This is a genomic window from Pseudaestuariivita atlantica (assembly GCF_001205715.1).
Lineage (GTDB): Bacteria > Pseudomonadota > Alphaproteobacteria > Rhodobacterales > Rhodobacteraceae > Pseudaestuariivita > Pseudaestuariivita atlantica.
In genome coordinates, this window is the sequence record NZ_AQQZ01000003.1 from 335026 (window position 1) to 554926 (window position 219901).

At 66.8% G+C, this 219901-nt stretch carries 235 protein-coding genes, 1 tRNA gene, 1 other RNA gene and 1 riboswitch (2 of these 238 running past the window's edge); of the genes, 119 read left to right on the forward strand and 118 right to left on the reverse strand.

Annotated features, from left to right (window positions below; genetic code table 11):
- Nucleotides 1-333 carry the end of an energy-dependent translational throttle protein EttA gene (gene ettA, locus ATO11_RS08225; protein WP_050530351.1) on the forward strand. The gene continues 1323 nt to the left of window position 1, outside the view, so the window shows 333 of its 1656 coding nt (coding positions 1324-1656); its start codon lies off the left edge, out of view; the stop codon is at nucleotides 331-333.
- 2 nt (nucleotides 334-335) lie between these two features.
- Here the strand turns inward: ettA and ATO11_RS08230 are convergent, their stop codons facing one another.
- The gene (locus ATO11_RS08230; protein WP_082176218.1) at nucleotides 336-2057 is read right to left on the reverse strand and encodes a S1 family peptidase; all 1722 of its coding nucleotides are present in this window, start codon (nucleotides 2055-2057) and stop codon (nucleotides 336-338) included.
- Nucleotides 2058-2305: 248 nt separating this feature from the next.
- On the opposite strand from ATO11_RS08230, the gene ATO11_RS08235 reads away from it, so the two are divergent.
- Both ATO11_RS08235 and ATO11_RS08240 read left to right on the forward strand, forming a co-directional pair.
- Nucleotides 2306-2794, forward strand: coding sequence for a histidine phosphatase family protein (locus tag ATO11_RS08235; protein ID WP_050530353.1), 489 nt, complete (start codon nucleotides 2306-2308; stop codon nucleotides 2792-2794).
- The gene (locus ATO11_RS08240; RefSeq protein WP_050530354.1) at nucleotides 2791-3042 is read left to right on the forward strand and encodes a CBU_0592 family membrane protein; all 252 of its coding nucleotides are present in this window, start codon (nucleotides 2791-2793) and stop codon (nucleotides 3040-3042) included. The genes ATO11_RS08235 and ATO11_RS08240 overlap by 4 nt, the downstream gene beginning before the upstream one ends.
- A 4-nt stretch (nucleotides 3043-3046) precedes the next feature.
- Here ATO11_RS08240 and ATO11_RS08245 read toward each other — a convergent pair whose 3' ends face one another.
- The 3 genes from ATO11_RS08245 to ATO11_RS08255 form a co-directional block, all read right to left on the reverse strand.
- Complete coding sequence (locus ATO11_RS08245) at nucleotides 3047-3247, reverse strand: dodecin family protein (protein ID WP_050530355.1); 201 nt, start codon at nucleotides 3245-3247, stop codon at nucleotides 3047-3049.
- Between the two features lie 78 nt (nucleotides 3248-3325).
- Nucleotides 3326-3937: an SOS response-associated peptidase gene (locus tag ATO11_RS08250; RefSeq protein WP_050530356.1), complete on the reverse strand. Its 612-nt coding sequence runs from the start codon at nucleotides 3935-3937 to the stop codon at nucleotides 3326-3328.
- Nucleotides 3937-4611, reverse strand: coding sequence for an arylesterase (locus tag ATO11_RS08255; RefSeq protein WP_082176219.1), 675 nt, complete (start codon nucleotides 4609-4611; stop codon nucleotides 3937-3939). Before ATO11_RS08255 ends, ATO11_RS08250 begins: the two co-directional genes overlap by 1 nt.
- Here ATO11_RS08255 and ATO11_RS08260 point away from each other — a divergent pair.
- From ATO11_RS08260 to ATO11_RS08275, 4 genes are read left to right on the forward strand one after another with little or no spacing between them, the layout of a single operon-like run.
- Nucleotides 4610-5296: an ABC transporter ATP-binding protein gene (locus tag ATO11_RS08260; protein ID WP_050530358.1), complete on the forward strand. Its 687-nt coding sequence runs from the start codon at nucleotides 4610-4612 to the stop codon at nucleotides 5294-5296. The genes ATO11_RS08255 and ATO11_RS08260 overlap by 2 nt on opposite strands.
- A complete protein-coding gene (locus ATO11_RS08265) occupies nucleotides 5293-7821 on the forward strand; it encodes an ABC transporter permease (RefSeq protein ID WP_050530359.1) in 2529 nt (842 codons plus the stop codon). The genes ATO11_RS08260 and ATO11_RS08265 overlap by 4 nt, the downstream gene beginning before the upstream one ends.
- A 60-nt stretch (nucleotides 7822-7881) precedes the next feature.
- Complete coding sequence (locus ATO11_RS08270) at nucleotides 7882-8715, forward strand: inositol monophosphatase family protein (protein ID WP_050530360.1); 834 nt, start codon at nucleotides 7882-7884, stop codon at nucleotides 8713-8715.
- Entirely contained in the window at nucleotides 8712-9437 is a 726-nt protein-coding gene (locus tag ATO11_RS08275; RefSeq protein WP_050530361.1) for an SGNH/GDSL hydrolase family protein, read from the forward strand. Before ATO11_RS08270 ends, ATO11_RS08275 begins: the two co-directional genes overlap by 4 nt.
- A 36-nt stretch (nucleotides 9438-9473) precedes the next feature.
- On the opposite strand, the gene gcvP is transcribed toward ATO11_RS08275, so the two are convergent.
- The 13 genes from gcvP to ATO11_RS08340 all read right to left on the reverse strand — a co-directional run bounded on the left by gcvP (nucleotide 9474) and on the right by ATO11_RS08340 (nucleotide 23825).
- Nucleotides 9474-12314, reverse strand: a complete 2841-nt coding sequence (gene gcvP, locus ATO11_RS08280) for an aminomethyl-transferring glycine dehydrogenase (protein ID WP_050530362.1) — start codon at nucleotides 12312-12314, stop codon at nucleotides 9474-9476.
- A gap of 93 nt (nucleotides 12315-12407) precedes the next feature.
- Complete coding sequence (gene gcvH / locus ATO11_RS08285; protein WP_050530363.1) at nucleotides 12408-12767, reverse strand: glycine cleavage system protein GcvH; 360 nt, start codon at nucleotides 12765-12767, stop codon at nucleotides 12408-12410.
- Nucleotides 12768-12785: 18 nt separating this feature from the next.
- Nucleotides 12786-13913, reverse strand: coding sequence for a glycine cleavage system aminomethyltransferase GcvT (gene gcvT, locus ATO11_RS08290; RefSeq protein WP_050530364.1), 1128 nt, complete (start codon nucleotides 13911-13913; stop codon nucleotides 12786-12788).
- A gap of 157 nt (nucleotides 13914-14070) precedes the next feature.
- Nucleotides 14071-14155, reverse strand: a riboswitch (glycine riboswitch).
- Between the two features lie 61 nt (nucleotides 14156-14216).
- On the reverse strand, nucleotides 14217-14900 hold the full coding sequence (locus ATO11_RS08295) for a hypothetical protein (protein WP_050530365.1): 684 nt from the start codon (nucleotides 14898-14900) through the stop codon (nucleotides 14217-14219).
- Between the two features lie 52 nt (nucleotides 14901-14952).
- The gene (locus tag ATO11_RS08300) at nucleotides 14953-16083 is read right to left on the reverse strand and encodes a M56 family metallopeptidase (RefSeq protein ID WP_050530366.1); all 1131 of its coding nucleotides are present in this window, start codon (nucleotides 16081-16083) and stop codon (nucleotides 14953-14955) included.
- Nucleotides 16070-16465, reverse strand: coding sequence for a BlaI/MecI/CopY family transcriptional regulator (locus tag ATO11_RS08305; protein WP_050530367.1), 396 nt, complete (start codon nucleotides 16463-16465; stop codon nucleotides 16070-16072). Before ATO11_RS08305 ends, ATO11_RS08300 begins: the two co-directional genes overlap by 14 nt.
- Before the next feature lie 94 nt (nucleotides 16466-16559).
- On the reverse strand, nucleotides 16560-16955 hold the full coding sequence (locus ATO11_RS08310; protein WP_050530368.1) for a DUF2160 domain-containing protein: 396 nt from the start codon (nucleotides 16953-16955) through the stop codon (nucleotides 16560-16562).
- Entirely contained in the window at nucleotides 16955-17752 is a 798-nt protein-coding gene (locus tag ATO11_RS08315) for a carbohydrate ABC transporter permease (RefSeq protein ID WP_050530369.1), read from the reverse strand. The genes ATO11_RS08310 and ATO11_RS08315 overlap by 1 nt, the downstream gene beginning before the upstream one ends.
- Nucleotides 17749-18612: a carbohydrate ABC transporter permease gene (locus tag ATO11_RS08320; RefSeq protein ID WP_050530370.1), complete on the reverse strand. Its 864-nt coding sequence runs from the start codon at nucleotides 18610-18612 to the stop codon at nucleotides 17749-17751. The genes ATO11_RS08315 and ATO11_RS08320 overlap by 4 nt, the downstream gene beginning before the upstream one ends.
- Entirely contained in the window at nucleotides 18609-19679 is a 1071-nt protein-coding gene (locus tag ATO11_RS08325) for an ABC transporter ATP-binding protein (RefSeq protein WP_050530371.1), read from the reverse strand. The genes ATO11_RS08320 and ATO11_RS08325 overlap by 4 nt, the downstream gene beginning before the upstream one ends.
- The gene (locus tag ATO11_RS08330) at nucleotides 19680-20738 is read right to left on the reverse strand and encodes an ABC transporter ATP-binding protein (RefSeq protein ID WP_050530372.1); all 1059 of its coding nucleotides are present in this window, start codon (nucleotides 20736-20738) and stop codon (nucleotides 19680-19682) included.
- An 88-nt stretch (nucleotides 20739-20826) separates the two neighbouring features.
- On the reverse strand, nucleotides 20827-22563 hold the full coding sequence (locus ATO11_RS08335) for an ABC transporter substrate-binding protein (protein WP_050530373.1): 1737 nt from the start codon (nucleotides 22561-22563) through the stop codon (nucleotides 20827-20829).
- A gap of 308 nt (nucleotides 22564-22871) precedes the next feature.
- Entirely contained in the window at nucleotides 22872-23825 is a 954-nt protein-coding gene (locus ATO11_RS08340; RefSeq protein ID WP_050530374.1) for a zinc ABC transporter substrate-binding protein, read from the reverse strand.
- Nucleotides 23826-23910: 85 nt separating this feature from the next.
- On the opposite strand from ATO11_RS08340, the gene ATO11_RS08345 reads away from it, so the two are divergent.
- The 5 genes from ATO11_RS08345 to ATO11_RS08365 are packed head-to-tail and all read left to right on the forward strand — an operon-like array spanning nucleotide 23911 to nucleotide 28378.
- Nucleotides 23911-24390: a Fur family transcriptional regulator gene (locus tag ATO11_RS08345; RefSeq protein ID WP_050530375.1), complete on the forward strand. Its 480-nt coding sequence runs from the start codon at nucleotides 23911-23913 to the stop codon at nucleotides 24388-24390.
- On the forward strand, nucleotides 24387-25145 hold the full coding sequence (locus ATO11_RS08350; protein WP_050530376.1) for a metal ABC transporter ATP-binding protein: 759 nt from the start codon (nucleotides 24387-24389) through the stop codon (nucleotides 25143-25145). The genes ATO11_RS08345 and ATO11_RS08350 overlap by 4 nt, the downstream gene beginning before the upstream one ends.
- A 2-nt stretch (nucleotides 25146-25147) precedes the next feature.
- Nucleotides 25148-25936: an iron chelate uptake ABC transporter family permease subunit gene (locus ATO11_RS08355; RefSeq protein ID WP_050530609.1), complete on the forward strand. Its 789-nt coding sequence runs from the start codon at nucleotides 25148-25150 to the stop codon at nucleotides 25934-25936.
- Nucleotides 25937-25985: 49 nt separating this feature from the next.
- Nucleotides 25986-27236, forward strand: coding sequence for a Tm-1-like ATP-binding domain-containing protein (locus ATO11_RS08360; protein WP_050530610.1), 1251 nt, complete (start codon nucleotides 25986-25988; stop codon nucleotides 27234-27236).
- The gene (locus tag ATO11_RS08365) at nucleotides 27233-28378 is read left to right on the forward strand and encodes an iron-containing alcohol dehydrogenase (RefSeq protein ID WP_050530377.1); all 1146 of its coding nucleotides are present in this window, start codon (nucleotides 27233-27235) and stop codon (nucleotides 28376-28378) included. The genes ATO11_RS08360 and ATO11_RS08365 overlap by 4 nt, the downstream gene beginning before the upstream one ends.
- A 33-nt stretch (nucleotides 28379-28411) precedes the next feature.
- Here ATO11_RS08365 and phnF read toward each other — a convergent pair whose 3' ends face one another.
- A complete protein-coding gene (gene phnF / locus ATO11_RS08370; protein ID WP_050530378.1) occupies nucleotides 28412-29140 on the reverse strand; it encodes a phosphonate metabolism transcriptional regulator PhnF in 729 nt (242 codons plus the stop codon).
- 64 nt (nucleotides 29141-29204) lie between these two features.
- On the opposite strand from phnF, the gene phnG reads away from it, so the two are divergent.
- From phnG to ATO11_RS08410, 8 genes are all read left to right on the forward strand, one after another.
- On the forward strand, nucleotides 29205-29669 hold the full coding sequence (gene phnG / locus ATO11_RS08375) for a phosphonate C-P lyase system protein PhnG (RefSeq protein WP_242601387.1): 465 nt from the start codon (nucleotides 29205-29207) through the stop codon (nucleotides 29667-29669).
- A complete protein-coding gene (gene phnH, locus ATO11_RS08380; protein ID WP_050530379.1) occupies nucleotides 29669-30232 on the forward strand; it encodes a phosphonate C-P lyase system protein PhnH in 564 nt (187 codons plus the stop codon). Before phnG ends, phnH begins: the two co-directional genes overlap by 1 nt.
- Nucleotides 30233-31357, forward strand: a complete 1125-nt coding sequence (locus ATO11_RS08385) for a carbon-phosphorus lyase complex subunit (protein WP_050530380.1) — start codon at nucleotides 30233-30235, stop codon at nucleotides 31355-31357.
- Between the two features lie 8 nt (nucleotides 31358-31365).
- Nucleotides 31366-32241 carry an alpha-D-ribose 1-methylphosphonate 5-phosphate C-P-lyase PhnJ gene (locus ATO11_RS08390; protein ID WP_050530381.1) on the forward strand — a complete coding sequence of 292 codons (876 nt, stop codon included), beginning with the start codon at nucleotides 31366-31368 and terminating at the stop codon, nucleotides 32239-32241.
- A gap of 14 nt (nucleotides 32242-32255) precedes the next feature.
- Complete coding sequence (gene phnK / locus ATO11_RS08395) at nucleotides 32256-33026, forward strand: phosphonate C-P lyase system protein PhnK (RefSeq protein WP_050530612.1); 771 nt, start codon at nucleotides 32256-32258, stop codon at nucleotides 33024-33026.
- Nucleotides 33027-33093: 67 nt separating this feature from the next.
- Nucleotides 33094-33777 (forward strand): phosphonate C-P lyase system protein PhnL, encoded by a 684-nt coding sequence (phnL, locus tag ATO11_RS08400; RefSeq protein WP_050530382.1) that lies wholly within the window; start codon nucleotides 33094-33096, stop codon nucleotides 33775-33777.
- Entirely contained in the window at nucleotides 33774-34337 is a 564-nt protein-coding gene (gene phnN, locus ATO11_RS08405; protein WP_050530383.1) for a phosphonate metabolism protein/1,5-bisphosphokinase (PRPP-forming) PhnN, read from the forward strand. Before phnL ends, phnN begins: the two co-directional genes overlap by 4 nt.
- Nucleotides 34334-35518 carry an alpha-D-ribose 1-methylphosphonate 5-triphosphate diphosphatase gene (locus ATO11_RS08410; RefSeq protein WP_242601388.1) on the forward strand — a complete coding sequence of 395 codons (1185 nt, stop codon included), beginning with the start codon at nucleotides 34334-34336 and terminating at the stop codon, nucleotides 35516-35518. Before phnN ends, ATO11_RS08410 begins: the two co-directional genes overlap by 4 nt.
- Nucleotides 35519-35524: 6 nt before the next feature.
- Here the strand turns inward: ATO11_RS08410 and ATO11_RS08415 are convergent, their stop codons facing one another.
- The 12 genes from ATO11_RS08415 to ATO11_RS08470 form a co-directional block, all read right to left on the reverse strand.
- Entirely contained in the window at nucleotides 35525-37504 is a 1980-nt protein-coding gene (locus ATO11_RS08415; protein WP_050530384.1) for a thiamine pyrophosphate-dependent enzyme, read from the reverse strand.
- Complete coding sequence (locus tag ATO11_RS08420; protein ID WP_050530385.1) at nucleotides 37497-37781, reverse strand: hypothetical protein; 285 nt, start codon at nucleotides 37779-37781, stop codon at nucleotides 37497-37499. Before ATO11_RS08420 ends, ATO11_RS08415 begins: the two co-directional genes overlap by 8 nt.
- Nucleotides 37778-38542 (reverse strand): hypothetical protein, encoded by a 765-nt coding sequence (locus ATO11_RS08425; RefSeq protein WP_050530386.1) that lies wholly within the window; start codon nucleotides 38540-38542, stop codon nucleotides 37778-37780. Before ATO11_RS08425 ends, ATO11_RS08420 begins: the two co-directional genes overlap by 4 nt.
- Nucleotides 38539-39585, reverse strand: coding sequence for a Rieske 2Fe-2S domain-containing protein (locus ATO11_RS08430; protein ID WP_050530387.1), 1047 nt, complete (start codon nucleotides 39583-39585; stop codon nucleotides 38539-38541). Before ATO11_RS08430 ends, ATO11_RS08425 begins: the two co-directional genes overlap by 4 nt.
- Complete coding sequence (locus ATO11_RS08435; protein WP_050530388.1) at nucleotides 39582-39959, reverse strand: hypothetical protein; 378 nt, start codon at nucleotides 39957-39959, stop codon at nucleotides 39582-39584. Before ATO11_RS08435 ends, ATO11_RS08430 begins: the two co-directional genes overlap by 4 nt.
- A complete protein-coding gene (locus ATO11_RS08440) occupies nucleotides 39956-41566 on the reverse strand; it encodes a glutamate synthase-related protein (protein WP_050530614.1) in 1611 nt (536 codons plus the stop codon). Before ATO11_RS08440 ends, ATO11_RS08435 begins: the two co-directional genes overlap by 4 nt.
- Before the next feature lie 130 nt (nucleotides 41567-41696).
- On the reverse strand, nucleotides 41697-42692 hold the full coding sequence (locus tag ATO11_RS08445) for a GGDEF domain-containing protein (RefSeq protein ID WP_050530389.1): 996 nt from the start codon (nucleotides 42690-42692) through the stop codon (nucleotides 41697-41699).
- Nucleotides 42689-43273 (reverse strand): heme NO-binding domain-containing protein, encoded by a 585-nt coding sequence (locus tag ATO11_RS08450; protein ID WP_050530390.1) that lies wholly within the window; start codon nucleotides 43271-43273, stop codon nucleotides 42689-42691. The genes ATO11_RS08445 and ATO11_RS08450 overlap by 4 nt, the downstream gene beginning before the upstream one ends.
- Nucleotides 43274-43354: 81 nt before the next feature.
- Complete coding sequence (locus tag ATO11_RS08455) at nucleotides 43355-44797, reverse strand: aldehyde dehydrogenase family protein (protein WP_082176239.1); 1443 nt, start codon at nucleotides 44795-44797, stop codon at nucleotides 43355-43357.
- A 101-nt stretch (nucleotides 44798-44898) separates the two neighbouring features.
- Nucleotides 44899-46476: a trimethylamine methyltransferase family protein gene (locus ATO11_RS08460; RefSeq protein ID WP_050530391.1), complete on the reverse strand. Its 1578-nt coding sequence runs from the start codon at nucleotides 46474-46476 to the stop codon at nucleotides 44899-44901.
- A 111-nt stretch (nucleotides 46477-46587) separates the two neighbouring features.
- A complete protein-coding gene (locus ATO11_RS08465) occupies nucleotides 46588-47298 on the reverse strand; it encodes an HAD family hydrolase (protein ID WP_050530392.1) in 711 nt (236 codons plus the stop codon).
- A complete protein-coding gene (locus ATO11_RS08470) occupies nucleotides 47289-47567 on the reverse strand; it encodes a DUF3572 domain-containing protein (protein ID WP_050530393.1) in 279 nt (92 codons plus the stop codon). The genes ATO11_RS08465 and ATO11_RS08470 overlap by 10 nt, the downstream gene beginning before the upstream one ends.
- Nucleotides 47568-47660: 93 nt before the next feature.
- Between ATO11_RS08470 and ATO11_RS08475 the strand changes: the two genes are divergently transcribed.
- Nucleotides 47661-49052, forward strand: coding sequence for a diguanylate cyclase (locus ATO11_RS08475; protein WP_050530394.1), 1392 nt, complete (start codon nucleotides 47661-47663; stop codon nucleotides 49050-49052).
- Here ATO11_RS08475 and ATO11_RS08480 read toward each other — a convergent pair.
- The 4 genes from ATO11_RS08480 to ATO11_RS08495 form a co-directional block, all read right to left on the reverse strand.
- Nucleotides 49049-49588 carry a periplasmic heavy metal sensor gene (locus ATO11_RS08480; RefSeq protein ID WP_050530395.1) on the reverse strand — a complete coding sequence of 180 codons (540 nt, stop codon included), beginning with the start codon at nucleotides 49586-49588 and terminating at the stop codon, nucleotides 49049-49051. The two genes, ATO11_RS08475 and ATO11_RS08480, sit on opposite strands and share 4 nt — an antisense overlap.
- Nucleotides 49585-49992: a hypothetical protein gene (locus ATO11_RS08485; RefSeq protein ID WP_050530396.1), complete on the reverse strand. Its 408-nt coding sequence runs from the start codon at nucleotides 49990-49992 to the stop codon at nucleotides 49585-49587. The genes ATO11_RS08480 and ATO11_RS08485 overlap by 4 nt, the downstream gene beginning before the upstream one ends.
- Complete coding sequence (locus ATO11_RS08490) at nucleotides 49985-50569, reverse strand: RNA polymerase sigma factor (RefSeq protein ID WP_050530397.1); 585 nt, start codon at nucleotides 50567-50569, stop codon at nucleotides 49985-49987. Before ATO11_RS08490 ends, ATO11_RS08485 begins: the two co-directional genes overlap by 8 nt.
- A 71-nt stretch (nucleotides 50570-50640) precedes the next feature.
- Nucleotides 50641-51144, reverse strand: a complete 504-nt coding sequence (locus ATO11_RS08495; RefSeq protein WP_050530398.1) for an EF-hand domain-containing protein — start codon at nucleotides 51142-51144, stop codon at nucleotides 50641-50643.
- A gap of 191 nt (nucleotides 51145-51335) precedes the next feature.
- On the opposite strand from ATO11_RS08495, the gene ATO11_RS08500 reads away from it, so the two are divergent.
- Both ATO11_RS08500 and ATO11_RS08505 read left to right on the forward strand, forming a co-directional pair.
- Nucleotides 51336-51731, forward strand: a complete 396-nt coding sequence (locus tag ATO11_RS08500; protein WP_050530399.1) for a DUF983 domain-containing protein — start codon at nucleotides 51336-51338, stop codon at nucleotides 51729-51731.
- Between the two features lie 7 nt (nucleotides 51732-51738).
- The gene (locus ATO11_RS08505) at nucleotides 51739-52446 is read left to right on the forward strand and encodes an NUDIX hydrolase (RefSeq protein WP_050530400.1); all 708 of its coding nucleotides are present in this window, start codon (nucleotides 51739-51741) and stop codon (nucleotides 52444-52446) included.
- Here ATO11_RS08505 and ATO11_RS08510 read toward each other — a convergent pair.
- The 4 genes from ATO11_RS08510 to modA are packed head-to-tail and all read right to left on the reverse strand — an operon-like array spanning nucleotide 52440 to nucleotide 56094.
- Entirely contained in the window at nucleotides 52440-53477 is a 1038-nt protein-coding gene (locus tag ATO11_RS08510; protein WP_050530401.1) for an aldo/keto reductase, read from the reverse strand. The two genes, ATO11_RS08505 and ATO11_RS08510, sit on opposite strands and share 7 nt — an antisense overlap.
- An 18-nt stretch (nucleotides 53478-53495) precedes the next feature.
- On the reverse strand, nucleotides 53496-54653 hold the full coding sequence (gene modC / locus ATO11_RS08515; protein WP_341271326.1) for a molybdenum ABC transporter ATP-binding protein: 1158 nt from the start codon (nucleotides 54651-54653) through the stop codon (nucleotides 53496-53498).
- Entirely contained in the window at nucleotides 54650-55327 is a 678-nt protein-coding gene (gene modB / locus ATO11_RS08520; protein ID WP_050530617.1) for a molybdate ABC transporter permease subunit, read from the reverse strand. Before modB ends, modC begins: the two co-directional genes overlap by 4 nt.
- A 5-nt stretch (nucleotides 55328-55332) precedes the next feature.
- Nucleotides 55333-56094 carry a molybdate ABC transporter substrate-binding protein gene (modA, locus tag ATO11_RS08525; protein WP_050530402.1) on the reverse strand — a complete coding sequence of 254 codons (762 nt, stop codon included), beginning with the start codon at nucleotides 56092-56094 and terminating at the stop codon, nucleotides 55333-55335.
- Nucleotides 56095-56189: 95 nt separating this feature from the next.
- Between modA and ATO11_RS08530 the strand changes: the two genes are divergently transcribed.
- Entirely contained in the window at nucleotides 56190-56828 is a 639-nt protein-coding gene (locus tag ATO11_RS08530; protein ID WP_050530403.1) for an ImuA family protein, read from the forward strand.
- 28 nt (nucleotides 56829-56856) lie between these two features.
- Here ATO11_RS08530 and ATO11_RS08535 read toward each other — a convergent pair whose 3' ends face one another.
- Nucleotides 56857-57285, reverse strand: a complete 429-nt coding sequence (locus ATO11_RS08535) for a DUF1801 domain-containing protein (RefSeq protein ID WP_050530404.1) — start codon at nucleotides 57283-57285, stop codon at nucleotides 56857-56859.
- A 93-nt stretch (nucleotides 57286-57378) separates the two neighbouring features.
- Between ATO11_RS08535 and ATO11_RS08540 the strand changes: the two genes are divergently transcribed.
- Together ATO11_RS08540 and ATO11_RS08545 are read left to right on the forward strand one after the other, a co-directional pair.
- The gene (locus ATO11_RS08540) at nucleotides 57379-58290 is read left to right on the forward strand and encodes an MBL fold metallo-hydrolase (protein ID WP_050530405.1); all 912 of its coding nucleotides are present in this window, start codon (nucleotides 57379-57381) and stop codon (nucleotides 58288-58290) included.
- Between the two features lie 42 nt (nucleotides 58291-58332).
- On the forward strand, nucleotides 58333-58728 hold the full coding sequence (locus ATO11_RS08545) for a metallopeptidase family protein (RefSeq protein ID WP_050530406.1): 396 nt from the start codon (nucleotides 58333-58335) through the stop codon (nucleotides 58726-58728).
- Between the two features lie 4 nt (nucleotides 58729-58732).
- Here the strand turns inward: ATO11_RS08545 and ATO11_RS08550 are convergent, their stop codons facing one another.
- Nucleotides 58733-59248, reverse strand: coding sequence for an SH3 domain-containing protein (locus tag ATO11_RS08550; RefSeq protein ID WP_082176221.1), 516 nt, complete (start codon nucleotides 59246-59248; stop codon nucleotides 58733-58735).
- A 107-nt stretch (nucleotides 59249-59355) separates the two neighbouring features.
- Here ATO11_RS08550 and ATO11_RS08555 point away from each other — a divergent pair, with 107 nt between their 5' ends.
- Together ATO11_RS08555 and ATO11_RS08560 are read left to right on the forward strand one after the other, a co-directional pair.
- The gene (locus ATO11_RS08555) at nucleotides 59356-60342 is read left to right on the forward strand and encodes a 2-hydroxyacid dehydrogenase (RefSeq protein ID WP_050530407.1); all 987 of its coding nucleotides are present in this window, start codon (nucleotides 59356-59358) and stop codon (nucleotides 60340-60342) included.
- Nucleotides 60343-60346: 4 nt separating this feature from the next.
- On the forward strand, nucleotides 60347-61447 hold the full coding sequence (locus ATO11_RS08560; protein ID WP_050530408.1) for a THUMP domain-containing class I SAM-dependent RNA methyltransferase: 1101 nt from the start codon (nucleotides 60347-60349) through the stop codon (nucleotides 61445-61447).
- Nucleotides 61448-61450: 3 nt separating this feature from the next.
- Here the strand turns inward: ATO11_RS08560 and ATO11_RS08565 are convergent, their stop codons facing one another.
- Nucleotides 61451-62323 carry a sulfotransferase domain-containing protein gene (locus ATO11_RS08565; RefSeq protein WP_050530409.1) on the reverse strand — a complete coding sequence of 291 codons (873 nt, stop codon included), beginning with the start codon at nucleotides 62321-62323 and terminating at the stop codon, nucleotides 61451-61453.
- 124 nt (nucleotides 62324-62447) lie between these two features.
- Between ATO11_RS08565 and ATO11_RS08570 the strand changes: the two genes are divergently transcribed.
- Nucleotides 62448-62870, forward strand: a complete 423-nt coding sequence (locus ATO11_RS08570; protein WP_050530410.1) for a GNAT family N-acetyltransferase — start codon at nucleotides 62448-62450, stop codon at nucleotides 62868-62870.
- A gap of 6 nt (nucleotides 62871-62876) precedes the next feature.
- Here the strand turns inward: ATO11_RS08570 and ATO11_RS08575 are convergent, their stop codons facing one another.
- The 4 genes from ATO11_RS08575 to phhA form a co-directional block, all read right to left on the reverse strand.
- Complete coding sequence (locus ATO11_RS08575; RefSeq protein WP_050530411.1) at nucleotides 62877-63254, reverse strand: hypothetical protein; 378 nt, start codon at nucleotides 63252-63254, stop codon at nucleotides 62877-62879.
- A gap of 69 nt (nucleotides 63255-63323) precedes the next feature.
- Entirely contained in the window at nucleotides 63324-64907 is a 1584-nt protein-coding gene (locus ATO11_RS08580) for a 2-isopropylmalate synthase (RefSeq protein WP_050530412.1), read from the reverse strand.
- A gap of 178 nt (nucleotides 64908-65085) precedes the next feature.
- Nucleotides 65086-65322, reverse strand: a complete 237-nt coding sequence (locus ATO11_RS08585) for a hypothetical protein (protein WP_050530413.1) — start codon at nucleotides 65320-65322, stop codon at nucleotides 65086-65088.
- A 101-nt stretch (nucleotides 65323-65423) separates the two neighbouring features.
- On the reverse strand, nucleotides 65424-66275 hold the full coding sequence (phhA, locus tag ATO11_RS08590; RefSeq protein WP_050530414.1) for a phenylalanine 4-monooxygenase: 852 nt from the start codon (nucleotides 66273-66275) through the stop codon (nucleotides 65424-65426).
- A 117-nt stretch (nucleotides 66276-66392) separates the two neighbouring features.
- Here phhA and ATO11_RS21800 point away from each other — a divergent pair, with 117 nt between their 5' ends.
- The 12 genes from ATO11_RS21800 to ATO11_RS08650 all read left to right on the forward strand — a co-directional run bounded on the left by ATO11_RS21800 (nucleotide 66393) and on the right by ATO11_RS08650 (nucleotide 77825).
- Nucleotides 66393-66860 carry an Lrp/AsnC family transcriptional regulator gene (locus ATO11_RS21800; RefSeq protein ID WP_050530415.1) on the forward strand — a complete coding sequence of 156 codons (468 nt, stop codon included), beginning with the start codon at nucleotides 66393-66395 and terminating at the stop codon, nucleotides 66858-66860.
- Nucleotides 66861-66900: 40 nt separating this feature from the next.
- Nucleotides 66901-67848: an ABC transporter permease gene (locus tag ATO11_RS08600; RefSeq protein WP_050530416.1), complete on the forward strand. Its 948-nt coding sequence runs from the start codon at nucleotides 66901-66903 to the stop codon at nucleotides 67846-67848.
- On the forward strand, nucleotides 67845-68672 hold the full coding sequence (locus ATO11_RS08605) for an ABC transporter permease (RefSeq protein ID WP_050530417.1): 828 nt from the start codon (nucleotides 67845-67847) through the stop codon (nucleotides 68670-68672). The genes ATO11_RS08600 and ATO11_RS08605 overlap by 4 nt, the downstream gene beginning before the upstream one ends.
- On the forward strand, nucleotides 68669-70249 hold the full coding sequence (locus ATO11_RS08610; protein WP_050530418.1) for an ABC transporter ATP-binding protein: 1581 nt from the start codon (nucleotides 68669-68671) through the stop codon (nucleotides 70247-70249). Before ATO11_RS08605 ends, ATO11_RS08610 begins: the two co-directional genes overlap by 4 nt.
- Entirely contained in the window at nucleotides 70242-70721 is a 480-nt protein-coding gene (locus tag ATO11_RS08615) for a GNAT family N-acetyltransferase (RefSeq protein ID WP_050530419.1), read from the forward strand. Before ATO11_RS08610 ends, ATO11_RS08615 begins: the two co-directional genes overlap by 8 nt.
- Complete coding sequence (locus tag ATO11_RS08620) at nucleotides 70714-72153, forward strand: aldehyde dehydrogenase family protein (RefSeq protein ID WP_050530420.1); 1440 nt, start codon at nucleotides 70714-70716, stop codon at nucleotides 72151-72153. The genes ATO11_RS08615 and ATO11_RS08620 overlap by 8 nt, the downstream gene beginning before the upstream one ends.
- A gap of 69 nt (nucleotides 72154-72222) precedes the next feature.
- Nucleotides 72223-72915 (forward strand): SDR family NAD(P)-dependent oxidoreductase, encoded by a 693-nt coding sequence (locus ATO11_RS08625; protein ID WP_050530421.1) that lies wholly within the window; start codon nucleotides 72223-72225, stop codon nucleotides 72913-72915.
- 361 nt (nucleotides 72916-73276) lie between these two features.
- Nucleotides 73277-74095 (forward strand): Hint domain-containing protein, encoded by an 819-nt coding sequence (locus tag ATO11_RS08630; protein WP_165586942.1) that lies wholly within the window; start codon nucleotides 73277-73279, stop codon nucleotides 74093-74095.
- A gap of 86 nt (nucleotides 74096-74181) precedes the next feature.
- Nucleotides 74182-75117, forward strand: a complete 936-nt coding sequence (locus ATO11_RS08635) for a Hint domain-containing protein (protein WP_050530423.1) — start codon at nucleotides 74182-74184, stop codon at nucleotides 75115-75117.
- An 80-nt stretch (nucleotides 75118-75197) separates the two neighbouring features.
- Entirely contained in the window at nucleotides 75198-75938 is a 741-nt protein-coding gene (locus ATO11_RS08640) for a glucose 1-dehydrogenase (RefSeq protein WP_050530424.1), read from the forward strand.
- Nucleotides 75939-76020: 82 nt separating this feature from the next.
- Nucleotides 76021-77028 (forward strand): P1 family peptidase, encoded by a 1008-nt coding sequence (locus tag ATO11_RS08645; RefSeq protein WP_050530425.1) that lies wholly within the window; start codon nucleotides 76021-76023, stop codon nucleotides 77026-77028.
- Nucleotides 77028-77825: an alpha/beta fold hydrolase gene (locus ATO11_RS08650; protein ID WP_050530426.1), complete on the forward strand. Its 798-nt coding sequence runs from the start codon at nucleotides 77028-77030 to the stop codon at nucleotides 77823-77825. The genes ATO11_RS08645 and ATO11_RS08650 overlap by 1 nt, the downstream gene beginning before the upstream one ends.
- A gap of 2 nt (nucleotides 77826-77827) precedes the next feature.
- Here the strand turns inward: ATO11_RS08650 and ATO11_RS08655 are convergent, their stop codons facing one another.
- Nucleotides 77828-78289, reverse strand: a complete 462-nt coding sequence (locus ATO11_RS08655; protein WP_050530427.1) for an SRPBCC family protein — start codon at nucleotides 78287-78289, stop codon at nucleotides 77828-77830.
- 46 nt (nucleotides 78290-78335) lie between these two features.
- Complete coding sequence (gene nudC / locus ATO11_RS08660; protein ID WP_050530428.1) at nucleotides 78336-79289, reverse strand: NAD(+) diphosphatase; 954 nt, start codon at nucleotides 79287-79289, stop codon at nucleotides 78336-78338.
- A 195-nt stretch (nucleotides 79290-79484) separates the two neighbouring features.
- Between nudC and ATO11_RS08665 the strand changes: the two genes are divergently transcribed.
- The 4 genes from ATO11_RS08665 to ffs all read left to right on the forward strand — a co-directional run bounded on the left by ATO11_RS08665 (nucleotide 79485) and on the right by ffs (nucleotide 82692).
- Nucleotides 79485-81464: a bifunctional 2',3'-cyclic-nucleotide 2'-phosphodiesterase/3'-nucleotidase gene (locus tag ATO11_RS08665; protein ID WP_050530429.1), complete on the forward strand. Its 1980-nt coding sequence runs from the start codon at nucleotides 79485-79487 to the stop codon at nucleotides 81462-81464.
- Nucleotides 81465-81576: 112 nt separating this feature from the next.
- Nucleotides 81577-81921 (forward strand): hypothetical protein, encoded by a 345-nt coding sequence (locus ATO11_RS08670; protein ID WP_050530430.1) that lies wholly within the window; start codon nucleotides 81577-81579, stop codon nucleotides 81919-81921.
- A 1-nt stretch (nucleotide 81922) separates the two neighbouring features.
- Nucleotides 81923-82588 (forward strand): HAD family hydrolase, encoded by a 666-nt coding sequence (locus ATO11_RS08675; RefSeq protein WP_050530431.1) that lies wholly within the window; start codon nucleotides 81923-81925, stop codon nucleotides 82586-82588.
- A 5-nt stretch (nucleotides 82589-82593) separates the two neighbouring features.
- Nucleotides 82594-82692, forward strand: an RNA gene (gene ffs, locus ATO11_RS21210) — signal recognition particle sRNA small type.
- 35 nt (nucleotides 82693-82727) lie between these two features.
- On the opposite strand, the gene ATO11_RS08680 is transcribed toward ffs, so the two are convergent.
- Entirely contained in the window at nucleotides 82728-83618 is an 891-nt protein-coding gene (locus ATO11_RS08680) for an alpha/beta hydrolase family protein (RefSeq protein ID WP_082176225.1), read from the reverse strand.
- A gap of 76 nt (nucleotides 83619-83694) precedes the next feature.
- On the opposite strand from ATO11_RS08680, the gene ATO11_RS08685 reads away from it, so the two are divergent.
- The gene (locus ATO11_RS08685) at nucleotides 83695-84261 is read left to right on the forward strand and encodes a TetR/AcrR family transcriptional regulator (RefSeq protein WP_082176226.1); all 567 of its coding nucleotides are present in this window, start codon (nucleotides 83695-83697) and stop codon (nucleotides 84259-84261) included.
- On the opposite strand, the gene ATO11_RS08690 is transcribed toward ATO11_RS08685, so the two are convergent.
- Complete coding sequence (locus ATO11_RS08690; protein WP_242601389.1) at nucleotides 84216-84719, reverse strand: protein-tyrosine phosphatase family protein; 504 nt, start codon at nucleotides 84717-84719, stop codon at nucleotides 84216-84218. The two genes, ATO11_RS08685 and ATO11_RS08690, sit on opposite strands and share 46 nt — an antisense overlap.
- Nucleotides 84716-85564 (reverse strand): KPN_02809 family neutral zinc metallopeptidase, encoded by an 849-nt coding sequence (gene ypfJ / locus ATO11_RS08695; RefSeq protein WP_050530433.1) that lies wholly within the window; start codon nucleotides 85562-85564, stop codon nucleotides 84716-84718. Before ypfJ ends, ATO11_RS08690 begins: the two co-directional genes overlap by 4 nt.
- A gap of 128 nt (nucleotides 85565-85692) precedes the next feature.
- Between ypfJ and ATO11_RS08700 the strand changes: the two genes are divergently transcribed.
- The 5 genes from ATO11_RS08700 (at nucleotide 85693) to recR (ending at nucleotide 90064) form a co-directional block, all read left to right on the forward strand.
- Nucleotides 85693-86070 (forward strand): YidH family protein, encoded by a 378-nt coding sequence (locus ATO11_RS08700; protein WP_050530434.1) that lies wholly within the window; start codon nucleotides 85693-85695, stop codon nucleotides 86068-86070.
- A gap of 74 nt (nucleotides 86071-86144) precedes the next feature.
- Entirely contained in the window at nucleotides 86145-87899 is a 1755-nt protein-coding gene (locus tag ATO11_RS08705) for a DNA polymerase III subunit gamma/tau (RefSeq protein ID WP_050530435.1), read from the forward strand.
- A gap of 178 nt (nucleotides 87900-88077) precedes the next feature.
- Nucleotides 88078-88422: a YbaB/EbfC family nucleoid-associated protein gene (locus ATO11_RS08710; RefSeq protein ID WP_050530436.1), complete on the forward strand. Its 345-nt coding sequence runs from the start codon at nucleotides 88078-88080 to the stop codon at nucleotides 88420-88422.
- Nucleotides 88423-88427: 5 nt separating this feature from the next.
- Nucleotides 88428-89474, forward strand: coding sequence for a TraB/GumN family protein (locus ATO11_RS08715; RefSeq protein ID WP_050530437.1), 1047 nt, complete (start codon nucleotides 88428-88430; stop codon nucleotides 89472-89474).
- Nucleotides 89471-90064: a recombination mediator RecR gene (recR, locus tag ATO11_RS08720; RefSeq protein ID WP_050530438.1), complete on the forward strand. Its 594-nt coding sequence runs from the start codon at nucleotides 89471-89473 to the stop codon at nucleotides 90062-90064. The genes ATO11_RS08715 and recR overlap by 4 nt, the downstream gene beginning before the upstream one ends.
- 174 nt (nucleotides 90065-90238) lie before the next feature.
- On the opposite strand, the gene ATO11_RS08725 is transcribed toward recR, so the two are convergent.
- The gene (locus ATO11_RS08725; protein WP_050530439.1) at nucleotides 90239-91024 is read right to left on the reverse strand and encodes a DUF1013 domain-containing protein; all 786 of its coding nucleotides are present in this window, start codon (nucleotides 91022-91024) and stop codon (nucleotides 90239-90241) included.
- A gap of 145 nt (nucleotides 91025-91169) precedes the next feature.
- On the opposite strand from ATO11_RS08725, the gene ATO11_RS08730 reads away from it, so the two are divergent.
- The gene (locus tag ATO11_RS08730; RefSeq protein ID WP_050530440.1) at nucleotides 91170-91808 is read left to right on the forward strand and encodes a ribonuclease T2 family protein; all 639 of its coding nucleotides are present in this window, start codon (nucleotides 91170-91172) and stop codon (nucleotides 91806-91808) included.
- A 166-nt stretch (nucleotides 91809-91974) separates the two neighbouring features.
- Entirely contained in the window at nucleotides 91975-92604 is a 630-nt protein-coding gene (locus ATO11_RS08735; RefSeq protein ID WP_050530441.1) for a hypothetical protein, read from the forward strand.
- A gap of 282 nt (nucleotides 92605-92886) precedes the next feature.
- On the opposite strand, the gene ATO11_RS08740 is transcribed toward ATO11_RS08735, so the two are convergent.
- Genes ATO11_RS08740 through ATO11_RS08750 form a run of 3 tightly spaced genes read right to left on the reverse strand, consistent with a single transcriptional unit; the run spans nucleotide 92887 to nucleotide 95385 of the window.
- Entirely contained in the window at nucleotides 92887-93861 is a 975-nt protein-coding gene (locus tag ATO11_RS08740) for a quinone oxidoreductase family protein (RefSeq protein ID WP_050530442.1), read from the reverse strand.
- 28 nt (nucleotides 93862-93889) lie between these two features.
- Nucleotides 93890-94390, reverse strand: coding sequence for a hypothetical protein (locus ATO11_RS08745; protein WP_050530443.1), 501 nt, complete (start codon nucleotides 94388-94390; stop codon nucleotides 93890-93892).
- Nucleotides 94387-95385 (reverse strand): NAD(P)H-quinone oxidoreductase, encoded by a 999-nt coding sequence (locus ATO11_RS08750; protein ID WP_050530444.1) that lies wholly within the window; start codon nucleotides 95383-95385, stop codon nucleotides 94387-94389. Before ATO11_RS08750 ends, ATO11_RS08745 begins: the two co-directional genes overlap by 4 nt.
- 83 nt (nucleotides 95386-95468) lie before the next feature.
- Between ATO11_RS08750 and ATO11_RS08755 the strand changes: the two genes are divergently transcribed.
- A complete protein-coding gene (locus ATO11_RS08755; RefSeq protein ID WP_050530445.1) occupies nucleotides 95469-95834 on the forward strand; it encodes a hypothetical protein in 366 nt (121 codons plus the stop codon).
- Here the strand turns inward: ATO11_RS08755 and ATO11_RS08760 are convergent.
- Entirely contained in the window at nucleotides 95831-96526 is a 696-nt protein-coding gene (locus ATO11_RS08760; RefSeq protein ID WP_050530446.1) for a COQ9 family protein, read from the reverse strand. The two genes, ATO11_RS08755 and ATO11_RS08760, sit on opposite strands and share 4 nt — an antisense overlap.
- A 110-nt stretch (nucleotides 96527-96636) precedes the next feature.
- Between ATO11_RS08760 and rpsU the strand changes: the two genes are divergently transcribed.
- Together rpsU and ATO11_RS08770 are read left to right on the forward strand one after the other, a co-directional pair.
- Nucleotides 96637-96843, forward strand: coding sequence for a 30S ribosomal protein S21 (rpsU, locus tag ATO11_RS08765; protein WP_005614280.1), 207 nt, complete (start codon nucleotides 96637-96639; stop codon nucleotides 96841-96843).
- Nucleotides 96844-96958: 115 nt separating this feature from the next.
- Nucleotides 96959-98689: a bifunctional helix-turn-helix transcriptional regulator/alpha/beta hydrolase gene (locus ATO11_RS08770; protein WP_050530447.1), complete on the forward strand. Its 1731-nt coding sequence runs from the start codon at nucleotides 96959-96961 to the stop codon at nucleotides 98687-98689.
- 241 nt (nucleotides 98690-98930) lie between these two features.
- Here ATO11_RS08770 and ATO11_RS08775 read toward each other — a convergent pair whose 3' ends face one another.
- Both ATO11_RS08775 and mscL read right to left on the reverse strand, forming a co-directional pair.
- Nucleotides 98931-99395 carry an Lrp/AsnC family transcriptional regulator gene (locus ATO11_RS08775; RefSeq protein ID WP_050530448.1) on the reverse strand — a complete coding sequence of 155 codons (465 nt, stop codon included), beginning with the start codon at nucleotides 99393-99395 and terminating at the stop codon, nucleotides 98931-98933.
- 129 nt (nucleotides 99396-99524) lie between these two features.
- A complete protein-coding gene (mscL, locus tag ATO11_RS08780; protein ID WP_050530449.1) occupies nucleotides 99525-99959 on the reverse strand; it encodes a large conductance mechanosensitive channel protein MscL in 435 nt (144 codons plus the stop codon).
- Between the two features lie 156 nt (nucleotides 99960-100115).
- Here mscL and ATO11_RS08785 point away from each other — a divergent pair, with 156 nt between their 5' ends.
- Entirely contained in the window at nucleotides 100116-100811 is a 696-nt protein-coding gene (locus ATO11_RS08785; protein ID WP_050530450.1) for a glutathione S-transferase family protein, read from the forward strand.
- Nucleotide 100812: 1 nt separating this feature from the next.
- Here ATO11_RS08785 and ATO11_RS08790 read toward each other — a convergent pair whose 3' ends face one another.
- From ATO11_RS08790 to pheS, 7 genes are all read right to left on the reverse strand, one after another.
- Nucleotides 100813-101259 (reverse strand): YtoQ family protein, encoded by a 447-nt coding sequence (locus tag ATO11_RS08790; protein WP_050530451.1) that lies wholly within the window; start codon nucleotides 101257-101259, stop codon nucleotides 100813-100815.
- A 51-nt stretch (nucleotides 101260-101310) separates the two neighbouring features.
- On the reverse strand, nucleotides 101311-103704 hold the full coding sequence (gene pheT, locus ATO11_RS08795; protein WP_050530621.1) for a phenylalanine--tRNA ligase subunit beta: 2394 nt from the start codon (nucleotides 103702-103704) through the stop codon (nucleotides 101311-101313).
- 108 nt (nucleotides 103705-103812) lie between these two features.
- Nucleotides 103813-103989: a hypothetical protein gene (locus tag ATO11_RS22105; protein WP_165586943.1), complete on the reverse strand. Its 177-nt coding sequence runs from the start codon at nucleotides 103987-103989 to the stop codon at nucleotides 103813-103815.
- Between the two features lie 121 nt (nucleotides 103990-104110).
- Nucleotides 104111-105046 carry a dimethylarginine dimethylaminohydrolase family protein gene (locus ATO11_RS08800; protein WP_050530622.1) on the reverse strand — a complete coding sequence of 312 codons (936 nt, stop codon included), beginning with the start codon at nucleotides 105044-105046 and terminating at the stop codon, nucleotides 104111-104113.
- 129 nt (nucleotides 105047-105175) lie between these two features.
- Nucleotides 105176-105964, reverse strand: coding sequence for a CE1 family esterase (locus ATO11_RS08805; protein WP_050530623.1), 789 nt, complete (start codon nucleotides 105962-105964; stop codon nucleotides 105176-105178).
- 58 nt (nucleotides 105965-106022) lie between these two features.
- A complete protein-coding gene (locus ATO11_RS08810) occupies nucleotides 106023-106427 on the reverse strand; it encodes a hypothetical protein (RefSeq protein WP_134643090.1) in 405 nt (134 codons plus the stop codon).
- Between the two features lie 75 nt (nucleotides 106428-106502).
- Nucleotides 106503-107576, reverse strand: coding sequence for a phenylalanine--tRNA ligase subunit alpha (gene pheS / locus ATO11_RS08815; RefSeq protein ID WP_050530453.1), 1074 nt, complete (start codon nucleotides 107574-107576; stop codon nucleotides 106503-106505).
- 148 nt (nucleotides 107577-107724) lie between these two features.
- Here pheS and ATO11_RS08820 point away from each other — a divergent pair, with 148 nt between their 5' ends.
- Both ATO11_RS08820 and ATO11_RS08825 read left to right on the forward strand, forming a co-directional pair.
- Nucleotides 107725-108789: an acyltransferase family protein gene (locus ATO11_RS08820; RefSeq protein WP_050530454.1), complete on the forward strand. Its 1065-nt coding sequence runs from the start codon at nucleotides 107725-107727 to the stop codon at nucleotides 108787-108789.
- Complete coding sequence (locus ATO11_RS08825; protein WP_165586944.1) at nucleotides 108786-109439, forward strand: SGNH/GDSL hydrolase family protein; 654 nt, start codon at nucleotides 108786-108788, stop codon at nucleotides 109437-109439. The genes ATO11_RS08820 and ATO11_RS08825 overlap by 4 nt, the downstream gene beginning before the upstream one ends.
- Here ATO11_RS08825 and ATO11_RS08830 read toward each other — a convergent pair.
- The 4 genes from ATO11_RS08830 to ATO11_RS08845 all read right to left on the reverse strand — a co-directional run bounded on the left by ATO11_RS08830 (nucleotide 109436) and on the right by ATO11_RS08845 (nucleotide 113492).
- Nucleotides 109436-110083, reverse strand: coding sequence for a glycosyltransferase family A protein (locus tag ATO11_RS08830; protein WP_050530456.1), 648 nt, complete (start codon nucleotides 110081-110083; stop codon nucleotides 109436-109438). The genes ATO11_RS08825 and ATO11_RS08830 overlap by 4 nt on opposite strands.
- A gap of 46 nt (nucleotides 110084-110129) precedes the next feature.
- The gene (locus tag ATO11_RS08835) at nucleotides 110130-112205 is read right to left on the reverse strand and encodes a bifunctional sulfate adenylyltransferase/adenylylsulfate kinase (RefSeq protein WP_050530457.1); all 2076 of its coding nucleotides are present in this window, start codon (nucleotides 112203-112205) and stop codon (nucleotides 110130-110132) included.
- 132 nt (nucleotides 112206-112337) lie between these two features.
- A complete protein-coding gene (locus ATO11_RS08840) occupies nucleotides 112338-112673 on the reverse strand; it encodes a DUF1244 domain-containing protein (RefSeq protein WP_050530458.1) in 336 nt (111 codons plus the stop codon).
- A gap of 75 nt (nucleotides 112674-112748) precedes the next feature.
- Nucleotides 112749-113492, reverse strand: a complete 744-nt coding sequence (locus ATO11_RS08845; protein ID WP_050530459.1) for an N-formylglutamate amidohydrolase — start codon at nucleotides 113490-113492, stop codon at nucleotides 112749-112751.
- A 174-nt stretch (nucleotides 113493-113666) separates the two neighbouring features.
- Here ATO11_RS08845 and pyk point away from each other — a divergent pair, with 174 nt between their 5' ends.
- The 6 genes from pyk to ATO11_RS08875 all read left to right on the forward strand — a co-directional run bounded on the left by pyk (nucleotide 113667) and on the right by ATO11_RS08875 (nucleotide 118703).
- The gene (gene pyk, locus ATO11_RS08850; protein ID WP_050530460.1) at nucleotides 113667-115112 is read left to right on the forward strand and encodes a pyruvate kinase; all 1446 of its coding nucleotides are present in this window, start codon (nucleotides 113667-113669) and stop codon (nucleotides 115110-115112) included.
- A 32-nt stretch (nucleotides 115113-115144) separates the two neighbouring features.
- Entirely contained in the window at nucleotides 115145-115375 is a 231-nt protein-coding gene (locus ATO11_RS08855; protein WP_050530624.1) for a hypothetical protein, read from the forward strand.
- Nucleotides 115376-116033: 658 nt separating this feature from the next.
- The gene (gene rpmI / locus ATO11_RS08860; protein WP_050530625.1) at nucleotides 116034-116234 is read left to right on the forward strand and encodes a 50S ribosomal protein L35; all 201 of its coding nucleotides are present in this window, start codon (nucleotides 116034-116036) and stop codon (nucleotides 116232-116234) included.
- A 13-nt stretch (nucleotides 116235-116247) separates the two neighbouring features.
- A complete protein-coding gene (rplT, locus tag ATO11_RS08865; protein WP_050530461.1) occupies nucleotides 116248-116613 on the forward strand; it encodes a 50S ribosomal protein L20 in 366 nt (121 codons plus the stop codon).
- 177 nt (nucleotides 116614-116790) lie between these two features.
- Nucleotides 116791-117855, forward strand: a complete 1065-nt coding sequence (locus tag ATO11_RS08870) for a Hint domain-containing protein (protein ID WP_050530462.1) — start codon at nucleotides 116791-116793, stop codon at nucleotides 117853-117855.
- 59 nt (nucleotides 117856-117914) lie between these two features.
- A complete protein-coding gene (locus ATO11_RS08875; protein ID WP_050530463.1) occupies nucleotides 117915-118703 on the forward strand; it encodes a TerC family protein in 789 nt (262 codons plus the stop codon).
- A 1-nt stretch (nucleotide 118704) separates the two neighbouring features.
- On the opposite strand, the gene ATO11_RS08880 is transcribed toward ATO11_RS08875, so the two are convergent.
- The 5 genes from ATO11_RS08880 to ATO11_RS08900 all read right to left on the reverse strand — a co-directional run bounded on the left by ATO11_RS08880 (nucleotide 118705) and on the right by ATO11_RS08900 (nucleotide 122253).
- On the reverse strand, nucleotides 118705-119673 hold the full coding sequence (locus ATO11_RS08880; protein ID WP_050530464.1) for a threonine dehydratase: 969 nt from the start codon (nucleotides 119671-119673) through the stop codon (nucleotides 118705-118707).
- A gap of 51 nt (nucleotides 119674-119724) precedes the next feature.
- Complete coding sequence (locus ATO11_RS08885; protein WP_050530465.1) at nucleotides 119725-120195, reverse strand: hypothetical protein; 471 nt, start codon at nucleotides 120193-120195, stop codon at nucleotides 119725-119727.
- A gap of 145 nt (nucleotides 120196-120340) precedes the next feature.
- Nucleotides 120341-121240: a PhzF family phenazine biosynthesis protein gene (locus ATO11_RS08890; RefSeq protein WP_423212705.1), complete on the reverse strand. Its 900-nt coding sequence runs from the start codon at nucleotides 121238-121240 to the stop codon at nucleotides 120341-120343.
- A gap of 364 nt (nucleotides 121241-121604) precedes the next feature.
- A complete protein-coding gene (locus ATO11_RS08895) occupies nucleotides 121605-121835 on the reverse strand; it encodes a DUF1150 family protein (RefSeq protein ID WP_050530466.1) in 231 nt (76 codons plus the stop codon).
- A gap of 4 nt (nucleotides 121836-121839) precedes the next feature.
- Entirely contained in the window at nucleotides 121840-122253 is a 414-nt protein-coding gene (locus ATO11_RS08900; RefSeq protein ID WP_050530467.1) for an Hsp20 family protein, read from the reverse strand.
- Between the two features lie 157 nt (nucleotides 122254-122410).
- Here ATO11_RS08900 and ATO11_RS08905 point away from each other — a divergent pair, with 157 nt between their 5' ends.
- Nucleotides 122411-122632 (forward strand): YdcH family protein, encoded by a 222-nt coding sequence (locus tag ATO11_RS08905; protein WP_050530468.1) that lies wholly within the window; start codon nucleotides 122411-122413, stop codon nucleotides 122630-122632.
- Between the two features lie 21 nt (nucleotides 122633-122653).
- Here the strand turns inward: ATO11_RS08905 and ATO11_RS08910 are convergent, their stop codons facing one another.
- Entirely contained in the window at nucleotides 122654-123244 is a 591-nt protein-coding gene (locus tag ATO11_RS08910) for a GAF domain-containing protein (RefSeq protein ID WP_050530469.1), read from the reverse strand.
- A gap of 213 nt (nucleotides 123245-123457) precedes the next feature.
- On the opposite strand from ATO11_RS08910, the gene purE reads away from it, so the two are divergent.
- On the forward strand, nucleotides 123458-123943 hold the full coding sequence (gene purE, locus ATO11_RS08915; protein ID WP_050530470.1) for a 5-(carboxyamino)imidazole ribonucleotide mutase: 486 nt from the start codon (nucleotides 123458-123460) through the stop codon (nucleotides 123941-123943).
- Complete coding sequence (locus ATO11_RS08920; protein WP_050530471.1) at nucleotides 123936-125018, forward strand: 5-(carboxyamino)imidazole ribonucleotide synthase; 1083 nt, start codon at nucleotides 123936-123938, stop codon at nucleotides 125016-125018. Before purE ends, ATO11_RS08920 begins: the two co-directional genes overlap by 8 nt.
- Here ATO11_RS08920 and hisA read toward each other — a convergent pair.
- Nucleotides 125015-125737, reverse strand: a complete 723-nt coding sequence (hisA, locus tag ATO11_RS08925) for a 1-(5-phosphoribosyl)-5-[(5-phosphoribosylamino)methylideneamino]imidazole-4-carboxamide isomerase (RefSeq protein WP_050530472.1) — start codon at nucleotides 125735-125737, stop codon at nucleotides 125015-125017. The two genes, ATO11_RS08920 and hisA, sit on opposite strands and share 4 nt — an antisense overlap.
- 135 nt (nucleotides 125738-125872) lie before the next feature.
- Here hisA and ATO11_RS08930 point away from each other — a divergent pair, with 135 nt between their 5' ends.
- Together ATO11_RS08930 and ATO11_RS08935 are read left to right on the forward strand one after the other, a co-directional pair.
- On the forward strand, nucleotides 125873-126259 hold the full coding sequence (locus tag ATO11_RS08930) for a DUF2147 domain-containing protein (RefSeq protein WP_050530627.1): 387 nt from the start codon (nucleotides 125873-125875) through the stop codon (nucleotides 126257-126259).
- 162 nt (nucleotides 126260-126421) lie between these two features.
- Complete coding sequence (locus ATO11_RS08935) at nucleotides 126422-126817, forward strand: DUF2147 domain-containing protein (RefSeq protein WP_165586945.1); 396 nt, start codon at nucleotides 126422-126424, stop codon at nucleotides 126815-126817.
- A 152-nt stretch (nucleotides 126818-126969) separates the two neighbouring features.
- Here ATO11_RS08935 and hisH read toward each other — a convergent pair whose 3' ends face one another.
- From hisH to ATO11_RS08955, 4 genes are all read right to left on the reverse strand, one after another.
- On the reverse strand, nucleotides 126970-127608 hold the full coding sequence (gene hisH / locus ATO11_RS08940; RefSeq protein WP_050530474.1) for an imidazole glycerol phosphate synthase subunit HisH: 639 nt from the start codon (nucleotides 127606-127608) through the stop codon (nucleotides 126970-126972).
- Between the two features lie 4 nt (nucleotides 127609-127612).
- The gene (gene hisB, locus ATO11_RS08945; RefSeq protein ID WP_050530475.1) at nucleotides 127613-128200 is read right to left on the reverse strand and encodes an imidazoleglycerol-phosphate dehydratase HisB; all 588 of its coding nucleotides are present in this window, start codon (nucleotides 128198-128200) and stop codon (nucleotides 127613-127615) included.
- A 137-nt stretch (nucleotides 128201-128337) separates the two neighbouring features.
- Nucleotides 128338-128414 (reverse strand) — tRNA-Met (locus ATO11_RS08950).
- A 92-nt stretch (nucleotides 128415-128506) separates the two neighbouring features.
- Nucleotides 128507-129256 (reverse strand): NHL repeat-containing protein, encoded by a 750-nt coding sequence (locus ATO11_RS08955; RefSeq protein ID WP_050530476.1) that lies wholly within the window; start codon nucleotides 129254-129256, stop codon nucleotides 128507-128509.
- Nucleotides 129257-129325: 69 nt separating this feature from the next.
- Between ATO11_RS08955 and ATO11_RS08960 the strand changes: the two genes are divergently transcribed.
- Together ATO11_RS08960 and ATO11_RS08965 are read left to right on the forward strand one after the other, a co-directional pair.
- Nucleotides 129326-129991 (forward strand): SDR family NAD(P)-dependent oxidoreductase, encoded by a 666-nt coding sequence (locus ATO11_RS08960; protein WP_050530477.1) that lies wholly within the window; start codon nucleotides 129326-129328, stop codon nucleotides 129989-129991.
- A complete protein-coding gene (locus tag ATO11_RS08965) occupies nucleotides 129988-131511 on the forward strand; it encodes a cryptochrome/photolyase family protein (protein WP_207382950.1) in 1524 nt (507 codons plus the stop codon). The genes ATO11_RS08960 and ATO11_RS08965 overlap by 4 nt, the downstream gene beginning before the upstream one ends.
- 19 nt (nucleotides 131512-131530) lie before the next feature.
- Here the strand turns inward: ATO11_RS08965 and ATO11_RS08970 are convergent, their stop codons facing one another.
- Together ATO11_RS08970 and gloB are read right to left on the reverse strand one after the other, a co-directional pair.
- Entirely contained in the window at nucleotides 131531-132535 is a 1005-nt protein-coding gene (locus tag ATO11_RS08970) for a Hint domain-containing protein (protein WP_341271327.1), read from the reverse strand.
- Between the two features lie 219 nt (nucleotides 132536-132754).
- A complete protein-coding gene (gene gloB, locus ATO11_RS08975) occupies nucleotides 132755-133522 on the reverse strand; it encodes a hydroxyacylglutathione hydrolase (RefSeq protein ID WP_050530480.1) in 768 nt (255 codons plus the stop codon).
- A gap of 128 nt (nucleotides 133523-133650) precedes the next feature.
- Here gloB and ATO11_RS08980 point away from each other — a divergent pair, with 128 nt between their 5' ends.
- From ATO11_RS08980 to ATO11_RS09005, 6 genes are all read left to right on the forward strand, one after another.
- Nucleotides 133651-134556 (forward strand): sugar kinase, encoded by a 906-nt coding sequence (locus ATO11_RS08980; protein ID WP_242601391.1) that lies wholly within the window; start codon nucleotides 133651-133653, stop codon nucleotides 134554-134556.
- Nucleotides 134553-136145 (forward strand): GMC family oxidoreductase, encoded by a 1593-nt coding sequence (locus ATO11_RS08985; protein WP_050530481.1) that lies wholly within the window; start codon nucleotides 134553-134555, stop codon nucleotides 136143-136145. The genes ATO11_RS08980 and ATO11_RS08985 overlap by 4 nt, the downstream gene beginning before the upstream one ends.
- A gap of 3 nt (nucleotides 136146-136148) precedes the next feature.
- Complete coding sequence (locus ATO11_RS08990) at nucleotides 136149-136922, forward strand: HpcH/HpaI aldolase family protein (protein ID WP_050530482.1); 774 nt, start codon at nucleotides 136149-136151, stop codon at nucleotides 136920-136922.
- 166 nt (nucleotides 136923-137088) lie between these two features.
- Nucleotides 137089-138285, forward strand: coding sequence for an amino acid aminotransferase (locus ATO11_RS08995; RefSeq protein WP_050530483.1), 1197 nt, complete (start codon nucleotides 137089-137091; stop codon nucleotides 138283-138285).
- Nucleotides 138260-139204 (forward strand): formylglycine-generating enzyme family protein, encoded by a 945-nt coding sequence (locus ATO11_RS09000; protein WP_050530484.1) that lies wholly within the window; start codon nucleotides 138260-138262, stop codon nucleotides 139202-139204. The genes ATO11_RS08995 and ATO11_RS09000 overlap by 26 nt, the downstream gene beginning before the upstream one ends.
- 123 nt (nucleotides 139205-139327) lie before the next feature.
- Entirely contained in the window at nucleotides 139328-139786 is a 459-nt protein-coding gene (locus tag ATO11_RS09005; protein ID WP_050530485.1) for a MarR family winged helix-turn-helix transcriptional regulator, read from the forward strand.
- Nucleotides 139787-139791: 5 nt separating this feature from the next.
- Here ATO11_RS09005 and ATO11_RS09010 read toward each other — a convergent pair whose 3' ends face one another.
- Nucleotides 139792-141969: a thiamine pyrophosphate-dependent enzyme gene (locus tag ATO11_RS09010; protein ID WP_050530486.1), complete on the reverse strand. Its 2178-nt coding sequence runs from the start codon at nucleotides 141967-141969 to the stop codon at nucleotides 139792-139794.
- 137 nt (nucleotides 141970-142106) lie between these two features.
- Between ATO11_RS09010 and ATO11_RS09015 the strand changes: the two genes are divergently transcribed.
- Nucleotides 142107-142622, forward strand: a complete 516-nt coding sequence (locus ATO11_RS09015; RefSeq protein WP_082176229.1) for a winged helix DNA-binding protein — start codon at nucleotides 142107-142109, stop codon at nucleotides 142620-142622.
- Between the two features lie 195 nt (nucleotides 142623-142817).
- Nucleotides 142818-143177: a hypothetical protein gene (locus ATO11_RS22110; protein ID WP_050530488.1), complete on the forward strand. Its 360-nt coding sequence runs from the start codon at nucleotides 142818-142820 to the stop codon at nucleotides 143175-143177.
- 7 nt (nucleotides 143178-143184) lie between these two features.
- On the opposite strand, the gene ATO11_RS09025 is transcribed toward ATO11_RS22110, so the two are convergent.
- The 5 genes from ATO11_RS09025 to ATO11_RS09045 all read right to left on the reverse strand — a co-directional run bounded on the left by ATO11_RS09025 (nucleotide 143185) and on the right by ATO11_RS09045 (nucleotide 148999).
- Nucleotides 143185-143655 carry a relaxase family protein gene (locus tag ATO11_RS09025; protein WP_050530489.1) on the reverse strand — a complete coding sequence of 157 codons (471 nt, stop codon included), beginning with the start codon at nucleotides 143653-143655 and terminating at the stop codon, nucleotides 143185-143187.
- Nucleotides 143656-143688: 33 nt separating this feature from the next.
- Entirely contained in the window at nucleotides 143689-145647 is a 1959-nt protein-coding gene (gene parE / locus ATO11_RS09030; protein WP_050530490.1) for a DNA topoisomerase IV subunit B, read from the reverse strand.
- 438 nt (nucleotides 145648-146085) lie between these two features.
- Nucleotides 146086-146466 (reverse strand): VOC family protein, encoded by a 381-nt coding sequence (locus ATO11_RS09035; protein ID WP_050530491.1) that lies wholly within the window; start codon nucleotides 146464-146466, stop codon nucleotides 146086-146088.
- Between the two features lie 71 nt (nucleotides 146467-146537).
- The gene (locus tag ATO11_RS09040) at nucleotides 146538-148208 is read right to left on the reverse strand and encodes an NAD+ synthase (protein ID WP_050530492.1); all 1671 of its coding nucleotides are present in this window, start codon (nucleotides 148206-148208) and stop codon (nucleotides 146538-146540) included.
- 68 nt (nucleotides 148209-148276) lie between these two features.
- Nucleotides 148277-148999: a DUF4386 domain-containing protein gene (locus ATO11_RS09045; protein ID WP_050530493.1), complete on the reverse strand. Its 723-nt coding sequence runs from the start codon at nucleotides 148997-148999 to the stop codon at nucleotides 148277-148279.
- Between the two features lie 266 nt (nucleotides 149000-149265).
- Here ATO11_RS09045 and ATO11_RS09050 point away from each other — a divergent pair, with 266 nt between their 5' ends.
- Nucleotides 149266-150669 carry an MORN repeat-containing protein gene (locus ATO11_RS09050; protein ID WP_050530494.1) on the forward strand — a complete coding sequence of 468 codons (1404 nt, stop codon included), beginning with the start codon at nucleotides 149266-149268 and terminating at the stop codon, nucleotides 150667-150669.
- Nucleotides 150670-151377: 708 nt separating this feature from the next.
- Here the strand turns inward: ATO11_RS09050 and ATO11_RS09055 are convergent.
- The gene (locus ATO11_RS09055; protein WP_207382951.1) at nucleotides 151378-152634 is read right to left on the reverse strand and encodes a glycerate kinase type-2 family protein; all 1257 of its coding nucleotides are present in this window, start codon (nucleotides 152632-152634) and stop codon (nucleotides 151378-151380) included.
- 65 nt (nucleotides 152635-152699) lie between these two features.
- Nucleotides 152700-153341, reverse strand: coding sequence for a sulfotransferase family 2 domain-containing protein (locus tag ATO11_RS09060; RefSeq protein WP_082176230.1), 642 nt, complete (start codon nucleotides 153339-153341; stop codon nucleotides 152700-152702).
- 325 nt (nucleotides 153342-153666) lie between these two features.
- On the opposite strand from ATO11_RS09060, the gene ATO11_RS09065 reads away from it, so the two are divergent.
- Nucleotides 153667-154086, forward strand: coding sequence for a hypothetical protein (locus ATO11_RS09065; RefSeq protein ID WP_050530497.1), 420 nt, complete (start codon nucleotides 153667-153669; stop codon nucleotides 154084-154086).
- 147 nt (nucleotides 154087-154233) lie between these two features.
- Nucleotides 154234-155619: an aminotransferase family protein gene (locus ATO11_RS09070; RefSeq protein ID WP_050530498.1), complete on the forward strand. Its 1386-nt coding sequence runs from the start codon at nucleotides 154234-154236 to the stop codon at nucleotides 155617-155619.
- A gap of 167 nt (nucleotides 155620-155786) precedes the next feature.
- On the opposite strand, the gene ATO11_RS21215 is transcribed toward ATO11_RS09070, so the two are convergent.
- A complete protein-coding gene (locus ATO11_RS21215; protein ID WP_082176231.1) occupies nucleotides 155787-156380 on the reverse strand; it encodes a nickel-binding protein in 594 nt (197 codons plus the stop codon).
- Between the two features lie 108 nt (nucleotides 156381-156488).
- Between ATO11_RS21215 and ATO11_RS09080 the strand changes: the two genes are divergently transcribed.
- Entirely contained in the window at nucleotides 156489-157439 is a 951-nt protein-coding gene (locus tag ATO11_RS09080; protein ID WP_050530499.1) for a LysR family transcriptional regulator, read from the forward strand.
- 16 nt (nucleotides 157440-157455) lie between these two features.
- On the opposite strand, the gene ATO11_RS09085 is transcribed toward ATO11_RS09080, so the two are convergent.
- A complete protein-coding gene (locus ATO11_RS09085; protein WP_050530500.1) occupies nucleotides 157456-157800 on the reverse strand; it encodes an antibiotic biosynthesis monooxygenase family protein in 345 nt (114 codons plus the stop codon).
- Entirely contained in the window at nucleotides 157797-158120 is a 324-nt protein-coding gene (locus ATO11_RS09090; protein ID WP_050530501.1) for an NIPSNAP family protein, read from the reverse strand. Before ATO11_RS09090 ends, ATO11_RS09085 begins: the two co-directional genes overlap by 4 nt.
- Before the next feature lie 287 nt (nucleotides 158121-158407).
- On the opposite strand from ATO11_RS09090, the gene ATO11_RS09095 reads away from it, so the two are divergent.
- The 6 genes from ATO11_RS09095 (at nucleotide 158408) to ATO11_RS09120 (ending at nucleotide 166206) form a co-directional block, all read left to right on the forward strand.
- Complete coding sequence (locus ATO11_RS09095) at nucleotides 158408-159094, forward strand: ArsR/SmtB family transcription factor (RefSeq protein ID WP_050530502.1); 687 nt, start codon at nucleotides 158408-158410, stop codon at nucleotides 159092-159094.
- Between the two features lie 57 nt (nucleotides 159095-159151).
- The gene (gene pdxR, locus ATO11_RS09100) at nucleotides 159152-160615 is read left to right on the forward strand and encodes a MocR-like pyridoxine biosynthesis transcription factor PdxR (protein ID WP_050530503.1); all 1464 of its coding nucleotides are present in this window, start codon (nucleotides 159152-159154) and stop codon (nucleotides 160613-160615) included.
- Between the two features lie 142 nt (nucleotides 160616-160757).
- On the forward strand, nucleotides 160758-161762 hold the full coding sequence (locus ATO11_RS09105) for a TAXI family TRAP transporter solute-binding subunit (protein WP_050530504.1): 1005 nt from the start codon (nucleotides 160758-160760) through the stop codon (nucleotides 161760-161762).
- Nucleotides 161763-161985: 223 nt separating this feature from the next.
- Nucleotides 161986-164172, forward strand: coding sequence for a TRAP transporter permease (locus tag ATO11_RS09110; RefSeq protein WP_050530505.1), 2187 nt, complete (start codon nucleotides 161986-161988; stop codon nucleotides 164170-164172).
- Between the two features lie 226 nt (nucleotides 164173-164398).
- Nucleotides 164399-165574, forward strand: coding sequence for an acetyl-CoA C-acyltransferase (locus ATO11_RS09115; protein WP_050530630.1), 1176 nt, complete (start codon nucleotides 164399-164401; stop codon nucleotides 165572-165574).
- Between the two features lie 77 nt (nucleotides 165575-165651).
- A complete protein-coding gene (locus ATO11_RS09120; protein WP_050530631.1) occupies nucleotides 165652-166206 on the forward strand; it encodes a VOC family protein in 555 nt (184 codons plus the stop codon).
- A gap of 51 nt (nucleotides 166207-166257) precedes the next feature.
- Here the strand turns inward: ATO11_RS09120 and ATO11_RS09125 are convergent, their stop codons facing one another.
- Nucleotides 166258-168552: an adenosylcobalamin-dependent ribonucleoside-diphosphate reductase gene (locus ATO11_RS09125; protein WP_050530506.1), complete on the reverse strand. Its 2295-nt coding sequence runs from the start codon at nucleotides 168550-168552 to the stop codon at nucleotides 166258-166260.
- Between the two features lie 119 nt (nucleotides 168553-168671).
- Here ATO11_RS09125 and ATO11_RS09130 point away from each other — a divergent pair, with 119 nt between their 5' ends.
- The 4 genes from ATO11_RS09130 to ATO11_RS09145 all read left to right on the forward strand — a co-directional run bounded on the left by ATO11_RS09130 (nucleotide 168672) and on the right by ATO11_RS09145 (nucleotide 171881).
- Entirely contained in the window at nucleotides 168672-169100 is a 429-nt protein-coding gene (locus ATO11_RS09130; protein ID WP_050530632.1) for a DUF1489 family protein, read from the forward strand.
- A 66-nt stretch (nucleotides 169101-169166) separates the two neighbouring features.
- Nucleotides 169167-170429, forward strand: a complete 1263-nt coding sequence (locus ATO11_RS09135) for a DUF2157 domain-containing protein (RefSeq protein WP_050530507.1) — start codon at nucleotides 169167-169169, stop codon at nucleotides 170427-170429.
- Entirely contained in the window at nucleotides 170426-170974 is a 549-nt protein-coding gene (locus ATO11_RS09140; protein WP_050530508.1) for a GDYXXLXY domain-containing protein, read from the forward strand. The genes ATO11_RS09135 and ATO11_RS09140 overlap by 4 nt, the downstream gene beginning before the upstream one ends.
- Before the next feature lie 46 nt (nucleotides 170975-171020).
- Nucleotides 171021-171881 (forward strand): branched-chain amino acid aminotransferase, encoded by an 861-nt coding sequence (locus tag ATO11_RS09145; protein ID WP_050530509.1) that lies wholly within the window; start codon nucleotides 171021-171023, stop codon nucleotides 171879-171881.
- A gap of 18 nt (nucleotides 171882-171899) precedes the next feature.
- On the opposite strand, the gene ATO11_RS09150 is transcribed toward ATO11_RS09145, so the two are convergent.
- Nucleotides 171900-172154 carry a hypothetical protein gene (locus ATO11_RS09150; protein ID WP_050530510.1) on the reverse strand — a complete coding sequence of 85 codons (255 nt, stop codon included), beginning with the start codon at nucleotides 172152-172154 and terminating at the stop codon, nucleotides 171900-171902.
- Between the two features lie 191 nt (nucleotides 172155-172345).
- Here ATO11_RS09150 and ATO11_RS09155 point away from each other — a divergent pair, with 191 nt between their 5' ends.
- The 9 genes from ATO11_RS09155 to ATO11_RS09195 all read left to right on the forward strand — a co-directional run bounded on the left by ATO11_RS09155 (nucleotide 172346) and on the right by ATO11_RS09195 (nucleotide 179881).
- Nucleotides 172346-172906 (forward strand): NifU family protein, encoded by a 561-nt coding sequence (locus tag ATO11_RS09155; protein WP_050530511.1) that lies wholly within the window; start codon nucleotides 172346-172348, stop codon nucleotides 172904-172906.
- Nucleotides 172899-173480 (forward strand): tRNA (adenosine(37)-N6)-threonylcarbamoyltransferase complex dimerization subunit type 1 TsaB, encoded by a 582-nt coding sequence (gene tsaB / locus ATO11_RS09160; RefSeq protein WP_050530512.1) that lies wholly within the window; start codon nucleotides 172899-172901, stop codon nucleotides 173478-173480. The genes ATO11_RS09155 and tsaB overlap by 8 nt, the downstream gene beginning before the upstream one ends.
- The gene (locus ATO11_RS09165; protein ID WP_050530513.1) at nucleotides 173470-173919 is read left to right on the forward strand and encodes a GNAT family N-acetyltransferase; all 450 of its coding nucleotides are present in this window, start codon (nucleotides 173470-173472) and stop codon (nucleotides 173917-173919) included. The genes tsaB and ATO11_RS09165 overlap by 11 nt, the downstream gene beginning before the upstream one ends.
- Nucleotides 173920-174025: 106 nt before the next feature.
- On the forward strand, nucleotides 174026-175021 hold the full coding sequence (locus ATO11_RS09170) for a BMP family lipoprotein (RefSeq protein WP_050530633.1): 996 nt from the start codon (nucleotides 174026-174028) through the stop codon (nucleotides 175019-175021).
- Nucleotides 175022-175080: 59 nt separating this feature from the next.
- Complete coding sequence (locus ATO11_RS09175; protein ID WP_050530514.1) at nucleotides 175081-175446, forward strand: nuclear transport factor 2 family protein; 366 nt, start codon at nucleotides 175081-175083, stop codon at nucleotides 175444-175446.
- 228 nt (nucleotides 175447-175674) lie between these two features.
- Nucleotides 175675-177204, forward strand: a complete 1530-nt coding sequence (locus tag ATO11_RS09180; protein WP_050530515.1) for an ABC transporter ATP-binding protein — start codon at nucleotides 175675-175677, stop codon at nucleotides 177202-177204.
- A complete protein-coding gene (locus tag ATO11_RS09185) occupies nucleotides 177201-178292 on the forward strand; it encodes an ABC transporter permease (RefSeq protein WP_050530516.1) in 1092 nt (363 codons plus the stop codon). The genes ATO11_RS09180 and ATO11_RS09185 overlap by 4 nt, the downstream gene beginning before the upstream one ends.
- A complete protein-coding gene (locus ATO11_RS09190; protein WP_050530517.1) occupies nucleotides 178292-178912 on the forward strand; it encodes a LysE family translocator in 621 nt (206 codons plus the stop codon). The genes ATO11_RS09185 and ATO11_RS09190 overlap by 1 nt, the downstream gene beginning before the upstream one ends.
- 3 nt (nucleotides 178913-178915) lie before the next feature.
- A complete protein-coding gene (locus ATO11_RS09195) occupies nucleotides 178916-179881 on the forward strand; it encodes an ABC transporter permease (RefSeq protein WP_050530518.1) in 966 nt (321 codons plus the stop codon).
- Between the two features lie 7 nt (nucleotides 179882-179888).
- On the opposite strand, the gene ATO11_RS09200 is transcribed toward ATO11_RS09195, so the two are convergent.
- The 8 genes from ATO11_RS09200 to ATO11_RS09230 form a co-directional block, all read right to left on the reverse strand.
- Nucleotides 179889-180893: a phosphotransferase family protein gene (locus ATO11_RS09200; RefSeq protein WP_050530519.1), complete on the reverse strand. Its 1005-nt coding sequence runs from the start codon at nucleotides 180891-180893 to the stop codon at nucleotides 179889-179891.
- Nucleotides 180890-182125, reverse strand: coding sequence for an acyl-CoA dehydrogenase family protein (locus tag ATO11_RS09205; RefSeq protein ID WP_050530520.1), 1236 nt, complete (start codon nucleotides 182123-182125; stop codon nucleotides 180890-180892). Before ATO11_RS09205 ends, ATO11_RS09200 begins: the two co-directional genes overlap by 4 nt.
- Before the next feature lie 112 nt (nucleotides 182126-182237).
- The gene (locus ATO11_RS09210) at nucleotides 182238-183773 is read right to left on the reverse strand and encodes an ATP-dependent DNA helicase (RefSeq protein ID WP_050530521.1); all 1536 of its coding nucleotides are present in this window, start codon (nucleotides 183771-183773) and stop codon (nucleotides 182238-182240) included.
- Between the two features lie 50 nt (nucleotides 183774-183823).
- Nucleotides 183824-184456 (reverse strand): acyl-homoserine-lactone synthase, encoded by a 633-nt coding sequence (locus ATO11_RS09215; RefSeq protein WP_050530522.1) that lies wholly within the window; start codon nucleotides 184454-184456, stop codon nucleotides 183824-183826.
- A gap of 90 nt (nucleotides 184457-184546) precedes the next feature.
- Nucleotides 184547-185260, reverse strand: a complete 714-nt coding sequence (locus tag ATO11_RS09220) for a helix-turn-helix transcriptional regulator (RefSeq protein WP_050530523.1) — start codon at nucleotides 185258-185260, stop codon at nucleotides 184547-184549.
- The gene (locus ATO11_RS21220) at nucleotides 185205-185432 is read right to left on the reverse strand and encodes a hypothetical protein (protein ID WP_082176232.1); all 228 of its coding nucleotides are present in this window, start codon (nucleotides 185430-185432) and stop codon (nucleotides 185205-185207) included. Before ATO11_RS21220 ends, ATO11_RS09220 begins: the two co-directional genes overlap by 56 nt.
- A 217-nt stretch (nucleotides 185433-185649) precedes the next feature.
- A complete protein-coding gene (ccrA, locus tag ATO11_RS09225) occupies nucleotides 185650-186933 on the reverse strand; it encodes a crotonyl-CoA carboxylase/reductase (RefSeq protein WP_050530634.1) in 1284 nt (427 codons plus the stop codon).
- Between the two features lie 152 nt (nucleotides 186934-187085).
- Nucleotides 187086-188432: a 1-acyl-sn-glycerol-3-phosphate acyltransferase gene (locus ATO11_RS09230; RefSeq protein WP_050530524.1), complete on the reverse strand. Its 1347-nt coding sequence runs from the start codon at nucleotides 188430-188432 to the stop codon at nucleotides 187086-187088.
- Between the two features lie 137 nt (nucleotides 188433-188569).
- Between ATO11_RS09230 and ATO11_RS09235 the strand changes: the two genes are divergently transcribed.
- The 4 genes from ATO11_RS09235 to ATO11_RS09250 all read left to right on the forward strand — a co-directional run bounded on the left by ATO11_RS09235 (nucleotide 188570) and on the right by ATO11_RS09250 (nucleotide 192914).
- Nucleotides 188570-190549, forward strand: a complete 1980-nt coding sequence (locus tag ATO11_RS09235) for a protein meaA (RefSeq protein WP_050530525.1) — start codon at nucleotides 188570-188572, stop codon at nucleotides 190547-190549.
- A gap of 160 nt (nucleotides 190550-190709) precedes the next feature.
- The gene (locus ATO11_RS09240) at nucleotides 190710-191009 is read left to right on the forward strand and encodes an H-NS histone family protein (RefSeq protein ID WP_050530526.1); all 300 of its coding nucleotides are present in this window, start codon (nucleotides 190710-190712) and stop codon (nucleotides 191007-191009) included.
- A gap of 211 nt (nucleotides 191010-191220) precedes the next feature.
- Nucleotides 191221-191928: a purine-nucleoside phosphorylase gene (gene deoD, locus ATO11_RS09245; protein ID WP_050530527.1), complete on the forward strand. Its 708-nt coding sequence runs from the start codon at nucleotides 191221-191223 to the stop codon at nucleotides 191926-191928.
- Nucleotides 191925-192914: an aldo/keto reductase gene (locus ATO11_RS09250; protein WP_050530528.1), complete on the forward strand. Its 990-nt coding sequence runs from the start codon at nucleotides 191925-191927 to the stop codon at nucleotides 192912-192914. The genes deoD and ATO11_RS09250 overlap by 4 nt, the downstream gene beginning before the upstream one ends.
- Before the next feature lie 81 nt (nucleotides 192915-192995).
- Here the strand turns inward: ATO11_RS09250 and ATO11_RS09255 are convergent, their stop codons facing one another.
- The 9 genes from ATO11_RS09255 to ATO11_RS09295 form a co-directional block, all read right to left on the reverse strand.
- A complete protein-coding gene (locus ATO11_RS09255; RefSeq protein WP_050530529.1) occupies nucleotides 192996-193853 on the reverse strand; it encodes an urea carboxylase-associated family protein in 858 nt (285 codons plus the stop codon).
- Between the two features lie 105 nt (nucleotides 193854-193958).
- A complete protein-coding gene (locus ATO11_RS09260) occupies nucleotides 193959-195602 on the reverse strand; it encodes an FAD-binding dehydrogenase (RefSeq protein ID WP_050530530.1) in 1644 nt (547 codons plus the stop codon).
- 60 nt (nucleotides 195603-195662) lie between these two features.
- On the reverse strand, nucleotides 195663-196910 hold the full coding sequence (locus ATO11_RS09265; protein ID WP_050530531.1) for a DEAD/DEAH box helicase: 1248 nt from the start codon (nucleotides 196908-196910) through the stop codon (nucleotides 195663-195665).
- 393 nt (nucleotides 196911-197303) lie between these two features.
- Entirely contained in the window at nucleotides 197304-198083 is a 780-nt protein-coding gene (locus ATO11_RS09270; protein ID WP_050530532.1) for a succinate dehydrogenase iron-sulfur subunit, read from the reverse strand.
- A gap of 58 nt (nucleotides 198084-198141) precedes the next feature.
- Nucleotides 198142-198456, reverse strand: a complete 315-nt coding sequence (locus tag ATO11_RS09275) for a hypothetical protein (RefSeq protein WP_050530533.1) — start codon at nucleotides 198454-198456, stop codon at nucleotides 198142-198144.
- Complete coding sequence (gene sdhA, locus ATO11_RS09280) at nucleotides 198453-200258, reverse strand: succinate dehydrogenase flavoprotein subunit (protein ID WP_050530534.1); 1806 nt, start codon at nucleotides 200256-200258, stop codon at nucleotides 198453-198455. Before sdhA ends, ATO11_RS09275 begins: the two co-directional genes overlap by 4 nt.
- Before the next feature lie 12 nt (nucleotides 200259-200270).
- Entirely contained in the window at nucleotides 200271-200642 is a 372-nt protein-coding gene (gene sdhD / locus ATO11_RS09285; protein ID WP_050530535.1) for a succinate dehydrogenase, hydrophobic membrane anchor protein, read from the reverse strand.
- A gap of 10 nt (nucleotides 200643-200652) precedes the next feature.
- Nucleotides 200653-201036: a succinate dehydrogenase, cytochrome b556 subunit gene (gene sdhC, locus ATO11_RS09290; RefSeq protein WP_050530536.1), complete on the reverse strand. Its 384-nt coding sequence runs from the start codon at nucleotides 201034-201036 to the stop codon at nucleotides 200653-200655.
- Between the two features lie 287 nt (nucleotides 201037-201323).
- A complete protein-coding gene (locus ATO11_RS09295) occupies nucleotides 201324-201980 on the reverse strand; it encodes a DUF1194 domain-containing protein (protein ID WP_050530537.1) in 657 nt (218 codons plus the stop codon).
- A 95-nt stretch (nucleotides 201981-202075) separates the two neighbouring features.
- Between ATO11_RS09295 and ATO11_RS09300 the strand changes: the two genes are divergently transcribed.
- Nucleotides 202076-203134 carry a hypothetical protein gene (locus tag ATO11_RS09300; protein WP_050530538.1) on the forward strand — a complete coding sequence of 353 codons (1059 nt, stop codon included), beginning with the start codon at nucleotides 202076-202078 and terminating at the stop codon, nucleotides 203132-203134.
- Nucleotides 203135-203211: 77 nt separating this feature from the next.
- Here ATO11_RS09300 and ATO11_RS09305 read toward each other — a convergent pair whose 3' ends face one another.
- From ATO11_RS09305 to ATO11_RS09320, 4 genes are read right to left on the reverse strand one after another with little or no spacing between them, the layout of a single operon-like run.
- On the reverse strand, nucleotides 203212-204240 hold the full coding sequence (locus ATO11_RS09305; RefSeq protein ID WP_050530539.1) for a MaoC family dehydratase: 1029 nt from the start codon (nucleotides 204238-204240) through the stop codon (nucleotides 203212-203214).
- Nucleotides 204237-204440 (reverse strand): DUF1737 domain-containing protein, encoded by a 204-nt coding sequence (locus ATO11_RS09310; RefSeq protein WP_050530540.1) that lies wholly within the window; start codon nucleotides 204438-204440, stop codon nucleotides 204237-204239. The genes ATO11_RS09305 and ATO11_RS09310 overlap by 4 nt, the downstream gene beginning before the upstream one ends.
- A 4-nt stretch (nucleotides 204441-204444) precedes the next feature.
- Nucleotides 204445-205011, reverse strand: coding sequence for an NnrU family protein (locus ATO11_RS09315; RefSeq protein WP_050530541.1), 567 nt, complete (start codon nucleotides 205009-205011; stop codon nucleotides 204445-204447).
- Between the two features lie 33 nt (nucleotides 205012-205044).
- Nucleotides 205045-205902, reverse strand: coding sequence for an HpcH/HpaI aldolase/citrate lyase family protein (locus ATO11_RS09320; RefSeq protein ID WP_050530542.1), 858 nt, complete (start codon nucleotides 205900-205902; stop codon nucleotides 205045-205047).
- Nucleotides 205903-206228: 326 nt separating this feature from the next.
- Here ATO11_RS09320 and ATO11_RS09325 point away from each other — a divergent pair, with 326 nt between their 5' ends.
- The gene (locus ATO11_RS09325) at nucleotides 206229-206540 is read left to right on the forward strand and encodes a hypothetical protein (protein WP_050530543.1); all 312 of its coding nucleotides are present in this window, start codon (nucleotides 206229-206231) and stop codon (nucleotides 206538-206540) included.
- 40 nt (nucleotides 206541-206580) lie between these two features.
- Here the strand turns inward: ATO11_RS09325 and ATO11_RS09330 are convergent, their stop codons facing one another.
- Nucleotides 206581-207336, reverse strand: coding sequence for a sulfite exporter TauE/SafE family protein (locus ATO11_RS09330; protein ID WP_050530544.1), 756 nt, complete (start codon nucleotides 207334-207336; stop codon nucleotides 206581-206583).
- 163 nt (nucleotides 207337-207499) lie between these two features.
- Here ATO11_RS09330 and mdh point away from each other — a divergent pair, with 163 nt between their 5' ends.
- The 10 genes from mdh to lpdA all read left to right on the forward strand — a co-directional run bounded on the left by mdh (nucleotide 207500) and on the right by lpdA (nucleotide 218952).
- Nucleotides 207500-208462, forward strand: coding sequence for a malate dehydrogenase (gene mdh / locus ATO11_RS09335; RefSeq protein ID WP_050530545.1), 963 nt, complete (start codon nucleotides 207500-207502; stop codon nucleotides 208460-208462).
- Nucleotides 208463-208661: 199 nt separating this feature from the next.
- Nucleotides 208662-209855, forward strand: coding sequence for an ADP-forming succinate--CoA ligase subunit beta (gene sucC / locus ATO11_RS09340; protein WP_050530546.1), 1194 nt, complete (start codon nucleotides 208662-208664; stop codon nucleotides 209853-209855).
- An 84-nt stretch (nucleotides 209856-209939) separates the two neighbouring features.
- Nucleotides 209940-210821, forward strand: a complete 882-nt coding sequence (gene sucD, locus ATO11_RS09345; protein ID WP_050530547.1) for a succinate--CoA ligase subunit alpha — start codon at nucleotides 209940-209942, stop codon at nucleotides 210819-210821.
- Nucleotides 210822-210918: 97 nt separating this feature from the next.
- The gene (locus ATO11_RS09350; protein ID WP_050530548.1) at nucleotides 210919-211449 is read left to right on the forward strand and encodes a DUF805 domain-containing protein; all 531 of its coding nucleotides are present in this window, start codon (nucleotides 210919-210921) and stop codon (nucleotides 211447-211449) included.
- Complete coding sequence (locus ATO11_RS09355) at nucleotides 211446-214406, forward strand: 2-oxoglutarate dehydrogenase E1 component (RefSeq protein WP_050530549.1); 2961 nt, start codon at nucleotides 211446-211448, stop codon at nucleotides 214404-214406. Before ATO11_RS09350 ends, ATO11_RS09355 begins: the two co-directional genes overlap by 4 nt.
- A 3-nt stretch (nucleotides 214407-214409) precedes the next feature.
- Nucleotides 214410-215957 (forward strand): 2-oxoglutarate dehydrogenase complex dihydrolipoyllysine-residue succinyltransferase, encoded by a 1548-nt coding sequence (odhB, locus tag ATO11_RS09360; RefSeq protein ID WP_050530550.1) that lies wholly within the window; start codon nucleotides 214410-214412, stop codon nucleotides 215955-215957.
- A 157-nt stretch (nucleotides 215958-216114) separates the two neighbouring features.
- The gene (locus tag ATO11_RS09365) at nucleotides 216115-216501 is read left to right on the forward strand and encodes an MAPEG family protein (protein WP_050530551.1); all 387 of its coding nucleotides are present in this window, start codon (nucleotides 216115-216117) and stop codon (nucleotides 216499-216501) included.
- Complete coding sequence (locus ATO11_RS09370; RefSeq protein ID WP_242601392.1) at nucleotides 216477-217073, forward strand: hypothetical protein; 597 nt, start codon at nucleotides 216477-216479, stop codon at nucleotides 217071-217073. The genes ATO11_RS09365 and ATO11_RS09370 overlap by 25 nt, the downstream gene beginning before the upstream one ends.
- A 1-nt stretch (nucleotide 217074) precedes the next feature.
- Nucleotides 217075-217485: an MAPEG family protein gene (locus tag ATO11_RS09375; RefSeq protein WP_050530553.1), complete on the forward strand. Its 411-nt coding sequence runs from the start codon at nucleotides 217075-217077 to the stop codon at nucleotides 217483-217485.
- Nucleotides 217486-217563: 78 nt separating this feature from the next.
- Nucleotides 217564-218952, forward strand: a complete 1389-nt coding sequence (lpdA, locus tag ATO11_RS09380) for a dihydrolipoyl dehydrogenase (protein ID WP_050530554.1) — start codon at nucleotides 217564-217566, stop codon at nucleotides 218950-218952.
- Between the two features lie 316 nt (nucleotides 218953-219268).
- Here lpdA and ATO11_RS09385 read toward each other — a convergent pair whose 3' ends face one another.
- Together ATO11_RS09385 and ATO11_RS09390 are read right to left on the reverse strand one after the other, a co-directional pair.
- Nucleotides 219269-219871: a pyridoxamine 5'-phosphate oxidase family protein gene (locus tag ATO11_RS09385; RefSeq protein ID WP_050530555.1), complete on the reverse strand. Its 603-nt coding sequence runs from the start codon at nucleotides 219869-219871 to the stop codon at nucleotides 219269-219271.
- Nucleotides 219858-219901: the 3' portion of a lysophospholipid acyltransferase family protein gene (locus ATO11_RS09390; protein WP_050530556.1), read on the reverse strand. 691 nt of this gene lie beyond the right edge of the window; the window shows 44 of its 735 coding nt (coding positions 692-735); the start codon falls outside the window, past its right edge; its stop codon occupies nucleotides 219858-219860. The genes ATO11_RS09385 and ATO11_RS09390 overlap by 14 nt, the downstream gene beginning before the upstream one ends.

Consider the following 219901-nt stretch of genomic DNA (forward strand, 5'->3'; position numbering starts at 1 on the left):
TCAGGCGGCGAACGCAACCGCGTCCACATGGCCCGACTGTTGAAAGAGGGCGGCAACGTGCTGCTCCTCGACGAGCCCACCAACGACCTCGACGTCGAAACCCTCCGCGCACTGGAAGACGCGCTTGTCGATTTCGCCGGCTGCGCCGTCGTCATCTCGCACGACCGCTTCTTCCTAGACCGCATCTGCACCCACATCCTCGCCTTCGAAGGTGAGGCGCACGTGGAATGGTTCGAAGGCAACTTCGAGGATTATGAAGAAGACAAGAAACGCCGGTTGGGTGCCGATGCGCTGGAGCCGAAGCGGATCAAGCATAAGAAGTTCGTGCGGTAGCATCACATTGAAATCGTGATGAACCGCCGCTTGCCTCGCGTGTAGACGATCAGATTGGTCGTCTCTACTCCCGGCTTGTCGAGAGCATCCAAAATCTTCTCCATCTGCAGCGTGCTGCTGACCTGTATGCCGTTGACAGACTGGATGACATCGCCGGGTGAAATCTTGCTTCGGTCCCAGACAGAATTGGACTCGACGCGGGATACCAACACACCCGTCGTGCTGCCGGGAAGACCCAGTTTCGAGCGATCAGCCGCCATTAGCAGCGTAAATTCGATGCCGAAGCGACCGTAAGTCTCCGTGGCACGTCCGTTTGTATCGAGGTCGTTTTGCCAAAAACTGCGCAGGGCACGCAGTTCGTTACGCAGATTGCCGCTGACTTTCTGGACCTCCTCCGAATTCAGCCCGCAAAATGCCGACATGCGGAAGGTCTCGACCGCCCACGAATTGAAGTTGTTGTCGCGGATGTCGCGGATGACCTGTTCGCAACTTCCCTTCCGCAACTTCGACTGGTTGAACGCGCTGAGGTTTGTGCGCATGTCGGCGGCATTTGCCTTGGCCAGGTCGTATTCGAACCGGGACAGGACGCCACGCTCCCAGCAGGCTTCGAGGATCTTCTCGAACTCCGCGATATCGGCACCGGGGACGAACTGTATCCGGACTGAAAGAAGCTGTCGGCAGAGGTCCAGATCGGTGCGGGAGGCGGTACTGCTTTCGAGGAACGTCTCGTAGATCTCGCCCAGCCCCAGCGGTTGAAGTGACTCCAGCACGCGAACCGCCGCCTTGGTCGCGGTGAACTCCTTCACGCTGGTCCCGATCTTGGAGAAGTTGTAGGCTCCGTCGCCGCGCAGCGACGTGCCGGCATAGTGCAGCGCCACGACCTGCCCGTCCTGGTTCAGCACGGGGCTGCCCGAGCTGCCCTTTTCCGTGTCGCACTGGTGCAGCATCACGCGCGCGTCTTCCTCGGATCGCGGGCCCGCCCGGCACCCGAAACTGGTGATGTGTTTGACCTGCCCCGCCGGGTGGTGGATGACGATCAGCCGGTCTCCTTCGACGGGTTCGGTTTCGGCGAATTCAAGCCAGCCCCATTCTTCGCCGGGCGCGCCTTGCACCTTGAGCACCGTCGCATCGAGCCCCTTGGACGTTTTGAGTTCGGGCAAGACGACACGATAGCTGTCGGTGTCGGAAAGGACGCCGTGGCGATAGTACCCCATCGTCAACTGGGCTTCGCGGATCGGGCTGTCGCCGGGGATGCAGTGGTTGTTGGTGACGATCTCGTCCACGCTGATCAGGAACGCGGTGCACACGCTGACGCCGGCGCCAAGGCGTACTTCAAGCCGTCCGACGGGGCGGCTGAACCGGCGCTCGCGGCTGTTGGCGTTGTATTCGTTCAACCGCTCCCACTTGGCCGAGGATCCAAGGATCGACTCGTTCCCCTCGGTCACGGATTGGGACAGGTTGAAATCGAGTTTTCCCCACGTTTCGGGGCCGAACAGGAAGGATTGCGCCTGCACGCCCGCCGCGCCAAGGGTTGATGAAATGGCAAGAATAGCTATTGCAAACAAACGCATGAAACCGGCTCCTTCTAAAAATTGGGGAGAGTATACCCTATTTCTGCGTGTTTTTTGACTGCCTATTTGTCTGAAAGGTTGCACGGGCACGCCAGGCGGGATGCCGGGCAATAATGGATATTCGGCCCATTCAGGCCTTCCACCGGCAATCATGAGGACCGTTCTTCGGCTTTAGTGTCACGTCGGGCAGGCAATGAAAGAGGCCGCGATTTCCCGGCACGGTGGATGATGCGATGCGACATCCACCCGCCTGCCAAGCTCTGACTGCGAACGCCGATTGGGATAGTCACACGATCGCGCTGTGTGCCCGCCTGAAGAGGCTTGTGATGCTGTCCGAAGGACTGGATAGACTGCGAGACAAGGCACTGGATTTGGGAATCCACCAACGCTAGCCTGCCGGCATGCTGTCACGACGTCTTTTCCTGCTCTCCGCCCTTGCCACAGCCGCCGCCTGCACGCCGACGCCGCGGAGCGTCGAGTTTCCGCGGGGGACGCGGCTCTTCATCTACCGCCATGGCGACCGCACCGACGAGAACCTCAGCGAGAAGGGTATCGCGCGGTCGAAGGCGTTTGCCAAGGCGTTGAAGGACGAGGGGATCGACGCGATCTTTTCGCCGGGCATCCAGCGCAACCTCGACACCGCGAAACCGCTGGCCGAGGCGACCGGGCTGGAGATCACGCGCATTCCGCAAGAAGCACCGACCGCGCGGCTGATGCGCGAAGGCGCGGGCAAGACCATCGTCTGGGTCGGTAACAAGGGCAACCTGCGCCGCATCTGGGAGGACCTTGGCGCGCAGGACCCGCCGCCGCTGGAATACGGCGACCTTTACATCGTCACCCGTGGCCCCGGCGGCATCCCCCGGATCGAGCGCAAGCGGATCGAGGTGTGATCGCCGATTTCACCGTCGCCGACTGGATCGGCGTGGCGGGCTCCTTCACCATTGCGGGCGCCTATCTTGCCGTGACGCGCGGCTGGGTCGACGCCGCGCGCCCGACCTTTCACCTGATCAACCTGTCAGGCGCGGTGATGATCCTGTTCTCGCTCTACTTCCGGCCCAATCCGGGGGCGATCCTGATCGAGGTCTTGTGGGTCGCCATCGCCTCGATCGGGCTGCTGGCGTGGTGGCGCGGGCGCTAGGCGTCTATTCGAGGATGAAGGTCACTTTCAGGTTCACCCGGTACTCGGTGATCTTGCCATCCTCGACCACGACCTTCTGATCCTGCACCCACGCGCCGGTCACGTTTTTCAGGGTCTTGCAGGCCCGGTCGATGCCGTTCTCGGTGGCGTCGTCGAAACTTTTCCTTGACGAGGCGATGATCTCGGTCACGCGTGCAACTGACATGGGGACGACTCCTTTGAACTTGTCTCACGGTCCGAGCCTACACCAGACGACCGGGAAGGCAAAAACGCACCGGGCGGATTACCGCCCCTGTTCGTTCGGATCGTCGCATTTCGCGATCGCCAGCCGCCCGGCGGGCCATGGCGTCATCAGCGCGGCGGCATCCTCTTCGGTGCCGGTCAGCCATGTCGCCACCGCATCCGGTTCCAGCAAGACGCCCATGCGGTGGTGGATCGGTGCCACGTCGGCATTGGGCGCGCAGGTGACGGTGGCCACCTGCGGGACCTCGCGCCCGCCAGGCGCCTGCCAGACGTCGTAGACCGCCGCAAAGAGGCAGGGCGCGCCGTCCGCCTGTTGCAACGACCACGCCTGCTTGCGCCGTGTCTCGCCCGTCCACTCGTACCAGCCCGTCACCGGCACCACGCAGCGTTTCAGCCCGTCGAAGGCAGATTTGTCGAACACGGTTTCCGACCGGGCATTGATCAGCGTTTCCATCACCGGACGCCCGCGCGCGTTCTTGCGGCCCTGCGGGATCAGCTCCCAGCGCATCGCGCGCCAGCCGTCGCGGGTGAGGCAGGTGATGTCCTCCCCCGGCTGGATGTTGGCGCGTGGCGGCGCGGCGGGAGGCGGCGGCTGGCCAAGATCGCGCGCAAGGTCATCGAGCGGCGAGGTGAGAAACAGCCGCCCCGGCATCACTCGACCCGGTCAATCAGGTCGAGCACGGAGGGTCCAAGCGCGTCCACGATCAGCGCCACGCCTTCGGCGGAAGGGTGGATGCCGTCGGGCTGCATGTAGGTGATGATGTCCTGTCCGCTATCGGTGATCCTGGCAAAGAAGGTGGGGAACAGCAGCGTGTCGTATTGTGCGGCAAGCTCGGGATACATCGCGTCGAACGCCGCCTTGTAATCGGGCCCGTAATTGCCCGGCGCGGTCATGCCGACCAGCAGGACGGGGACACCCGCCGCCGCGTCGAGGATGCCGGCAAGGTTGGCGCGGCTGACCGCCGGGTCGATCCCGCGCAGCATGTCGTTGCCACCAAGCGTGAGGATCATGGCATCCACGTCCGGCGTCAGCGACCACGCGGCGCGCGCCAGCCCCCCCGCCGTCGTGTCACCCGACACGCCGCCATTGATCACCCTGACGGCGCGGCCCTGCGCCGTCAGCCAGTTTTCAAGCTGCGGCACGAACCCGTCATCGACCGGCAGGCCGTAGCCCTGCGTCAGGCTGTCGCCGAAGGCCAGCAGCGTGACCTCTTCTGCGGCGGCGCCCGACGCCCCGATGCCAAGCAGCACCGCAAGTGCGACCTTGCCCATCCGGCCCCGAACCCCATATCTGAACCGATCCGTCCAGTATGCGAGCGCCTTCATGACCGACCCCGCCTTCGACCTGACCGATCTGCGCCTGTCGCTTGATGGCAATGCGGGTCGGGTGGATATCCTGCACGGCATCACGCTGCGCATCGCGCGGGGTGAGACCGTTGGCATGGTCGGACCTTCGGGATCGGGCAAGTCGTCGCTCCTCATGCTGATGGGCGGGCTGGAAAGCCCGACCGGCGGCCAGATCACGGCGCTGGGGCAACGGCTCGACACGATGGACGAGGATTCGCTGGCCAGGTTCCGCAGGGACCATATGGGGGTGGTGTTCCAATCCTTCCACCTGATCCCCACCATGACGGCGCTGGAGAACGTGGCAACCCCGCTTGAACTGGCCGGCGCGCGGGACGCGTTCGCCCGGGCCGAGGCAGAACTAAAGGCGGTCGGTCTTGCCGACCGGGCGGGCCATTATCCCGCGCAGCTTTCGGGCGGGGAACAGCAGCGCGTCGCGCTGGCCCGCGCCGTCGCCCCGCGCCCCGACATCCTTCTGGCCGATGAACCCACCGGCAACCTCGACGAGGCCAACGGCACCGCCATCGTCGATCTTCTGTTCGACCTGCGCGACCGCCACGGCGCGACGCTGGTGCTGGTCACCCATTCCCCGTCGCTGGCGGCACGGTGCGACCGCGTAATCCGCCTGCGCGATGGCCGGATCGACGCCGCGCGGGACGCGGCATGAGCCTGCGGCAAGGCGCACGCATCGCCCGGCGCGAGTTGCGCGGCGGATTGCGCGGGTTCCGCATCTTCCTTGCCTGCCTCGCGCTTGGTGTCGCGGCCATCGCCGCCGTGGGATCGGTGCGCGCGGCGATCGAGGCCGGGCTTGCCGCGGAAGGCGCGACGCTGCTGGGCGGCGATGCCGAAATGCAATTCACCTACCGCTTCGCCACGCCCGAGGAACGCGCGTGGATGGATGCGCGCGCCGACGCCGTATCTGAGATCGCCGATTTCCGGTCGATGGCGAACGTGGCCCGCGGGACCGAGACCGAACGCGCCCTGACGCAGTTGAAGGCGGTGGACGACGCCTATCCGCTGAAGGGAGAGGTCGTGCTGGACCCGCCCGTGCCGTTGGCCGAGGCGCTTGACGGCACGAATGGCCTGCCCGGCGTCGTGATGGCGCTCAACCTTGTCGACCGGCTGGCGCTGGAGCCGGGCGACGTGGTGCGGTTCGGGACGCAGGATTTCGCCTTCATGGCGACGCTTGTGAACGAACCCGACGACGCGGGCGGCGGGTTCGGCCTTGGCCCCCGCTCGATCGTGCGCAGGACGGCGCTCGACGCGTCGGGCCTTCTGGAGCCGGGCACGCTGTTCGATACCCATTACCGGCTGGCCCTGCCGTCGGGCAGCGACCTCGACGCGTTGAAGGCGGCGGCGGACGACCGGTTCGGGTCGACCGGCGGGCGCTGGCGCGATGCGCGCAACGGCGCGCCCGGCGTCGCGGCCTTTGTCGACCGGCTGGGAGCGTTCCTCGTGCTGGTGGGCCTGTCTGGTCTTGCCGTTGGCGGGGTGGGCGTGTCAGCGGCGGTATCGGCCTACCTGTCCACCAAGACGTCTGTCATCGCCACGCTGCGGACGCTCGGCGCCGGGCGCGGCACGATCTTCTGGGCCTACGCATTGCAGATCGCGGTCCTGTCGGCCATCGGGATCACCATCGGACTGCTTCTGGGGGGTGGCGCGCCGGTCGTGCTGGCACCCCTGATCGCGTCGCAATTGCCGGTGCCCGCCGTGTTCGCGGTCTACTGGGGACCGTTGGGTGAGGCCGCGCTGTACGGCACGTTCGCCGCGGCGATCTTCACGCTCTGGCCGCTGGCGCGGGCCGAAGAGGTGCGCGCGGCCACGCTGTTCCGCGACGCGCTTGACCGCGCGCGCCTGTTGCCCCGGCCCGCCTACCTTGTCGCCATCTTCGTGGCGGTCGCGGCGCTTGTGGGGTCGGCTGCGTGGTTTTCGGGCACCGCCACGCTCACGCTCTGGACCTTCGGGGGGATTCTCGGTGCGCTGGTGATCCTCGGCCTTGCGGCGGTGGTCCTGCGGTGGTCCGCGCGGCGGCTGTCGCGCCGGTCGCGCGGACGTCCGCCGCTGCGTTGGGCGCTCGCCTCCATCGGCGGGCCGCTGAACGCCACCGGGTCGGTCGTGCTGTCGCTGGGCCTTGGCCTGTCGGTGCTGGCCGCCGTGGGCCAGATCGACGGCAACCTGCGACAGGCCATTCAGGGAGAGTTGCCGGACGTCGCGCCCAGCTATTTCTTCGTCGACATCCAGAAGGACCAGATGCCCGGCTACCTTGGACGGTTGGAGGACAATCCCGGGGTGACCCGCGTGGACAGCGCCCCGATGCTGCGCGGCATCATCACCCGCATCAACGACCGCCCTGCGGTCGAGGTCGCGGGCGATCACTGGGTCCTGTCGGGCGACCGGGGCGTGACCTATTCCACCGAATTGCCCGACAACACCCGTCTCACGGAAGGCACGTGGTGGGACGCCGATTACACCGGCCCGCCGCTCATCAGCTTCGCCGCCGAAGAGGCCGAGGAGATGGGGCTCAAGATCGGCGACACGCTGACCATCAACATCCTCGGACGCGACATCACCGGCACGATCTCGTCTTTCCGGGAGGTCGATTTCTCGACCGCCGGGATCGGGTTCATCCTGTCGATGAACCCCTCGGCGCTGGCCGGTGCGCCGCACAGCTTCATCTCGACCGTCTATGCCGACGCCGAGGCTGAAGGCCCGATCCTGCGCGACCTCGCCCGCGCCTATCCCAACATCACCGCGATCCGCGTGCGGGACGCCATCGACCAGGTGTCGGTGCTGTTGTCCGGCATCGCCTCGGCCACGTCATGGGGGGCGGCGGCGACCCTGCTGACCGGGTTCCTCGTGCTGATCGGTGCCTCGGCCGCAGGGCTTGGCGCGCGCATCTACGAGGCCGCCATACTCAAGACGCTGGGCGCGACCAGGCGCAGGATCCTCGCCAGTTTCGCCCTGCGCGCGGTGCTTCTGGGGCTGGGCGCGGGCCTCGTGGCGCTGGCGGCGGGCATCCTTGGCGGCTGGGCCGTGAGCCGGTTCGTGATGGAGACGGGGTACACGGTCATCTGGCCCTCTGCCCTTGCCATCGTGGCGGGCGGGGTCGTGGCAACCACGCTGACCGGCCTGCTCTTCGCCCGCGCCCCGGTCGAGGCGCGGCCCGCCCGCGTGCTGCGGGGGCGGGATTGAGCATGCCCCTCCGTCACGCTTTCACTGGCCCGCGCAGGGAAAACCGGGCAGGTAGGCTCCATGCCGATCACTGACGCCGAAACGCCCCGCCTCCTGTCGATCCTGCGCGAAGCCGCGCGGGCCGAGATCCTGCCCCGGTTCCGCGCACTGGAGGCGTCCCAGATCGACACCAAGACAACCCATGACGACCTTGTGACCGAGGCCGACACGGGCGCCGAACGGGCGATAACGGCGGCGTTGCAGGCCGCGTGGCCCGAGGCGGTCGTGATGGGGGAAGAGGCGATTTCCGCCGATCCCGCCCTGCGCGACCGCTTGCCCGACGCCGACCTGGCCTTTGTCATCGACCCGGTCGACGGGACGTGGAATTTCGCACATGGCCTCGCAACCTACGGGGTGATCCTGTCAGCCAACGTGCGGGCGCAACCGGTATTCGGCGCGCTCTACGATCCGAATTTCGACGACGCGATCACCGCCAGCGCGGATGGTCCGGCAACCTATGTCACCGCCGACGGCAGGACGCGCGAGTTGACAATCGACCCGACGCCGATCCCCGGCCTGACCGGCTTCCTGCCGCTGAACCTCTTGCCCGAGGACAAGCGCGCGGCGATGGCCGCGACCTATCCGGGCTTCAACCGCGTTCTGAACCTGCGCTGTTCCTGCCACGAATTCCGCCTGATGGCGCAGGGGCATGTCGATTTCATGCTGTCGGCCCGGCTGACGCCGTGGGATCACGCGGCGGGCGCGCTGATCGTCGCCCGTGCCGGCGGGGTCGCGCGGATGCTCGACGGCAGTGCCTACCGGGCGGATCTGCGCAGCGGCTACCTGCTCTGCGCGCGGTCCGAAGAGGTCTGGCAGGACGTGGCCGGGCGGCTGGAGTTCCTGCTCGATCCATGAGCCGCGCTACCCCCCTTATCGACTGGCCTTTGCGGGCGGTCCTGTTCCCGGTTCTGGTGGCGCAGGCCCTGAGCGTGCGCCGCACGGCGCAGATACTGGACGAGCCGCCGGGCCCGCGATCCGGCGGCAAAAAGGGCGGCTTGCGACTGCTGATCATCGGGGACAGTTCCGCCGCGGGCATCGGGTGCGAGCATCAGGAACAGGCGCTGAGCCATCTGCTGCCCGCGCACCTTCTGCCCGACATCCCGACCGACTGGCGGCTGATCGCGCAGACGGGCGCGCGGACGGGGGATGTCCTCGACTGGCTCGACACCGACCCGCCGGGTCCCGTCGACATCGCGGTGACGGCGCTGGGGGTGAACGACGTGACCAAGCTGACGACGCGGGGCCAATGGCGCGACCGGCAGGCGGCGCTTTACGACCGGCTGGGGCAATTGGGCGCGCGGCGCGTCTATGCCTGCGGCCTGCCCCCGGTGGCGCATTTCCCGCTCTTGCCCGAACCCCTGCGCTGGGTGCTGGGACGGCAAGCAGCGGCCTTCGATGCAACGCTCGCCGACCTGTGCCGGGACCATCCGCTGGCCCGGCACGTACCGTTCGAGTTCGACATGGTGGTTGAGGACATGTCCCCCGACGGCTTCCATCCCGGCCCCGGCATCTACGCCGGATGGGCGCGGCACCTGGCCGGGATCATCCGCTCGGACCGCGCCGCTGGACGCATCTGAGCCACCGCGAGGCGGCCCATCAGGCCCGATGAGCGGCTATTCCGCCGCCTCGGCATACTCCTCCATCGGCGGACAGATGCAGATCAGGTTCCGGTCGCCATAGGCATTGTCGACCCGGTTGACCGGCGGCCAATACTTGTCGACCCGGAACGCGCCCGGCGGGAAACACCCCTGCTCGCGCGTATAGGGACGGTCCCAGTCGCGCACCAGATCCTCCATCGTGTGCGGTGCGTTCTTCAGCGCGTTGTTCTCGGCATCGCCGCCATTCTCGATGGCGCGGATCTCCTCGCGGATCGACAGCATCGCGTCGCAGAAGCGGTCCAGCTCCGCCTTGGTCTCGCTCTCGGTCGGCTCCACCATCAGCGTCCCCGCCACCGGCCACGACATCGTCGGCGCGTGGAACCCGCTGTCGATCAGGCGCTTGGCGATATCCTCCACCGTCACGCCCGCGCTGTCGGCAAAGGGCCGCACGTCGAGGATGCATTCATGCGCCACCCGGCCCTTCGAGCCGCGATACAGAACATCATACGCCCCCTTCAGCCGGTCCGCGATGTAATTGGCGTTCAGGATCGCCACGCGCGTCGCCTGCGTCAGCCCCTTGCCGCCCATCATCAGGCAATAGGCCCAAGAGATCGGCAACAGCGAGGGCGAGCCGAACGCCGCCGCAGACACCGCGCCCTCGCCCCCGTTCGGATCGCCGGGCAGGTGCGGCACAAGGTGCGCCTTCACTCCAATCGGCCCCATGCCGGGCCCGCCTCCACCATGCGGGATGCAGAAGGTCTTGTGCAGGTTGAGGTGGCTCACGTCGCCGCCCAGGTCACCGGGCCGCGACAGGCCAACCATCGCATTCATGTTGGCTCCGTCGATATAGACCTGCCCGCCATGTTCATGGGTGATCGCGCAGACCTCCTTCACCGTTTCCTCGAACACCCCGTGGGTCGAGGGATAGGTGATCATCGTGCCCGCCAGCGCATCGCTGTGCTGTTCGGCCTTGGCGCGGAAATCGTCGAGGTCGATCGACCCGTTCGCATCGCATTTCACCGGCACGACCTTCCACCCGACCATCTGGGCGGAGGCCGGGTTGGTGCCATGCGCGTTGACCGGGATCAGGCAGATGTTGCGCCCGTCCTGCCCGTTCGCGCGGTGATAGGCGGCAATCGTCAACAGCCCCGCATATTCGCCCTGCGCGCCCGAATTCGGCTGCATCGAGATCGCGTCGTAGCCGGTGATCGTGCACAGCTTGGCCGACAGGTCGTGGATCATGTGGTTGTAGCCCTCGGCCTGGTCCGCGGGGCAATAGGGGTGCAGCAGCGAAAACTCGCGCCACGAAATCGGCATCATTTCCGCCGCGGAATTCAGCTTCATCGTGCAGGACCCAAGCGGGATCATCGCGCGGTCGAGCGCCAGGTCGCGGTCCGCAAGCCGGCGCATGTAGCGCATCATCTCGGTCTCGGCCCGGTTCATGTGGAAGACCGGATGCGTGAGGAAGTCGCTGGTGCGGATCATCTTTTCCGGCATGTGGTAATGCGGGGTGTAATCCTTGTCCTCGCGGGTGATCCCGAAGGCACGCCAGACCGCTTCGATGGTCGCGGGCCGGGTGCGTTCGTCCAGCGTGATGCCGACCCGCGTGTCACCCACCGCGCGCAGGTTGATGCCCTCGTCCACCGCCGATTTCAGAACCGCCTGCTGCAGTGGCCCGACCTCAACCGTGATCGTGTCGAAGAAGGTCGCGGGCCGCACGTCGAACCCACCCTGTTTCAGCCCCTCGGCCAGCCGCGCGGTCTTGCGATGGATGCGTTGCGCGATGGCTTTCAGCCCCTCGGGGCCATGGAACACCGCGTAGAACCCCGCCATCACGGCCAGCAACGCCTGCGCCGTGCAGACATTCGACGTCGCCTTTTCGCGCCGGATATGCTGCTCGCGGGTCTGCAGCGACAGCCGGTAGGCCTTGTTGCCGTGGCTGTCGACGCTGACCCCCACGATCCGCCCCGGCATCGCGCGCTTGTAGGCGTCGCGGCACGCCATGTAGGCGGCATGCGGGCCACCATAGCCCACCGGCACGCCGAACCGTTGGGTCGACCCCACGGCGATGTCCGCCCCCATCGCGCCCGGCTCTTTCAGCAGCGTCAGCGCCAGCGGATCGGCCGACACGATCCCCACCGCCTTGGCATCATGCAGCGCCGCCATCTGGTTGGTGAAATCGCGCACCTGCCCATGCGTGCCGGGATACTGGAAGATCGCGCCGAACACGGCCTCGGCTGCCATGTTCTCGGGCGCGCCCACGATCACCTCGATCCCCAGGGGTGCCGCGCGGGTCCGCATCACGGCGATGTTCTGGGGATGGCAGTTTTCATCCACGAAGAACGCCGTCGCCTTCGACTTGGCCACCCGCTGCGCCATGGTCATTGCCTCGGCACAGGCGGTCGCCTCGTCCAGAAGCGAGGCGTTGGCGATCTCCAGCCCGGTCAGGTCGCAGACCATCGTCTGGAAGTTCAACAGCGCCTCAAGCCGCCCTTGGCTGATCTCGGGCTGGTAGGGCGTATAGGCCGTGTACCATGCCGGGTTTTCAAGGATGTTGCGCTGGATCGCTGGGGGCGTGACCGTCCCGTGATACCCCTGCCCGATCAGCGAGGTCAGCACCCGGTTCTTCGACGCCACCACCCGCATGTAATGCAAAAGCTCCCGCTCGCTCAGCGCCTTGCCGAAATCCAGCGGCTTCTCCTGCCGGATGTCGGCGGGCACCGTTTCATCGATCAGGGACTCCAGCGACGAGGCGCCGACCACGGCCAGCATCTCGGCCATCTCGGCCGGAGACGGCCCGATATGACGCCGGTTGGCAAAGTCGTAGGGCAGGTAATCGGTGGGCGTGAACGGCATGGCGATCTCCGTTTATCGCGGGGTGGACGCGGTGCGCCACATCCCTGCTTCTTCTCTTCACAAATATGTAAATCCGGGGTCAGCCGCCCCGGATCACCCGATGAATTTCTTGTAGGCGGCTTCGTCCATCATATCGTCCATCTGGGACGGATCGGCGGGTTTCATCTTGAAGAACCACGCATCGCCCATCGGGTCGTCGTTGACCTTGCCGGGCTCGTCGACCAGCGCCTCGTTCACCTCGACGATCTCCCCGTCGATGGGGGCGAGGATGTCGGACGCGGCCTTGACCGACTCGATCACCACGACCTCGTCATCCTTGCTGACCTCGGTGCCTTCCTCGGGAAGTTCGACAAAGACGATGTCGCCCAGTTGCTCGCTGGCATGTTCGGTGATGCCGACGACGATCACGCCGTCTTCCTCGCGCAGCCATTCGTGTTCTTCGGTGAATTTCATGGATCTCTCCCGGTTTTTTTATCGTTTGAACCCTGCGGGGACGAAGGGCAGGTCACTGACCGTGACCGCCATGCGTTTTCCCCGTACCTCGCCCCAGAGCCGCGTGCCTTTGCGGGCCGCGGCATCGGTGACGTATCCCATGGCAACCGGCCCGCCGACCGTCGGGCCGAAGGAGCCGGAGGTGACCTCGCCCACCTGCGCGCCGCCTGTTTCGGCGTCGAACAGCGCAACGCCCGTGCGCATCGGCGCGCGGCCTTCGGGCATCAGCCCCACGCGGTGGCGGCTTGCGCCTTTGTCCAGTTCGGTGAGGATGCGGTCAGCACCCGGAAAGCCCCCTTCCCGCGCGCCACCCGTCCGGCGGGCCTTCTGGATGGCCCATGACAGGCCGGCCTCGACCGGGCTGGTGGTGGAATCGATGTCCTGACCATAGAGGCACAGGCCCGCCTCCAGCCGCAGCGAGTCGCGCGCTCCCAGCCCCACGAGGCTGACACCCGGTTTGCCGAGAAGCGTGGTCACCAGAAGTTCCGCCGCCGCTTCGGGGACCGAGATTTCGTAGCCATCCTCGCCGGTATATCCCGACCGCGACACCCAGCACTCGGCACCGGCCAGCGCGTGAGTGCCGACGTCGAGGAACCGCATCGCGGCCACGTCCTCGTTCAGGTCGGCCAGAACCGCCTCGGCCCCCGGACCCTGCAGCGCGATCAGCGCGCGGGTGGTGACGTGTTTGACGTGGATGCCCTTGGGCTCCAGCGCGGCGCGCATGCGCGCGACGTCGGCCTCGACACAGGCCGCATTCACCACGACGTAGAGGTGATCGCCCCGGTTGGCGACCATCAGGTCATCCTCGATCCCGCCGGCATCGTTGGTGAAGAACGCGTATCGCTGGCGGCCCTCGGCCAGCCCGACGATATCCTGCGGTACCAGCGCCTCGAACGCCTCCGCCACGCCTTCACCGCGCAGGATCACCTGCCCCATGTGGCTCACTTCGAACAGCCCGGCACCGTCGCGCGTGGCGTTGTGTTCGGCCATCACGCCTTCGTACTGCACGGGCATCTCCCAGCCCGCGAACGGCACCATGCGCGCGCCGCGGGCGACATGCAGGTCGTAAAGCGGCGTGCGCCTGAGATCGTTGTCTGTGTCGCCCATCGGCCCTCCGGTTCGTTCCTGCCGGGTCCGTGGAATACGTCCGGCACCTGCCAGCGGCACACGCGGGTGCGCCGTACAGATGCCCCCTCTGTCCTTTTGCCTGAGATCGCTATCCCTTCGGCGACCCGCGCAGGCGCGGATACTCTCCAGAGTGTGTCGTGTCGGATCGGTCCTTGGGCCTGAGAGTTTCCGGGGCGGTTGCTCCTTCGGCAGGGCGGCTGCCCTTCTCCCGTTCCAACGAGTCACTGATTGCGTACAATGGTGCACCGCGTCAAGTGTTTCCCATCGGAAACACCGCGAAATTCACCGACGGCAGATGCCGTCCACCCGCGCGCCGTTCCACGGCAGGATCGTGTCGACGCGCGGCAGGCGCGAGATGGGGAATTCCTGCGCGATCATCTGGTGCAGCCGCGCCGTGCGGGGCGCATCGGGGTCAAGCGCCGAACAGCAGATGTATTCCTCGACGATGGCGCCCTGCTGTTCATACCCGAAATCGAGGAAGGCGCGCGGCGTGTCGGGATCGAACAGGTAGGGATCGTCGCTGGCCCCGTGTTCCCGCGCGGCCTTGAGCGGGTGGTAGCCCGTCCGCGCGCGGTTCTGCCATTGCCAGACATGGGTCAGTTCGTGCCCCAGCAACATCGCTTCGAACAGGTGCAGTCGTTCGGGGTAGTCGGGCACGTACTCGTCCAGCCAGAAATCGCGGTTGAAATAGATCCGGTTGAACAGGACCACGGCAGCCGGGGCGCCGGTCAGGATGTCGGTCTGCGGCGGCGGGAAGATGCGTTCCTGGCAGGTGACGCGCGGCCGTTTCGGGATGCGGAACGTGTAGGCCCGCACGGGCGCGTTGTTCACAAGCCGGACGCGGCGAAGGTCGACCTGGTCACCGTGGATGGCGCGGGCGAAACGGCTTTCGGCCTCGGTCAGCGGGCGACCGCAGGAGGCGGCGACCAGCAAGAGCAGACAGGAAAGGACCAAACGCAATGCCATGCGCGCAGGCTATCCGCGCGCACCGGGAATGCAAATGACAAGCGCGGTGGTTTCAGAACCCGGCGGGCGAGGTGTTGCGGCTTTCCATGCGCTCGAGGTTCACGATGGTCGACAGCATCAGGCGGTCCTGGCTCCAGTCGCCGGGCTTTTTCAGCGTCGCGGCGCCTGCCCCGATCACGATCGCGGTGACCACGATGGGCGCCCAGACCCAGACCAGCCCGGCGCGGTCCGCCGGGCGCACCGACATGGCGGTGATCCGATGGCGCAGGACGCGGATGTTGCGCCGTCCGGCCAGCGCGCGGGAGATGCCGAGGAACGGCACCCGCGCCGTCATCGGGCTGATCTGGCCGCGTGCGTTCAGGCTCGCCTTGCAGACCGACAGAAGGCAGTTGGCATAGGCACGCGGCGTGATCCGCCCGCGCCGCATCAGCGCCTGGTCGACCGACAATTCGCGCAACCGGTCAAGACCGCGCTTCCACAGCCCGAAGAACGGGTTCCAGAAGAACAGCGGGCGCAGAAGCTCAAGCGCAACCTCCCATTCCACGTCGGCCCGGCGCATGTGCTGCATTTCATGGGCCAGCGCGATCTTCATCGCGGTGCTGTCGGCGACCAGCGTCGCGGGCAGCACCACGTGCCGCCGCCGCAGGCCGCGGGTCGAGAAGGGAACGGTCGTGTCGTCGCTGATACGGATGTCGAGGCCGGGCGCGCGGCGCAGGACGAAGGCCTCCGCCACCAGCCGCCGCAGCGCGCCGATCCGCCAGACGGTGCGGGCCAGCGCCAGCGCGAAACCCGCGCCGAAGGCCGCCCAGAGCGACACCGCCAGCGGGCTTTGTGCGGCGGCCAGCTCCTGCACGATCCATGGCCGGATTTCGAGGAGGGCCTGGAACTGAACAGCCTCCATCCCGATCCGCCCGTCGAGGAATTGCGCCAGAACAAGGTCCGAGGCGGTCAGCGACTGGCCGGGCACCAGCCGCGCGCCCAGCTCGATAAAGCCGAGCGCGACCAGAGGCGAGGCCAGCGTGGCCAGCATCAAACCTTGGGTGAACTGGACCTGCGTCGCGTAGTTGTGGCGCAGTCCGCCGTGATCCAGCGCCAGCCGGGCCAGCGCCCACACCATCCACGCCACGGCCAGAAGGATGTTGGCGTCGATGTAGAGGTCGATGAGAAACTTAGTCGTCTGCATCTCCCAGTCTCCTGTCCAAGAGCGCTCGAATTTCCTCCAGGCTTTCCTGGCTCAGACCTGCGTCATCCACCAGGCGTGCCACCAGCGTGGCGGGCGTGTTGTCGAACAGTTTTGCCGAAAGGTTCTGGAGCGACCGGGTCTGGTACGCATCTTTGGACAGGGCCGGCGCATAGATCAGCTGCTTGCCCTCTTTGGTGCTGGTGACAAATCCCTTGTCATCCAGGATACGCATGATCGTCGCGGCCGACGTGTAGGCCAGGTTCCGATCCGGCGCGATGCGCGCCAGGATATCCCGCACGCCTCCCCCCCCGAGCGACCACAGCGCCGTCATGAACTCCAGTTCGACATCCGTCAGCAGGTCGTTTTGTTTTTTGCGTCGCATCGGGTGTCGGTCTGGTTGTCTGCGCTTGGTCTACGAAAGGTTTAGAAGGTCGCGGGCGGTTTGGCGAGTGTTTTGTGGCGAATGGTGCGTGGCGTCAGACCTTCCAGAAGCAGAACACGCCCCACGCGACGGCGATGCCCACGGGCCACCAGAGCGGCATCCCGATCAGCGCCATCCACACGATGAAGATCCACGCCGCGCCGAGAAGCGAGATGAAGAGCCGGTCGCCGCGCGTCGTGACAAGGCCCAGCGCGCCTCGCCGTTCGTCCCCGCCGGGGCGCATCACTTCCAGCACGGTCAGGATCGCCATGGCCCCGAAGATCGCGCAGAACAGCGCGAAGGTGGCGGGCGTCCACGCCATCCAGAAATCGGGCCACAGCGGATCGGTCCACGAAAACCCTTTCTCCTCGACCGGTTTCGACACGTTGCCCCAGCCTTGCGCGGACGCACCGGCGGGAAGAAGCAGGAAGAGCGGCAGGACGCGGTTCATCAGACCCTCCCCAGGGCAAAGCCCTTGGCGATGTAGTTGCGCACGAAATAGATCACGATGGCACCGGGAATGATCGTCAGCGTGCCCGCCGCCGCCAGCAGCCCCAGTTCGTACCCTGCCGAGGACGCGGTGCGCGTCATGGTGGCGGCGATGGGCTTGGCCTCCACCGCGGTGAGCGTCTTCGCCAGCAGCAACTCCACCCAACTGAACATGAAGCAGAAGAACGCCGCCACGCCCACGCCCGACGCGATGTTGGGCAGGAAGATCTTGCCGAAGAAATGCGGGAACGAATAGCCGTCGACATAGGCCGTCTCGTCCAGTTCCTTGGGCACGCCCCGCATGAACCCTTCCAGGATCCAGACCGCTAGCGGCACATTGAACAGCGTATGCGCCAGCGCCACGGCAAGGTGCGTGTCGAACAGGCCCACCGCCGAATACAGCTGGAAGAACGGCAGCGCGAACACCGCCGCGGGCGCCATCCGGTTCGTCAGGAGCCAGAAGAACAGCTGCTTGTCGCCAAGGAAGCGGTAGCGCGAAAAGGCATAGGCCGCAGGCAGCGCCACGAGGATCGAGATGATCGTGTTCAGCGACACGTAGATGATCGAGTTGATGTAGCCCCAATACCACGTCGGATCGGTGAAGATCTTCACGTAGTTGTCCATCGTGAAATCCTGCGGGAACAGGGTGAACCCCGCGAGGATCTCGTTCGTGGTCTTCACGCTCATCGCGATCAGCCAGTAGATCGGCAACATCAGGAACAGGATGTAGACGATGGGGATCAGGTGCTTGGCCCTCATTTGGCGTCATCCTTCGTCATCAGCGAGTAGAAGACCCAGCTGACCAGCAGCGTGATCGCGAAGTAGATCAGGCTCATCGCCGCAGCCGGGCCAAGGTCAAACTGCCCCAGTGCGATCTTCACGAGGTCGATCGACAGAAGCGTGGTCGAGTTGCCGGGGCCCCCGCCCGTCAGGACGAAGGGTTCGGTGTAGATGTTGAACGAGTCCATGAACCGCAGAAGGATCGCGATGGTCAGGACCGATTTCATCTTGGGCAACTCGATGTAGCGGAAGACCGACCAGCGCGACGCCCCGTCGATCCGCGCCGCCTGGTAGTACGCGTCCGAGATCGACACGAGCCCCGCATAGCTGAGCAGCACGACCAGCGAGGTCCAGTGCCAGACATCCATCACGATGATGGTGATCCACGCCGCCAGCGGGTTCTGCGTCATGTCATAGGGCACGCCGAGCACGTCGTTGAGGAAATAGCCCAGCATCCCGATCTTCGGCAGGGCAAAGATGTTCCACATCGCGCCCACGACGTTCCACGGGATCAGCATCGGCAGCGCCATCAGGACAAGGCAGACGGGCACCCAGATGCCCTTGCGCGGCATCGACAGCGCGATCAGGATGCCCAGCGGCACCTCGATGGCGAGGATGATGCCGGTGAACAGGAACTGCCGTCCAAGGGCGGCATAGAAGCGTTCGGAATTCAGCAATTGCTGGAACCAGTCGAGCCCCTGCCAGAAAAAGAGGTTGTCGCCGAACGTCTCCTGCACCGAGTAGTTCACGACCGTCATGATCGGCACCAGCGCGTTGAACGCGACCAGCAGCAGGACCGGCAGGACAAAGAACCATGCCTTCTGGTTTTCGGTTTTCATGCCGCGTCCTCCGTCACGTTCCATCCGTCGCGGTAGGCACGGGTGCGGTCGGGCCGGAAGCTGAGCCGCACGTCGGTCCCCGCGGGCGGGGGCGTGCCTTCGACCTTGGCCTTTACGGTCAGGTCGCCCAGCCGCGCCTCGACAATCGCGTGGCGGCCCACGTCGGACACGCGCGCCACGGTGGCGGGCAGGCCGGTGTCGCCCAGTTCCACGAATTCGGGGCGCACGCCGATCTCCACCGCGCCGTCACCCGCCACGCGGCCTGCCATCGGCACGGCCACGTCGCCCAGCATCACTTGGCCCGCATCGACGCGCCCCGGCAGGATGTTCATCCCCGGCGAGCCGATGAAATGGCCGACGAAGGTATGCGCGGGGCGTTCGAACAATTCGACGGGCGTGCCGATCTGCACCACCTCGCCCTCCTGCATGACCACGACCTTGTCGGCGAATGTCAGCGCCTCGGTCTGGTCGTGGGTGACGTAGATCATGGTGGCGCGGACGCGCTGGTGCAGTTCCTTCAGCTTGGAGCGCAGTTTCCATTTCAGGTGCGGGTCGATCACCGTCAGCGGCTCGTCGAACATCACCACGTTCACGTCGTCGCGCACCAGCCCGCGGCCCATCGAGATCTTCTGCTTGTTGTCAGGCGACAGGTGCGCGGCGCGGGTGTCGAGCATGTCCTCGACCTCCAGCATCGCCGCGATCTCGGCCACGCGCTCGGCGATGCGGGCCGGGGCCACGCCCCGGTTCTTGAGCGGGAAGGCAAGGTTCTGGCGCACGGTCATCGTGTCGTAGATCACCGGGAACTGGAACACCTGCGCGATGTTGCGCTTGTCGGGCGGCAGGCCGGTCACGTCCTGCCCGTCGAACAGGATGCGCCCCTCGGACGGGGCCAGAAGGCCCGAGACGATGTTCAGAAGCGTCGATTTCCCGCAGCCGGACGGGCCCAGCAACGCGTAGGCGCCGCCGTCCTCCCACGTGACATCGACCTCTTTCAAGGCGTAGTCGTCGGGGCCCTGCGGGTTGGGCATGTAGGAATGCCGCAGATGTTCCAGCCTGATTTCAGCCATTTACGCCACCATCTGCCCGTCGGGCGCAAAGAAATAGCAATGGGTCGGGTCCATGTAGAAGCGGTGCGCCTCTCCGACCTTGTAGGGATGCACACCGGGGGCCAGCGACACCCAGTCGCCCGTGGCCATCCGGAAATGCGCGCTTGTCTCGGAGCCTGAAAGCTCGGTCACGATCACCTCGCCCTCCAGCGGGACGGTCGCGCCTTCCTCGGCCACCGGCAGGACGTGATGCGGGCGGATCGCGACGCTGTAGGGGCCATCGGCCAGCCCCGCCGCCGCTCCGGTCAGCGTCCAAGTGGCCGCGCCCATGCGCACCGTGTCACCGGCCTTGACCACGTCGCCCACGTTGATCGGGGGATCGGAAAAGACCTGCGCCGCGCTCAGCGTGGCGGGCTGGCGGTAGATGTCGGCGGTGGGGCCGAACTGCACGACCTGTCCGTCCTGCATCAGCGCGGTCTCGCCGCCCAGCAGCAGCGCCTCTTCGGGTTCGGACGTGGCATAGACCACGACCGCACCACGGCCCTTGAACAATTCGGGAAGCTGTTCGCGCAATTCCTCGCGCAGCTTGTAATCGAGGTTCGCCAGCGGCTCGTCCAGAAGCACGGCGCGGCTGTCCTTGGCGATGGCGCGCGCCAGCGCCGTGCGCTGCTGCTGCCCGCCCGACAATTCCGACGGGCGGCGGCCCAGCATGGGGCGCAGTTGCAGGATGTCGGCGGCTTCCTCGACCCGGCCCTGGATCTCGCTTTCGGGCATGCCCGCGACGCGCAGGGGGGAGGCGATGTTTTCGAACACCGACATGTGCGGATAATTCACGAAGAATTGGTGGACGAGGCTGATCCGGCGTTTCTGCGTGCCCAGCCGCGTGACGTCCTCGCCATCGAACCGGATGGTGCCGCCGGCCAGCGGGTCGAGCCCCGCGATCAGCTTGATGAGGGAGGTCTTGCCCGCCCCCGTCTCGCCCAGCAGGACGTTGAAATGCCCTGCCTTCAGGGTCAGCGTCGTGGGCTTGATGTGGGTGAATTGCCCCACCCGCTTGGTGATGTTCTGAAGTTCGATCATCGGGAGGCCTGTCAAACGTAGGGTGGGCACGACACCCACCCTACAACCGTGATCGGGGGCGACCGGACGGGCCGCCCCCAAGGGAGATTTACTGCGACTGCCAGCGGGCCACGAGCTCGTCATAGTTGACGGTCTCGCCCTGCGGCTTCTCGTTGTCGAGCGGCGGCTTGGCACCACCGTTGGCGTACCAGTATTCGGCGTCGCGCTCTTCGTTCAGACGCGGGCCACAGCCACCATAGACGTTCTGTGCCTCGTCCGCGCGCTGCATCCGGGCCATGGTGATGTCCATCTCCTCGGCCAGCCGGTCCATCGCTTCCTGCGGCGTGAAGGCGCCGGAGTTCACGTCACCGATCTGCTGCCACCAGATTTGCGCCAGCTTGGGATAGTCCGGCACGTTGATGCCAGTGGGCGACCATGCCACCCGGTCAGGCGAGCGGTAGAACTCGACCAGACCACCCAGTTTGGGCGCGCGTTCGGTGAACGACTCGTGGTTCACGGACGAGTCGCGGATGAAGGTCAGACCCACGTGGGACTTCTTCACATCGACCGTCTTGGACGTCACGAACTGGGCATAAAGCCATGCGGCCTGCGCCCGATCCGACGGTGTGGACTTCAGGAAGGTCCACGATCCCACGTCCTGGTAGCCCACCTTCTGGCCTTTTTCCCAGTAGGGGCCGTGCGGCGACGGGGCCATCCGCCACAGCGGGTTGCCATCGTCATCGACGGTGTTGTTGCCTTCGGATTTCGGCTTCACCATGTCGGCGGTAAAGGCGGTGTACCAGAAGATCTGCTGGGCCACGTTGCCTTGCGCCAGTGCGGGCAGCGACTGGTAGAAGTCATAGGACGCCGCACCCGGAGGCGCGTAGTTCCGCAGCCATTCGTCCCACTTGCGGATCGCGTAGACCGCCGCGGGGCCGTTCGCCGCACCGCCGCGCGAGACGCTTGCGCCCGCAGGGTTGCACGAACCGGCTTCCATACGGATGCCCCATTCGTCGATCGGCACGCCGTTCGGCTCACCTTTCGACCCGGCACCGGCCATCGACAGCCATGCGTCGGTCATGCGCCAGCCAAGGTCGGGCGCGCGCTTGCCGTAATCCATGTGGCCATAGATCGCGACACCGTCGATTTCCTTCACGTCTTTCGAGAAGAATTCGGCGATGTCCTCGTAGGCCGACCAGTTGACCGGAACGCCCAGGTCATAGCCGTACTTTTCCTTGAAGGCCGCTTGCAGGTCTTCGCGGTCGAACCAGTCCTTGCGGAACCAGTAGAGGTTCGCGAACTGCTGGTCGGGCAGCTGGTAGAGATTGCCGTCCGGGCCGGTCGTGAACTGGAGGCCCATGAAGTCATCCAGATCCAGCGTCGGCGAGGTCGTCGCCGCCCAGTCACCCGCCATCTGTTCGGTCAGGTTGTAGGCCAGTTGCAGGCGCGAGTGCGTGCCGATCAGGTCGCTGTCGTTGACATAGCCGTCATACAGGTTCCGGCCCGTCTGCATCTGCGTCTGGACGGCCTGCACCACCTCACCCTCGCCGAGGATCTGGTGGTTGACCTTGATGCCGGTGATTTCCTCGAACGCCTTGGTCAGCACGTCCGACTCGTACCCGTGCGTCGGGATGCCTTCGCTGAGGACGTTGACTTCCATCCCCGCGTAAGGCTTGGCCGCGTCGATGAACCACTTCATCTCGGCCATTTGTTCGTCTTTCGAAAGGGTCGAAGGCTGGAATTCGCTGTCGATCCATTTCTGCGCTGCCGCTTCATCAGCGAACACGCTTGTACCCCCTGCCGCAACGGCCGACGCCGTCAGGGCAAGGACAAGATACTTCCGCATCTTTCTCCTCCCATGATTGTGCAAACCGGTTGGAGCCGGTCACGAAACAGTGAAGCGGATCGGCGGAAAACTGTCAAACTAATTTTTTAGTAGAGGTGTAAATGACCAAACGGCAATCGTGTAGACGATTGTTTTGTATCACTTATTTTCACGGCATTGTGGAACAGCAGTCCGATTTGGGGTCCACAGGCCACCGCCCGCAAAGGAAAAAGGCCGGTCGTCCCGGCCTTTTCACGTCGGTCAACACGCAAGGCGTGGGCCGGTCGGATTTGGCAATCCCTCACCCACACTCCCGCCAAAGTTGCGCCTCAGCCTCCGCAAGCACCCAGCCTGTCGGCAAAGTCGCGCAAGAGCGATGGATAGAAACCGGGGCCCTGCGGGATATGCGCACCCAGCGGGTCAAGCTCGACGATCGTGTAGGGCACAGCACCCAGCGCCGTGTCGATCAGCCCGATGCGGAACCCCGGTTCGGCCAAAACGCAAACGGGCGTCTCCCCCTGCATCCGAGCCGAGACTTCGGCGATGCCGCGCGCGCCCGGATCGGCCCCGGCGGCATCGATCAGAGAGGAGTCGATCTCGAAATCGTAGTGCACTTCGAGGTACTGGTAGGCGTCGTGATACGCGACGATTTCCACGTCGCCCAAGCCCGCGATACGCTCGCCCAGCGCGGTCGAGGCCGCTTCGATCTTTGCCTGCACCTCGCGCGCATTGGCGCGGTAGCGGTCCGCGTTGGCGGGATCGAGCCCGGCGAGGGCCTCGGCAATGGCGGCGGACCACAGAACGGCGTTGTCGGGGTCGAGCCATGCATGAGGGTCGGCATCGCCTTCGGCATGCATGTCGTTGTCGTCCTCGCCGTGATCGTTTTCATCATGCGGATCCTCGTCAGCATGATCGTCTTCGTCGTGTCCGTGCGAAGACCGGAATTCCAGAAGCTCCACCCCCGGCACGCCGGACAGGGACAGGGACACCGCATCTCCGGCAAGCGCCTCCGCTGCCTTTTCGAACGCGGGCGACAGGCCAGAGCCGACCCAGACGACAAGGTCCGCCCGCGCGAGGTTTGCCGCCTGCGAGGGCCGCATCTGGTGGCCGTGCGGATCCTCGCCCGGCCCGATCACCAGACCGGGCGTGCCGACCCCGTCCATGACGGCCGCGACAAGGCCGTGAACGGGCAGGATGTCCGTTGCGACCCGAGGCGCCTCTGCCATCGCAGGCGACCCGAATGCCACGAGCAATGCGCCCAGTGTTACCGCTGTGCCTTTCATCTGACCCTCATGTTATGTTGTAACATAACGATGGTTGATAGACGTGACGTTATGACATATCAACCCCCAACCCGGAGGAAGGCGCATGGACCCGATCGGATTCGCTCAACATGACCACGATACGTGCATCGCTGACGGCGTGTCGGCGGCAGAGCAGCGGTGCCGCGACGAAGGCCTGCAACTGACGCCCGTGCGCCGCCGGGTGCTGGAATTGCTGCTGGCCGAACACCGCGCGCTGGGTGCCTACGACATCCTCGACGTCCTGCGCGAGGAAGGGATGGGATCGCAACCGCCGGTGGCCTACCGCGCGCTCGATTTCCTCGTGACGCACGGCTTTGCCCACCGGATCGAGGCGCTGAACGCCTTCACCGCCTGCAACACCCCGAACGAGGCGCACGTGCCCGCGTTCCTGATCTGCCGCGACTGCAACAGCGTGCTGGAGGCCAAGACATCCCTGCCGCCCGGCGCATTGGCGCGAACGGCGACGGCCACGGGGTTCCGGATCGACCGCACGGTGGTCGAGGCGCAGGGCCTCTGCCCCTCCTGCCAGGACCTTCCCGCATGAGCCTGATCGCCGCCCGCAACCTCAGCGTCACGCTGAACGGCCACCGCGTGCTGCACGACGTGTCGATGGAAGTGGGGCGCGGCGAGATCGTGACCGTGGTCGGCCCGAACGGGTCCGGCAAGTCCACCCTACTGCGCGCGCTGATCGGCGCGGTCGAGACAAGCGGCGGCGTCGTGATGCGCGACGCGGCCCTGCGCATCGGCTACGTCCCGCAGAAACTGCATATCGACCCCAGCCTGCCGCTGACGGCCGCGCGGTTCGTGGCGCTGTCGCCGGTCCGGCGCGGGCTTTCGGTTGGCGAGGCGCTCGACATGGCGGGTGCGGCGGGGCTTGAACGGCGGCAGATGGCCGACCTGTCCGGCGGCCAGTTCCAGCGCATCCTGATGGCGCGCGCGTTGCGGTCCGACCCGGATATCCTGATCCTCGACGAACCGACGCAGGGCCTCGACCAGCCTGGATCGGCCGCGTTTTACGAATTACTGGACGATCTGCGGCGCCGGCTGAATATAGGCGTGCTGATGGTCAGCCACGAATTGCACGTGGTCATGGCCGCATCGGACCGGGTGATCTGCCTCAATGGCCACGTCTGCTGTGCGGGCGCCCCGGCGCATGTGGCGACCGCCCCGGAGTACCGCGCGCTGTTCGGATCGGGCACGCGGGGGGCGCTGGCGCTTTACCGGCATGACCACGATCACGATCACGACCATCACCACCACGATCACGATCACGAACCGTCGGACGAGGCGGCGGGGTGAGCCTGTTCGACGACTTCCTGCTGCGCGCCACCCTCGCGGGCATCGGCGTTGCCATCGCCGCGGCCCCCGTGGGGTGTTTCGTGGTCTGGCGGCGCATGGCCTATTTCGGAGACGCCACGGCGCATGCCTCGCTGATGGGGGTCGCTTTGGCGCTTGCCACCGACCTGCCGGTCTTTGCCGGCGCGCTTGTCGCGTCCATCGCCATGGCCGGAGCCGTCGCCGCGCTGGCAGGCCGGCAGGTGCCCAGCGACACGCTGCTGGGTGTTCTGGCCCATTCGGCCCTTGCGCTTGGCCTCGTCGCCGCCGCGCTTGTGCCCGGTGTGCGCGTCGACCTTGCCGCCTACCTCTTCGGCGACATCCTTGCCGTGAACCAGTGGGACCTTGCGGTGATCTGGGGCGGGGCCGCGCTCATCTCCGCCCTGCTGGCATGGCGCTGGAACGCGTTGCTGACCATCACGCTCAATCCCGACCTCGCGCAGGCCGACGGGATCTCTCCTCCGCGTGACAGCCTTGCCCTGACGCTGGCGCTGGCCTGTCTCGTCGCGGTTGCGATCAAGGTGGTGGGCGTGCTGCTGATCGTGGCGCTGTTGCTGATCCCGGCGGCAGCCGCGCGCCCATTCGCCGCGACGCCCGAACGCATGGCGCTGATCGCGGCAGGGATCGGCGCGGCGTCGGCGGTGCTTGGGCTGCAATTATCGCTCGCGCTCGACACGCCGCCGGGGCCGTCGATCGTCTGCGTCGCCGCTGGCCTGTTCGTGGTATCTCGCAGCCTCCGTGCCCTCGCCCCTTGACGCCACATGGCCCGCGGCGGACGATCCGCGCCACCGCAGGGAGGGGTACATGACGGACCGCACGATTCTGGTGATCGGCACCTACGACACCAAGAACGACGAACTGGCCTACGTGGCAGAGCGCATCGCATCGCAGGGCGGCGGCGTCCTGTCGATGGATGTGAGCGTTCTGGGCGACCCGGAAGACCCCTGCGACATCTCCAAACACGATGTGGCCCGCGCCGCGGGCAGCACCATCGAAGAGGCCATCGCGGCGGGGGACGAGAACCACGCGATGCAGATCATGGCGCGCGGCGCGGTCGCACTTGCCACCGAATTGCAGCGCGCGGGCCGGATGCACGGGGTCCTGATCCTTGGCGGCAGCATGGGCACCGACCTTGCGCTCGACGTCTGCCAGGCCTTGCCGCTGGGCGTGCCGAAATACGTTGTGTCGACGGTCGCGTTTTCCCCCATCATCCCGGCCGACCGCCTGTCGCCCGACATCCAGATGATCCTGTGGGCGGGCGGGCTGTATGGCCTGAACGCGATCTGCAAATCGTCGCTGTCGCAGGCCGCGGGCGCGGTGCTGGGCGCCGCGCGGGCGGTGGAGGCACCGGCGGCGGAACGCCCCGTCGTCGGAATGACGTCGCTCGGATCATCCTGCCTGCGCTACATGAAATTCCTCAAACCGGCGCTGGAAGACCGCGGGTTCGAGGTCGCGATCTTTCACGCCACCGGCATGGGCGGGATGGCCTTCGAACGGATCGCGCGGGCGGGCGGGTTCGCCTGCGTGATGGATTTCGCGCTGCCCGAACTGGGCAACCTGATGGCCGGGTCCGTGGTCAATGCCGGGCAGGACCGGCTGACCAATGCGGGCCGCGCCGGCATCCCGCAGATCGTCGCCCCCGGTTGCCTCGACCTGATCGACTTCGCGGGCTGGCAGGACGTGCCCGAGGCCTATGCCGACCGCCCCTTCCACGCCCATAACCGCCTGATCAAAAGCTCGGCCCTGTCCCCCGACGAGCGGCGGGAGACCGCGCGGGAGATCGCCCGCCGCCTCTCCCCCGCCACCGCGCCGGTGCACGTGCTGATGCCGCTTGGCGGGGTGGAGGAATGGGACAAGCCCGGAGAGCCCGCGCACGACCCCGAGGGCCTCGCCGCCTTTACCAACGAGATGCGCCGCGCCATGCAGCCGCCCCTCGCCTTCAGCGAGGTCGACGCGCATATCAACCACGCCGCCTTTGCCGATGCCGCGCTGGCCGTCTTCGACGCATGGGTCGCGGATGGCACGGTATCCACCAACGTGAAAGCAGACGCATGACCCTTGTCGCCAACTGGTCCTATCCCACCGCGATCCGGTTCGGGGCCGGACGGATCGCCGAACTGCCCGCCGCCTGTGCCGAGACCGGGATGAAACGCCCCCTGCTTGTCACCGATCGCGGGCTGGCCAACCAGGCGATCACGCAAGCCGCGCTTGACCACCTTGAACAGGCGGGGCTGGGACGCGCGCTGTTCGCCGAGGTCGATCCCAACCCGACCGAGGCAAACCTTTCTGCCGGGATCGAGGCCTACCGCGCGGGCGGCCATGACGGCGTCGTGGCGTTCGGCGGGGGATCGGGGCTCGACCTTGGCAAGCTGATCGCCTTCATGGCCGGGCAGACGCGCCCGGTCTGGGATTTCGAGGATATCGGCGACTGGTGGACGCGCGCGGATGCCGGGGCCATCGCGCCCATCGTCGCGGTTCCCACGACCGCCGGGACAGGGTCCGAAGTCGGGCGCGCAAGCGTTCTGACCAATGCGGAGAGCGCCGAGAAGAAGATCATCTTCCACCCCCGCATCCTGCCCCGCGTCGTGATCTGCGATCCCGAACTGACCGTCGGCCTGCCCCCGGCGCTGACGGCGGGCACGGGCCTTGATGCCTTCGCGCACTGCGTGGAGGCCTTCTCTTCCCCGCATTACCACCCGATGAGCCAGGGCATCGCGGTCGAAGGGATGCGGCTGGTGATCGAGAACCTGCCCCGCGCCTACGCGAACCCAAGTGACCTGGAAGCGCGCGGCCACATGATGAGCGCGGCGATGATGGGCGCGACGGCCTTCCAGAAGGGGCTGGGCGCGATCCACGCGCTCAGCCACCCGGTCGGGGCACAGCACCACACCCATCACGGGACGACGAACGCCATCTGCATGCCCGCCGTCCTGCGCCTGAACGCCCCGGCGATCCAAGAGCGGTTCGACGCGGTCACCGGATACCTTGGCATCGAGGGCGGGTTCGATGGGTTCCGCGCCTTCGTCGACCGGTTCAACGCCGATCTGGGGATCCCGGAACGGCTTGGCGCGCTTGGCGTGACCGATCCGGACCTCGACAGGCTGGTAGACAGCGCGCTGCGCGATCCAAGCTGCGGCGGCAACCCCGTGACCCTGACCAAGGAGAACGTCCGCGCCCTGTTCGAAGCGGTGTTGTGACACCCGCCCGTCCGGGCGTGTTTCCGGCAGGTCTCACCGATCCTCGATGGTCAGGGTGACCCGGTCGCCCGCGAAATAGGTCCGTCCATACTCCACCGGGCGCGTCTTGGCATCGACGTTGAGACTGGTCGACCGCAGAAGCGGCGCCCCTTCGGTAACCTGCAGATGCAGCGCCTGCGTGGCGTCCGCCCGCACAGCCGTCAGCCGGGTCGAGGCGCGGGTGTAATCGGCAACGCCCGCGCGTGAAAGCGCCTCGGTCACGCTGCTTGTCTCTTGCAGCGCCGCGTCGATTCCGGCGAGCCGGTCGAGCGGGAAGAGGCTTTGAAACAGGGCGATCGGCTGGCCGTCGGCCAGCGACAGCCCGTGATAGGCGCAGACGGGCGCGCCCGTCCCGATCCCCAGCGCAGAGGCTTCGCCCTGCGTCGCCACCCGCCTTTCGATCTGCAGGACACGTTTTTCCGGCTGCCGCCCGGCGGCGAGAAGGTTTTCGTGGAACCGGACCCGGCGGTTGATCGGGTATTCGGTCGGCCGGGCCGCCACGAACGCGCCCGACCCGCGACGGGTGCGCACCAGCCCTTCCTCGACCAGGTGTGCCATGGCGTGACGCACCGTGTGCCGGTTGACGCCGAAACGCTCGGCCAGCGCGGCCTCGGTCGGCAACCTGTCGCCGGGCATGTACCGCCCTTCGGACAGGTCGATGCGCAGGGCCGTGGCGATGGCCTGCCAGACCGGCGTCCGGCGCGGTTTGCTCGTGTCTTTCATGGATCCGAAATTCCGGGGTGTTCGCGGGCGGTGGGTCTGCTAGAATATGTATAGTTGTATAGTAATGCGCGAAGTTGTCGAGATGGAAGATCACACGTCGGCACGCCAGGGCTGGATGGGACTTCTGGCGAAGGCTCCCGAAGGCCGCATTGCCGAGCTTCTGGATGCACGGGGGGACCGGCCCGGCCATGACTGGCTGCGCGCACCGGAGATCGGCAGCGTCATGGTGCGGGGCCGCACCGGCGGGACCGGCGCGCCGTTCAACCTTGGCGAGATGACGGTGACGCGCTGTACCCTGAAACTCGCCAGTGGCGAGGTCGGCCACGGCTACGTGCAGGGGCGGCGCAAGGCCTGTGCGACCGCTGCTGCGCTGGTCGACGCCCTGATGCAGACCGAGTGCGCCGATGCGATCCGCCGCGCGGTGCTGGTCCCGCTGGACGAGGAACAGGCCGCCCGGCGCGCGACCCGCGCCTCCAAGGCCGCCGCGACGAAAGTGGATTTCTTCACGATGGTTCGGGGGGAGGATTGATGATCGCCGATGCCCTTGCCGGTGGTTTCGCCGATCCCGCCATCGACGCCGCGCATGCCTTTCGTGCGGTGATGGACGCCATGGCCCGCCCCGGCACGATCCGGCCCGTCGCGGGCGCGGAGCCTCCCGCGCCATTGTCGCCCGCCGCCGGGGCCGTCCTGCTAACGCTGTGCGATACCGATACGCCGCTGCACCTTGCAGGCAGTCTCGATGACGCCGACGTCCGGGCGTGGATCGCGTTCCACATCGGCGCGCCTATCGTCGGGTCGGACACCTGCACCTTTGCCTGCGGAAGCTGGGCGGACCTTGTTCCGCTGTCACGCTACTCCACTGGCACACCAGAATACCCCGACCGGTCCGCGACCCTGATCGTGGAGGTGCCGGAGTTGACCAATGACGGTGCAGTTCTGATGGGACCGGGCATCCGGGACCGCGCGCACCTGTCCCTGCCCGAAAAAGATGCCTTCCGCGCCAATGCGCGGGCCTATCCGCTGGGGCTCGATTTCATCTTCACCAGCGGCACGCGGATCGCCGCCCTGCCCCGATCGACGGAGGTGCTGTGAATGTACGTTGCGGTGAAGGGCGGCGAGCAGGCGATCGGGAACGCCCATGCGTGGCTGGCCGAGGAACGCCGCGGCGATCCAGCGGTCGCCGAACTGGGCATCGCGCAAATCCGCGAACAACTGGCGCAGGCGGTGAACCGGGTGATGGCGGAAGGATCGCTGTATGATCCCGACCTCGCCGCGCTGGCGATCAAGCAGGCGCGGGGCGACCTGATCGAGGCGATCTTCCTTTTGCGCGCCTATCGCACGACCCTGCCGCGGTTCGGCGCGTCGCGGCCCGTGGACACGGCCGACATGGCCTGCGACCGCCGCATCTCGGCCACGTTCAAGGACGTGCCCGGCGGGCAGGTTCTGGGCCCGACCTTTGACTACACGCACCGTTTGCTCGACTTCAAACTGGCCGCCGAGGGCGAGGTGCCGCCCGCCCCCGAACGCGATCCGGCCACCGGCCCGGTGCCGCATGTCACCGGGTTCCTGAACCGCGAGGGGCTGATCGAGGAGGAACCGGGGGTCGATACCATCCCGCCCGACCTGACGCGCGAGCCGCTGGAGATGCCCGCCGGTCGCCCGCTGCGGCTGCAATCGCTTTCGCGCGCGGATGAGGGGTTCGTGCTGTCGATGGCCTATTCGACCCAGCGCGGATACGCCCGCAACCACGCCTTTGTCGGCGAATTGCGGATCGGGGCGGTTGCGGTCGAGATGGACGTGCCCGAACTGGGCTTCGCCATCGAGATCGGCGAGATCACCCTGACCGAATGCGAGACCGTCAACCAGTTCACCGGGTCGAAATCGGAACCGCCGCAATTCACGCGCGGCTACGGGCTGGTCTTTGGCCAGACGGAGCGCAAGGCCATTTCCATGGCGCTGGTGGACCGCGCGCTGCGCTGGGAGGAGTTGGGCGAGGATTTCGAAGGCGCTCCGGCTCAGGATGCGGAATTCGTGCTGTCCCATGCCGACAACATTCAGGCCACGGGGTTCCTCGAACATATCAAGCTGCCGCATTACGTCGATTTCCAGGCCGAGCTGGAACTGGTGCGCAAGCTGCGCCGCGAGGCGGAGGAGGTGCGCTCATCCGCCCTGATGGGCGGCCTCGCCAGCCATGACGGGCAGGAGGCGGCGGAATGAGCGGTTGCATGCGACAGGAGCCAGACGGGGCTCGGGCGGACTACAACTTTGCCTATCTCGACGAGCAGACCAAGCGGATGATCCGCCGCGCGATCCTGAAGGGGCTGGCCATTCCCGGCTACCAGGTGCCCTTTGCCAGCCGCGAGATGCCGATGCCTTATGGCTGGGGAACGGGCGGGGTGCAGGTTTCGGCGGCGGTGATGGTGCCGGAAGACCGGTTCAAGGTGATCGACCAGGGCGCGGACGACACCACCAACGCGGTGTCGATCCGCGCCTTTTTCGAACGCACGGCGGGTGTTGCCACCACGACGCGCACGCGCGAGGCCAGCGTGATCCAGACCCGCCACCGGATCCCCGAGGAGCCGCTGAGGGAGGGGCAGATCCTTGTCTACCAGGTGCCGATCCCGGAACCCTTGCGGTTCCTCGAACCGCGGGAGAGCGAGACGCGGAAGCTGCATGCCCTGGAAGATTACGGGTTGATGCATGTGAAGCTCTACGAGGACATCGCGCGGCACGGGCATATCGCCACCGCCTATGACTACCCGGTCAGGGTCGAGGCGCGGTACGTGATGGACCCCTCCCCGATCCCCAAGTTCGACACTCCCAAGCTGGCGGATTGCCCCGCGATCCAGCTGTTCGGCGCCGGTCGGGAGCAGCGCATTCATGCGCTGCCGCCCTACACCCGCGTGGTTCCGCTGGATTTCGAGGATCATCCCTTCGAGGCGTCGAAGCCCGATCATCCCTGCGGCCTGTGCGGGGCGACGGACAGTTACCTCGACGAGGTGATCGTCGACGATGCGGGCGGGCGGATATTCGTCTGTTCCGACACCGATCATTGCGAGGCACGCCGCGATTCCGGACATGTCGGGGAGGACACGGCATGAGCGCGCACGCGGAGATGACGCCGCTTCTGTCGGTGCGCGGGGTCTCGAAGCGGTACGGCGCGCAGATCGGCTGCGCCGACATGTCCTTCGATCTTTACCCTGGCGAGGTCATGGGCATCGTCGGGGAGTCCGGGTCGGGCAAGTCGACGCTTCTGGCATGCCTTGCAGGTCACCTGCGACCCGATACCGGGTCGGTCCTGTTCGACACCCGCGCGGACGGGTTGCGCGACACGGTTCGGATGTCCGAGCCCGAGCGCCGCATGATGAGCCGCACCGATTGGGCCTTCGTGCACCAGAACCCGCGCGACGGGTTGCGGATGGCGGTGAGCGCGGGCGGGAATGTCGGCGAGCGGCTGATGGCGGTGGGCGCCCGGAATTACGGCGATATCCGGCGCAGCGCGGTCGACTGGCTGGACCGGGTGGAGATCGACACCGGCCGGATCGACGACCGGCCGTCGACCTTTTCCGGCGGCATGCAGCAGCGGTTGCAGATCGCGCGCAACCTTGTCACCGGGCCACGGCTTGTCTTCATGGACGAACCGACGGGCGGGCTCGACGTGAGCGTGCAGGCGCGGCTTCTGGACCTGTTGCGGGGCCTCGTGCGCGACATGGGCCTGTCGGCGATCATCGTGACCCATGACCTTGCCGTGGTGCGGCTGCTGGCCGACCGGCTGATGGTGATGAAATCGGGGTGCGTGGTGGAGGCGGGGCTGACCGACCAGGTGCTCGACGATCCGCAGCACGCCTATACGCAGTTGCTGGTCTCAAGCGTTTTGCAGGTTTGAAGCGGGCGCACCGGGGGCGCTGCCCCCGGACCCCCGACATATTTGGGAAGAGAAGAAGACAGATCCGATGATCGAGTTGAGAGATGTGCGCAAGACATTCACCCTGCACAACCAGGGCGCGGCGGTCATCGACGTGCTGGACAGGGTAACGCTGTCGGTGGCGCGTGGTGAATGCGTGGCGCTGACCGGCGCGTCGGGGGCGGGGAAATCCACGCTGATGCGGCTGATCTACGGGAATTACAAGGCGCAAGGTGGCCGGATCGAGGTTGGCGGGGTGGACCTTGTGACCGCGATGCCGAGGGAGGTGATCCGGGTCCGGCGCGAGGTGCTTGGACACGTGAGCCAGTTCCTGCGGGTGGTGCCGCGCGTGCCGACGCTGGACGTGGTGGCCGATCCGCTGTTGCTGGCGGGGGCCGCGCCTGAAGAGGCGCGGGAGGCGGCGGCGGGACTGCTGGAGCGGGTCAATATTCCGCGCGCCCTGTGGTCATTGTCGCCCACGACCTTTTCGGGCGGGGAACAGCAGCGGGTGAACATCGCGCGGGGGTTCGTGCATCCCTATCCGGCGCTGTTGCTGGATGAGCCGACGGCGAGCCTCGACCCCGCGAACCGGGAGGTCGTTCTGGCACTGATCGAGGAGGCGAAGGCGCGCGGCGCGGCCATCGTCGGTATTTTCCACGACGCGGCGGCGCGGGCGCGGGTCTGCGACCGCGAGGTCGATGTCAGCCGGTTCGCGCCCGGAGCGGCGGCATGAGGACGGGGCGGCTGATCGCCGTGGTGGGGCCTTCGGGCGTCGGCAAGGACAGCGTGATCGCGGGGCTGGCGGCTGCCGATCCGCCGCTTCGGGTCGTGCGCCGCACGATCACCCGCGCGCCGGGTCTTGGCGGAGAGGCGTATGACGCGGTCACCCCCGAGGCGTTCGACGCGATGGCGGCGCGGGGCGCGTTCTGCCTGCATTGGGGTGCGCACGGGTTGCGCTACGGCCTGCCCGCCGCAACGGTTGACGACGTGCGCGCCGGGGCGACGTGCCTCGCCAACCTGTCGCGCGGGGCGCTGAAAGAGGCGGCGGATGTCTTTCCCGCGGTCACCGTGCTGAACCTGACCGCCTCGCCGGACACGCTCGCCAAGCGACTGGCGGCGCGGGGGCGGGAGGAGACCGGCGATATCGCCGCCCGGCTCGCGCGGTCGGGCGCGGACCTGCCGGACGGGATCGACGTCATCACGCTTGCCAATGACGGCCCGCTTGAGGACACCATTGCGCGTGCGAGGGCGGCCCTTGCCGCCCGCCCTTCGGAATGCGAGTTGCCGACGTGAGACCTGACACCGCGATTGCCGACCTTGCGGACAACGCCCCCGTGGCCAGCCTGTGCCTTGCCAATGCACGGCTTGTTCTGGCGGACGCTGTCGTGCACGGATCGGTCCGGATCGAGAGTGGCGTGATATCAGAGATCCTGGCGGGCGCGCATGTGCCCGAGGGTGCGGTGGATTGCGAAGGCGACCACCTGATCCCCGGCCTGATCGAGTTGCATACCGACAACCTCGAACGGCATATCGAGCCACGCCCCGAGGTGGACTGGCCGCACCTGCCTGCGCTGCTGGCGCATGACGGGGAGCTTGCCTCGACCGGGATCACCACGGTGTTCGACGCAATGCGCGTGGGGTCGATCCAGCACAGCACGACGCGGTACGGCGCCTATGCGCGGCAGCTGGCGAACGAATTGCTGGCGGCGCGGGCGGCGGGCGTGCTGAAAATCAGCCATTTCCTGCACCTGCGGGCGGAAATCTGTTCGGAAACCCTGCTGGAGGAGATGGAGGATTTCGGGGCGGAGGACCGTGTCGGCATCGTCAGCCTGATGGATCACACGCCGGGCCAGCGCCAGTTCCGCGACATGGGCGCGATGAAAACCTACCTGACCAAGAAGCGGTCGATGACGGATGCGGATTTCGAGGCGCACGTGGCGCACCTGCGCGGCTTGCAGGACCGTCACGGCGTGGCGCACGAGGCCGGCGCGGTGAGGGAGGCGCAACGATACGGCGCCGTGCTGGCGAGCCATGACGACACGACGGCGGCACAGGTCGCGACATCGCACGCGAACGGTGTCGGGTTCGCCGAATTCCCGACCACGGTCGAGGCGGCAGAGGCCTGCCATGCGCGCGGTATCGCGGTGATGATGGGCGCGCCCAACATCATCCGCGGCGCGTCACATTCGGGCAACGTGTCGGCCGCCGACCTGGCGCGCGCGGGGCGGCTCGACATCATCTCGTCGGATTACGTGCCATCGGCGCTTTTGCTGTCGGCCTTCCGGCTGGCGGAGATCTGGGGCGACCTGCCGCGCGCGATTGCCTGCGTCACCTCGAACCCCGCCCGCGCGGTGCGGCTGGGGGACCGTGGCAGCCTGCGTCCCGGCCTGCGGGGTGACGTCGTCCGGGTGCGCCACGTCGCGGGCACGCCGGTCGTGCGCGGGGTCTGGAGCCGGGGCGCGCGGGTCGCCTGATCCGCGTCAGACCAGTTCGGCGTCCGTCATGATTTCGACGAGCGCAGGGCCGGTCGCGCCCAGCGCCTCGCGCAAGGCGGCTTCAAGGTCGGCACTGTCGGTCACCTTGTGCCCCTGCCCGCCGCAGAGCCGCGCGAAGGCGGCGAAGGACGGGTTGACGAGGTCCGTTTCCCACACCGGCCACTCGCCCGAGCGCTGCTCTTTCGAGATCTTGCCAAGCTCGCCGTTGTGCAACAGCACGTGGGTGATGTTCATGCCGTATTTCACGGCGGTCGTGAAATCCATCGGGTACTGGCCGAACCCGCCGTCGCCCGAGATCGACACGACCTTGCGGCCCTTCAGCGCCGCCTTGTCCTGTGTCGCGGCCCAGGCGCCGATCGCCGCCGGGAAGCCGTAGCCGATGGAGCCCAGGTAGCCCGACATCAGCACCCGCTGGGTGCCCTTGGTTTCAAGGTAGCGCCCGAAGGAGTAGGTGTTGTTGCCGACGTCCACGGCAAAGATCGTGTCGTCGGGCACCAGCTGCCCCAGTAGGTCGAAGATCGCGAAGGAATGGATGCCGCGCCCGGCCTCTTCGGCGAGGCGACGGTGCTTTTCGCGCCGCCAGATCGCCCAGCGTTCGGCCATCTCGGCCTCTTGGTCAACCGCATTGGGGTTGCGCGCGATCCGGGCGGAGGCCGCGTTGCAGAAGGCCCCGATTTCTCCCCAAATGGGCAGGTCGACGGGGTGGAACTTGCCCAGTTGCATCCGGTCGTAATCGACCTGGATGATCTTTTCGTGGCTGGCGATCCCGGTGTGGTTGGAAAACGACGCGCCGAGGACGAGGATCACGTCGGCCTCGTTCATGAACCAGCTGGCAATCGGCGTGCCCGACCGGCCCAGAACGCCGCCGCCAAGCGGATGGGAATCGGGGACCAGCCCCTTGGCCTTGAACGTGGTGAGCACCGGCGCGCCGATCTTTTCGGCCAGCGCGATAATGGCGTCGCGCGCGCCATAGGCGCCGTGGCCGACGATCACCACCGGGCGGCGCGCGCCGTTCAACATGTCGACCGCGGCGTCGATATCGGCGGCGGCGGGGGTCACGTCGGTCCGGCCCATGCGTCCCTTGGGCCGAGCCGCCTCCTGCGACGAGGGCAGCGTCTGCGCGTCATCGGGGAAGACGAGGTGCGCGACGTTCTGTTCGACCAGCGCCGTCTTGCAGGCAAGCGACATCAACTCGGCATGGTTGGAACTCGACAGCACGGGCTGGGAAAAGGCCGACACGGCGGCGAAGGCGGACCCGAGGTCGATGTCCTGGAACGCGCCGGGGCCGAAGACCTGCGTCTGCACCTGCCCGGTCAGGGCCAGCACCGGCGCGCGGTCGACCTTGGCGTCCCACATGCCGGTCAAAAGGTTCGTCGCCCCCGGCCCCGCGATGGTGAGGCAGGCGGCGGGTTCACCCGTCAGCTTGCCATAGGCGGAGGCGGCAAAGCCCGCGACGCCTTCGTGCCGGATGCCGTAATAGCGCAGCCTGCCATCGACGACCGAGCGGCGGATCGCGTCCGAAAGGCCAAGGTTGGAATGGCCCACCATCCCGAAGACCGATTGCACGCCCCAGTTCGCCATCGTCTCGACCATGACATCGGTGGTCGTGCGGGTGTGCGGCGGTTCGGGTTCGAGCCCGACGAAGATCTCGCCATCGCGGATGTCGAGCGGGAAGAGCTTTTGCCCGGTATCCTCGTGCCCGCCCGGAGGCGCGCCGGTCAGCGGGTCGAAATCCCAGCCGTGCCACGGGCAGCGCAGCCAGCATTTGCCCTCCACCCCCTTCTCGATCGACCCTTCTCCCAACGGGCCGCGCTGGTGCGGGCAGTGGTTGTCCATCGCCGTCCACTGACCGTCGAAATGCACAAGGCAAATGGAGGTGGTACGCGCCGTGACCGTCTTGACCCGGCCTTCGGGCAGGTCGTCCACGTGACCCACGGATATCCAGTCGAGCGTGTCGTCAGTCATCTTTGTCCTCCTCGGGCGCGGGGGGCGGATTGAACCGGTCCACGACGCGCTGCACGAGCGTCAGGACAAGGAAGCCGCCGCAGACCCAGATCAAGAGTTCGAAGGGCGCGAAGGGTGTGCCCCGCAACCAGCGGGCCAGAAGGCCCCCGCCCGGACGCAATTCCGCGATCCCGAACAGGCCCGAACGCGGCCAGAGGTCGAGAAACCAGAACCGCGACAGGTAGACCAGCACGACCGCCAGCGCGGTCACCGCCAGAAGGATCGCCGCCCGCTTCATCCGTCCACCAGCGCAATGGTGGGCGTGTCGAGCCGCAGGACAAGCACGTCACCGCGACGTTCCAGGTCCCCTTCAAGCGTGACGAACTGGCCGACGAAATCATAGGCCTCTTTCGGCAGCCGCGTCCCGTCCGGCCCGGTGATGAGCATGAAATCCTGCCCTTCGACCGGTTGCGTCGTGACGAAGACGGGGGGAACGTCGCCGATGATGCACAGGTTCGCGCAGGCCTTGTGGGCAAGGCCCCGTCCGGGGCGCATGGCACCGTAGAGGCACTTGCCGTCGCAGATTTCCCCGGCCAGGCGCCAGCGGCCCAGCGGCTCGGTCTGCATCGCCGGCGCTTCGCCTTCCGCCGCCTGGATGCCGCGCCGACCGCCGCGCAGCTGGATCATGTCGATGGTGCCGCGTTCCAGAACGACGCCCGAGACCTGCGCCAGCTTGCCCTCCAGTCCCATCGCGCGCATGTCGACGCCGCTTTTGCCCGCCGCCGTCATCATCAGCGTCTTGCCGGGCGGGATCAGGTCATTGCCCTCGGTCACGCGCAGCAGCGGATAGGGCGTGAGTTCCACGACACCCGTCACCGTCTGCCGCCCGTAATCGAACCGGAACGCCGCGTCCTGCGGGGCGTCCTGCGTGCCGCCGATCAGCAGGGCCGCCGCTGCGAAAAGCGCCACCAGCGCGACCGACACCAGCGCCACGAACCCGCCAAGCCCGCGGGGCAACGGCAGGTAGCCGACGAAGAACGGTGTCTCCTTGCGGCTCATGCGGGCACCTCCACGGGATCGACCGGCGTACCGGGCGGGTTCGCCTCGACCTGCACCTGCACGCGGTTGCCGGAAAGGCGCAGCGTGTAAGTCGGGACCATCTCGGTGAAAGGCGCGGGCGAGCGGCCGGTGCGCACGTCATACTGGAACCCGTGCCAAGGACAGGTCACGAGGCAGTCGATGATCCGCCCCTCGCCCAGCGGGCCGTTCTGGTGCGCGCAGGCGTTGGAAATCGCGCTCAGCTTGCCTTCATGGCGGAAGACGGCCACGCGCTCCCCGTTCGGCAGGACCTTGATGTGGGCGCGTCCCTCCTCGATCTTGCGGGCATCGCAGATGTCGACCCACCCGCCTTCTTCGGTGCCAAGCCGATCGCCGTTGCGGTCCTCGTGCCACGCGGCCCAGGCATGCAACCCCGCCACGCTGAGCGCGCCGCCGATGAAGATCACGGTGAAGGTGTGGTTCTGCTGGTCCTGCATGATGCCCAGCGCCACGTGCGCCACCACGGCGACATAGGCGAAGTAGATCAGGGCATGCAGAGCCTTCCAGACCGGCGGCGTCAGGAACTTCAGCCAGAAATCGTGGCTCGTGACCGCGAGGATGACAAGGCAGACCAGGGCGAAGATGCCGAACGCCTCGAACGGGAAGCCTGCCAGCTGGCCGTAGCTGGTATTGGCGAACAGGAGTGCGGCGTACTTGTCGGAACTGGAAAAGGCGAAATACCAGTTGAGGATGTATCCGGCGTGAGTGATCGCGACGAAGGTCGTCATCACGCCGAAATGCCGCCGGTTGTACAGCAGCGGCAGGAACCGCCGGTCGATCCGCGCAAGGGGACCGATCCACAGGATCACCGTCAGCATCAGGAAGGCGCAGGCCCCGAAGGCGCGGGCATTGTGCACCTGCGGGTTGATCGGGTTCTCGTGGCTCAGAAGCTCGGGCGTGACGTACAGAAACAGGTAGAGAAACGCGACCACGGCGGCCAGCATGATCCCGTCATAGACCCATTTCGACCGGTTCCACTGGACGGGCACATACTTGACGCTCATTGGCTGTCCTCCGCCGGAGGAGAGAGACGTTCGGGCGCGATGTGATCCGGCCAGCTTTGCCGGACGGCAAGGCCCGCAACGATCACCGCGACGATGGCGATGGGCATGGCATAGGCGAAAATTCGGTGCCGGTGACGACGCGGGCGGTGGCGGTGGGCCCAGTGATCGCGGCCCGAGGCAAGGCAGTACCACCGCCACAGGACCAGCGGCCAGATAACGACGATACCGGGGACAAGGAGCGGGCGAAAGACGAATGCGCCGTCGGCATCCTCGTCAATCCGGTCGATGCCGTAGCCGAGGAACACCACCGCAACGATCCCGCCGATCACGCCCCACCACGTGACGGCGGTCAGGATGGCCTCGGCCGTGGTCATGTTACGCCGCCATAGGCAACGCCCGACAGGTCCGCCATGTCACGCTTCCAGGTGGTCAGGTCGTCGCGGTTGAACTTGGACAGGTGGTCGTGCCCGCAGGCGCGCGCCATCACCTGCATCAGTTCCACGCTGGCACCAAAGAAGTTCTCCAGCCGCTTCGCCGATTTCTCGACCACGAGGCGGCTGACGAGGTGCGGTTTCTGCGTGGCGATCCCTACGGGGCAGTTGTTGGTGTGGCAGGCGCGCATGGCAAGGCAGCCGATCGCCTGCATCGCCGCGTTCGACACCGCGACCGCGTCCGCGCCCAGCGCCAGCGCCTTGATGAAATCGGCGGGCTTGCGCAGGCCGCCGGTGATGACCAGCGACACGTCGCCCCGGCCGCTGTCGTCCAGGTGCCGCCGTGCCCGCGCCAGCGCCGGGATCGTCGGGACCGAGATGTTGTCGCGGAAGATGATCGGCGCGGCGCCGGTGCCGCCCCCCCGGCCATCGAGGATGATGTAGTCGACCCCGACTTCGAGCGCCGCGTCGATGTCGCGTTCGATATGCTGCGCCGACAGCTTGTAACCGATGGGGATGCCGCCCGTGCGGTCGCGGACCTCGTCGGCGAACGCCCTGATTTGGGAGGGGTCCGTCCAGTCCGGGAAGCGGGAGGGAGAGATCGCGTCCTCGCCCTCTTCCAGTCCGCGCACCTCGGCGATCTTGCCCTTCACCTTCTCCCCCGGCAGGTGCCCGCCGGTGCCCGTCTTGGCGCCCTGCCCGCCCTTGAAGTGGAAGGCCTGCACCCGGTCGAGCTTGTCCCAGCCGAACCCGAACCGGCCCGAGGCGAGTTCGTAGAAATAGCGGGAATTGGCGGCCTGTTCCTCCGGCAGCATGCCGCCCTCGCCCGAACAGATGCCGGTGCCCGCACGCTCGGCCCCCATGGCCAGCGCGATCTTGGCCGGTTCGGACAGCGCGCCGAAACTCATGTCGGACACGAAAAGCGGGATCTTCAGGTGCAGCGGTTTCTGCGCGTTCGGGCCGATCACCACGTCGGTCCCGACCTCGGCATCGTCCAGCAGGGGCGGGGTGGCAAGTTGTGCCGTCAGAAGCTGCAGATCGTCCCAGTCGGGCAATTGGTGGCGCGGCACGCCCATGCTTTCGACCACGCCGTGATGGCCGGTGCGTTTCAGGCCGCTGCGCGCATAGCCCTGGATCAGCCCGTTATAGGGCTCTTCCTCGGTCCCGTGGCTGGTATCGGCGTACAGGCCCAGATAGGCGTCGCGGTTGAACGGTTGCGGGTTGTCATGGGCCCACGCATTGATCTCGTCCGCGTCGACACAGATATCGTCGCCCTCGATCCACGAGGTGAACTTGGGCAAGGCCTCGTCATTGGCGTATTCCGACACGCCGGAATCGAGCCGGTAATCCCAGTCATGCACGCCGCAGATCAGGTTCTTGCCGCGCACGAACCCGTCGGCCATCAGCGCGCCGCGATGCAGGCAGCGGCCATAGAAGACCGACACCTCGTCATCGAAGCGGACGATGACAAGGTCGACTTCGCCGACGATGGCGTATTGCGGCTGGCGGTCGGCCAGGTCGCTGAATTTGTGCAAAGGGTGCTTTTTCATGGCGGGCTCACGGTCCTGAACTGTGTCCAGCGCCGCGGACAGCAGGCCAAACTCACGCCTCACCATGCGATGCCGGTCCGCATCGGCCAAGTAACATTTATAACATGGGACGTGATTCCGCCTGCGGGCGTCAGGCTGACCGTGACTTGGGCAGGTCGAGGTGGAAGGTCACGCGGCCCCGCCCGGCATCCTTGGATGCGTACAGCGCGGTATCGGCATCGCCCAGAAGGGCGTCGACCGTCGGCGCGATGTAATCGACGCTCCGCACGACGCCGCCGCTGGCCGAGATGGCGGCATTCTTGCCCGCGAAGGGGATGGGCTCGCGGATACGCTCGATCAGGCGCGCCGCGACCTCGTCGAGGCGGGACCGGTTCACGAGACCGGGAAAGACAAGGATGAATTCGTCGCCGCCAACCCGCGCGACGATATCGTCACCGCGGGTTTCCTCGCGCATTATGGCGGCCACCGTCTGCAGCACGTGATCGCCCGCGGCGTGGCCCAGCGTGTCGTTGACCTGCTTGAAGAAGTCGAGGTCAAGCTGCATCAGCGCAAAATCCTGCCGTCCTTCCAGAAGGTGACCCAGCAGGTGATCGAAGGCGCGGCGGTTCTTCAGGCCGGTCAGCGTGTCGCTGTAGGCCTGCTCTTCCACCCGCAGCATCGCGTCCTGCAGGCGTTCGTTCAGAAGGCGCGACGCTTCCATCGCCGCCGATTTCGCCTCCACCAGGTACAGCATCTCGATCGTCAGGTCGGTGGGTGCGAAATCGGCGCTGCTGAGCGTGAAGTCCCGCACCGCGTCGAGGATCGAGATGCCGAAGGACATGTCGACCAGCGCACCGGAGCCGAGGGGGTGCGGCGCAAGGACCGCCTTGACCCGCGTATGCGGCGGCGTCCTGAGCCGCAGGTGCAGTTTCTGTCCCGCCGTCTGCAGCAACTGCGCGATCGTGCGCACCTTGCGCGGTCGTTCCAGTTCGAAAACCTGCGTGAATTCGCGCCCGACCAGCCCGCCACTAAGCACCTTGCACAGGGTCGGACCGGCATGAACGATCCGGCCTCCCGCATCCAGATGCAGGTGCATGGGGCACAGCATATCAAGCGCTTCGGCAAGCGGAGCGACCTGCACCGTCATGGCACCACCGCAAGATCGAATTGTCGCCCGCGCGCGAAGGCGCGTTCGAGAAGCTTGATCGAGATCTGCTCGGCCCCGTCGATCGGGCCGTCATGTTCCAGAAGGGCGAGCACGCCGTAATCGTCTGCCATGGCACGCAGGATACCGACAAAGACATGCCCGGCCCCGTCGAACGGACTGCGACAGATCAGGACGAATTCGCCTTCATCCCGGTCGCAAAGCTCCAGTTGCGGCAGGTCGATATCCGGCACGGCAAGGCGCGCGCGGTCGGGCAGGTCGTCGAGCGAATACAGGAACTCCTCGAACGTGACGCCGCCGAACCGCAGCAGGCGTCGCAGGTTTTCGACATTGGGATGTGAGACGAGGTAGGTGCCAAGGTCTTCCAGCACCTCCTCGCGCGGCTTGGACAGGACCCGCGCCATCGTGTTCACCACCGCATCCGTGATCGGGTCGTCATAGGTCAGCATCGCCTCGAACTCGACCACGCCGGCACCGCTGCGGCGCAGGACGTCGTTCCAGACATCGGTTCCGTAGGCGTCCCGGCAGAAACTCTGGACGGCCGTGTTGATCAATCCGTGCATGCCACGCTCTCCTCGCGGCGGAGAGTGCGCCGGGCAGTGTTAAGAACTCGCCAACAGATCAAATTGCTCGGAAATGCCGCGTCAATCGGCGCCACTCACGGACTTGACCGCCTGGAAGGCGCGGATGCCCCACAGACCGGCCTCGCGCCCGTAGCCGGATGCGCCGCGCCCGCCGAACGGCGCACCCGCGACACGGCTTTGCCCGCCCGCCTGCACCATGCCCACGCGAAGCGCCCGAGACACGCGCGCGGCGCGGTCCGGATCGGCGGTCTGCACGTATCCGGCAAGGCCGTAAGGCCCGGCATTTGCGAGGGAAACCGCCTCTTCCTCGGTGTCGAACGGCGTGATCGACAGGACCGGGCCGAACACCTCTGTCTGGAACAGGTCCATGTCGGGCGTGACATCGGCAAAGACCGTCGCGCGCGGGAACCATCCGCCGGTATTGCCCGGCGCACGTCCCGGCCCGCCCGCGACGCAGCGCGCGCCCTCGGCAAGGGCGCGGTCGATGCAGCGCTGCACGTGGTTGAACTGCACCTCCGAGACCAGCGGCCCGAAATGGTCGCCCGGTTGCGACGGGTCGGCAAAGACCGCCGCTTCGGCTTCCGCCGCCGCCAAAGCAACCGCGTCTTCATAAACGGAACGCTCCACCAGCATGCGCGAGGCCGCGTTGCAGGACTGGCCCGAATTGCGGAAGCAATGCGCCACGCCCTGCGTCACGGCCAGCGGCAGATCGCAGTCGGCAAAGAGGATGTTCGGGGATTTCCCGCCCAGTTCCAGAAGGACGGGGCGCAACCGCGCGCCCGCTTCGGCCGCGATGTGCTGTCCCACCGACGTGGAGCCGGTGAAGGAGATCACGTCGACGCCCTTCGCCGCGACCAGCGCCTCCCCGGTCGCGCCATCGCCCATCAACACCTGCGCGGCCCCGTCGGGCAGGGCTTCGTGCAGGGCCTCGGCCAGAAGGCAGGCGCTGAATGGTGCAAGCTCGGACGGTTTTATAACGGCGGCACAACCCGCGGCGAGTGCGCCGCCCAGTTTCAGCGCGGCCTGGTTCAGGGGCCAGTTCCAAGGCGTGATCAGCGCCGCGACCCCCAGCGGTTCATGGCGGATCCAGTGCCCCGGCGCGGCCACCTCCCGATCCGGCGCTTGCGCAAGCGCGGCATGCGTTGCCTGCAAATGCGCTATGGCCGCCACGACCTGCTTGTCGCGGGCAAAGTCGATGGGCGATCCCATCTCGGCACTGATCGCGCGGGCAAACGCCTCTTTCCGCGCCTCGATCGCCGCGATCAGCCGCGCGATGCGTTCCAGACGCGGCGCGCGCGGCAGGTCGGGATCGGTGGTGTCAAACACCGCGCGCGCCCGCGCGACAGCACCTGCCACGTCGGCGGGTTCCGCCACCGGCACCCACCCCGCCGCCCTCCCGGTCGCGGGGTCGACCCGCGTCACCGTCGCACGGCGCGACCATCCCTCTGCATCGGGCCAGAGGTTGGGAAGGTCGGGTCTGTCGGTCAGCGGCAAGCGTGTCATGGGACCTGCGATCATCGGAGGCCCCAAGAACGGCCAACGGCGCGCGGAGTCAATCCGTGCGGTGCGCAGGGCGCACCGGCATACCGCCGCGGGTGGCCGGATCAGAAATCGGTCGGCGCGCCGCCCTCAGCCTTGCGCCGCGCGACGAAGGCTTCCAGCTCTTCGCGGATGGCGGCGTCCATCGGGGGTGCCTCGAACGCGCCGATGATCTCCTTGAACATGTGATGCGCGCGCTCGGCGGTCCAGATACCGCCCGCCACCTCCCAAGCTTCGAAATTCTTCCAGTCCGACAGGAACGGCTGGTAGAAGGCCGTGGTATAGCGGTCCTGCGTGTGCTGGATGCCGAAGAAATGGCCGTTGTGACCGACCTCGGCAATCGCATCCAGCGCGAGGTCGTCCTCCTCCGTCCGCGTCAGCGCGGGGTCGAGGTAGCGCTGGATGTGCTGCAACACCTCGCAATCCATGATGAATTTCTCAGGGGACGCGATCAGGCCGCCCTCCAGCCAGCCGGCGGCGTGGTAGACCATGTTGGTCTGCGATTGCAGCGCCGCCCACAGGCTGTTCGACGTCTCCCACATCGCCTGCCCGTCTGGAACGTTGGCCGCGCAGACGCCCGAGGACCGCATCGGCAACCCGTAGAACCGCGCCATCTGCCCGGTCATCTGGGTCGCCCGCATGTATTCCGGGGTGCCAAAGGCCGGTGCGCCCGATTTCATGTCCACGTTCGAGGTGAAGGTGCCGATCACGCAAGGCGCGCCGGGGCGCACGTACTGGAACAGCGCGATGGCTGCCAGGCCCTCGGCCAGCGACTGCGCCACCGCCCCCGGCATCGTGACGGGCGCCATCGCACCGGCAAGCGTGAAGGGCGTGACCACCACCGCCTGACCGCGCCGGATACAGCGCAGGCAGCCGTCGATCATCGGCTGGTCGTGCTTGAGCGGAGAGGTCGAGTTGATGTTGGTATACATCCGCGGCGTGGCTTCAAAGTCTTCATGGCTCAGCCCGCCCGCGATGCGCACCATCTCCATCACGTCCTCGACCCGCTCCTTGCCCAGCGAATAGGCGTGCATCACCTTGTCGGTCAGCGTCAGCTTGTCATAGACGACGTCGAGGTGGCGGATGCTGGCATGGATATCCACCGGCTCGACCGGGTAGCCGCCCGCGAAGTGGATGCAGTTGAAATACTGCGTCAGCTTCAGAAGGTTAGCGCATTGTTCGCGCGTGCCAGAGACCTTCTTGCCGATCTCGAGGTCGAAATAGTTGGGCGGCGAGGACACGTTGCCGAAGGTCAGGTGCCGCCCGCCGATCGTGATCTGGCGGTCGGGGTTGCGCGGCGTCAGCGTGAATTCGGACGGCGCCTTGGCGATCATCTCCATCACCCAGTCGCGCCCCATCCGAACGATGCCGTCATCGCTCACGGAACAGCCCGCCTCGCGGAAGATCTCCAGCGCCTCCTCGTTCAGGAAGACGATTCCGATGTCTTCAAGGATGCGCATGGCCGCGTCGTGCATCGCCTCGACGCTTTCGGGCGACAGCGGCTCGACCGGCGGATCGATCATGACCGGCGGGTTCCACGGCATCTGTTCGATCACGACACCACCCCGGCGGGCGGAATTTCCGGCGCGGCCACCGCTGCGGCGGCGGCGCGGGGCGGGCTCGGTCTGGGCGGCGTCGGTCATGGCGGGCTCCGGCGGTGTTGGGAACGCTTGGCCCCAGTGTGGAACCGCTGCCGGGCGCGGCGCATCACCAAATTCGACAGCGCGTGTCGTTTTTGTGCGCCACGTGCCGGTTCAGGCGGGCACCCCCAGCGCGTCCGGCAGGTCGGCAACGCTTGGCAGCACAAGATCGGCCCAGGGTGCCAGCGTTTCCGCGTCCGCCGTGCCGGTCAGGACGGCGATGGTGACCATGCCCGCGTCGCGCCCGGCGCGCAGGTCATGGGTGCTATCCCCGACCATCGCGCAACGGTCCGGGGTGACGCCCATGCGCCGCGCCGCTTCGCGCAGGGGCGCGCCCGAGGGCTTGGCCCCCGCGCCGCTGTCGCTGCCCAGCACCGCCGCGAACATGTCACCGACGTCCAGCGCCTGCATGTGCGCCCGCGCGGCGGTCTCGGCGTCATTCGTCATGATGCCAAGCTTCAACCCGCCCGAGGCAAGCCGCCCAAGCACCGGCCGCAGCGGTAGAACGCCGACCACCGGCGCCTCGGTCACGGCCTCCGCCAGCCTGCCTTCCAGTAGGTCGGGGGTGGTATCCGGCAGGACACCCGCCGCCAGTTCCGCCAGTTCACGGTTGGTGCCCGCGACCGCCGGGGAGGTGTCGGCGAAACGGCCCGTCGCCAGATCGAATTCCCAAACGGCGGCCAGCGCCGCCCGCGCATCCGGGTCCGGCCCCGCGAAGGTGCCGATGGTCGCGGCGGCAAAGGCGCTCCACGTTCCGTGGAAATCGAGAAGCGTGCCGTCCTTGTCGAAAATGATGCCCTGCAGGCCGGCTGCCTTCAGGTCCAATGCACCTGCTCCCCGCCCGGCAGCGCGTGCCGCGCCTGAAGAACCGCCTCGTAGGGCAGGCGCTCGGCATTGCAGAAGGCGATCACCCAGGCATCATCCATGGCGATGAAATCAAGGACCGAACCAAGGAAGGCCGGATCGCCTGCCTGCGCCTTGATGTCGGCAACCGACGCGCCCGTAGCCCCAAGGAAAACGGGCAGCAGATCGTCGTTCCCGACCAGCCAGCCCAAGGCTTTCAACGCCAGCGTCTCGGCGGATTCCTGCAACATGACGAAAATTGTCTCCCGGTTCTAAAGACATTGTTAACCTTCTCGGGCGCAAGCTTCAGGTCATCCGAGGGACACATCGAACAGAGCGACGCCATGCCCGTCAAGATATTGATCGTTGATCCTGTGGCAACCAACAGAATCGTCCTGAAGGTCAAGCTGCTTTCAGCGTTCTACGAAGTGTTGCAGGCCGCCGACCGGGACGAGGCAGAGCGCCACATCGCCGCCGCGGCGCCCGACCTCGTCCTGCTGGGATCGGGGCTGTCCTGTGGCACGGCGACCTCGCTGGTCGCGTCCGTTTCCCCGCGCGACGACCAGGTCCGCGTCCCGGTCATGGCACTGCTGGCCGAACGCGATTCCGCGACCCGTCAACACCTTCTCGAAGCCGGGATCGACGACGTGATGGAACGTCCGCTCGACGATACCATGCTGCTTGCGCGCCTGCGCTGCCTGTTGCGCGCCAACCAGGCCGAACGGGAATTGCGGCTGCGCGACGGCACCCGCCGCGCGCTGGGGCTGTCCGAACCCGCCGCGGCCACGTTCGAGATGCCGCCGCGCATCGCGCTGGGCGGGACCGACATCGCCCGCACGACGAAACTCGCCGCCGCGCTGAAGCAGACGATGCCCGGCGCGTCGGTCCTTCCCGACCTGCGCGGGAGCCTGTTGTCCGCCGATGACCGCGCCGCGCCCGACGTCTTCGTCGTGGCCATCGACCACGAGCGGACCGAGGCCGCTCTCGGCCTGATCTCGAACATCCGGGCGCGGCCGCATTTGCGCAACACCTCCATCCTTGCCGTCGCGCCGCGCGGAGACACCCACCTTGCCGCCGCCGCGCTCGACCAGGGGGCGAGCGACCTTGTGCCGGACGATGTGGACGTGGATGAACTTGCCCTGCGTCTTGGCCGCCTGACCGCGCGGAAGCGCACGGTGGAACGGCTGCGCAAGACCGTCGAGAACGGGCTTCAGGCCGCGCTGATCGATCCCCTCACGGGACTTTACAACCGCCGCTACGCGATGCCGCACCTGCAACGCATGGCCGAACATTGCCGGCAGGCAGATCGCAGTTTTGCCGTGATGATCGCCGACCTCGATCACTTCAAACGGGTCAATGACCGGCACGGGCACACGGCGGGCGATGCCGTCCTCGTGGAGACGGCCCAGCGCCTTGTCGCCAACCTGCGACCCGTCGATCTTGTCGCCCGCATTGGTGGAGAGGAATTCCTCGTCGCCATGCCCGATACCGACCGCGCCGCGGCACGGTCCGCGGCGGAGCGTCTGTGTTCGGTGATCGCGGCTACACCCTTCGCGGTGCCCGAAGCCTCCGCGCCGATCCGGCTGACCGCCAGCATCGGCGTGGTTCTTGCCTCGGGGCGGGACGCGGACGTGCCGGGCGGAATAGACACCCTGATCCGCGCCGCGGACCGGGCGCTTTACGGGTCGAAATCCCACGGGCGCAACCAGTTCACTCTGGCCCGCGCCGCGGCCTAGTTCCCGCCTTCGCGCCCCTCGCCTTTCCGGCCCTTGCCGTCCTTCCGCTTCAGCCGGTAGGGACCGCGTTCGATAAGCGCCTCCAACCGGGTGGCATAGGCGGCGCGTTCGGCCTCCGACATCTCCGCGACATAGGCGACCAGCGCGCTGCGCCCCGCCTCGACCCGAACCGCCTGGCGGTCAAGCTGGGTCCGCATGTGGCGGTCGAACGCCTCGGCATCGAAGGGGGTCGCCCGCAAAAGGTCCAGCGCGGTCGCGAAACTGCCGCGCCACTCGGTCACGGTAGGCCGGTCTTTGCGCAATTCGCGCCGCAACTGGCGCGACAGGCCGCGCCGGTCCTCCGCGTCAAGCGCGGCGACGTAAGGCGTCCGATTCGCATCGGCCGGGACGCGACCGAACCGTTCCATCGGGCCCGAGCTGGTCACCGCGCCCACGATCAGCCCGATCACCAGAAGGTTGAAGGCCAGCGACAGAAACAGCAGGATCCGCACCCACAGGGCCGTCCGGGCGCGCGGGGAGGGGTCAGGGGCGCTCATCCTTCGCTCTCCCCGATGCCGTCCAGCAGCGCGTCGCCAAAGAAGCCCGACCCGTCGACCAAGCCGATCGAGGCAAGCCCGTCATCCACGCCCAGCATCGTCGCCATGTCGAATTCAAGCGCCTCGGGAGGCGCGACACCGATCCACACGCCCGCAACACCGGCAGCCGCAAGGCCCGCCGCCGCCGGCCAGCCGCCGATCGCATCCAGCACCGATTGCCAGAAGGGGACGCGGGGCGGAGCGGACGGCCGGGCAACCGGCGCGACGAAGCCCTCCTGAACCGCTTCGGCATCGCCCAGCACGCGCGCCAGAAGGTCGGGCGACGCGCCATGCGCATCGCGCTCGCTTGCTTCGGCGAACAGCTCGTCAAGGAACGGATCAAAGGCGTCTTTTTCGTCAGCCATCGGTATATCCCAGCTCTGCGCGGCGCCCTTTGAGCAACTCCGCAAGTTTGCGTTTCCCGCGCGCGGTCAGACTTTCCACTGCCTCCACGCCAATGTCCATGATCTCGGCGATGTCGGGGTTCGACAGGCCTTCGATATGGCGCAGGATCACCGCCTGCCGCTGCCTGTCCGGCAGTTCCGCAAGCGCCGCATCCAGCGCGGCCATGCGGGCGTCCCCCTGCAACCGCTCCTCGGCGCTTTCCGCGTCGTCCTCGGGCTCGGGCACGGCATCAAGCGCCACTTGCGGCGCGCGGCGCAGACGGTCGATACAAAGGTTCGACGCCACGCGGTAAAGCCAGGTCGACACTTTCGCCTCACCCTGCCGCCAATCGGGCGCGGCCTTCCAGAGGCGCAGCATCGCTTCCTGCGTGACGTCCTCGGCCTCGGCCCGGTTGCGCAGCATCCGGGTCGCCTGCGCCAGCACCCGCGGCGTCAACCGCAGGGTCAGCGCGCGGGCCGCGTCCCGGTCGCCATTGGCGAACCGGACCAGCAGCACCTCGTCGTCGAGGTCGGACTGGGCGTCTAGCGGCATGTCCATCGATCCGGGCGTAGCGGCTTTGGGTCCGGGCGGCAATCCTTGCGGTTCCACCGCCCGGACCCTCGGGGAGATCAGCCGCGGTTCTTCTTGCGGCGGTCTTTCTTCATGGCCTGCATCGCCTCGAATTCGTCTTTCGAGATCGCGCCGTTGCCGTCCGCATCCGCGCGGTCGAACATCCGCTCCATCCGGTCGCCGCGGCGGTCGGCATGCTCTGCCTTGGCGGTGGCGATCTCGGCTTCGGTCAGGGTGCCGTCCTCGTTGGCGTCAAGCCGGTCGAACATCCGGCCGGCACGTTTCTCGGCCCGGTCGCCCGCCTTGTCCCGTGCCGCCGCGATCACGTCCTCGCGGGTGACCTGCCCGTCGCCGTCGGTGTCGATCTCGGCGAACCGTTGCTTGGCGTGGGCCTCGCGGAAGGCGACGATCTCTTCGAGCGTCAGTTGCCCGTCATTGTTGGCGTCCAGTTCTTCGAAGGCGGGCATCTCGCCGCGCATGCCGCCATGGCCCCCCTTGGCCAATGCGCCCGTTGCAGCGACGGAGCCGACGAGGGCGGCGAGTACGAGGGTCTTCGGTGTCATGTGCTCTTCCTTTGTTGTTCAGGGACCCACCCGTTTCGGCGGTGTCTGACCAGTCACACGCACCACCCGCCCCTTTCCGTCGCCAATCCGCGAAAAAAAGTGTCACACCGTAAAAAACATGCGACATCGGACCGCGCTGGCACCGTCAGCCCTTTTTTCGCGGTCCGCCAGCGTCCATATCCCGCGATGAGATGACAGTAACCGACCCGTCCTTGTCCGCACCTGATGCCCGCCCGGCCCGGACCGCCATGTTGCGCGGATGGCGGCGGCGTTGCCCGAATTGCGGCAGCGGCCCGATGATGTCGGGGTACCTGAAGGTGCGCGATCATTGCCCGGTCTGCCATGAAACGCTGAGCCATCACCGCGCCGATGACGGCCCGGCCTACCTGACGATCCTGTTTGTCGGGCACCTGATGGCACCGCTTTTGCACATCGTCTTCGTCCGGTTCCGACCCGAACCGCTGGTGCTCTTTTCCATCTTTGCGGTTGGCACCGTGGCGCTGTCGCTCTACCTTCTGCCGCGATTGAAGGGCGCGATCGTGGGGTATCAATGGGCACGCAGGTTGCACGGTTTCGGCGCGGCGTGAGCCCGCGATGAGCGACAAGCCCGTTCCCATCCGCAATGCCGCGACGGTGATCGTGCTGCGCGACCATGCCACGCGGCCCGCCGTCCTGATGGGGCAGCGCGGTGCCAAGGCCGCCTTCATGCCCAACAAGTTCGTTTTTCCCGGCGGTGCGGTCGATGCCGCCGACAGCGAGGTCGCACTGGCCGACCCCATCGAGGCGCCCTGCGCCGACAGGCTGGAAGAAGACGCGCCCGCGGGCCTTGGCCCCGCGCTTGTCGCCGCCGCGATCCGGGAATTGTGGGAAGAGACCGGGTTGATCCTTGGCCAGCCGTCGGCGTGGGAGGGACCGAAACCCGAAACGTGGGCGCGGTATGCCGATGCCGGCTACCGCCCCTCCGGCGCCGATCTGCGGTTCGTCTTCCGGGCCCTGACCCCGCCGGGCCGCCCGCGCCGGTTCGACGCGCGGTTCTTCCTGGCCAATGCCGACGCCCTGCGGTCGGACCCCGACGATTTCAGCCGGGCCGAGGACGAGCTGTCACACCTGCAATGGATCCCGCTGGACGAGGTGCGCGGGTTCGACCTGCCCTTCATAACCGAAGTCGTGCTGGCCGAGATTTCCGCGCTTGTCGGCAGCGACACCGCGCCGCCCTCGGTCCCGTATTTCCGCAACGATGACGAGGCCAGCCTGTTCCTGCGCCTGCGCGGGGCGTCCCCGATGGCGGGAACCGGTCAGTAGGGCATGGGATGGGCGCGGTGCGCCGTGTCGATCTCGTCCAGCACTTCCCTTGAGAGGGTCACCTCCATCGCGGCCAGTGCGCGGGGCAGCTGGTCTACATGCGTCGTGCCGAAGATGGCCGACGCCATGAAGGGCCGCCCCATCGCAAAGGCCAGCGCAAGGTGCACCGGGTCGATCCCGTGACGCTCGGCGATGTCGAGATAGGCCGCGACGGCGGTGAAGGCGCGGTCGGTCTTACGCCCGCCGAGGTTCGCCACCAGTTCCATCCGCGACCCTTCGGGCACCGCACCACTTTGGTACTTGCCCGTCAGCAGCCCCGCCGCGAGGGGGGAGAAGCAGAAGAGCCCCACATCCTCGTACATGCTCAACTCCGCAAGGTCGGTGTCGTAGAGGCGGCACAGCAGCGAGTATTCGTTCTGGATCGACGCGACGCGGGGGCCGACGCCATCCTCTGCCAGCCGCAGCCATTGCGCCGTCCCCCACGCGCTTTCGTTCGACAGGCCGAAGGCGCGGATGCGGCCGCGCGCCACCTCGGCCTGCAACGCGCCGAGGATGTCGGCCATGTCCTGCCGGATCGTCGCGGCATCGCCCTCGGGGTCATAGGTCCAGTTCTGGCGGAACATGTAACTGCCGCGATTGGGCCAGTGCAGCTGGTAAAGGTCGATCACATCCGTCTGCAACCGGTCGAGAGAGCCGTCTATGGCCTGCGGGATGCTGTCGGCGGTGATGTCGGCACCGTTCCGGATATGGCCCATGCCGTTGCCGCTGTGCTTGGTGGCGATCAGCACGTCGTTGCGGCGCCCGGTCTTCGCGATCCACGTCCCGATCACCCGCTCGCTGTCGCCCTGCGTTTTCGCGCCGATGGGATTGACGGGATACATCTCGGCGGTGTCGAGGAAATCGACGCCGTGGTCGATCGACATGTCGATCTGCGCATGGGCATCCCGTTCAGAGGTCTGGGTCCCGAAGGTCATCGTGCCAAGGCACAGGGGCGGGACGGTGATGCCGGTCCGGCCAAGGGGATTGCGCATGGAGTTCCTCTCTTTGTGTCAGGGGACCGTGCCGTCGGCAGATAGCGGAGCGCCCGACGGGGTCAACACCGCCCCGCCGATTGCCGCGGGCGCGACAGACACGGTTTTAAGGATGGCAAAGGCGCTGGCACCGGCGCGGATGTCCAGTGCCCGCGCCGACCGGCGGGTGATGCGGGACAGCAGGCGCACCGGCCCCTCCGTCGTGTCGGCAAGCTCCAGTTGCACCATCACGCCCGGCCCGCGCCCGTCCTCTACCGCGACGATCCGCACGGGCAGCACGTTCAGGGCCGACAGGCCCTCGGGCCGGGTGGCGGCAAGCATCACGTCGGTTGCCGGGATGCGCAGGCGCAACGCCGCGCCCGGCCTTGCGGCCACTTGCGGCACCAGCATGCGCACCCCGTTCAGGTCGATCTCGGACAACCCGTCACCGGCATCGGCGCGCGACAGTCGCGCCGAAAGCACCGCTCCGGTATTGAGCGCACCGATATGCCGGGCCAGAGCGGGGTCGGCCAGCAAGTCGACCGCCGGTCCGGCGGCCATGCTTGTCCCGCGGTCCAGCACGACCAGCGTGTCGGCAAGCCGCGCGACTTCGGAGATGTCGTGGCTGACATAGAGGATCGGCACCCGCGCCTCGGCCCGCAGGCGTTCGAGGTAGGGAAGGATCTGTGCCTTGCGGGTCGAGTCCAGCGATGCGAGCGGTTCGTCCATCAACAGCATGTCGGGCCGCGACACCAGCGCCCGCGCGATGGCGACGCGCTGCGCCTCCCCGCCCGACAGGGTCGCGGGATTGCGGCGGAGCAGGTCGCGCAGGCCAAGCATGTCGACGATGGCCTCGTCGTCTTGCGACAGCGACCTGCCCGGCGCACCGTAGAGGATGTTGCCCAGCACGTCGCGGTGCGGGAACAGGCGCGGCTCCTGGAACACGTATCCCGTGCGGCGGCGATGCACGGGCACCCACAGGCCCTTCGTGCTGTCGCACAGGACCCGCTCGCCCACCACGATCCGCGCCACGTCGGGTTTCAGCAATCCGGCGACGGCCCGCACGATGCTGGTCTTGCCCGCCCCGGACCGACCGAACAGCGCGGTGACGCCGGGCGGCGCGGTAAAGGCCACGTCCAGCGCCGGTCCGTCGGGGCCGAACCGGTGGCCGATGGCGATATCCAGCACCCCGCTCACCGCGCCGCCCGCCGCGTGAGGAGCTCGGACACCACGACCGCGCCCAGCGACAGGACCAGCGCCACCAGCACCAGCCGCCACGCCGCCGCATCGCCGCCCGGCACCTGCAGGAAGGCATAGATCGCCGACGGGACCGTGCGCGTCTCTCCGGGGATGTTGGCGACGAAGGTGATCGTGGCGCCGAATTCCCCCATCGCCTTGGCAAAGGCCAGCACCACGCCCGCGATGATCCCCGTCCGGCTGAGCGGCAGCGTCACCGTCAGGAACACCCGCAGGCGCGACGCGCCGAGCGTTCCGGCGGTTTCCTCCAGCGCCGGGTCGACGTTTTCAAAGGCCAGCCGGATGGGGCGCACCATCAGCGGGAACGCCATGACCGCCGCCGCCAGCGCCGCGCCGGTCCAGCGGAAGGCAAGCGGCAGGCCCAGCGACTCCATCATCGCGCCCAGCGGCGCGGACGGGTTGAAGGCCAGAAGCAGCAGGTAGCCGGTAACGACGGGCGGCAGGACCAGCGGCGTGTGCACCAGCGCGCTTAGCAACGCATGGCCCCGGAACCGGCCCCGCGCCAGCGCCCATGCTACGGCGAGGCCCAAGGGCAGCGCGACCAGCGTTGCCACCAGCGACACCCGCAGCGACAAGAGCACCGCCTGCCATTCCTCGGGTCCAAGCCAGCCCATCGCGGTCACTCGGGGACCGGGCCGAAGCCCAGTTCGGCCAGCCGCGCCTGCGCGGCGGGGCCTATCAGCGCGGTCACGAACGCCTCGCCTCCGGGCGTCAGCGCGGCGGCGTGGTAGGTGATGGGCGGATGCGCGTCGGCGGGGATGTCGGCCACGATGCCGACGCGCGGCTCTGCCGCGGCATCGGTGGCATAGACAACGCCCAAGGGCGCCGCCCCGATCGCAACGAGCGCGAGCGCCGCGCGCACGCTGTCGGTCCCCGCGACCCGTGGCCCGGCAACCTCCCACAGGCCGAGGTGCTGCAGGGCGGCGCGTCCGTATTGCCCGGCGGGCACCGCATCAGGCAGCCCCATCGCCAGCCGCCCGCTGCCCAGCCGCGCCAGCACCGCGTCGGGCGCGAGGTCAAGCGGTGCGGACCGGGCGCGGGGCGCGACGATCACCAGCCGGTTGGTGGCGATGACGCGCGCGGTGCCGGGGGCGGTCAGGCCCTTGTCCTCGATCCATTGGATCCAGGCGGCGTTGGCCGACAGGAAGACATCCGCCGGGGCACCCGCCGCGATCTGGCGGGCAAGGGTCGCGGTGCCGGCAAGGCTTGTCACCACCTGTTGCCCCGTCCGTTTCTCCCAATCGGCGGCCAGCACGGCGACGGCTTCGCCAAGGCTCGCGGCGGCAAAGACGCGCAGCGGCGCGTCGTCCGCGTCCGCCATTGCGTGACGGGGCAGCAGGGCAAGAACGGCCAGCAGGAGTGTCAGGAAACGGCGACGCATGGCGGCACCTTGTCCGAGCGCCGGGATGCGCGCAAGCCTGCCGGGCCCCGCACTCCGCGCTTGAGAACGAAACAGGAACATGCTCTACTGACCGCATGACATTCGCCCGCTTTGACCGCACTCCCCGGCACAGGCCGGTTTCCCTGACACCCGATGTCGCGCTGATGCCCGGTCGCGCGCACGAGGCCTGCGGCCTGTCCCGGCGCACCTTTGCCGCGTGGCTGGCCGGGCGGATGGAGGGGCCGGTCTTCTGGATCGCGCCCGCATGGGAAAGCGATCCGCTGAACCCCGCGGGGCTGGCCGCCTTTGCCGAGCCGGGGCGCTTCACCTTCCTGCATCCCCGCCGGGACGAGGACGTGCTGTGGTGCATGGAAGAGACGCTGCGCGCGGGTGCGATCCCGCTGGTCGTGGCCGACCTGCCCGGCCCGCCGGGGCTGACGGCGGTGCGGCGGCTGCACCTCGCCGCCGAAACCGGCGCGACGCAGGGCGCGGGCGTGACGCCCTTGGCGCTGATGCTGACGCCCGATGCCGGCGGCGCGTCGGGGGTGGAGACGCGGTGGCACATGACCCCGGCACATCAGCCGCCCGCCGCCGCCCCCTTCGGCGCCGCCCTGCACGGGCGCTGGCGGCTGACCCGGCAGCGCGCGCGCACCGCACCGCCCGCCGCGTGGTGGGTGACGGGCCTGCCGCAACGGCTGGAGACCGCGCCCTGCCCCGACGGCATCGCGGCCTGAAAGCCGCCCGTCAGGCGACCGGCGGTCGTCAGGCGGCGCGCACTGGCCAGCGCGTCTGCAGATCGGCGATCCCGGCCCGGATCAGCTCTTTCAGCACGTCGGGATCGACCTTGCCGAGGCGACCAAGATAGAGGCAGCTCTTGCCCAGCTTGTGCGGCCCCAACCGGTCGAGGATCGACGCGAAATCGGCGTATCCCGGCATGATGTAGACAACCATGTTCGCCTTTCGCGGCGAGAACCCGGTGGCAAGGAACGTGCCCGTGCGCCCGCTGTCATAGGTGTAATCATAGGCCCCGTACCCCACGATCGTCGGCCCCCACATCTGCGGGGTCCAGCCCGTCGCCTCGCGGAACAGCGCGTCCAGAATCCGCGCGTCCTCGCGCCGCCCCGGATGCCCGACCGCATCAAGGAACGCCTCGACCGAGGCTCCGGTTGGCCGTGTCTTTGCCTCGCCCATAGCCTGTGTCTCCCTTGACCCATCACGTGCGTTTGATCGTCACGGGCGTCGCGCGCCCTATACTCCATCCTATCACAACCGGAGGATCACCGAATGTCACAGTCTCTCCTGCCCACCCGCCGCTCGGTCCTGGCCGGACTTGCCGCGACCGCCGCCGCGCCCGCGCTGGCCAAGGCACCGATGATGGGCATGTCTGTCCCGAAATACCGCCGCGTCATGCTGGGCGGGTACGAGGTGACCACGCTTCTCGCCGGGACCGCCGCGCGCGATGAGCCGCAGAAGATCTTCGGCCAGAACGTGAGCGCCGAGGAGTTCGCAGCGGCATCGCAGGCCGCCAACATCCCGGCCGACCGGGTCCAGTTCTTCTTCACGCCCGTCGTGGTGAATACCGGTGACCAGCTTGTGCTGTTCGATACCGGCCTCAACCCGCAGGGCACCGGCGCGGCGCTGCAGGAGGCCGGGTACAGCCCCGACCAGGTCGACACGGTCGTCATCACGCACATGCACGGCGACCACGTCGGCGGCCTTATGGACGGCGAGACCGAAACCTTCGCCAACGCCGCCTACGTCACCGGCCGGGTCGAGTACGACCACTGGGCAAAGTCCGACAGCAAGGCCTTCGACACCAAGGTGCGCCCGCTTTCCGAGAAGTTCACCTTCGTCGAGGACGGCGGCACGGCCGCGCCGGGCGTGACCGCGATGGCCGCCTTCGGCCACACGCCGGGGCACATGACCTACATGCTCGAAAGCGAAGGGCGCACGATGCTTCTCGCCGCGGATTTCGCCAACCACTACGTCTGGTCGCTGGCTCATCCCGACTGGGAAGTGCGGTTCGACATGGACAAGTCGGCGGCGGCGGCCACGCGGCGGCGGATGCTCGACATGCTCGCATCCACCGGCACGCCCTTCTCGGGCTACCACATGCCGTTCCCGGCAACGGGTTACGTGGTGAAGCGCGGTGACGGCTATGCCTACGAGCCCTCGACCTACCAGCTGATGCTGTAAGGCGCTTGCGCATTGCATGGGCGCGGCCTACCGCTTGCGCCCATGACCACCGCCGATCCCACGCTTGACGATATCGAGGCCATCGCGCGCAAGACGCTGGCCGCGCTGCCCGCGCCCTTCGTGGCAGGCGCGGCGGAGGTGCACCTCGCGGTCGTGGACTGGCCACCGCAGGACGTGCTTGACGAACTCGACATCGACGACCCGCTGGACTTGACGGGCCTTTACGACGGCATCCCCCTGACGCGCAAATCCGTGCTGGACCAGCCGGTTCAGCCGGACACGATCTGGCTCTTTCGCGAACCGATCCTCGACGAGTTGGCCGAACGCGGCAATGTCACGCTTGAAGAACTCGTGGCGCATGTCACGCTGCACGAACTGGCGCACCATTTCGGATGGTCCGACGACGACATCGCCATGATCGACCGCTGGTGGGAATGACGCGCTACTTGCGCAACTCGTCGGCGCCCACGCCCCACAGGGCGGTTTTCGGTGCCCAGCCCCGGTAGCCACCCGATCTGAGCCTGCACCAGTCCGGTTCGCACTTGCCCAGCCGTGCGACGACGCCCAGTTCCAGCATCGCCGTGACCGGGGCCTCCATGTCCGGGCGGACATGCAATTGCAGCATGTCCTCTTCCACGATCACGGTACGCACCCCTGACAGAAGCGAGTAATGCACCCAGCCGCCGACGCCGTCGCGGTCCACCACGCGCCGCCAGTTGCCGTATTCGTGGGTGATCGTCAGCGGCATGTTCTGCCGCTTGAACACCCAGTCGATGCGATGGCTCAGCGACGGGCCCCGGCGCACGTTCGCCTCGGACACCTTCATCGACACGTAACGCGGGATCGGCAGGTTGGTCACCGGGCCGCGCATCACGGCATCGGTTTCGGCCCGGTCAGCATGGGCTGCGGGCGAAAACGCGACGATTGCCGCAACGGCAAGACGTAAAACCAACCTCATCGGGACCAGTTGCCTGTCAAAATCATCGGGTAAGGGTCTTGTGCCCTTTCTGCTTCGCCGTCACTTTGCCACGGGGGGAACCCCGCGCAAAGCGGCAGGGAGGCGGCATGCCATCAAAACGTCTGAGTGTTGTCGTGACGCGACGCTTGCCCGATGTGGTCGAAGCGCGGATGCGTGAATTGTTCGACGTGCGCCTGCGCGACGACGATACGCCCATGACCCGCGCGCAACTGGCCGAGGTGATGAAAGAGGCGGACGTGCTGGTCCCCACCATCACCGACACGATCGACGCCGGCCTGATCGCCGGCGCGGGCGAGCGGTTGAAACTGATCGCCAGCTTCGGCGCCGGGTTCGACCATATCGACGTCGCCACCGCCCGGTCGCGCGGCGTGCTGGTATCGAACACGCCCGGCACCGTGACCGACGACACCGCCGACATGACCATGGCGCTGATCCTCGCCGTGACCCGCCGCATCCCCGAGGGCCTCGCCACGATGCAGAAGGGCACGTGGGACGGCTGGGCCCCGAACGCGTTTCTCGGCGGCAGGCTGGCCGGCCGGCGGCTGGGCATCCTCGGCATGGGCCGGATCGGGCAGGCCGTCGCCCGGCGCGCCGCCGCCTTCGGCTGCCAGGTGCATTACCACAACCGTCGTCGCCTCCGCCCCGAGACAGAGGCGGAACTGGGCGCGACCTGGTGGGAAAGCCTCGACCAGATGGTGTCGCGGATGGACATCCTGTCGGTCAACTGCCCCCACACCCCCGCAACCTTCCACCTGATGAACGCGCGGCGGCTGAAGCTGATGAAATCCTCGGCGGTGCTGGTGAACACCTCGCGCGGGGAGGTCGTGGACGAGAATGCCCTGACCCGCGGCCTGCGCAACGGTGAACTGGCGGGTGCGGGGCTCGACGTCTACGAACACGGCACCGACGTGAACCCGCGCCTGCGCGAACTGCCCAACGTGGTGCTGCTGCCGCATATGGGGTCGGCCACCTATGAAGGCCGGGTCGAGATGGGCGAGAAGGTCATCATCAACATCAAGACCTTCGAGGACGGCCACCGCCCGCCCGATCAGGTCGTGCCCGCGATGCTGTAGGGCATTGGACCGTCACCAGATTTTCCTTGTCGCGACGCCGGGGCTGGAAGAGCCCCTGCGCGACGAGGCGCTGTCGCTCGGCTTCCACAACCCGCGCGTGGTGCATGGCGGGGTGACCTTCGAGGGCAAGTGGGAGCATGCCTGGCGCGCCAACCTGTGGTCGCGCGGAGCGGTGCGGGTGCTGGTGCGGGTCGGCGCGTTTAAGGCGCATCACCTCAACCAGCTTGGGCCAGAGACGCGCGCGACCGACTGGGCGTCGCTGATCGCCCCCGGCACGCCCTTCCGGGTCGAGGCCGTCTGCCGTAAATCCCGCCTCTACCACGAAGGGGCCGTGGCCGAACGCGTGACCGCCGCCATTGCCGAGGCGTCGCAGGCCACGCCAAGCGCCGAGGCGCCGCTGCGCATCCTCGCTCGGGTCGAGCGCGATCATGTTACCCTTTCGATAGACACCTCCGGTGCGCCCCTCCACCGCCGCGAACACAAGGCCGAGGTCGGCAAGGCCCCCCTGCGCGAAACCATGGCGGCGATGTTCCTGCGCCAGTTGGGGTTCGACGGCTCGCAACCCGTGCTCGACCCGATGTGCGGCTCGGGCACCATACCCATCGAGGCGGCAGAGATCGCTGCGGGCCTCGCCCCCGGCCGCTCCCGCAGCTTCGCGTTCGAAGAACTGAGCACGTTCGACCCGGACGCCTGGCAAGTTCTGAAAGCGACGGAGATCAGACAGCCGCCCGCGCAGTTTTTCGGATACGACCGGGACGGGGGTGCGATCCGGGCCGCCACCGCCAATGCCGAACGCGCGGGGGTGGACGGGTTCACGTCTTTCGCCCGCCAGCCACTGACCGAAGCCGCGCCGCCCCAAGGCACGCCGGGGATCGTGCTGACCAATCCACCCTACGGCGACCGGATCGGCACGCGCCGCGACCTCTTCGCGCTCTATTCCAGTTTCGGGCGGGTCATGCAGGAGCGGTTCGCGGGCTGGACCGTCGGGCTGGTCACCAGCGACGAAAAGCTCGCCCAGTCAACGCGCCTGCCGCTCACTCCCGGCCCGTTCGTGGCACATGGCGGGCTGAAAGTGCGGCTGTGGCAGGGCCGCATCGACGCCTGATCCCTAGCCTGTGCCATGCTCCAGCCACGCCCGGTCCTCGGGCGACAGGTGCGCGTCCATCACCGCGTCATAGGCCTCGATTTCTCCATCCGTCAGGTGCGCGCGCCACTGTCCGCTGGTGCCGCTGTGAAAGAACCCGTCATCCGATTTGAAAAAGCCCTTGCCGCCGGACGGCGCGAACCGCTCGGCATGCGCCTTCATGTTGTCGAAGGTCGCGGCTTGCACCAGCCGCTCAATCACGTCCGGCGCGTGCTTGACGCCCAACATATGCGCGACCCGCTCCATCGTGCCCACCAGATCGCGCGACATGTCGGCGTAGTGAAACAGCGTCACGTTCGGGCGCTCATCGACCGCCTTGGCAGCCTCAAAATGCCGCAGGATATGGGCGAGCGGCATCAAGTCCATATCAAACCCCTCGGGTCCACCATCCAGGAACCGGCGAAAGGCCACATTGTCCGGGTCGTCCTCGGGGTACCAGGCGTCGAACAGGGTCAGGGGAATGTTGCGCACGTGGTTGCGGAACGAGATATGCGCGTCCAGCGGATGCCGGAACACGCACAGGTACTGCGCCGTGGCGTCGAGCGGCAGGCCGTCCATCGGCGTGTGGCTTTTCATGCAGCGCCGGTGCGTCATCGCGTCAAGCCTGCCTGCCACCTCGTCGATCTCGCGGAACCGGATGTCGACCCACGGCATGCGGATGGACAGGTCCGTCTCTGCTTCCGGGTCACCGGACAGCAAGAGCGCGACGATGGTCTGCATCCACGTCGTCCCGCATTTCGGCGGGGTCACGACGATCACGTCATCGGGACGGATGGTGATCCTGTCCCACCGCCGGTTGTCCGTCAGCGGGCCGAGATAGAGCTTGCGGTCGGCCATGGCGCGCGCCTCCTGTGCCGGAAACCTGCCGACAAGTCTACGCGATGCGCGGATCACAACGCAAAGGCGCGTCGCCCGCACGCCCGGCTTGGCGTCGGCCTCGCCCGCGATCTAGTCTGCGCGCATGCAATTCCACGACCTGACAGCCGAAACGGCGCATCTTCTGGCGGGCAGCACCGTATTCGACAACCCGGTCGATCCCGCGCAACTGGCCGCCTTCGTCGCCGATCCGGGGCACCTGATGGTATTCGTGACAGGAGATGAAACCGTGATCGGTTTCGCCACCGGCACCGTGCTGCTGCACCCGGACAAACCACCGGCGTTCTTCCTCAACGAAGTCGACGTCGCCCCGGATCACCAGCGGCAGGGGATCGGGGTTCAACTGTGTTCGCGTTTGATGGACCGGGCCCGCGCGGCGGGCTGCAAAGGCATCTGGCTCGCGACCGAGGCCGACAACGCCCCGGCCCGCGCGCTTTACCGCAAGCTGAACGCGCGCGAGACGACCGGGATCGTGGTCTACGACTGGGACGGCGCGATGGATGGCTAGGTGCCGTCAGGCGAAGATCAGGACCACCAGCGCGAGGGCCAGCATGGTGCTGGTTACAGGCCCCCACAACGCGCGTTCGCGCGGGGAAGGCGTGATCCAGTTCAATCCGCAGGACACCGTCTGGACAATAACCGCCACCCAGGCCGTCCATGCAGGCCAGTGCGGCCAGAACCCGACCAGTGACAGAAGCGCAAGCGCCTGCGCCGCGATGATGAGGATCGACACGCCCGCCGCGATCCGGCCACTGAGCGGCAAGGGGCCGTCATGCGCCCCGCCCTGGGTCAGCCTGCCCCATGGCGCCCCAGCGATCAGGGCAATCTGGAAGCCGATGACCCCAAGGCAAGCGATGGCGTAGAGGACGGCGGCAAGGGCGGGAAGCGACATGCCCCTAGGCTATCAAGGGCCCGGCGCGCACGGCAAGTCAGCCCGCGCGCGCCATGCCCGTGCCCGCGATCAACTGACCACTTTCCAGTCAACCTCGCGCTGGTCTTCGCCCACCTTGCCGCGACGGACATAGAGGCGGTTGAGCGCGTCGATATAGGCGCGGGCGGAGGCGACGACAGTGTCGGTATCGGCCGACTGGCCGGTGGCGATGTTGCCGTCTTCCTCCAGCCGGACCGACACGGTCGCCTGCGCGTCCGTGCCCTCGGTCACCGCATGCACCTGGTAGACCTGAAGCCGCGCCTTGTTGGGATAGATCGCGCGAACGGCCTTGAAGGTCGCGTCAACCGGGCCATCGCCCGTCTCTTCCGCGGTCTCGGTCCGGTCGCCCACCTGCATGACAAGGTCGGCCACCGCCGGGCCACCCGTGCCGCACTGGATCGCCAGCGATTTCAGGACGAGGTGATCGTCCCCGCTGCTACCGGTGCGCATCAGCGCGATCAGGTCGTCGTCATAAACTTCCTTCTTGCGGTCGGCCAATTCCTTGAACCGCACGAACACGTCCTTCAACTCGTTGTCGCCCAGCGTGAAACCCAGTTCTTCGAGTTTCGAGCGCAGCGCGGCGCGGCCCGAATGCTTTCCCATCACGAGGTTCGTGGCCGACAGGCCCACATCCTCGGGGCGCATGATCTCGAACGTCTCGGCGTTCTTCAGCATGCCGTCCTGATGGATACCGGATTCGTGGGCAAAGGCGTTCTTGCCGACGATGGCCTTGTTGTATTGCACGGCAAAACCCGACACGGCAGCGACGCGGCGCGAGATGTTCATGATCTTCGTCGTGTCGATGCCGGTGGTGTAGGGCATGATGTCGCCGCGCACCTTCAGCGCCATCACGACCTCTTCCAGCGCGGTGTTGCCCGCGCGTTCGCCCAAGCCGTTGATCGTGCACTCGATCTGGCGCGCGCCGCCCTCGACGGCGGCGAGGCTGTTGGCCGTCGCCATGCCCAGGTCGTTGTGGCAATGGGTGGCAAAGATCACCTCGTCCGCGCCCGGCACCTCGGCGATGAGACGGCGGATCAGGTCCGCGCTTTCCACCGGTGCCGTGTATCCCACCGTGTCGGGGATGTTGATGGTGGTGGCGCCGGCCTTGATCGCGATCTCGACCACGCGGGCAAGGTAATCCCACTCGGTCCGCGTCGCGTCCATCGGCGACCATTGCACGTTGTCACAGAGGTTGCGGGCGTGGGTGACCGTGTCGTGGATACGCTCGGCCATCTCGTCCATCGTCAGGTTCGGGATCGCCCGGTGCAGGGGCGAGGTGCCGATGAAGGTGTGGATGCGCGGCGACTTGGCGTGTTTCACCGCCTCCCAGCAGCGGTCGATATCGGCATAGACCGCGCGGGCGAGGCCGCAGATCGTGGCGTTCTTCGCGTTCTTCGCGATCTCGGACACGGCGCGGAAGTCACCTTCCGAGGCGATGGGAAACCCCGCCTCGATGATGTCCACGCCCATCTCGTCCAGAAGCCCCGCGATTTCAAGCTTCTCGTCATGGGTCATGGTGGCGCCGGGGCTTTGTTCGCCGTCGCGCAGGGTCGTGTCGAAGATGACAACCTTGTCTTTCTGCGCATCCGGCGCAGGGCGGGTCGTATCTGTCATCGGTCTGTCTCGTGATTTGTGTGTCGGTTGGGGGTGTCTCTGGCGCGGTCTTCTCTCCTCTGAGCGGACGCGCCGAAAGGCACGCTCAGAGGCGGCTAAGAAGAAGACCCAGCAGAAGACCCAAATTCGACATGCGCGACACTATAGCCGCGCGGGCCCGGAATGGAAGGGGGTTCGTTCAGGCGGGCGCGATGCGCCGGGCATCCGCCGATGACGCGTCATCCAGAAACAGTGCCCAGCGGATCGCGCGCACACCCAGCAGGACACAGATCGCCCCGAAACAGCCAAGCGCCGCGCTGACGCCCAGCGCGAACAGGTAGTGCACGGCAACAAGCGGCAACAGGGCCGCGCCGACACTTGCAACCACCCAGCTGAACGCAACCGCCCCGGCGAAACAGACGCAGACCTTGGACATGGCACTCTCACACTCATCACTTCACGCGCATGAGTGTTGCGCGGACGGGCGGCGCATTGCGAGGGGAGAGGTGCGCGAAATTCCCCCTCGCCCCTGCCGGGTCAGGCGACAGACCGGGCCCGCGATCCGGTTCCGCGCCACAGCACGTCATCACCGTCGATCACCGCGTCCGGCGCGATGTCGGGCGCGGTGCGCAGCCGGTCATACAGCGGGCCGAAATCCGCGTCGCACGCGGCGCGCAGATCCTCGAAACTGTCGATCACGAAATAGGTCTTCTGGAAATCGTCGATGTCGTACTCGGTGCGCATCACCCGTTCAAGATCGAACGCGATGCGGTTGGGGCTGGGATCCTCCAGCGCAAACCGGCTTTCGGCCACCGACGACATGATGCCCGCGCCGAACAGCTTCAGATCGCCCTGCCCGCGGATCAGCCCGAATTCGACCGTGTACCAGTAAAGCCTTGCGAGGTTCTTCAACTGCCCGCGTTCCAGCGCCCGCGCGCCGCCCCGGCCATAGGCCTGCATGAAATCGGCATAGACCGGGTCGGCCAGCAGCGGCACGTGGCCGAAGATGTCGTGGAAGATGTCCGGCTCGCTCAGGTAGTCGAACTCGGCCTCGGGCCGGATGAAGGCACCTGCGGGGAAACGGCGGTTGGCGAGGTGGTCGAAGAAGATGTCGTCGGGCACCAGGTCGGTGACCGGGACGACCTGCCAGCCGGTCAGCGGTGTCAGCCGCTCCGACAGCTCGGCCATGTCGGGGATGCCTCCGCCCGACAGCGCCAGCCGGTCGAGCGCGTGCAGGAATTCCGGGCAGGCGCGGGTTCGCAGGACCTTGGTGGCACGCGCGTACAGGCGATCCCACCGGTCATGTTCCTCGGCGGTATAGCTGCTCCACATCTGGTCGATGGTGAAATCCGCGGCGCGCGGCGCATCGGCATAGCGGTTCTTGACCATGACAATTCCCTTTCGCTGTGGCGACACGGTATTTCCGCACGGGCGCGTTCTGGTGTCATTTTATCGGAAAATTGCGGTATTGTTGAAACCTCATACCGAAATGATCTACAATTCGGTATGGAAACCCAAACCCTGTCCGAACCCGACCGGGCGCTTCTGCGCCAGATCCAGCGCGACTGCACGCTGCCGGTCAAGGACCTTGCCGAAGCGGTCGGCATGTCGCCCTCGACCGCGTGGCGGCGGATGCAGGATTTCGAACGGCAGGGCCTGATCCGCGCCCGCGTGGCGCTTCTGGATGCGCAGGCGCTGGGCCTCGACGTGACCATGCAGGTCAGCGTCAACATCCGGTCACAGACGGAAGAGGGACGCGCCGCGTTCGAACGGTTCGTGCGGGTGGAGGACGCGGTGCAGCGCTGCCTCGCCGTGACCGGCGAGCAGGATTACATCCTGCTGGTGCGCATGCGCGACGTCGCCGCGTTCGAGAGGTTCCTGATGGAGCGATTGCTGGCGCATCCCTCGGTCGCAAGCGCCCATTCGCAGCTGGTCCTGCGGGAGGTCAAATCCGGCCCCGCCCTGCCGGTCTGACGCCTTGCCCCCGCCCTCTCCCCTGCCCTAGGTTCGCGCCATGGCCCGCTATGCGCTGAAACGCCTGATCTCCCTGATCGTCAGCCTGGCGATCGCTTCGGTCGTCATCTTCCTCGTGATCGAGGTGGCGCCCGGTGATCCGGCGTCGTTCATGCTGGGGATCAACGCGCAGCCGGAAACGCTGGCGGCGCTGCGCGGCGAGCTGGGCCTCGATCAGCCGAAACTCGCGCGGTACCTGTCGTGGGTCGGCGGGCTGGTGCAGGGGGATTTCGGCACCTCTTATACCTACCGCACGCCCGTCGCGCAGATGATCGCGGACCGGCTCTGGATCTCGCTGCCGCTGGCGATTTACGCGCTGATCCTGTCCACCGCCATCGCCTTCCCGGTGGGTATCTACGCCGCCGCGCGCCGGGGCCGCATCGGGGACGTGACGGTGATGGGCGCGACACAGCTTGGCGTGGCGATCCCGAATTTCTGGTTCGCGATGATCCTTGTGCTGATCTTCGCCATCAACCTGCGCTGGTTCTCCGCCGGGGGGTTTCCGGGGTGGGAGAACGGGCTTTGGCCGGGGCTGAAGGCGCTGACGCTGCCCGCCATCGCGCTCGCCCTGCCACAGGCGGCCATCCTCGCCCGCGTCATGCGCTCCTCGCTCCTTGACCGGTTGGGAGAGGATTTCATGCGCACCGCCCGCGCCAAGGGGCTGACACAGCGGCAGGCGCTCTACCGCCACGCCCTGCGCAACGCGCTGATCCCGGTGCTGACGATCATCGGGCTGCAATTCTCGTTCCTGATCGCCGGGGCGATCATCATCGAGCAGGTCTTCTTCCTGCCGGGCCTCGGGCGGCTGGTGTTCCAGGCGATCTCGCAACGCGACCTGATCGTCGTGGAGTCGGTCGTCATGCTGCTGGTCTTTGCCGTGATCGTGGTGAATTTCGTGGTCGACCTTGCCTATGCCGCCGTCGATCCACGGCTGAGGTCGCGCACGTGACCCCCGGCGCGAAACGCAGCCTGATCCTCGGCGGGATCTTGTCGCTGGTCTTTGTCGCCGCCGCCGCGATCAGCTTCGTCTGGACGCCGCATGACCACGCCGCGCTTGCCATTGCGCAAAAGCTGAAACCGCCCGGCACGCCGGGCTACTGGCTGGGCACCGATCATTTCGGGCGCGACCTCGTATCGATGATCATGGTCGGCGCGCGCACGTCGATCGCGGTGGCGCTGGTCGCCGTGGGCATCGGCATGGGTCTGGGCGTGCCCTTGGGCCTCGCCGCCGCTGCCGCGCGGGGCGGCTGGCTGGACGAGATCATCATGCGCGGCAACGACCTGATATTCGCCTTCCCGTCGCTGGTGATCGCCATCCTCATCACTGCCGTCTTCGGCCCCGGAGCGGTCAACGCCATCATTGCCATCGGCATCTTCAACATCCCCGTCTTCGCCCGCGTGGCGCGCGGCGCGGCGCTGTCGCTCTGGGCGCGGGAGTTCATCCTGTCGGCCCGTGTCGCGGGCAAGTCCACCGCCCGGATCAGCGCCGAACATATCCTTCCCAACATCCTCAACCTCTTGATCGTGCAGGGCACCATCCAGTTCTCGCTGGGTATCCTGGCCGAGGCGGGGCTCAGTTACGTGGGCCTTGGCGCGCAACCGCCGACGCCGTCATGGGGCCGGATGCTGGCCGATGCGCAGACAATGGTCAGCTTCGCACCGCACCTCGCGCTCATCCCCGGCATCGCCATCATCCTCACCGTGCTGGGCCTGAACCTTCTGGGCGACGGGCTGCGCGATGCGCTCGATCCCCGGTTGCGGAGGGCGCGATGACCCTCGACATCCGCAACCTGTCCCTGTCGATCCACGGCACCCCGATCCTCGACAACGTGTCCCTGCAGATCGCGGCAGGCGAAATCGGCGCGGTCACCGGTGAAAGCGGGTCGGGCAAGTCGATGACCGCCCTGTCGGTGATGCAGCTTCTGCCGCCGGGGTCGGACCTGACGGGCACCATCCATCTGGATGAGACCGAGATCACCGCCCAGACCGAGGCACAGATGTGCGCCCTGCGCGGCAACGACATCGCGATGATCTTCCAAGAGCCGATGACCGCCCTGAACCCGGTCAAATCCATCGGCGACCAGGTGGCCGAAACCCTTCTGATCCACCGCGCCGCCAGCCGGGCGGAGGCCTATGACCGCGCGAAAGACACGCTCGCCCGCGTCGGCCTCGACCAGCCGCTGTCGCGCTTCCCGCACGAACTGTCCGGCGGGCAACGCCAGCGCGTGGGCATCGCGATGGCCATTGCACTTCGCCCCAAGCTTCTGATCGCCGACGAACCCACCACGGCGCTCGACGTCACAACGCAGGCGCAGATCCTCGACCTGCTCACGCGGCTGGTGCGCGAGGACGGAATGGCGATGCTGATGATCACCCACGACCTTGCCGTCGTGGCCGACATGGCCGACCGGATCGCCGTGATGCAGGCGGGCCGCATCGTCGAGGAAGGCCCGACGGCCGAGCTTCTGGCCGAGATGCGCCACCCCTATACCCGCGCCCTCTTTGCCGCCTCCGACCACCGCGCCGACCTGCCGCCCATGACCGGCGCGACCGACGCGATCCTGACCGCCGACGCCGTCACCCGCGCCTATCCCCTGCCGCGCCGCCTGTTCCAGCCGCGCGGATACGTCACCGCGGTCAATGATGTCAGCTTCACGATCCACGCGGGTGAACGTGTGGGCCTTGTCGGCGAAAGCGGCTGCGGCAAGTCCACCCTCACCCGCGCGCTTCTGGGGCTGGAGCCGTTGCAGGGCGGGCGCATCGCCGCCTTCGGGCACGGGGTCGGCCCCGACCTGCCCGCCGCCATGCGGCTGGGCATGCAGGTCGTGTTCCAGGATCCTTACGGCTCGTTCAACCCGCGCCACCGGGTCGCGCGGCTGATCACCGAACCCTTCCACCTGCTGCCCGATCCGCCCACCGGCGCCGACCGGCAAAAGGCCATCGACGGCGCACTGACTGCCGTGGGTCTGAAACCGTCGGACGCGGACAAGTTCATCCACGAGTTCTCCGGCGGTCAGCGCCAGCGCATCGCCATTGCCCGCGCGCTCATCATCCGGCCTGAACTGATCATCTTCGACGAAGCCGTCAGCGCGCTCGACGTGCGGGTGCGGGCGCAGATCCTCGACCTGATCGCCGATCTCGCCCGCGCGACGAACCTCGCCTACCTCTTCATCTCGCACGACCTGAGCGTCGTGCGCGGCATCACCGACCGGGTGATGGTGATGAAGGCCGGTCGTATCGTCGAGGACGGCCCGACCGACGTCGTGCTCGAAGAGCCGTCGCACCCCTACACGCGCAGCCTGCTCGACGCCGCCCCGCGCCTGCCACAGATCGCGGGGCTGAATGCCTGATAGCCCCCCTTCGAACAACGGCACGCCCCGCGTAACGCTCGACCGGGCGTTCGACCGCGCGGTGATGCGCGCCGACCTCTGCGCCTATTTCGCCGAACTTGCCGTCTCGGACCTCGATCCCGACCTGATCGCGCAAGAGCTGCTGGAGGAACCGGAGGTGCACCTTGCCTGCATCCGCGCGCCCGGTGCGGCAGGCTTTGTCGCGACAGCGGTGGAAGACGGCGTGACCCAGATATGCGAATTCTACGTCAGACCCTCCCTGCGCCGGTCGCGCATCGGCACCCAAGCCGCGCATCTGGCCATCGCGGCGGCCCCCGGCGCGTGGGAGTTGAACGCGATGCCGGGCGCGGTATCCTTCTGGCGGCACGTGCTGGCCACCTGCCCCGGCCTGCGCGACCTGCAGACCGGCCCGCCCGCCCTGCCGCACCAGGCCTGCAAGTTCACCTTCACCCAAGGAGCCGCCGATGACTGACCTCTGGTTCGATCCCGCGAAAATCCTGATCGGCGGCACGTGGCGCGAGGCGCGTGAGACCCTGCCGCTGGAAAACCCCTCGGACGGGTCGGTGATCGGGGCCATCGCCCGTGGCACCGCCGCCGACATCGACGCCGCCGTCGCCGCGGCCGAGACCAGCCGGAGCGGCTGGGCGAGGACCCCCGCCGCAGACCGCGGGCGCATCCTGTCGCGCCTCGGGCGGATGGTGCTGGAACATGTCGACACGCTGGCGCGGATCGAGGCGCAGGATGTGGGCAAACCCCTCACGCAGGCGCGCGCCGACGCGGTGGCGCTGGCGCGGTATTGCGAATTCTACGGCGGGGCCGCCGACAAGGTGCATGGGGAGACGATCCCCTATCTCGACGGCTACACCGTCTACACCCTGCGCGAACCGCACGGTGTGACGGGCCATATCGTGCCGTGGAACTACCCGATGCAGATCATCGGGCGCTCGGTCGGGGCGGCGCTGGCGATGGGCAACACCTGCGTGCTGAAACCCGCCGAGGATGCCTGCCTGACGGCGCTTGCCTTCGCCGATCTCGCCGCGCAGGCGGGCCTGCCGGACGGTGTTCTGAACGTCGTGCCGGGGCTGGGGGCCGAGGCGGGCGCGGCGCTGGCGGGACATCCCGGCATCCAGCATGTCAGCTTCACCGGATCGGTCGCCACCGGCGCGGCGGTACAACAGGCCGCGGGCGCGAACGTGGTCCCCGTGACGCTCGAACTCGGCGGCAAGTCCCCGCAGGTCGTCTTTGCCGATGCTGACCTCGACGCAGCCCTGCCGTTCCTCGTGAACGCCGGCATCCAGAACGCGGGCCAGACCTGCTCCGCCTCCTCCCGCATCCTTGTCGAGGAAAGCCGCATCGACGAGGTCACCACCCGCATGGCCGAAGCCTATGCCGCGCTGACCGTCGGCCCCGCGATGGACGATCCCCGCGTCGGCCCCCTGATATCCGCCCGCCAGAAAGAGCGCGTCGAAGGCTTCCTCGCGCAGGACACCGGCCTCGACCTCGTCGCCCAGGGCACGATGGTCGCAAACGCACCCGACACCGGCCACTACGTCACCCCCCGCCTTTACGCAGGCACCGACCCGTCCCACCCGCTGGCCCAGCAAGAGATCTTCGGCCCCGTGCAGGTCATCCTGCCCTTCCGCGACGAGGCCGAGGCCACGGCCATCGCCAACGGCACCGATTACGGCCTTGTCGCCAGCGTCTGGACCCGCGATGGCGCACGTCAGATGCGCATGGCCCGCGCGCTGCGCTCGGGGCAGGTCTTCATCAACAATTACGGCGCGGGCGGCGGGGTCGAACTTCCCTTCGGCGGCATCGGCAAGTCGGGCCATGGCCGCGAGAAGGGGTTCGAGGCGCTTTACGGCTTCTCGACGCTCAAGACCGTCGCAGCGCTGCACGGCTGACACGCGCCTCGCTCTCGACTCCCGCGCCCTGCTGCCATCAGATGCAGGCACCTACAGAAAGGCCGCGCCATGATCTTCGAAAACCGCTTCAAGGGCCGCCGCGCCGTCGTGACCGGGGGCGCCTCGGGCATCGGGGCGGCGATCGCCGACCGCCTGACCGCCGAAGGCGCGGAGGTCACGATCTGGGATCTCGCCCCCGGCGGGCGGCAAATCGACGTCACCGACCACTCCGCGGTCGCCGAGGCCATGGCCGAGGACGCGCCGGACATCCTGATCTGCTCCGCCGGGATCACCGGGCCAAACGTCACCACGTGGGACTACCCGGTCGAGGACTGGCTGAAGGTCTACAACCTCAACGTCCACGGCCTGTTCTACTGCAACCGCGCCGCGGCACCCCTGATGGCGGCCAAGGGGCACGGGCGGATCATCAACATGGCCTCGGTCGCGGGCAAGGAAGGCAACCCCAACGCGCCCGCCTATTCCTCGTCCAAGGCCGCCGTGATCGGCCTGACCAAATCGCTTGGCAAAGAACTCGCCACCGCCGGCGTCACCGTGAACTGCGTCGCCCCCGCCGCCGTCGCCACCGCGATCTTCGACCAGATGACCGAGGATCACATCGCCTTCATGAAATCCAAGATCCCCATGAACCGCTTCGGCACGGTGAACGAGATCGCCGCGATGGTCTGCTGGCTCGCCTCCGACGAGGCCTCCTTCACGACCGGCTGCTGCTTTGACGCCTCGGGCGGCCGCGCCACCTATTGACGGCCTGCTCCCAAGTTTACCAGATCCTGACACTCGGCAAGGCAGCACAGGGCAAAGTTGCAAACCACCGATATTCTTCCCGGTATGCCTGAGAAAAAGGCAACATCCCCCGCCAGAAGTAAGACTTTTTTGCAACGCCCTCGCCCCTTTTCATACTTTAAAGCAGAACCCGGAGCCAAATCCTTCGCGTCGCAACGCCCCACAATATATGTAATAGTTTAAATTTTGGTGGGGAAAATTCATGGCAAACTTCGCAGCGAACCGGATTCTCACGTTCAACGGAGAAACCTCCGGCGGCAACCTGACCGCAGTCGGTAATTTCGGAGATTCAGGTTTCACCTCGACCGTTATTGACACGAACATGGATGGGAACATCGATGCGGTCGATACCTGGGGATCGGCTGCATTCCAGATCGACTATTCCGGCTACACGATCCGACTGAACGGCGACGACTACGCCGTCTTTTTCAATGGGGGTGCGGGTTACTACATCCCCTACAACAGCAACGAAACCGACCTCTCCGGGTTCGATGGCGTGGATCCCGACACGATCGGCTTTACAGCAACCCCCAATGACGCGGTCGTGGTCAACTGCTTCCTCACCGGTACACTCATCGCCACCCCGGACGGAGAGCGTGCCATCGAGACACTGGAGCCGGGCGCGCATGTCACGCTGGCCGACGGCACCGCCGCCACCATCCGCTGGGTCGCACGGCAAACGATGCGCGCGGACGCGGTGAACCTGTCGATCCCCGCCAATCGCCTGCCCGTCCGGATCGAGGCCGGGGCACTGGGCAACGGCCTGCCGCACACCGACCTGACGCTGACCGCCGACCACGCGCTGGTGATGGACGGACTGCTCGTCAACGCCTCCGCCCTCGTGAACGGCTCCACCATCCGCTTCCTGACAGCCGACGACATGCCGCGCGAATTCACCTACTGGCATGTGGAACTGGACGCGCATTCGGCCATCCTCGCCAACGGCCTGCCCGCGGAAAGCTTCGTCGATTACACGGGCCGCGCGGCCTATGACAACCACGCCGACTACCTCGCGCTCCACGGCGCCGAACGGCTCATCCCCGAGATGCCCCTGCCCCGCATCTCCGCCCGCCGTCACCTGCCCGCCGCCTTGCGTATCCAGTTGGGACTGGAGGACACCGACTTCGCCCTCAGCGCCTGATCGGGCCGCAATTTTTCAGTTGACCTGGGGGCATCAGGCGCAGCTATCCTGAGGAATGACTGTTTCCCAGGCATCAGGGCGCTGACATGGCCAATTTCACAGCGGACGATTATCTTTTTTTCCTCGGCTCGATTTCGGGCAGCACGCTTACGGCATCCGGCAACTTTATCGACAGGAACTCTCCGGTGGACGTTGACGTGATCGATGCCAACAGTGACAACAACATCGACACGACCGATTATTTCGGGGAAGCCACTAGCACTTATACCGGATTCACGATCATCCTGAACGGGAATTCCTACGCAGTTTTCAACCAGGGCCCCGTATACAGCATTCCTTACAACACGGCCGATGATGACCTGTCTTCCTTTGCCGGGACCGACCCCAACACGATCGGGTTCACGAATACCGGCGAGAACGCGGTCGTGGTCAACTGCTTCCTCACCAGCACCCTGATCGCCACGCCTCACGGTGAACGCGCCATCGAGACACTGGAACCCGGCGCGCACGTCACGCTGGCCAATGGCTCCACCGCCCCTGTCCGCTGGGTCGCGCGGCAAACGATGCGCGCGGACGCGGTGAACCTGTCCATGCCCGCCAGCCGCCTCCCCGTCCGGATCGAGGCCGGGGCACTGGGAGAGGGCCTGCCGCACACCGACCTGACCCTGACCGCCGACCACGCGCTGGTGATGGACGGCCTGCTCGTCAACGCCTCCGCCCTCGTGAACGGCGCCACCATCCGTTTCCTGCAAGCGGAAGAGATGCCGCGCGAGTTCACCTACTGGCATGTGGAACTGGACGCGCACTCGGCCCTCCTCGCCAACGGCCTGCCCGCGGAAAGCTTCGTCGACTACACAGGCCGCGCGGCCTATGACAACCACGTCGACTACCTCGCGCTCCACGGCGCCGAACGGCTCATCCCCGAGATGCCGCTCCCCCGCATCTCCGCCCGCCGCCATCTGCCCACGGCATTGCGCGCGCGGCTTGGACTGGAAGACACCGACTTCGCCCTCAGCGCCTGACACCTGCCACCTGCCTGAAACAGCTTGAGCCCATGCACCCATCGCCCTAGCCTGCCACCGTCAGGAAAAAGGGGCCGGACATGCGCCTGCAAGACAAGATCGCCATCGTGACCGGCGCGGGCTCCGGTTTCGGCGCGGGCATCGCGCGCAAGTTCGCGTCCGAAGGCGCGCACGTCATCGTGGCCGACATCGATACCGAGGCCGCAACGGCCATCGCCACCGAAATCGACGGCACCGCGCAGACCGTCGATGTCAGCCAGTCCGACAGCGTCCGCGACATGGTCACCGCCACGATGGCCGCCCATGGCCGCATCGACATCCTCGTGAACAACGCGGGCGTGACCCACCTGCCCGCCGCGCTCGACAGCATCGGCGAGGACGAGTTCGACCGCGTCTTTGCCGTCAACTGCAAATCGGTCTACCTGACCGCCCGCCACGCCCTGCCCTTCATGCGCACCAATCCCGGCGCGAACATCCTCAACGTCGCCTCGACGGCAGGCGTCTCCCCCCGCCCGCGCCTCAACTGGTACAACGCGTCCAAGGGATGGATGATCACCGCCACCCGCGCCATGGCGGTCGAACTCGCCCCAGATGGCCTCCGCGTCAACGCGATCAACCCCGTCGCCGGCGAAACCCCGCTGCTGAAAAGCTTCATGGGCGAGGACACCCCCGAAATCCGCGCCAAATTCCTCTCCACCATCCCGCTTGGACGTTTCTCCACCCCCGAGGACATGGGCAACGCCGCCTGCTTCCTCTGCTCGGACGAAGCCTCGATGATCACCGGCGTCTGCATGGAAGTCGACGGCGGCCGCTGTATCTGATGTCCTTCTTCTCTTTGACAAATATGTCCCCCGGAGGGCCGGCCCGCCCCATGCGCCCCTCGCCCGGACAAGGGCGGCGCGCATGACACCCGGCCCCCGGAACCTCCTGACCGACATCGCCGGCCTGCGCGTCGGCCATGCCCAGGACGCAACGCTCAAATCCGGCACCACGGTGCTGACGGCGGACGCACCCTTTCTCGCGGCGGTCCACGTGATGGGAGGCGCACCCGGCACGCGGGAGACCGATCTGCTCGCACCCGACAAGTCGGTCGAGGATGTCGACGCCATCGTCCTGTCGGGCGGGTCGGCGTTCGGGCTCGACGCCGCCACCGGCGTGACCGAGGCGCTCCGCAAGGTGCGACGAGGGTTCCCCGTCGGCCCGGTCCGCGTGCCCATCGTGCCGGCGGCGATCATCTTCGACCTCCTGAACGGCGGCAACAAGGACTGGCAGGCCTCGCCCTATCCCGCGCTCGGCGCCGCAGCCCATGACGCGGCGGGCACCGAGTTCGCGCTTGGCTCGGTCGGCGCCGGAACCGGCGCGCTGGCGGCGATGTGCAAGGGTGGGCTCGGCAGCGCCTCGGCGCGGATGCCTTCGGGCGCAACCGTGGGCGCGCTTGCCGTGGTCAACCCGATGGGATCGGTGACGGTGCCAGGCGGCGCGCATTTCTGGGCCGCCCCGTTTGAGCAGGACGGGGAATTCGGCGGCCTCGGCCCCTCGGCACAAACGGGGCTCGGCACGCCCGAACCCTCGCGCAAGCTGGTGGCCATGTCGCTTGGCACACCGGAGGGCGCCAACACCACCATCGCGATCGTCGCCACCGACGTGACGCTGACCAAGGCGCAGGCCCACCGCGTGGCCGTGGCCGCGCATGACGGGATCGCCCGCGCCATCGTCCCGGCCCACAGCCCCGGCGACGGAGACCTTGTCTTCGCCGTCTCCACCCGCGCGCGGCCCGCCACGCCGGGCGACCTGCAGATGCTGGGACATGCGGCCAGCCTCTGCCTTGCCCGCGCCATCGCGCGGGGCGTCTACCATGCCACCCCCGCGCCCGGCGACCTTTTGCCCGCCTATCGCGACCTGCCCGGCTGATGCCCGTCTACACGCACCAGTCGCACCTTTTCCATTACGAGGATCAGGGCGATGCGCAGGGCCGCCCGGCCATTGTCGCGCTTCCCGGCATGATGTCCGACAGCGCCAGCTGGGGGCCCATCGCGCCGGCGCTGATCGCGGAACGCCGGCTGTTGCGGCCCGATCCGCGCTGTGCGGGCCGGTCACCCGTCCTGCCCACCTCGGTCGAGGCGGTCACCGCCGACACCATCGCGCTGCTCGATCACCTCGGCCTCGCACAGGTCGATCTCGTCAGCCACTCGATGGGCAGCCGCGTCGCGCTCGACCTTGCGCAGCGCCACCCGGCGCGCATCCGGCGCATGGTCCTGTCGGCGGTCATGCCGCGCTTCCCGCGCATCAACTGCGCCGTGTTCGACAGCCTGCTGCAGATCCGCAAGACCTCGCCCGGCGACGGGTACCTGCGCGCGCTCTTTCCATGGCTGTTCGCGTCGCCGTTCTTCGACGACCCCGCGCGGGTCGAAGCGGCCATCGCCGCCAGCCTCGCCTACCCGCACGCGCAGACTCTCGACGGCATGTACCACCAGGTCGTGGCGCTCAAATCCGGGGCGCCGGTGCAAGGCATGAACCTGATCGACACGCCCACGCTGGCGCTGTTCGCGACCGAGGACAGGCTTGTCCCCGTCACCACGGCACCGGGCCACCTGTCGGACATGCCGGATTGCGAGGTTCGCATCATCGACGGGGCGGGGCACGCGCTGCACTGGGATCAGCCCGATACCGTGGCGCGGGCGATGCTGGACTTCCTGAACGTCGACTGATCTCAGGCGCGCTTGGCGCAGCGCGTCTCGATTTCCTTGGCGAAATTTGCCAACCGCAGCTTGAACCGCTTGTTGAGGTTCGACTTGGCGAGTTTCAGCGATTGCAGCAACAGCCGTGCCGACAGGGTCTTGGCTTCAAGCTCCACATGCGTGGTCATGCGCGTGCGACTGCGCGACAGGGCGACCAGGTCGATCCGGCCTTCCGCCTCGATCCCGCCCGAGTCGCTGTCGAAGGCCACGCCGTTCGGCGCATCGAACTCGGTCAGTTTCAGATGCGCCGCGCGATCCTTGCCGCGGAAGGTGAACTTGAGGTCCCATGTCAGGCCCACGGCCACCGGGCCGGCTTGGCGTTTCACGTCGATCCCGCGCCACAACGCCGCGCGTTCAATGGCGTCGAAATCGGTCAACATCCCGAACACCTGGTCGATCGGTGCCTCGATGTCTTCCTTGGCTAAAAAGTTCATGTCGTGTCCGCCTTGTCCTGAATGTGGGCCTGCCCCGTCCGGAAGGTCAGTCCAGCGTATCCGCCAACCAGTTTCGTAATAGGAAATGCGCGATGGATCCGGCACGCGCTGGTTTGATTTTCGGATCCGTTCCGTCGAATGCCGCCATCATCCGCTCGCGGCTGACCCACAGCGCGTCGTCCAGTTCCGCCGGGTCCAGCGTGATGTCGCGCGCCAGTGCCTCGCCCGCGCATCCGAACATCAGCGAGGCCGGAAAGGGCCATGGCTGGCTGGCAAGGTACCGCACTTGGCCCACGGGGATGCCCGATTCCTCGACCACCTCGCGCCGCACGGCCGCTTCCAGCGTTTCGCCGGGTTCGACGAACCCCGCCAGAAGCGAATACATCCCCTCTGGCCAACCGGGAGAGCGACCCATCAGCACGTCGTTGCCATGGGTGATCAGCATGATCACGACCGGGTCGGTGCGCGGGAAATGGTGCGCGCCGCAGGCCGGGCAGCGCCGCTGCCATCCCGCCATCGCGATGTCCGATTTCTCACCACAGCGGGCGCAGAAACCGTGGCTGCGGTGCCATTCCAGCACGCCCTTGGCGGTTGCCGCCAGTTCCGCGTCGCGCGGGGTCAGGTGCGTCATCCGGTTGCGCAACTCGGCGAAGGCGGTGTCGTCGGGCAGGTCGGGATGCACCTGCCGCGACGGGTCGTGGAAGGCTCCGAAATCCGACAGGTCGCCATCCGGCTCCCAGTTCGACAGATCGGCGGCAAAGACCGGTACCTCGCCTTCGCGGCCAAGGAAAATCCAGGCACGCGCGCTTTCGAGCGCCGGTTCGGAGGCAGGCAGGCGGACCAGCGCCGCGGCATCGGGTTCCCACATCAGCGGCTTGCCGCGCCACAGCACGATGGCCTGCGCGTCCGGCCGGGCGCGCAATGCGTCTGCCTCGGGCCGCAACTCTGCCGCCCGGTCCAGTGCCGATCCACCGAAGGTTACCTGCTCGGCGTGTTTCATCCGTACCTCGACCGCCCCAAGGTTGAGTTTTAGGCGACGGCCATGACGAGGCAAGTACGATTCCCGGTCAGGTCTGTCGCGCTTCTGCGGCAATTTTCGCGCATAAGTTGCAAGCCGCCCAGATTACGCTAAGGTAACCAAAAAGCTTGGCGAGAAACCCGGTCCCCCAATGGCTGCTTTGAAAGGAGCCTTGCGATGCCTCTCACCAGAATTTCCCCCATGTCCCGCCGCACGTTTATCGCGGGAGCAGCAGCCGGTTCGACCTTGATTGCACTGCATCCCTACTCCGTGACCGCTGCCAGCAACCAGGCCCACCTGCGGATCATGGAAACGACCGACCTGCACGTGCATGTCTTTCCCTACGACTATTACGCCGACCGCCCCCGCGACACGGTAGGGTTGAGCCGTACCGCGGCGATCATCGCCGATATCCGGGCTGAGGCGACCAACACGATGCTGGTCGACAACGGCGACTTCCTGCAGGGCAACCCGATGGGCGATTATATCGCCTATGAACGCGGCATGAAGGAGGGCGACAGCCACCCGATCATCACGGCGATGAACACCGTCGGATTCGACGCTGCCACCATCGGCAATCACGAATTCAACTACGGGCTCGACTTCCTGATGAAATCCGCCGCCGGGGCGGATTTTCCCATCGTGCTGGCAAACGTGGCGACCGAAACCGGCGCGACGCCCACGCAGGACAAGACGCTGTTCAAACCCTACGTGATCCTCGACCGGATGCTGACCGACGGCGCGGGCGAGACCCACGCGATCAAGGTCGGACTGATCGGGTTCACCCCGCCGCAGATCATGACATGGGACCGCCGCCATCTTGAAGGCAACGTGACGGCCCGCGACATCATCGCAACCGCGAAGGCCTATATCCCCGAGATGAAAGAGGCCGGGGCCGACATCGTCATCGCCCTCAACCATTCGGGGATCGGATCCGCCCGCGCCACGGACGGGATGGAAAACGCCTCGGTCCCCCTGGCCGAGGTCGACGGCATCGACGCGATCATGACCGGGCATTCGCACCTCGTCTTTCCGTCCCCCGACTACGCCGATTTCGCCGGCGTCGACGCGGGCGCAGGCACGATCCACGGCAAACCCGCGGTCATGGGCGGCTTCTGGGGCTCGCATCTGGGCGTGATCGACCTGATGCTTGAACGGGAAAGCGGCGCGTGGCGCGTCGTCTCCACCATGTCCGAGGCACGGCCGATCGCGAAACGGAACGAGGACCGCTCGATCACGCCGCTGGTCGAGGATGACGGCGCGGTGCTGGCCGCCGTCCAGCAGGACCATGACGAGACGCTGATCTACGTGCGCCGGGCCGTGGGCAAGACCACCGCGCCTCTGCATTCCTACTTCGCGCTGGTGGCCGACGACCCGTCGGTCCAGATCGTGTCCATCGCGCAGAAATGGTACCTGTCGGAATTGCTGAAGGGCACCGAGTATGCCGGTCTGCCGCTTCTCAGCGCCGCCGCGCCGTTCAAGGCCGGTGGCCGGGGCGGGCCGGAATACTACACCGACGTGGCCGCCGGCAGCGTGGCGATTAAGAACGTCGCGGACCTTTACCTGTATCCCAACACGGTCCGCGCGGTGAAGGTGACGGGCGCGCAGCTGAAAGGCTGGCTCGAACGCTCGGCGGGCATGTTCAACCGCATCACCCCCGGTGAGGCGGACCAGCCGCTCCTGAACCCCTCTTTCCCGTCCTACAATTTCGACGTGATTGACGGGGTCACCTACCAGATCGACCTCAGCCAGCCCTCGCGCTTCGCGCCCAAGGGGGAAGAGATCAATCCCGGCGCGCAGCGGATCGTGAACCTCGCCTACGAGGGCACGCCGGTGACCGACGACATGGAATTCGTGATCGCCACCAACAATTACCGCGCGTCAGGCGGCGGCGATTTCCCCGGCGCGATGGGGGACACGATCATCTTCGAGGCACCCGACACCAACCGCGACGTGATCGTGCGCTACATCGTCGAACAGGGCACCATCAACCCGACCGCCGATGCCAACTGGAGCTTTGCCCCGATGCCCGGCACCACGGTCCTGTTCGAAACCGGCCCGGCGGCGCGCGCCTACCTCAACGACGTGCAGGCGGTGAAGATCGAGGAGGCGGGCGACGGCGCGGACGGGTTCGCGCTCTTCCGCATCCACCTCTGACCGCGCCGCCCCGTGACAGGATGACACAAACCGTGACGCCCCCCACGCTCGACAAGCGTGGGGCGGGCATGCTGTAACGCGCGCGACTATTCGGATCGAAGGTGGCTCTATCGTGCGGTTTCTGGCGTTTCTCGTTCTCGTGGCGGCACTGGCCTCCGTCGTGGCCTATGTCACCAAGCCCGACGCGGCGGATGCCGAGGCGACACTGAAGGACCAGCTGCTGCTGGCGCTGGCCAAGGAAGAGCTGAAGGGCAAGAACCCCGCCGAACAGCTGGCGATCACCATCTGCCGCACCTCGCCCAACGAATGCTACAACCTCGTCCGCCGCCAGATCGACAGCCGGTTCGAGGACAAGGGCCTCTACGTGCAGCTCGACCTCGCCGGGTTCGATCACAGCGCCACCTGCTACGGCGCGTTCACGCAGTTCTTCTGCCCCGGCGGGCTCGTGAAGGACTGAGATGCCGCACGCGGGCATCATCTTCGACCTCGACGGCACACTGGTCGACAGCGAGCGCCACGCGCAGGAGGCCGGGATCCGGGCCTTCCGGTCGCTGGGCGTGCCCGCCGACATGGAGTTCATGCTGCGGCTGGTGGGCAAGGATTTCCAGTCCGGCATCAGGATCGTGCGCGACACGTTCGGGGAAATCGACTTCGCCGCGCTCGACGAGATGTGGCGCGCGGATTTCCACGCCAACCTTGACGATCTTGAACCGAAACCGGGCGCCGTTGCCGCGCTGACCCATCTGCGCGACCGCGACATTCCCGTCGCCGTTGCGACCTCGTCGCGCACCGAAGGCGCGCGGATCAAGCTGGCCTCGACCGGGCTGGCCTCCCTCGTGGACCTGATCGTGTCGCGGGATGACGTGACACATGCCAAGCCGCATCCCGAACCCTACCTGACCGCCGCCGCGCGGCTCGGCTTCGAGGCCGCGACCTGCCTCGCGGTCGAGGATACGCCGACCGGTGTCGCCTCGGCGCTGGCCGCCGGATGCAGGGTTCTGCACGTGCCGGACCTCCTGCCCGGAACCGGCAGCCCCGCCCACCATGTCGCGCCGGACCTCCTGTCAGGCCTCGCCGCGATGGGCGTCGACGGGTTGAAACCGGGCGGCGCAGGGGTTACATGAGGGGTTGAGAGGTTGGCGCGGGCAAGTGCCTCGCCAACCTGGTCAGGACCGGAAGGTAGCAGCCACAACGAGCCCCACTTGGGTCGATGTCCAGCCTCTCACCAACAACGCCGCCCCACGGGGCGGCGTTTTGCGTTTCTCAGGTATCGAAAACGGGGCCGACGATATCGGGCCACGCGGCGCGGGACGGCTTGGCGAAGGCCCCGATATGCCCGATCCGCGACAGCCCGTAGGAGGCCGGGTGCAGCACCGCCTGCGACTTGCGCGCTTCGGGGTAGAACTGCATCAGCCGCCAGACCGCCGCGGGCGGCACCATCGGGTCATCGGCGACCGCCACGATCCGCGCCTGCCCGTCGAACGCCGTCCAGTCGGGATAAGGCACCGCGCCGCCGGCATCCACCGTCACACCGCCATGCGTGACGCACCAGCGCCGCCACTGGCGGTAGACACCCAGCGGCACGTCGGCCCCAAGACGCAAGGCGCGACCGGGCAGGTAGCCGCGCATGGTCGCAATCGCGCGCACGGTGCGCGACCACAGGAACCGCGCGGCGGGCCTGTACCACCACGGGTGGTCGTCAAGGTGCACCGGGCCGCTCGCCACCGTGATCAGCCCGGCGATCCGTCCCTGCCCCCGCTGGAACGGCAGCATGAAACCGCCCAGCGAATGCCCGATCACCCACAAAGGCAGGTCCGGGAACATCGCCGCCGCGCAATCCCGCGCGGCCTGCTGATCGTGCACGCCCCAATCGGTCATCGTCGCCTTGGATACGCTCATCGGGTGCCGCGCGGAGTCGCCGAAATCGCGGTAATCATAGGTGAGAACCGCCACGCCCTTGTCCTCGGCCAGCCATGTCGCGAAGGCGCGGTAATACCGCTGCGGCACGCCCGTTGCGGAGTTCATCACGACGATGGCGCGCGGTGCCCCACGCGGCACGAACAGCGTGCCAGCCAGCACCGCCTCACCGGACCTTATCTTCAACGGACCGGCCGGGTGTACCTGGATGCCGGGGATCTCTTGCTGCAGCGCCATGGCGAACCTCTCCTAGACCGATCGGTCTAATCGCGAAACTAGACCGATCGGTCCAGACATGTCAAAAGGAATCTGGATGACCGACACGACCCGCGAGAAACTGATCGAAAACGCCGCGCTCCTGTTCCAGGAACGCGGGTTTCACGGCGTGGGCGTCGCCGATATCCTTAAGAAAGCAGGCGTGCCCAAGGGCTCGCTTTACCACCATTTCCGCAATGGCAAGGCCGACCTTGCCGTTGCCGCCGCGGAATGGACCTCGGGCCACATGATGCGGATCATCGACGATGCGTTCGGTCCGGCGCAGGATTTCGACCACGGCATGGCGACGCTCTGCCACAAGCTGGCCAAGCTGTTCGACATCCAGCCCGCGTGGCGCGCCTGTCCCATCGCATCGAGCCTGTTCGACGGCCCCGAAAACCAGCCGTTCCGCATCAAGAGCGCGGAAATCTTTGACCGGTGGTCTCACCTCATCGCGTCCCACGCCATCCGCCTCGGCATCCCCGCGCCAGAGGCAGAGGCGCGCGGCCGCATGGCCTTCATCGCCATACAGGGCGCGTGGACGCTGGCCCACGCGCAGGGCACTTCCGACGTGTTGCGTCAGTTGCCCGCGCTGATGGCCCCGGCGAGCGCCCAGTCCAGCTGATCCTGCGTCTCGACCGCGCAGGGCCGCGCGTCGCGCAGGCGCAGCAGGGCGGCGGGCCCGTCCTCGCCCCTTTCGACCATCAGGCGCAGCGCCGCCATGCCCGACCGCCCGCACCCGCCGAAACAGTGGATCAGGACGCGCCCGCCACCATCCAGCACCCCGTGCGCGCGGTGCGAGACGGCGTCCCAGCCGCTTTCACCGCGCGGCGCACCGAAATCGGGCACCGGCATGCCCGCCCATGCGATCCCGGCCTCCGACAGGTCGGCATCCATCCGCGCCGCCCCGCGGGAGGCCATTTCCGGCGCGGTCGTCATGCTGATGACAAGCGCAGGCGACCAGTCGCGGATGCAGGCAAGGTCGGCGGCATAATCCCCGAACCGCCCCGGCAGCGGCGACAGGGCAATCGCCCCCTCGCCCATGCCGACCGGGTAGAGCGCGAAACCGGCGCTGCCGCTCACAGGCGATCTGCGCGGAACGTGTCGCAATCGGCGATCTTGCCCGAGCGATAGCCCACCTGGAACCAGCGCGAGCGCTGCTCGGAAGTGCCGTGGGTGAAGGTATGCGGTTGCGGCACCCGGCCCGCGCGCTTTTGCAGGTAATCGTCGCCGATCTTCCTCGCGGCATTCACCGCCTCGTCGATATCGCCGGGTTCCAGCAGGCCCTTGACCGACCGCGCCCAGACGCCGGACAGGCAATCGGCCTGCAATTCCAGCCGCACGGTCGCGGCATTGGCCTCGCGCTGGCTGACGCGCTGCCGGTAGGCGTTGACCTCGCCAAGGATGCCCAGCTCGTTCTGGACGTGATGCGCCACTTCGTGCGCGATCACGTAGGCCGCCGCGAAATCGCCCTTGGCGCCCAGCTGACGGGACATGGTGGTGAAGAAATCGGTGTCCAGATACGCCTTTTCATCCGCCGGGCAGTAGAACGGCCCGGTCGCGCCCGAGGCGCTGCCGCAGGGCGATCGGGTCACCCCGGAATACAGCACCAGTCGCGGCGGTTCGTAGTCGCGCCGCACCTGCGCCGGGAATATCGCGGCCCACACGTCCTCGGTCGTGGCCAGAACGCGCGAGGTGAATTCAGCCGCGCGCTGTTCCTCGGCGCTGATCTCTCGCGGGGCGCTTTGCTCGACCGGGCGGGTGCCGTCTCCCTCAAGCAGGGGCGACACGTCCACGCCCGTGAAATAGCCGATGGCCAGCACCAGCAGCACGCCCACGACGCCAAGGCCGCCCGCCTTGCCGCCCGCGCTGGCGCGTCCGCGGCGGTCCTCGATGTTGCGGCTGCTCCGCACGCCTCTCAATCGCATGGCCTGTCTCCCTCTTTGCCTGCCATCTTAACCACTTCGCGGCGGGAATCGATCCTTGCATACGCGATGAGTCCGCATCGGCGAAGCCGTGGTTGGCCTTTGCCGCGCCGAAGGCTAGGGTCGCCGGCATGGCCGATCCGGACAAAGACAGCTCACAAGACATGGCCGCCGAACGTACGGACTGGGCCGAGGACCGGACCGTGCTGGCCAACGAACGCACCTTCGCGGGCTGGATGCGGACGGGCGCGGCCTTTACCGGCATCGCCATCGGGCTCAAGGCCGTGTTCGGCGAGGCCGATCCCACGTGGATCGCCAAGGCCGCGGCGACCGCCTTCCTGCTGATCGCCATCGGCGTGTTCTGGACGGCCTACCGCGCGGCCTGTGCCACCCAGCGCCGGCTTGACGCGCAAAGCGCCGAGCCGCAATCACGCCGCGCCTACCTTGTCATCGCCTCGACGCTATCGCTGGCAACGCTGGCCATCGGCGTCATCCTGTGGTCTCTGTAACCGCGCTTGCCGCGGCGCTGCGCCGTTGTTAGCCTCCGCCCCCGGTCCACCCTGCACGCAACGCGAGTCCCGTCATGTCCGATACCGCCTACCAGGTCCTCGCGCGGAAATACCGCCCCGAAACCTTCGCCGATCTCGTCGGGCAGGACGCAATGGTGCGCACGCTGAAAAACGCGTTCGAGGCGGACCGCATCGCGCAGGCCTTCATCATGACGGGCATCCGCGGGACAGGGAAGACGACGACCGCCCGGATCATCGCCAAGGGCATGAACTGTATCGGGCCGGACGGTAACGGTGGCCCGACGACCGAACCCTGTGGTGAGTGCGAACATTGCGTGGCGATCATGGAAGGCCGCCATGTCGACGTGATGGAGATGGACGCGGCCTCCCGCACCGGCGTGAACGACATCCGCGAAATCATCGACAGCGTGGCCTATCGCGCGGCCTCCGCCCGCTACAAGATCTACATCATCGACGAAGTGCACATGCTGTCGACAAGCGCCTTCAACGCGCTTTTGAAGACGCTGGAAGAGCCGCCCAGCCACGTGAAGTTCATCTTCGCCACGACCGAGATCCGCAAGGTCCCGGTCACCGTCCTGTCGCGCTGCCAGCGGTTCGACCTGCGCCGGATCGAACCCGAGGACATGATCGCGCTGCTGCGCCGGATCGCCACCGCCGAAGGGGCGGAGATCGCGGATGACGCGCTCGCCCTCATCACCCGCGCCGCCGAAGGCTCGGCCCGCGATGCGACCTCGCTTCTCGACCAGGCGATCAGCCACGGCGCCGGAGAAACCACCGCCGACCAGGTGCGCGCCATGCTGGGCCTTGCCGATCGCGGGCGCGTGCTGGACCTGTTCGACCGGATCATGCGCGGCGACGCGGCGGGCGCCCTGACCGAACTGGGCGCGCAATATGCCGACGGGGCCGACCCGATGGCCGTGTTGCGCGACCTGGCCGAGGTGGCGCACTGGATCAGCGTGGTGAAGATCACGCCCGATGCGGGCGACGACCCCACGATCAGCCCCGACGAACGCGCCCGCGGTCAGGCCATGGCCGAAGCCCTGCCGATCCGCGTCCTCAGCCGGACGTGGCAGATGTTGTTGAAAGCGCTGGAAGAAGTCGCCGCCGCGCCGAACGCCATGATGGCGGCGGAAATGGCGATCATCCGCCTCACCCATGTCGCCGACCTGCCCGCGCCCGAGGACCTCGTGCGCAAACTGCAATCCTCGCCGCCCACGGGCCCCTCGTCGGGCCCTGCCGTGCCCGCCTCGGGCGGTGCCGGCCCGGCCGCGCGCGCACCAGATGCAACCGCCGCGCCGACCCGCGCCAGCGTCGACATGGGCGCAGGCCCTCGCGCCTCGGCCCTGCCCGCAACGGACGCGGCCGAGGCCCTCGCCCGCTACCCCACCTTCGACCACGTCGTCGACCTGATCCGCGCGCACCGCGACGTCCGCCTGCTGGTCGAGGTCGAAACCGGCGTCAAGCTCGCCGCCTACCAACCCGGCCGGATCGAGTTCGAGCCCGGACCGCAGGCTCCCCGCGACCTTGCCCAGCGCCTGGGCGCGCGCCTGCAGGCATGGACCGGCAACCGCTGGGCGGTGACCGTGGTCAACGACGGCGGCGCGGCCACGATCGCCGAAACCCGCGATGCCGCTGAACAGGCGCTCAAGGACGAAGCCGCCGCGCACCCGATGGTGCAGGCCGTCCTTGCCACCTTCCCCAAGGCGCGCATTGCAACGATCCGCACCGCCGCCGAACTCGCGACCGAGGCCGAAACCGAAAGCCTCGCCGAAGTCGAAGACGAATGGGACCCGTTCGAGGACGAGTGATGCCGCGCCCCGCCTTGACGAAGTGACGCCAGTCACATGGGCCGCCAACGACGCGGCACATGCGACCTTCGCCGCCAGCGGCCTCGCCAATACCCGCCTGTGATACGCCAAACGCTTGTGAGCGGCCCCCGCGCGTCGTATCTCTGATACCAACGGATACCTTTCGGGAGACGAGCAGATGTTCAAGGGACTGGGCCAGATGGGCGACATGGCCAAGATGATGAAGGCCGCGCAGGAAATGCAGCAGAAAATGGCCCAGCTGCAGGACGACATGCACAACATGATGGTCGAAGGCCAGTCCGGCGCGGGCCTCGTCAAGGCGACCTGCACCGCCAAGGGCGAACTGAAGGGCCTCGACATCGACCCGTCGATCTTCAACGGCGATGACAAGGAAGTTGTCGAGGACCTGATCCTCGCCGCGATCAAGGACGCCCAGCAGAAGGCTTCCGAAAAGGCGCAGGAAGAAATGTCGAAGCTGACCGAAGGCATGGGCCTGCCCGCCGACATGAAGCTGCCGTTCTAGGCGCGATGCGCCACCTGGTCCTTGCCGCGCTGATCCTTGCCTGGCCCGCGCTCGCCGCGGCCCAGCACTGGGCCACGCGCGAGGTCTGCACAGTCGACACCCCGGCGATTCACGCCGACCTGTTCACCGCTCCGGGGATCGACGCGCTGCGCGAGCAGGCCCGCCAGATCCCCAACAACACCGGCCGCTACTGGCAGATCACGGCACCGTCGGGCGCGGTGTCGCATCTGCACGGCACCTTCCACACGTCGGACCGCCACATCCTCGACCTGCCGCCGCGTGTCCGGGCCGATATCGCCCGGTCCCGCCTCGTCGCGGTCGAGGTCGATTTCACCGCACCCACCCGCCGCCACATCCGCGCGCTTGGCGACCGCGATCAGATCTGGCGCGATGCGCGTTCCAACTTCAAGTTCGACACCGTCGGCCTGCCGCCCCGCATCACCTCAATGATCCGCTCCCGCACCTCCGGCCTCGGCTGGACGCCGGAGGCACCGGATTACCTCACCTTCGGCGGGCTTGCCGAACTGCTCCTGCCCGACCCCTGCTCGGACTTCACGGCTGGCGTCATCCCCTTCCAGGACGCGCTGATCCAGACGCTCGGCCATATCGCGGGCGCGGACCTGCTCGGGCTGGAACCGCGCGACGCCTTCCGCGCCACGCTCGACCGGCGCGACCGCCAAGACACCGCGATCGCCATCCTCGCGGTCTACGGCGCCTACCTCACACCGATGACAGACAACCGCCCCCGCGCCACCAACATCGCGATGTACCTGCGCGGCGAACTGGGCCTGATGTCCCTCACCGACCGCGCCTTCCTGCAGACCCAGTTCGGGCAGGCCGACGGCTCCCAACTGCAAAGCATTGTCGACGACTACATGCTGCGCGAACGAAACGAGACATTCCTCGCCACGGCACGCGATGCACTCGACACCGGCGGCGTCTTCATGGCCATCGGCTCCGCCCACCTGCCGGGAACCACCGGCATGATCGAACTCCTGCGCGCGGCGGGCTTCACGGTCACCCGCATCCCCCTTCCGGGCGAAGCCCCATGAGCAGCACGCGCGACATCGACGCCCTGATCGAGATGATGGCGAAACTGCCGGGCCTCGGCCCCCGCTCCGCGCGCCGCGCCGTCCTGCACCTCATCCGCAAACGCGCGCAACTCTTCACCCCGCTCGCCGACCTGATGCACACCGTCGCAGCCTCGGCGCGGGAATGCCTCAACTGCGCCAACGTGGGCACCTCCGACATCTGCGACATCTGCGCCTCGGAAAAACGCGCCAACGGCCAGCTCTGCGTGGTCGAGGACGTGGCCGATCTCTGGGCAATGGAACGCGCGGGCGTCTTCAAGGGCCGCTACCACGTGCTCGGCGGCACGCTCTCCGCCCTCGACGCGATCGGCCCCGACGAATTGCGCATCCCCAAACTGGTGGACCGGGTCACCACCGAAGACATCACCGAGGTCATCCTCGCCCTCAACGCCACGGTCGACGGGCAGACCACCGCCCACTACATCGCCGACCAGCTCGAAGACCGCGTCACCCTCACCTCGCTCGCCCAGGGCGTACCCATCGGGGGCGAACTCGACTACCTCGACGACGGCACCATCACCGCCGCCCTCAACGCCCGCAAGAAACTGTGACGCAGCCCACCAGGCGCACCACACCCCCGCTTCTTCTCTTTAAAAATATGTCCCCCGGAGGGTCGCCCCGCCCCAGGCCCCTCCCGCCGGTCAAAAAGGCCGCCGGCGCGCCACCCCGCACCAGGATAAAGCGCGGCGCAGCCGCTCCGCGTGAAAGCGCCTGCGCCCGCGGGATCAGTTGCGCGGATCGTCGCTGTCGTCGTCCTCGTCGTCCTCGTCATCGTCGGGCAGGTTGAAGAAGCTGTCCGCGTCCGAGAAATCCTTGCCAGACGTGTCGTCCTCCGACGATCCCTCGTCGCGCGGGTCACCGCCCAGCGAGAACGTCTCCAGCCCCTCGATCGCCGTCGGGATCTTGGGTTCGGGATCCATGTCGAGCGATTGTTCGGTCGACACCAGCTTGCGACGCTCGTCATCCGACATCACGCCACCTTCGCGCGCCTTCTTCTCGACGGCCTTCTGCACGGCGGCGTCCAGCTCGCCCTGCTTGCACAGGCCCAGCGCCACCGGGTCGACCGGCTGGATGTTCGAGATGTTCCAGTGCGTGCGCTCGCGGATCGACTGGATCGTGGGCTTGGTGGTGCCCACCAGTTTCGAAATCTGGCTATCGGCAAGCTCGGGGTGGAACTTCACCAGCCACAGGATCGCCGCCGGGCGGTCCTGCCGTTTCGACAGCGGCGTGTAACGCGGACCGCGGCGTTTTTCCTCGCCCACGGCGGCGGCGTTGAACTTCAGCTTCAGCTTGTGCAGCGGATCGGCCTCGGCGGCGTCGATCTCTTCCTGCGTCAGCTGGTTGTTGGCGATCGGGTCGAACCCCTTCACGCCGGTCGCCACGTCGCCATCGGCGATGCCCTGCACTTCCAGCTCGTGCAGACCGACGAAATCGGCGATCTGCTTGAAGGTGATCGTGGTGTTGTCCACCAGCCAGACGGCGGTGGCCTTGGCCATCAACGGTTTCGACATCTCGCGTCTCCTCTATCCCGGCCCGACGCATGGATCACCCGGCTCCTGTCTCCAGGAGGTCCGGGACCTTGGTCCGGGACGGGTTTCCGTTGTCGGGGAACTTGGGCGCTATATAGTCGCGCGCGCAGCAAGAGGGAAGATCAAAATGCGTCACCTGATTCTGGCCGCGCTGACCGCCTGCCTCGCCACCTTCGCGGCGGCCGAAGGCGAACGCACGGGCGAATTCGACTACTACGTCCTCTCCCTCAGCTGGACGCCCAGCTGGTGCGCCATCGAAGGCGACGCCAGGGGATCCGACCAATGCGACCCGCGCCACGATTTCGGATGGACGCTGCATGGCCTCTGGCCGCAATTCCACCGGGGCTGGCCGTCCTATTGCCCCACCGCCGAACGCCCGCCCTCGCGGCGCATGACGCGGGAGATGGCCGACATCATGGGCAGCTCCGGCCTCGCCTGGCACCAGTGGAAGAAACACGGCACCTGCGCGGGCCTCCCGGCCGAACGGTACTACGACGCCTCCCGCACCGCCTATGACAAGATCACCCGCCCCGAGGTCCTGCGGCAGCTCACCGATCCGGTGCGCCTGCCCGTCTCGGTCGTCGAGGCGGCGTTTTTGCGCGACAATCCGGGGCTTGAACCGGACATGATCACCATCACCTGCAAGGCGGGCCGCATCCAGGAGGCGCGCATCTGCCTGTCGAAATCGCTCGACTTCGTGCCCTGTGGGCGTGACGTGGTGCGCGACTGCACGATGGACAACGCGCTGCTCGATCCGGTGCGCTGAGCGCGGTTCGCATCGCGGCGAGGTCGGTAAAACCCGACCTGCCAAACCCCAAGTAAGCTGCTAGGTTACCCGCGACGGGCCGGCTCCATTTCACGGTCTTGTCGAACTTTTTGATGACGAAACCGCCGGTGTGACGCATCGGCCATTGATGACAAGGGGTTGCCCCATGAAGTTCCGTTCGGAGCCGTTGAAGACCGCGCGCCTGCGCACCACCCTGGCGCAGGAGCGCCAGATGACCTCCCTCCTCGACCGCGAGATCATCGGCGGATCGCACCAGATCGTGCCGCACCGCGAAAACTGGGTGCCGATGTGGGTCGATACCGGCCACGTCGTGCGCTCCGATTGCGGCACGATGTTCGCCGAGCGCAGCATCACCCGGGGCGGACGCCTGATCTGGCTGGTCACGACCGAAGGCAAGTCGCACGCCTATCACGCCACGGCACAGGACCCGTTCGCCGCGTTCGAGCAGGCGACCGAGGCGCGCGACAGGCGCCGTTTCGTCCGCGGCCAGTGGGATGTCGTGAAACGCCTGCAACGCGACCTGATGCTGGGCCGTCGCCGGTTCGACGTGCTGATCGACGATGCCGCCGCCTCGCCGCTTTGCGCGGTGGGCATCCAGTATTTCATGTCGCGCATCGGCATGGGCCGTGTCCGGCGCGTGTCGGGCCGCGTGGCGGCGCTGATGATGATGATCGAACCTCAGGTGGGCTTCGTCATCTACGAAGCCGCCCGGCGCCACGGCGTCCTGTCGGAGATGCCAGAGGGCCGGGACGCGGTGACATCGGCCATGGCCTGAATCGGTCCCGTCACCGCAGGGCACGGGTGGAAGTCGGGTATTCCGGACTGGCGCGCCCCCGCGCGCCGGTCCATGCTGGACCCATGTTTGGATGATCCATTTTATGACCTAGGCAATTGCACTGGATACTCTGAATATGTCGTCCCGGCCCGTATTTCCCGACATGGGACGCCGCGGATGGCCCGCGCGCATTGTGGGCGCGGTTCCGGTTACCACTCCGCGAACAGACCAGGCGCGCAGGTTTCGGCCCGCGCGCCTGATCACTTCTGGCGGCAGGCCCGCCTAAAGCTCGATCACCGTGCTGCCGGTCGTCTTGCGCGCCTCCAGCGCGCGGTGCGCATCGGCGATGTCGTCAAGCGCGAAGCGCTGGTCGATCCGCAGGGTCAGCGCGCCGCTTTCCACCTTGTCGAACATCTGCCGCGCCATCTGCTGGCAGGTCGCGTGATCGGCGATATGGGTGAACAGCGTCGGCCGTGTGACCTTGAGCGATCCCTTTTGCCCCAGCACCGCGATGTTCAGCGGCGGCACCGGCCCCGACGCGTTGCCGAACGACATCATCATCCCCAGCGGTTTCAGGCAATCGAGGGAGCCGTCGAACGTGTCCTTGCCGACCCCGTCCATTACCGCCTCGACACCCGCGCCGCCGGTGGCCTCGCGCACCCGCGCCACCCAGTCTTCATCCCGATAGTTGATGCAGAGGTCCGCGCCGTGCTCTTCGGCGAGCGCGCATTTCTCGGGCGACCCGGCGGTGCCGATCAGGCGGATGCCTTCGGACCGGGCCCACTGGCAGGCGATCAGCCCGACGCCACCGGCGGCGGCGTGGAACAGGACTGTATCCCCCGCCGACAAGGGCGTCGTGCGGTGGAACAGGTATTGCGTCGTCAGCCCCTTCAGCATCATCGCCGCGGCCACGTCGAACGGGATCGCATCGGGCAGCGGGCAGACCTGCGCCGCACCCATCACCCGCGCCTCGGTATAGGCGCCGGGCGGCGCCGCGGCATAGGCCGCGCGATCGCCCGCCTTCAGGTGCGTCACGCCCTCGCCCACAGCCTCGATCACACCCGCCGCTTCCATGCCCAGCGCGTGCGGCATCTGCAACGGGTACAGGCCCGTGCGCTGGTAGATGTCGATGAAGTTCAGCCCGATCGCCTTGTGCCGGATGCGCACCTCGCCCGGACCCGGATCGCCAACCTCGCGATCCACGATCTTCAACTGTTCCGGCCCGCCCGGAGCCTCGATTACCGCTGTCTTGACCATGTCACCCCCTGTTTCGCGGTGCCGGCGCCTACCTGTGGCGCGGCGTGAAGATGTTCTGCGTGGGCCGGTGGAACCTGTTCAGCCGCGCGTGAAGCCCGCGCGCCGCACCGCCACCCGCATGGCTCAGCGTGCCCATCAAAAGGCCCAGCCCCTCGATCAGGTAAGGCAGGCCGAGGATCACGAAAACCGCGACCGCAAGCTGCGCGATCCACAGGCGACCCGCCGAAAGTTCCGCCTCCAGCAGCCCGTACATCGACATCACCGCACCAAGAAAGGCCAGCGTGCCGAGCGTCAGCACCGCCATCCATGCCAGCCGCTGGTTCGACACGCCGCTGACGGCATCCTCGCGCGCGGTGACGTAAAGCGACCGCGCGAACCACAGCTTTGCGCCCTGTCCGATCAGCGTGCCGATCACGGGGATGTCGATCACCCCGGCCCAGGGCGGCAGGCCAAGGCTCTGGATACGCTCGTAGGCGCGCAGCTTGGCCGCGTCCCGCGACGACAGGTCGTCGTCGTCCGCGCCGGTCATGCGCTGTCCCCGGCGACATCCAGCACGATCTTGCCGATATGCGTGCTGCCCTCCATCCGGGCATGGGCCGCCGCCGCGTCGTCCAGCGCAAAGGTCTGGTCCATCACCGGCCCCACCTTGCCCGCCGCGATCAGCGGCCAGACATCGCGCCGCAACCCGTCGGCGATGCGCGCCTTGGCGAGGTCCGATTGCGGGCGCAGCGTCGAACCCGTCAGCGTCAGCCGCCGGGTCATCATCTGCACGAAGTTCATGTCGGCCACCTTTGGCCCCTGCAGGAACGCGATCTGCACCAGCCGCCCGTCATCTGCCAGCGACTTGATGTTACGCGGGATATACGGCCCGCCCACCATGTCGAGGATCAAGTCCGCCCCGCCCTCGGCGCGCATGATGTCGACGAAATCCTCGTCCCGGTAGTTGATCGCGCGTTCGGCCCCAAGCGCGGTGCAGGCCGCGCACTTTTCGTCCGACCCCGCCGTGGCGAAGACCCGCGCGCCCGCCTCGCGCGCAAGCTGGATCGCCGTCGTGCCGATCCCGGACGACCCGCCATGCACAAGGAACCGCTCCCCGGCGCGCAGGCCGCCGCGGGTGAAGACGTTGGAATAGACGGTGAAAAAGGTCTCGGGCAGGCAGGCCGCCTGTTTCAGGTCCAGCCCCTCGGGGACGGGCAGGCAATGCGCCGCCGGGGTGGCCACGTACTCGGCATAGCCGCCGCCGGGCAGCAGCCCGCACACGGTGTCACCCACCGACCAGCCCGACACGCCCGCACCGACGCTGTGCACCCAGCCGGCGGCTTCCAGCCCCGGCAGGTCGCTGGCCGAGGGCGGCGGGGCGTAAAGGCCCGCGCGCTGCAAAGCGTCAGGACGGTTCACCCCGGCAAAGGCGACGCGGATCACGATCTCTCCCGCGCCCGGTTCGGGCATGGGCCGCTCGGTCGGTTTCAGGACGTCGGGCCCGCCGGGTTCGGTAATCTCAATCGCGCGCATCGTGTCTGCCATCTTTCGTGATCCTGCCTCTGGGTTGGACCGTATTCAGAGCGCGTCGCAATTTCAATTCTCTCCCCCGTCTTCGAGGATCGCCCATGCCCCTGCCCTTGATCGCCGCGATGATCGTCAACCTGCTTGTCCTGATCCCTGTCCTGCTGTTCGCGGCTCGCGGCCAGCGGGCGGACGCGGTGTTCGGCCCCGATACCCCGGCACGGCGCATCCTGTTCAGCATGTACGCCGCCATCGCGGGGGTTAGCGCGGGCCTGCTGGCCCTTGCCGCGCTGCAATCCATGCCCGCGTTGGCACCCGCAACGATAGCCATCATGTGCCTGCAAATCGTTTACAAGTCTTTGACGCTGCCGTGGCTGGGCCTGTCGCACCCGGTCGCGGCGACGAACCTCGCGGTGACCCTGTTCCACGCCCTGGCGCTTGGCGCATGGGCCATGGGGATCGGGGCCTAGTCGGGCGCGCGGAACTGGCCCGGCAGGTCGGCGGGCGGCATCGCGGCCGGTGCGCGCATCTGGCTGAGAAGGAAATTCGGCAGCGCCATCAGCTGCTTGCCGATGGCGGACTGGTTCAGCTGCGCCTTGGTCTTCTCGAACGTCATCACGTCCGCGATGCGGCGGTCGAGGAAGGCGCGGGTTTCCACCTGCCCCTCGGACTGGTCGCCAAGCCAATACAGAACCGTCGCCCCGTAGACGCCCGACAGGATCGCGCGCTTGGTGTACCAGTTGCCGTCGGTCGAGGTGTCGCCGATCACCGTCCAGATCGCGTCCGCCGTGCCCCAGAGCAGTTGCGCGCCCGTGGCCGCGTTGTGCGGCAGGGCAAAAAGCGTCGTTCCCCGGCGCACGGCCTCGCGGTCGGAGATCGCCTCCAGCCGCAATTCGACGGCGCGGGTGATCTTCTCGCGGATCTTCAGGGCGGCGGTGTCCTCGCGCCTGTAGGCTTCCTGCATGACCCGGTCCCCGGCCTTGTGATAGGCCACCGCCAGATCCAGCGCGCCGCGCGGCGCGACACCCCGTGCCACGGCCGGGTCCACCCCGCTGTCGGCGATGGCGGCCCTGAACGTGGCCTCGCCCCAACCGTCGAAGGCAACATGCGGCAGGGCGGCGTCCACAAGGGTGGCAAGAACGGTTTCATGGGGGGCGGGCATCACGCGGCCTCCTTTGTCATTGGAGTTACTGGACAAGCTAGGACGCCCTTGTTATAGGGCCACCTCCTGCACTTACATGCAACGCTAACTTGGAAAGGTGGTGACACCACATGCAGGTATCGGTTCGCGACAACAATGTCGACCAGGCCCTCCGTGCGCTGAAGAAAAAGCTGCAGCGCGAAGGCGTGTTCCGCGAAATGAAGCTCAAGCAGCATTTCGAGAAACCGTCGGAAAAGAAGGCCCGCGAGAAAGCCGAAGCCATCCGCCGCGCGCGCAAGCTCGCCCGGAAGAAGGCTCAACGCGAAGGGCTGCTCTAAGCCCGGATCGGCGACGCTGTCACCGAAAGTCAATGAAGGCTCCTGCGCTGGCGGGAGCCTTTGTCTTTTCAGGTCCTCGTTGCGACGCACGGGCCTGCTGTCATAAACTGTGCCCATGACCAAACCGTCGCAAGACCTGACGCACCTCGTCTACGAAGCCTCGCTCGACAATTCGCTGTGGCCCGAGCTGATCCTCGAACTGACCGACCACCTGCAACGCGCCCGCGCCAACCTGCTGCCGGACGAGGATGATCCCTCGCTCAAGGACCTCGCGCGGCATTTCGACCGGGCCTTCGAAATCTCGCAGCGGATGGTCGATCTGCAGGAGCAGGGTGCGCAGATGTCGGCGATGCTCGACAGCGTGTCCTTCGGGATGGCGCTGATCGGGGATCGCGGGCAGGTCCTGTTGCAGAACGCGGCGATGGCGCAATCGGCGGCGCTTGGCGCACCGGACAAGATGCCGCGCCTCGCCGGGCCGGGTGCGGACGGCTCGCTGACGCTTGAAGACTGGGTGAGCGTTGCCAACCGGGCCGAGAAACCCTGCACCGTGCAATCCCGGTCCGGCGGTCCCGACATGCTGCTGCTGCCCCGCCGCGAGGCCGCACGGATGGGCCTGCCGCCGCAGGCCGCCGCGGTTCTGGTCGCGCCCCGCGCGGTGGCCGATGACGGCCTGCGCACGCTGGCCGACCAGCACGGCCTGACCGAACGTGAACGCGACCTCGCCGCCGCGCTCGTCACGACAGGAGATCTGCGCACGGCGGCCGGGTCCATCGGGCTCGCCTATGAAAGCGCGCGCACCTACCTCAAACGCATCTTCGACAAGACCGGCAGCAGCAGCCAGCTTGACCTGATCGCGCAACTGACGGGCAGCCCCTCGGCGCTGTTGCGGCAACGCCGCGTGACGCCGGAAGAGGCGCACAAGGTCCGCCGCCTGGTCGAGCTGAGCGACGGGCGGCAACTGGAATACTTCGTGCTCGGCCCCAAGGACGGCACGCCCGTCGTGCATTTCGACGCGCTGGCCGGGGTTGCCATCGACGTGACAGGCCACCCCAAGGCCTGCCTTGCCCACCTTGAACGCCACGGCGTGCGCCTGATCACGCCATGCCGTCCCGGCGGGTTCCGGTCCGATCCGAAACCAATGCATTCGCTCACCGAGTTCGCCCCCGACGTGGCCGAGTTGATGGATGCGCTGGGCTATCCGCGCTTTTCGGTCTTCAGCGTGTCCTACGGATCGGGGTCGTGCCTTGCCATCGCGCATGAATTGCAGGACCGGATCGACCGCGTGGTCATGGCCTCGCCCACCTACCCGAACTACCGCCCGAACAACTGGCGCGACCTTGACCAGTATTTCCAGATGTCCTCGGTCCTTGGCCGGTACTGGCCGGGGCTGTTGCGGCAGATCATCCCCTTCCTCGTGCGGTCGGTCATGCAGAACGCCGACCGCTATTTCGACCGCTACGTCGCGCGCTGCAAATGCCCCGACGACGCCGCGATCCTGTCGGACGGCCCCCTGCGCCAGCGCATGGCGGCGCTGCTGGCGGAACGCACCGCCGCCGGCATGGACGGCATGGTCGAGGAAAACCTGCTGAACGCCCGCGGCTGGGATTTCGACGTGTCCCGGATCGGCGTTCCGGTGACCATCGTGCACGGCATGCTCGACAACGTCTCACCCCTTCCCGCGGCAGAGGCGCTGGCCGCCGACCTGCCCGATTGCACGCTTGTGCCACTGGAAGAGCGCGGGCATTATCACCACCTGCGCAACTGGCCGTGGCTGGCCGCATGGGCCGCGAACCGCAATGTCCCGGTCTCGTCGGACCTGTTCGAACTGCCCGGCGCCGCCGCCTGAATTTTAGACCATATGGTCAGGAATTCCTGCATTGCCCCCATTTGGGGATAGCCAAAAGCCCCTTTTTGCGATAGGTTATCAGTATTGAATAACCAAACCTTAACAGCCTGTTTTGTTGGATTGGGAGGAGTGGCCCGATCTGACGTGCCGGGGGGAATGTATATCTAACGCCTAGATTTATGGCGTCGCGGCCGGAACTCTCCTAACAGGGTTCCGGCCGTTTCCGTATCCGGCTGCCGCCTTACGGATCGACCGGCAACGCCGTCGTCTTGAACACCGTGCGCAGCGCGAAAGAGCTTTGCATCTGCGCCACGCCCGGCAAGCGGGCAAGGTGCTGGCGGTGAATCCGGGCGAAATCCTCGGTATCTTCGGCCACGACCTTCAGGACGTAATCCGCAGCGCCCGCCATCAGGTGACATTCCAGCACGTCGGGGATGCGGGCGACCGCCTTCTCGAACGCGTCAAGCACGTCATCCGCTTGACCGGAAAGGCGAATTTCGACGAACACGGTGGTCGGCACACCCATCTTGCGCGGGTCGAGAAGCGCGACGTAGTCGCGGATATACCCGTCCGCCTCAAGGCGCTGCACGCGGCGGTGGCAGGCGGACGCGCTCAGCGCGACGCGCTCGGCCAGGTCGGCATTGCTGATCCGCCCGGCTTCCTGCAGCGCTCGCAAGATGCGACGATCGGTTTCATCCAGCGCCATGCACCACACATCCTTCGAAAGTCTCGGGCCGATAGCGAAGGATATTGTGCGCTTTTAAGAAAAGACAAGCCATCGGCGTGGCCCGGCCCGCGCATCGGCGGGCCGAACCGGGGATGTCGGATCGTCCGGTCAGGACGCTTTTGCGAGCGAATCGCGGATCTCGATCAGGATGTCGAGTTCCGACGGGCCGCTTTCGACCTCGGGGGCCACTTCCTCGGGCTTTTCGGCGGCGGCCTTGATGGCGTTGACCTGGCGCACCAGCATGAAGACCACGAAGGCGATGATCAGGAAGTTGATGACCGCCATGATGAAGGCACCATAGGCAAAGATCGACGCGCCGGTTTCCCGCGCGGCTTCAAGGCTTGCACCCGCGGGCACGTCACCCGACAGCACGGCATAGTTGTTGGTGAAATCGACTCCGCCAAGGAACAGGCCGATGATCGGGTTGATCAGATCCCCGACCAGCGATGACACGATCGCGGTGAAAGCCGCACCGATGATGATACCAACGGCCATGTCCATGACATTGCCCTTGGCGATGAAGTCTTTGAACTCGTTCAGCATTTTATGCCCCTCTGGGTTTTGTTGGCGACCGCGCAGCACGGGGGACGTGCCTGCGCGCACACTCCGCCTATCGGCATCGCACATAAATGCAATGTTTTTTAATGGGACAGGCACCCTATGTTTCCCCGCAGATACAGGTCCCGATGCGAGGTTTTCATGCTCGATGCGCAGACATTTCCCATCCTGAACCGCTGGCCGGCGGAACATCCCGACCGCATTCAACTGTTCTCGTTTCCCACGCCGAACGGTGTGAAGGTCTCCATCGCGCTGGAGGAAATGGGCCTGCCCTACGAGGCGCACAAGGTCACGCTGGCCGATGCCGACGTCAAAAGCCCCGAATTCCTGTCGCTCAACCCCAACAACAAGATCCCCGCGATCATCGACCCGAACGGCCCCGACGGCCCATTGGGCCTGTTCGAGTCGGGCGCGATCCTGCTCTACCTCGCGGACAAGTCCGGCAAGTTCGGCGGCGACACGGCGACCGACAGGTGGCGCGTCACGCAATGGCTGATGTTCCAGATGGGCGGGCTTGGCCCGATGCTGGGACAAGTCGGGTTCTTCTGGAAATTCGCCGGGTCCGAGTGGGAGGACAAGCGCCCGCAACAGCGTTACATCAACGAGGCCAAGCGGCTCCTGTCCGTGCTCGAAGGTGAATTGTCGGGGCGTGACTGGATCGCGGGCGACTATTCCATCGCCGACATGGCCATCGCGCCGTGGCTTCGCGCGCTCGACTTCTACGGCGCGAAGGACGCGGTGGAGTGGGACGACCGGCCCGCGCTGAATGCCTATCTCGCACGGTTCCTCGACCGGCCGGCGGTGCAGGTTGGCCTCGTGACGCCTCCGCGCGACTAAATCAGGGCAGCTTGCCCGTCAGGGCATAGCGCAGGATCTGCGCCACCTGCGCCGGTTCCCGCGCCACGGCCAGCGCGGCCGCGTCGACCTCTTTCAGGGCATGGTCGTGTTCCGGCATCTGCAGGATGATGAGCGACTTGCCCAAGGCCGCGGCATAGCCCGCGTCAAAGGCGGCGTTCCACTGGCGGTACTTCTCGCCGAACCGCACGACGACGACGTCCGCATCCGCGATTTCCTTGCGGGTGCGGATCGCGTTGACCATCGCGCCTTTGTGGTCGTGCCAGTACTTGTCCGGCTCCTCCCCGAGGATTGCCACGCCGCAATCGTCGGACGCCGCGTGATCGGTCACGGGCGCGGCAAAGGTCACGTCCAGCCCGTCGCAGGCGGCGATGATCTCGTCCCGCCACGAGGTATGGATTTCGCCAGACAGGTAGACACGGTAGCTCATCGAAACACCTCGCCGGGTTGGTTGGTCCGGGCAGACAGGTAACGCGCGGGATCAGCCGCGCAACGTGCCGCCCGTCGCTTTCGTCACTTTTTCCACGATCCGCGCGCCGACCGCGTCGATATCGGCATCGGTCAGCGTCGCCTCGGTCGGTTGCAGGCGCACGGTCATGGCGAGGCTCTTCTTGCCTTCGCCAAGGCTGCCGCCGACGAATTCGTCGAACACGCGGACCTCGTCGATCAGCGCCTTGTCGGCACCCTGCGCGGCGTTGACCAGCGTCAGCGCCTCGACATCGGCATCGACGACGAAGGCAAAGTCACGCTCCACCGCCTGCAGGTCGCGCAGGTGCAGCGCCGACCGGGTCGCGGTGCTGCGCTTGGGCATCGGCACCTCGCCGGGCCACAGGGTAAAGGCCATCGCGGGGCCCTTCACGTCCAGCGCGGCCAGCACCTTGGGATGCACCTCGCCGAACACGCCCAGCACCTTCTTGGGGCCAAGGCAGATCATGCCGTGCCGCCCCGGATGCCACCATTCCCGCGCCCCGCGCAGGATCTGGACGCGGGCGGGCGCCCCCATCGCGGCCAGCACCGCCTCGGCATCCGCCTTCACGTCGAAGACGTCGACCGCGCGGGAGGTGCCGTGCACGTCCTTCGGCCCCGTGCGCCCCACGCGCAGGCCGGTAACCTGCAAATGCTGCTCTCCCGGCTCGCCACCGTGGAAGGCATGGCCCACCTCGAACAGCGCCGCATCCGCGAAACCCCGCGCCTGGTTGCGCGCCGCCGCCTGCATCAGGCCGGGCAAAAGCGCCGGGCGCAGGTGGCTCATCTCGGTCGAGATCGGGTTGGCCAGCATCGTCGCATCGTCACCACCGCCGAACAGCCGTGCCGCGTCGCGGTCGATGAAAGAATAGGTCACGCACTCATTGTAGCCCAGCGCCGCGCAGGTCCGCCGCGCCGCCTGCTCGCGCCGCTGCATAGGTGTCATCACCGGCCGGGGCACGCCCGACCCGCGCGACAGGGGCCGCCCTTCAAGCTTGGTCAGCGACGCCACGCGCGCCACTTCCTCGACAAGATCGGCCTCTCCCTGCACGTCCGGGCGCCATGTCGGCACATGCGCCTGGTTGCCCTCCAGCCGGAAGCCCAGCGCGGTCAGCGTCTGGCGCTGCTCGGCCTCGGGAATGTCCATGCCGACAAGGCGCTGCACCCGCGCGGGATCCAGCGTGTAGCTGCGCGCCGTGTCCGGCACCTCGCCCGCCTGGATCAGCTGCGACGCCTCGCCGCCCGCATGATCCACGATCATGCGCACCGCGCGCTCCAGCCCCTCGGGCGTGAAGGCCGGGTCGACCCCCCGTTCGAACCGGTACCGCGCGTCGGAATTGATCTTGAGCGCGCGCCCGGCATAGGCGATCTGCACCGGGTCCCAATAGGCGCTTTCCACGAAGACATTCACCGTCTCCTCGGTGCAGCCCGTCTCGGCCCCGCCCATGATCCCCGCGATGCTTTCCGGCCCCTCGTCGTCCGAGATCACCATCTGCCCCGGCTGGAACGTGTAGGTCTTGTCATCGAGCGCCACGAGCGTTTCTCCGCCCGCCGCGCGATGCACCCGCAGGTTGCCCTTCACCTTGTCGAGGTCAAAGACGTGCAGCGGGCGGTTGCGGTCATAGGTGAAGAAGTTGGTGACATCGACAAGGAAGCTGATCGGGCGCAGGCCGATGGCGCGCAACTGGTCCTGCAGCCATTGCGGGCTCGGCCCGTTCTTCACGCCCCGGATGATCCGCCCGCAGAAGAGTGGGCAGCCATCGCGCGTGTCCTCGTCGATGGTGACGTCGAAATCGGCGGTCCACGTCGCCGGCACCGGGTCCGGTGCCCGTTCGATCCTCCGGCCAAGCCCGCGCGCGGCAAGGTCCCTTGCGATCCCTTCGACGCCCAGCGCGTCGGGGCGGTTCGGGGTGATCGCGATCTCGATCATCGGGTCGACCTTGGCGGGATCGTGTTCGGCCAGCCAGTCGGTGAACCGCTCGCCCACCTCGCCCGAGGGCAGTTCGATGATGCCATCATGCTCCTCGCTCAACTCCATCTCGCGTTCGGAGCACATCATGCCGAAGGATTCGATGCCCCGGATCTTGCCGACACCGATGGTCGTGTCGATGCCTGGCACGTAGGTGCCGGGCTTGGCGACGACGACGGTGATCCCCTCGCGTGCGTTGGGCGCGCCGCAGATGATCTGCAACTCGCCCTCGTCGGTCGCGACCTGGCAGACGCGCAGGCGGTCCGCCTCGGGGTGCTTCTCGGCCTTCAGGACCTTGCCGATGGTGAAGTCGGCCAGCCGGTCGGCGGGGTTCGAGATCTCCTCGACCTCCAGTCCCAGGTCCGTCAGCGCCTCGGCGATCTCGGCAACCGGGGCGTCGGTGTCGAGGTGCGACTTGAGCCAGCTCATCGTGAATTTCATCGGGGCGTCCTTGGCGAACAAAATCAGCGGTGCGCATGGCAATTAAAGGATGGCGACCGAAGAAGGAAGGGATGCAGGCCCGCATGCCCCGAATTGTTCGCGTTCCGGTCAGGACGTCTGCGTCAGATACGCGTCCATCCGGCCGAGCAGACCGTCGATGATGTCATCCGGCGCCTCTTCGAAGGCCTTCGACGCGACCGGCGCGCGCCCAAGCAAATTGCGCAATCCCGCGAACGCACCGGCAGGCGAAGCACCTTCGGCATGGCTGTGACTGATTTTCGACATCCTGCATCCTCCCGGATGCCCCCGAATTGACGCTTTACCGTCCAATTTCGGGCCGCACATGGGGAGAAGCCACGCCGACTTCCCCCGAACATGGCCGGGGAAGCGCGCGCGCCGGGCGGAATCACACCGGGTCGCGCACGAGGCTCTGGCACATGCAATGCACCCCGCCGCCGCCCTGCGTGATCATGTCCAGTTCGGGATCGAAGACCGTGAAACCCAGCGCCCGCAGCTTTTGCCCAAGCGTTCGTGACCCGGCGGGCAAGAGCACCCGGTCATCGCCCAGCGCCACGACGTTGCAACCCAGCGCCATCGTTTCGCGGAAGGGCACGTCCACGATCTCGATCCGCTTGGCCCGCAGCCAGTCCACGATGGCCGGATCGGTGCAATCGGTGCAGACGGCGGCGAGCTTGGGCGCCAGCATCACCACCATCAGGTCGATATGCACGTAATAGGGATCGATGTCAGCCAGCATGACCTCCCACCCCTCGGCCTGCATCCAGCCCGCGACCTGCCGCGCGCCCTCTTCCATCGACCGCCCTTCGGGGCCTTCCCAGCCGATCAGCACGCAGCCCGGTTCGATCACGTTGAAATCGCCGCCTTCGAACGTGCCCGCGGTGACCACGTCGTAGACCGGGATGCCCAGCCGCTGGTAGGTCTCGATCGCGCGGATGTTCTCCCCCCGCCGCCAGTATTGCGCCATGTGGGTGATGATCGCGCCAAAGGGCGTCATCACCGAACTGTCCCGCGCGAAGACCTGGTAGGGCAGGTGCGGATCGGGCGCGTGGCTGTGCACCTCCACGCCCGCGCTTTCATAGGCCGAAACCATCTCGGCATGCTGCGCGCGCGCCACTGCCGGGTCGAACTCCCCCCCGCGCCGCAGCGTCTTCTTCGACAGCGACGAGGTCTTCAGCCAGCGGTAATTCTCGACCGGGCCCAGCAGCACGGATCGCAACGTGCCGTAATCCGAATTGGCCCCCCACTGGTTCAACAGTGGCGTCCCGCCCCCGTCCTTGCGGGAGCGGAATGTGAACTGGTCAGGCGTGGCGGTGTCCGGCATGGCGCGCTCCCTCTGCCGCACAAGGCTCGCGCCGCTGGCGCCAAAGGTCAATCCCGCGCGCGGACCCAGGCTTCTCTGGTTCCGAAATACCTCCCGCGGAGCGTCCCGCAGGTGCCGCCCGCGCGCCGGTCAGGGATAACGCGGCTCGCGTCCCATCAGCTGGTCCAGCTGCCAGCCGATCCAGCCATGCGGGATGAAATGCCCGCCGCCATGCTGGTCGAGCGTCACGCGGCCGGTCGCGCAATCCTCCCACGCGAACCGCTCCAGCCGCAGCCACGGGACGGCCTGCCACGTTCCCTCGCGCATCGCCGCGCCGCATCCGAAGGCCCGGCGCCACAGCGCCACCGGCTCCATCTCGTCCCCGCCCGGCCCGGTGGGATAGGGCATGACGGTGTCCGACAGGCCGTGCACGTGACGCACCTCGCGCGGGGCGGTCGCGCAGTCCTCGTCCTGGTCGATCGTGCCCGAGATCGACAGCAGCGCCGCCACGTCCGCGCCATCGGCGCAGACGAACCGCCACGCCATCGACCCGCCCCAGGAATAGCCCGACACATAGATGCGGTCCGTGTCGACCGGGTAGCGCGCCTTCACGTCCTCCAGCACCGCGCGGCCCAGCGCGATGTTGGCGGTGTCGCGGTTCCACCAGTCCCAGCTGCGCCCCGGCCCGTTCGGCGCGACCAGCAGCACGCCGCGACGGCGGGTATGGCCCGCGATGCGCGCGTGGTTGACGATCAGCGTGCCCTGACGCTGCCAGCCGTGGAAATGCAGCAGGACCGGCAGGGGCGAGGTGCCGTCCCAGCCGTCCGGCTCGCGCACGTGGTAAGACCCTTCGGGGATCTCGCAGGGGGTCTGGCCGGTGCAACGCTCGGCTATCGCAAGCGAGGGCAGGCACAAAAGGAACAACAGAATCAGGCGCATGCCCCGGTTGTAGCGGCGCGGCAGGCGCGACCCCACTCACAACCGCGTCAGCGTCGCGCTACTTGGCCTTGGCCCACAGCTTCACGGTCGGCTCGGCCTCGCAATCGCCGGTGGTCAGCACGAAATCGGACGGCCCGGTGGTCTTGGCCCATTCGATCTTGACCTTGCCCCACGAGGTGCCGCGCACGCCCGAGGCATGCACCATCTCGCTGTCGCAGGCATTGCCGACCTGGGAAATCCAGACGCCGAGGTTGGTGTGCCGGTAATCCCACTGGCGGGTGAACCCCGGCAGGATGATCGCCGCGTCCTGGCCGTTGTAATAGGTAAAGGCAAAGATCGCGTCGTTGTTGTTGTCCCCGACATAAACGATGTCGCCCTGGTTCGAGGTCCAGACCTCGTCCGCCAGCGCCACGCCGGTCAACCCGGCTGTGGCGGTGCATCCTGCCAAAATCCACTTCAACATCTTCAACCCCTTGCGTTTTCCGGCGAGCCTAGGACCAAAACGCCGCGCAAGGAAGGCCGTTGGCCGCGTCTCGGCCTACCGGCTCAGCCCCCCATGCAGCGTCGGCACGTCCAGCGGCACGAAACCGTAATGCTTCAGCCAGCGCAGATCGGATTCGAAGAAGGCGCGCAGGTCGGGGATGCCGTATTTCAGCATCGCCAGCCGGTCGATCCCGAGGCCAAAGGCAAAGCCCTGCCATTCGTTCGGGTCGATGCCCGCATTCTGCAGCACGTTGGGGTGCACCATGCCGGACCCGCCCGCTTCGAGCCAGTCATCGCCCTCGCCCAGCTTCAGCGTCCCGTCCTGCCACGAGCAGCGGAAATCGATTTCCGCCGACGGTTCGGTGAACGGGAAGTGGCTGGCGCGGAAGCGGACCTCGATCTGGTCGACCTCGAAGAAGGCGGCGGCGAATTCCTCGAGGCACCACTTGAGGTTCGCCATCGAGATGTCGCGGTCGATCGCCAGCCCCTCGACCTGGTGGAACATGGGCGTGTGGGTCTGGTCGTAATCGGCGCGGTAGACGCGGCCGGGCGCGATGATGCGGCAGGGCGCGCCATGCGCTTCCATGTGCCGGATCTGCACGGGCGAGGTATGGGTGCGCAGCACGTGCGGCGGGCGGTTGTCGCCCTCTTCGCGGTGCATGTAGAACGTGTCCATCTCGGCCCGCGCGGGGTGGTGGCCGGGGATGTTCAGCGCGTCGAAGTTGTACCAGTCGCTGTCGACCTGCGGGCCTTCGGCCACGGCAAAGCCCATCTCGGCGAAAATTGCGGTAATCTCTTCAGTGGCTTGCGCGATCGGGTGCACGGTGCCTTGCGGGCGCGGGCGGCCCGGCAGGGTCACGTCCAGCCACTCCTTGGCCAGCCGCGCGTCCAGCGCCGCATCCGCCAGCCCCGCCTTCTTGGCGGCAAGGGCAGCGTTGATCTCGTCCTTCAGCGCGTTCAGCGCGGGGCCCGCGACCTGCCGCTCCTCGGGCGTCATCTTGCCCAGTTCACGCATCTTGAGGCTGATCTCGCCCTTTTTGCCCACGGCCTTCACGCGCAGCTCTTCCAGCTGCGCCTCGTCGCCTGCCGCGCCGATCAGTTCGAGATACTTTGCCTTCAGATCGTCCATGCCGACCCCCGTTTGACGTGCCAGCGAGGTATCACACCGGGGGCCAAGCGCAAGACTTGGAAATTCGCGGCAACCCGACCAGATTGTACAGACTGCACAGTTTCACCCCCGGAACCGAGCAGATGGCCCATCCGGCGCAGGAGGCGTTGTGCGGTATCACGGTCTGGACCTCTTGCGCGGCGTGGCGATGCTTCTGGGTGTCGTCCTGCACGCCATGCTCCTCTTCCAGGCGCCCGAGATCATTCCCAAGGTCCTGCCCGAGGCCCGCGTCACCCCGCCACCCACCGCGCCCGCGACATGGGCGGCAACGCTGTGGATCCATGTCTGGCGGATGCCGCTTTTCTTCGTGCTTGCCGGGTTCTTCGCGGAACTGGTGATCGCGCGGCGGGGGCTGTGGCATTTCGCGCGGGACCGGGCCACGCGGATCGCGCTGACGCTCTTGGTCTTCGTGACCGTGCTTGGCCTTGTCCTGCAACGCAGCGTCCTGACGCTCGACCACCTGTGGTTCCTGTGGTTCCTGGCGCTGTTCTGCGCCGCCCGCGTCGGGCTGGGCGCGCTGGGGGTCACGACCCCCGCCCTGCCCGCCCGCGCGATGCTGCCCGTGGCGCTGGCCGTCTTCATCGTCGCGGCGACGGCGCGGATCAACGGGTTCTGGCACGTGATCCCGCTGCGCGCCGATGATTTCGTCTGGCAGGGTTTCCTGCTTTACGCTGCCTATTTCGTGACCGGGCTTTTGCTCTACCACGCGCGCGGGGTGGTGGAGCGGTTGGCCCGGCGCATCGTCTGGATCACGCTGCTCGGCGTCGGAATGGCCGCGTTTGTCACCATGTTCCTGCTGCTGGGGTCGGACCCGAACGCGCTGGCCATGGCGCCCCTGTCGGGGCTGACGACATGGGCGTGGACCTTTGGCCTGATCGGGATGGCGCAGGCTCTGGTCCGGCAGCCACGGCGCTGGATCGCGTGGCTGGTTGACGCGTCTTACCCCGTCTACCTCTTCCACCTTTACCCGACGCTCCTGTTCTCGGCCCTGCTGATCGAGGCGGAGGTGCCGCAGGGCTGGGCCATTGCGGGGGCGAGCGCGGGCGGGATGATCGCGGCCTTCGGGCTGTGGTACCTGCTGGTGCGCTACACGCCGCTCGACTGGATCATCAACGGCTATCACAAGGCATGGTGGCGCTGGCCCTTTGCCCCCAACGGATGGAGAGCGCGATGACCCGCCTTCTGACCTGCCTGTTCCTTTTTCTGACCCCCGCGCTTGCGCCCGCGCAGACCGTGATCGTCGCGGGTGATAGCGTGATGGCTTGGAACCGGGCGGCGGGCGGGTCGGTGGCGGACCGGTTGCAGGAATTCGGCGTGAAGGACGTGACCGACGTCTCCCGCTCGGGCGCGCGGATCAGCGCGCCGGCGCTGGCGCAGGTCGCCGCGCGGGACATCCGCCGGCAGGTGCGCCGGGCGCGGGACGCGATCGTGGTGCTGGACGGCGGCGCGAACGACCTTGCCGCCGAATGCAGTTGCCGCGCCTGCGCCGAGGTGCTGGACGGGTTGATCTCGGCCGATGGACGCAGGGGCGAGATCCCGGCAATGGTCGCCTCGATGTTGCGGCGGGGCAACCGGGTGGTCTGGGCCTATTACTACGACAGCCCACATGGCGGCGGCCCGTTCAGCCCCTGCGCCGACGAGATCGACATTATGGAGGCGCGGATCGCGAAACTGGCGCGGGCCCTGCCGCAGATGTCGACGGTGGACATGGCCGCGGTGATCGATCCCGCGAACCCGGCGCATTACGATCCCGACCGCGTGCATCCGTCACAACTTGGATCGGCCCGGATCGCGGCGCTGATCCGGCAGGCCCTGCCGGACTAGGCGGCGGGCCAGATGCCGAAGTGGTCGCGGATGGCCGTGACCGCCGCCTGGTTGACGGCGGCCCGGTTGGTGCCGGTTTGCAGGGGGACGGGGGCGGCTTGCGGCGCGACCTCGGCCCGTGCGGCGGGTGCGGTGACCACCTGCACCCCGCGCGCTGCCAGAACACCGCTGATCCAGACGTCATCGGCCCAGCGCGCATCCTCGGGCGCAGTCAGTACACCCTCCAGCACGCTAGTCGGCGCAAGCACCCCGGCAAACCCCTGCGCGACCGGGTCACCTGACGCCACCCGCAGGCGGCGCACCGGGAAGGTGGAGGCGGCGACGACCGCTGCCTCCCCCCGAGCGGCCAGCAGCGCGGTGATCCAGCCGGGGCCATAGAGGCAATCGTCATCGCACCAGATCACGTCGCCCGTCAGTACGGGGAGCGGGGCGAGCTTGGTCAGGGGGCCGAGGTCTTTGGCCTCGTGGAGTTCGATACCCGGCGGGACGGGCGGCGGGCCAAAGGTGCCGGGGAAGCGCGCGTAGCGGCGGCACCAGCTGACGATGATGCGGTCGGGCGCGGTGTCCTGCGCGCGCAGGCTCGCCAGCACCGGGGCGAGGCCCGCGTGGCGCGGCGGAATGGTGGAAAGGCAGACGGTCAGCATCGGCAAAGAAAAAGGCCCCGCGCGGATGCGCAGGGCCTTTGGAGGGTCAGTTGGCGGCGATCAGGCCCATGCTTTCCAGCTTGAGGATCACCTGGTGCGCGCAGTTGTCGACATCCACGTTCTCGGTCTCGACGCGCAGTTCGGGGTTTTCCGGCACGTCGTAGGGATCGGAGATGCCCGTGAACTCCTTGATCTTGCCTTCGCGGGCGAGCTTGTAGAGGCCCTTGCGGTCGCGCCGTTCGCATTCCTCGATCGAGGTGGCGACGTGCACTTCGACGAAAGCGCCGTAGGCCTCGATATCCTCGCGCACCGCGCGGCGGGTGGTGGAATAGGGCGCGATGGGCGCGCAGATGGCGATGCCGCCGTTCTTGGTGATCTCGGACGCGACATAGCCGATGCGGCGGATGTTGAGGTCGCGGTGCTCTTTCGAGAAGCCGAGTTCCGACGACAGGTTCTTCCGCACGATATCACCGTCGAGCAGTGTCACGGGGCGGCCGCCCATCTCCATCAGCTTGACCATGAGCGCGTTGGCGATGGTCGATTTGCCCGAGCCGGAGAAGCCGGTGAAGAAGACGGTGAAGCCCTGTTGCGACCGGGGCGGACGGGTGCGGCGCAGTTCCTTGACCACTTCGGGGAAGGAGAACCATTCGGGGATTTCCAGACCCTCGGCAAGGCGGCGGCGCAGTTCCGTGCCCGAGATGTTCAGGATGGTGACGCTGTCCTTGTCCTTGATCTCGTCCGCGGGTTCGTACTGGGCGCGTTCCTGCACGTAGACCATGTGCTTGAAGTCGACCATTTCGATGCCGATTTCGTCCTGGTGCTCGCGGAAGAGGTCCTGCGCGTCATAGGGGCCGTAGAAATCCTCACCGGCGGAGTTCTTGCCGGGGCCGGCGTGGTCGCGGCCGACGATGAAGTGGGTGCAGCCGTGGTTGGCGCGGATCAGGCCGTGCCAGACCGCCTCGCGCGGGCCGGCCATGCGCATGGCGAGGTTCAGAAGCGACATGTGCGTGGTCGAGGCCGGGTACTTGTCGAGCACGGCTTCGTAGCAGCGCACGCGGGTGAAGTGATCGACGTCGCCCGGTTTGGTCATGCCGACAACGGGGTGGATCAGCAGGTTGGCCTGTGCTTCGCGCGCGGCGCGGAAGGTCAGTTCCTGGTGCGCGCGGTGCAGCGGGTTGCGCGTCTGGAACGCGACGACCTTGCGCCAGCCCAGCTTGCGGAAATAGGCGCGCAACTCGTTCGGCGTTTCGCGCGAGCCGCGGAAATCGTAGTGCACGGGTTGCTGGATGCCGGTGACCGGGCCGCCAAGATAGATCTTGCCCGCCGTGTTGTGCAGGTAGTTGACCGCCGGGTGGGCGAGGTCGTCGGCGCCGAACACCTTCTCGGCTTCCTTCGACTTGTTCGGCTCCCAGCGGTCGGTGACCGTCATGGTGCCGAGGATCACGCCTTCCTGGTCGCGCAGAGCGATGTCCTGCCCGATTTCGAGGCTTTGCGCGAAATCCTCGTTCACGTCGAGCGTGATCGGCATCGGCCAGAGCGAGCCGTCCTTGAGGCGCATCGTGTCGACGACGCTGTCGTAATCCTCTTCGGTCAGGAAGCCCTTCAGCGGGTTGAAGCCGCCGTTCATCAGGAGTTCGAGGTCACAGATCTGGCGCGGGGTCAGGTCCCAGCTGACAAGATCGGCCGCTTCGACCTTCAGCTTCTGCGCGCTGTCGTACGACACGTACAGTTCGGGGATGGGGGCCAGGTTATTCTGCATCAGATTGGTCCTATGCTTGACGGGAATGAGATGTGAGTGGGAGCCGGTCAGTTCGGCGTGAAGCGCGTCGTACTCGGCGAATTTGCGGGCGAGGAACCGGTCGGTCAGACGGGCCTTTTCCGCCGCGCCCTTGAGCGTGAGCGAATAGGCATAGCGTTGCCGCCGGTCAGAACTGTTGCGGTCGGTGACCCGGATGAAGCCCGCATCGGTGGCGCTGCGCAGTTCCGCGTTCAGACGTCCCAGCGACAGGCCGATCGCTTCGGCCGTGGCGCGCTGCGACGCTTCCGGCGCGCGATCAAGCTGGCGCAGGAGGCGGAAGAGGCGGTCCTCTTCATCGGTGATGATGGCGGCGCTGCCGGGCATCGGGCGACTCGAAGTTTGTTCACGCGTGAACGTATTGCAGAAAATGTTTGTTCAGGAAAGAACAAACTTTTCGGTCACGCGGGAAGATGCCGATACGCAACAGGTGGGAAAGGCGCGGCGGGCGGCGTCAGATCACTCGCCGCCGTCCTCCCCGTCCTGGTCGGCGGCGTGGGCGATGGCGGCGGCGCGTTCGAAATCGCGCTGCTGGTCAGCAGATGCCTCGGTCTGATAGCGCGCCTTCCACTCGTCGAAGGGCATGCCATAGAAAATCTCGCGCGCATCCATCTTGTCGATCTCGATCCCGCGTTCGGCAGCGGCTTCCTGCATCCAGCGGCTGAGACAGTTCCGGCAAAAGCCCGACTGGTTCATCATGTCGATGTTCTGCACGTCCGTGCGGTCCTGCATCAGGTGCTGTTGCAGGCGGCGGAAGGCGGCGGCTTCGATCTGGATGCGGGTGGCGTCGTCCATGGGAGGGGCCTTTCGTTCGGGCAAGGGATGAGTTGCCACAGAAGTGGGCCACGCAGGGCGCGGCGGCAAGGGGCGTCAGGTGCGGGCGGCGTCGGCCACGGGCAGGGCTGCTTGCAGCACGGGCGCAAGACGGTCGGCCCATGCGCGCTGGCCATCGGAATCGGCGATCAGGTCCTGCCGCACCTCGATCAGGATGTTGTGGTGACCGGGTTTCAGCGCGTGGCGGTGCACCGCGTCGCCCGGCAGGTGGCCCACGTAGGGCTCGTTATCGCCCACGCACAGGTCGGGTTGGGCGCGCAAGGCGTCGATCACCGGATCGGACAGCCGCCGGTCCCACGCCGACAGGATGCCCACCTGCCAAGGCCGGGGCGCGCGCCCGTTCAGGCGAGGCGTGAAGGAGTGCACGGCCACCAGCACCGGATCGTCCCGGTCCGCCATCACCCCGCCCAGCGCCGCGTGATAGGGCCGGTGGAGCAGATCAAGCCGCCGCGAGACCTCTGCTGCGTCGGCGTGGCGGTTGCCGGGGATGATTGTGCCGTCATAGAGCCGCATCAGAAGGGTCGGATCATCCTCCCCCCGGTTCGGATCGATCACGAGGCGAGAGAAGTCGGACAGGACGGCAGGTGCCTCCAGCGCAGCGGCCAGATGGCGGGTCAGGCCCGCGGCGCCGATGTCATAGGCGATGTGGCGCTGCATGTCGGCCTCCGGCAGGCCCAGCGGGCCGATCCCCGGCGGCACCGTGTTGGTCGCGTGATCGCAGGACACCACCCAGCGGCCACCGCGCTCTGCCCCGAGGATTTTATACGGTTGATGTGACATTGACCCCAAGTCCTGACCCGCGCCCCTGTTAGCGTGTTGAAGGGTCACCGGAAATAGGCAATAAGACCCGCGAATGCGTTAGCGGTAACAGTCCTGCCGGGCCGGCGCGGCCCCGTGACCGGACAGTTGACGCGGCGGCATGAATGTTCGAAGCCACGCCCGGAGGTCCGACCCATGAGACGCAACCGAAACGTCAAGATCGTCGCAACCCTTGGTCCCGCATCGAGCGATTACAAGATGATCCGCGCGCTGCACGAGGCGGGCGCGGACGTGTTCCGGCTCAACATGAGCCACGGCTCGCATGAAGAGATCGCCGAACGCCACGGGATCATCCGCCAGATCGAGGCGGATGTGGGCTCTCCCATCGCGATCCTTGCCGACCTTCAGGGGCCCAAGCTGCGCGTGGGCACCTTTGCCAACGGTTCCGAGGAGCTTGAGGACGGGGCGAAGTTCCGGCTGGACCTCGACGATGCGCCCGGCGACGCGACCCGCGTGCAACTGCCACACCCCGAGATTTTCGAGGTGATGGAGCCGGGCAATGCGCTGCTGGTCAATGACGGCAAGATCCGGCTGAAGGTGCTGGAATGCGGGCCCGATTACGCCAATTGCGAGGTGATCGCAGGCGGCGAGATTTCCAACAACAAGGGCGTGAACGTGCCGGACGTGGTGCTGCCCCTTGCCGCGCTGAGCGAGAAGGACCGCACCGACCTGGAATTCGTGCTGCAGCTGGGCGTCGACTGGCTGGCGCTGAGTTTCGTGCAGCGGGCCGAGGACGTGCAGGAAGCGCGGGCGCTCGCAGGCGGGCGCGCGGCGATCATGTCGAAGATCGAGAAACCCGCGGCGGTCGAGAAGTTCGAGGAAATCCTCGCCGCATCCGACGGGATCATGGTGGCGCGCGGCGACCTGGGCGTCGAGTTGCCGGTGCAGAACGTGCCGCCGATCCAGAAGCGGCTGGTGCGCAAGTGCCGGGCGGCGGCCAAGCCGGTGATCGTGGCGACCCAGATGCTGGAATCGATGATCGAAAGCCCGATGCCCACCCGCGCCGAGGTGTCGGACGTGTCGGGCGCCATCTATGAAGGGGCGGACGCGATCATGCTGTCGGCGGAATCGGCGGCAGGTCATTACCCGGTCGAGGCGGTCACGACGATGAACAACGTCGCCGTCGAGGTAGAGAACGACCCGACCTACCGCGAGGTGATCGAGGCGTCGCGCAACGTCAAACGCTCGACCGTGGCCGATGGCATCGTCGCCGCCGCGCGCGAGATCGCCGAGGCGACGCATATCAAGGCGATCTGCTGTTACACCCAGTCGGGCGCGACGGCCCTGCTGGTGGCGCGCGAACGGCCATGGGTGCCGATCCTCGCGCTCAGCTCGCAACGCGGAACGGCGCGGCGGCTGGCCCTGACATGGGGCACCAATTGCGTGATGGCCGGAGAGCTGGAACGGTTCAAGATGGCGGTGGTCACGGCGGCGCGCGCGGCGCGGTCGGGCGGCTATGCCGGGCCCGAGGACCAGATCGTGGTGACGGCGGGCGTGCCCTTCAACATGACCGGCACCACCAACATCCTGCGGGTCGCCCCCTGCGACGAGCGTTTGATTTTCGCCGACGATCCGGAGTAGCGTCTGCACGACTTTGCAGGAGGTGTGTGACCGTGACGCTTGAACCCGACCTTGCCCTTGTGATCGGCCTCGTGGTCGGGGCGTTCTCGATCCCGGCCATCGTGTCCGCCCTGAGCGAAGCACGCGCGCCACGGGTGGCGGCGATCACCGTGCTGATCGCGGGCGGACTGGTCGCCTACGCGCTGGCGACGAAACCGGGCGGGTACACGCTGGAACAGATCCCGGACGTGTTCGTGAAGGTGGTGGCCCAGCTGATCGGGTAAGGCCGGTCGCTGCAGACGGGCCGTGGTGGGTCGAAGCGCGGCGGGCTGAAGCCCTTGATTCCGCGCTGGGGCAAAGCTGTTTGGTTGCGGACGGGCCGCGGCGCGTCGATCCACCCGGTCCGCTACTCACTTTATCCCTGCCAACCCCGCACTCCGCTCCAGCGACGCACCCAGCCCCGCCAAATCGACGTGCCGTAGGGGCGGCCCGTCCCCTCTCATCGATTTTTCATGGAAAAATCGACTGCCGGGCGACGGATGCGCGGCGGGCTGAAGCCCTTGATTCCGCGCTGGGGCATAGCGGTGTGGTCGCAGACGGGCCGCGGTGCGTCGATCTGACGGGTCTGCTGGGAGGTTTATCGTTGCCACGTCCTTGCGCCGCTCCAGCGACGCTCCCAGCCCCACCAAATCGACGTGCCGTGGGGGCGGCCCGTCGATGCGCGGCGGGCTGAAGCCCTTGATTCCGCGCGGGGTCTAGTTCGAACGGGCAACGGATGCGCGCCGGACGGTCACTCTTGATCTACGCCGCGATGGCTTTCCAGCCCCCGACATTTCCTCTTGCCCGGATGGCCATCGCCGCCTATAGCAGCGCTTCTAACCGCGCGGCCGGCCGATGTGGCATTGCCGAGTCGCGCGCACACGACCAGAGATGGAGACGGAAATGCCCAAGATGAAGACGAAATCGAGCTGCAAGAAGCGGTTCAAGATCACGGCCAAGGGCCGGGTCAAGGCGGGTCAGGCCGGCAAACGCCACGGCATGATCAAACGCTCCAACAAGTTCCTGCGCGATGCGCGCGGCACGACCACGCTGTCGAAGGCTGATGAGCAGATCATCAAGCCGATGATGCCCTACGCACGCTAAGGAGGTCTGACACATGGCACGCGTCAAAGGTGGGACCGTTACCCACGCCCGTCACAAGAAGATCACCGATCAGGCCAAAGGGTACTACGGCCGCCGCAAGAACACCTTCAAGGTGGCGGCACAGGCTGTCGACAAGGCCAACCAGTACGCCACGCGCGACCGCAAGAACCGCAAGCGCTCGTTCCGCGCGCTGTGGATCCAGCGCATCAACGCCGCCGTGCGCGCGCATGACGAAAGCCTGACCTATTCGCGCTTCATCAACGGCCTGGCGCTTGCCGGGATCGAGGTGGACCGCAAGGTGCTGGCCGACCTCGCCGTGCACGAGCCCGACGCGTTCGGCGCGATCGTGGACCAGGCCAAGGGCGCCCTGCCCGCCTGAACCGGCAGCGCCGGCTCCTGATACAGCCAAAGGCCGCGCCCCACGGGGACGCGGCCTTTTTTATTGCGCGTTTTTCGCCGATTAGCGGGTGTTAACCGGACCTTTCCCTATTCTTGCCACAATTCGCCGCTACTCCGCCTTCAAAAAGACAAGAAACGACATCGGGGCAGCACGCGCATGGCGCGGATCAGTGAACTTCACTACTCGAACGCCTATGCGCGGAATTCCGGCATTGCCGAATTCCTCGAAGTTGCGCTTGGCAACAACGAGGCGCCGGAAGACTTCACCGTCTCGTTCTACCAGGCCAACGGCACGGTCGGGTTCGAGATCACGCTCGACACGCCCGGCGTGCGGGTAACCGTCGATCCCGACAACGGCGAAACCGTTTATGTCATTTCCGCCGACACGTTCCCGATCCAGCTGACCGATCCCGATGGTGGCAGCGCCAACAACTACGAAGCCTTCGCGCTGACGAACACGTCGACCGTGCCGGGCACGGTGATCGATTTCTACGATATCGGCGGCGGCACGCAGAACATCACCGCGCTTGACGGCGTGGCGGCGGGGGCGGTGTCGACCAACCTGCCGGTGCTGGTGGGTCCGAACTCCACCACCACGACGCTGCAGTTCAACCAGCCCAACCCGACCACCCTGACCTACGATACGATCGGCGCGGGCGACACCGGCATCGCCTGTTTCGTCGCCGGCACGCCGGTGGACACACCCGACGGCCCCCGCCCGATCGAGACGTTGCAGCCCGGCGATCCCGTCTGCACCCGCGACGGCGGCGTGCAGACCCTGCGCTGGGTCGGCGGTGCGTGGGTGGACGGGACCGGCGCGAACACTCCCATCGCCTTTGAGCCCGGCGCGCTTGGCGCGACCGCGCGGGTCGAGGTCTCTCCCCAGCACCGGGTGCTGGTGACGGGCTGGCAGGCGGAACTGCTGTTCGGGCAGGACGAGGTGCTGGTTCCGGCGAAGGCGCTTGTGAACGGCGACAGCGTGCGCGCGGCACCGCGGGCGCGGGTCCGGTACGTGCACTTGCTGTTCGACGCCCATCACATCGTCACCACCTGCGGGCTGGCGAGCGAGAGCCTGTTCGCCGCCGCGACCGAGGCGGGCGCGGTCGCCGCGCTGGAAGAGGCGCGCGCGATGATCCCCGACCTCGCCCGCTTGTCGCCGCCGGATCACACCGCGCGGCCCTGCACCACGGTGGCCGAGGGCCGGGTCCTGCAACCGGCCTGACGGAACCCGCGTCCCGGCCCGGCGTTGGGGCGGCAGCATATGTCAAAAGAGGCAGACCGATGATCGAGCTTCTCTCCTCCCCCGAAGCATGGGCGGCACTCGCCGCGCTGGTGACACTGGAAATCGTGCTGGGGATCGACAACCTGATCTTCATCTCGATCGTCGCGGCCAAGGTACCGCAAGCGCAACAGGACACGGTGCGCAAGCTGGGCATCGGGCTGGCGCTGGTGATGCGGCTGGCGCTTCTGGCCGGGATCGCGTGGATCGTGCAGTTGACGACGCCCGTTTTCGACCTCGGCATCACCGGCAAGCCCGGCGCGCATGGCGAACCCACGTTCGAAACGGCGTTCAGCTGGCGTGACCTGATCCTGATCGCGGGCGGGGTGTTCCTGACATGGAAGGCGGTGAGCGAGATCCGCCACAAGCTGCACCCAGATACCGGCGCGAACGGCGTGACGGCGGCGGCCTCGGCCACGTTCGGCGCGGCGCTGGTGCAGATCGTGGCGCTCGACCTCGTCTTTTCCATCGACTCGATCCTGACGGCGGTGGGGATGACCGATCACCTGCCGATCATGGTGACGGCGGTGGTGATCGCGGTCGCCTTCATGCTGCTGGCCTCGGGCCCGGTGATGCGGTTCGTGCAGGCCAACCCGACGGTGGTGATGCTGGCCCTGGCCTTCCTGCTGATGATCGGGATGGTGCTGATCGCCGACGGGTTCGGGCGGCACGTGCCGAAGGGATACATCTATACCGCGATGGCCTTTGCCGCCTTTGTCGAGGCGCTGAACATGCTGGCGCGGCGGCGCCGGTTGCGGCGCGCGGCGAACGCGGGCACGCCCACGGTCTGACCTAGACGCGGGGCGTCGCGCCGCCGAGGACGGTGGCGAAGACATCGGTGTCGACGTTGCCGCCGGACAGGATGATGCCGACCTTGCGGCCCGAAAGCTGCTCTTTCTCGGCCATGGCGCAGGCCAGCGCCGCCGCGCCCGCGCCTTCGGCGACGTTGTGGGTCGTCTCGAACAGGGTGCGCATGGCGGCGGCGATCTGGTCCTCGCTCACCTCTTCGATCCGGGAGGCGCCGGTGCGGTACATGGCGAACGCCTCTTGCGAGGGGATGCGCACCGCCATGCCGTCGGCAAAGCTGCGCGCGGCGTTGGTCTCCACGATGCGTCCCGCCTCGACCGAGCGTTTGGCGGCGTTCGCCGCCTCGGCCACGACGCCCACGATTTCGGTCTTCAGGCCCAGCGCGTCGCGGGCGGCGATGGTGCCGCAGATGCCGGAGCCGAGGCCGATGGGGACGTAGACCACGTCGAGATCGGGGTGATCGGTGAACAGTTCCAGCCCGTAGGTGGCGACGCCACGCACCAGTTCGGGGTGGAAGGAGGGCACGAAGTAAAGACCCTGTTCGCGGGCGGCGCGGTCTGCTTCGACCCGCGCCTCGTCGAAATCGTCGCCGTGTTCGTGCAGTTCCGCACCGAAAGCCCGCATCGCGGCGTTCTTCTCCACCGAGTTGCCGCGCGGGGCGTAGATATGCGCCTCGAACCCCGCCGCCGTGGCGGCCAGCGCCTGGCTTTGCCCGTGATTGCCGCGCGTGGCGGTGACGATGCCGCGCTTGTCGGGATGGGCCTGTTTCAGCCAGTGCATGAAGGTCACGCCGCCGCGCACCTTGAAGGCGCCGGTGGGGGCGTGGTTCTCGTGCTTCACGATCAGGTCGGTGCCCAGCCGTTGCGACAGGAGCGGCCAGTTGCGGGACGGGGTGGGCGGAACCACGGTCTGGACAAGACCGTGCGCGGCTTCGAGCTGTGACAGGCTGAACATGGGCGCCCCTCGCGCTTTTGCGGATACCCCAAGGTCTAGGGGAACGGGGCGTCAGCGCAAGACCACCTGGTCCGCCGTCAGGATCACGGTGCCGTGGCGGGTGCCGCGCAGGAACTGGGAGCTGTAAACGAACAGGTTCTTGTAGACCTGTTCGCCGCTTGGGCACGTCGTTTTCGACGCATCGCGCGCATCGATGTAGCGGCGGCGGCCGCGTCGGTCTTCCTTGGGGTGTGCGCAAAGGAAGCTTTGCGAAGGTTTCAGGGAATAGCCGTCATAGCCGACATTCTGGTTGCGCCGCACCACGCGGCGGTTCGAGGGCGTCAGCGTGTTCCATCGGATCCAGCCCGATTCCTGCACCAGCACGATGAATTCCTCGCGCCCGTTGCCCGCGCCACGCCGCATGCAGCGCCCCGAGGGCAGTGCCGTCCAGCTACTGAACTGGCCCGACGTGCCGAAGTTGAGCCCGCCGCTCCAGTGGATGGCGACGCGGACCTTGCTGCCCGACTGGTTGCAAAACTCCATTGCTGTGGCCTGCGAAGTCCCCAGCAGGAGGGCAGAAATCAAGAAAAGGCGGTGCAGAAATCCGTGCGTCATAGGGAAACTCTTTCGACTCGAACGGGCAAAGAGTACGTCATCGCACTGCACGTTCAAGCGGCATGTGTCGGTGTCAAAGGTGCAGATCACCCGACATCAGCACGTGCCCCTGCCCCGTGACGCGGACGCCGGTGATGGCGTCGGGCGGGCCCAGCACCTCGACACGCGCGGTGCCGGGGCGGCCGAGGTCGTGGCCCTGCGCGGCGGTGTAGCGCGGGGTGTCGATCAGGCCGTGGTGCCAGAGATAGGCCGCCGCCGCGCCGGTGGCCGAGCCGGTGAAGGGGTCTTCCGGCGGCGAGGGTGGCAGCATCAGGAGACGTGAGAACGTGTCCCCCCGGCCCGTCCCGTCGAGCGTGACGAGGTAGGGTTCGCACATGTCCGCCGCGCCGCCCGCGAAGTCGCGGGCATAGGCGGGGGCTTCGTCGGGCCGAAGCCCGGCCCGCCTCAGCGCCTCCAGCGAGCGCACGAGCGTGATGCAGAAGGGCAGACCGGTGGAGGTGAATTGCGGCTGGCCGACGATGTCGCCCGGTTGCAGGCCCACAAGTGCCGCGACGCGCGCTGCCGGCACCTCGGCCCCGAAGGTGGGTGCGACCTGCATCATGGTGATCCAGCCATCGGCGACGGTGATCGCCACAAGCCCCGCGCCGGTTTCCAGCGAGCAGTCACCCGTCAGGACGCCGCGATGCAGGCAGGCGGCGACGGTGGCGATGGTGGGATGCCCGGCAAAGGGGATTTCGCGGGAGGCGAGGAAGTACCGCACCTTGAGGTCAGCCACGTCCGAATGTTCGGTGAAGGTGCATTCCACCAGCGAGGTTTCCCGTACGAAGGCCATGCAGGTGGCGTCGTCGAGCGCGCCCGCGTCATGCACCACCGCACAGCCATTGCCGCCGAACGGCCGGTCGGTGAAGGCATCGACCCAGTCGACCTTGTAGGACATGGTGTACTCCCCTTCGTTGCTGGTCGAGGGGAGCATGGAGGGCGCGCGGGGTCCAGCCCGGTGGAGGTGAAATCTCGTGATACAGCGGGCCAATCGCGCTCGATTTGGCTTGTTATCCTGCGCGGAATCAAGGGCTTTAGCCCGCCGCGCATCGTCGGGCCCTCCCCAGGCCCGGCGATTTGGCAGTCACATGCACTCGGACCGCATCTTTTGCGGGATTGAGAGATAAACGGCCCGGAAAACAGCGTCGGGTCGCCGGTCCAGGGCCCGACAGCGAACACGTGGAAGATCGCATCTAACCGACGGCGTCGAAATGAAACGCGTTCGGCGTTTTTTGCCTGCTCGCGCGGGTCGATGGATTTGCATGGGCGGGGCGCAGGGTGCCGCGCCCTTCACCCGATCAGTGAACGGTTACCGGGGCCATGTCGTTCTGACGTGCGAGGACGAAGGCCAGATGGCGGTCTTTCACCAGCGCAAGGCGCTCGCCCTCGGCATTGTGCACGGCATAGATCGTCTTGGCGCCCATCGCCTGCGGACGGATTTCGGCAGGCAATTCTGCCACGTCCACGGGGCGGACATAGACGATGTTGTTCGGGCCATCGAAGGCGTCGTGGTTCTGCTTGATATCCATGAACTTACCCTTTGTTGATCTTGATCGTCTGAACGATGGTCTCCGGCTGCGCCTTGGTCAGATCGACATGCAGCAGGCCGTTTTCCATCACGGCTTCACCCACCTCAACGCCGTCAGCCAGCACAAAGGTCCGTTGAAACTGGCGCGCGGCGATTCCGCGGTGCAGGAACACGCGTCCTTCACCGTCGTCGGCCTGGCGGCCACGGATCACCAGCTGGCGATCCTCGACCGTGATCGACAGGTCGGTTTCGGCGAAACCGGCCACGGCGAGCGTGATCCTGTAGGACAGGTCCGACGTCTGTTCGATATTGTAGGGCGGGTAGCCTTCGTTGCCGGATTTCGCGCTGCGTTCCAGCAGGCGTTCCAGCTGTTCAAACCCAAGCATGTGGGGATGGGTCCCCAGGGTCAGTTTGGTCATCGACACGTCCTCAATCCACAAGCGACAGTCCTGTCCGGGCCCCGTTCAGGCGACCCGTTGCATCGAATATGGGGAGCGGCGGCGGGTGACGCAAGGGCTTAACGGCGCGCCCCTGCTGCGCTACATTCGGGGTCCGAACCCGGAACAGAGCCTGCCCATGAACGCCCCATCCGACCTGTCGATGAAATGCGAGGACGTGCTGCGCGTCGAGCTTGAAGTGTTCCGGCAGGAGCACCGCGACCTCGACGAGGCGATCCGCGCGCTGCAGGACATGGGCCGCGACCAGCTGACGATCCAGCGCCTGAAGAAGAAGAAACTGGCGCTGAAGGACCGGATCGCGTTGATCGAGGACCGGCTGACCCCCGACATCATCGCCTGACCGCGACCCGTCCCCTGACCGTCAGGACAGGGTCAGGTACTGCCGGGTCAGCATCGCGGGCTGGTCGGACGGGTCCGGGTGGTCGCGGAACAGCGCCATCGCGAACAGGTCGGCGAGGGATTTGAGGAAATCGACCTCTTCGGTGTTGAACGCGTTGCGGTGCCGACATTCGACATTGAAGGCGAGGGACGCGTCGTTCGGCATGTCCACGACGAGGCAGGCCTCGGACGAGGAATGGGCGTCGCCGGCGATGTAGCGCAGGTCGGTGTTCACGTCGTTCAGCACGATGTCGTCGCCTGCTGACAGGGCCGACCGGATGACGCCGTTCTCACCCGAGCGGGAGAGGATTGACTGGACCCGGCAGACGTCCTTGGCGAAGGCGCTTTCGAGAGTGGCGTCGCGGGCATGACCGACCAGCACCGGAGTGCAGCCGGGCGCGATGTGGACAAGGGCGCTGCGCCGGAAACCGAGCAGGGCGTCAAACGCGTCGAGGGCTTTGATGAAGCGCATGCCGAGAGGCCACGCACCGGTCGACACGGCAGACAGGATCGCATGCATCGCTGCGTCCATTGCCACGTCCCGGTTCGTCACCACCTGAGCCTGCGAATTCATCGGCGGCCCCCTCGTTCACTCACAAACTCTTCCCTCTGCGCCGATAAGGGACGCAGGTTGCGCGAAATTCAACCCCTGAGGTAGTGAAACACATGACCGTGATGGTGTGGCGCGAACCGACGACGGGGGGGCGACGGACGCCGAACACGTGCTAAGTCATTGCAGAGAACCAAGTCGCGGCTATAGTGCGCCGCTCTATCCAAGGGGGCGGCAATGGGCATCACCACCGGCATCATCATGGGGTCGCAATCGGATTGGGCCACGATGAAGGAAGCGGCCGACATCCTCGACGAATTGGGCGTGGGGTACGAGACGCGAATCGTGTCGGCCCACCGCACGCCGGACCGGTTGTGGGAGTATGGCCGAACGGCGGTCGACCGGGGCCTGAAGGTCATCATCGCGGGCGCGGGCGGCGCGGCGCACCTGCCGGGGATGATGGCGTCGAAAACCCGCGTGCCGGTGATCGGCGTGCCGGTCCAGACGCGGGCGCTGTCGGGTGTCGATTCGCTTTATTCCATCCTGCAGATGCCGCGCGGCTATCCCGTGGCCACCATGGCGATCGGCGCGGCGGGGGCGGCCAATGCGGGCCTGATGGCGGCGCAGATGCTGGCGATGAACGATGCCGACCTTGCCGCGCGCGTCGATGCGTGGCGCGCGGCGCTGACGGCCTCGATCCCCGAGGAGCCGCGCGATGAGTGACGCAAGCCCCCTGCCCCCCGGATCGGTCATCGGCATCCTCGGCGGCGGCCAGTTGGGGCGAATGCTGTCGGTCGCGGCCTCGCGCCTTGGCTACAAGACCTGCATTTTCGAACCGGGCGGCGATTGCCCGGCGAGCCACGTCGCCAATTTCCATTTCAAGGCGTCCTACGACGATACCGAGGCGCTGGCGCGCTTCGCCGAGGCCGTCGACGTCATCACCTACGAGTTCGAGAACATCCCGACCTCGGCACTTGATGCGCTGGACGCGGTCAAACCGATCCGTCCGGGGCGGGAGGCGCTGCGGGTCAGCCAGGATCGGCTGGTGGAGAAGGAATTCCTTGAAGGTCTCGGCCTGTCGGTCGCGCCCTTCGCGGACGTGCCGGATGGCGCGGCGCTAGAGGCCGCGATTGCCCGGATCGGGACGCCCGCGATCCTGAAGACCCGCCGCTTCGGGTATGACGGCAAGGGGCAGGCGCGGATCATGGAGCCGGGCGACGCCGCCGGGGCGCTGGCCGACATGCAGGGCGCACCCGCGATCCTTGAAGGTTTTGTCGATTTCGAGCGGGAAGTGTCCGTGATCGCGGCGCGGGGCGTGTCGGGGGAGGTCGCCTGTTTCGATCCGGGCGAGAACGTGCATGAGGGCGGCATCCTGCGCACGACCACGGTGCCCGCGACACTCAGCACAGCGCAGCGCACTGATGCGGTGCTGCTGGCGGGCCGTATCCTCAACGCGCTCGATTACGTGGGCGTGATGGGGGTGGAATTGTTCGTGACGCCCGCGGGGCTGGTGGTGAACGAGATCGCACCACGGGTCCACAATTCCGGCCACTGGACGCAGAACGGCTGCGTCACCGACCAGTTCGAGCAACATATCCGCGCCGTGGCGGGTCTGCCTTTGGCGGACGGGTCACGCCATGCCGACGTGGTGATGGAGAACCTGATCGGCGACGACATGGACCGCCTGCCCGACCTGATCGCGGACCCCAAGGCGGGCGTGCACCTTTACGGCAAGGCCGAGGTCAAGGCGGGCCGCAAGATGGGCCACGTCAACCGGCTGGTGCCGCGCACCTCTTAACCGCGCAGGGCGGCAAGCGCCGCGGCAAGGTCGATGGCCCCGTCATACAGCGCGCGGCCCGAGATCGCCCCGTCCAGGTCGGCCCCGCAATCGCGCAGCGCGATGAGGTCGTCGATGGACGACACCCCGCCCGAGGCGATGACCGGGATGTCGACCGCGCGGGCCAGGTCGGCAGTCGCGGGCACGTTCGGTCCCTTCATCGCGCCGTCGCGGGTGATGTCGGTATAGATGATCGCGGCCACGCCCGCGTCCTCGAAGGACCGGGCGAGGTCGGTCGCCTGCACGTCGGTCTCTTCCGCCCAGCCCTTGGTCGCGACGCGGCCATGGCGGGCGTCGATCCCGACGGCGACCTTGCCGGGGAAGGCGCGGGCGGCCTCGCGCACGAGGTCGGGGTTCTCGACCGCGACGGTGCCGAGGATGACGCGGGCGAGGCCCTTCTCGATCCAGCGCGCGATCGTGGCCATGTCGCGGATACCGCCGCCCAGTTGCGCGGGCACCGGGCAGGCGGCGAGGATCGCCTCGACCGGGGCGGCGTTGACCGGCTCGCCTGCGAAGGCGCCGTTCAGGTCGACGAGGTGCAGCCATTCGCACCCGGCATCGACGAAGGCGCGGGCCTGCGCGGCGGGATCGTCGTTGAACACGGTGGCGCTGTCCATTTCGCCATGCACAAGGCGCACGGCCTGCCCGTCCTTCAGGTCAATCGCGGGATAGAGGATCATGGGGCGCTCTCCGGTTCGGGGTCGGCGGCGCTTTGCCAGACGTGGCGTCGGGATGCAACGCGACCCGACGTCATTCTTGATTTGCGCGCCTGCCATGACGCAGCGTGCGGGCCACCACTCAAGGGAGGAATGGATATGAAGAAAGTTTGGATGGCGGTAGCCGCCCTTGCAATGAGCGCCAGCACCGCGATGGCGGCAGACCCGGTCCTCGGCATCTGGAAGACGCAGGTGGACGACGGCAACTATGCCCACATCAAGATGGTGCAGTGCGGATCCAAGATCTGCGGCTCGATCCTGCGCGCGTTCAATTCGAGCGGCGAGTTCGCGACCGAGAACAAGGGCAAGAACCTTGTCTGGGACATGGTCCCGCAGGGCGGCGGTTCGTACAAGAGCGGCAAGATCTGGCAGCCCTCGACCGACAAGGTCTATCGCTCGAAAATGTCGCTGTCGGGCAACACGCTGAAAGTTTCGGGCTGTGTCGGCCCGATCTGCAAGAAGCAGACCTGGACGCGCGTCCAGTAACGGCAGGCGCTTTTCGGCCGATGGCCGGCGCAAGGATTTCGGGGGGCGGGAAGATTTTTCATCCCGCCCCTTTTCACGTGGTACAAGGTTTCCCATATTCATCGCGCTGCCGACCGGCGATCATCGCCGGCGCTGCCAGTATCGCTGAAAGGAGTGATGCCGGTGACACGTATTCTCAAGGTTCTGACGTCCGTTGCCGTGATCGGTTTCGTGGCGGGCGTGGCCTCTGCGCAGGATGCGCGCGGGCTGTGGCTGACGCAGGCCGACAAGAAAGACCAGGTCGCGCAGGTGGAATCCGTGCCCTGTGGCGCGGCCCTATGCGGGACCATCGTGAAGGTGTTCGATGGCTCGGGCACCCAGATCTCGCACCCCAACGTGGGCAAGCGCGTGTTCTGGGACATGCAACCCATTGGCAACGGCAAGTATGAAGGCATGGCCTTCGTGCCCGCCCACAACAAGAATTACCGCGCCACGATGCAGGTGATGGGCAGCGAGATGCTGGTCAAGGGTTGCCTTGGCCCCGTCTGCCAAAGCCAGCTCTGGCAGCGCGTACAGTAACGGCCCGGTCGGGTGAGATCACCCGACCTACATCCTGACGGACAGCTGGCGTAGGACGGGTGCGCGCACCCGTCACGCGTGGCGGGAGGCAAGCTCCCGCCCTACCCCCTTGCTCGTCCCGTAGGTCGGGTGCTCGCACCCGACCCCCGCGGTCAGGGGGTCCAGTCAAGGAAATTGCGGATCATGCGCAGGCCCGTGGCGGCGCTCTTTTCCGGGTGGAATTGCGTGCCGACCATCGTGTCGCGCCCCACAACCGCCGTGATGTCGCCCGCGTAATCGGCATGCGCCAGCCGGTGCGCGGGATCGGCGACCTCGAACTGGAAGGAATGCACGAAATAGGCGTGATCGCCGGTGGCGATGCCGTCCAGCACCGGGTGGGGCGCCTCGATCACGAGGTCGTTCCAGCCCATGTGCGGCACTTTCAGGGATGCGTCAGAAGGCTTGATCGCCGCCACCGTCCCGCCGATCCAGTCGAACCCCGGCGTCTCGGCATATTCCAGCCCGCGTGTCGCCATCATCTGCATCCCGATGCAGATGCCGAAGAAGGGCCGCCCGCCACGGACCACCGCCTCTTCCATCGCCTCGAACACGCCGCGATGGTCAAACAGCGCGCGCCGGCAGGCCGGGAAGGCCCCGTCCCCCGGCAGCACGATCCGGTCCGCCGCGCGGATCACCTCCGGATCGGAGGTCACCGTCACCGCGCCCGCGCCGGCCTCGTCCGCCATGCGGGCAAAGGCCTTGTGCGCGGAGTGCAGGTTGCCGCTGTCGTAGTCGATGATCGCGGTGGTCATGGGGTCAGAGCGCGCCCTTGGTCGAGGGCACCGCGTCCGACCGGCGCGGATCGGGTTCCACCGCCTCGCGCAGCGCGCGCGCCACGGCCTTGAACGCCGCCTCGGCGATGTGGTGGCTGTTCACGCCGTGCAGCTGGTCCACGTGCAGCGTGATGCCGCCATGGGTGCTGAAGGCCTGGAAGAACTCGCGCACCAGTTCGGTATCGAAGGTGCCGATCTTGGCGGTCGGCAGGTCGAGCGTCCAGACAAGGTAGGGCCGCCCCGACAGATCGAGCGCCGCGCGCACCTGCGCGTCGTCCATCGGCAGGTGGCACGCGCCGTAGCGGCGGATGCCGCGCTTGTCGCCCAGCGCCTCCGCCAGCGCCTGTCCCAGCGCGATGCCCGTATCCTCGACCGTGTGGTGATCGTCGATATGCAGATCGCCCGTCGCCCGCACCGTCATGTCGATCAGCGCGTGGCGCGCCAGCTGGTCGAGCATGTGGTCGAAGAACCCGACACCGGTCTGGTTGTCGTACTCACCCGTTCCGTCGAGGTCGACGGTGACGGTGATGTCGGTCTCGGCTGTCTTGCGCGTGATCGTGGCGCGGCGCATGGGGCGTCCTCCTTGGGCTGGCCACCGGCCTTCTAGGCCCCTGCGCCGGTCTGCGGAAGGGGCGGCGGGCAAGATTGCGTACGGTTGCGGCGAAAAAGCCAACCGGGTGACGCGCGGTTTACCGATGCAAGGAAGGGTGGTGGCGGTACAGGGACTCGAACCCCGGACACAAGGATTATGATTCCTCTGCTCTAACCAACTGAGCTATACCGCCGAACCGTGCGGGTGAGTACGGATTTGCCGCGCGGGGGTCAAGGGGGCGCGGCGCGGATTTTTGCACCCGTCGCCACGTCGCGCGGACGCGGTTCAGAACATCATGCAATCGGCCCCCGGATCGTCCAGCGTTCCGGTCGTTGGCGGGGTATAGGTGAAGGCCGCGATCCGCGCGCCCTGGTCGAAGCCCACGAACAGCGCATCGTCGCCTGGACGCAGCGCCACGCCCTCGGGGTCGCGCCCGTAGGCGATCAGCGGCACGCGACCGACCAGTCCGCCATCCGCCTCCAGCACCCACAGCGCGTTGGTCCCTTCCCAGTCGTCCACCACCAGCAGATGCCCGGTGCGCGGGTCGCGGGCGATGCCCTGCGGCTCGACCAGGGGCGGGTCGAAACTTTCGCCCGCGATCTGGCTCACAACCTCGCCCGCCGGGTCGATCCAGACAAGGCGCGCCGGGTCATCCTCGACCAGCACCATGCCGCCGCCCGGCAGGCCCACCATGCCCTCGGTATCCATGCCCACGCCGATCCGGTAGGGCGCGCCGCGCGGCTCGCCCGATTTCGACAGGCGCTGGTAGCGGCCCAGCCCGTCGGCCACGATCACGTCCTCACCCATAACGGTCAGCGCCTTGACGCGGTAAAGGTCGCTGGACCAGCGGCGCAATTCCTCGCCTGCCAGCGTGACCAGCACGACCTCCCGCCCCTCGTTCGCGATCCACAGGCCGCAGAACGTGGGATCGTATTCCAGCGATGCGGGTTGGTTCAGGGCATAGAAGTCGCGCAGCTCCAGTTCCTGCGCGGCGGCGGGCAGCGAAAGGGCGGCAAGGGCGGCGAAAATGCGCATTCCGGGGTCTCCGGTCTCGTCACCGTCAAGTGTGGCCCTAGGTCCTGACCGGTCAAGGGTGGAGTTGAGATGTCGAAGGCATTGGTGATCGGACATTCCGGCGGGATCGGAAGCGCGTTGGCGGCCGAACTCGACGCGCGCGGGTACGAGGTGACGGGGCTGTCCCGGTCGACCGAGGGGCTGGATGTGACCGACGAGGCGAGCGTCGCCTCCGCCATCGGGGCGCTGACAGGTCCGTTCGACGTGATCCTCTGTGCCACCGGCGCGCTGGAGATCGACGGGGCGGTGCCGGAGAAAACCATCCGCGCCCTCACCCCCAAGGCGATGCTTGACCAATTCGCGCTGAACGCCGTGGGTCCGGCGATGGTGATGAAACATGCAGGCCCCCTGCTGCCGCGTGACCGGCGGGCGGTGATGGCGGTCCTGTCGGCGCGGGTGGGGTCGATCGGGGACAACCGGATCGGCGGCTGGTACGCCTACCGCACGGCCAAGGCGGCGGTGAACCAGGTGGTTCACACGGCGGCCATCGAGCTGGCGCGGACACACAAGCAGGCGATCTGCGTCGCGCTGCATCCGGGCACGGTCGCCACGAAGTTCACCGAGAAATACGCGGGCCGGCACAAGACAGTCCCGCCGCAGGAGGCCGCCGCGAATCTGCTGGACGTGCTGGCGGGTCTGACCGCTGACCAGTCCGGCGGGTTCTTCGACTACAGCGGTGCCGAGGTGCCGTGGTGACCCGGCTTGTCCTGGTTCTGGGCGACCAGTTGAGCCCCGATGTCGCCGCGCTGAAGGCCGCCGACAAGGCGACCGACGTGGTCGTCATGGCCGAGGTCGGGGACGAGGCGACCTATGTCAAGCACCACCCCAAGAAGATCGCGCTGATCCTGTCCGCGATGCGCAAGTTCGCGGCGCGTCTGGAAGATGACGGGTGGGATGTACGCTATACCAGGCTGGACGATCCCGAGGCGTCGGAGTCCATCGGGGGCGAGTTGTTGCGCCGGGCGGAAGAGACCGGGGCCGACAGCGCCATCATCACCGAGCCGGGGGAGTGGCGGCTGATCTCTGCCCTGCGGCATCTGCCCTTGAAGACCGAGATGCTGGAGGACGACCGATTCGTCGCCTCCCATGCCGAGTTCGAAAAGTGGGCCGAGGGGCGCAAGGCGCTGCGGATGGAGTATTTCTATCGCGAAATGCGCCGCAAGACGGGCCTGTTGATGGACGGGGACGACCCGGCAGAGGGCAAGTGGAATTTCGACCACGACAACCGCAAGCCCGCGCCCGATGACGTGACCCACGACCCGATCTGGTTCGAGCCGGACGACACGGTCGAGGAGGTTCTGGCGTTGGTCGAGAGCCGGTTCGGCAACCATTTCGGGGACCTGCGGCCCTTTGGGTTTGCCACTGACGCCGCGCAGGCCGAACAGGCGCTTGATCACTTCATGGACAAGGCGCTGCCGAAATTCGGGGACTACCAGGACGCGATGCTGTCGGATCACCGCTTCCTCTATCACTCGATCCTGTCGCCCTACATCAACATCGGGCTTCTGGACCCGGTGGAGGTGTGTCGCCGGGCGGAGGCCGAGTACCGTGCAGGCCGCGCGCCGATCAACGCGGTCGAAGGGTTCATCCGGCAGATCATCGGCTGGCGCGATTACGTGCGGGGCATCTATTTCCTTGAAGGGCCGGATTATACGTCGCGCAACGTGCTGGGACATGACCGCGACCTGCCGGGGTTCTATTGGGGCAAGCCCACGAAGATGAACTGCGTGTCGAACGCGGTGGAGCAGACGGGGACGGACGCCTATGCCCATCACATCCAGCGGCTGATGGTGACGGGTAATTTCGGGCTCTTGGCGGGGGTCGATCCGCACGCGCTGCACGAGTGGTATCTTGAGGTCTATGCCGACGCGTTCGAATGGGTGGAGGCCCCCAACGTGATCGGCATGTCGCAGTTCGCCGATGGCGGGGTCATCGCGTCGAAACCCTATGTCTCGTCCGGCGCGTACATCAACCGCATGTCGGATTACTGCAAGGGATGCTCGTACTCCGTCAGCACCAAGACCGGCGACAAGGCGTGCCCCTTCAACCTGCTTTACTGGCATTTCCTGATGCGCCACCGGGAGCGGTTCGGGAACAATCCGCGCATGGCGCAGATGTACCGCACGTGGGACCGGATGGACGAAGAGCGGCGCGAGGCGGTGCTGCGCGATGCCGACAGGTGGCTGAAAAAGCTGGATGCGGGGGAGGTCGTCTGACCCCGCCCCGTCCTTGGTCTCAGGCGCTGTAGCGCAACAGGGCGGCCTCGGGCCGGGACAGGTTGCGCCGCACGTAGTCGCCGAAATCGTCGGGATCGACGGTCAGGTCGGCGCAGACGTCCAGCAATCGCAGGTGATCGGCGGTGTCGAGCGTCGACAGCGCGACGTTGCCGGGATGGAAGCTTTCGGTTTCCAGCCCGTCGGCGCGCAGGATCTCGTGCCGGGGTGTCATCAGGTGCAGGTACGTCACCTCCCGCACCGTCAGGTCGATGGTCACCGACCCACCGTTGACGAGGTCGCGGGCGCGCACCAGCACTTCGTCGGTGTTGAACAATTCCTGCGCCACCGCGCCCTTCACCACGATGCGGTGATCCGGAGAGACGAGGCTGTCGCGGTCCGGCGCGTCATGGCCGAACGCGCCCCAGCGCAGGCGGATCGGGCGCAGGCGCGGCATCGCGAACAGGCGCGCGCCGGTCATCTTGCGACCGCCCATCCAGACGATGGGCTGGGCGCCGTTGTCCATGGTCTGCACCATGTCGCCTTCGCGCAGGTCCTCGACCCGGCGGCGGCCTTCGGGCGTGTCGATCAGCGTGCCGGGGGTGAAACAGATGACGCCGCCGCCGTGATCGGCCTGCGGATCGCCGAAATCGTCGGCCCCGGCCCCGGACCCGGACGGGTCGTCGTCGTGCAGCGCATGCGTCACGACCCACAATTCGGTGCCCTTCGGGGGCATCTCGCCCAGGCACATGACCAGCGGATCGCGCGACGGCCCGACCGGGATCAGCGTCAGCGTGTAGCTGCGCCGCCCATCCGTCACCGTGAAACAGGCGTCGCCCAGTTCGTCTTCGTCCACGTCGTCCTGGAATTCGGCATGCTGCGCCAGCCCGACAAGGCGCGATACCATGCGCGCGGCGCCCCGCCGCAACGCCACATCCTCTTCCCGCATCCCAAGTCTCAGCACCGTACCCGGTCCATCCACGCGCAGGGCGTCGCCCTGCCAGGACCAACTTGCACCGACCTCCATCGCGCCCAGCGGGGGCGCCTGAAGGCCGTCAATCTCAGTCTGTGACCATGGGATGATAAACGTGCCACATGTGCGCGCGTTCATTACCCTGCTCTGCCTCGGTCTTGTTTTTATTGAAACCGGCATAACAGCCGGGGGCCGGACTGCCTACCCGACGGAGTGCGTCGGGGCTCCGATTGTCACATGTTTACCGCACCTTTGGCGGTGTTCTTCACGCGGTCAGGCGGCGTCCTTCATCTGGCGCACGCGGGCAAAGACCTCGGCATCGGTGGCGTCCCGCATTCCGAGGTGCACGCGCAGGGCCGGATCGGCGGCGCGCAGGAAGGGATTGGTCGCCTTTTCGGCGGCGATCGTGGTGGGCACGGTGGGCAGGCCGTCGGCCCTGAGGCGCGACACCTCCGCCGCCCGATCCTTGAGCGCGGCGTTGTCCGGGTCCACCGTCAGGGCGAAGGCGGCGTTGCTGGCGGTGTATTCATGCGCGCAGTAGACCACCGTGCTGTCGGGCAGCGCGGCGAGCTTTTGCAGGCTGTTCCACATCATCGGCGCGTCACCTTCGAAGATGCGCCCGCACCCCATCGCGAAGAGCGTGTCGCCGGTGAACACCACGCCCGCGCCACCGATCACGTAGTTCACCATGTCGAGCGTGTGGCCCGGCGTGTGCAGCACGCCCACCTCGTGCGCGCCCAGCGCCAGCGTGTCGCCCTCGTCCACCTGCCGGTCGAGGCCCGTCACGGGCTTGCCGCGCGGCACCGGTCCGGTCACCTGCGCGCCGGTGTCCTCCTTCAACTCGGCCAGCCCGTCGGTGTGGTCCCAATGGTGATGGGTGATCCAGATCTGCGTCAGTTGCCAGCCCGTGGCTTCCAGCGCGTCCTTTGCCGCCCTGGCGCTGCCCGCGTCGATGCAGGCGGTCTCGCCGCTGTCTGGGTCGTGCACCAGCACGCCGTAATTGTCGGAATTGTAGGCGAACTGGTGGAACTGGAGCGTCATGGCGGGCCCTTCTCTGCACGGTGCCCGGACAGTCTAGCGTCCGTGGCCCGCTCCGCAACGCCCGCTTGCCATGGCCCCGCGCCTTGCCCCAAGGTGCGGCGCGGGAACAGGGGAAGGGCCGCACCGCGATGGGACTGACGATTGCCTGTATCGGCGAAGTGATGATCGAGCTGTCGGCACCCGAAGGGTCCGCCGCGCGGGTCGGCACGGCGGGCGATACGTTCAACTGGGCGGTCTACCTGCGCCGGTCGCTGGGAGAGGAGCACCGGGTGCGGTACGTCACCGCGCTGGGCCACGACCCGTTCAGCGCCCGGATCACCAAGGCCATCGAGGCCGAGGGCATCGCCACCGACCGCATCCTGCGCCACCCGACCCGCCTGCCCGGCCTGTATGCCATCACGCTCGACCACGCGGGCGAGCGCAGCTTCCACTACTGGCGGTCCGAGGCCGCGGCGCGCACGATGTTCGACGACGACGCCGGGATCGACGCGCTCGACGGCGCGGACGTGGTGGCGCTGTCCGGCATCACGCTCGCCATCCTGCCCGACGCCGCGCGCGAACGCCTGTTCGCGCATCTGGCGACGGCCCGCGCCGACGGGCTGCAAGTGGCGTTCGACAGCAATTACCGCCCCGCCCTATGGCCCTCGGGAGGGGCCGCGCGGGAGGTGATGGAAAGGATGTGGGCGCTGACCGACATCGCCCTGCCCTCGGTTGACGACGAGATGGCCATGGCCCCGAACGAGACCGCCGAGGCCATCGCGGCGCGGTTCAGCGCCATGCCCTTGCGCGCCGGAGCCCTGAAACGCGGGGCGACCGGGCCGCTGGGCCTGACGACGGGGGCCGCCCCGGACCTGCCCGCCGTGACCCGCGTGGTCGACAGCACTGCCGCCGGAGACAGCTTCAACGGCGCGTTCCTTGGCGCGGTGCTGCAGGGCGGGGACGAGGCGGCGGCGCTGGCGGCTGGCCATGCCTGCGCCTCCCGCGTGATCTGCCACCACGGCGCCATCGTGCCCCGCGCCGACTGGGACGCATGACTGCCGACACCGACATCCTGATCGTCGGCGCGGGCACCGCCGGTTGCGTGCTGGCCAACCGCCTCAGCGCCGATGGCCGCACCCGCGTCACCCTGCTGGAAGCCGGGAAGGACGACCGCACCTTCTGGGTGCCGATCCCGGTCGGTTACCTCTTCACCATGGGCAATCCGCGCACCGACTGGATGATGCGCACGGCGGAAGAGCCGGGGTTGGGCGGCCGCTCCCTCCCCTATCCGCGCGGCAAGGTGCTGGGCGGGTGTTCGTCGATCAACGGGATGCTGTACCTGCGCGGGCAGGCCGCCGATTACGACGGCTGGCGGCAGATGGGCAACGCTGGCTGGGGCTGGGACGACGTGCTGCCCTATTTCCTGCGCTCCGAAGACCACCACGCGGGTGGCGAGGGGCATGGGCAGGGCGGCGACTGGAAGGTCACGACGCAGCGTTTGCATTGGGATATCCTCGACGCCGTGGCCGAGGCAGCGGCCGAGATGGGCGTGCCGCCCACGCCCGACTTCAACACCGGCGACAACGAAGGGTCGGGGTATTTCGAGGTCAACCAGCATCGCGGCACCCGCTGGTCGGCGGCACGCGGCTTCCTGCGGCCCGCCAAGGGGCGCGCGAACCTGCGCATCCGCACCGAATGCGAGGTGCGTCGGCTGACATGGGATGGCACCCGCGTAACCGGCGCGGTGGTGCGCGACCGGGGCGCGGAACGGACGATCACGGCGCGGGAGGTCATCCTGTGCGCCGGGTCGATCAACTCGCCCAAGGCGCTGGAACTGTCTGGCGTTGGCAGCCCCGAGAGGTTGAAAGCATTGGGCATCGACCCGGTGATCGACCTGCCGGGCGTGGGGGAGAACCTGCAGGACCATTTGCAGATCCGCACCGTGTTCGAGGTGTCGAACGCCGTGACGCTGAACCAGCTGGCCAATTCTTGGACCGGCAAGGCGCGGATGGCGCTGGAATACATGGTGCGCCGGTCGGGGCCGCTGGCGATGGCGCCCAGCCAGTTCGGCCTCTTCACCCGGTCGGATGCGTCGCGGGCGACGCCGAACGTGGAATATCACGTCCAGCCGCTGTCCTGCGACCGGCTGGGCGGGCCGCTGCACGACTTTCCCGGCATCACCGTGTCGGTCTGCAACCTGCGCCCCGAAAGCCGGGGCACCTGCCACATCACCACGACCGATCTGGACAGCCAGCCGGACATCCGGCTGAACTACCTCTCCACCCCCGGCGACCGGCAGGTCGCGGTGGACTCGATCCGGCAGGCGCGGGCACTGATGGCGACCCGAGCCATGGCCCCCTACGCCCCGCGCGAACGCCTGCCGGGGCCGGAAACCGACGATGCCGACCTCGCCGCCAAGGCGGGAGAGATCGCGACGACGATCTTCCACCCCGTCGGCACCTGCAAGATGGGGCATGACCCGATGGCGGTCGTGGATGACCGCCTGCGCGTGCACAAGGCGCGGGGGCTGCGGGTCGTCGATGCCTCGATCATGCCGACGATCACCTCTGGCAATACCGCCTCGCCTGTGGTGATGATCGCCGAGAAAGCCGCCGACATGATCGCCGAAGACCTGAAAGGATAGGCCATGAAACTCGCCCGCAACGCCTTCAAGCACGCCCTCGCCGCCGGTGAGAAGACGGTGGGCATGTGGGCCTCGATCAACTCTCCCTTCGCCACCGCCGCCCATGCCTCGGCAGGCTATGACTGGACGGTGGTGGACATGGAGCACACGCCCGGCGGGCTGGACACCGTGGTGCAGCAGTTGACCGTGCTCGAGGCCGAAGGCGTGCCCGCGCTGGTGCGCGTGCCGTGGAACGACACGGTGATGATCAAGAGGGTGATGGATGCGGGCGCGCAGGGGATCGTCGTGCCCTACGTGCAGACGGTCGAGGAGGCGCGCGCCGCCGCCGCCGCGACGCGCTACCCGCCCAACGGCGTGCGCGGCTTCGGCGGCACGACGCGGGCCACCAAGTATGGCCGGGTGACCGATTACCTGCAGCGCTGCGAGGAGGAGTTCGTGCTGATCCTGCAGGTGGAAACGCAGGCGGCCATGGACCAGGCGGTGGAGATGGGCCGGATCGAGGGCGTGGACGGGATCTTCTTCGGCCCCGCCGACATCGCCGCCGATATCGGCCATCTCGGCAAGCCGATGGCGGACGAGACGTGGCAGGCGATCATGCCCGCCGCGCAAAAGCTGATGGATGCGGGCATCCCGGCGGGCACGCTGGTGACCAACCCCGACATGGCGATCGACCTTTACGGCAAGGGCTTCGGCTTCATCGCCTGCGCGATCGACAGCGGCCTGCTGGCCCGCGCGGCGGATACGTTGCTGGCGAAGGTCAGGGGTGGGTTGGGCTAAGGCACGACCGCCGGACACAGCGCCTTGCGGTTGGGCGGCAAGCGTCTTCGAACACGCTTGCAAGCGCCCGCGCGGGCGCTTTGCAAAGCCCCCGTGTTAGCGGCTTTCCCTCCGCCGCGCCCACTAGTATATCCGCCCTGCACCCCCAGCAGAGGAACCCCTTGTCATGTTCGCCGAAATCGAACCCCGCGCCGTAGACCCGATCATGGCCATGATGGCCGCCTTCCGCGCCGACCCGCGCGAGCTGAAGGTCGACCTGATCGTGGGCGTCTACAAGGACGATGCCGGCCGCGTGCCGGTCATGCGTGCCGTCAAGGGGGCCGAGGCGGTGACACTGAAGACCGAGGACACCAAGACCTATGTCGGGATCGCGGGTGATGCCGAGCTGAACGAGCGCACGCCCCGGATGCTGCTGGGTGACGGGCACCCGGCGCTGGCCGCGGGCCGCATCGGCGCGGTGCAGACGGTGGGTGGCTCGGGCGCGCTGCGCGTGGCCTGCGACCTGATCGCCTCCACGAAACCGGGCGCGACCATCTGGGTGTCGTCCCCCACATGGGCCAACCACGTCCCCGTCGCCCGCGCGGCGGGACTGACGATCAGGGAATATCCCTATTTCCGCGCCTCGGATCGCGGGCTCGACTTCGACGGGATGCTGGCCTGCCTGACAAACGACGTGGCCCCCGGTGACGTGGTGCTGCTGCATGCCTGCTGCCACAACCCCACCGGCGTCGATCTGAAACCCGCGCAGTGGGAAGAGATCACGCAGGTGATCGCGGATCGCGGCCTCTTCCCCTTCGTCGATTGCGCCTACCAGGGCCTTGGCCACGGGCTGGAGGAAGACGTGGCGGGCCTGCGCCACCTTGCGGCGCATGTGCCCGAGATGCTGATCGCCTCGTCCTATTCCAAGAACTTCGGCATCTACCGCGAACGCACCGGCGGGCTGACCGTGTTGGCGGAAACTCCCGACCAGCTCAAACCCGTCATGGCGCAGCTGAACGCGACGATCCGGGCCAATTACTCGATGCCGCCCAACCACGGCGCGCGAATCGTGGCCGAGGTCTTTGCCGACGACGCGCTGCACGCCGACTGGGAGGCCGAACTGACCGAGGTGCGCGAGCGCATCGCCCAGATGCGGCGCGAATTGCGCGCCAAGCTGGAAGAGCGGCAGGTGACGGCGGACCTGTCCTTTGTCACCGACCAGGTGGGCATGTTCTCGTACACCGGGTTCACGCCCGAACAGGTGCAGATGGTGCGCGAGGAATACGGGATCTACATGGCCTCGGACGGGCGCATCAACGTGGCTGCGCTCTGCTCGACCAATATCGATCACGTGGCCGATGGGTTCGCCGCCGCACTCCGCTGAGGCGGGCTGCTGCGCGCCCGCGCGCGACGGTGGCGCGCGCCCCGGTGCCACGCCGGTGGCGGAGGCGGGCTCCTATCCCGACGCCATCGTCGACATCCCCGGAGGTGCGGGCCTGATCGGCACCTCCGCGCCCCACCTGCATGAAGACGGCGAAGGCCCGCTGCGCAAGACGCGGATCAGGCCCTTCCGCATGGGCGCGACGGTCGTGACCAACGCGGCCTTCGCGCGGTTCGTGGCCGCGACGGGGTTCGTCACCGAAACCGAGCGCTGGGGCTGGTCCTTCGTCTTCCACGCCGACGTGCCCCCCGGCACCGGCCCGACCGATGCGGTGCCCGAAGCGCCGTGGTGGCGGCGGGTCGATGGGGCCTGCTGGTCGGCCCCGAACGGGCCGGGCACCGAAGACGCCTGCCACCCCGACCACCCCGTCACGCAGCTCAGCTGGGAAGACGCCCGCGCCTATGCCGCGTGGGTCGGAGGCCGCCTCCCGTCAGAGGCGGAATGGGAACACGCCGCGCGCGGCGGGCTGGGAGACGTGCGGTTCCCGTGGGGCGGGGACGAGCCGCGCGATGACGGCCCCTTCCCCTGCAACATCTGGCAGGGCACCTTCCCCGACCGCAACACCGCCGCCGACGGCTATGCCACCACCGCCCCGGCAAGCGCCTTTGCCCCGAACGGGTATGGCCTCTACCAGATGTGCGGCAATGTCTGGGAATGGACGGCGGATGCGTGGCGGGTCAAATCGCTCAAGAAAGCGGCCCGCGCCCGCGCCGCCGCGATGCGCGGCTACAAGGTGTCGAAGGGCGGGTCGTACCTGTGCCACGCGTCCTATTGCTATCGCTACCGGATCGCCGCGCGGTCGGGCAACAGCCCCGACAGCGCCACGCCGCATCACGGGCTGCGCGTTGTCTGGGACGTCTGAACCGGGCGCGGGACTTGCACTTTTCACGCATTTCGTGGATTGACGCGCCGCGCTGCCGGGAGAACGATGCACCCACACCACCCGGCTTCCGCCCTCGATTGCGTTCACCGCAAGGGATTGCCCATGGCCCAGCCTCTCACCCGACCCGGCGCCGCCGCCTTCGACAGGATGGACGGCAACATCACCTACCTCCTGACCACGATCGCCAAGCAGATCGAGAACGAGATCCCCGACCTGTTGCAGGGCACCGACCTGAACACCACGGGGTATCGCATCCTCAAATCGGTGCAGGCCTATGACGATCTGTCAATCTCGGACCTCGGGCGGATCATGCAGATCGACCGCGCGCAGATCAGCCGTGCGGCGGTGGCACTGGCCGGACAGGGATACGTGTCGTTCCACGACCATCCCGGCAACAAGCGCAAGAAGATGGTGTCGCTGACGCCGCGCGGGGTGGAGGTGCTGGCACTGGTCGCGCCCCGGTTCGACGCCCGCCGCGCCCGGATCGAGGCGGCGCTTGGCCCGCGCCTTGGCGACACGCTCGCCGCGCTGCACATCGTGCGCGACGCGCTGCCGCGCTGATCCCGTCAGCCCAGCAACCGCCGCGCCGCCGCAACGATGCTGTCGGCCGAGGGCATGGTCGCGGCATAGGCCGGGCCGGTGGCGATAAAACTGTCCTCGGCCACCTCCCGCGCGATGCGGCGAAGGCCCGCTTCAGCCGCCCATGTCATCAGCCCCTCGGACACGTTGCCCGACCGGCGGCATTCATCCACGAACAGGACCGCGCCGCAGCCCGCGACCGCCGCGCCCAGCGCATCGAGCGGCAATGGTGCGAGCCAGCGCAGGTCGATCACCCGCACGCCCGTGCCGCCCGCCTCCAGCACGCGGGCGGCCTGTTGCGACAGGCGGTGGCCGTTGCCGTAGCTGACGATGGCAAGGTCGGTGCCCTGCCCGGTCTGCCCGATCTCGCCCACCGCGATGCGGTGATCGGGGCCGGGATAGGTCTCCATCCACGCGCCGTCGCCGGGCGTCAGGTCACGTTCGGCATAAAGCGCGATGGGCTCCAGCATCACGACCACGCGGTTCTCCTCGCGCGCCAGCCGCAGCGCCTCCCGCAGCACGCCCACCGCGTCGCGGCCCCGCGACGGACAGGCGAGGATCACGCCCGGCAGGTCGCGCAGGACGGCAAGCGAGTTGTCGTTGTGGAAATGCCCGCCGAACCCCTTCTGGTACCCCAGCCCGGCGATGCGCAGCACCATCGGGTTGGTGAACTGGCCCTTGCTGAAGAAGGGCAGCGTCGCCGCCTCCCCGCGCAGCTGGTCCTCGGCATTGTGCAGATAGGCGAGGAACTGGATTTCCGGCACCGGCACGAAGCCGTTATGCGCCAGCCCGATGGCCAGCCCGAGGATCGAGGTCTCGTCCAGCAGCGTGTCCATCACCCGGTCGCGCCCGAACCGGCCCTGAAGGCCCCGCGTCACACCATAGACGCCGCCCTTGGTGCCCACGTCCTCGCCCATCACGATGACCTCGGGGTGGGTCAGCATCGCATCCGTCAGGGTCCAGTTGATGAGGCGGCTCATCACCTGCGGCGTGTCCATGGCGCGCAGATCGCTGCCAAAAGCGGCCTCGCGCCGCGCAGCATCCGGCCCGTTGCGGCGGGCGCAGGCACGTTTCGGGGGGATGATCGTTTCCATCACGCCGGCCGCGTCGGCCAGCCGGGGGCGCGGGCCGATCTCGGCCGCCAATGCCTGCACCTCGGCCTCGCGGGCGAGGTAGGCGGCGCGCGCCTCCGCCACCGGCAACGCCCCGGCCTTGTCGAGCAACCTGACCGAGTGCAACAGCGGGTCCTGCGCCTCTTCCGCCTCCACCGTCGCGCGGGGCAGGTAGGCGGTGGCGACATCGGCGCCGGCATGGCCATAGAGCCGCACGGTGCGCAGGTGCAGGATCGCCGGTTTACGCGTCCGCCGGACCCGCGCCGCGAGGTCGCGCGCGGCGGCGTGCGCGGCGTAAAGGTCCAGCCCGTCCGCCGCGACGTAATCCAGCCCCGGCCGCGATTGCAGCGTCGCCGCCACCCAGCCACGGGGCGAGCGGGTGGAAATCCCGATCCCGTTGTCTTCGCAGACGAACATCAGCGGCAAGGGCGCGTTCTGCACGGCAGCCCAGCCGGCGGTGTTGAGCGCGGCCTGCGCGCTGGCATGGTTGACCGAAGCATCGCCGAACGAGCAGACCACGATCCCGTCCCCGGCCAGCGCCCGGTGTTCGGGCGGGTGCCGCCGTGCCAGCCCGAGGCTGTAGGCCGCGCCGACCGCCTTGGGCAGGTGCGACGCGATGGTCGAGGTCTGGGGCGGGATCATCAGCTTGCGCGAGCCCAGCACCTTGTGCCGCCCACCGCTGATCGGGTCCTCGGCAAGGCAGGCGAAACTCGCCAGCATGTCGCGCGTGCCGTCCTCCCCCAGCTGCGCGGCGCGGGCCAGCTGGAAGGCGGCGTCGCGGTAATGCAGGAAGGCGATGTCATCGGGCCTCAGCGCCCATGCCACGGCGGCCATGCCTTCGTGCCCCGACGATCCGATGGTATAAAACCCCTCTCCCCGCGCCTGCATCGCCCGGCTCTCGCGGTCGAGCGCGCGGGCGGTCAGCTGCGCGCGGAAAAGCGTGCGCGCGTCCTCCGGCGACAGGCCCGGCGCGGGATCGGCGCCTGCGGGCAGGTCGCCCGCGGCGGTGCGGTCCAGGAAATTCCGGTGCACGATCTCGACCCGGTCCGACATGTGCTCTCCCCTCGTCTGTCGCGACCCTACCAGCGCCGTGGCCCGCCGCAAGACGGCGCGGCACTGCCACCGCTATGCAGGTGACACGGAAGCGAAATGCCCGCATGATGCCAGCGTTTCGCAAACAGGATCCGCGCATGTCCAACCCGACCCCACGCCGCATCGTCTCGTCCCGCCACCTCGCCGATGGCGAAGGGTGGGAGGCCTCGGAATTCGAGTTCGGGCTGATCGTCGCGTCGAACGCCTTCCAGCGCTGGATGGTGAAATGCATGACGGCGGCGGGCCACAGCGACCTGACCCCGCTGGACATCCTCGTGCTGCATAACGTGAACCACCGCGGGCGCGACAAAAGGCTGAGCGATATCTGCTTCATCCTGAATGTCGAGGACACGCATACGGTGAACTACGCGCTGCGCAAACTGCTCAAGGCCGGGCTGCTGACGTCGGAAAAGCGCGGGAAAGAGGTGTTCTATGCCACCTCCCCCACCGGTGCCGAGTTGTGCGAGACCTACCGCGCGGTGCGCAAGCAATGCCTGCTGGAGGGCCTGTCGCGGATGGATCTGAGCGGCGAGAACCTGCGAGAGATCGCCGCGAATTTACGAGCGTTATCAGGTCAGTACGACCAGGCAAGCCGCGCCGCCGCCAGCCTGTGACCCAGGCAATACCGACCCGGATGCGTGGCATTCGATGCGAATTGATCGCGAATTGGAAACACAGCTTCTCCGCTCCGAAGCGGCCGGATTTCTTGATTCGTGGCAGCAATCGGGCGATTGTGTGACCGGGTATCGCGCCCATGGCTGTCGTCATGTCCGCGCGAGGGGTTTCCATTTTTGCCGGGGGGCAAAACGATGAAGAAACTTATGATCGCCGCGGCGGCCCTGGCGCTGTCCGCATCTGCCGGGATCGCGGGTGGCCACGGCCAATCGAAAAGCGGCTGGAACTCCTATGGCGCAGTTGCGGCACCTGCCGGCGTGCGCGTTCAGATCATCTGCTGGCGCGGCCCGCTCAAGAAGGTCTGGGTCGACAAGCCCAAGGACATGTTCATCAACTCGCTGGTCGATGCGGGCCTTGACCGGACCACGGCCACGGGCGTGGCGTTCCAGGTGTGCCGCAACCCGGCCCTTGTGAACAACCCGGCGGGCCTGAAGGCGGAAACCATGCGCCTGATCCAGCAGCACCGTTCGCCGCAGGTCATCTACAAGTGGTAATCGCCCGCTAGGGCTCGATCACCAGATCGGCGTCCGGCCCCGTGCCGGGCGCTGTTGCGTTCAGCACGCGCGCCTCTACCCAGCTATGCGCGTGGCCGGGAAACCCGGCGCGGAACCTTTCCACCAGCCGACTGTGGCCGAAGCCAAGCTCGGACGCCTTGCACAGGCGCTGCCCGTCGGGATGGCGGTGCACGGCCAGCCCGCCGCCCGCGGCGTGAAGGCGGTAGCCCTTGGCCTGCAGCCGGTTATGCAAATCGTGCCAGTTGTGGGCCGAGGAGAAATCCGCCGCGAGGCGCGCACGCAAGGGCGCGATGAGCCGCTCATCCGCCCTGTTGGGCGGCCTCACATTCTTCCGGCGCGAAATCTCGTCCGCCAGCAGATCGCGCACCAGCTGACCAAGCGTGATATCCCGCTCCCGCGCGATCTCGGCGCCGACATGCAGCATTTCCACGGGAACTTGCAGGGTGACCTTTTCCATTCCACCACCTTGCGGCGGCGTGGTTAAAGAACCCTAAACATCCAACTCCTCGACGAATTTCGCGTTCTCCTGGATGTACTGGAACCGCAATTCGGGCTTCTTGCCCATCAGCTGTTCCACCAGGTCGCCGGTCTCGCCCGGTTCGTCCTCGTCGATCGTCACCCGGATCAGTTTCCGCGTCGCAGGGTTCATGGTGGTGTCCTTGAGGTCCTTGGCGTCCATCTCGCCCAGCCCCTTGAAGCGCGACACGTCGATCTTGCCCTTGCCGCCCAGCCCCTTGTCCATCCATTCGTCGCGCTCGGCCTCGTCGAGGCAATAGACGCGCTTCGCCCCCTGCGTCAGGCGGTAAAGCGGCGGGCAGGCGAGGTACAGGTGTCCCGCGTCGATCATCGGGCGCATCTGGGTGAAGAAGAACGTCATCAGAAGCGACGCGATATGCGCGCCGTCAACGTCCGCGTCGGTCATGATGATGACCTTGTCGTACCGCAGGTCATCGACGTTGAACTTGGTGCCCAAGCCCACGCCCAGCGCCTGCGTGAGGTCGGAAATCTCGGCGTTGGAGCCCAGCTTGGACGACGCCGCGCCCAGCACGTTCAGGATCTTGCCGCGCAAGGGCAGCAGGGCCTGCGTCTTTCGGTCCCGCGCCATCTTGGCCGACCCGCCCGCGCTGTCGCCCTCGACGATGAACAGCTCGGTCCCGTCGCGCGCGTTCGATGAACAATCGACCAGCTTGCCGGGCAGGCGCAGCTTTTTCGTCGCCGACTTGCGCGCCGTTTCCTTCTCCTGCCGCCGCCGCAGGCGTTCCTCGGCCCGCAGGACAAGGAAATCGAGGATCGCACCCGCCGCCTTGGTGTCCGCCGCCAGCCAGTTGTCGAACCGGTCGCGCACGGCACCTTCGACCAGCCGCTGCGCTTCGACGGTGGCGAGGCGGTCCTTGGTCTGGCCCACGAATTCCGGCTCGCGGATGAAGCACGACACCAGCGCGCAACCGCCGGTCAGCAGGTCGTCGCGGGTGATCTGCGCCGCCTTGCGGTTGTTGGCCAACTCGCCATAGGCCTTGATCCCCTTCAGGATCGCCGCCCAGAAGCCCGCGACATGGGTGCCGCCTTCGGGCGTGGGCACCGTGTTGCAGTAGGACTGGATGAACCCGTCGCGCGATGGCGTCCAGTTGATCGCCCATTCCACCTTGCCCGGCAGCCCGAACTTTTCCTGGAAATCGACCGTCCCGGCAAAGGGCTTGTCGGCATAGGTCGACGCGCCGCCCAGCGTTTCGACAAGGTAATCCGACAGGCCGCCGGGAAAGTGAAAGGTTGCCTCGGTCGGCGTTTCGCCATCGTCGATGGCGGATTTCCAGCGGATCTCGACACCCGAGAACAGGTAGGCCTTGGACCGCACCATCTTGAACAGGCGGGCGGGCTTGAAGCGGTGCTTGCCGAAGATCTCGGGGTCGGCGTGGAAGGTCACGCGCGTGCCCTTCCAGTTCGTCGCGGCGCCCACCTTCTCGACCCCGCCCAGGGGATGCCCGCGCGAGAACCGCTGTTCATAGGCCTGCCGGTCGCGCGCCACCTGCACCACCATCGAATCCGACAGCGCGTTCACCACCGACGCACCCACGCCGTGCAACCCGCCGGATGTCTGGTAGGCCTTGCCGGAAAACTTGCCGCCCGCGTGCAGGGTGCACAGGATCACCTCCAGCGCGGACTTGCCGGGAAACTTGGGATGCGGATCGATCGGGATGCCGCGCCCGTTGTCGCGCACGGTGACGGCGTAATCCTCGTGCAGCTCGATCTCGATCCGGTTGGCGAAGCCCGCCACGGCTTCGTCCATCGAGTTGTCGAGGATCTCGGCCACCATGTGGTGCAGGGCGCGTTCGTCGGTCCCGCCGATATACATGCCGGGGCGCTTGCGCACCGGTTCCAGCCCTTCGAGAACTTCGATGGAGGAGGCGTCGTAGTCTGACGATTCCGCCACCGTCAGCAGATCATCGGCCATGGCAGCTGCTCTGTTTTGTCATTTGTTGGATCGCATCATGCCATGCCCCGCGCGCCAGCGAAAGCCCGACCAATGGCTGCCATGGCGATTGCCGGCCGCGCCAAACGAATCCGGCCCTCGCTCGGGACAGGAGCGAGGGCCGAACGTTTGGCCAGAAGGGACAGGCCCAAATTTTAACGAGGAGCGAAATGCCACGGGTAACGGTGCTTGGCAACGGGACGGATGCCATGGCACCAGGGGATGGCCCCGGACACTTGGAGGGATACGATACGCTCCTCGTATGGATTGGCAACGCGCGGTGGCGCAAAGGGTTCCAAGGTTTTCGGAATTTTTTTGTCGTTTTATTCCAATGGATTGGCGATAATTTTCAGGTTCTTGTCGAAAAACCTGGCCGCACCACGCGCGATCCGGCCCACCGCAAGCGGGGCAAAGGCGCGTTCAGGCGTAGCTGACCACCTCGTATTCCACCCCGTCGGGGTCGTTGAAATAGAACCGCTTGCCCGGTTCGTAGTCGAAATGCGCGTGCGGCTTGAGCCCCGCCGCCCTGACCCGCGCCTCTACCGCGTCAAGGTCATCGACCACCACGCCCACGTGGTTCACCGTGCCGGCGATGGTGTATTTCTCGGGCTTGGGGTTGCCGGGGTGTCCCAGTTCGAACAGCGCGATGTAGCAATCGGTGTCGCCTACATGCGCCGCCGCATCGCCCGCGCTGTTCGTGCCGCGCCAGCGGACGGACCAGCCGAACAGGTCGGTCAGCATGCCGATGGTGCGGTCGATGTTGCTGACCGTGATGTTGATATGTTCCAGGTGTGCGGGCATAGCGCGGCTCCTTTGCTGCATGAGTCGCATCACGATGCGCCCTCAAGCGCGGTTGAGGTCAAGCGCCGTTCTCAGCCCTTCGTGCCCGACGGGTCGCGCCAGCCATTCACGATGGGGTAACGCCGGTCGAGCCAGAAGGCGCGTTTGGTCAGGCGCGTGCCCGGTGCGGACTGGAAGCGCTTGTATTCGCTGATGTAGATCAGCCGCTCGACCTTCTTCACCGTCTCGCGGTCGAACCCGGCGGCGACGCAATCGGCCACGCTCGCCTCGTCATCGACCAGCATCTCCAAAAGCGCATCCAGCACGTAGTAGTCGGGCAGCGAGTCGCTGTCCTTCTGGTCCTCGCGCAATTCCGCCGAGGGCGGCTTGTTGATGATCGAAGGCGGGATGACCTCCCCCGCATTGCCCATCATCCAGTCGCGGTGATTGTCGTTCCGCCAGCGGCAGGTCTCGAACACCCGCATCTTGTAAAGGTCCTTGATCGGGTTATAGCCGCCCGACATGTCGCCATAGATCGTGGCGTACCCCACCGCGACCTCGGACTTGTTGCCGGTGGTCAGCAGCATCTCGCCGAACTTGTTCGACAGCGCCATCAGCATCAGGCCGCGCAGGCGGGACTGGATGTTTTCCTCGGTCACGTCAGGCTTGGTGCCTTCGAAGAGCGGCGCCAAGGCTTCGGTCACCGCCGCGCGCGGGCCGCTGATCGGGACGTAATCGTACCGCGCGCCCAGCGCCTTGGCGCAGGCCTCGGCATCGTCCAGCGATCCTTGGGAGGTATATTCCGACGGCAGCATCACGCAGCGCACGTTGTCCGGGCCCAGCGCATCCACCGCGATGGTCGCCACCAGCGCGGAATCGACGCCGCCCGACATGCCCAGCAGCACCTGCCCGAACCCCGTCTTGCCGCAATAGTCGCGCAGGGACTGCACCATGGCGCGGTAATCGGCCTCGAAATCCGGCAGCACCGGGGCCTTGTCGCCCTCGACCACGCGCCAGCCATCGTCGCCGCGCTCCAGGTCGACGTGAGAGACGTCTTCATCAAACATCGGCGCGCGCCATGCCAGCGCCCCGCCGGGGTTCAGCGCGAAGGAGCCGCCGTCGAACACCTGGTCGTCCTGCCCACCCACCTGGTTGAGGTAGATCAGCGGCAACCCGGTCTCGACCACGCGGGCGACCACGTGGTTCACCCGCGTCTCCATCTTGCCGCGGTAGTAGGGCGAGCCGTTGGGGACGAGCAGGAATTCCGCCCCGGTCTCGGCCAGCGTTTCGGCCACGTCGGGGTGCCAGCTGTCCTCGCAGATGGGCGACCCGACGCGGGTGTTGCCCACGGCATAGGGTCCACCGATCGGGCCGCTGTCGAACACGCGCACCTCGTCGAACACCGTCTCGTTCGGCAGGTGATGCTTCAGCACCCGCGTCACGACGCGACCCGCGCGGCAGATGTGATAGGCGTTGTAAAGGTTCCCGCCCTCGACCCACGGCCCGCCGATGGCCAGCGCGGGGCCGTCCGCACATTCGGCCGCCAGCGCCTCGATCGCGGAGATGGCGGCGTTGTGGAAGGCGGGCTTCATCACCAGATCCTGCGCGTTGTAGCCGGTGATGAACATCTCGGTCAGGGCGACAAGGTCGGCCCCGGCCCCTTTCCCGGCCTCCCACGCGGCACGCGCCTTCTGCGCGTTGCCATCGATGTCGCCCACGGTGGGGTTCAACTGGGCCAGTGTAATGCGGAAACGGTCGCTCATCCGGAGCCTCGTGCCTTGATCGGCGGAGATGTAGCAGATCAACGCACGAGGGAAAGGTGTAACCGGCCTCAGAGTGCCGCGGCGCGGCGACCGGTCACGTCAGATGCCGCGCGTTGCCCCATGATGAGCAGCCACAGGGCAAAGCCTATTTCCGACAGGGTCACGATGCCCAGAAGCACCATCGTCGGCAGTTCCAGCCACGGCGCGGGCCACAGGTGGTTCAGCACCGTGTCGGCCAGATAGCCGAATCCACCGATGGTCAGCCCCCAGCCGATCAGAACCGGGAACCGGCCCGAGGCGCGCACCAGCCAGCCGAGGATCATCAGGTGCACCCAGAAGAACAGCTGCCAGATGCCCACACCCGCGAAATGCATCCGCGCCAGCACCGCGTCGATTGCGGGGGCGGCATCAGCGGACGCGAGCGACGGCACTTCGATCAGCGCCAGCCGCCCCGCCTGGAAGAACAGCATCGCCGCCATGACGGCCACCATCGCGAAGCGCGACAGCGCGGCGGCGAGGGACAGCGTCGGGTTGGTGGCGCGGAACATGAAGAACAAAAGCGCGGTGGCGAAGACCTCGGCCACCATCATCAGCGCATCGAATCCGAGGCCGACGGCGTGCAGGCCGCGATTGGCGGCGATCAGGTCGAGCGAGGGCAAGGCCTCTCCCGGCGCGGTCAGCTGCGCGGGGATGGCGAGGATGGCGAGGCCGCCCGCGACGGCAATGGTCAGGTAGGCCACGCCGGTGGCGCGGGCATAGGCGGTGGAATGGGGATCGTCGAGGAAGGTCATGGGTCAAAATCCTTCTGTGCGCGGCAGGCGGGGCCTGCCACGTCGGGGTGAAATTTCAGGGTCGTCAGGGATGCGCCGGATCGGGGTGGCGCGATGGATCGGGGATAGCATCCCGCGCCGCCCCGGCCCATCGCCGAAATCCTCATGGCGCTTATGCATTCCTGCATGATCCGGCCGCGCGCGGACCCCATTGCCCCGACCGCCCCGCTGATTTACGATCCGCCGCAGAGCAGGAATGCGGCTTCGACCGGGGGAGAGAGACGCGCATGTGGACAGGCAAGACGGTTGCACTGGCAGCAACGGCCACACTGGCGGCGTGGACCGCGCCCGCGATTGCGCAGGATGCCGACGTGGTGACCAAGCAATACGACGATGGCGGCGTGTACGAAGGCACCTTCAAGGAAGGCCTCCAGCACGGCACCGGCACCTACCGCCTGCCCAATGGCTATGAATATACCGGCGAGTGGGTCGATGGAGAGATCCGCGGCACCGGCGTCGCCCGCTTCCCCAACGGCTCGGTCTACGAAGGCACCTTCGCCAAGGGCAAGCCCGAAGGCGTGGGCAAGATCACCTTCGCCGACGGCGGCACCTATGAAGGCAACTGGCTCGACGGGAAGATCACCGGTCAGGGCGTGGCGATCTATGCCAACGGCGTCCGGTTCGAAGGCGGCTTCCGCAACGCGATGCACCACGGGCGCGGCGTGATGACCACGCCCGGCGGCTATACCTATGACGGCGACTGGGTGAACGGCCAGAAGGAAGGCCAGGCCACAATCACCTATCCCGACGGCGCGATCTATCGCGGGTCCATCGTGCAGGGCGAACGCGACGGCCAAGGCACCCTGACGATGCCGGACGGGCTGGTCTATGAAGGCCTGTGGCAGGACGGCAAGATCAGCGGCACCGGCAAGCTGACCCAGCCCAACGGCGACGTCTACGAAGGCCAGATGGTCGATGGCCGCCGCGAGGGGCTGGGCAAGGTCACCTTCGCCAACGGCGACACCTACGAAGGCGAGTTCCGCGCCGACCAGCGCCACGGGCAGGGCACGTTCTCGGGGCAGGACGGCTACCAGTATTCCGGCGCATGGGTGAACGGCCAGATCGAGGGCGAGGGGCAGGTCACCTATCCCGACGGCTCGGTCTATGTCGGCCAGTTCCGCGGCGACCTCGCCGACGGCGTGGGCAAGATCACCTATCCCGACGGCAACACCTATGAAGGCGAGTGGGTCGCGGGCGTGATCGAGGGCAACGGCAAGGCGACCTATACCAACGGGCTCGTCTATGAAGGCGGCTTCAGGAATGCCCGCAACCACGGGTTCGGCATCATGACCTTTGCCGACGGCTACCGCTATGAAGGCAACTGGGAGAACGGCCAGCGCCACGGCGAAGGCACCGCGACCTATCCCGACGGCACCGTCTATACCGGCACCTTCGCCAACGGCCAGCGCGAGGGCACCGGCAAGATCGTGATGGCGGACGGGTTCGTCTATGAAGGCGAATGGAAGAACGGCGAGATCAACGGCACGGGCGTCGCGACCTACACCAACGGCGATGTCTACGAAGGCATGTTCGTCGCGGGCAAGCGGCAGGGACCGGGAACCATGCGCTATGCCTCCGGCCAGGTGGCCGAGGGCGAATGGCAGGGCGGCGCGCTGCAGGAGACGAACTGAGCCGGGGGGCCTTCCGGCACCTGGTCCAGACGTTTCAGACGGGCCGTGATGCGTCGACATGACAGGTCTGCTGCGCACATTATCTTGGCCAAACCCGCACTCCGCCCAAGCAGCGCACCAAGCCTAACCAAATCGACGTGCCGGGGGGCGGCCTGTCCCCTCTCATCGGTTTTTCCTAGAAAAAACCGACCGCCGGGCAGTGGATGCGCGGCGGGCTGAAGCCCTTGATTCCGCGCGGGGCACAAGCACCAACGTCGCAGACGGGCCGCGGTACGTCGAGCCAACCGCACCGCTGCTTACTTTATCCACGAAAGCCCGCACAACGCCCCAGCGATGCACCAAGTTCGGCCAAACCGAAGTGCCGTGGGGGCGGCCCGTCCCTTCTCATCAATTTTTCATGGAAAAATCGACTGCCGGGCGATGGAAGCGCGGCGGCCTGCGGCCTTGATCCCGCGCAAGGCAAAGCGGTGCGGTCGCAGACGGGCCGTGGCGCGTCGATCCGGCGGGTCCGCTACACACTTTATCCTAGCCAAACCCGCATAGCGCTCCAGCGACGCACCAAGTCCAGCCATTTCGACGTGCCGGGGGGCGGCCCGTCGAAGCGCGGCGGCCTGCGGCCTTGATTCCGCGCAAGCCACTGACTGAACGGATATTTACTTTTATTAACGGTGACCTAGGGCAACCAACGCGTTACTCTCCTGCCCCCACCTACCAGATCAGGATCGCCCGGAAGTCGTTCACGTTGGTCCCCGTCGGCCCCGGCGCGAACAGGTCACCCAAAGCGAAAAACGCCGAGTAGGCGTCGTTGCGGGCCAGCGCATCGGCCGGGTCGATCCCCGCCGCGCGCAGACGAGACGCGGTGGAGCCGTCGGCGAAGGCGCCCGCGTTGTCCTCGGACCCGTCGATCCCGTCGGTATCCGCCGCCAAAGCCGCGATTCCTTCGACCCCGTCGATCTCCCGTGCGAAGCTCAGCAGGAACTCGCTGTTGCGCCCGCCGCGTCCGCCCGATCCGCGAATGGTCACCGTGGTCTCCCCGCCCGACAGCAACACGACGGGCCGCGCAAAGGGCCGGTCCTGCCCCACGATCTCCCGCGCGATGGCGGCATGGACCTTGGCCACCTCCCGCGCCTCGCCCTCGATCGCGTCGGACAGGATCGCCGCGGGCACGCCCTCGGACCGGGCCAGCGCGGCGGCGGCATCCAGCGATTGCCGGGCCGAGGCGATGACCTGCACCGTGTTGCGGGAAAACACAGCGTCACCGGGTGCGGGCGGCAGGTTGTCCTCGCCCGCGATCACCTTGGCCACCGGCGCGGGCAGGTCGATGCCCCATGCCTCGACCGCCGCGCGCGCGTCTGGGCGGGTGCGCCCGTCGGGCACCGTCGGGCCGGAGGCGACTTGCGCCGGATCGTCCCCCGGCACGTCGCTCACCACCAGCGACACGACCCGCGCGGGCGCGGCCAGCGCCGCCAGCCGCCCGCCCTTGAGCGTCGAGACCTGGTTGCGGATCAGGTTCATCACCCCGATCGGCGCGCCCGAGGCGAGCAGAGCCTCGTTCAGCGCGATCTCGTCCTCCAGCGTCAGGCCGCCAGAAGGCGCAGGCAACAGGGCCGAGCCGCCGCCACAGACCAGCGCCACGACAAGGTCATCCTCGCCCAGCCCCGTCACCGCCTGCCGCAGCGCTTCGGCCGCGTCCATGCCCGCCGCGTCGGGCACCGGGTGCGCGGCCTCCATCACGCGGATGGACCGCGTCGGGCAGGCATAGCCGTAACGGGTGACAACCACGCCCTCGATGGGCGCGTCCCACAGATCCTCGAACGCGGCGGCCAGTTGCGCGGCGCCCTTGCCCGCCCCGATCACCACGGTCCGGCCCGTGGGCCGGTCGGGCAGATGCGCGGCAAGCGCGGTCCTGGGATCGGCGGCGGAGACGGCGGCGTCGAACAGGCGGGTCAGGAAGTCTTGCGTCATGCACATCGGTCTAACCCTCACGGCGCGGATTCACCATGCGACACGACGCGTGCCGTCCGCCCGCGTCAATCCTCGTACCCGAATGTTTCGTAATCCGCGCGAAACATCTGCCGCACCAACCGCCGCTCGCGCGGCGCAACCGCGTCCCGAGAGAGGGTGACCCAGTCCGCCGGTACCTCTTCCGGGAGGGAGCGGTTCGCATGGATCATCTGCCGCGCGTCCAGCCCGACCTTTGCCGCGAGTTTCGGGAAGTCGCGGTCAAGGTCTTCGAGACGGAACACGTCGGTCGCGATCTCTCCATCCGGGCCGCGCAAGAAGCGGACCTGCCGTTCCCACTGGACATGGCGCACCTCGCGGATCCGCGCGAGGTAGGTCGCGAAATCGCGGTCCGGCCCGAGGCCGAGAAGTTGCAATAGATAGGGCCTGCGATTGAGGTAATTGAACTGCGACACCAGCCGGTCCAGCGGATGCCGGACAAGCGCGAAGACGTAGCAGGCATCGAACATCTCGGCCCCGACCTCGCGCCGGATCAACCGTGCGGTCAGGTGCTGCAGACCCCCCGACTGGTACTTGTTAAAACCGCGCCGGACAAAGCCCATCCACAGGTCATCCTCGCTGCGCGGTTGGGGCCACAGCATATCCTCGATCGACGAGCCGCCGGTCTTTGGGATGTGGATGAAGATCAACCTGCGGTTTCGACAGATCATGGGATGCGGAAGTCTTTTTTCCCGGCGCGCGAGGGCCGGTCTGGGTCATACTTGAAACGCCTCGCGGTGCAAGACTTTTCGGATCAGCGGCTACGCAGGACACCGCTCGACCAGTCCCGGAACCAGCGTCGCCGCCCGCCTTCTCAAGCCACTTTTGCAAGAACAGTCTTGCAGGGTTCACCCGGCGACACGCAAGACTCGGGGCTGTTGCCGTGCTTTATTTGACCATGCCGTGACCCCGTTGCAGGCTGCGAAACGTACCGTAACGAGATTGACCACTCCTGATATGCCCTGCTGTTACAGGATTTTTCCAGACCAGAAACTGATGTGCGTGAAATACACGGGCATCCTGACCCTGCGCGAGATGCTCGGGCTTCTGGACGAGGTCGACGCCGATCCAGAATACGATTTCGACGTGAACGAGTTCGACGATTTCACCGAGTTGCAGAAGATCGCGATGAGCCCGGCGGAAATCCTGAAACTGGTGCAACTGATGATCGCGCTGTACCGGCGGCGGGACAGCGACAAGCTGAACGCGATCATCGCGCCGCCGTGGATCGTGGCGAAGGCGATCTCGGTCTTCGCTCGCGTTGCGGTTGAAGGCGGCGTCAAGGTCAAGGTGGTCGAAAGCTTTGACGAGGGGTTCGCGTTCCTGTCCCTGCCCCCGTCCGCCGCCGAGGAAGCTTTGGCATGGTTTGCTACCGCAGGGGACGCGGCGGGGACAGCGGCCGGGGGATGCGGATAGGATACGCAGGGCGCTCGCGAACCTGCGCCTTTTGGCATTAGACCAAGCCAGCCACTGGCCCTATCCGCGGTTCGGGATTTTCCGTGATATACCGCATCTGATGCCGCCCGACCCAAGGTGAGTCGGGCCCCGAGAGGAGTGTGATCCATGGACGGCGCTTTGAATGAAAACGACATCTCCCACGTGGTCGAGGCCGACCGCGCGCATGTCTGGCACCACCTGATCCAGCACAAGCCGTTCGAGACGACGGACCCCCGTATCATCATCGAAGGCAAGGGCATGCGGGTCTGGGACCAGAAGGGCAAGGAGCACCTCGATGCCGTGTCCGGCGGGGTCTGGACGGTCAACGTGGGCTATGGCCGCGAATCGATCGCCAAGGCGGTTTATGACCAGTTGATCAAGCTGAACTATTTCGCGGGCTCGGCGGGGTCGATCCCCGGTGCGCTGTTCTCGGAAAAGCTGCTCGACAAGATGCCGGGGATGAGCCGGGTCTATTACTGCAACTCCGGCTCGGAAGCGAACGAGAAGGCGTTCAAGATGGTGCGCCAGATCGCGCACAAGCGGTACGGCGGCAAGAAGCACAAGATCCTCTACCGCCACCGCGATTACCACGGCACCACGATTTCGTGCCTGTCGGCGGGCGGCCAGGAAGAGCGCAACGCGCAATACGGCCCCTACACGCCCGGTTTCATCGAGGTGCCGCATTGCCTTGAATACCGCGCCCAGCCCGACTTCACAGGCGGCAATTACGGCGAATGGGCCGCCAACCAGATCGAAGAGGTCATCCTGCGCGAAGGCCCCGACACGGTGGGCGCGCTGTGCCTTGAGCCCGTGACCGCAGGCGGCGGCGTCATCACCCCGCCCGAGGGCTACTGGGAGCGGGTGCAGGAGATCTGCAAGAAGTACGACATCCTGCTGCATATCGACGAGGTCGTCTGCGGCGTGGGCCGCACCGGCGTGTGGTTCGGGTACCAGAACTATGGCGTGAAACCCGACATGGTCACGATGGCCAAGGGCGTCGCCTCGGGCTACGCGGCCATCGCCTGTCTCGTCACCACCGAAGAGGTGTTCGAGATGTTCAAGGACGACGCGTCGGACCCGATGAACTATTTCCGCGACATCTCGACCTTCGGGGGCTGCACGGCAGGCCCGGCGGCGGCGCTGGAGAACATGCGCATCATCGAGGACGAGAACCTCCTCGACAACACGCTGGCCATGGGCGAGCGGATGATGGGCAACCTGCACGCGCTGGCCGAGAAACACGCGGTGATCGGGGACGTGCGCGGCAAGGGCCTGTTCTGCGGGGCCGAGCTGGTCGCATCGCGCGACACGCGCGAACCGGCGGATGAAAAGAAGGTGCAGGCCGTGGTCGGCGACTGCATGGCGCAGGGCGTGGTGATCGGGGCGACGAACCGGTCGGTTCCGGGCTACAACAACACGCTGTGCTTCTCGCCCGCGCTGATCGCGACCGCCGACGACATCGACCAGATCACCGACGCCGTCGACCAGGCGCTGGGCCGGGTGTTCGGCTGATCCCGAACGGGGGTCGGCTGGCGAGCAGCCGACCTACGCAAGACGGGGTTTGTAGGTCGGGTGATCCTCACCCGACCTCCTTTCGAGGTAACCCATGGGTTACCCAAGATTCTGATTTCGTTCAATTTTCGTAAAGACCGCAGGCGAAAGCCCCCGGTAACCCGCGCCTAGTCGGGCAGGACCCGGTCGACGGCAGTGATGGGGCCAAGCGGTGCGCCTGCAAGCTGCGCGTGATCGGCGATCTGGCCTTCATCCGTGGCGCGGTAGATGCAGACGGTTCCGACCTCGGTCAGGTAGGAATGCACCCATTCGACCTTGCCCTCCATCTGCGCGATGGCGGCGTTCGACGCGCGCGAGATCCCTTCCTTCCTGGCAAGCGGGAAGCTGCCCACGCCGGGGATCGGGCGTTCGATCACGAATGTCTGAAGCCCGTCCTGCGCGATCTCGGCCGCGGCCACGCCACCGCCGACGACCGGGGAATTGACGAAATCGACCTTCATCACGGCCAGCGGCGACAGCGAGGTCACGTTCAGGAAGGTTTCGAGGTAGGCCTCGTTCTGCGCGTCGAGGATGACGAAGCTGGCGCCGTCTGCCTCGAACCGTTCGACCTCCTGCACCTTGAGCGTGTCCTGCAGGCCGGGACTGATCGCGCCCATCGAGCCTTGCAGTTTCAGAACGAACTGGTCCGCGGCGGCGGAAAACCCGGCGGTCGCCATGATGACCGACGCGCCAAGCAGGTTTCGCATCTGTTTCGTGTTCATCGTCTTGTCCCTTTTTCGCGATATCAACAGGGCAATCGTGACCCGGCGCGCCGGGACCTGACAAATGACGGTTTTTGCGTGTTAGCCTTAGGTGAGCTAAGGTGAGGGATGGCCCGTTTGCCCTCTCTCGCCGCGCTGCGGGCGTTCGAATGCGTCGCGCGGCACCGCAGCTTTGCTAAGGCGGCGGATGAATTGTGCGTGACGGCACCGTCCCTGTCGCACCACGTCAAGGCGTTGGAGGACGAGCTTGGGTTCCGGCTCTTCACGCGCCATCACCGGTCGATCGCGTTGACCGAGAGCGGGGAGGTCCTGTTCGCGACGGCGCGGAGGGCCTTCGGCGCGCTCGACAAGACATGGGCGACGCTGGTGGACACGGCCCGGCCCTTCAAGCTGACCTGCGGCGTGCATTTCATGACCAACTGGCTGGCCCCGCGATCCGCGCGGTTGCAGGAGGCCCTGGACGGGTATCCGGTCGATCATATCACCACGTTCGAGGCGCTGGATTTCGCGGCAGGCGAGGTCGATCTGGCGATCCGCAACGGCAATGAAGCGGTCTCGGGCCTGCATTCCGAGACGGTGTATCGGGAATGGTGGACGCCGATGGTGTCTGCCGATGTGGCGCGGACCCTGAAGCGTCCATCCGACCTTATGCGCGTCCCGGTGGTCGAGGCGCGGCATCCGCGCGAGCCGAAGGGGCATCCGGGCCTCGCGGACTGGCTGAAAGCGGCGGGCGTGAACGAGACGCATCCCGACACGCGCGTGATCCCGCATACCGAGACGGCGATGCAGATGGCAGCGGAAGGTGCGGCGGTGAAACTGTGCGCCAGCCTTCAGGCGGGGGAGTTGCATCGGCAGGGCAAGCTGGTTGCGCCGTTCGACCTTGCAGTCCGGCGGGAGGACATCCGGTTCTACATGGTCTGCCGCGCGGGCGAGCAGCAGGAGAAGCCCATCACCCTGATCCGCGATTTCCTGGCACGGGAATTCGCCGAGATGGACGCGGCGATGGGGCTGGAGCGGATGACGCTGGTGACCCTGCCGGGAAGCGGCGTGGCCCTGTGACCTGCGCGCGCCCGCCCTACCCGTGCAGGGCGCGGCTGTCTGCCGGGGCCTCGGCCCGTTCGGTCATGCCGTAGTCGCGGATCACGCCCGCCACGCGCAGGCGGTAGCCCGCGAACATCACGTCCCGGCCCGCGCTTTGCGCGCCGCGATGCTGGGGCAGGTTGCGCCATGCCTCCAGCGCCTCCTCGTTTTCCCAGAAGGACAGCGACAACAGCTTGGTCGGGTCCATGATCGACTGGAACCGTTCGACGCTGATGAAGCCCGGTATCCCCTCGGCCAGCGGTCGCATCTTGGCGGCCATGTCGAGATAGGCGTCCACCTGCCCCTCGGCGGGGTGGACTTCGAATATGACGGCGATCATGCGGTGTCTCCCTCGGTTCCCGTGACCAGCTTCAGAAAGGTGCGGTCCTCGCGCAAGAGGAATTTCTCGCGGCAGGCGAAGGCGTAGTTCTCGCGCCCCAGCGGGTCGTCGGCGAGGCGGGCGCGGTAGGCCTCGTAGGCGGCGAGCGAGGGGATGTTGTAGATGCCGTAGGCGCGGGTGGCCGATCCTTCATGCGGGGCGAAATACCCGATCAGGTCGGCCCCGCAGCGCGGGATCGCGGTGTTCCAGTTGCGGGCATATTCCTCGAACGCGTCCCGGCGGGTCGGGTCGATGTGGTAGCGGATGATGCAGGTGAGCATGGGGCGGGTCCTTTACGTGGATTCGGGTCAAAAGTTGGCCGACACGCGTGTCGCGGTGGAGCCTGACGCCGGCGCGAAATCAAGGCCGCAGGCCAACCGTCGGATCGACGTACCGCGGCCCGTCTGCAATCGTTGCACAAGGTGTCCGAAGGCAAGCCAATGTGCTGCGCCCGGTCGGCATCAGGAGTGACGGGGATCGCCGAACGGCGAGGGTGGAGGACAAGACGAATGACATGCCCCTATCCTACCCCCTTGTCTGCCCATAACGGTTCGATCATGATCGAACCATGAAAGACGGACCCGACATCGCCCGCATCGCCACGCTGATCGGCGACCCGGCGCGCGCCAACATCCTGACGGCGCTGATGACCGGCAAGGCGCTGACCGCGCGGGAACTGGCGCGGGAGGCGGGCGTGGGGGCGTCGACGACCTCGACCCACCTGGGAAGGCTGGTGGAGGGCAGGCTGGTCGCCGTCACGCGGCAGGGTCGCCACCGGTATCACCGGCTGGCGGGCCCGGAGGTCGCCAACGTGCTGGAGGCGCTGATGGGGCTGGCCGCGGGACAGGGCCATTTGCGCCACCGCCCCGGCCCGCGAGAGGACGCGCTGCGCGCCGCGCGGGTCTGCTACAACCACCTTGCGGGGACGGCGGGCACGGCGCTTTACGATGCGCTGGCAGGGCGCGGCTGGACCCGTGTCAGCGATCACGAGGTGATGCTGAGCGATGCGGGCGCGGTCGCGATGGAGGCGTTCGAGATCGACGTCACGGCCTTGCGCAAGGCGCGGTCGCCGCTTTGCCGTCCGTGCCTCGACTGGTCGGAACGGCGCACGCATCTTGCGGGGTCGCTGGGTCGCGCGCTGCTGGCAGAGATGGAGACGCGGGGCTGGGCGCGCAGGGTGCCCGACAGCCGCGCGGTCACCATCACCCCCGCCGGACGGGACGGTTTGCGCGGCACCTTCGGCGTGCGGTTGTAACCGGACCTCACGATAAATCCAGTTTACCGCGCGCGTAAGACCAGTTATGGCAACCCCATGGCCGTACCCGTCGACGCCCTGATGCTGGATCCGACCGCGCAGGGCACGCTTCAGTCCCGCATTCAGCAGATGGTCGCGCAGGGCATCCTGTCGGGGCGGTTCCGGCGTGGCGAGAAGCTGCCCTCCTCGCGCAAGCTGGCCGCGCATCTGGGCGTGAGCCGGATCACGGTGACGCTGGCCTATAACGAGCTTCTGGCGAACGACTACCTGACCTCGCGCGGGCGGTCGGGCTATTTCGTGAGCGAGAACGCCCCGGACCCGCCCGCCTTTGCCGACCGCGAAGCCGCGCCCGACCGGATCGACTGGGACAGGGCCATCGGGCAGCGGTTCACGGGCGGGGCAAGCCCGGCGAAACCGCTTGACTGGCAAAGCTATACCTACTCGTTCATCTACGGGCAGACCGACCCGACGCTGTTCGACCACACCAACTGGCGGCAATGCGCGATGCAGGCGCTGGGGGTGCGGAACTTTGCCGCGATGACGGCGGATTACTATGACCGCGACGACCCGGAGCTGGTGCAGTTCGTGCTGCGCCACACCCTGCCCCGGCGCGGGATCATGGCCCAGCCGGAACAGGTGCTGATCACGCTTGGCGCGCAGAACGCGCTGTGGCTGGCGGCGCAGGTGCTGCTGACGCCGGGTCGGCGCGCGGCGATCGAGGACCCGTCCTATTTCGCGCTGCGCGACATCCTGCGGCAGACGCGGGCCGACGTGGTGCCGGTGCCGGTGGATGCGGGCGGGCTGCCGCCCGACCTGATCCCGGACGACACGCAGGTCGTCTTCGTCACGCCCAGCCACCATTGCCCGACCTCGGCCACGATGCCCTTGGACCGGCGGCGCGCGCTGCTGGAGCGGGCGGGCGCGCTGGATGCGCTGATCGTGGAGGACGATTACGAGTTCGAGATGGCCTTCCTGCACCCGCCCGCGCCGGCGCTGAAATCGCTGGATGACGAGGGGCGGGTGATCCATGTGGGCTCCTTCTCGAAATCGCTCTTTCCGGGGCTGCGGCTGGGCTACCTTGTGGGCTCGGCGCGGTTCATCGACGAGGCGCGGGCGCTGCGGGCCAGCGTGCTGCGACATCCGCCGGGGCTGATCCAGCGCACGGCGGCGCAGTTCCTGAGCCTTGGCCATTACGACGCGCTGATCCGGCGCATGGCACGGGAATACGACGCGCGTCGGCGGGTGATGGAGGCGGCCATCGCCGAGCACGGCCTGACCATCGCGGGCACCGCCGCGCATGGCGGGTCGTCCTTCTGGATGCGCGCGCCCGACGGTGTCGATGCCGAGGTGCTGGCGCGCGACCTTGCCCGCCGCGACGTGCTGATCGAACCGGGCGCGACCTTCTTCGCCGAGGCGCCGCGCCCGATCGAGTTCTACCGGATCGCCTATTCCTCGATCCCCGCCGATCGCATCCCCGAGGGCATCGCCCGCATCGCCCAAGCCATCGCCGCGCGGCAGTGACGGAAGCGCCACCTTGCGGCGATCCGCAGGGGCGGCAGGCGCGGGCGCACGAAAATCTTCATGGTCAGGCCGGAAACCGCGCGCTACGTTCGGGTGGCACACGGCCCGGCAGAGGTCGGGCTTGTCACATGGGAGGACACTTATGACATTCTTCAAAACGCTTGCCGCCGGTGTGGTGGCTGGCGCGATGACGGTGGCCACGGGCGCATTCGCGCAGGACACCGATTACGTGCTGAACACCGCCTCGACCGGGGGCACCTATCACCCGGTGGGCACCGCGATCTCGACCTTGACCAAGGTCAAGCTGCTGCCCAAGCAGAAATTCTCGCTCACCGCCGTGAACTCGGCCGGGTCGGGCGCGAACGTGCAGGCGCTGGGTGCGGGCACCGCCGATTTCGCCATCCTGCAGGGCCTGTTCGGGTCCTACGCCGCGACGGGCACCGGCCCGGTGACGGAGCCGCAGGAGAACCTGCGCTCGGTCACGATGCTGTGGCAGAACGTGGAGCAGTTCATCCTGTCAAACGACTGGGTGGAGACCGGCACCGTGGCCGACCTCGTGCCGGCCAGGGGCCAGGCAATGGCGATGGGTCGCCAGAACTCGGGCACGATCGGGTCGAACCGGGTGCTTCTGGCAGGCCTCGGCATCAACATGGACGAGGATTACGAGCTGGTCTACGCGGGCTACGGCCCGTCCGCAGACGCGATGGCCAACGGCCAGGCGATTGGCGGCGGTTTCGGTGCCGGCCCCCCGACGGGCGCGGTGACCAAGCTGTTCGCCAGCAACGGTGACAAGTTCACCATGCTGCAGATCACGCCCGAACAGGGTGCCGCCATGGATGGCGGGCGCAACCTGTGGGTGCCCTACACCATCGCGGCAGGCACCTATCCCGGCCAGGACGCGGATATCGCGACCATCGCGCAGCCGAACTTCCTGGCCGTGAACGCGTCGGTCGACGAAGAGCACGTCTACCAGGTGACCAAGGCGATGTACGAGAACCTGCCCTTCCTGCAGGCGATCCACCCCGCCACCAAGGCGATGGCGGTCGAGAACGCCATGGCCGGTCTTCCCGTGCCGCTGCACCCCGGTGCCGCGCGGTACTACATGGAAGTGGGCCTCGACGTGCCCGAGCGCCTGATGGCCAAGTAACCCGGACGGCCCCTTCCGAGATGTCGGAGGGGGCCATATGCATGCGCGGAACCAAGGCCGAAGGCCGCCGCGCATCGCCGGGCCCTCCCACGGCCCGGCGATACATCCACCACCTCCGCGTCGACCCGAACTCCTTCGGGCATGCCACCATGAAGTGCCCGGCAAGACCGGTCGGATCGCCGGACCAGGGCCCGACGTTGCGCGGCTTGGGACAGGACCCCACATGACCACCACACCAGACATCCCCGAAGACGTCGCCCAGATGATGGCCGCGCGGCGTGAACGCTGGCTGACGCTGGACGGTGTGACCGACAGCCCGCTGCGGCTGGCCATTGCCGCGCTCGCCGTCGCGTTCGGCGCGTGGCACGTCCTGACCAACGTCTGGCTGACCGAACCCGGCATGTGGCAGAACGCCATCCATTTCGCCGGTTTCGCCTTCTTCGCCAGCGTCATCTACTCGCCCTGGGGCGCGCGCGCCGACCAGCCGCGCTGGATCGCCGTGGACGTGATCTATGGCCTTGCCGTGGCCGCCGCGGCCCTGTGGATCGCGGGGGCCGAGGACGGGTTGTACGAACGCACGCTGGCCGAGACGGGGCTGGCCTGGCAGTTCCGCACGCTCGACATCCTGGCGGGCGGCCTGTTGATCTTTGCCGCGCTGGACCTGTCCAAGCGCGTGTCGGGCTGGGTGATCCCGATGCTGATCGTCATATCGCTGAGCTATATCCTGTTTCTCGGCAGCTACCTTCCGGGCGTGTTCCGCGCGGCCTCGCTGCCGATGAACGACGTGCTGTTCCGGACGCTGTTCAACGACGAGGGGATGTTCGGCATCCTCGCGTCGATCTCGTCCACCAACATCACGCTGTTCATGATCTTCGGCGGCTTCCTCGTGGCGTCGGGCGCGTCGGATTTCGTGATCGAGATTTCGAAGGTCGTCGCCGGGCGCATCCGCGGCGGCGCGGCCTTCGTCGCGGTGTTGTCGAGCGCGCTGACCGGCACGATCAGCGGGTCGGCGATTGCCAACACCGCCTCCACCGGGGTGATCACCATCCCGCTGATGAAGTCGAACGGGTTCCGCCCCAAGTTCGCCGCGGGGGTCGAGGCCGCGGCCTCTACGGGCGGGCAGCTGATGCCGCCGATCATGGGGGCGGGCGCCTTCGTCATGGCGTCCTACACCGCGATCCCCTATGCCACGATCGTCACCGTTTCGATCATTCCCGCATTCCTCTATTTCCTGTCGGTCGCCTTCATCGTGCGGATCGAGGCGATGAAGCACAACGTGGGCGAAGGCATCAGCCTTGAAGTCGACCGGGGCAAGATGCTGTCGGGCGGGCTGGCCTTCTGCCTGCCGCTGGGCGTGATGATCTGGCTGTTGATGACGGGGGTGACGCCGTCGTTCGCGGCCAGCTGGGCGATCGCGACGCTGATCGTGGTCAGCTGGGGCGCGACGCTGTTGTCGAAGGTCGTGGGCGAGGGACTGTTCGCGCCGGTCAACATGGGGCCGGTCAAGATCGCCGAGGCCACCATGATGGGCGTGCGGTCGTCGATCCTGACGGGTGTGCTGCTGGTGTCGATCGGGATCATGAACAACGCCATCGTCACAAGCGGCGTGGGCAACGGGTTTTCGCTGATGATCGCGCAGTGGAGCCAGGGATCGCTGGTGCTGGCGATCCTGTTGATCGGGCTGGCCTCGCTGGTGCTGGGCATGGGGCTGCCGGTGACGGCGGCCTACATCATCCTCGCCATCCTGACCGCGCCGGCGCTGGCCGGTATCCTTGCCGACGGGGTCATTGTCGAGGCGCTGATGGCGGGGCTCGCCGATCCGACGCAATCGGCGATGTTCATGCTGGTCGAGTCGCCCTACGCGATGCAGGTGGCCGAGGGCATGACGCGCGAGGAGGCGGTGGCGCTGATGCGCGCGATTCCGTTCGAACTGGCCGTGACCATCCGGCCCCTGCTGGTCGACCCGGCCCTGCAGACGACGTTCCTGCTGACCGCGCACCTGATCATCTTCTGGCTGAGCCAGGATTCGAACGTCACGCCGCCTGTCTGTCTTGCCGCCTTTGCCGCCGCCGGGATCGCCGGGTCGCGGCCCATGGCGACGGGGTTCCAGTCGTGGAAGATCGCCAAGGGGCTGTATATCGTGCCGCTGATGTTCGCCTACACGCCGCTCATCTCGGGCAGTTTCGGAGAGGTGATGCAGATCGGCTTTTTCGGCCTGTTCGGCATCTACGCCACGAATGCGCTGATCCAGATGTATTCAGAGGGGCCGTTGAAGGCGTGGCATTACCCGCTGCTGATCGCCGGGGCCGCCGGGTGTTACTGGCCACTGAACTGGGCCGCAAACCTCGGCGGTGCGGCGCTGGTCATGGGCGTGGTGGTGCTGTCATCGCGCGCGCGGTCCGCCTCTTGATGGAGGGCGGGTCGGCTGACGAGCAGCCGACCTACGGTTGAGGGGGTTCTGTCGGCTGACGAGCAGCCGACCTACGGGTGTGGGGTTCTGTCGGCTGGCGGGCAGCCGACCTACGCGAGGCCGTGTAGGTCGGGTGATCCTCACCCGACCCCCTCCGTGACGCTGCGGCGTGGTTGATGGCGCGCGCGCCGGGTGGTCTGATGGGACCAAAGAGGAGAACCCCATCATGGACCAGGCCGTCATCGTATCCGCCGCCCGCACGGGCCTTGCGAAATCCTTTCGCGGGTCGCTGAACCAGACCCACGGCGCGACGCTGGGCGCGCATGCGGTGCGCGCCGCCGTCGAGCGCGCGGGCGTCGATCCCGACCGGGTCGAGGACGTGGTGATCGGCTGCGGATTTCCCGAGGGCGTGACCGGCCAGAACGTCGCGCGGCAGATCGCCATGCGCGCGGGTCTTCCCGACACCGCCAGCGGCATGACGGTGAACCGCTATTGCTCGTCTGGCCTGCAATCCATCGCGCTGGCCGCGAACCAGATCGTGGCCGAGGGCGCGGGACCGATGGTCGCGGGCGGGGTCGAGAGCATCTCGATGGTGCAACCCGACGTGTCGGCCTTCCCCGACCCGTGGCTCGCCGAGCACCGGCCCGAGGCCTACATGCAGATGATCGACACCGCCGACCTGGTGGCCGAACGCTATGGCGTGAGCCGGGAGGCGCAGGACGCCTATGGCCTGCGCTCGCAGCAGCGGATCGCGGCGGCGCAGGAGGCGGGCCTGTTCGCGGACGAGATCGTGCCGATGGACACCGTGATGGCTGTGAAGGACCGCGAGACGGGAGAGGTCTCCACCAAGGAGGTGACGCTCGACCGGGACGAGTGCAACCGGCCGGGGACGACGATGGAGGGTCTTGCCTCGCTCGACCCCGTGCGCGGCGCGGGCAAGTTCATCACCGCCGGCAATGCCTCGCAACTGAGCGATGGCGCGGCGGCGGTCGTGCTGATGGGCGCCAAGGAAGCAGAGGCCGCGGGGATCGAACCGATGGGTGCCTTCCGCGGCTTTGCCGTGGCCGGGTGCGGGCCCGAGGAGATGGGGATCGGCCCCGTCTTTGCCGTGCCGCGCCTGCTGGAACGGCACAGGCTGAGCGTCGATGACATCGACCTGTGGGAGTTGAACGAGGCCTTCGCCAGCCAGGCGCTTTACTGCCGCGACCGGCTGGGCATCGATGACGAGAAGTGCAACGTCAACGGTGGCTCCATCGCCATCGGTCACCCGTTCGGCATGACCGGCGCGCGGATGGTCGGGCACCTGTTGCGAGAGGGCAAGCGGCGCGGGGCCAAGCGCGGCGTCGCGACCATGTGCATCGGCGGCGGCATGGGCGCGGCGGGCTTGTTCGACATCTACTGACGGCGCGCCGCTGTGCAGCGGCGGCAGGCGTGCTAATGTCCTTGGCGTCACACGCGCCGGAGAAGGAGGGCACCGCCATGTCGAAGCTGCAAGCGCAGGGGTTGCACCACGTCACGATGATGGGGGCGGACAGGCAGACCTCCATCGATTTCTGGGAGGGCGTGCTGGGCATGCCCTTCCTGTTCGAGCAACCGAACCTCGACAGTCCGGGCGAGGGGCATTTGTATTTCGATCCGGGCGACGGGCGGCTGATCACCATCTTCACCAGCGAGGACCGCAAGCCGGATGGCCGTGCGCGACGTCCCGAACCGGGAGAGATGCATCACGTCGCCTTTGCCGTCAGCCAGTCGATGTATTCGCAACTGGTCGAACGGCTGGATGCCAATGGGATCAAGCATTCGGGGGAGAAGGATCGCGGGTTCATGAACTCGATCTATTTCCGCGATCCGCTGGGGATGCTGATCGAACTGGCGTCCTACCGGTTCGAACCACCCGCGGGTTTCACCCATTCCGACGTGCTGCACGAGGCGCACAAGATCCGGGTGGAGCGGGGCGACATGGCGATCGCCGATCCGCATCTGGCCGACGCGATCGAGGTGCTGAGCGCGCGGAGGCCCACGCTCAGCGGGTAAGCGCCCCTCATCGGGCCTGATGGCCCGCCTCGGATCATCCGGGCTGTCAGGTCAGCCGCATTTGGAGTGGCCGCAGGAGGAGCAGGTCAGGCAGCCTTCGGCCATGTGCAGCGTGTACTGGCCGCAATTCGGGCAGGCCTTGCCGCGATTGCCGTCGTCGAGGTTCACGACCTGCGCCTGAGGGTCGGACTTGAGTCCCATCCCCTCCCCTTCGAGGAACCCGGTGGCGATCATGTGGCGTTCAATCACGCCGCCGATGGCTGCCAGAATAGACGGGATGTACTTGCCCTGCACCCATGCGCCGCCGCGCGGGTCGAACACGGCTTTCAGCTCTTCCACCACGAAGGACACGTCCCCGCCGCGCCGGAACACGGCCGAGATCATGCGGGTCAGCGCCACGGTCCACGCGAAGTGTTCCATGTTCTTGGAGTTGATGAATACCTCGAACGGACGCCGCTGGGTGCCCTGCACGATGTCGTTGATCGTGATGTAGATCGCGTGCTCGCTGTCGGGCCATTTCAGCTTGTAGGTCTGCCCTTCGAGCGCGTTGGGGCGGTCGAGCGGTTCGGAGATGTAGATCACCTCGCCATCCACCGCGGCGGCCGTACCGCGCACCTGTTCGGGCGCCTCGCCCGGTGCGTCCTCGGACGCCTCGGACACCGACAGGACCGACCCCGTGACTGCGTTGGGGCGGTAGGTCGTGCAGCCTTTGCACCCTTGATCCCACGCGGCCATGTAGACGTCCTTGAACGCGTCGAACGAGATGTCCTCGGGGCAGTTGATCGTCTTCGAGATCGACGAGTCGACCCATTTCTGCGCCGCCGCCTGCATCCTGACATGGTCGAGCGGGGCGAGGGTCTGGGCGTTGACGAAATGGTCCGGCAGGGGCTCGTCGCCTTTCAGGTCGCGCCACATCTGGACGGCGTAGTCGACCACCTCTTCCTCGGTGCGCGACCCGTCCTTTTGCAGGACCTTGCGGGTATAGGCGTAGGCAAAAACCGGCTCGATCCCCGAGGATACATTGCCCGCGTAAAGGGAGATCGTCCCGGTGGGCGCGATGGAGGTCAGCAGCGCGTTGCGGATGCCGTGTTCGGCGATCTGGGCGCGCACGTCGGCATCCATCGCCTGCATCGTGCCTGACTGCAGGTAGGCGTCCGCATCGAAGAGCGGAAAGGCGCCCTTTTCGGTCGCCAGCCCAACCGACGCGAGGTACGCGGCGCGGGCGATGGCGTGCAACCAGTGCTCGGTCTGACGCGCCGCCTCCTCCGAGCCATAGCGCAGGCCGGTCATCAGAAGCGCATCGGCAAGGCCCGTCACGCCCAGCCCGATCCGGCGCTTCGCCTGCGCCTCGGCCTCTTGCGCGGGCAGCGGGAAGCGGGAGGCGTCGACAGTGTTGTCCATCATGCGCACCGCCGTCGCCACGAGGTCGGCCAGCGCGTCCTCGTCGATCGCGGCGGCGTCGGTGAAGGGGTCGGACACCAGCCGCGCGAGGTTGATCGAGCCGAGAAGGCACGCGCCATAGGGCGGCAGGGGCTGTTCTCCGCAGGGGTTCGTGGCGGCGATGGTTTCGGCATAGTTGAGGTTGTTGGCGGCGTTGATCCGGTCGATGAAGATCACGCCGGGTTCGGCGTAATCGTAGGTCGCGCGCATGATGCGGTTCCAGAGGTCACGCGCCTGAACGGTCTTGTAGACCTTGCCGTCGAACACCAGGTCCCACGGCCCGTCCTCCTTGACCGCGTCCATGAACGGGTCAGTTACGAGGACCGAGACGTTGAACATGCGCAGGCGGGCGGCGTCGGACTTGGCGTCGATGAACGCCTCGATATCGGGGTGGTCGCAGCGCATCGTGGCCATCATCGCGCCCCGGCGGGAGCCCGCCGACATGATGGTGCGGCACATCGCGTCCCACACGTCCATGAAGGACAAGGGCCCCGACGCATCGGCGGCGACGCCCGCGACGGCCGCACCCTTGGGCCGGATGGTCGAGAAATCGTAGCCGATCCCGCCGCCCTGCTGCATGGTCAGCGCGGCCTCTTTCAACCCGTCGAAGATGCCGCCCATCGTGTCGGGGATCGTGCCCATGACGAAGCAGTTGAAGAGCGTGACCGACCGGCCCGTGCCCGCGCCGGCGGTGATGCGGCCCGCCGGCAAGAACTTGAACCCTTCGAGCGCGTCATAAAAGCGCGCCTCCCACGCATCGCTGTCGTCTTCGACGCTGGCCAGAGCGCGGGCGATGCGGCGCCAGGTGTCTTCGACGGTGGTGTCGATGGGCGTGCCATCCGCCTCTTTCAGGCGGTATTTCATGTCCCATATCTGCTCGGCGATGGGCGCGGCGAAGGCGGTCATGGCAACGATTCCCTTGCGTGGAGGATCAACACTATAGCCCGTCGCGCGGCGTTTCGCCACCATCCCTTGCAGCGCGGGCGTGGTGCGATACGATATGTGGCAGGCATGTGGAGGAATCTGTGGGTAAACTGCACCTCATCAAGTTGAGCGTCGGCAGCGAAAGCGTCGACAGCCTGCAGGCGTGGTACAACAGCCGCGCCTGCCGGCAGGTGGACGGCCAGCCGTGCCACATCACCCGGATGTGGCCCAAGCGCGAGGCGGAGCTGCTGGATGGCGGCTCGATCTACTGGGTGATCAAGGGCGTGTTGCAGGCCCGCACGCGCCTGTTGGGGTTCGAGGAGGTGATCGGCGCCGACGGCATCCGCCGCTGCGCGATGATGATCGACCCCAAGGTGATCCGGACCGAGACCGCGCTGAAACGCCCTTTCCAGGGGTGGCGGTACCTCAACGATGCCGATGCGCCTGCCGACCTGCGCGCGGGCCGCGAGCGGGAAGAGGCGCTGCCGGTGGCCCTGTCCGCCGCACTGGCCGAGATCGGCGTGCGCTGAGGCCCGTCGAAAGGTCAGGAAAATCCGCCCTGTCCCGGATGCCCCCGGATGCGGTAGCCTGACGGCATGAGACACCTGTCCCGCACCGCGTTCCTGCGCGCCGCCGTCGATGACTGGCAGGCGCGTGGCGTGCTGCCCGCCGATCAGGCAGACGCCCTGCGCGCCGATATCGGTCCCGAGGCCGCCGGGCGCGGGTTCATGGGGTTCGTGGTGATCGCGGGCGTGGTCAGCCTGATGTTCGGCGCGATGACCTTCGTCGCCGCCAACTGGGAGGAGATGAGCCGTCTCGCCCGCGTCCTCCTGATCTTCGCCGCGCTCTGGGCGTCGTGGGGTGGCGTTCTCTATGCCCGGATGACGGGTCGGACGTGGCTGTCGGCGGTGCTGACGCTGCTGGCCTGTGGCCTCTTTGGCGCGGGGATCATGCTGATCAGCCAGATGTACCATATCCAGGGCAATCCAAGGGATGCGGTCTGGCTCTGGATGCTGGGCACGCTGGCGGCGGCGGCGCTGGCGTGGTCGCCGATGGCGCTGGCGCTGGCTTTTGGTCTGATGGCGTTGTGGCACCTTCTTGGGGTCTTTGACGACCTCGCTCCCGTCAACTGGCTGTTTCTTGTGCCGTGGCTTGCAGGCGCGGCCCTGTGCCTTGCGATGCGGTCGCGGATCGTGGCGCATATGGGGGCGCTGGCGCTCTGCGCGTGGGCGTTGTCCGAGATCATCGTGGAAGACCTGCCCGAGGCCCTGTTCATGGTCACCACGGCGGCGGGCTTTGCCGTGCTGGCGCTGCTGCTCGCCAGCCATGCGCGCCCGCGCCTGTTGCAGGGGTTCGAGCCGGAGGCGGTGGGATACGTCCTCGCGCTGACCGGGCTGTCGCTCTTGCCGCTCTACCTTGTCCCGGACGAGGCGACACTGGCGACGGGGCGCGCGGCGGTTCTGGGGTGGAGCGCTTTGGCCGCGTCGCTGGTCCTGTGCATTGGCCTTGCGGTGATGGGACAGGCGCGCGGGTGGCGGACGGAGTATGATCAGTGGGTCACCGTGGGCGCGCTGGTCCTGACGGCGCTGGCCTTTTTCGTGCTGCGCTGGCCGGGCACGACCGACCTGGTCCTGCTGGCGCTGTCGATCTGGTGCGTGCGGATCGGGCATCGGCTCGACAGCACGCTGCTGCGGGTGCTGGGCGCGGTGTGGTTCGCGGGCATGATGCTGACGATCTATGCCAAGACGCTGGGCGACCTGCTGGGCACCTCGCTGTTCTACCTTGGCGCGGGCGCGCTGCTCCTGGCGGGGGCCTTCATCGCGACGCGGCTGGGGCGCAGGCGGGAGGGCAAGGCATGACCCGGCGCTGGATGCTGATCGGTGGGATCGCGGTGGCGGCAGCGCTGCAGACCGCCGCGCTGGCCAAAATGATCACCGACCGCGCGGCACTGATCCGAGACGGGCAGGAGGTCGTGCTGGAAACCGGCATGGTGGACCCGCGCGACCTGTTCCGGGGCCATTACGTGACGCTGGACCTGGTCATCTCGCGGCTCGACACGGGCGCGGTCACCGTGACCGGCGATCTGACGCCCGACGAGCCCGTCTGGGCGATCCTTGCCGAGGGCGAGGACGGGTTCTGGCGCCCGACCGAGGTCACGACCACGCGGCCCGCGACGGATGCGCCCGTGCTGCAGGGCACGTTCCGCTATGCCGCGCCCGATCAGATCCTCATCGATTTCCCGTTCGGTCGCTACTATGCCCCGAAGGACCGCGCGCAGGAGCTGGAGGTGGTGCGCAACGACCGGGCGCTGGGGCTGATCGTGGCGCTGGACCCGGAAGGGCATGGCGCGATCAAGGGCGTCACCGTGAACGGGGAACCCGTCTACCTGGAGCCGCTTTACTAGCGCCCGGCGCGGCGACATAGTGCGCGCGATCAGGGGAGGCTTGGGCATGGCGACCGGCAGCAATATCCGCACGTTCTTCGAAGGCCGCTGGCATGACGGCGACGTCATGGTGATGCGTGCCGCCGATCACGGGTCGTGGCTGGGCACCACGGTGTTCGACGGGGCGCGGCAGTTCGACGGGCGCGCGCCGGACCTCTGGGCGCATTGCGACCGCGTCAACCGCTCGGCCCGCGCGCTGATGATCACGCCGACCGTGTCGACGGACGAGATGGTGAGCATCGTGCGCGATGGCTTGAAGGCCTATGACGGCAACACCGCCGTATACGTCCGCCCGATGTACTGGGCGCTGGATGGCGGCGACCTCGGGATCGTGCCGAAAGAGGGCGCAACGGGGTTTGCGATCTCGCTGGAAGTTATCCCGATGGCCCCCGCCACCCATACCAGCACGCTGACACGCACCCGGTTCCGCCGCCCGGTGCTGGAGGACGCGGTGGTCGATGCCAAGGCGGGCTGCCTCTACCCCAACAATGCCCGCATGCTGGCCGAGGCACGCGCCAAGGGGTTCGGCAACGCGCTGGTCACGGACGCGATGGGCAACGTGGCCGAAACCGCGACCGCGAACATCTTCATGGTGCGCGACGGCGTGGTCTTCACCCCCATCCCCAACGGCACTTTCCTGGCCGGGATCACGCGCGGGCGGCACATCGCGAACCTGCGCGCCGACGGGGTCGAGGTGGTCGAGAAGGTGCTGACCTTCGCCGATTTCGAGGCCGCGGACGAGGTGTTCATGACCGGCAACATGATGAAGATCACGCCGATCACCGCCTTCGACGAGGTCAGCTACCAGCACGGCCCCGTCGCGCGCCGCGCGCGGGAGCTTTACTGGGACTGGGCGGCCTCGGCCTGAGCCGGACGCCGCCGCGTATCAGGTGAGTTTCGCACCGCCCGGTTGCAGGTCCCGGTCGATCAGCGCCTGAACGCGGTCGGCATAATCCTGCATTTCCTTGGCCATGACGAAGACCGAGCCCACGGTGGTCGAGGATACCTCGCTCGCGAGGTCGTAGCCGAGTGTTTCCAGTTCCTGCACGAGAAGCGAGGCCAGCATCGCGAGCCTGCGGTCGGCAGGCACGTCGTGGAGGATGTCGGTGATGGAGCGCGAGCCCGTGGCGGAGTGAGCCATGACAAACCCGATCAGTTTGAGTGGGAGAGTAACGCCCGCAAATCACTTTTTGACCAAATGGTCAACGAAATACGTCGCAGCACATAGACGCACGCCGTCGCGCGGTTCGCGGCCGATTTAGAACCATTCCAAACTCTTGACACGCCAAGGACCAGTCGTCATCTAAAGACCAGACCAGAGGATCGCGCCCCATGTTCATCCAGACCGAGTCCACGCCCAACCCGGCGACCCTGAAATTCCTGCCCGGCCAGACCGTGCTGGAGATGGGAACGGCCGATTTTCCCAGCGCGGAAGGCGCCGATGCCTCGCCGCTGGCGACGCGCATCTTCGGGGTGGAAGGCGTGACGGGCGTGTTCTTCGGCACCGATTTCGTGACCGTGACCAAGGCCGAGGGCGTGGAGTGGGATCACATCAAGCCCGCCGTGCTGGGCGCGATCATGGAGCATTACCAGTCCGGCGCGCCGGTCATGGCCGGTGGTGCCGCGCAGCCTTCGGGCCATGCCGAGCATGACGGCGAGGATGCCGAGGTCGTGGGCCAGATCAAGGAACTGCTCGACAGCCGGGTGCGTCCCGCCGTGGCGCAGGACGGCGGCGACATCACGTTCCACGGGTTCGACAAGGGCGTCGTCTACCTGCACATGCAGGGTGCCTGCGCCGGGTGCCCGTCTTCGACCCTGACGCTGAAGATGGGGATCGAGAACCTGTTGCGGCACTACATCCCCGAAGTGACCGAGGTGCGCCCGGTTGCCTGAACGGCCCCTCACGCTTGGCTTCGACACGTCGGCCGCGCATTGCGCGGCCGCTTTGGTGTCGGGCGGGCGGGTTCTTGTGTCGGTCCGTGAAGAGATGGCGCGCGGACAGGCCGAGCGGCTGATGCCGATGATCGAGGAGATGCTGCACAGCGCGGGCGTGACCTGGCAAGAGCTTGACCGCATCGGGTGCGGGATCGGGCCGGGGAATTTCACGGGCATCCGTATCTCGGTCTCCGCCGCGCGCGGGCTGGCGCTGGGGCTAGGCGTGCGCGCCGTGGGCATGTCGAGTTTCGAGGCTCTGCACCGCGACATGCCGGACGCCACCGCGCTGGTCGCCGCGCCACGCGGGCAGGTTTATGCCTGTGCCCCAGGCGGGGCCCCTGCCCTGCGCGACCGTGCGGAGGTCACGGGACCCGTGGTCGAGATGACGGACCCCGCGCGCCTTGCCGAGGCAATCGCGCTGATCGCGGATGCGGCGGGGCCGGAGCGGGACGCGCCGAAACCGCTCTACCTCAAACCCGCCGATGCCGCGCCGGCCTCGGACCCGCCGCCGGTGATGCTGGATGACGCCTGACGACTGGGCGCAGCTGCACGGGGCGGCGAACGGCGCGGCGCAGGCTTGGTCGGCGGGGGACTTTGCCGGGCTGATGGACAGCGCGGGCGTCCTGTCGCTGGGCGATGGGCGGGCGGCGCTTCTGGGGCGGGTGATCGCGGACGAGGCGGAGGTGCTGATGCTCGCCACCCATCCCGATCACCGGCGGCAGGGCCTTGCGCGGGCAGTGCTGGCCGCGTTCGAGGCCGGGGCGGCAGCGCAGGGCGCGGAGCGCGTGTTCCTCGACGTGCGGGCGGACAACCGCGCGGCGCTCGGCCTTTACGCGACCGCCGGGTATGCCGAGACAGGACGGCGGGCGCGGTATTACCGCATGGCGGACGGTGCCCGCGTTGATGCAATCCTGCTCGCCAAGGCGTTGACGCAACGGCCCCCGGACGCCGCCGGGAAAGAATCCGGTTGACCCCTTTGGCACGCTGCGCCCTAATCCCAACATGATCGCGGGCCGGCTGCTGGCCCGCATCCCGCGCGCGATACAACGCGCCACGGATCAAAACTGGGAGACACCAATGACATTCATGCACAAAGCCCTTGGCACCGTCGCGGCGCTGGCCCTGACCGCGGGCGCGGCGCTGGCCGAGCCGGCCCTGATCTTCGACCTGGGCGGCAAGTTCGACAAGTCGTTCAACGAGGCGGCCTATAACGGCGCGAAACGCTGGGCGGACGAAACCGGCAACTCCTTCCGCGAGATCGAGCTGCAATCCGAAGCGCAGCGCGAGCAGGCGCTGCGCCGCTTTGCCGAAGCGGGCGCGAACCCGATCGTCATGGCCGGCTTTGCCTTCGGCACGGCGCTGGGTGAGGTTGCCGCCGATTACCCCGACACCAAGTTCGCGATCATCGACATGGTCGTCGACCAGCCGAACGTGCAGTCGGTCGTCTTCAACGAGCATGAAGGGTCGTACCTCGTCGGCATGATGGCGGCGATGAAATCGGAATCCGACACCGTCGGCTTCATCGGCGGCATGGACATCCCGCTGATCCGCAAGTTCGCCTGCGGCTATGCCCAGGGCGTGAAGGCGGTGAACCCCGACGCGACCGTGATCGCCAACATGACCGGCACGACGCCCGCGGCGTGGAACGACCCGGTGAAGGGTTCGGAGCTGACCAAGGCGCAGATCAGCCAAGGCGCTGACGTGGTCTATGCCGCGGCGGGCGGTACCGGCGTGGGCGTTCTGCAGACCGCCGCCGACGAAGGCATCCTGTCGATCGGCGTGGACAGCAACCAGAACTACCTGCATCCGGGCAAGGTCCTGACCTCGATGATGAAACGCGTGGACAACGCCGTCTATGACGCGTTCTCGGCCGGGGCCGATCTGGAACCCGGTTTCCAGGTCATGGGGATCTCGAACGGTGGCGTGGGCTACGCGCTGGACGAATACAATGCCTCGCTCGTGTCGGACGACATGAAGTCGGCGGTCGACGCTGCCGCGGCCAGCATCGCCGACGGATCGCTGTCGGTGCATGACTACACGTCGGATGACAGCTGCCCCGCCCTGTCGTTCTAAGACCATCGGGCCGTGCCGACCCCCGGCGCGGCCCAACACTCACAACGAGGGGGCGCGCGATGAGCGATCCCATCACCACCTTCTTCAACGCATGGTCGGAAACGGATGCCGAGGCACGCCAGATGTGCATCGCGGCCAGTTTCGATCCGCACGGGGTCTATGCCGATCCGCGCGCGCCCGAGCCGATCCGCGGCACCAAGGCGCTGTCGGATTACGTCGGCATGTTCAGCGCCAATGCGCCGGGCTGGACGGCAAAGGTCGTGAGCACCGATGCCGTCGCGGGCCTGACCCGTGCCACCGTCGCTTTTGGCGGCAAGGGGCCGGACGGCGCGCACAAGGTGCAGCACGGGCAGTATTTCGTGGAAACCGATGGCGGGAAGATCACCCGCATGACCGGCTTCGCGGGCCTTGGAGCGCCTGAGTGAGCGGAGCACCGGCCGCAACGCCCTTGCGCGGAATCAAGGCCGCAGGCCGCCGCGCAATCGCCGGGCCTCCCCCCGGCCCGGCGATATGGCCGGGACAGCGCGCAACACTGGCCTTCTGCAGGTCTGGCAAACATAAAGCGCCCCGACCCCAACGAGGGATCGCCGATCCGAGGCCCGACGACCGCGCGGCTGATCTTCCATCTCGAACCAAAGCTATTTGACGCACCCATGACCGCCCCCGCCATCGAACTCAAAGGCATCTCGAAAGCCTTCGGCCCCGTGCAGGCCAACAAGGACATTTCGATCCGCGTGATGCCCGGCACGATCCACGGCATCATCGGCGAGAACGGCGCCGGGAAATCGACGCTGATGTCGATCCTCTACGGCTTCTACAAGGCCGATGCGGGCGAGATCTTCATCAACGGCAAGAAGACCGTCATCCCCGACAGCCAGGCCGCCATCGCGGCGGGGATCGGCATGGTCTTCCAGCACTTCAAGCTGGTGGAGAACTTCACCGTCCTCGAAAACGTCGTTCTCGGTGCCGAGGAAGGCGCGATGCTGATGCCGTCGCTGAGGAAGGCCCGCAAGGAACTGACCGAACTGGCAAAGGAATACGGGCTGAAGATCGACCCGGACGCGCGCATCGACGAAATCGGCGTCGGCATGCAGCAGCGGGTGGAAATCCTCAAGGCGCTTTATCGGCAGGCCGATATCCTGATCCTCGACGAACCGACGGGCGTGCTGACGCCCGCAGAGGCCGACCAGCTCTTCCGCATCCTCGACCGGCTGCGGGAAGAGGGCAAGACGATCATCCTCATCACCCACAAGCTGCGCGAGATCATGGACATCACCGACACCGTCAGCGTGATGCGCCGGGGCGAGATGACGGCGACGGTCAAGACCTCGGAAACCTCGCCCGCCGAGCTGGCGGAACTGATGGTGGGCCGGAAGGTGCTGCTGCGCGTCGACAAGACAGCCGCCAATCCCGGCAAGCCGGTGCTGGAGGTCGAAGGCCTGCGCGTGGTCGATTCCCAAGGGGTCGAACGCCTGCGCGGCATCGACCTGACCGTGCGCGCGGGCGAGATCCTCGGCATTGCGGGCGTGGCCGGGAACGGCCAGTCGGAACTCCTCGAAGTGCTGGGAGGATACCGCACCGCCACGGGCACCGTGCGCGTGAACGGGGAAGAGATCGACCTGACGGGCAAGCATTCCGACGGCCGGTCGCGCCGCGCGCGCGGTATCGCCCACGTGCCCGAAGACCGCCAGTCCGAAGGGCTGATCATGGATTTCATGGCATGGGAAAACGCGGTTTTCGGCTATCACCACGACCCCGCGATGCAATCCGGCCTGTTGATGAACAACGCTGCGATCAAGGCCGACACGGCGGGCAAGATGGAACGCTTTGACGTGCGCCCGCCCAACCCGCGCCTGCAGGCCAAGTCGTTCTCGGGCGGCAACCAGCAAAAAATCGTCCTGGCGCGAGAGATCGAGCGGAACCCCGACCTGTTGCTGGTCGGCCAGCCGACGCGCGGCGTCGATATCGGCGCGATCGAATTCATCCACCAGCAGATCGTGCGCCTGCGCGACGCGGGCAAGGCGATCCTGCTGGTCAGCGTCGAACTGGACGAGATCATGTCCCTTAGCGACCGCATCGCGGTGATGTTCGATGGCCGGGTTATGGGCGAACGCCTGCCGGGCGAGACGGATGAAAAGGAACTGGGCCTTCTGATGGCCGGTGTGACGGAGACGGCTGCATGAGCAAGATGCCCGCCTGGGCCGACGCGGTCCTTGTGCCCCTGATCTCGATCTTCCTTGCGGCGATCCTGTCGGCGCTGGTGATCCTGTTCATCGGGGAGGACCCGATTGCCGCGCTGAACCTGATGGTCGATGGTGCGCTCGGGTCGACCTATGGTTGGGGCTATACCCTGTATTACGCCACGAATTTCCTGTTCACGGGCCTGGCCTTCTCGGTCGCCTTCCATGCCGCGCAGTTCAATATCGGGGCCGAGGGGCAGGCGATGCTGGGCGGGCTGGGCGTGGCCATCGTGTGCATCGTGATCCCGTGGCCGCATTGGTCGCTGGCGTTGATCTTTGCCTTGGTGGGCGCGGCGGCGTTCGGCGCGTTCTGGGCCGCGATCCCGGCCTACCTGCAGGCCACGCGCGGCAGCCATATCGTGATCACCACGATCATGTTCAACTTCATCGCCGCCGCTCTGCTGAACTACCTGCTGGTCAACGTGATGCGGCCCGAAGGCAGCATGGACCCGGCCACCGGCAAGTTCCCCGAAGCCACGCACCTGCCGACCCTGCACGACATCCTCGGCGTCTTCGGCATCCCGTTTTCCAAGGCCGCACCGGCCAACATCTCGCTCCTGATCGGGCTGATCGCCTGCGTGCTGGTCTACCTGCTGATCTGGCGCACCAGGCTTGGGTACGAGATCCGCGCCTTCGGCAAATCCGAAAGCGCCGCCAGGTACGCGGGCATCAGCCCCGTGAAGATCACCGTCGTGGCGATGATGATCTCGGGCGGGCTGGCCGGCATGATGGCGATCAACAACGTCATGGGAGAGGCCGAACGGCTGGTCATGAACGCGACCGAGGGCGCGGGCTTCATCGGCATTGCCGTGGCCCTGATGGGGCGCAACCACCCGCTGGGCGTGCTGCTGGCCGCGATCCTCTTCGGCTTCCTCTACCAGGGCGGGGCGGAACTGGCGCTGTGGGCCAGCATCCCGCGTGAGCTGATCGTGGTGATCCAGGCGCTGGTGATCCTGTTCACCGGCGCTCTCGACAACATGGTGCGGATGCCGCTGGAACGGCTGTTCGGTGCGGTGCGGAGGGAAGGCTGATGTGGGCGGATTATGCCGGGCTGCTGGTGTCCTTCGGGATCATGGTCACCGGGCTTCTGAGCCCCGGACCCAACATCCTCGCCATCATCGGGACGTCGATGGAGCGCGGGCGGCAGGCCGGATCGGCGCTGGCCTGCGGGATCGCCGTCGGATCGGGGCTGTGGGCGGTGCTGACTGTGCTGGGCTTCTCGGCGCTGATGGCGACCTATGCGGGCGCGATGATCGTGCTGAAGATCGCGGGCGCGGCCTACCTTGCGTGGCTCGCCTTCAAATCCTTCCGGTCGGCATTCGGCCCCACGAAACAACTGAACGCCACGGCCCGCAGTGACAAGGCGCTCTTCTGGCGCGGGTTCCTCATCCAGATGACCAACCCCAAGGCGGCCCTGATGTGGATCGCCACGGTCGCCGTGGGTATCGGCAGCGCGGCGCAGGTCCATATCTCGGTCCTGCTGGTGGTGGGGTCGTTCCTGCTGTCGCTGGTCGGGCACCTCGCCTATGCCCGCGCCTTTTCGACCGAGCCGGTCGTGCGCTTCTACCAGCGCGCCAAGCGCTGGCTCGACATGGCGTTCGGGGCGTTCTTTGCCTTTGCCGCCTTCAAACTCGCCACCTCGCGGAGCTAGGACATGGATCTCGCCACCGCATTGCAAATCCTCGATTCCACGGTCCGCCTGTCAACGCCGCTGCTGCTGGCCTGCCTTGCGGGCCTCTTTTCCGAACGCGCGGGGATCTTCGACATCGGGCTGGAAGGCAAGATGCTGATGGCGGCCTTCTTCTCTGCCGCCGTGGCGGCGCTGACCGGGTCGGTCTGGCTGGGCCTGCTGGCGGGCATCGCGTCGTCGATGGTGCTGTCGGGGCTGCATGGCCTTGCCTCGATCACGTTCCGCGGGGACCAGCTGATTTCCGGCGTGGCGATCAACTTCCTTGCCATTGGGCTGACCGTTCTGATCGCGCAGGACTGGTTCCAGCAGGGCGGGCGCACACCGTCGCTGATCGGAGGCGGACGGTTCCAGGAGATCACCCTGCCCTTCGCCGATACGTTGCAAGGCGTGCCGATCCTCGGACCCATCTATCACGACCTGATCTCGGGCCATTCGATCCTTGTCTACGTCGCGCTTTTGATGGTGCCGCTGACATGGTGGATCCTCTTCCGCACGCGGTTCGGCCTGCACCTGCGCGCCGTGGGGGAGAACCCCGCCGCCGTCGACACGGCGGGCCTGTCCGTCGTCGGCCTGCGCTTTGCCGCCGTTGGCATCTGCGGAATCCTCTGCGGGATCGCTGGCGCCTACCTTGCGACCGGGCTGCAAGCCGGGTTCGTGAAGGAGATGACGGCGGGCCGGGGCTACATCGCGCTGGCGGCGCTGATCTTTGCCAAGTGGCGGCCGTGGTACGCGCTGGGGGCCTGCCTGCTGTTTGGCTTCCTGCAGGCGGTGGCGCTGCGGTACCAGAACATCGACCTGGGCGCATTTACCGTCCCGGTGCAGTTCATGGACGCCCTGCCCTATATCCTGACGGTGGTGATCCTTGCGGGCTTCATCGGCAAGGCGGTGCCGCCGAAATCCGGTGGCGTGCCTTACGTGAAAGAGCGGTAGGCGCGCCCTATCCGTTCAACGCCGCGCGCCCCTTCTCGGCAAAGACGGGCACGAAGGAGCCGTAAAGCGCCGCCTGCTCGGGGTTCGACGCGTTCCCGTCAAGCCCGCGTTTCTTCACTCCCTGAAGGATCGCCGCCATGCGGAAGAAGGCAAAGGCAAGGTAGACGTTGAAATCCGCGATCCCGTCGATCCCGCGCAGGGCGCAATAGCGCGCGATGGCATCGGCGTCGGTGGGCAGGCCGAGACGGGCTCGGTCGAGCCCGGCGAGGCCTCGCCCCACCTTGCCCGGCGGAAGCTGCCACTGCATCACCAGCGCCGCGAGGTCGGCATAGGGGTGGCCGGTCGTCGATAATTCCCAGTCCAGCACGGCACTGACCCGTGGCGCGTCAGGCGCGAAGATCAGGTTGTCGATCCTGTAGTCGCCGTGCACCAGCGTCCGCTGCCCGTCATCTTCGGGCAGCGCCGCTTCCAGCCCGGCGATCAGCGCATCCATGTCGGGCAACGGCTCGGTTTCCGAGGCGCGATACTGCTTGGTCCAGCGGCCCAGCTGCCGGGCGAGGTAGTGGCCTTCGGGGCCGTAATCGCCCAGCCCCGTCTGGTCGAGGTCGACCGAGTGGATGGCGGCCAAGACCTGAAGCATCGCGTCATAGATCGCGCCGCGTTCATCGGGCGTCGCGTCGGGCAGACCGGGATCGAAGAAGATGCGCCCCTCAACATGGTCCATCACGTAAAACGCCGTGCCGATCACGGCATCATCCTCGCAGAGCGTGTGCATCCGGACGACCGGTACGCCGGTGTCCGCTAGCGCCTTTTGCACCCGGAATTCGCGATCCACGGCATGCGCGGATTTCAGCAGCGCCCCTTCGGGCTTGCGGCGCAGCACGTAGGTGCCCGAGGGCGAGGTCAGCTTGTAGGTCGGGTTCGACTGGCCGGAGGCGAACTTCTCTGCCTCGAACGGCCCGCGCAGGTCGGTCTGCGCCTCGATCCAGCGGGTGAGCGTGTCGAGGTTCATAGCCGCATGTTCGTGTGTTTGCGCAACTCGGCCCGCGCGACCTGGCGGCGGTGCACGGCGTCCGGCCCGTCGGCGAAGCGCAGGGTGCGGTTGTGGGTGTACATCGCGGCAAGGTCGGTGTCCTGGCTGATACCTTGCGCGCCGTGCAACTGCATCGCCTCGTCCAGCACCTTTTGCGCCATGAGCGGTGCTACGACCTTGATCTGGCTGATCCACGGCGCGGCCTCCTTGGGTGAAGACGTGTCCATCATCCACGCGGCCTTGAGGCACAAAAGCCGTGCCATCTCGATCTCCATCCGGGCGTTGGCGATGATGTCGTAATTCGCGCCCAGCTGCGCGATGGGCTTGCCGAAGGCCTCCCGCGCCAGCCCGCGCTTGCACATCATCTCCAGCGCCTTTTCCGCCTGCCCGATGGCGCGCATGCAGTGGTGGATGCGGCCCGGCCCAAGCCGGCCTTGCGCCACTTCGAACCCCCGGCCCCGGCCAAGGACCAGGTCCTCCTTCGGAACGCGCACTTCGGTGAAGCGCAGGTGCATGTGGCCGTGCGGCGCGTCGTCGTGGTTGAAGACCTGCATGGGGCGCAGGATCTCGATGCCCTCCGCGTCGGCGGGCAGGACGAACATGGAATGGCGCTTGTGCTTGTCGGCGTCCGGGTCGGTTTCGGCCAGCAGGATATAGACCTTGCAACGCGGATCACCCGCCCCGCTGATCCACCATTTCTCCCCGTTCAGGACATAGGCATCGCCGTCCTCGCGCGCCTCGAACGCCAGTTGCGCGGCGTCGGAAGAGGCGACGTCCGGTTCGGTCATCACGTAGGCCGAGCGGATCTCCCCGGCCAGAAGCGGTTTCAGCCAGCGTTCCTTGTGCGCCGCCGTGCCGTAACGCTCGAACACCTCCATGTTGCCGGTGTCGGGGGCAGAGCAGTTGAAGACCTCTGCCGCCAGCCGAACCTTGCCCATCTCTTCGGCGAGGTAGGCATATTCCACGGTCGTCAGACCCTGCCCCTTCTCGCTGTCGGTCAGCCAGAAGTTCCACAGGCCCCGCTCCCGCGCCTTGGCCTTCAGCCCGTCAAGGATCTCCAATTGGCGCGGCACGTGCTGGAACCGGTCGCCCGACGGATGGGTGCCCACCAGCGCGTGGAATTCGTGGTCAAGCGGTTCGATGTCGTCCGCGATCATCGCCCGCACCTGCTCTACCAGCGGGCGCACGCGGTCGGTCATGCCTAGGTCCATGGGTGTCCTCCTGAGCGCAGTGAAAGCGAGGTGCGGGGGGATGGCAAGCCTCTTCGAAGAGGCTTGGCAACGCCGTTCGAACGGCGTTGCACCGCGGGACCGTTACACCGTGTCAGCCCTCCGGCTCTGCCGCGGTGAGTTCGAGGCCGGGTTTCGGCAGCGCCTTCAGATCATCCACCGTCAGCGGCTGCGTCGGCTTGGCGAGCCGGTTGCGCACGACCCAGTAGAGCCGCTCCTGCGCGCGGGTGATCGCGACATAGGCCAGCCGCTTCCAAAGCGGCACGCCCGCCTCAGTCCGGCCGGCGCGGAAGGCGGCGTAGAGGTCCGGAGCAAAGACCTGCACGTTCTCCCACTGCGAGCCCTGCGCCTTGTGGATCGTGACCGCCGCGCCGTGCAGGAAGGTGGCGCCCATCCGGGCGGCGAAGGGGATGAAGGGTTCTTCCTCGTCCGGCTTTTCGATCTTCACGATCGACGCGGCGGACACCTGCGGATCCTCGGCCCCCATCACGTGCAGCTTGGAAAAGCCGGGGCGGCGGCCTAGGCCCATGTAGATCACCTGCGCGCCCTTGATCAGCCCGCGCGCTTCCAGATCGAGGCGCTTCTTGCGATGTTTCATGGGCAGTTCGATGCCGTCGCAGATCAGCGGCTCGCCCTCCAGCAACTCGTCCTCGGGCGCGCCATAGACCGAGCGAAACGCCTGGATCAGGCGAATGCGCGTGGCGTTGCGCCAGACCAGCACGGGGGAGCGCGCCATCAGGTCGACCTCCACCCGTTCGGCATGCACGACGCGGTCATCGCGTGCGGCGGCCTCCTGCACCATGGCTTCGAAGCGGTGGAAATCGACGTCGGGGTCGGCGAGCGCGTGGGCGAGGTCGAGGATGGGGCTGTCCGCCTCCTGCCGGTGGATGCGGTTCAGCTGCATCTTCTGGCCGTCTTCCAACCGGTCGAACACCATCGCGCCCGACTGGTTCACCGGGGCCAGCTGCGCGGGATCGCCGAACAGCAGGAGCGTCGGGAAAATCTCGCGCAGGTCCTCGTACTGCTTGTCGTCGAGCATCGAGCTTTCGTCGACGAACCCCACGTCCAGCGGCTCTTCCCGCCGCTTCCAGCCAGTGATGAAATCGCTGCCCCTCAGCCCCGCCGCCGCCAGCGCGCCGGGGACAGATGCGTTCTGCTGGTAGAAGGCGTAGGCGCGGTCGAGCGCGGCGTCGGTCAGGCCTTCGACCTCGGGGCGGTCGCCCTGCCCGGCGATCCATTCGGCGATGCGTTCGTATTCGGGGTCGTAAACGGGGGTATAGAGGATGCGGTGGATCGTGGTGGCGGGTACCCCGCGCATCCGCAACACGCTGGCCGCCTTGTTGGTGGGGGCGAGGATCGCAAGCGTGCGCCGGTCCTTGCGGCGGCGGCCCTCGTAATCGCCCGAGACGATGTCGACCCCGGCGGCGCGCATCGACCGCACCAGTTCGGCCAGAAGCAGCGTCTTGCCCGATCCCGCCTTGCCCATCACCGCCATGACGGCGGACTTGCCGTCACGCGGCGGCATCAGCAGCGCATCGTCGAGGTTTATGCCCGCACCCGCCAGCAGGGCCGACACGCGATCATGCGCCTCGGCCTGTTCGTCGGACAGAATGATCGCGGGCTGGGACATGGGCGCACACTAGGGCGCGCGCGATGCGGGGGAAACCGCAATTCGACGTCTCAGGCGGTGCGCGCCAGCTGGAAATCGGCCCCGAACGCGCGGGTGAACCAGTGGCGCGACAGGCGGGTGGACAGGCCCGCCGCCATGGCGACGCGGGTGCGTGCGGCGGGCGTGAAGTCCCAAAGGCCGACGCTGATCGCGTCGCGGCCCGTGCCGTCGGTGCCAAGGATCTCCGGCGACGACCCGATGCGGCGGTAGATCCGCACCATGCGCGCGTCGAACACGCCCACGTAGTGTTCGACGCCGAACCCCTGCATCACCTCTCCCCCCGCCAGCATCAGCGCGGCGGCGGTGCGGGCAGTGGAGGTCGGTGACAGGCAGAACCGGGTGCATTCCCAGATCAGCGGGCTTTGGATCGGGCCGCCGCCCGTGAGGTGCCCGAAATGGTCGTTCACCATCGTCTGGCCCACGGTCGGCAACAGGCGCATCGACCCGCCATGGGTGCCGTCGCGGTTCTCCCAGATCACGTAAAGCGGGTTCAGGAAGTCGTATTCGTCGCGCTCTTCGCCCTCGGGCGTGACGCTGACGGCCCAGTCGAGCCGTTCCTTGAACTGCCAGGCGCGGTCGCGGAACATGCTGTGTGCGAGTTTCGGGTGGCGGTCGAGTTCGACGCCATAAAGGTAACGGATCATCGTGCGGCCCCTCTTCGCAGGATCGGTGCAAAGGGCCTATTGCGGGGACGGTTGCCGGCGTCTTGCGGCGGCGTGCCCCGTGTTAAGGTTTCAGACCACGATAATGCCCCGGCTGAGCGCGCGGGCGACTGCGTGGGTGGTGTTGAGCGCGCCCAGTTTGAACCGCGCGCTTTCGATATACACCCGTAACGTATGCTCCGAGATGTCGAGCGATTGCGCCGCCTGCGCGCGGTTGTACCCGACCGCCAGCAGCGTCATCGCCTCCAGCTCGCGCGGGGACAGGGCCTGTGCCGGTTCGGGGGTGCGGCCGGGTTCAAATTCAAGCGCCTTCTGGTTGAAGTAATGCGCGACGAGGATCAGGTCCTTGCGGTGCCGCTCGGTGAAGGCTTCCCATGTCGCGTCGTCGCAGGAATGGTTGACCGTGAAGAGCGCGAATTGCCCGTTCGGGCCGCGGATCGGGATCGAGAAGCCCTGGTTGCCAACGCCATGGCCCAGCGCATCCTGAAGGAAGGCGCGCGCGGCCTTCGAAGACCAATCGAGCCGCTTCCAGTCCACCGGGTGAAACCGTTGAAAACACCCCGAAATCACCGGATCGATGCGCAGGTATCCCTGGTCGATATACCGCTGTACCCAGACGGGATCATAGGTGCCGCAACCGTATTGCTCGCCACTGGAATTGACCCAGTGATAGACAAGATGATCGACGGCGAAGCTGTCGCGCAGCCGTTCGATCACCGTTTGCAGATGTTCAAGCGCGCTGGCTTGTTCCAAGTCGTCGAGAATGGGTGCGATCTGTGCTGCCATTGTCCCCCGGCCCGCCCGTAACCGGAGCCCCCTGGGACGCGATCTCGGTCGAAGCGACCAGCCGTGTGTCATCCAGCTGCTCGGCCAGCGTGAGCATGCCATTTGCCCGCGCGTATTGCTTCAGGTCCGTGAGTACGTCGAGGATCCAGTCGTGAGGTGCGTCGTATTTCAAGGCAGCCTCCTTTATAGTTGTTAACGAAAGGTTAATAACAACTTTAACATGTTCACCGACGTGAAGAAAATTCGCCTATTTCAACTCCCCCGATCCGGTGAGGGGTGCTGGCGTTAACTCACTGACACCAATGATCGGTCATGCGCGGGACGGAAAAGGCCCGCGAACCGGGTACGATTCGCGGGCCTGGAACTGCAGGGAGAGATGTTTCCTGAAGTTACCGGGCCGCCAGCGCGTCTTCGAGCGTGCGCAGGCCGGTCTTGGGTGCCTGCACCAGCACCGCCATGTTGCCGGGCTTGTGCTCGTTCCGGCGCATCTTGACGTGGGCCTGCGGGATCTCGTCCCACGGGAACACTTCGGACATGCACGGGTCCAGCCGCCGTTCGACCATCAGCCGGTTCGCGGACGATGCCTGTTTCAGGTGCGCGAAGTGCGAACCCTGCACGCGTTTCTGGTGCATCCAGACATACCGCGCATCCATCGTCAGGTTATAGCCGGTGGTGCCGGCGCAGATCACGACCATGCCGCCCTTCTTGCAGACGAAGGTCGAGACGGGGAAGGTCGCCTCGCCGGGGTGTTCGAAGACCATGTCGACGTTCACGCCCTTGCCGGTGATGTCCCAGATCGCCTTGCCGAACTTGCGCACCTCGCCGAACCACTCCTTGTATTCCGGCGTGTTCACCGTGGGCAGCTGGCCCCAGCAGTTGAAATCCTTGCGATTGATGACGCCCTTGGCGCCAAGGCCCAGCACGAAGTCGCGCTTGTCCTCGTCCGAGATGACGGCGATCGCGTTCGCGCCGGCGGTGTTTGCCAGCTGGATCGCGTAGGACCCGAGGCCGCCCGACGCGCCCCAGACCAGCACGTTCTGGCCGGGCTTGAGTTCATGCGGGTGGTGGCCGAACAGCATCCGGTAGGCGGTGGCCAGCGTCAGCGTGTAGCAGGCGCTCTCTTCCCATGTCAGGTGCTTGGGCCGCGGCATCAGCTGCTGCGACTGCACGCAGGTGAACTGCGCGAAGGACCCGTCCGGGGTCTCGTACCCCCAGATGCGCTGCGAGTTGGAATACATCGGGTCGCCGCCGTTGCATTCTTCATCGTCGCCTTCGTCCTGGTTGCAGTGGATCACCACCTCGTCGCCCACTTTCCAGCGGGTGACCTTGCTGCCCACCGCCCAGACGATGCCCGACGCGTCGGACCCGGCGATGTGATAGGGCTGCTTGTGCACGTCGAACATGCTGATCGGGATACCAAGACCCGCCCAGATGCCGTTGTAGTTCACGCCTGCCGCCATCACGAGCACCAGCACCTCGTGGCTGTCGGGCTGCGGCACGTCCACGACTTCAAGCTGCATCGCCTGGTCGGGTTCGCCCTGCCGTTCGCGGCGGATCGCCCAGGCGTGCATCTTCTTGGGAACGAACCCCATCGGGGGCATTTCGCCCACGGCATAGAGGTCTTTCTCGGGAGCATCGTACGTGGCGATGCCGGTGTCGTTATCCAGTGCCATTTGCGCCTCCATGCTGGGCCACCCTTGTCATTGTCGCCGCATCGCAGAATCGCGGCTTTCGCGAGTTGGGTAGCCCCGCAAAAGTAACTTTGCAATAGTCTGAGGCGCAAATCTTGAAATTTTATAACCGCGCAGGCGCAGAATTCTCTTCGCTACTGCGGCATGTCCAGGCGATGGCGGATCGAGTTGGCGTAAAACTGCAACGCGCCCTGTTCGCTCTCGCGCGGGACAACGCAGCCCTTGCGGCGTTTCACCATCCGGCGGCGCACCAGCACGTCGATGCCATAGGTCGCGTCGGCCTTGGCGTCGCGCGGCAGGCCGTCCGGCACGTCATGCGCCGCGAGACGCGTGGCGTAGCGAGCGGCGAGCTCCTCTTCCGCCATTTCGCCGTGATCCACCAGCAGCGCCGCGACCATCGGCACGGGCAAAAGCGGCATCGCGTCCTCGATCCGGCCCATCAGGATCTCCGCCAGCCGTTCGGGCGTGGGATCGGGCATTTCGGACAAGGCAAGCGGAGAGGCAAAGCACACGCCCGAGACGCCGAAGCGGCTGAACTTGCCGCGGAGCATCCGCCCGATGATGCGCAGGGTGAACCCCGCCATGACCGACAGGCGCGCGCGGAACTTGCGCTCGCCCGAGGCCGCGGCTTCCATCAGCACGCGGTCCTCCAGCACCCGGTCGTAATTCAGCGCCACGGGGACGAACACGATCTCGCGCGCGCCGGGGGGGCGTCCCTCGATGATGTATTTCAGAAGGCCGAGTTTCGGCTCGGCCACGTGGCCCGTCAGGCTGAGCCCACCTTCGGGGAACATCGCCTGCGCCACGCCGCCATCGGTCGACAGGCGAACATAGCGTGCCAGCACACGGCGATACAGGTCATTGCGGCTCTTGCGCCGGATGAAATAGGCGCCCATCGACCGGATCAGGAAGCTGAGCGGCCAGACCCGCGCCCATTCACCCACGGCATAGGACAGGGCCGACCGGCGCCCGGCGAGGTAGGTGACCAGCACGTAATCCATGTTCGAACGGTGGTTCATCACGAAGACCACCGTGCTTTCGGGGTCCACCGTTTCCAGCGCCTCACGGTCGATGCTGCCCACGCGGACGCGGAACAGAAGGTTCGACACCCAGCGCGAGGCGCGGATCGCGAACCCGAAATAGGCGCTGGCGGAAAACGACGGCACGATCTCCCGCGCGTAGCGTTGAGCGAGTTCGAAGGCCACGTTTTCGGGCACGCCTTCGGCCTCGGCATGGGCGATGATCGCCTCGGCCACTTCCGGGTCATAGCTCAGGCGCTGGATCATGTCGTGGCGGCGGGCCAGCTTGAACGGGTGGATCGGCACCGCCAGCCGTTCGTTCAGCCGCGCCACCAGCTTTTCGGCGCGGCGGCGGAAGAACCAGCGCACGGACGGGAACAGGAAATGCGAAGAGAACGTGACCGCCGCAAACAGGACAATCAGGATGAACAGCCACAGGGGCACTGTCACGGGCGCGGTCATGTGCGCATGTTTGACCGGGATTGACGGCGGCGTAAACCGGGCCATGCCGCAGCGCAGCGTATTGACTTGGTAACGGAATTTCGCGTATTCCGGCCGGAACGCAACAATGTTGCTTTCACCGATTCACGAGGCCGCCCATGTCGCACCCGCAGCACACGCCCCAGAAGGACCGTCCCTGGCTGATCCGGACCTATGCGGGACACTCGACCGCGACCGCCTCGAACGCGCTTTACCGCGCCAACCTTGCCAAGGGCCAGACGGGCCTCAGCGTAGCGTTCGATCTGCCGACGCAGACGGGGTATGACAGCGATCACGTGCTGGCACGGGGTGAGGTCGGCAAGGTCGGCGTGCCGGTCTGTCACCTCGGCGACATGCGGACGCTGTTCGACCAGATCCCGCTCGACCAGATGAACACCTCGATGACAATCAACGCGACGGCGCCGTGGCTTCTGGCGCTGTATATCGCGGTGGCCGAGGAACAGGGCGCCGATGTCCGCGCGCTGCAGGGCACGGTGCAGAACGACATCATCAAGGAATACCTGAGCCGCGGCACCTACATGTGCCCGCCGAAACCGTCGCTGAAGCTGATCGCGGACGTGGCCGAGTATTGCTATCGCGAGATCCCCAAGTGGAACCCGATGAACGTGTGTTCCTATCACCTGCAAGAGGCGGGCGCGACGCCGGAACAGGAACTGGCCTTTGCGCTGGCCACCGCGCAGGCCGTGCTGGACGACCTGCAGGGCAAGGTCCCGGCAGAGGATTTCCCGCGCGTGGTGGGTCGCATCTCGTTCTTCGTGAACGCGGGCATCCGCTTCGTGACCGAGATGTGCAAGATGCGCGCCTTCGTCGACCTGTGGGACGAGATCTGCCGCGACCGGTATGGCGTGGCCGACCCCAAGCTGCGGCGCTTCCGCTATGGCGTGCAGGTGAACTCGCTGGGCCTGACCGAGCAGCAGCCGGAAAACAACGTCTACCGCATCCTGATCGAGATGCTGGCCGTGACCCTGTCAAAGAAGGCCCGCGCGCGCGCCGTGCAACTGCCCGCGTGGAACGAGGCGCTGGGACTGCCCCGCCCGTGGGACCAGCAATGGTCCATGCGGATGCAGCAGATCATGGCCTATGAAACCGATCTTCTGGAATATGACGACCTGTTCGATGAAAACCCCGCCGTCGACCGCAAGGTCGAAGAGCTGAAAGACGGTGCGCGGGCCGAACTGGCCAACCTCGACGCGATGGGCGGGGCCGTCGGTGCCATCGAATACATGAAGGGCCGGTTGGTCGAGGCGAACGCCGCGCGGCTGGGCCGGATCGAACAGGGCGAAACCGTCGTGGTCGGCGTGAACCGCTGGACCGAGGGAGAGACCTCGCCCCTCACCGGTGGTGACGGTGATATCATGGTCGTCGATCCCCGTGTCGAGGCCGAGCAGATCGCGCGCCTTGACGAATGGCGGGCCGAACGGAATGCCGATGCCGTGGCGCGGGCCCTGCAGGACCTGCGGGCCGCGGCAGCGAATGGTGACAACGTCATGCCCCCGTCGATCGCGGCGGCGCGCGCGGGCGTGACGACCGGCGAATGGGCGGCCGAGATGCGGGCGGCCTTCGGCGAATACCGTGCACCCACGGGTGTCTCCTCGTCCCCGTCCAACCAGACCGAAGGGCTCGACGATCTGCGTGATGCAGTGGACATGGTCAGCGACCGGCTGGGCCGCCGCCTGAAGTTCCTGATGGGCAAGCCGGGCCTCGACGGTCATTCCAACGGGGCCGAGCAGATCGCCGTTCGCGCCCGCGATTGCGGGATGGACATCTCGTACGAAGGCATCCGCCTGACGCCGGAACAGATCGTCACCGCCGCGCAGGAGGAAGAGGCCCACGTGATCGGCCTGTCGATCCTGTCAGGCAGCCACCTGCCGCTGATCGAGGACGTGATGACGCGCTTGCGCGCCGCGGGTCTGAGCCACATCCCGGTGGTCGTGGGCGGGATCATCCCCGATGAAGACGCAACCGCGCTGCGCGCCATGGGTGTTGCCCGCGTCTATACGCCCAAGGATTTCCAATTGAACGCGATCATGGCCGATATCGTGACACTGGCCGATCCGAAACAGGTTGCCGCTGAATAGCGTCAGCACATTGTTTCCTATTTTCCGGGCAATCGGGTAATATTGTTAGGCGAATTGCATAAGCGCAATTCTGCCTTTACGATATTGACACAAAATCAATACTTTTCGGTAACTTGGCTTTGTACTAGTGCAAAGACACCAAGACGAATGGAGTTCGCAAATGAACCTCGACGAAATGTCAAAGGACGAGTTGCTGGAGTTGAAAGGAAAGGTCGAAAAGGCCTTGAAAACGGTTGACCAGCGAAAGAAAGCCGACGCCCTGAAAGCTGCTGAAATGGCGGCAAAAGAGCATGGCTTTTCGCTCGATCAATTGACGAAAGGCAGATCCGGGTCGGTGTCGGTTGCAAAATACCGCAATCCCGACGATGCCAGCCAGACATGGACGGGACGGGGCCGCAAGCCCACCTGGTTCCTCAACGCACTGGCCGCCGGCAAAAGCGCCGACGACATGGAAATCTGACCGACACGGCTGGCCCCGGCCAACGCGCATGGGGCCAGCCGGTGATGGCGGCTTGCCGCACCATTTCATTCCAATGACTTCCGAATTACCCCGCCCGCGCGCGTCCGTCGCCGCGCGGCACGTCCGCACGCGCGACAAAGCCAGGCCATGGCTTGCCCTGAACCGGGCCGCGGGGCAGAGTGCGGCGACACGCAGCCAAGCGGAGCCTTCCATGACCATTCACATCGGCGCCGGACCCGGCGACATCGCCGAAACCGTCCTGATGCCCGGCGATCCCTACCGCGCGAAATGGGCGGCCGAGACTTTTCTGAAAGACGCCCGCTGCATCAACGAAGTGCGCGGCATGCTGGGATTCACCGGCACGTGGAATGGTCATGCCGTGACCATTCATGGCTCGGGCATGGGAATGCCGTCGCTGTCGATCTATGCCAACGAATTGATCCGGGATTACGGGGCAAAGACGCTCATTCGCATCGGGTCCTGCGGCGGCATGCAGGAAAAGGTGAAAATCCGCGACGTGATCCTCGCCATGACGTCATCGACCCTGTCGACCCCGTCGCGCGGTATCTTCCGCGAATTGAGTTTCGCCCCCTGCGCTGATTTTGGATTGCTGCACGCGGCCCACGCCGCTGCCACCGCAAAAGGCACGCCGACCCATGTGGGCGGCATCTATTCGTCGGACGTGTTCTATGACGAACGCCCCGACCTGAACGAGCAGATGGTGCGCCACGGCATCCTCGGGGTGGAGATGGAGGCAGCGGAGCTCTACACCCTCGCCGCCCGCTACCGCGTCCGCGCGCTGGCGGTGCTGACGGTGTCGGACCACCTCATCACGCACGAGGCGCTGCCGTCCGAAGACCGCGAACGCAGCTTCGGCGACATGGTCGAGATTGCCCTGACCGCGGCCTTCACCTCATGAAACAGCGCAGCTTTGGAAACCGCCAGGTCGGCGCGATCGGTCTTGGATGCATGAGCTTTGGCGGCATGTTCGGCCCGGCGAAGGACGAGGAAAGCTTTGCCTGCCTCGACGCCGCGCTGGCTGCCGGCATCAATCATTGGGACACCGCCAACATCTACGGCATGGGCAAGTCCGAGGAGGTGCTGGGCGCGTACCTCAAGCAGTCGGGCGCCAGGCCCCATATCGCGACCAAGGTCGGCATCCGGCGCGACGGTGAATACGCCACCCGGTTCGACAACTCCCGCGACTACGTGCGCGCCGAACTGGAAGGGTCGCTGAAACGCCTCGGCCTCGACCGGGTGGACCTTTACTACTTCCACCGCCGCGACCCCACGATGGAGACGGAGGATGCCGTCGCCGTCATGGCCGAATTGATCGAGGAAGGTCTGATAGGCGGCTATGGCCTGTCCGAAGTCGCGCCCTCGACCATCCGCCGCGCCCACGCGGTACATCCCGTCATGGCGGTTCAGAACGAATACTCGCTCTGGTCGCGCCAGCCCGAACTGGGCGTGATACAGGCCTGCACCGAGTTGGGTATCACCTTCGTGCCCTTCTCGCCCCTCGCGCGGGGGTTCCTGACCGACCATTCCGTGGGGGAGGCTGAACTCAAGGCCGATCCCGGCCCGTTCCGCCGCGACATGCCGCGTTTCCAGGAGCCGAACCTCGGGTACAACGCCCAGCGCCGCGATGCCTTTGCCCAATGGTGTGCCGGGAAGGGGTGGACGGTTGCCGCAACCGCGCTTGCATGGGTGCTCGACGCCGATCCCGGATCGGTCCCGATCCCGGCGACCCGCACGGCGGCGCACCTGTCGGAATGGCTGGCGGCGGACGAGATCACGTTCTCCGACGCCGACCGAGCCGATATCGCGCGGCTTTTGCCGCCGGGATGGGCGCATGGCGATAGGTATTCCGACACCCACGCGCAGACGGTCGAGCGGTATTGCTGAGGGGGGAGATGGGTGGAAACCACCCATCCTACTGATCCTTCGCGCGGCCCCCAGCGCACCACGCCGTAGGACGGGTGATCGTCACCCGTCCCGCCCGTGGGTTCGGTCGTACCCGTTGATCGCTGGCGGCTCCCATCCGTCCAACGCTCCCGCCTCCGGTTCGAACACCTCGACCAGCAGGGGATGGCACTGGGCGGCGTCCGACGAATGGGTCGTGCTGCAATCGCCGCCGGGGCAGGCACTCATCGCACCAAGGATGTCGATCTCTGAAAAGAACTCGATGTAGTCGCCGGGCCGCACGGGCGAAGCTTTCATGAAATACTGGCCCGTGTCGCGGGTGAAACCCGTGCACATGAAGATATTGCAGACGTCGTGCACATGCGGTTCGGCCTCTTGCAGCGGCACGCCAAGGTGATCGGCAACCGCCCGCGTCAGGTTCGAGTGGCAGCAATGGTGGTACATGTCCCCGCCCGACAGCGCGTGGTGCGTGTAGGGGTCGCAGCGGGTGCCGATCACGTCATGCACCGACCCGCCGTGTTCGTCGATCCCGTACCAGTCGAGCGTGTCGGTCACGATCGTCGCCATCGGCCGCATGTAGGGGAAGGTCGACCACATCCGCTCCCCGGTCGTCACATGCGTGCCGTGCAATGCGCGGGTCTTGCCGGACCAGAAGCGCTCGGTCATGTCCCGCGCGTTCCACAGGTTCAGGTCCCCCACCTGCGGGCCTTCGATAGAGGACAGGCGAAAGAACGTACCGGCGGGGGCCTCCCAACAGCGTGCCTCCCGCGCTGGGATCCTGACCTCGGCCACCTTCTTCGCGGTGGCGCGGGCGGCGCGGTACATCTCCAGCGGAGGCGGCGTCAGCGTCTCGGGCGGATAGCAGACGACCGGCGGCAGGGCGCGGTGGCGGGCGGCATGTGCGGGGTCATCGTGTGTCATCCCGAGTGTCCTCTCCGTTGAGTGGAAGCCGCTTCCAAGCGGCTTGGTCCAAGCGAATTCGAATTCGCTTTCAACCCTGTTGCAACAGGGTTTTGCGGCGGCTCATTACACGGCACGGCCCGCGACCCGGCCCGAGAACAGACACCCGCCAAGGAACGTCCCTTCGAGCGAGTTGTACCCGTGGTACCCGCCCCCGCCGAACCCGGCGACTTCGCCTGCCGCAAACAGGCCGTCGAATACCGATCCGTCAGGCCGCAGCACCCGCGCATCAAGGTCGGTATGCAGCCCGCCCAGCGACTTCCGCGTCAGGATGTTCAGCCGGACCGCGATCAGCGGCCCCTTGTCGGGGTCGAGGATGCGGTGCGGTTTCGCCGTGCGGATCAGCTTGTCCCCGCGATACGCGCGGGCCGAGCGGATGGCGTTCACCTGCGCGTCCTTGGCAAACGGATTGGCAATCTGCGCATCCCGCGCCTCGACCTGCGCCCGGATGCGCGCGACATCCAGCGGCACGTCGGGTTCCAGCGCCCGCATCCCCGCGACCAGCTCTTCCAGCGTCGTGGCGACGACGAAATCCGCGCCCTTGTCCTTGAACGCCTCCACCGCGCGGGTCGCGCCCTTGGCGAGCCGTTCTTTCAGTACCTGGCTCCACTTGCCCGACACCAGATCGGGGTTTTGTTCGCTGCCCGACAGCGCGAACTCCTTCTCGATGATCGCCTGCGTCAGGATGAACCACGAGTGGTCGTGCCCCGTGCGGCAAATGCGTTTCAGCGTGGCGAGCGTGTCGTGGCCGGGGAAACAGGGCGCCTCCATCCGCTCGCCCAGCGCGTCGAGCCAGATCGAGGACGGACCCGGCAGAACCCGGATGCCGTGATGCGGCCAGATCGGATCCCAGTTCTGAAGGCCCTCGCAATAGTGCCACATGCGGTCCTCGTTGATCGCCGCCGCGCCCGCCGCCTTGGCGCAGGCAAGGCCCGATCCGTCCACGAAATCCGGCACGCCCGACACCAGCTTTTCAGGCTTCGTGCCTAGCCGATCCACGGGCCATTGCGCGCGGACCAGATCGAAATTGCCGCCGATCCCGCCGGTGGCGAGGATCACCGCGTCGGCGTTGTAGGTGAACGCGCCCGTCACGTCGCGATTGGTGGACGCCCCGCGCACCGCATCGTCATTGGCCAGCACCTGCCCCGACACACCGGTGACGCGCCCGTCCGTGACCTCCAGATCGGTGACCCGGTGGCGATAGGCGATGCGCACCCGGCCCGCCGCCACGTCCTCGGAAATCAGTCGCACATAGGGGGCAACCACACCCTCTCCGGCTCCCCAAGTGACGTGGAAACGCGGGACGGAATTGCCGTGCCCATCAGCCAGCGATCCACCGCGTTCGGCCCACCCGACAACCGGGAACCAGCTGAACCCGATTGCGGCGAGGTCGGACCGCATCGCGCCTGCGGCCCAGTCCAGATACGCCTCGGCCCATGCGCGGGGATTGGCGTCTTCGGCGCGGTCGAACCCGGCCGATCCGTACCAATCCTGCGCAGCCAATTCGCGGCTGTCGCGGATGCCCATGCGGCGCTGTTCCGGCGTATCGACCATGAAGAGGCCACCGAGCGACCAGAACGCCTGCCCGCCCAGCGATTGCGGCCCCTCGCCATCAACGATCAGAACCTTGCGCCCGCGCGCAGCGGCCTCGTGCGCGGCAACCAGCCCCGCCAGCCCCGCGCCGATTACGATGACATCCGCGTCCGCCATGATCCCCCCGAAAACTCTCCGTCAAACGCTAGGACGGGCGCGTCCGGGGGTCCAGTCAGATCAGGCCGCGGCGCGTTTCGCGCGGCGGGGCCTGCGACGGCGGCGGTTGGTGCTTTTCGGTGCACCCGCTCCCGCAGGCTTGCCGCGCGACGGCTTGCGACCTGCCGGCGCGACGCCTTCCCACGGGGTGCCTTCAGCGACGGGAATGTCCATTTTCATGGTCTTCTGGATGTCGCGCAGCGCGCCCGCCTCGTCCGGGGCACAGAAGGCAACCGCGCGGCCCGCGGCACCCGCACGCGCGGTGCGCCCGATGCGGTGCACGTAATTGTCCGGCACGTTCGGCAGGTCGAAATTGTAGACGTGGCGCACGTCGGGAATGTCGATCCCCCGCGCGGCAACATCCGTCGCCACCAGCACCCGCAACTCGCCCGCGCGGAACGCGGCCAAAGCGCGGTCGCGCTGGCCCTGGCTCTTGTTGCCGTGGATCGACCCGGCGGCAAAGCCTGCGGCTTCGAGCGTCTTTTTCAGCTTCTCCGCCCCGTGCTTGGTGCGGGCGAAAACCAGCGCAAGCTCGTCCCGATGTCCGTCCAGCAGCTCGATCAGCAGTCCCTTCTTCTGGGTCTGCACCACGAAATGCACCGATTGGGTGATCTTGTCTGCGACCTTACCGGGGGGCGTCACCGCCACCTTGACCGGATCGGTCAGGAAGGTGCCCGCGATCTCTTCCATCAGCTTGGGCATGGTGGCCGAGAACAGCAGCGTCTGGCGCTCCTCGGGCACATGCCTGGCGATTTTCCGCAGGTCATGGATGAACCCCATGTCGAGCATCTGGTCGGCCTCGTCCAGAACAAGGAACCGCGTTTTGTCGAGCCGCACAGCGCCCCGGTCGATCAGGTCCAGCAGTCGGCCGGGCGTGGCGACAAGGATATGCACGCCGCGTTCCAGCCGCTTGGCCTGCGCGTTGATGGACTGGCCGCCGACCACAAGCCCGACGCGCAGATGCGCGCCGCCGACGAACACCATCAGGTTGTCGCGGATCTGCTTGGCGAGTTCACGAGTGGGGGCAAGGATCAGCGCCTGCACTGATTTCGGCGCGGCCTTCTGCGATTGCGACAGCATCATCTGCGCCATGGGCAAGCCAAAGGCCGCTGTCTTGCCAGTGCCGGTCTGCGCCAGCCCCATGATGTCGCGCCCTTCAAGGGCTACCGGAATGGCACGGGTCTGGATTGGGGTCGGTTCGGTGAGGCCAGCCTCTTCGAGGATGGACACAAGACGCCCGGACAGGCCAAGCGAAGCAAAATCAGTCAAAACAACTCTTTCCGGGGCGCGGGTTTGCGCCCCTGTCGTCCCTTCGCGGATGCGAAAGGCAAAGGTGCGAGCGATCTTGCTACCGCGACGCCATCATGGGTCGCGGCAAAGCCGCCCGGCGGACCCCTGCGTGATGTGGGAACCATGTCTCGTCGTCCGGGTCGGGTCGCAAGGCTGCGTCACCACCCCGCTCACGCGGCGGGGGACACCGGATATGGGGCGCACATGGGCGGTTTCCGCTGCCGGGTCAATGGCCAAATGGTTAAAATCGTTGCAGGTCCGCGACCTGTGACATCTTCCCGCCGGTTCCCCTGCGAGCGACGGCGATGGGGGGACAGGGGGCAACGCCCCCGTGGGTGGGTGGGCGGGCATGGCCCGCACACCCGCCGGATATCAGACCGCGCGTTCGACCATCAGCTTCTTGATCTCGGCGATGGACTTGGCCGGGTTCAGACCCTTGGGACAGGTCTTGGTGCAGTTCATGATCGTGTGGCAGCGATAAAGCTTGAACGGATCTTCCAGGTCGTCCAGCCGTTCGCCCGTCGCCTCGTCGCGGCTGTCGATGATCCAGCGATAGGCATGCAGGAGCGCCGCCGGCCCAAGGTACTTGTCGCCGTTCCACCAGTAGGACGGGCAAGAGGTCGAACACGACGCGCACATCACGCATTCGTACAGACCATCCAGCTTCTTGCGGTCCTCGATCGACTGGCGCCACTCCTTGGCGGGGCGGTTCGTCTTGGTCTCCAGCCACGGCATGATCGAGGCGTGCTGCGCATAGAAATGCGTCAGGTCCGGGATCAGGTCCTTGACCACCGGCATGTGCGGCAGCGGGTAGATCTTCACGTCGCCCTTGATCTCGTCCATGCCGTAGATGCAGGCGAGCGTGTTGATACCGTCGATGTTCATCGCACAGGATCCGCAGATGCCTTCCCGGCAGGATCGGCGGAAGGTCAGGGTCGGATCGATCTCGTTCTTGATCTTGATCAGCGCGTCCAGAACCATCGGCCCGCAATTGTCCATGTCGACCCAATAGGTATCGACGCGCGGGTTTTCCCCGTCATCCGGGTTCCAGCGATAGATCTGGAACTTGCGGATGTTGTTGGCACCCTCCGGCTTGGGCCATGTCTTGCCCACGCGGATGCGGGAATTCTTGGGAAGGGTCAGTTGAACCATGTGGTGTCCTTTCCAAACTGGGGCGCCCCGTGGGGCGCGTCATTCAAGGGGCGGGCCGTCATGTCTGAAAGCTCCGCAATTGGGCGGCAGCGATGCATTGCACCGCCTGCGGCCGCTGCGCGATGTCGAGCACCAGCGTGGCGGTGTCCGCCGTGTCGCCGGTCACGCTTTGACCCGCGATCGTCAGGATTTCCTTCGCGCTCGCCGCGTCGATGATGCAGTCGGTCACCGGTGCCACGTCCACCCCCGGCAACCGTTCGGCCACGACGCCGTTGACCACGACCTTGGCCTGCGCCCGCGCGAGATCATCGGCGGTGTCCTGCACCAGCGAGCAGCCTGCCAGAAGCAGCGAAGCAAAGACGATGCGGATCAATACACCCGTGCCTTCGGCGCGATCTTCTTGGGATCGATCCCGCCGTCATTGTGGCTGGTCAGTGGTTTCAGGTGCACGCCGCGATAGCCGAGCGACGCGCGGTTGCCCTCGAACCAGACCAGCGAGTGCTTGCGCCAGTTCTCGTCGTCGCGGTCGGGGTAATCCTCGTGCGCGTGGGCGCCGCGGCTTTCCTTCCGCGCCTCCGCCGCGCGGATCGTGGCCAGCGCGTTGGGCATCAGGTTGGTCAGCTCCAGCGTCTCCATCAGGTCGCTGTTCCAGATGAGCGAGGTGTCGGTCACCTGCAGATCGCCCAGCTTGCCCGCGACGTCATCCATCTTCTCGACCCCGGCGGCGAGCGTCTTGTCGGTGCGGAAGACGGCGGCGTCTTCCTGCATCGTTTTCTGCATCTCCAGCCGCAGCGCAGCGGTGGGCGTGTGGCCTGCCGCGTGGCGCAGCCCGTCGAACCGCGAGAACGCCGCCTCGATCGAGGCCTTGGGCGCCTGCGGCACCGCCGACTTGGGATCCACCACCTCGGCCGCGCGGATCGCGGCGGCGCGGCCGAACACCACGAGGTCGATCAGCGAGTTCGAGCCCAGCCGGTTCGCGCCGTGAACAGATGCACAGCCCGCCTCGCCCACGGCCATGAGGCCAGGTGCTACGCGGTCGTCGTTGTCCTTGGTGGGCGCGAGCACTTCGCCCCAGTAATTCGTCGGGATGCCGCCCATGTTGTAATGCACGGTCGGCAGCACCGGGATCGGCTCCTTGGTGACGTCGACACCCGCGAAGATGCGCGCCGATTCCGAGATGCCGGGCAGCCGTTCGGCCAGCGTTTCCGGCGGCAGGTGGCTGAGGTTGAGGTGGATGTGGTCCCCATCCTTGCCCACACCCCGGCCTTCGCGGATCTCCAGCGTCATGCAGCGCGACACCACGTCGCGTGAGGCGAGGTCCTTATAGGTGGGCGCATAGCGCTCCATGAACCGCTCGCCTTCGGAGTTGGTCAGGTACCCGCCCTCGCCCCGTGCGCCTTCGGTGATCAGGCAGCCAGAGCCGTAGATGCCGGTGGGGTGGAACTGCACGAATTCCATGTCCTGCAACGGCAGGCCCGCGCGGGCCGTCATGCCGCCACCGTCGCCGGTGCAGGTATGGGCCGAGGTCGCGCTGAAATAGGCGCGGCCATAGCCGCCCGTGGCCAGCACCACCATCTTGGCGTTGAAGACATGCATCGTGCCGTCGTCGAGCTTCCAGCACAGCACGCCCTGGCACTGGCCGTCATCGCTCATCAACAGGTCGATGGCGAAGTATTCGATGTAGAACTCGGCCTTCTGCTTCAGCGACTGGCCATAGAGCGTGTGCAGGATAGCGTGCCCGGTCCGGTCGGCGGCGGCGCAGGTGCGCTGCACCGGGGGGCCTTCGCCGAACTCGGTCGTGTGGCCGCCGAAGGGGCGTTGATAGATCTTGCCTTCCTCGGTCCGCGAGAAGGGAACGCCGTAATGCTCCAGCTCGTACACGGCCTTGGGTGCCTCGCGGGCGAGGTATTCCATCGCGTCCGTGTCACCCAGCCAGTCCGAGCCCTTGACGGTATCGTACATGTGCCATTGCCAGTGATCGGGGCCCATGTTCGACAGGGACGCAGCGATGCCGCCCTGTGCCGCCACGGTGTGCGACCGGGTCGGGAACACCTTGGTCACGCAGGCGGTGCGCAATCCCTGCTCCGCCATGCCAAGCGTCGCGCGGAGGCCAGCGCCCCCGGCACCGACCACCACGACGTCATAGTCATGCGTCTCGTAATCGTATGCAGCCATGCCTGCTCTCCTTCAGAGCGCGAGTTTGATGACCGAGAAGACGCCGACAGCCGCGATCGCGTAGCTGAGGCAGATCATCCCGATGATTGCGTATTTCTGCGCCGTGCCGTGGACATAGTCCTCGATCAGCACCTGCACACCGTCCTTGAAGTGGATCATGCCGACGGCCAGCGTCAGCGCCGCGACGATCGCCGGGAAGGGGCGCGCGTAATAGGCGGTGACCTCTTCGTACGACCCGCCAAGCGCGCTGCCGAAGGTGAAGACGAACAGGGGCACAAGGACCAGCAGGGCGACCGAAGACACCTTCATCGCCCAGAAATGGTGGACGCCCGATTTGGCCGATCCAAGGCCCACGGCGCGTTTGCGGTCTGTCAGGTAACGCATGGCGGTCTCCTCAGATCACGAGCACGGTCAGGATGGTCAGAACGACCGATCCGATAACCACCGCCCAGCCCAGCTTTTCGGCGCTGCCGAGGTCGAGCATCGCGGCGTTGTCCCAGATCAGGTGCCGGACACCTGCGAGCGTGTGGTACCACAGCGCCCAGAGCGATCCGAACATCACCAGATCGCCTAACCAGCTTGTGATCACAGAATTGGCGGTGGCGAAGGCGCTTTCCGACGTGGCGGCCGCGACGAACCACCAGACGATCAAAATCGCGCCGATCAGCAAGGCATTGCCGGTGATCCGTGTCAGGATCGAGGTGATCGAGTTCAGTTGCGGGCGGTAGATGCTCAGATGCGGAGACAGGGGCCTGTTGCCCCGGTTCACGTCAGCCATGTCGGTCGTCCTGTTTGGTTCCACGCGTATCCTACCCATTTGTGACCCGGTGTCACGCGCCGAGCCGCGCAAAACCGGTTCGGGGATCAAATGTCGCACGGATTTGAATTGTTTGTGATCACTTGAAAAATTGTGTGATCACAAGATGTCCTTTCTGATGCGACTCACTTGCTTTGCGCACACGGCACGCATGATGTTCGCGCGCTTGTGCGGTCGTGGAACGCCCGGTCCTGACCATTGGTTGCAAACCGGTTCGTCCGCCGTCCGGGCACGCGCAAGGCGGCGCGTCATTCCTCCAGCCGCGAGACCTGTCGCGTGGTTTCACGCAACAGCTTTTGTCTTATCTTTTCAGGGTATTGATCGAAACCCTGCGCCGTGACCACGAAAGCACCGTCGCCTGTGATCACGTTTTCCCAGAAATAGCCAGTGAGGTCCGACGCGTCACTTTCGATCACCAGCGCGTTCACGGTGATCCCCTGCGCGCGAAGGGCGGCATGGGTGGCGCGGGGGCTTTGCCCTTCGTTCGAGCGCCCGTCACCCGACACGTCGATCACGCGGCGGCGGCACTGCGGGACGTCCTCGAACGCGCGCGCGGTATGCGCCAGCGCCTCGCCGATGGCGGTGGAGAAGTTGCGCCAGACGCGCGGGTCGGCCGCGACGCGGGCGGCGAAAGCCTCGACATCGGCATGGGACGCGATCGGTGTCCAAGGCAGGGTGGTCGCCTGACGGGAAGACCCGGTCCACTGCACCAGCGTCACCTGCGCCCGCGCCCGCACCAGCGTTTCCGACACGACCGGGTCGCGCAGCGCAAGCGCGAGGCCCTGCATCTGCGTGGCGTATTCGCTGGCATCGACCGATCCCGACACGTCCACCGCCAGCGCAAGCGCGAGGTCGCAAGCCAGCGCGGGACCGGCGAGGCAGGACAGGAGAGGAGCGCGCCACATGGTCCGACGCTACACCCGTGCGGAGCCAAGGCCAGTCACAATCGCGCGGGCGGCATGCTTTGACCTGCGCCGCCGCGCGTGGCACATCGTCGGGCATGGCGCACCTCACCCTGCATATCGGGCACGACAAGACCGGATCGACCGCCGTTCAGCGCGCGCTGGCGCACGAGGCGGGGGCGTTGCGCGCGGCGGGTGTCGTCTTTCCCGTCCCGGCGCGGCACGACAATCACCAGATCCTGTGGCCCGCGCTGACGGGCACCCTGCCCGACGACCCGGTACAGATGCAGACGCTGGCGCCGTCAGTGCAGGCGGCCTGGGCCAATGCCGACGCGGCCTTGCATGACCTTGAAACGCTGGTGCGGGAGCATGGGCCCGACCACGTCGTGCTGAGCAACGAGATGGCGTTCCGCGCGTGGAGCGATGCGGAGTTGGACCGGCTGGCATCGGTCGCGAAGAGTATGGGCGTGACGGGAATGTCGGCGCTGGCCTACCTGCGTGACCCGGCCTCTTACATGATGTCGGTGGTGCAGCAAGACGTGAAGAAACGGCCCCGGTTCCGGCCGATTTCGGCCAGCCGGTACCGCGACGCGCTGGGACCGTTCGTGGAGCGGATGCCGGTGACCGCCGTGGCGTTCGACCGCGCGACCCTGATCGGCGGCGACGTGGTCGCGGATTTCTGCGCGCGGGTATTGCCGGAAGAGACCCGCGCGGGGGTGATCGCGGCGGCGAAGCGCGACAACGAAACCTTCAGCGCCGAGGCAATGGCGGTAATGGAGGCCTATTTCCGGGGCGAGATTGAAGCGCCGTCGCGCTGGCACGGGCAGCGCCCGCAACGCGTCAAGCGGCTGGTGGCGGAGGCGGACCGCAAGGTGCCGGGCTATGCGAGGCCGCGACTGAAGGACGGGCTGGCCGAGGTGGCGCGGGCGCGCGCAACGGACCTTGACTGGCTGGCCGACCGGTTCGGTATTGATTTCACCGGTGACACGGGCGGGATCACGCAGGACGAGGCCGAGGCGCGCTTCGCGGAACTGACCGATGTGGCGCATGTCACGGAGGTCGACCGCGACAGGTTCGACGCGATCGTCGCCGAGGTGGCCGAGGCCGGGCGACGGGAAAGCGGCCTTTTCCCACGTCTGCGCCGCTTGTTCTCGTGACCGGAGAAAACCCAAGGTAACCCATGGGTTACTCGAATTTTATCCAATTTCGAATGGGTCTGTTAACCCTTGCGCCGTCACTTGGGAACAAGTGCCCAGTAATCGAGGTCGAGCAGGACGTCGGGCAGGTACTTCCCGTCCTCGGCCCGCAACGCGAAGGGCGCGCCGGTGGTGGCGACCAGCCGCAGGCGGAGCGCGCCGACGCCCGGTGCCGATGTTTCGGCCCGGTCGAGCACTTCGGACCATGCCCGCACGGTCAAGCCCGACGTGCAGGGGTTGACGTGCGCGCCGCCGTTCAGCGCCGCCACGACCTGCGCGTTGGCAAGACCGTTGAAGCTGAGCGCGCGGGCGAGCGAGATCACGTGCCCGCCGTAGATCAGGCGCGAGCCGTCGGGGCGCACGGTGGCGTCGAAATGGACCTTGGCCGTATTCTGCCACAGGCGCGTGGCCATCATGTGTTCGGCTTCCTCGACCGTGACGCCATCGACATGGTCGATCGTCTCTCCCACTTCGTAGTCGCCCCAGCGGTGCGGCTCCCCGGCGAGCGCGGTGTCGTAGGAGGTGAAGTCGAGCCCTTCAGGCACCACGAGGTCGCCGGGCGAGACGGAGGCGGCGAGATCGGGGATCACCGTGTCGGGCGCGGGTGCGTCGAGGTCGCGCTTGCGCACCATCACCCAGCGGACATAGCTGAGCACCTCCTCGTCATCCTGGTTGAGGCCGCGCGTGCGGACCCAGACGACGCCGGTCTTGCCGTTGGAGTTCTGCTTGAGCCCGATCACCTCGCTTTCCGAGCGCAGCGTGTCGCCGGGCCAGACGGGTTTCAGCCAGCGGCCTTCGGCGTAGCCGAGGTTGGCCACGGCGTTCAGCGAGATGTCGGGGACGGTTTTGCCGAAGACGACGTGGAAGGCGATCATGTCGTCCAGCGGCGAGGCGCGCAGGCCGCACGACGACGCGAAGGCATCCGACGAATATAGCGCGTGCCGCTGGGGATAGAGCGCGTGGTAGAGCGCGCGTTCGCCCGCACCGACGGTGCGCGGCACGGCGTGGCGGATCACTTCGCCGACGCGGTAATCCTCGAAAAAGCGGCCCGGATTCGTCTTTGTCATAGCTGTCCCAGTTTGAGGTCCGGAGAGTAGTCGCCGGAGACGTCCTTCACGACCGCCTGACCGCAGCGCATCACCCCGTTCGAGGCGTCGTGCGCATAGGTCGGATCGCCGTAAAGTTCCCATCCGTCGGCGAGTGCCTTGGTGACCTTGTGGCAAAACTCCGATGTGTCGTCGGCGGTGAGAAAACGATAGGCTTTCATGGGCTTATCCTCCGAACGGCCAAGGGCCGAGCCAGCCGTGGATCACGGCGACGACGGCGAAGACGGCCAGCACAAGGCCAAGATGCACCCAAGGGTTCGAGATCGGGGCGGTGCCGCGGTCGACCATGGACGGCGCGCGTTTCGACAGGATCACCTGCACCACGGCCCAGGCCAGCAGCCCGCCGAACAGGATGATCGAGGCGAGGTCACCGTTCACCAGCAGGTGGGCGAAGGCCCAGAGCTTGAACCCCGTCAGTTGCGGGTTCTTCAGGTTGCCGAAGACGAAGGCGGTGCCCGGTTTGGTCGCGGTGGTGAGGTACATATAAAACGCGATCAGGACGAGCAGGTTGTTCACATGCGTCAGGAAGGCGGGCGGCGACCAGACGATCACCGGGTCGGCGGAGCGGTAGCCGAGGACCATCAGGACGACGGAGGCGATGATGACCAGCCCCATCACCGCCTTGGACGCGTCGCCCATGCGGGATTGCAGCGCGGCGCGGGCATTCGGGGCACCGGCGCGCATAAGGTGCGCCGCGGTCCACAGGATCAGGCCGAGGATCAGGAGGGTCATGGCAAGGTCTCCGCTGGGAACGATGCGGTCTGGTTACCCGACGAGCGCCTCGATTGCACGGGCCTTCGCGAGCGTGGCGCGGGCCTGTTCGACATGCAGGTTCTCGACGATGCGACCATCGACGACGGCGACCCCCTGCCCGGCTGCCGTCGCCTCGTCAAAGGCGGCGATCTGGCGTTCGGCGAGCGAGATGTCGTCGGCGGACGGGGCGAAGACGGCGTTGGTGATGTCGAGTTGCGCGGGGTGGATCAGGGTCTTGCCGTCGAACCCGAGGTCACGGCCCTGTTCGCATTCGCGGCGCAGGCCGTCGTCGTCCTTGAAGGCGTTGTAGACGCCGTCGACCACGACGAGCCCGCCCATGCGCGCGGCGAGGAGCGCGGTTTGCAAAGCGGTCATCATCGGCAGGCGGTCGGGATGGGGCCGGGCGCCGAGTTCTTTGGCGAGGTCGTTGGTGCCGAGAACGAAGCCTTCGAGCGCGGGATGCGCGCCCGCGATGGCAGCGGCGTTGAGCACGCCCGCGGCGGTTTCGATCATCGCCCAGATCGCCCGTCCCGGCAGCGCAGCCGCGGCGTCGAGGATATCCTGCGGCGCGCCTACTTTGGGCAGGAGGACCGCGTCGCATTGCATCTCGGCGGCGGCGGCGAGGTCGTCGGCGTGCCACGGTGTGTCGGAGGCGTTGATCCGCACGATCCGGCGGCGCGCGCCGAACCCGCCTTCGTCCAGCGCGGCCTTCAGCGTGGCGCGGGCGGCGTCCTTGGCATCCGGCGCGACGGCGTCTTCGAGATCGAAGATGATGGCGTCGGCGGCCAAGGTCCGCGCCTTGGCCAGCGCCCGCTCCTTGGACGCGGGAAGGTAGAGCACGGAGCGGTAGGGATGGGCGTCTCGCGGCATGGATTCTCGCCTCGCTAATTTTGTTGCGCGCATCTGCAACTTTCTTTGCAGATCATTCAACCCCGTTTTTGCGGCAGCGCAGAAAAACCATCACGTTTTCGCGGGACGGACGCACCGTTAACGCCGTCTTCAAGGTTAGATTGCAGGGTCCTTCCCCAGCAAAAGGCGCATCCGGGAGGCCCGTGCGACATGGCCGTCGCACAGCCGGGTCCAAGCGCCAGACGACGGACAAGATGTGTCGGGGGGCCCGTTGCCGGATCGCGTATCCGGGCGGCCATGTGCGCTCCACCCTCCGGGCACGAGAGACATTCAAAGGAGGTGGGCCCATGCGACCCGCAATGATGTTCCTGACCTTTGGCCTGATGACCGCCGCCGCCGCCGCTCCGGCGCTCGCGCAAACCCGCAACTGCGCCCCGCGCGACGCGGTTGTCGACCGGCTTGCAGACCGCTTTGGCGAAACCCGCCAGTCGATCGGGCTGGGCGCGAACAACGCGGTGGTGGAGGTCTTTGCGTCGGAAGAGACGGGCACGTGGACGATCACGGTGACGATGCCGAACGGCATCTCGTGCCTCGTGGCAAGCGGACAGGCGTTCGAGGCGGTGGCGGAGGCTTTGCCGATCCCCGGCGAAGACGCCTGAGAGCAGCGCGGCGGGCCGGTCACGGCCCGCCCGAACACGGTCAGACGAGCGCGTCCCAGATCAGCTTGGACCCCGTCACCGTCAGCAGGATGAAGGTGATGACGAAGAAAGGCCGTTCCGGGATGCGCCGGTGCAGCCAGATCCCGAGGAACGTGCCGACCACGGCGAAAGGGGCGAGGATCAGGTCGATCGTCAGCGTTTCGACGGTGAAGATGCCGAGGAAGGCATAGGGCACCGCCTTGAAGATGTTGACCGCCCAGAAGAGCAGGACCGAGGACGCCTGGTAAGCGGTTTTCGACAGGCCGAGCGACAGCATGTACATCGCGGCGGGCGGACCGCCAGCATGGCTGACGAAGCTGGTGAAGCCGCTCACCGTTCCGGCGAGGTAGGCCATCCAGCGCGGCAGGCTGCGGCGCGTGCGGGCGGTGTTGGCCAGAAACGCGGGCAGTTGCGTCGCGACATAAAGAAGCGACATCGCGCCGATCATCAGGCGGATCGCGTCGTCATTGGTGAGTGTGTAGAATACCGCGCCCAGCGCCACCCCCGGCACAGCGCCGAGGATCATGCCGCGCGTTGCCACCCAGTCCCACTGTTTCCAGAAGGGTTTGAGCGTCAGCGCGTCGATCAGCATCAGGAGCGGCAGCATGATGCCGAGCGCCTCTCCCGGCGCGATGATGAGCGCCAGAATCGACGCCCCTGCAAAGGACGCGCCCGATCCGAACCCGCCCTTGGATATGCCGGCGAACACCATCGCGACACCGCCGATGGCGACAAAGCTCCAACTGAAGGGGTCCATGCGCTGCCTTGCTGCTTTCCCTACTGCGCCAGCAACTTAGAAGCGGCGCACGGCAAGCGCCAGACGCTTCGCGCGGCCCATGCTGCAACTGCAGCACTTGCGCGGCGCGGCGGGAGGGCGTAGGCCATGCCTCGCCTGAGATAACACCAAAGGACAGACACCCATGGCTCAACCCAAGATCGCGCTTATCGGCGCCGGCCAGATCGGCGGCACCCTGGCTCACCTCGCTGCGTTGAAGGAGCTGGGCGATGTCATTCTCTTCGACATCGCGGACGGAACGCCGCAGGGCAAGGCGCTCGACATCGCGGAAAGCGGCCCGTCGGAGGGGTTCGACGCGGCGCTGAAGGGCACCACCGATTACGCCGACATCGCGGGCGCGGATGTGTGCATCGTGACCGCGGGCGTGCCGCGCAAGCCCGGCATGAGCCGCGACGACCTGCTGGGCATCAACCTGAAGGTCATGAAATCGGTGGGCGAAGGCATTCGCGACAACGCGCCCGACGCCTTCGTGATCTGCATCACCAACCCGCTGGACGCGATGGTCTGGGCGCTGCGCGAGTTTTCCGGCCTGCCGCACGAAAAGGTCTGCGGCATGGCGGGCGTGCTGGATTCGGCGCGGTTCCGCCATTTCCTGAGCCTTGAATTCGACGTGTCGATGAAGGACGTCACCGCCTTCGTGCTGGGCGGCCACGGCGACACGATGGTGCCACTGACCCGCTATTCCACGGTCGCAGGCATCCCGCTGCCCGACCTCGTGGACATGGGCTGGACCACCAAGGACAAGCTGGACGCGATCGTGCAGCGCACCCGTGACGGCGGCGCCGAGATCGTGGGCCTGCTGAAGACCGGTTCGGCCTATTACGCGCCCGCGACCAGCGCCATCGAGATGGCCGAGGCCTACCTCAAGGACCAGAAGCGCGTGTTGCCCTGCGCGGCCTACGTGGACGGTGCCTACGGCCTTGACGGGTTCTATGTCGGCGTGCCCACCGTGATCGGCGCGGGCGGCATCGAGCGCGTCGTCAACATCTCGCTGTCGAAGGACGAGCAGGCGATGTTCGACAAGTCGGTCGACGCGGTCAAAGGCCTCGTGGAGGCCTGCAAGGGGATCGACGGCTCTCTCGCCTGATCCGCGACTCGCATTTTCAGGACGGCCCCCGGCGGACAATGCCGAGGGCCGTTTTGTTTTGTGATCACACCTTTTGAAGCTGTGATCACAATATGCACATTCTCGCCAATCGTTTGCGCCATCAGGCGGATTTGCGGTGCAGGCGCCGCGCGCACACGCATATTGGGGCCAACTCGATACTAGCGAAGGCGATGCGCAGATGAACATCCACGAGTACCAGGCGAAGTCGTTGTTGCGGGCGTGTGGCGCACCCGTGAGTGACGGGCGTGTCGTGAAGAAGGCCGACGAGGCGAAGACGGCGGCAGGTGAACTGGACGGCCCCGTCTGGGTCGTGAAGGCGCAGATCCATGCAGGCGGGCGCGGCAAGGGCACGTTCAAGGAGGCCGATGCCGGCGACAAGGGCGGCGTGCGCATCGCGCGCAGCGCGTCCGAGGCCGCCGAGGAAGCCAAGCGCATGCTGGGCCGCACGCTGGTGACCAAGCAGACTGGCCCGGCGGGCAAGCAGGTCAACCGCATCTACATCGAGGACGGCGCGGGCATCGCGACCGAGATGTACCTCGCCCTGCTGGTCGACCGGCAGACGAGCCGCGTGTCCTTCGTCGCCTCGACCGAGGGTGGCATGGATATCGAGGAGGTGGCCGAGAAGACGCCCGAGAAGATCCTGTCCTTCTCGGTCGATCCGGCGACCGGCTACCAGCCGTTCCACGGGCGCCGCATCGCGTTCGGTCTGGGCCTGAAAGGCGGGCAGATCAAGCAATGCGTCAAGCTGATGGGCCAGCTGTACGAGCTGTTCCTCGCCAAGGACATGGAGATGCTGGAGATCAACCCGCTGATCGTGACCGATGGCGGCGATCTGAAGTGCCTTGATGCCAAGATGGGCTTCGACGGCAACGCCGTTTACCGCCATCCCGACATCGCCGAGTTGCGGGACGTGACCGAGGAGGATCCCAAGGAGTTGGAAGCCTCGAAACACGACCTCAACTACATCGCGCTGGATGGCGAGATCGGCTGCATGGTGAACGGCGCGGGCCTCGCCATGGCGACGATGGACATCATCAAGCTGTACGGCGCCGAGCCTGCCAACTTCCTCGACGTGGGCGGCGGGGCGACCAAGGAGAAGGTGACCGAGGCGTTCAAGATCATCACGTCGGATCCGAACGTGAAAGGCATCCTCGTGAACATCTTCGGCGGCATCATGCGCTGTGACGTGATCGCCGAGGGCGTCGTGGCGGCGGTCAAGGAAGTGGGCCTGAAGGTCCCGCTGGTCGTGCGGCTGGAAGGCACCAACGTCGAAGAGGGCAAGCGCATCATCAACGACAGCGATGTCGACGTGATCGCGGCGGATGACCTGAAGGACGGCGCCGAGAAAATCGTCAAGGCCGTGAAGGGCTGACCGGATCGAAATACCGGGTGGGTCGAGGCCCACTCCCAAAGGGACAAATGGGTGAACGCGCCCATCCTACGAAGGAAACGCCAAATGGCCGTACTCGTCGACGAAAACACCAAAGTCATCTGCCAGGGCCTGACGGGCTCGCAGGGGACGTTCCACTCTGAACAGGCCATCGCCTACGGCACCAAGATGGTCGGAGGGGTCACGCCCGGAAAGGGCGGGCAGACGCATCTGGACCTGCCGGTCTTTGACAGCGTGCACGAAGCGATGCACGCGACCGAGGCGAACGCGAGCGTGATCTACGTTCCGCCGCCCTTTGCCGCCGACTCGATCCTCGAAGCGATCGACGCGCAGATGCCGCTGATCGTCTGCATCACCGAAGGCATCCCGGTGCTGGACATGATGCGGGTCAAGCGCGCGCTCGAAGGATCGGCCTCGCGCCTGATCGGGCCGAACTGCCCCGGCATCATCACGCCCGACGCCTGCAAGATCGGCATCATGCCGGGGCACATCCACAAACGCGGCAACGTGGGCGTGGTGTCGCGCTCGGGCACGCTGACCTACGAGGCGGTCAAGCAGACCTCGGACGTGGGTCTGGGCCAGTCGACCTGTGTCGGCATCGGCGGCGACCCGATCAAGGGAACCGAGCATATCGACGTGCTGGAATGGTTCCTTGCCGACGACGAGACGCAGTCGATCATCATGATCGGCGAGATCGGCGGGTCGGCCGAGGAAGAGGCGGCGCAGTTCCTCAAGGACGAGGCCAAGAAGGGCCGGTCGAAACCCGTCGCGGGCTTCATCGCCGGGCGCACCGCGCCTCCGGGCCGCCGCATGGGCCATGCCGGTGCGATCGTCGCGGGCGGCAAGGGCGGCGCCGACGACAAGATCGAAGCCATGCGCAGCGCGGGCATCGTGGTCGCCGAAAGCCCCGCCGGGCTGGGCGAGGCCGTGCTGGAAGCGATCGGGTAGGTCCACGGAACATGATCCGCGCCTCCCGCATTAGTCGTCTCGATACCGGTGCACGCAAGTCACCGGACGGACACGTCGTTGCAAGGGGGGCGCGACCATGACTTTCACCCAATCCGTGAAGACCTGTTTCCGGAAGTATTTTACCTTTTCGGGCCGCGCGTCGCGCAGCGAATACTGGTGGTTTTTCCTGTTCCTTGTCCTCGGCTCGATCGTCGCGTCGATCCTCGACAGCATGATATTCGGTGCCGTCGAGGTCGACACCGGGCCGGGATCGGTCGGGGTGGAAAGCAATGGGCCGCTGGGATCGCTGTTCTCGCTGGCGACGTTCATTCCCGCACTGGCCGCTGGCTGGCGGCGAATGCACGACACCGGCAAGTCGGGCCTTTACCTGCTTTATCCGCTGATCGTGATGATCGGCATCGCCGTCTTCGCGATGTTTACCGGCGCGTTCGAACAGATGTCGACCGGCGATATCGGCACCGCCTTTACCGGCGTGTTGGGTATCGTCCTGATGATCGCGCTGGTCGTCCTTGCGATCTCTCCCCTGCTTGTCCTGTGGTGGCTGACCCGCCCTTCGCAACCCGGCCCCAATGAATACGGTCCAAACCCGCACGAGGTCCCCTCATGACCGATCACTCCCCCAACGACGCATTCCATGCCACCTCCTTCATGCAGGGGCACAACGCCGAATACCTCGAACAGCTTTATGCAAGGTACGCGAATGATCCCGCCTCGGTCGACGAGGCGTGGCAGGCGTTTTTCCGGGGCCTTGGCGATGGCGAGGTCGACGTAAAGCGAGAGGCGGCGGGCCCAAGCTGGGCGCGGAGCGACTGGCCGCCGCAGCCGAATGACGACCTGACGGCGGCGCTGGACGGGCAATGGGCGCTCGACCCCGAGGTCAAGACAGCCGCGCCCAAGCTGAAGGCGGCGGCGGACAAGGCCGGGGTCGAGGTCAGCGACGAACAGATCAAGCGCGCGGTGCTGGACAGCATCCGCGCCATCATGCTGATCCGGGCCTACCGGATCCGGGGGCACCTTGCTGCCGATCTTGATCCGCTGGGCATGAAGGAGCCGGTGGATCACCCCGAGCTTGATCCCCGCACCTATGGCTTCAACGAGGCCGACATGGACCGGCCGATCTTCCTTGATAACGTGCTGGGGCTCGAACTGGCCTCGATGCGGGAGATCGTGGAGATCGTGAAGCGCACCTATTGCGGCACTTTCGCGCTGCAATACATGCACATCTCGGACCCCGAGCAGAGCGCGTGGCTGAAGGAGCGGATCGAAGGCTACGGCAAGGAGATCAGCTTTACCCGTGAAGGGCGGAAGGCGATCCTGAACAAGCTGGTCGAGGCCGAAGGGTTCGAGAAGTTCCTGCACGTCAAGTATACCGGCACCAAGCGGTTCGGCCTTGATGGCGGCGAAAGCCTGATCCCGGCGATGGAACAGATCATCAAGCGCGGCGGCGCGCTGGGGATCAATGAGATCGTCGTCGGCATGCCCCACCGCGGGCGCCTGTCGGTGCTTGCCAACGTGATGGGCAAGCCCTACCGCGCGATCTTCAACGAGTTCCAGGGCGGCAGTTTCAAGCCCGAGGACGTGGATGGGTCGGGCGACGTGAAATATCACCTCGGCGCGTCGAGCGACCGCGAGTTCGACGGCAACAAGGTGCACCTGTCGCTGACGGCGAACCCCTCGCACCTCGAAGCCGTGAACCCGGTGGTTCTGGGCAAGGTCCGCGCCAAGCAGGACCAGATGAACGACGTCGAGCGCAAGAAGGTGATGGCCATCCTGTTGCACGGGGATGCGGCGTTTGCCGGGCAGGGCGTCGTGGCCGAAGGGCTGGGCCTGTCGGGCCTGCGCGGGCACAAGACCGGCGGCACGATGCATATCGTGGTGAACAACCAGATCGGGTTCACCACCGCGCCGCACTTCTCGCGCTCGTCGCCCTACCCGACCGACATCGCGCTGATGGTCGAGGCGCCGATCTTCCACGTCAACGCGGATGATCCGGAGGCGGTGGTGCACGCGGCCCGCGTTGCGACCGAGTTCCGCCAGATGTTCGGCAAGGACGTGGTGATCGACATGATCTGCTATCGCCGGTTCGGCCATAACGAGGGGGATGAACCGATGTTCACGAACCCGATCATGTACAAGAAGGTCAAGTCTCACAAGACGACGCTGACGCTGTATACCGACCGGCTGGTGCAGGATGGCCTGATCCCCGAAGGCGAGATCGAGGACATGAAGGCCGCCTTCCAGGCCCAGATGAACGAAGAGTTCGAGGCGGGCAAGAATTACAAGCCGAACAAGGCCGACTGGCTGGATGGCCGCTGGTCCCACATCGACAAGCGTGGCGAGGAATACCAGCGCGGCCAGACCGCGATCAGCCCCGACACGCTGGCCGAGATCGGCACCGCGCTGACCCGCCTTCCCGAAGGCTACCCGGTGCACAAGACCGTGGCGCGGATGCTGTCGAACAAGGCCGAGATGTTCGAGAAGGGGGCCGGGTTCGACTGGGCCACCGGCGAGGCGCTGGCCTTTGGCTCGCTCCTGACCGAAGGCTACCCGGTGCGCCTGTCCGGGCAGGATTCGGCGCGCGGCACGTTCAGCCAGCGCCATTCCGGCATCGTGGACCAGGAGACGGAGGAACGGTACTACCCGCTCAACAACATCCGCGGCGGGCAGGAGCGGTACGAGGTCATCGACTCGATGCTGTCGGAATACGCGGTGCTGGGTTTCGAGTACGGCTATTCGCTGGCCGAGCCCAACGCGCTGGTGATGTGGGAAGCGCAGTTCGGCGATTTCGCCAACGGCGCGCAGATCATGTTCGACCAGTTCATCAGTTCCGGTGAATCGAAATGGCTGCGCATGTCGGGCCTTGTCTGCCTTCTGCCGCACGGGTTCGAAGGCCAGGGGCCGGAACACTCGTCTGCCCGGCTGGAACGCTTTTTGCAGATGTGCGGGCAGGACAACTGGATCGTGGCGAACTGCACGACGCCCGCGAACTACTTCCACATCCTGCGCCGCCAGATTCACCGCGACTTCCGCAAGCCGCTGATCCTGATGACGCCCAAGTCGCTTCTGCGGCACAAGCTGGCGGTGTCGCGGTCCGAGGATTTCACCGACGGTTCGTCCTTCCACCGCGTGCTCTGGGACGATGCCCAGCACGGCAATTCCGACACCAAGCTGGTTGCCGACAAGAAGATCAAGCGCGTGGTGATGTGTTCCGGCAAGGTCTATTTCGACCTGCTGGAAGAACGCGACGCGCGCGGGATCGACGACATCTACCTGATGCGGATCGAGCAGTATTACCCCTTCCCCGCGCTCAGCCTTGTCAAAGAGCTGGAACGCTTCAAGGGGGCAGAGATGATCTGGTGCCAGGAAGAGCCCAAGAACCAGGGCGCGTGGACCTTCATCGAACCCAACATCGAATGGGTGCTGACCCGCATCGGCGCCAAGCATGACCGCCCCGTTTACGTGGGCCGCGCCACATCGGCCTCGCCCGCGACGGGCCTCGCCTCTGCCCACAAAGCCCAACAAGCTGACCTCGTCGACGAGGCGCTGACCATCGAAGGAAAATAATCCATGGCCACCGAAGTCCGCGTGCCCACCCTGGGCGAAAGCGTCACCGAAGCGACCGTTGCGACCTGGTTCAAGAAGCCCGGCGATGCCGTCGCCGCCGACGAAATGCTGTGCGAGTTGGAAACCGACAAGGTCACCGTCGAGGTCCCCGCCCCCGCCGCAGGCGTGATGGGAGAGATCGTCGCCGCCGAGGGTGAGACCGTGGGCGTCGATGCCCTGCTCGCCACCATCACCGAAGGCACGTCCGAGACGGCCTCCGAAGCATCTAAGATGCCCGAAGCGGAGCCTGACGAGAAAAGCGCCGACGATGCCGGTGACACCTCCGGCAGCAGCGGTGGCGGAGAGACCATCGACGTCCCCGTCCCCGCGCTTGGCGAAAGCGTGACCGAGGCGACCGTGTCCACATGGTTCAAGGCGGTCGGCGACACCGTCGCGCAGGACGAGATGCTGTGTGAATTGGAGACCGACAAGGTCTCGATCGAGGTGCCCGCGCCCGCCGCCGGCACCCTGACCGAGATCAAGGCCAAGGAAGGCGACACCGTCGAAGCCTCCGCCATTCTCGCCGTGATGACCACGGGCAGCGGTGGCGCCGTTGCGGCCAAGCCCGCCGCCGATGAGCCGACCAAGGCCGCACCGTCCAAGGGCAGCAGCGGCAAGGATGTCGAGGATGCCCCGTCGGCCAAGAAAGCCATGGCCGAGGCCGGGATTTCGCGCGACGCCGTGCAAGGCTCGGGCCGCGACGGTCGGATCATGAAGGAAGACGTCGCCGCCGCGATCAAGTCGGCAAGCGCGGCCCCCGCGGCCTCTGCTCCCGCGCAAGCGCCGCGTGCCCCGGTCGCGGCAGAGGACGAGGCGCGTGAGGAACGGGTGAAGATGACCCGCCTGCGCCAGACCATCGCGCGCCGCCTGAAGGACAGCCAGAACACCGCCGCGATGCTGACGACCTATAACGAGGTCGACATGTCCGCCGTCATGGGCCTCAGGTCGGAATACAAGGAGCTGTTCCAGAAGAAACACGGCGTGAAGCTGGGCTTCATGTCCTTCTTCACCAAGGCCTGCTGCCACGCCCTGAAAGAGGTGCCCGAGGTCAACGCCGAAATCGACGGCACCGACATCGTCTACAAGAACTTCGTGCACATGGGCATCGCCACCGGCACGCCCACGGGTCTTGTGGTGCCGGTGATCCGCGACGCGGATTCGATGTCATTCGCCGATATCGAGAAGCAGATCGCCGAAAAAGGCGCCCGCGCCCGCGACGGCAAGCTGTCGATGGCGGAAATGCAGGGCGGCACCTTCACGATCTCGAACGGTGGCGTCTACGGCTCGCTCATGTCCTCACCGATCCTCAACCCCCCGCAATCGGGCATCCTCGGCATGCACAAGATCCAGGACCGTCCCGTGGTCGTGGATGGCGAAATCGTCATCCGCCCGATGATGTACCTCGCCCTGTCTTATGACCACCGGATCGTCGATGGCAAAGGCGCGGTGACGTTCCTCGTCCGCGTGAAGGAGGCGCTGGAAGATCCGCGCCGCCTGCTGATGGACCTGTAGGGCGAGACCGGCCCGTGCGCATGTCCTGCGACATTGTGTTGCCCGACACGCCCGTATCGGGGCAAGCTGGCGACAGCCGGGGGCGCAGGCTCCCGGCCATTCGCCCGCTCCGGGCGCGGCCCGGAGTGCCTTGCACTCAACGCCACAGGCTTGACCCATGACTTCTCTCACTTCCATCCTCGCCCTCTACGGCCTCGTCGTCCTTGTGACCATCGTGATCCAGGTGCTGACCGCGCTTCCGCAGGTCGGGTTGGTCACGCTGGCCCAGAACCGCGATAACATGCCGCCGCTGACCGGGATCGCCGGTCGCATGCTGCGCTGCGTCGACAACTCGATCGTCGCGATGGCACTCTTTGCGCCCGCCGTGCTGATCGTGAACCAGCTTCTGCCGCAAAACGATTCCGCGCTGCTGGCCGCGCAGGCCTTCCTGCTCGCGCGCATCGCCTACGTGCCGATCTACGCCTTCGGCATCCCGTGGCTGCGCACCGGCGTCTGGGCGGTCGGCTTTCTCGCGACCGCGTGGCTTTACGTGATGGCCCTGTGACGCAGGCGGCGCGGCATGACCCCGCGGGCCATCCCGGCCCGCTCGCCCGCGCCATCGCGGCCCGGCGCGCGTTCCGCCTGCCGGGCTACACCACGCTGGCCGAGGCCGGGTTTGACGGCGACTACGTCACGCCGATCGAGCAGTCGTCCGGCAACCCGACCGGCCCCCTTCTGATGTCCAAAGACTGGTTCGACGCGCCATCCGCCACCGCCCACCGTGCCACGCTGCGGATCAAGGGCTACCTGCCCCACATCCCCTTCAACCGCGTCCTCGACAAGGCGCTCGCGCTGGTCGGCCTGTCGCGCGCCGACATCTTCGTCTGTCCGGTCTTCTGCCTCCTGCCTCCGCAACGCTCGCACCCGATTCCTAACCGCGACCTGCGCGCCTCCTTCGACGCCGTCACGCGCCACGTCCTCCTTGGCCGCCGCCCCGTCGCCGCCGGAACCGATGCCGCACGCACGCTCGGCCATTTCGGTATCGACCATGTCGAAACCTGCCACCCCTCCGCCCGCGGCCTCACCTTCGATGCCCGCGCGCAAAAGATCGCAACCGCGCTCAAGCAGGTGATGTAGCATGACCCCAGAACTCACCGCCCTCACCCTCGCCGCCCTGCTGCAGGTCATCCAGTTCGCCCTGATGTCGATCCCCGCCAATATCGAACTCGGCACCGGCAAGACGCTGTCGCCCCGCGACCGCGCGCGCCTTGGCGGCGACCTTCAGGACCAGGTATCCGAAAAGACCGCCCGCCTCTTCCGCGCGCTCAACAACCATTTCGAAGGACTGATCCTGTTCGGCATCGCCGTCATGGTCACGGTCATGTCCGACCAGGGCAACGCGGTCACCGCCGCGCTCGCCTTCACCTACCTCGCCGCCCGCATCGCCTATGTCCCCGCCTACTACTACGGCCTCGTGCCATGGCGGTCGCTGATCTGGTTCGTGGGCTTTCTCGCCACCACCGCACTTCTCCTGCTCGCCCTCGTCTGACTTCTCTGGTTCGAAAATACCTCGGGGAGCGCGAGGGGCTGGCCCCTCGCTCCCACGCTCACAAAAGGAAACACCGCAATGGCATCTTACGACGTGATCGTGATCGGCGCTGGTCCCGGCGGCTACGTGGCCGCCATCCGCTGCGCGCAGCTTGGCCTGAAAACCGCCTGTGTCGAGGGGCGGGAGACGCTGGGCGGCACCTGCCTGAACGTCGGCTGTATCCCGTCGAAGGCGCTCCTGCACGCTTCCCACATGCTGCACGAGGCGGAGCACAACTTCGCCACGATGGGGCTGAAGGGCAAAAGCCCTTCGGTCGACTGGAAACAGATGCAGACCTACAAGCAGGACACGGTGAACACCAACACCAAGGGCATCGAATTCCTGTTCAAGAAGAACAAGATCGACTGGCTCAAGGGCTGGGGTTCGATCCCCGAGGCGGGCCGCGTCAAGGTGGGCGACGAGGTGCACGAGGCCAAGAACATCATCATCGCCACCGGGTCCGAGGCGTCCTCGATCCCCGGTGTCGAGGCGGATGAGAACACCGTCGTCACCTCGACCGGCGCGCTGTCGCTCGGCAAGGTGCCGAAATCGCTGGTCGTGATCGGCGCGGGCGTGATCGGGCTGGAGCTTGGCTCGGTCTATGCCCGGCTGGGTTCCGAGGTCACGGTGCTGGAATACCTTGACGTCATCACCCCCGGCATGGACGGCGAGGTGCAGAAGAACTTCCAGCGGATGCTGAAGAAGCAGGGCATCAACTTCATCCTTGGCGCGGCGGTGCAGGGGACCGAGGCGCTCAAGACCAAGGCCAAGGTGCAATACAAGCTGCGCAAGGATGACAGCGATCACGAGATCGACGCCGATGTCGTGCTGGTCGCCACGGGGCGGAAGCCCTTCGTCGACGGGCTGGGGCTGGAGGCGCTGGGGGTCGAGATGACGAAACGCGGCCAGATCGCCGTCAACGGCCAGTGGGAGACGAACGTGAAGGGCATCTACGCCATCGGTGACGTGATCGACGGCCCGATGCTCGCCCACAAGGCCGAGGATGAGGGCATGGCCGCGGCATCGGTCATCGCGGGCAAGCATGGCCACGTGAATTACGGCGTGATCCCCGGCGTGATCTACACCCATCCCGAGGTCGCGAACGTGGGCGAGACCGAAGAGAGCCTCAAGGAGCAGGGCGTGCCCTACAAGGTCGGCAAGTTCCCCTTCATGGGCAACGCGCGGGCCAAGGCGATGTTCTCGGGCGAAGGCTTCGTGAAGATCATTGCGCACAAGGAGACTGACCGGATCCTCGGCGCCCATATCATCGGCCCGACCGCCGGGGACCTGATCCACGAAATCTGCGTGGCGATGGAATTCGGCGCCTCGGCCGAGGATCTGGCCCTCACCTGCCACGCCCACCCGACCGTCTCCGAAGCCGTGCGCGAAGCGGCGCTCGCCTGCGGCGACGGCGCGATCCACGTCTGACGACCCCGGCGCTCGCCCCGATCGGAAGGCGTTTGACGGTCCTGTCCAATGCCAGGGGCGGAACGGATCACTGGAAAGAAGGATCGAGCCGCGGATCGACGGGTCGCGGTGCGGCGATCCATCGATCGGGCTGATGCGCTTTATCCCTCAAATTCCGCGAATGCCCCGGCGTCGCGCCACGCCCTACCAAATCGCCGTGCCGGAGGGCGGCCCGGCGATGCGCGGCGGCCTGCGGCCTTGATCCCGCGCGGGGTACACGGCTCGATCGTCAGGCCAAGTAGTCAGCTGCCTTTGACTGCGATATGAACCGCACTCCTCACCACATGCGCGGCATCGCATATTCGTTGTAATTGGCTTCGTAGTCCGGGCCGCCTTCCTCGCCGTCGGTCATGTCGGCGAGGATGTCACCGGTGGTGGGCAGCCCTTCCCGGTCGTCCCGCGCCCAGAGATCCGAGCGAAGGAGCGCCTTGGCGCATTGGGTGTAGATCTCGGCGATCTCGATCACGATGACCGTGGCGGGATGCTTGCCGCGTTGTTCAAAGCGGTGGCGCAAATCGTCGTCGTCGGTCAGGTATGCCGTCCCGTTCACGCGCACGACCGTGTTCGACGGCGGCACCATGAACATCAGCGACACGCGCCCGTCCCGCACGATGTTGCGCAGGGAATCCAGCCGGTTGTTGCCGCGCCAGTCGGGCATCAGCAGGGTCGTGTCGTCCAGTTCCGCGACCACCGGGCCATCGTCTCCACGTGGTGATCCGTCGGTCCCCTCTGGCCCCACGGTCGACAGGATGCAGAAGCGGGACGCCATGATCCAGCGGCGGTAAAGCGGCGTCAGGCGCGTTGCGACCTTGCGCAGGGCGGGTTTGCCCGGCGTGCCGTAGAGCGCATGAAGATCCTCGACCGTATCAATCCTGCGCAACGAACCCGGCCTCCCGCATCAATTCGTTGG

Excerpts from the sequence above, each read along its gene's own strand:
- nudC (WP_050530428.1), bottom strand. The coding sequence starts at position 79,289 with ATGAAACACGCCGAGCAGGTAACCTTCGGTGGATCGGCACTGGACCGG.
- ATO11_RS08785 (WP_050530450.1), top strand. The coding sequence starts at position 100,116 with ATGCTCGATGCGCAGACATTTCCCATCCTGAACCGCTGGCCGGCGGAA.
- ATO11_RS09260 (WP_050530530.1), bottom strand. The coding sequence starts at position 195,602 with ATGGCGGACGCGGATGTCATCGTAATCGGCGCGGGGCTGGCGGGGCTG.
- ATO11_RS09195 (WP_050530518.1), top strand. The coding sequence starts at position 178,916 with ATGGATCTCGCCACCGCATTGCAAATCCTCGATTCCACGGTCCGCCTG.
- ATO11_RS09050 (WP_050530494.1), top strand. The coding sequence starts at position 149,266 with ATGTGGACAGGCAAGACGGTTGCACTGGCAGCAACGGCCACACTGGCG.
- ATO11_RS09375 (WP_050530553.1), top strand. The coding sequence starts at position 217,075 with ATGACCCCAGAACTCACCGCCCTCACCCTCGCCGCCCTGCTGCAGGTC.
- mscL (WP_050530449.1), bottom strand. The coding sequence starts at position 99,959 with ATGCTGAACGAGTTCAAAGACTTCATCGCCAAGGGCAATGTCATGGAC.
- ATO11_RS09315 (WP_050530541.1), bottom strand. The coding sequence starts at position 205,011 with ATGACCCTCCTGATCCTCGGCCTGATCCTGTGGACCGCGGCGCACCTT.
- phnL (WP_050530382.1), top strand. The coding sequence starts at position 33,094 with ATGATCGAGTTGAGAGATGTGCGCAAGACATTCACCCTGCACAACCAG.
- gcvH (WP_050530363.1), bottom strand. The coding sequence starts at position 12,767 with ATGAAATTCACCGAAGAACACGAATGGCTGCGCGAGGAAGACGGCGTG.
- ATO11_RS08445 (WP_050530389.1), bottom strand. The coding sequence starts at position 42,692 with ATGACGGTGCAGGTCGCTCCGCTTGCCGAAGCGCTTGATATGCTGTGC.
- ATO11_RS09055 (WP_207382951.1), bottom strand. The coding sequence starts at position 152,634 with ATGACGCAAGACTTCCTGACCCGCCTGTTCGACGCCGCCGTCTCCGCC.
- ypfJ (WP_050530433.1), bottom strand. The coding sequence starts at position 85,564 with ATGCGATTGAGAGGCGTGCGGAGCAGCCGCAACATCGAGGACCGCCGC.
- ATO11_RS09140 (WP_050530508.1), top strand. The coding sequence starts at position 170,426 with ATGACCCGGCGCTGGATGCTGATCGGTGGGATCGCGGTGGCGGCAGCG.
- gcvP (WP_050530362.1), bottom strand. The coding sequence starts at position 12,314 with ATGCCGTTCACGCCCACCGATTACCTGCCCTACGACTTTGCCAACCGG.
- ATO11_RS08830 (WP_050530456.1), bottom strand. The coding sequence starts at position 110,083 with ATGCTGACCGTCTGCCTTTCCACCATTCCGCCGCGCCACGCGGGCCTC.
- ATO11_RS08790 (WP_050530451.1), bottom strand. The coding sequence starts at position 101,259 with ATGAGCTACCGTGTCTACCTGTCTGGCGAAATCCATACCTCGTGGCGG.
- ATO11_RS08755 (WP_050530445.1), top strand. The coding sequence starts at position 95,469 with ATGCCCCTGCCCTTGATCGCCGCGATGATCGTCAACCTGCTTGTCCTG.
- ATO11_RS09115 (WP_050530630.1), top strand. The coding sequence starts at position 164,399 with ATGGACCAGGCCGTCATCGTATCCGCCGCCCGCACGGGCCTTGCGAAA.
- ATO11_RS08585 (WP_050530413.1), bottom strand. The coding sequence starts at position 65,322 with ATGTCCAAGGTCTGCGTCTGTTTCGCCGGGGCGGTTGCGTTCAGCTGG.
- ATO11_RS09305 (WP_050530539.1), bottom strand. The coding sequence starts at position 204,240 with ATGACAAAGACGAATCCGGGCCGCTTTTTCGAGGATTACCGCGTCGGC.
- ATO11_RS09250 (WP_050530528.1), top strand. The coding sequence starts at position 191,925 with ATGAAACAGCGCAGCTTTGGAAACCGCCAGGTCGGCGCGATCGGTCTT.
- ATO11_RS08840 (WP_050530458.1), bottom strand. The coding sequence starts at position 112,673 with ATGGACGACGCCACCCGCATCCAGATCGAAGCCGCCGCCTTCCGCCGC.
- ATO11_RS08485 (WP_050530396.1), bottom strand. The coding sequence starts at position 49,992 with ATGGCTGACGAAAAAGACGCCTTTGATCCGTTCCTTGACGAGCTGTTC.
- sucD (WP_050530547.1), top strand. The coding sequence starts at position 209,940 with ATGGCCGTACTCGTCGACGAAAACACCAAAGTCATCTGCCAGGGCCTG.
- ATO11_RS08460 (WP_050530391.1), bottom strand. The coding sequence starts at position 46,476 with ATGACCGACGCCGCCCAGACCGAGCCCGCCCCGCGCCGCCGCCGCAGC.
- ATO11_RS09365 (WP_050530551.1), top strand. The coding sequence starts at position 216,115 with ATGACTTCTCTCACTTCCATCCTCGCCCTCTACGGCCTCGTCGTCCTT.
- gloB (WP_050530480.1), bottom strand. The coding sequence starts at position 133,522 with ATGACGCTCCAGTTCCACCAGTTCGCCTACAATTCCGACAATTACGGC.
- ATO11_RS08800 (WP_050530622.1), bottom strand. The coding sequence starts at position 105,046 with ATGCCGGACACCGCCACGCCTGACCAGTTCACATTCCGCTCCCGCAAG.
- ATO11_RS08870 (WP_050530462.1), top strand. The coding sequence starts at position 116,791 with ATGGCGCGGATCAGTGAACTTCACTACTCGAACGCCTATGCGCGGAAT.
- ATO11_RS22110 (WP_050530488.1), top strand. The coding sequence starts at position 142,818 with ATGAAGAAACTTATGATCGCCGCGGCGGCCCTGGCGCTGTCCGCATCT.
- ATO11_RS08985 (WP_050530481.1), top strand. The coding sequence starts at position 134,553 with ATGACTGCCGACACCGACATCCTGATCGTCGGCGCGGGCACCGCCGGT.
- ATO11_RS08535 (WP_050530404.1), bottom strand. The coding sequence starts at position 57,285 with ATGGGCGAGGCAAAGACACGGCCAACCGGAGCCTCGGTCGAGGCGTTC.
- ATO11_RS09255 (WP_050530529.1), bottom strand. The coding sequence starts at position 193,853 with ATGACACACGATGACCCCGCACATGCCGCCCGCCACCGCGCCCTGCCG.
- ATO11_RS09190 (WP_050530517.1), top strand. The coding sequence starts at position 178,292 with ATGTGGGCGGATTATGCCGGGCTGCTGGTGTCCTTCGGGATCATGGTC.
- phnG (WP_242601387.1), top strand. The coding sequence starts at position 29,205 with ATGCGCGAAGTTGTCGAGATGGAAGATCACACGTCGGCACGCCAGGGC.
- ATO11_RS08335 (WP_050530373.1), bottom strand. The coding sequence starts at position 22,563 with ATGCGGAAGTATCTTGTCCTTGCCCTGACGGCGTCGGCCGTTGCGGCA.
- ATO11_RS08750 (WP_050530444.1), bottom strand. The coding sequence starts at position 95,385 with ATGGCAGACACGATGCGCGCGATTGAGATTACCGAACCCGGCGGGCCC.
- ATO11_RS09300 (WP_050530538.1), top strand. The coding sequence starts at position 202,076 with ATGGCGCACCTCACCCTGCATATCGGGCACGACAAGACCGGATCGACC.
- ATO11_RS08665 (WP_050530429.1), top strand. The coding sequence starts at position 79,485 with ATGCCTCTCACCAGAATTTCCCCCATGTCCCGCCGCACGTTTATCGCG.
- ATO11_RS08600 (WP_050530416.1), top strand. The coding sequence starts at position 66,901 with ATGGCCCGCTATGCGCTGAAACGCCTGATCTCCCTGATCGTCAGCCTG.
- ATO11_RS09095 (WP_050530502.1), top strand. The coding sequence starts at position 158,408 with ATGAAAGACGGACCCGACATCGCCCGCATCGCCACGCTGATCGGCGAC.
- sucC (WP_050530546.1), top strand. The coding sequence starts at position 208,662 with ATGAACATCCACGAGTACCAGGCGAAGTCGTTGTTGCGGGCGTGTGGC.
- ATO11_RS08760 (WP_050530446.1), bottom strand. The coding sequence starts at position 96,526 with ATGCCCGCCCCCCATGAAACCGTTCTTGCCACCCTTGTGGACGCCGCC.
- ATO11_RS09205 (WP_050530520.1), bottom strand. The coding sequence starts at position 182,125 with ATGGACCTAGGCATGACCGACCGCGTGCGCCCGCTGGTAGAGCAGGTG.
- ATO11_RS09035 (WP_050530491.1), bottom strand. The coding sequence starts at position 146,466 with ATGCCCGCACACCTGGAACATATCAACATCACGGTCAGCAACATCGAC.
- ATO11_RS08715 (WP_050530437.1), top strand. The coding sequence starts at position 88,428 with ATGCGCCACCTGGTCCTTGCCGCGCTGATCCTTGCCTGGCCCGCGCTC.
- ATO11_RS09330 (WP_050530544.1), bottom strand. The coding sequence starts at position 207,336 with ATGGACCCCTTCAGTTGGAGCTTTGTCGCCATCGGCGGTGTCGCGATG.
- ATO11_RS08505 (WP_050530400.1), top strand. The coding sequence starts at position 51,739 with ATGAGCGACAAGCCCGTTCCCATCCGCAATGCCGCGACGGTGATCGTG.
- ATO11_RS08490 (WP_050530397.1), bottom strand. The coding sequence starts at position 50,569 with ATGGACATGCCGCTAGACGCCCAGTCCGACCTCGACGACGAGGTGCTG.
- ATO11_RS09120 (WP_050530631.1), top strand. The coding sequence starts at position 165,652 with ATGTCGAAGCTGCAAGCGCAGGGGTTGCACCACGTCACGATGATGGGG.
- ATO11_RS09220 (WP_050530523.1), bottom strand. The coding sequence starts at position 185,260 with ATGGCAGCACAGATCGCACCCATTCTCGACGACTTGGAACAAGCCAGC.
- pheT (WP_050530621.1), bottom strand. The coding sequence starts at position 103,704 with ATGAAATTCACGATGAGCTGGCTCAAGTCGCACCTCGACACCGACGCC.
- ATO11_RS08880 (WP_050530464.1), bottom strand. The coding sequence starts at position 119,673 with ATGTTCAGCCTGTCACAGCTCGAAGCCGCGCACGGTCTTGTCCAGACC.
- ATO11_RS08895 (WP_050530466.1), bottom strand. The coding sequence starts at position 121,835 with ATGGATATCAAGCAGAACCACGACGCCTTCGATGGCCCGAACAACATC.
- ATO11_RS08650 (WP_050530426.1), top strand. The coding sequence starts at position 77,028 with ATGCCCGTCTACACGCACCAGTCGCACCTTTTCCATTACGAGGATCAG.
- phnF (WP_050530378.1), bottom strand. The coding sequence starts at position 29,140 with ATGAAAGACACGAGCAAACCGCGCCGGACGCCGGTCTGGCAGGCCATC.
- ATO11_RS08480 (WP_050530395.1), bottom strand. The coding sequence starts at position 49,588 with ATGAGCGCCCCTGACCCCTCCCCGCGCGCCCGGACGGCCCTGTGGGTG.
- ATO11_RS08955 (WP_050530476.1), bottom strand. The coding sequence starts at position 129,256 with ATGCGCATTTTCGCCGCCCTTGCCGCCCTTTCGCTGCCCGCCGCCGCG.
- ATO11_RS08365 (WP_050530377.1), top strand. The coding sequence starts at position 27,233 with ATGACCCTTGTCGCCAACTGGTCCTATCCCACCGCGATCCGGTTCGGG.
- gcvT (WP_050530364.1), bottom strand. The coding sequence starts at position 13,913 with ATGGGCGACACAGACAACGATCTCAGGCGCACGCCGCTTTACGACCTG.
- ATO11_RS08495 (WP_050530398.1), bottom strand. The coding sequence starts at position 51,144 with ATGACACCGAAGACCCTCGTACTCGCCGCCCTCGTCGGCTCCGTCGCT.
- ATO11_RS08980 (WP_242601391.1), top strand. The coding sequence starts at position 133,651 with ATGGGACTGACGATTGCCTGTATCGGCGAAGTGATGATCGAGCTGTCG.
- ATO11_RS08320 (WP_050530370.1), bottom strand. The coding sequence starts at position 18,612 with ATGAAAACCGAAAACCAGAAGGCATGGTTCTTTGTCCTGCCGGTCCTG.
- ATO11_RS08900 (WP_050530467.1), bottom strand. The coding sequence starts at position 122,253 with ATGACCAAACTGACCCTGGGGACCCATCCCCACATGCTTGGGTTTGAA.
- ATO11_RS08415 (WP_050530384.1), bottom strand. The coding sequence starts at position 37,504 with ATGACTGACGACACGCTCGACTGGATATCCGTGGGTCACGTGGACGAC.
- ATO11_RS08710 (WP_050530436.1), top strand. The coding sequence starts at position 88,078 with ATGTTCAAGGGACTGGGCCAGATGGGCGACATGGCCAAGATGATGAAG.
- phnK (WP_050530612.1), top strand. The coding sequence starts at position 32,256 with ATGACGCCGCTTCTGTCGGTGCGCGGGGTCTCGAAGCGGTACGGCGCG.
- phnH (WP_050530379.1), top strand. The coding sequence starts at position 29,669 with ATGATCGCCGATGCCCTTGCCGGTGGTTTCGCCGATCCCGCCATCGAC.
- ATO11_RS08260 (WP_050530358.1), top strand. The coding sequence starts at position 4,610 with ATGACCGACCCCGCCTTCGACCTGACCGATCTGCGCCTGTCGCTTGAT.
- ATO11_RS08620 (WP_050530420.1), top strand. The coding sequence starts at position 70,714 with ATGACTGACCTCTGGTTCGATCCCGCGAAAATCCTGATCGGCGGCACG.
- ATO11_RS08730 (WP_050530440.1), top strand. The coding sequence starts at position 91,170 with ATGCGTCACCTGATTCTGGCCGCGCTGACCGCCTGCCTCGCCACCTTC.
- ATO11_RS08295 (WP_050530365.1), bottom strand. The coding sequence starts at position 14,900 with ATGGCATTGCGTTTGGTCCTTTCCTGTCTGCTCTTGCTGGTCGCCGCC.
- lpdA (WP_050530554.1), top strand. The coding sequence starts at position 217,564 with ATGGCATCTTACGACGTGATCGTGATCGGCGCTGGTCCCGGCGGCTAC.
- ATO11_RS08645 (WP_050530425.1), top strand. The coding sequence starts at position 76,021 with ATGACACCCGGCCCCCGGAACCTCCTGACCGACATCGCCGGCCTGCGC.
- ATO11_RS09040 (WP_050530492.1), bottom strand. The coding sequence starts at position 148,208 with ATGAGCGACCGTTTCCGCATTACACTGGCCCAGTTGAACCCCACCGTG.
- ccrA (WP_050530634.1), bottom strand. The coding sequence starts at position 186,933 with ATGGCACTGGATAACGACACCGGCATCGCCACGTACGATGCTCCCGAG.
- ATO11_RS09080 (WP_050530499.1), top strand. The coding sequence starts at position 156,489 with ATGGCCCGTTTGCCCTCTCTCGCCGCGCTGCGGGCGTTCGAATGCGTC.
- ATO11_RS08270 (WP_050530360.1), top strand. The coding sequence starts at position 7,882 with ATGCCGATCACTGACGCCGAAACGCCCCGCCTCCTGTCGATCCTGCGC.
- ATO11_RS08805 (WP_050530623.1), bottom strand. The coding sequence starts at position 105,964 with ATGCGCCTGATTCTGTTGTTCCTTTTGTGCCTGCCCTCGCTTGCGATA.
- ATO11_RS09235 (WP_050530525.1), top strand. The coding sequence starts at position 188,570 with ATGTCGCACCCGCAGCACACGCCCCAGAAGGACCGTCCCTGGCTGATC.
- ATO11_RS09310 (WP_050530540.1), bottom strand. The coding sequence starts at position 204,440 with ATGAAAGCCTATCGTTTTCTCACCGCCGACGACACATCGGAGTTTTGC.
- ATO11_RS08875 (WP_050530463.1), top strand. The coding sequence starts at position 117,915 with ATGATCGAGCTTCTCTCCTCCCCCGAAGCATGGGCGGCACTCGCCGCG.
- ATO11_RS08845 (WP_050530459.1), bottom strand. The coding sequence starts at position 113,492 with ATGTCACATCAACCGTATAAAATCCTCGGGGCAGAGCGCGGTGGCCGC.
- ATO11_RS08885 (WP_050530465.1), bottom strand. The coding sequence starts at position 120,195 with ATGGAGTTTTGCAACCAGTCGGGCAGCAAGGTCCGCGTCGCCATCCAC.
- ATO11_RS09110 (WP_050530505.1), top strand. The coding sequence starts at position 161,986 with ATGACCACCACACCAGACATCCCCGAAGACGTCGCCCAGATGATGGCC.
- ATO11_RS09060 (WP_082176230.1), bottom strand. The coding sequence starts at position 153,341 with ATGATCTGTCGAAACCGCAGGTTGATCTTCATCCACATCCCAAAGACC.
- ATO11_RS08345 (WP_050530375.1), top strand. The coding sequence starts at position 23,911 with ATGGACCCGATCGGATTCGCTCAACATGACCACGATACGTGCATCGCT.
- ATO11_RS08740 (WP_050530442.1), bottom strand. The coding sequence starts at position 93,861 with ATGGTCAAGACAGCGGTAATCGAGGCTCCGGGCGGGCCGGAACAGTTG.
- ATO11_RS08500 (WP_050530399.1), top strand. The coding sequence starts at position 51,336 with ATGACAGTAACCGACCCGTCCTTGTCCGCACCTGATGCCCGCCCGGCC.
- ATO11_RS09025 (WP_050530489.1), bottom strand. The coding sequence starts at position 143,655 with ATGGAAAAGGTCACCCTGCAAGTTCCCGTGGAAATGCTGCATGTCGGC.
- ATO11_RS08775 (WP_050530448.1), bottom strand. The coding sequence starts at position 99,395 with ATGGCGCTGGATGAAACCGATCGTCGCATCTTGCGAGCGCTGCAGGAA.
- ATO11_RS09210 (WP_050530521.1), bottom strand. The coding sequence starts at position 183,773 with ATGTCCCAGCCCGCGATCATTCTGTCCGACGAACAGGCCGAGGCGCAT.
- recR (WP_050530438.1), top strand. The coding sequence starts at position 89,471 with ATGAGCAGCACGCGCGACATCGACGCCCTGATCGAGATGATGGCGAAA.
- ATO11_RS08920 (WP_050530471.1), top strand. The coding sequence starts at position 123,936 with ATGAGTGACGCAAGCCCCCTGCCCCCCGGATCGGTCATCGGCATCCTC.
- ATO11_RS08905 (WP_050530468.1), top strand. The coding sequence starts at position 122,411 with ATGAACGCCCCATCCGACCTGTCGATGAAATGCGAGGACGTGCTGCGC.
- ATO11_RS08610 (WP_050530418.1), top strand. The coding sequence starts at position 68,669 with ATGACCCTCGACATCCGCAACCTGTCCCTGTCGATCCACGGCACCCCG.
- ATO11_RS08990 (WP_050530482.1), top strand. The coding sequence starts at position 136,149 with ATGAAACTCGCCCGCAACGCCTTCAAGCACGCCCTCGCCGCCGGTGAG.
- ATO11_RS08930 (WP_050530627.1), top strand. The coding sequence starts at position 125,873 with ATGAAGAAAGTTTGGATGGCGGTAGCCGCCCTTGCAATGAGCGCCAGC.
- ATO11_RS08910 (WP_050530469.1), bottom strand. The coding sequence starts at position 123,244 with ATGAATTCGCAGGCTCAGGTGGTGACGAACCGGGACGTGGCAATGGAC.
- ATO11_RS08675 (WP_050530431.1), top strand. The coding sequence starts at position 81,923 with ATGCCGCACGCGGGCATCATCTTCGACCTCGACGGCACACTGGTCGAC.
- ATO11_RS08565 (WP_050530409.1), bottom strand. The coding sequence starts at position 62,323 with ATGGCCGACCGCAAGCTCTATCTCGGCCCGCTGACGGACAACCGGCGG.
- ATO11_RS08350 (WP_050530376.1), top strand. The coding sequence starts at position 24,387 with ATGAGCCTGATCGCCGCCCGCAACCTCAGCGTCACGCTGAACGGCCAC.
- ATO11_RS08655 (WP_050530427.1), bottom strand. The coding sequence starts at position 78,289 with ATGAACTTTTTAGCCAAGGAAGACATCGAGGCACCGATCGACCAGGTG.
- ATO11_RS09005 (WP_050530485.1), top strand. The coding sequence starts at position 139,328 with ATGGCCCAGCCTCTCACCCGACCCGGCGCCGCCGCCTTCGACAGGATG.
- deoD (WP_050530527.1), top strand. The coding sequence starts at position 191,221 with ATGACCATTCACATCGGCGCCGGACCCGGCGACATCGCCGAAACCGTC.
- ATO11_RS08555 (WP_050530407.1), top strand. The coding sequence starts at position 59,356 with ATGCCATCAAAACGTCTGAGTGTTGTCGTGACGCGACGCTTGCCCGAT.
- hisH (WP_050530474.1), bottom strand. The coding sequence starts at position 127,608 with ATGACCACCGCGATCATCGACTACGACAGCGGCAACCTGCACTCCGCG.
- ATO11_RS08540 (WP_050530405.1), top strand. The coding sequence starts at position 57,379 with ATGTCACAGTCTCTCCTGCCCACCCGCCGCTCGGTCCTGGCCGGACTT.
- rpsU (WP_005614280.1), top strand. The coding sequence starts at position 96,637 with ATGCAGGTATCGGTTCGCGACAACAATGTCGACCAGGCCCTCCGTGCG.
- pdxR (WP_050530503.1), top strand. The coding sequence starts at position 159,152 with ATGGCCGTACCCGTCGACGCCCTGATGCTGGATCCGACCGCGCAGGGC.
- ATO11_RS08770 (WP_050530447.1), top strand. The coding sequence starts at position 96,959 with ATGACCAAACCGTCGCAAGACCTGACGCACCTCGTCTACGAAGCCTCG.
- ATO11_RS08265 (WP_050530359.1), top strand. The coding sequence starts at position 5,293 with ATGAGCCTGCGGCAAGGCGCACGCATCGCCCGGCGCGAGTTGCGCGGC.
- ATO11_RS09145 (WP_050530509.1), top strand. The coding sequence starts at position 171,021 with ATGGCGACCGGCAGCAATATCCGCACGTTCTTCGAAGGCCGCTGGCAT.
- ATO11_RS08735 (WP_050530441.1), top strand. The coding sequence starts at position 91,975 with ATGAAGTTCCGTTCGGAGCCGTTGAAGACCGCGCGCCTGCGCACCACC.
- sdhA (WP_050530534.1), bottom strand. The coding sequence starts at position 200,258 with ATGGCTGCATACGATTACGAGACGCATGACTATGACGTCGTGGTGGTC.
- ATO11_RS08250 (WP_050530356.1), bottom strand. The coding sequence starts at position 3,937 with ATGCCGGGGCGGCTGTTTCTCACCTCGCCGCTCGATGACCTTGCGCGC.
- ATO11_RS08745 (WP_050530443.1), bottom strand. The coding sequence starts at position 94,390 with ATGACCGGCGCGGACGACGACGACCTGTCGTCGCGGGACGCGGCCAAG.
- ATO11_RS08475 (WP_050530394.1), top strand. The coding sequence starts at position 47,661 with ATGCCCGTCAAGATATTGATCGTTGATCCTGTGGCAACCAACAGAATC.
- ATO11_RS08970 (WP_341271327.1), bottom strand. The coding sequence starts at position 132,535 with ATGGAGGTCGGTGCAAGTTGGTCCTGGCAGGGCGACGCCCTGCGCGTG.
- ATO11_RS08255 (WP_082176219.1), bottom strand. The coding sequence starts at position 4,611 with ATGAAGGCGCTCGCATACTGGACGGATCGGTTCAGATATGGGGTTCGG.
- ATO11_RS09085 (WP_050530500.1), bottom strand. The coding sequence starts at position 157,800 with ATGATCGCCGTCATATTCGAAGTCCACCCCGCCGAGGGGCAGGTGGAC.
- ATO11_RS08435 (WP_050530388.1), bottom strand. The coding sequence starts at position 39,959 with ATGACCACGGCCGAGGCCATCCTGACCGCCGTCACGTGGTGGGGCGTG.
- ATO11_RS08550 (WP_082176221.1), bottom strand. The coding sequence starts at position 59,248 with ATGAGGTTGGTTTTACGTCTTGCCGTTGCGGCAATCGTCGCGTTTTCG.
- ATO11_RS08305 (WP_050530367.1), bottom strand. The coding sequence starts at position 16,465 with ATGCGACGCAAAAAACAAAACGACCTGCTGACGGATGTCGAACTGGAG.
- rpmI (WP_050530625.1), top strand. The coding sequence starts at position 116,034 with ATGCCCAAGATGAAGACGAAATCGAGCTGCAAGAAGCGGTTCAAGATC.
- rplT (WP_050530461.1), top strand. The coding sequence starts at position 116,248 with ATGGCACGCGTCAAAGGTGGGACCGTTACCCACGCCCGTCACAAGAAG.
- ATO11_RS09320 (WP_050530542.1), bottom strand. The coding sequence starts at position 205,902 with ATGCCGCGAGACGCCCATCCCTACCGCTCCGTGCTCTACCTTCCCGCG.
- ATO11_RS09180 (WP_050530515.1), top strand. The coding sequence starts at position 175,675 with ATGACCGCCCCCGCCATCGAACTCAAAGGCATCTCGAAAGCCTTCGGC.
- ATO11_RS21215 (WP_082176231.1), bottom strand. The coding sequence starts at position 156,380 with ATGAACACGAAACAGATGCGAAACCTGCTTGGCGCGTCGGTCATCATG.
- ATO11_RS09045 (WP_050530493.1), bottom strand. The coding sequence starts at position 148,999 with ATGACCTTCCTCGACGATCCCCATTCCACCGCCTATGCCCGCGCCACC.
- ATO11_RS09015 (WP_082176229.1), top strand. The coding sequence starts at position 142,107 with ATGTCCAACCCGACCCCACGCCGCATCGTCTCGTCCCGCCACCTCGCC.
- ATO11_RS08470 (WP_050530393.1), bottom strand. The coding sequence starts at position 47,567 with ATGTTGCAGGAATCCGCCGAGACGCTGGCGTTGAAAGCCTTGGGCTGG.
- ATO11_RS08455 (WP_082176239.1), bottom strand. The coding sequence starts at position 44,797 with ATGACACGCTTGCCGCTGACCGACAGACCCGACCTTCCCAACCTCTGG.
- ATO11_RS09150 (WP_050530510.1), bottom strand. The coding sequence starts at position 172,154 with ATGGCTCACTCCGCCACGGGCTCGCGCTCCATCACCGACATCCTCCAC.
- mdh (WP_050530545.1), top strand. The coding sequence starts at position 207,500 with ATGGCTCAACCCAAGATCGCGCTTATCGGCGCCGGCCAGATCGGCGGC.
- ATO11_RS08995 (WP_050530483.1), top strand. The coding sequence starts at position 137,089 with ATGTTCGCCGAAATCGAACCCCGCGCCGTAGACCCGATCATGGCCATG.
- ATO11_RS09165 (WP_050530513.1), top strand. The coding sequence starts at position 173,470 with ATGACGCCTGACGACTGGGCGCAGCTGCACGGGGCGGCGAACGGCGCG.
- phhA (WP_050530414.1), bottom strand. The coding sequence starts at position 66,275 with ATGGTCAAGAACCGCTATGCCGATGCGCCGCGCGCCGCGGATTTCACC.
- ATO11_RS09135 (WP_050530507.1), top strand. The coding sequence starts at position 169,167 with ATGAGACACCTGTCCCGCACCGCGTTCCTGCGCGCCGCCGTCGATGAC.
- ATO11_RS09175 (WP_050530514.1), top strand. The coding sequence starts at position 175,081 with ATGAGCGATCCCATCACCACCTTCTTCAACGCATGGTCGGAAACGGAT.
- ATO11_RS08810 (WP_134643090.1), bottom strand. The coding sequence starts at position 106,427 with ATGTTGAAGTGGATTTTGGCAGGATGCACCGCCACAGCCGGGTTGACC.
- ATO11_RS09000 (WP_050530484.1), top strand. The coding sequence starts at position 138,260 with ATGGGTTCGCCGCCGCACTCCGCTGAGGCGGGCTGCTGCGCGCCCGCG.
- ATO11_RS08450 (WP_050530390.1), bottom strand. The coding sequence starts at position 43,273 with ATGCACGGATTGATCAACACGGCCGTCCAGAGTTTCTGCCGGGACGCC.
- ATO11_RS09105 (WP_050530504.1), top strand. The coding sequence starts at position 160,758 with ATGACATTCTTCAAAACGCTTGCCGCCGGTGTGGTGGCTGGCGCGATG.
- ATO11_RS08360 (WP_050530610.1), top strand. The coding sequence starts at position 25,986 with ATGACGGACCGCACGATTCTGGTGATCGGCACCTACGACACCAAGAAC.
- modB (WP_050530617.1), bottom strand. The coding sequence starts at position 55,327 with ATGGGCTGGCTTGGACCCGAGGAATGGCAGGCGGTGCTCTTGTCGCTG.
- ATO11_RS09170 (WP_050530633.1), top strand. The coding sequence starts at position 174,026 with ATGACATTCATGCACAAAGCCCTTGGCACCGTCGCGGCGCTGGCCCTG.
- ATO11_RS09185 (WP_050530516.1), top strand. The coding sequence starts at position 177,201 with ATGAGCAAGATGCCCGCCTGGGCCGACGCGGTCCTTGTGCCCCTGATC.
- hisB (WP_050530475.1), bottom strand. The coding sequence starts at position 128,200 with ATGCGCCGCGCCACGATCACGCGCAAGACAGCCGAGACCGACATCACC.
- ATO11_RS09155 (WP_050530511.1), top strand. The coding sequence starts at position 172,346 with ATGTTCATCCAGACCGAGTCCACGCCCAACCCGGCGACCCTGAAATTC.
- ATO11_RS09350 (WP_050530548.1), top strand. The coding sequence starts at position 210,919 with ATGACTTTCACCCAATCCGTGAAGACCTGTTTCCGGAAGTATTTTACC.
- parE (WP_050530490.1), bottom strand. The coding sequence starts at position 145,647 with ATGGCCGATGATCTGCTGACGGTGGCGGAATCGTCAGACTACGACGCC.
- ATO11_RS09295 (WP_050530537.1), bottom strand. The coding sequence starts at position 201,980 with ATGTGGCGCGCTCCTCTCCTGTCCTGCCTCGCCGGTCCCGCGCTGGCT.
- ATO11_RS08245 (WP_050530355.1), bottom strand. The coding sequence starts at position 3,247 with ATGTCAGTTGCACGCGTGACCGAGATCATCGCCTCGTCAAGGAAAAGT.
- ATO11_RS09240 (WP_050530526.1), top strand. The coding sequence starts at position 190,710 with ATGAACCTCGACGAAATGTCAAAGGACGAGTTGCTGGAGTTGAAAGGA.
- pheS (WP_050530453.1), bottom strand. The coding sequence starts at position 107,576 with ATGGACGATCTGAAGGCAAAGTATCTCGAACTGATCGGCGCGGCAGGC.
- ATO11_RS09090 (WP_050530501.1), bottom strand. The coding sequence starts at position 158,120 with ATGCTCACCTGCATCATCCGCTACCACATCGACCCGACCCGCCGGGAC.
- ATO11_RS09270 (WP_050530532.1), bottom strand. The coding sequence starts at position 198,083 with ATGGTTCAACTGACCCTTCCCAAGAATTCCCGCATCCGCGTGGGCAAG.
- ATO11_RS08835 (WP_050530457.1), bottom strand. The coding sequence starts at position 112,205 with ATGCCCGGCAGCGCCGCCATCATCACCGATGAAGAGGACCGCCTCTTC.
- ATO11_RS08825 (WP_165586944.1), top strand. The coding sequence starts at position 108,786 with ATGACCCGCCTTCTGACCTGCCTGTTCCTTTTTCTGACCCCCGCGCTT.
- ATO11_RS08580 (WP_050530412.1), bottom strand. The coding sequence starts at position 64,907 with ATGACAGATACGACCCGCCCTGCGCCGGATGCGCAGAAAGACAAGGTT.
- ATO11_RS08545 (WP_050530406.1), top strand. The coding sequence starts at position 58,333 with ATGACCACCGCCGATCCCACGCTTGACGATATCGAGGCCATCGCGCGC.
- ATO11_RS08315 (WP_050530369.1), bottom strand. The coding sequence starts at position 17,752 with ATGAGGGCCAAGCACCTGATCCCCATCGTCTACATCCTGTTCCTGATG.
- ATO11_RS09215 (WP_050530522.1), bottom strand. The coding sequence starts at position 184,456 with ATGATCCGTTACCTTTATGGCGTCGAACTCGACCGCCACCCGAAACTC.
- ATO11_RS09230 (WP_050530524.1), bottom strand. The coding sequence starts at position 188,432 with ATGACCGCGCCCGTGACAGTGCCCCTGTGGCTGTTCATCCTGATTGTC.
- ATO11_RS08325 (WP_050530371.1), bottom strand. The coding sequence starts at position 19,679 with ATGGCTGAAATCAGGCTGGAACATCTGCGGCATTCCTACATGCCCAAC.
- ATO11_RS08530 (WP_050530403.1), top strand. The coding sequence starts at position 56,190 with ATGACATTCGCCCGCTTTGACCGCACTCCCCGGCACAGGCCGGTTTCC.
- ATO11_RS09200 (WP_050530519.1), bottom strand. The coding sequence starts at position 180,893 with ATGAACCTCGACACGCTCACCCGCTGGATCGAGGCGCAGACCGACCTG.
- ATO11_RS08275 (WP_050530361.1), top strand. The coding sequence starts at position 8,712 with ATGAGCCGCGCTACCCCCCTTATCGACTGGCCTTTGCGGGCGGTCCTG.
- ATO11_RS08575 (WP_050530411.1), bottom strand. The coding sequence starts at position 63,254 with ATGTCGCTTCCCGCCCTTGCCGCCGTCCTCTACGCCATCGCTTGCCTT.
- phnN (WP_050530383.1), top strand. The coding sequence starts at position 33,774 with ATGAGGACGGGGCGGCTGATCGCCGTGGTGGGGCCTTCGGGCGTCGGC.
- ATO11_RS08385 (WP_050530380.1), top strand. The coding sequence starts at position 30,233 with ATGTACGTTGCGGTGAAGGGCGGCGAGCAGGCGATCGGGAACGCCCAT.
- ATO11_RS08510 (WP_050530401.1), bottom strand. The coding sequence starts at position 53,477 with ATGCGCAATCCCCTTGGCCGGACCGGCATCACCGTCCCGCCCCTGTGC.
- ATO11_RS08425 (WP_050530386.1), bottom strand. The coding sequence starts at position 38,542 with ATGAGCCGCAAGGAGACACCGTTCTTCGTCGGCTACCTGCCGTTGCCC.
- ATO11_RS08340 (WP_050530374.1), bottom strand. The coding sequence starts at position 23,825 with ATGAAAGGCACAGCGGTAACACTGGGCGCATTGCTCGTGGCATTCGGG.
- ATO11_RS09325 (WP_050530543.1), top strand. The coding sequence starts at position 206,229 with ATGCGACCCGCAATGATGTTCCTGACCTTTGGCCTGATGACCGCCGCC.
- ATO11_RS09125 (WP_050530506.1), bottom strand. The coding sequence starts at position 168,552 with ATGACCGCCTTCGCCGCGCCCATCGCCGAGCAGATATGGGACATGAAA.
- odhB (WP_050530550.1), top strand. The coding sequence starts at position 214,410 with ATGGCCACCGAAGTCCGCGTGCCCACCCTGGGCGAAAGCGTCACCGAA.
- ATO11_RS08440 (WP_050530614.1), bottom strand. The coding sequence starts at position 41,566 with ATGAAAAAGCACCCTTTGCACAAATTCAGCGACCTGGCCGACCGCCAG.
- ATO11_RS08685 (WP_082176226.1), top strand. The coding sequence starts at position 83,695 with ATGACCGACACGACCCGCGAGAAACTGATCGAAAACGCCGCGCTCCTG.
- purE (WP_050530470.1), top strand. The coding sequence starts at position 123,458 with ATGGGCATCACCACCGGCATCATCATGGGGTCGCAATCGGATTGGGCC.
- sdhC (WP_050530536.1), bottom strand. The coding sequence starts at position 201,036 with ATGGCTGACGTGAACCGGGGCAACAGGCCCCTGTCTCCGCATCTGAGC.
- ATO11_RS08635 (WP_050530423.1), top strand. The coding sequence starts at position 74,182 with ATGGCCAATTTCACAGCGGACGATTATCTTTTTTTCCTCGGCTCGATT.
- ATO11_RS08640 (WP_050530424.1), top strand. The coding sequence starts at position 75,198 with ATGCGCCTGCAAGACAAGATCGCCATCGTGACCGGCGCGGGCTCCGGT.
- ATO11_RS08890 (WP_423212705.1), bottom strand. The coding sequence starts at position 121,240 with ATGCTCCCCTCGACCAGCAACGAAGGGGAGTACACCATGTCCTACAAG.
- modA (WP_050530402.1), bottom strand. The coding sequence starts at position 56,094 with ATGCGTCGCCGTTTCCTGACACTCCTGCTGGCCGTTCTTGCCCTGCTG.
- ATO11_RS08420 (WP_050530385.1), bottom strand. The coding sequence starts at position 37,781 with ATGAAGCGGGCGGCGATCCTTCTGGCGGTGACCGCGCTGGCGGTCGTG.
- ATO11_RS08430 (WP_050530387.1), bottom strand. The coding sequence starts at position 39,585 with ATGAGCGTCAAGTATGTGCCCGTCCAGTGGAACCGGTCGAAATGGGTC.
- ATO11_RS08625 (WP_050530421.1), top strand. The coding sequence starts at position 72,223 with ATGATCTTCGAAAACCGCTTCAAGGGCCGCCGCGCCGTCGTGACCGGG.
- ATO11_RS08300 (WP_050530366.1), bottom strand. The coding sequence starts at position 16,083 with ATGCAGACGACTAAGTTTCTCATCGACCTCTACATCGACGCCAACATC.
- ATO11_RS08680 (WP_082176225.1), bottom strand. The coding sequence starts at position 83,618 with ATGGCGCTGCAGCAAGAGATCCCCGGCATCCAGGTACACCCGGCCGGT.
- ATO11_RS08330 (WP_050530372.1), bottom strand. The coding sequence starts at position 20,738 with ATGATCGAACTTCAGAACATCACCAAGCGGGTGGGGCAATTCACCCAC.
- ATO11_RS08235 (WP_050530353.1), top strand. The coding sequence starts at position 2,306 with ATGCTGTCACGACGTCTTTTCCTGCTCTCCGCCCTTGCCACAGCCGCC.
- ATO11_RS09065 (WP_050530497.1), top strand. The coding sequence starts at position 153,667 with ATGTGCGTGAAATACACGGGCATCCTGACCCTGCGCGAGATGCTCGGG.
- ATO11_RS09070 (WP_050530498.1), top strand. The coding sequence starts at position 154,234 with ATGGACGGCGCTTTGAATGAAAACGACATCTCCCACGTGGTCGAGGCC.
- pyk (WP_050530460.1), top strand. The coding sequence starts at position 113,667 with ATGAGACGCAACCGAAACGTCAAGATCGTCGCAACCCTTGGTCCCGCA.
- ATO11_RS21800 (WP_050530415.1), top strand. The coding sequence starts at position 66,393 with ATGGAAACCCAAACCCTGTCCGAACCCGACCGGGCGCTTCTGCGCCAG.
- ATO11_RS08705 (WP_050530435.1), top strand. The coding sequence starts at position 86,145 with ATGTCCGATACCGCCTACCAGGTCCTCGCGCGGAAATACCGCCCCGAA.
- ATO11_RS08630 (WP_165586942.1), top strand. The coding sequence starts at position 73,277 with ATGGATGGGAACATCGATGCGGTCGATACCTGGGGATCGGCTGCATTC.
- ATO11_RS08725 (WP_050530439.1), bottom strand. The coding sequence starts at position 91,024 with ATGTCGAAACCGTTGATGGCCAAGGCCACCGCCGTCTGGCTGGTGGAC.
- ATO11_RS08310 (WP_050530368.1), bottom strand. The coding sequence starts at position 16,955 with ATGAACCGCGTCCTGCCGCTCTTCCTGCTTCTTCCCGCCGGTGCGTCC.
- ATO11_RS09010 (WP_050530486.1), bottom strand. The coding sequence starts at position 141,969 with ATGTCGGACCGGGTCGAGATCGTGCACCGGAATTTCCTGGACCGCACC.
- ATO11_RS09355 (WP_050530549.1), top strand. The coding sequence starts at position 211,446 with ATGACCGATCACTCCCCCAACGACGCATTCCATGCCACCTCCTTCATG.
- hisA (WP_050530472.1), bottom strand. The coding sequence starts at position 125,737 with ATGATCCTCTATCCCGCGATTGACCTGAAGGACGGGCAGGCCGTGCGC.
- ATO11_RS08230 (WP_082176218.1), bottom strand. The coding sequence starts at position 2,057 with ATGATTGCCGGTGGAAGGCCTGAATGGGCCGAATATCCATTATTGCCC.
- ATO11_RS22105 (WP_165586943.1), bottom strand. The coding sequence starts at position 103,989 with ATGTCGAAAATCAGTCACAGCCATGCCGAAGGTGCTTCGCCTGCCGGT.
- ATO11_RS08390 (WP_050530381.1), top strand. The coding sequence starts at position 31,366 with ATGCGACAGGAGCCAGACGGGGCTCGGGCGGACTACAACTTTGCCTAT.
- ATO11_RS08615 (WP_050530419.1), top strand. The coding sequence starts at position 70,242 with ATGCCTGATAGCCCCCCTTCGAACAACGGCACGCCCCGCGTAACGCTC.
- ATO11_RS08700 (WP_050530434.1), top strand. The coding sequence starts at position 85,693 with ATGGCCGATCCGGACAAAGACAGCTCACAAGACATGGCCGCCGAACGT.
- ATO11_RS08960 (WP_050530477.1), top strand. The coding sequence starts at position 129,326 with ATGTCGAAGGCATTGGTGATCGGACATTCCGGCGGGATCGGAAGCGCG.
- sdhD (WP_050530535.1), bottom strand. The coding sequence starts at position 200,642 with ATGCGTTACCTGACAGACCGCAAACGCGCCGTGGGCCTTGGATCGGCC.
- ATO11_RS08570 (WP_050530410.1), top strand. The coding sequence starts at position 62,448 with ATGCAATTCCACGACCTGACAGCCGAAACGGCGCATCTTCTGGCGGGC.